Origin of the sequence: Arthrobacter sp. YAF16 (genome assembly GCF_052113385.1) — a bacterium.
GTDB lineage: Bacteria > Actinomycetota > Actinomycetes > Actinomycetales > Micrococcaceae > Arthrobacter.
This window is the reverse complement of sequence record NZ_JBFRDC010000001.1, coordinates 113,088-336,486: the sequence shown is the minus strand read 5'-3', so window position 1 is coordinate 336,486 and position 223,399 is coordinate 113,088. Positions and strand designations below refer to the sequence as shown.

217 protein-coding genes, 1 tRNA gene and 1 pseudogene (1 of these 219 running past the window's edge) are annotated in these 223,399 nt (G+C 67.8%); 106 read left to right on the top strand and 113 right to left on the bottom strand.

Annotation, left to right across the window (positions count from 1 at the left end):
* A protein-coding gene (locus AB4Y91_RS01620) for a hypothetical protein (protein ID WP_441417889.1) crosses the window boundary here: on the top strand, positions 1-201 show its 3' portion. The gene continues 657 nt to the left of window position 1, outside the view; the window shows 201 of its 858 coding nt (coding positions 658-858); its start codon lies off the left edge, out of view; the stop codon is at positions 199-201.
* A 47-nt stretch (positions 202-248) separates the two neighbouring features.
* On the opposite strand, the gene AB4Y91_RS01615 is transcribed toward AB4Y91_RS01620, so the two are convergent.
* Positions 249-944 carry a redox-sensing transcriptional repressor Rex gene (locus AB4Y91_RS01615; protein WP_441416835.1) on the bottom strand — a complete coding sequence of 232 codons (696 nt, stop codon included), beginning with the start codon at positions 942-944 and terminating at the stop codon, positions 249-251.
* Positions 945-1,047: 103 nt separating this feature from the next.
* Positions 1,048-1,320, bottom strand: a complete 273-nt coding sequence (locus AB4Y91_RS01610; RefSeq protein WP_441416834.1) for a glutaredoxin family protein — start codon at positions 1,318-1,320, stop codon at positions 1,048-1,050.
* A gap of 121 nt (positions 1,321-1,441) precedes the next feature.
* Between AB4Y91_RS01610 and AB4Y91_RS01605 the strand changes: the two genes are divergently transcribed.
* Entirely contained in the window at positions 1,442-2,260 is an 819-nt protein-coding gene (locus tag AB4Y91_RS01605; protein WP_441416833.1) for an HAD family hydrolase, read from the top strand.
* 163 nt (positions 2,261-2,423) lie between these two features.
* On the opposite strand, the gene AB4Y91_RS01600 is transcribed toward AB4Y91_RS01605, so the two are convergent.
* The 3 genes from AB4Y91_RS01600 to AB4Y91_RS01590 form a co-directional block, all read right to left on the bottom strand.
* The gene (locus AB4Y91_RS01600) at positions 2,424-2,522 is read right to left on the bottom strand and encodes a 30S ribosomal protein bS22 (RefSeq protein ID WP_003792170.1); all 99 of its coding nucleotides are present in this window, start codon (positions 2,520-2,522) and stop codon (positions 2,424-2,426) included.
* 194 nt (positions 2,523-2,716) lie between these two features.
* A complete protein-coding gene (locus AB4Y91_RS01595) occupies positions 2,717-2,929 on the bottom strand; it encodes a helix-turn-helix domain-containing protein (protein WP_346957799.1) in 213 nt (70 codons plus the stop codon).
* Positions 2,930-3,121: 192 nt separating this feature from the next.
* Positions 3,122-4,234, bottom strand: coding sequence for a 3-deoxy-7-phosphoheptulonate synthase (locus AB4Y91_RS01590; protein ID WP_441416832.1), 1,113 nt, complete (start codon positions 4,232-4,234; stop codon positions 3,122-3,124).
* A 290-nt stretch (positions 4,235-4,524) separates the two neighbouring features.
* Between AB4Y91_RS01590 and AB4Y91_RS01585 the strand changes: the two genes are divergently transcribed.
* Positions 4,525-5,895: an alpha-hydroxy acid oxidase gene (locus tag AB4Y91_RS01585; RefSeq protein WP_441416831.1), complete on the top strand. Its 1,371-nt coding sequence runs from the start codon at positions 4,525-4,527 to the stop codon at positions 5,893-5,895.
* An 87-nt stretch (positions 5,896-5,982) separates the two neighbouring features.
* Here the strand turns inward: AB4Y91_RS01585 and AB4Y91_RS01580 are convergent, their stop codons facing one another.
* Positions 5,983-6,525 (bottom strand): ArsR/SmtB family transcription factor, encoded by a 543-nt coding sequence (locus tag AB4Y91_RS01580; RefSeq protein ID WP_441416830.1) that lies wholly within the window; start codon positions 6,523-6,525, stop codon positions 5,983-5,985.
* A gap of 89 nt (positions 6,526-6,614) precedes the next feature.
* The gene (locus AB4Y91_RS01575) at positions 6,615-7,838 is read right to left on the bottom strand and encodes an acetoin utilization protein AcuC (RefSeq protein ID WP_441416829.1); all 1,224 of its coding nucleotides are present in this window, start codon (positions 7,836-7,838) and stop codon (positions 6,615-6,617) included.
* Positions 7,839-7,940: 102 nt separating this feature from the next.
* Here AB4Y91_RS01575 and AB4Y91_RS01570 point away from each other — a divergent pair, with 102 nt between their 5' ends.
* Positions 7,941-9,374: a TrkH family potassium uptake protein gene (locus AB4Y91_RS01570; protein WP_441416828.1), complete on the top strand. Its 1,434-nt coding sequence runs from the start codon at positions 7,941-7,943 to the stop codon at positions 9,372-9,374.
* A gap of 40 nt (positions 9,375-9,414) precedes the next feature.
* On the top strand, positions 9,415-10,053 hold the full coding sequence (locus AB4Y91_RS01565; protein WP_175321539.1) for a potassium channel family protein: 639 nt from the start codon (positions 9,415-9,417) through the stop codon (positions 10,051-10,053).
* 34 nt (positions 10,054-10,087) lie between these two features.
* Here the strand turns inward: AB4Y91_RS01565 and AB4Y91_RS01560 are convergent, their stop codons facing one another.
* The 9 genes from AB4Y91_RS01560 to AB4Y91_RS01520 form a co-directional block, all read right to left on the bottom strand.
* A complete protein-coding gene (locus tag AB4Y91_RS01560; RefSeq protein WP_441416827.1) occupies positions 10,088-11,605 on the bottom strand; it encodes an FAD-dependent oxidoreductase in 1,518 nt (505 codons plus the stop codon).
* Positions 11,606-11,680: 75 nt separating this feature from the next.
* Entirely contained in the window at positions 11,681-12,265 is a 585-nt protein-coding gene (locus AB4Y91_RS01555; RefSeq protein WP_441416826.1) for an HhH-GPD-type base excision DNA repair protein, read from the bottom strand.
* Positions 12,266-12,321: 56 nt separating this feature from the next.
* Positions 12,322-13,155, bottom strand: a complete 834-nt coding sequence (proC, locus tag AB4Y91_RS01550) for a pyrroline-5-carboxylate reductase (protein ID WP_441416825.1) — start codon at positions 13,153-13,155, stop codon at positions 12,322-12,324.
* A 247-nt stretch (positions 13,156-13,402) separates the two neighbouring features.
* Entirely contained in the window at positions 13,403-13,744 is a 342-nt protein-coding gene (locus AB4Y91_RS01545; protein WP_441416824.1) for a YciI family protein, read from the bottom strand.
* A 185-nt stretch (positions 13,745-13,929) separates the two neighbouring features.
* Positions 13,930-14,949 (bottom strand): Ppx/GppA phosphatase family protein, encoded by a 1,020-nt coding sequence (locus tag AB4Y91_RS01540; protein WP_441416823.1) that lies wholly within the window; start codon positions 14,947-14,949, stop codon positions 13,930-13,932.
* Between the two features lie 91 nt (positions 14,950-15,040).
* On the bottom strand, positions 15,041-15,490 hold the full coding sequence (locus AB4Y91_RS01535) for an SseB family protein (RefSeq protein WP_441416822.1): 450 nt from the start codon (positions 15,488-15,490) through the stop codon (positions 15,041-15,043).
* A gap of 130 nt (positions 15,491-15,620) precedes the next feature.
* Positions 15,621-16,646 (bottom strand): type IV toxin-antitoxin system AbiEi family antitoxin domain-containing protein, encoded by a 1,026-nt coding sequence (locus AB4Y91_RS01530; RefSeq protein WP_441416821.1) that lies wholly within the window; start codon positions 16,644-16,646, stop codon positions 15,621-15,623.
* A 139-nt stretch (positions 16,647-16,785) separates the two neighbouring features.
* The gene (gene topA / locus AB4Y91_RS01525; RefSeq protein WP_441416820.1) at positions 16,786-19,524 is read right to left on the bottom strand and encodes a type I DNA topoisomerase; all 2,739 of its coding nucleotides are present in this window, start codon (positions 19,522-19,524) and stop codon (positions 16,786-16,788) included.
* Positions 19,525-19,693: 169 nt separating this feature from the next.
* On the bottom strand, positions 19,694-20,356 hold the full coding sequence (locus AB4Y91_RS01520) for an ArsR/SmtB family transcription factor (RefSeq protein WP_441416819.1): 663 nt from the start codon (positions 20,354-20,356) through the stop codon (positions 19,694-19,696).
* A gap of 78 nt (positions 20,357-20,434) precedes the next feature.
* Between AB4Y91_RS01520 and AB4Y91_RS01515 the strand changes: the two are divergent.
* Positions 20,435-21,643 (top strand): annotated as a pseudogene (locus tag AB4Y91_RS01515) (MFS transporter); the annotation flags it as partial.
* 96 nt (positions 21,644-21,739) lie between these two features.
* Here the strand turns inward: AB4Y91_RS01515 and AB4Y91_RS01510 are convergent.
* Together AB4Y91_RS01510 and AB4Y91_RS01505 are read right to left on the bottom strand one after the other, a co-directional pair.
* Complete coding sequence (locus AB4Y91_RS01510) at positions 21,740-23,377, bottom strand: DUF7059 domain-containing protein (RefSeq protein WP_441416818.1); 1,638 nt, start codon at positions 23,375-23,377, stop codon at positions 21,740-21,742.
* 73 nt (positions 23,378-23,450) lie between these two features.
* Positions 23,451-24,206, bottom strand: a complete 756-nt coding sequence (locus AB4Y91_RS01505; RefSeq protein WP_441416817.1) for a MerR family transcriptional regulator — start codon at positions 24,204-24,206, stop codon at positions 23,451-23,453.
* A gap of 198 nt (positions 24,207-24,404) precedes the next feature.
* On the opposite strand from AB4Y91_RS01505, the gene AB4Y91_RS01500 reads away from it, so the two are divergent.
* Genes AB4Y91_RS01500 through AB4Y91_RS01490 form a run of 3 tightly spaced genes read left to right on the top strand, consistent with a single transcriptional unit; the run spans position 24,405 to position 26,051 of the window.
* A complete protein-coding gene (locus tag AB4Y91_RS01500) occupies positions 24,405-24,860 on the top strand; it encodes a hypothetical protein (protein WP_441416816.1) in 456 nt (151 codons plus the stop codon).
* A 40-nt stretch (positions 24,861-24,900) separates the two neighbouring features.
* Positions 24,901-25,449 (top strand): hypothetical protein, encoded by a 549-nt coding sequence (locus tag AB4Y91_RS01495; RefSeq protein ID WP_441416815.1) that lies wholly within the window; start codon positions 24,901-24,903, stop codon positions 25,447-25,449.
* 59 nt (positions 25,450-25,508) lie between these two features.
* The gene (locus tag AB4Y91_RS01490; protein WP_441416814.1) at positions 25,509-26,051 is read left to right on the top strand and encodes a hypothetical protein; all 543 of its coding nucleotides are present in this window, start codon (positions 25,509-25,511) and stop codon (positions 26,049-26,051) included.
* A gap of 52 nt (positions 26,052-26,103) precedes the next feature.
* Here AB4Y91_RS01490 and trhO read toward each other — a convergent pair whose 3' ends face one another.
* On the bottom strand, positions 26,104-27,000 hold the full coding sequence (gene trhO, locus AB4Y91_RS01485; protein ID WP_441416813.1) for an oxygen-dependent tRNA uridine(34) hydroxylase TrhO: 897 nt from the start codon (positions 26,998-27,000) through the stop codon (positions 26,104-26,106).
* Positions 27,001-27,211: 211 nt separating this feature from the next.
* Between trhO and AB4Y91_RS01480 the strand changes: the two genes are divergently transcribed.
* Both AB4Y91_RS01480 and AB4Y91_RS01475 read left to right on the top strand, forming a co-directional pair.
* Positions 27,212-27,904 carry a GNAT family N-acetyltransferase gene (locus AB4Y91_RS01480; protein ID WP_441416812.1) on the top strand — a complete coding sequence of 231 codons (693 nt, stop codon included), beginning with the start codon at positions 27,212-27,214 and terminating at the stop codon, positions 27,902-27,904.
* A gap of 74 nt (positions 27,905-27,978) precedes the next feature.
* Positions 27,979-30,393 (top strand): DEAD/DEAH box helicase, encoded by a 2,415-nt coding sequence (locus tag AB4Y91_RS01475; protein ID WP_441416811.1) that lies wholly within the window; start codon positions 27,979-27,981, stop codon positions 30,391-30,393.
* Here the strand turns inward: AB4Y91_RS01475 and AB4Y91_RS01470 are convergent.
* From AB4Y91_RS01470 to ssd, 7 genes are all read right to left on the bottom strand, one after another.
* Entirely contained in the window at positions 30,377-30,802 is a 426-nt protein-coding gene (locus tag AB4Y91_RS01470; RefSeq protein WP_441417828.1) for an Rv3654c family TadE-like protein, read from the bottom strand. The genes AB4Y91_RS01475 and AB4Y91_RS01470 overlap by 17 nt on opposite strands.
* Positions 30,802-31,317, bottom strand: a complete 516-nt coding sequence (locus tag AB4Y91_RS01465; RefSeq protein ID WP_441416810.1) for a TadE family type IV pilus minor pilin — start codon at positions 31,315-31,317, stop codon at positions 30,802-30,804. The genes AB4Y91_RS01470 and AB4Y91_RS01465 overlap by 1 nt, the downstream gene beginning before the upstream one ends.
* Positions 31,314-31,613: a DUF4244 domain-containing protein gene (locus AB4Y91_RS01460; RefSeq protein WP_441416809.1), complete on the bottom strand. Its 300-nt coding sequence runs from the start codon at positions 31,611-31,613 to the stop codon at positions 31,314-31,316. Before AB4Y91_RS01460 ends, AB4Y91_RS01465 begins: the two co-directional genes overlap by 4 nt.
* A gap of 140 nt (positions 31,614-31,753) precedes the next feature.
* Positions 31,754-32,371 carry a type II secretion system F family protein gene (locus AB4Y91_RS01455; RefSeq protein WP_441416808.1) on the bottom strand — a complete coding sequence of 206 codons (618 nt, stop codon included), beginning with the start codon at positions 32,369-32,371 and terminating at the stop codon, positions 31,754-31,756.
* A complete protein-coding gene (locus AB4Y91_RS01450; protein WP_441416807.1) occupies positions 32,368-33,009 on the bottom strand; it encodes a type II secretion system F family protein in 642 nt (213 codons plus the stop codon). Before AB4Y91_RS01450 ends, AB4Y91_RS01455 begins: the two co-directional genes overlap by 4 nt.
* Before the next feature lie 203 nt (positions 33,010-33,212).
* Complete coding sequence (locus AB4Y91_RS01445) at positions 33,213-34,424, bottom strand: TadA family conjugal transfer-associated ATPase (RefSeq protein ID WP_441417827.1); 1,212 nt, start codon at positions 34,422-34,424, stop codon at positions 33,213-33,215.
* Positions 34,425-34,480: 56 nt separating this feature from the next.
* The gene (ssd, locus tag AB4Y91_RS01440; protein WP_441416806.1) at positions 34,481-35,644 is read right to left on the bottom strand and encodes a septum site-determining protein Ssd; all 1,164 of its coding nucleotides are present in this window, start codon (positions 35,642-35,644) and stop codon (positions 34,481-34,483) included.
* 223 nt (positions 35,645-35,867) lie between these two features.
* Here ssd and AB4Y91_RS01435 point away from each other — a divergent pair, with 223 nt between their 5' ends.
* Together AB4Y91_RS01435 and AB4Y91_RS01430 are read left to right on the top strand one after the other, a co-directional pair.
* Positions 35,868-37,577: a bifunctional 3'-5' exonuclease/DNA polymerase gene (locus tag AB4Y91_RS01435; protein ID WP_441416805.1), complete on the top strand. Its 1,710-nt coding sequence runs from the start codon at positions 35,868-35,870 to the stop codon at positions 37,575-37,577.
* 167 nt (positions 37,578-37,744) lie between these two features.
* On the top strand, positions 37,745-38,005 hold the full coding sequence (locus AB4Y91_RS01430) for a YegP family protein (protein ID WP_441416804.1): 261 nt from the start codon (positions 37,745-37,747) through the stop codon (positions 38,003-38,005).
* A gap of 13 nt (positions 38,006-38,018) precedes the next feature.
* Here the strand turns inward: AB4Y91_RS01430 and AB4Y91_RS01425 are convergent, their stop codons facing one another.
* From AB4Y91_RS01425 to AB4Y91_RS01415, 3 genes are all read right to left on the bottom strand, one after another.
* Entirely contained in the window at positions 38,019-38,699 is a 681-nt protein-coding gene (locus AB4Y91_RS01425; RefSeq protein ID WP_175321488.1) for an NUDIX hydrolase, read from the bottom strand.
* Positions 38,696-39,466 carry an endonuclease III gene (gene nth, locus AB4Y91_RS01420; protein ID WP_441417826.1) on the bottom strand — a complete coding sequence of 257 codons (771 nt, stop codon included), beginning with the start codon at positions 39,464-39,466 and terminating at the stop codon, positions 38,696-38,698. The genes AB4Y91_RS01425 and nth overlap by 4 nt, the downstream gene beginning before the upstream one ends.
* A 106-nt stretch (positions 39,467-39,572) precedes the next feature.
* Entirely contained in the window at positions 39,573-41,012 is a 1,440-nt protein-coding gene (locus AB4Y91_RS01415; RefSeq protein WP_441416803.1) for a hypothetical protein, read from the bottom strand.
* Positions 41,013-41,454: 442 nt separating this feature from the next.
* Between AB4Y91_RS01415 and acs the strand changes: the two genes are divergently transcribed.
* From acs to AB4Y91_RS01390, 5 genes are read left to right on the top strand one after another with little or no spacing between them, the layout of a single operon-like run.
* The gene (gene acs, locus AB4Y91_RS01410; RefSeq protein ID WP_441416802.1) at positions 41,455-43,491 is read left to right on the top strand and encodes an acetate--CoA ligase; all 2,037 of its coding nucleotides are present in this window, start codon (positions 41,455-41,457) and stop codon (positions 43,489-43,491) included.
* Between the two features lie 43 nt (positions 43,492-43,534).
* Positions 43,535-44,776: a protoporphyrinogen/coproporphyrinogen oxidase gene (locus AB4Y91_RS01405; RefSeq protein WP_441416801.1), complete on the top strand. Its 1,242-nt coding sequence runs from the start codon at positions 43,535-43,537 to the stop codon at positions 44,774-44,776.
* Complete coding sequence (locus AB4Y91_RS01400) at positions 44,773-45,195, top strand: SRPBCC family protein (protein ID WP_441416800.1); 423 nt, start codon at positions 44,773-44,775, stop codon at positions 45,193-45,195. Before AB4Y91_RS01405 ends, AB4Y91_RS01400 begins: the two co-directional genes overlap by 4 nt.
* Positions 45,196-45,252: 57 nt before the next feature.
* Entirely contained in the window at positions 45,253-45,726 is a 474-nt protein-coding gene (gene aroQ, locus AB4Y91_RS01395; RefSeq protein WP_441416799.1) for a type II 3-dehydroquinate dehydratase, read from the top strand.
* A gap of 2 nt (positions 45,727-45,728) precedes the next feature.
* Positions 45,729-46,775: a DUF2332 domain-containing protein gene (locus tag AB4Y91_RS01390; protein ID WP_441416798.1), complete on the top strand. Its 1,047-nt coding sequence runs from the start codon at positions 45,729-45,731 to the stop codon at positions 46,773-46,775.
* A 40-nt stretch (positions 46,776-46,815) separates the two neighbouring features.
* Here AB4Y91_RS01390 and AB4Y91_RS01385 read toward each other — a convergent pair whose 3' ends face one another.
* The gene (locus AB4Y91_RS01385; RefSeq protein ID WP_441416797.1) at positions 46,816-47,997 is read right to left on the bottom strand and encodes a MarP family serine protease; all 1,182 of its coding nucleotides are present in this window, start codon (positions 47,995-47,997) and stop codon (positions 46,816-46,818) included.
* 193 nt (positions 47,998-48,190) lie between these two features.
* Here AB4Y91_RS01385 and AB4Y91_RS01380 point away from each other — a divergent pair, with 193 nt between their 5' ends.
* On the top strand, positions 48,191-48,868 hold the full coding sequence (locus AB4Y91_RS01380) for a Crp/Fnr family transcriptional regulator (RefSeq protein WP_011693220.1): 678 nt from the start codon (positions 48,191-48,193) through the stop codon (positions 48,866-48,868).
* 578 nt (positions 48,869-49,446) lie between these two features.
* Here the strand turns inward: AB4Y91_RS01380 and AB4Y91_RS01375 are convergent.
* Genes AB4Y91_RS01375 through AB4Y91_RS01365 form a run of 3 tightly spaced genes read right to left on the bottom strand, consistent with a single transcriptional unit; the run spans position 49,447 to position 51,103 of the window.
* Entirely contained in the window at positions 49,447-50,358 is a 912-nt protein-coding gene (locus AB4Y91_RS01375) for an NUDIX hydrolase (protein WP_441416796.1), read from the bottom strand.
* A gap of 17 nt (positions 50,359-50,375) precedes the next feature.
* Entirely contained in the window at positions 50,376-50,945 is a 570-nt protein-coding gene (locus AB4Y91_RS01370) for a RidA family protein (protein ID WP_441416795.1), read from the bottom strand.
* A 2-nt stretch (positions 50,946-50,947) separates the two neighbouring features.
* Complete coding sequence (locus AB4Y91_RS01365; RefSeq protein ID WP_175321496.1) at positions 50,948-51,103, bottom strand: DUF4177 domain-containing protein; 156 nt, start codon at positions 51,101-51,103, stop codon at positions 50,948-50,950.
* 37 nt (positions 51,104-51,140) lie between these two features.
* Between AB4Y91_RS01365 and AB4Y91_RS01360 the strand changes: the two genes are divergently transcribed.
* The 5 genes from AB4Y91_RS01360 to AB4Y91_RS01340 all read left to right on the top strand — a co-directional run bounded on the left by AB4Y91_RS01360 (position 51,141) and on the right by AB4Y91_RS01340 (position 58,831).
* Positions 51,141-53,492 carry a transglycosylase domain-containing protein gene (locus AB4Y91_RS01360; RefSeq protein ID WP_441416794.1) on the top strand — a complete coding sequence of 784 codons (2,352 nt, stop codon included), beginning with the start codon at positions 51,141-51,143 and terminating at the stop codon, positions 53,490-53,492.
* The gene (locus AB4Y91_RS01355; RefSeq protein ID WP_441416793.1) at positions 53,492-54,439 is read left to right on the top strand and encodes a metallophosphoesterase; all 948 of its coding nucleotides are present in this window, start codon (positions 53,492-53,494) and stop codon (positions 54,437-54,439) included. Before AB4Y91_RS01360 ends, AB4Y91_RS01355 begins: the two co-directional genes overlap by 1 nt.
* A 532-nt stretch (positions 54,440-54,971) precedes the next feature.
* Positions 54,972-56,789: an ABC transporter ATP-binding protein gene (locus tag AB4Y91_RS01350; protein ID WP_441416792.1), complete on the top strand. Its 1,818-nt coding sequence runs from the start codon at positions 54,972-54,974 to the stop codon at positions 56,787-56,789.
* Positions 56,786-58,618, top strand: a complete 1,833-nt coding sequence (locus AB4Y91_RS01345) for an ABC transporter ATP-binding protein (protein ID WP_441416791.1) — start codon at positions 56,786-56,788, stop codon at positions 58,616-58,618. The genes AB4Y91_RS01350 and AB4Y91_RS01345 overlap by 4 nt, the downstream gene beginning before the upstream one ends.
* Before the next feature lie 136 nt (positions 58,619-58,754).
* Positions 58,755-58,831 (top strand) — tRNA-Pro (locus AB4Y91_RS01340).
* Between the two features lie 227 nt (positions 58,832-59,058).
* Here the strand turns inward: AB4Y91_RS01340 and AB4Y91_RS01335 are convergent.
* Entirely contained in the window at positions 59,059-59,304 is a 246-nt protein-coding gene (locus AB4Y91_RS01335) for a hypothetical protein (protein WP_175321501.1), read from the bottom strand.
* 143 nt (positions 59,305-59,447) lie between these two features.
* Between AB4Y91_RS01335 and AB4Y91_RS01330 the strand changes: the two genes are divergently transcribed.
* Positions 59,448-60,713, top strand: a complete 1,266-nt coding sequence (locus tag AB4Y91_RS01330; protein WP_175321502.1) for a helix-turn-helix domain-containing protein — start codon at positions 59,448-59,450, stop codon at positions 60,711-60,713.
* 33 nt (positions 60,714-60,746) lie between these two features.
* Here AB4Y91_RS01330 and AB4Y91_RS01325 read toward each other — a convergent pair whose 3' ends face one another.
* Positions 60,747-61,694, bottom strand: coding sequence for a phosphoribosylaminoimidazolesuccinocarboxamide synthase (locus tag AB4Y91_RS01325; RefSeq protein WP_441416790.1), 948 nt, complete (start codon positions 61,692-61,694; stop codon positions 60,747-60,749).
* 2 nt (positions 61,695-61,696) lie between these two features.
* Positions 61,697-63,022 carry a phosphoribosylamine--glycine ligase gene (purD, locus tag AB4Y91_RS01320; RefSeq protein WP_441416789.1) on the bottom strand — a complete coding sequence of 442 codons (1,326 nt, stop codon included), beginning with the start codon at positions 63,020-63,022 and terminating at the stop codon, positions 61,697-61,699.
* Positions 63,023-63,598: 576 nt separating this feature from the next.
* On the opposite strand from purD, the gene AB4Y91_RS01315 reads away from it, so the two are divergent.
* The 3 genes from AB4Y91_RS01315 to AB4Y91_RS01305 are packed head-to-tail and all read left to right on the top strand — an operon-like array spanning position 63,599 to position 66,709.
* Positions 63,599-65,230: a molybdopterin-dependent oxidoreductase gene (locus tag AB4Y91_RS01315; protein WP_441416788.1), complete on the top strand. Its 1,632-nt coding sequence runs from the start codon at positions 63,599-63,601 to the stop codon at positions 65,228-65,230.
* A 36-nt stretch (positions 65,231-65,266) separates the two neighbouring features.
* A complete protein-coding gene (locus tag AB4Y91_RS01310; RefSeq protein ID WP_441416787.1) occupies positions 65,267-66,283 on the top strand; it encodes an asparaginase in 1,017 nt (338 codons plus the stop codon).
* A gap of 3 nt (positions 66,284-66,286) precedes the next feature.
* Positions 66,287-66,709, top strand: coding sequence for a sterol carrier family protein (locus AB4Y91_RS01305; RefSeq protein WP_441416786.1), 423 nt, complete (start codon positions 66,287-66,289; stop codon positions 66,707-66,709).
* 49 nt (positions 66,710-66,758) lie between these two features.
* Here AB4Y91_RS01305 and AB4Y91_RS01300 read toward each other — a convergent pair whose 3' ends face one another.
* The gene (locus AB4Y91_RS01300) at positions 66,759-67,520 is read right to left on the bottom strand and encodes an SDR family oxidoreductase (protein WP_441416785.1); all 762 of its coding nucleotides are present in this window, start codon (positions 67,518-67,520) and stop codon (positions 66,759-66,761) included.
* Positions 67,521-67,666: 146 nt separating this feature from the next.
* Here AB4Y91_RS01300 and AB4Y91_RS01295 point away from each other — a divergent pair, with 146 nt between their 5' ends.
* Positions 67,667-68,593: a CHAD domain-containing protein gene (locus AB4Y91_RS01295; protein ID WP_441416784.1), complete on the top strand. Its 927-nt coding sequence runs from the start codon at positions 67,667-67,669 to the stop codon at positions 68,591-68,593.
* A gap of 30 nt (positions 68,594-68,623) precedes the next feature.
* Here AB4Y91_RS01295 and AB4Y91_RS01290 read toward each other — a convergent pair whose 3' ends face one another.
* The 4 genes from AB4Y91_RS01290 to AB4Y91_RS01275 form a co-directional block, all read right to left on the bottom strand.
* Positions 68,624-69,799 carry a zinc-dependent alcohol dehydrogenase gene (locus AB4Y91_RS01290; protein WP_441416783.1) on the bottom strand — a complete coding sequence of 392 codons (1,176 nt, stop codon included), beginning with the start codon at positions 69,797-69,799 and terminating at the stop codon, positions 68,624-68,626.
* Between the two features lie 78 nt (positions 69,800-69,877).
* Positions 69,878-70,594 carry an HAD family hydrolase gene (locus tag AB4Y91_RS01285; protein WP_441416782.1) on the bottom strand — a complete coding sequence of 239 codons (717 nt, stop codon included), beginning with the start codon at positions 70,592-70,594 and terminating at the stop codon, positions 69,878-69,880.
* Positions 70,581-70,883 (bottom strand): YegP family protein, encoded by a 303-nt coding sequence (locus AB4Y91_RS01280; RefSeq protein ID WP_441416781.1) that lies wholly within the window; start codon positions 70,881-70,883, stop codon positions 70,581-70,583. Before AB4Y91_RS01280 ends, AB4Y91_RS01285 begins: the two co-directional genes overlap by 14 nt.
* A 144-nt stretch (positions 70,884-71,027) precedes the next feature.
* Positions 71,028-72,791 (bottom strand): glycoside hydrolase family 15 protein, encoded by a 1,764-nt coding sequence (locus AB4Y91_RS01275; RefSeq protein ID WP_441416780.1) that lies wholly within the window; start codon positions 72,789-72,791, stop codon positions 71,028-71,030.
* Positions 72,792-72,961: 170 nt separating this feature from the next.
* On the opposite strand from AB4Y91_RS01275, the gene AB4Y91_RS01270 reads away from it, so the two are divergent.
* Together AB4Y91_RS01270 and AB4Y91_RS01265 are read left to right on the top strand one after the other, a co-directional pair.
* The gene (locus AB4Y91_RS01270) at positions 72,962-73,726 is read left to right on the top strand and encodes a DUF72 domain-containing protein (protein ID WP_441416779.1); all 765 of its coding nucleotides are present in this window, start codon (positions 72,962-72,964) and stop codon (positions 73,724-73,726) included.
* Positions 73,727-73,775: 49 nt separating this feature from the next.
* On the top strand, positions 73,776-74,858 hold the full coding sequence (locus tag AB4Y91_RS01265; RefSeq protein WP_441416778.1) for an App1 family protein: 1,083 nt from the start codon (positions 73,776-73,778) through the stop codon (positions 74,856-74,858).
* Here the strand turns inward: AB4Y91_RS01265 and AB4Y91_RS01260 are convergent.
* From AB4Y91_RS01260 to AB4Y91_RS01245, 4 genes are all read right to left on the bottom strand, one after another.
* A complete protein-coding gene (locus tag AB4Y91_RS01260; protein WP_441416777.1) occupies positions 74,855-76,408 on the bottom strand; it encodes a glycoside hydrolase family 1 protein in 1,554 nt (517 codons plus the stop codon). The genes AB4Y91_RS01265 and AB4Y91_RS01260 overlap by 4 nt on opposite strands.
* Positions 76,409-76,535: 127 nt before the next feature.
* A complete protein-coding gene (locus AB4Y91_RS01255; RefSeq protein ID WP_441416776.1) occupies positions 76,536-76,925 on the bottom strand; it encodes a hypothetical protein in 390 nt (129 codons plus the stop codon).
* Positions 76,926-77,018: 93 nt separating this feature from the next.
* A complete protein-coding gene (locus AB4Y91_RS01250) occupies positions 77,019-77,438 on the bottom strand; it encodes a DnaJ domain-containing protein (protein WP_441416775.1) in 420 nt (139 codons plus the stop codon).
* A 120-nt stretch (positions 77,439-77,558) separates the two neighbouring features.
* A complete protein-coding gene (locus AB4Y91_RS01245) occupies positions 77,559-77,984 on the bottom strand; it encodes an Hsp20/alpha crystallin family protein (protein WP_441417825.1) in 426 nt (141 codons plus the stop codon).
* Positions 77,985-78,133: 149 nt separating this feature from the next.
* Between AB4Y91_RS01245 and AB4Y91_RS01240 the strand changes: the two genes are divergently transcribed.
* Entirely contained in the window at positions 78,134-78,421 is a 288-nt protein-coding gene (locus AB4Y91_RS01240; RefSeq protein ID WP_441416774.1) for a MerR family transcriptional regulator, read from the top strand.
* A gap of 29 nt (positions 78,422-78,450) precedes the next feature.
* Here the strand turns inward: AB4Y91_RS01240 and AB4Y91_RS01235 are convergent, their stop codons facing one another.
* Complete coding sequence (locus AB4Y91_RS01235; RefSeq protein ID WP_441416773.1) at positions 78,451-79,230, bottom strand: phosphatase PAP2 family protein; 780 nt, start codon at positions 79,228-79,230, stop codon at positions 78,451-78,453.
* Positions 79,231-79,353: 123 nt separating this feature from the next.
* Between AB4Y91_RS01235 and AB4Y91_RS01230 the strand changes: the two genes are divergently transcribed.
* Positions 79,354-80,451 carry a DNA alkylation repair protein gene (locus AB4Y91_RS01230; RefSeq protein ID WP_441416772.1) on the top strand — a complete coding sequence of 366 codons (1,098 nt, stop codon included), beginning with the start codon at positions 79,354-79,356 and terminating at the stop codon, positions 80,449-80,451.
* 116 nt (positions 80,452-80,567) lie between these two features.
* Positions 80,568-80,777: a hypothetical protein gene (locus AB4Y91_RS01225; RefSeq protein WP_346957867.1), complete on the top strand. Its 210-nt coding sequence runs from the start codon at positions 80,568-80,570 to the stop codon at positions 80,775-80,777.
* 128 nt (positions 80,778-80,905) lie between these two features.
* Here the strand turns inward: AB4Y91_RS01225 and manD are convergent, their stop codons facing one another.
* The 7 genes from manD to AB4Y91_RS01190 form a co-directional block, all read right to left on the bottom strand.
* Positions 80,906-82,135: a D-mannonate dehydratase ManD gene (manD, locus tag AB4Y91_RS01220; RefSeq protein ID WP_346957868.1), complete on the bottom strand. Its 1,230-nt coding sequence runs from the start codon at positions 82,133-82,135 to the stop codon at positions 80,906-80,908.
* Positions 82,136-82,200: 65 nt separating this feature from the next.
* Entirely contained in the window at positions 82,201-83,190 is a 990-nt protein-coding gene (locus tag AB4Y91_RS01215) for a sugar kinase (RefSeq protein ID WP_441416771.1), read from the bottom strand.
* Positions 83,187-83,861, bottom strand: a complete 675-nt coding sequence (locus AB4Y91_RS01210; protein ID WP_441416770.1) for a bifunctional 4-hydroxy-2-oxoglutarate aldolase/2-dehydro-3-deoxy-phosphogluconate aldolase — start codon at positions 83,859-83,861, stop codon at positions 83,187-83,189. Before AB4Y91_RS01210 ends, AB4Y91_RS01215 begins: the two co-directional genes overlap by 4 nt.
* A 5-nt stretch (positions 83,862-83,866) precedes the next feature.
* Complete coding sequence (gene dgoD / locus AB4Y91_RS01205; RefSeq protein ID WP_441416769.1) at positions 83,867-85,015, bottom strand: galactonate dehydratase; 1,149 nt, start codon at positions 85,013-85,015, stop codon at positions 83,867-83,869.
* A 7-nt stretch (positions 85,016-85,022) separates the two neighbouring features.
* On the bottom strand, positions 85,023-85,913 hold the full coding sequence (locus tag AB4Y91_RS01200; RefSeq protein WP_441416768.1) for a carbohydrate ABC transporter permease: 891 nt from the start codon (positions 85,911-85,913) through the stop codon (positions 85,023-85,025).
* On the bottom strand, positions 85,910-86,875 hold the full coding sequence (locus tag AB4Y91_RS01195) for a carbohydrate ABC transporter permease (protein ID WP_441416767.1): 966 nt from the start codon (positions 86,873-86,875) through the stop codon (positions 85,910-85,912). The genes AB4Y91_RS01200 and AB4Y91_RS01195 overlap by 4 nt, the downstream gene beginning before the upstream one ends.
* Before the next feature lie 166 nt (positions 86,876-87,041).
* Positions 87,042-88,331 carry an ABC transporter substrate-binding protein gene (locus AB4Y91_RS01190; protein ID WP_441416766.1) on the bottom strand — a complete coding sequence of 430 codons (1,290 nt, stop codon included), beginning with the start codon at positions 88,329-88,331 and terminating at the stop codon, positions 87,042-87,044.
* A gap of 134 nt (positions 88,332-88,465) precedes the next feature.
* On the opposite strand from AB4Y91_RS01190, the gene AB4Y91_RS01185 reads away from it, so the two are divergent.
* Complete coding sequence (locus tag AB4Y91_RS01185) at positions 88,466-89,200, top strand: FadR/GntR family transcriptional regulator (protein WP_175323859.1); 735 nt, start codon at positions 88,466-88,468, stop codon at positions 89,198-89,200.
* Between the two features lie 73 nt (positions 89,201-89,273).
* Here AB4Y91_RS01185 and AB4Y91_RS01180 read toward each other — a convergent pair whose 3' ends face one another.
* On the bottom strand, positions 89,274-90,305 hold the full coding sequence (locus AB4Y91_RS01180) for an aldo/keto reductase (RefSeq protein ID WP_441416765.1): 1,032 nt from the start codon (positions 90,303-90,305) through the stop codon (positions 89,274-89,276).
* A 37-nt stretch (positions 90,306-90,342) separates the two neighbouring features.
* Positions 90,343-91,215: an NAD-dependent epimerase/dehydratase family protein gene (locus AB4Y91_RS01175; RefSeq protein WP_441416764.1), complete on the bottom strand. Its 873-nt coding sequence runs from the start codon at positions 91,213-91,215 to the stop codon at positions 90,343-90,345.
* Positions 91,216-91,363: 148 nt separating this feature from the next.
* Between AB4Y91_RS01175 and AB4Y91_RS01170 the strand changes: the two genes are divergently transcribed.
* The 4 genes from AB4Y91_RS01170 (at position 91,364) to AB4Y91_RS01155 (ending at position 93,643) form a co-directional block, all read left to right on the top strand.
* Positions 91,364-91,828: a universal stress protein gene (locus AB4Y91_RS01170; protein ID WP_441416763.1), complete on the top strand. Its 465-nt coding sequence runs from the start codon at positions 91,364-91,366 to the stop codon at positions 91,826-91,828.
* The gene (locus tag AB4Y91_RS01165; RefSeq protein WP_441416762.1) at positions 91,825-92,592 is read left to right on the top strand and encodes an SRPBCC family protein; all 768 of its coding nucleotides are present in this window, start codon (positions 91,825-91,827) and stop codon (positions 92,590-92,592) included. Before AB4Y91_RS01170 ends, AB4Y91_RS01165 begins: the two co-directional genes overlap by 4 nt.
* Positions 92,589-93,266: a hypothetical protein gene (locus AB4Y91_RS01160; RefSeq protein WP_441416761.1), complete on the top strand. Its 678-nt coding sequence runs from the start codon at positions 92,589-92,591 to the stop codon at positions 93,264-93,266. Before AB4Y91_RS01165 ends, AB4Y91_RS01160 begins: the two co-directional genes overlap by 4 nt.
* 116 nt (positions 93,267-93,382) lie before the next feature.
* Positions 93,383-93,643, top strand: coding sequence for a DUF6480 family protein (locus AB4Y91_RS01155; RefSeq protein ID WP_441416760.1), 261 nt, complete (start codon positions 93,383-93,385; stop codon positions 93,641-93,643).
* A 163-nt stretch (positions 93,644-93,806) separates the two neighbouring features.
* Here the strand turns inward: AB4Y91_RS01155 and AB4Y91_RS01150 are convergent, their stop codons facing one another.
* The 3 genes from AB4Y91_RS01150 to mgtA form a co-directional block, all read right to left on the bottom strand.
* The gene (locus AB4Y91_RS01150; protein ID WP_441416759.1) at positions 93,807-94,220 is read right to left on the bottom strand and encodes a DUF302 domain-containing protein; all 414 of its coding nucleotides are present in this window, start codon (positions 94,218-94,220) and stop codon (positions 93,807-93,809) included.
* A complete protein-coding gene (locus AB4Y91_RS01145) occupies positions 94,217-95,578 on the bottom strand; it encodes a phosphoribosyltransferase family protein (RefSeq protein WP_441416758.1) in 1,362 nt (453 codons plus the stop codon). Before AB4Y91_RS01145 ends, AB4Y91_RS01150 begins: the two co-directional genes overlap by 4 nt.
* Positions 95,579-95,679: 101 nt before the next feature.
* Complete coding sequence (gene mgtA, locus AB4Y91_RS01140) at positions 95,680-98,427, bottom strand: magnesium-translocating P-type ATPase (protein WP_441416757.1); 2,748 nt, start codon at positions 98,425-98,427, stop codon at positions 95,680-95,682.
* Between the two features lie 311 nt (positions 98,428-98,738).
* Between mgtA and AB4Y91_RS01135 the strand changes: the two genes are divergently transcribed.
* On the top strand, positions 98,739-99,473 hold the full coding sequence (locus tag AB4Y91_RS01135; protein ID WP_441416756.1) for a GAF and ANTAR domain-containing protein: 735 nt from the start codon (positions 98,739-98,741) through the stop codon (positions 99,471-99,473).
* Positions 99,474-99,485: 12 nt separating this feature from the next.
* Here the strand turns inward: AB4Y91_RS01135 and AB4Y91_RS01130 are convergent, their stop codons facing one another.
* From AB4Y91_RS01130 to AB4Y91_RS01120, 3 genes are all read right to left on the bottom strand, one after another.
* The gene (locus AB4Y91_RS01130; protein ID WP_441416755.1) at positions 99,486-100,169 is read right to left on the bottom strand and encodes an esterase/lipase family protein; all 684 of its coding nucleotides are present in this window, start codon (positions 100,167-100,169) and stop codon (positions 99,486-99,488) included.
* A complete protein-coding gene (locus AB4Y91_RS01125; RefSeq protein WP_441416754.1) occupies positions 100,166-100,966 on the bottom strand; it encodes an alpha/beta fold hydrolase in 801 nt (266 codons plus the stop codon). Before AB4Y91_RS01125 ends, AB4Y91_RS01130 begins: the two co-directional genes overlap by 4 nt.
* Positions 100,967-101,134: 168 nt before the next feature.
* Positions 101,135-101,482: a cupin domain-containing protein gene (locus tag AB4Y91_RS01120; protein WP_441416753.1), complete on the bottom strand. Its 348-nt coding sequence runs from the start codon at positions 101,480-101,482 to the stop codon at positions 101,135-101,137.
* A gap of 132 nt (positions 101,483-101,614) precedes the next feature.
* Here AB4Y91_RS01120 and AB4Y91_RS01115 point away from each other — a divergent pair, with 132 nt between their 5' ends.
* Positions 101,615-101,863, top strand: coding sequence for a hypothetical protein (locus AB4Y91_RS01115; protein ID WP_441416752.1), 249 nt, complete (start codon positions 101,615-101,617; stop codon positions 101,861-101,863).
* A gap of 19 nt (positions 101,864-101,882) precedes the next feature.
* Here AB4Y91_RS01115 and AB4Y91_RS01110 read toward each other — a convergent pair whose 3' ends face one another.
* Positions 101,883-102,296, bottom strand: a complete 414-nt coding sequence (locus AB4Y91_RS01110) for a VOC family protein (RefSeq protein WP_441416751.1) — start codon at positions 102,294-102,296, stop codon at positions 101,883-101,885.
* A gap of 159 nt (positions 102,297-102,455) precedes the next feature.
* The gene (locus AB4Y91_RS01105) at positions 102,456-103,022 is read right to left on the bottom strand and encodes a type 1 glutamine amidotransferase domain-containing protein (protein ID WP_175323873.1); all 567 of its coding nucleotides are present in this window, start codon (positions 103,020-103,022) and stop codon (positions 102,456-102,458) included.
* A gap of 559 nt (positions 103,023-103,581) precedes the next feature.
* On the opposite strand from AB4Y91_RS01105, the gene AB4Y91_RS01100 reads away from it, so the two are divergent.
* From AB4Y91_RS01100 to AB4Y91_RS01090, 3 genes are all read left to right on the top strand, one after another.
* Positions 103,582-104,193 carry a hypothetical protein gene (locus AB4Y91_RS01100; protein ID WP_441416750.1) on the top strand — a complete coding sequence of 204 codons (612 nt, stop codon included), beginning with the start codon at positions 103,582-103,584 and terminating at the stop codon, positions 104,191-104,193.
* Between the two features lie 242 nt (positions 104,194-104,435).
* Entirely contained in the window at positions 104,436-105,311 is an 876-nt protein-coding gene (locus AB4Y91_RS01095; protein WP_441416749.1) for a hypothetical protein, read from the top strand.
* Between the two features lie 142 nt (positions 105,312-105,453).
* Positions 105,454-105,705 (top strand): DUF2630 family protein, encoded by a 252-nt coding sequence (locus tag AB4Y91_RS01090; RefSeq protein WP_441416748.1) that lies wholly within the window; start codon positions 105,454-105,456, stop codon positions 105,703-105,705.
* A 90-nt stretch (positions 105,706-105,795) separates the two neighbouring features.
* On the opposite strand, the gene AB4Y91_RS01085 is transcribed toward AB4Y91_RS01090, so the two are convergent.
* Positions 105,796-106,497 (bottom strand): FadR/GntR family transcriptional regulator, encoded by a 702-nt coding sequence (locus AB4Y91_RS01085; RefSeq protein ID WP_441416747.1) that lies wholly within the window; start codon positions 106,495-106,497, stop codon positions 105,796-105,798.
* Between the two features lie 131 nt (positions 106,498-106,628).
* On the opposite strand from AB4Y91_RS01085, the gene AB4Y91_RS01080 reads away from it, so the two are divergent.
* The 5 genes from AB4Y91_RS01080 to AB4Y91_RS01060 all read left to right on the top strand — a co-directional run bounded on the left by AB4Y91_RS01080 (position 106,629) and on the right by AB4Y91_RS01060 (position 113,471).
* Entirely contained in the window at positions 106,629-108,020 is a 1,392-nt protein-coding gene (locus AB4Y91_RS01080; protein WP_441416746.1) for an SLC13 family permease, read from the top strand.
* Positions 108,021-108,084: 64 nt separating this feature from the next.
* Positions 108,085-109,326 carry a CaiB/BaiF CoA transferase family protein gene (locus AB4Y91_RS01075; protein WP_441416745.1) on the top strand — a complete coding sequence of 414 codons (1,242 nt, stop codon included), beginning with the start codon at positions 108,085-108,087 and terminating at the stop codon, positions 109,324-109,326.
* Between the two features lies 1 nt (position 109,327).
* A complete protein-coding gene (locus AB4Y91_RS01070; protein WP_441416744.1) occupies positions 109,328-110,845 on the top strand; it encodes a carboxyl transferase domain-containing protein in 1,518 nt (505 codons plus the stop codon).
* Positions 110,846-110,922: 77 nt separating this feature from the next.
* Positions 110,923-111,894 (top strand): CapA family protein, encoded by a 972-nt coding sequence (locus AB4Y91_RS01065; RefSeq protein WP_441416743.1) that lies wholly within the window; start codon positions 110,923-110,925, stop codon positions 111,892-111,894.
* Positions 111,895-112,013: 119 nt separating this feature from the next.
* Positions 112,014-113,471 (top strand): S8 family peptidase, encoded by a 1,458-nt coding sequence (locus AB4Y91_RS01060; protein ID WP_441416742.1) that lies wholly within the window; start codon positions 112,014-112,016, stop codon positions 113,469-113,471.
* A 113-nt stretch (positions 113,472-113,584) separates the two neighbouring features.
* Here the strand turns inward: AB4Y91_RS01060 and AB4Y91_RS01055 are convergent, their stop codons facing one another.
* Positions 113,585-115,063, bottom strand: coding sequence for a purine-cytosine permease family protein (locus tag AB4Y91_RS01055; RefSeq protein ID WP_441416741.1), 1,479 nt, complete (start codon positions 115,061-115,063; stop codon positions 113,585-113,587).
* A gap of 424 nt (positions 115,064-115,487) precedes the next feature.
* Between AB4Y91_RS01055 and AB4Y91_RS01050 the strand changes: the two genes are divergently transcribed.
* The 4 genes from AB4Y91_RS01050 (at position 115,488) to AB4Y91_RS01035 (ending at position 119,814) form a co-directional block, all read left to right on the top strand.
* The gene (locus AB4Y91_RS01050; protein ID WP_441416740.1) at positions 115,488-116,816 is read left to right on the top strand and encodes an ammonium transporter; all 1,329 of its coding nucleotides are present in this window, start codon (positions 115,488-115,490) and stop codon (positions 116,814-116,816) included.
* Positions 116,817-116,868: 52 nt separating this feature from the next.
* The gene (locus tag AB4Y91_RS01045) at positions 116,869-118,743 is read left to right on the top strand and encodes a Na+/H+ antiporter (protein ID WP_441416739.1); all 1,875 of its coding nucleotides are present in this window, start codon (positions 116,869-116,871) and stop codon (positions 118,741-118,743) included.
* A gap of 34 nt (positions 118,744-118,777) precedes the next feature.
* The gene (locus tag AB4Y91_RS01040) at positions 118,778-119,095 is read left to right on the top strand and encodes a DUF6221 family protein (RefSeq protein ID WP_175323884.1); all 318 of its coding nucleotides are present in this window, start codon (positions 118,778-118,780) and stop codon (positions 119,093-119,095) included.
* A gap of 68 nt (positions 119,096-119,163) precedes the next feature.
* On the top strand, positions 119,164-119,814 hold the full coding sequence (locus AB4Y91_RS01035; protein WP_441416738.1) for an NADPH-dependent F420 reductase: 651 nt from the start codon (positions 119,164-119,166) through the stop codon (positions 119,812-119,814).
* Positions 119,815-119,896: 82 nt separating this feature from the next.
* Here the strand turns inward: AB4Y91_RS01035 and AB4Y91_RS01030 are convergent, their stop codons facing one another.
* Entirely contained in the window at positions 119,897-120,664 is a 768-nt protein-coding gene (locus AB4Y91_RS01030) for a hypothetical protein (RefSeq protein ID WP_441416737.1), read from the bottom strand.
* Positions 120,665-120,755: 91 nt separating this feature from the next.
* A complete protein-coding gene (locus AB4Y91_RS01025; RefSeq protein ID WP_441416736.1) occupies positions 120,756-121,352 on the bottom strand; it encodes a J-domain-containing protein in 597 nt (198 codons plus the stop codon).
* Between the two features lie 201 nt (positions 121,353-121,553).
* Between AB4Y91_RS01025 and AB4Y91_RS01020 the strand changes: the two genes are divergently transcribed.
* The gene (locus AB4Y91_RS01020; protein WP_441416735.1) at positions 121,554-121,787 is read left to right on the top strand and encodes a hypothetical protein; all 234 of its coding nucleotides are present in this window, start codon (positions 121,554-121,556) and stop codon (positions 121,785-121,787) included.
* 359 nt (positions 121,788-122,146) lie between these two features.
* Entirely contained in the window at positions 122,147-123,982 is a 1,836-nt protein-coding gene (locus AB4Y91_RS01015; protein WP_441416734.1) for a glycosyltransferase family 2 protein, read from the top strand.
* A 97-nt stretch (positions 123,983-124,079) separates the two neighbouring features.
* On the opposite strand, the gene AB4Y91_RS01010 is transcribed toward AB4Y91_RS01015, so the two are convergent.
* The 3 genes from AB4Y91_RS01010 to AB4Y91_RS01000 all read right to left on the bottom strand — a co-directional run bounded on the left by AB4Y91_RS01010 (position 124,080) and on the right by AB4Y91_RS01000 (position 127,573).
* Positions 124,080-124,979 carry an MBL fold metallo-hydrolase gene (locus AB4Y91_RS01010; protein WP_441416733.1) on the bottom strand — a complete coding sequence of 300 codons (900 nt, stop codon included), beginning with the start codon at positions 124,977-124,979 and terminating at the stop codon, positions 124,080-124,082.
* Positions 124,980-124,981: 2 nt separating this feature from the next.
* Positions 124,982-126,670, bottom strand: a complete 1,689-nt coding sequence (locus tag AB4Y91_RS01005; protein WP_441416732.1) for a long-chain-fatty-acid--CoA ligase — start codon at positions 126,668-126,670, stop codon at positions 124,982-124,984.
* Between the two features lie 123 nt (positions 126,671-126,793).
* The gene (locus AB4Y91_RS01000) at positions 126,794-127,573 is read right to left on the bottom strand and encodes an SDR family NAD(P)-dependent oxidoreductase (protein ID WP_441416731.1); all 780 of its coding nucleotides are present in this window, start codon (positions 127,571-127,573) and stop codon (positions 126,794-126,796) included.
* 93 nt (positions 127,574-127,666) lie between these two features.
* On the opposite strand from AB4Y91_RS01000, the gene AB4Y91_RS00995 reads away from it, so the two are divergent.
* On the top strand, positions 127,667-128,206 hold the full coding sequence (locus tag AB4Y91_RS00995; protein WP_441416730.1) for a TspO/MBR family protein: 540 nt from the start codon (positions 127,667-127,669) through the stop codon (positions 128,204-128,206).
* Positions 128,207-128,284: 78 nt separating this feature from the next.
* Here AB4Y91_RS00995 and AB4Y91_RS00990 read toward each other — a convergent pair whose 3' ends face one another.
* The 4 genes from AB4Y91_RS00990 to AB4Y91_RS00975 form a co-directional block, all read right to left on the bottom strand.
* On the bottom strand, positions 128,285-128,782 hold the full coding sequence (locus tag AB4Y91_RS00990) for an SRPBCC family protein (protein ID WP_441416729.1): 498 nt from the start codon (positions 128,780-128,782) through the stop codon (positions 128,285-128,287).
* Between the two features lie 12 nt (positions 128,783-128,794).
* On the bottom strand, positions 128,795-129,184 hold the full coding sequence (locus tag AB4Y91_RS00985; RefSeq protein WP_441416728.1) for an ArsR/SmtB family transcription factor: 390 nt from the start codon (positions 129,182-129,184) through the stop codon (positions 128,795-128,797).
* Positions 129,185-129,237: 53 nt separating this feature from the next.
* Entirely contained in the window at positions 129,238-131,172 is a 1,935-nt protein-coding gene (locus AB4Y91_RS00980) for an ATP-binding protein (RefSeq protein ID WP_441416727.1), read from the bottom strand.
* A gap of 146 nt (positions 131,173-131,318) precedes the next feature.
* Complete coding sequence (locus AB4Y91_RS00975; RefSeq protein ID WP_441416726.1) at positions 131,319-131,750, bottom strand: DUF7793 family protein; 432 nt, start codon at positions 131,748-131,750, stop codon at positions 131,319-131,321.
* A gap of 196 nt (positions 131,751-131,946) precedes the next feature.
* Between AB4Y91_RS00975 and AB4Y91_RS00970 the strand changes: the two genes are divergently transcribed.
* From AB4Y91_RS00970 to AB4Y91_RS00960, 3 genes are all read left to right on the top strand, one after another.
* Complete coding sequence (locus tag AB4Y91_RS00970; RefSeq protein WP_441416725.1) at positions 131,947-132,975, top strand: DUF6454 family protein; 1,029 nt, start codon at positions 131,947-131,949, stop codon at positions 132,973-132,975.
* Between the two features lie 28 nt (positions 132,976-133,003).
* Positions 133,004-134,725, top strand: a complete 1,722-nt coding sequence (locus AB4Y91_RS00965; protein ID WP_441416724.1) for a phospholipase C — start codon at positions 133,004-133,006, stop codon at positions 134,723-134,725.
* A 133-nt stretch (positions 134,726-134,858) separates the two neighbouring features.
* Positions 134,859-135,428, top strand: a complete 570-nt coding sequence (locus AB4Y91_RS00960; protein WP_441416723.1) for a hypothetical protein — start codon at positions 134,859-134,861, stop codon at positions 135,426-135,428.
* 30 nt (positions 135,429-135,458) lie between these two features.
* On the opposite strand, the gene AB4Y91_RS00955 is transcribed toward AB4Y91_RS00960, so the two are convergent.
* The 3 genes from AB4Y91_RS00955 to AB4Y91_RS00945 all read right to left on the bottom strand — a co-directional run bounded on the left by AB4Y91_RS00955 (position 135,459) and on the right by AB4Y91_RS00945 (position 137,774).
* Complete coding sequence (locus tag AB4Y91_RS00955) at positions 135,459-135,839, bottom strand: hypothetical protein (RefSeq protein WP_441416722.1); 381 nt, start codon at positions 135,837-135,839, stop codon at positions 135,459-135,461.
* A gap of 74 nt (positions 135,840-135,913) precedes the next feature.
* A complete protein-coding gene (locus AB4Y91_RS00950) occupies positions 135,914-136,264 on the bottom strand; it encodes a DUF3846 domain-containing protein (protein WP_441416721.1) in 351 nt (116 codons plus the stop codon).
* 166 nt (positions 136,265-136,430) lie between these two features.
* A complete protein-coding gene (locus tag AB4Y91_RS00945; RefSeq protein WP_441416720.1) occupies positions 136,431-137,774 on the bottom strand; it encodes an MFS transporter in 1,344 nt (447 codons plus the stop codon).
* Between the two features lie 265 nt (positions 137,775-138,039).
* Here AB4Y91_RS00945 and AB4Y91_RS00940 point away from each other — a divergent pair, with 265 nt between their 5' ends.
* The 4 genes from AB4Y91_RS00940 to AB4Y91_RS00925 all read left to right on the top strand — a co-directional run bounded on the left by AB4Y91_RS00940 (position 138,040) and on the right by AB4Y91_RS00925 (position 141,996).
* Positions 138,040-138,621, top strand: a complete 582-nt coding sequence (locus tag AB4Y91_RS00940; protein ID WP_441416719.1) for a PadR family transcriptional regulator — start codon at positions 138,040-138,042, stop codon at positions 138,619-138,621.
* A gap of 154 nt (positions 138,622-138,775) precedes the next feature.
* The gene (locus AB4Y91_RS00935; RefSeq protein ID WP_441416718.1) at positions 138,776-139,873 is read left to right on the top strand and encodes an aromatic ring-hydroxylating dioxygenase subunit alpha; all 1,098 of its coding nucleotides are present in this window, start codon (positions 138,776-138,778) and stop codon (positions 139,871-139,873) included.
* 60 nt (positions 139,874-139,933) lie between these two features.
* Positions 139,934-140,938 carry a PDR/VanB family oxidoreductase gene (locus AB4Y91_RS00930; protein WP_441416717.1) on the top strand — a complete coding sequence of 335 codons (1,005 nt, stop codon included), beginning with the start codon at positions 139,934-139,936 and terminating at the stop codon, positions 140,936-140,938.
* A 116-nt stretch (positions 140,939-141,054) separates the two neighbouring features.
* A complete protein-coding gene (locus tag AB4Y91_RS00925; protein ID WP_441416716.1) occupies positions 141,055-141,996 on the top strand; it encodes an alpha/beta fold hydrolase in 942 nt (313 codons plus the stop codon).
* Here AB4Y91_RS00925 and AB4Y91_RS00920 read toward each other — a convergent pair.
* Complete coding sequence (locus AB4Y91_RS00920) at positions 141,972-142,421, bottom strand: hypothetical protein (RefSeq protein ID WP_441416715.1); 450 nt, start codon at positions 142,419-142,421, stop codon at positions 141,972-141,974. The genes AB4Y91_RS00925 and AB4Y91_RS00920 overlap by 25 nt on opposite strands.
* Positions 142,422-142,815: 394 nt before the next feature.
* On the opposite strand from AB4Y91_RS00920, the gene AB4Y91_RS00915 reads away from it, so the two are divergent.
* Positions 142,816-143,019, top strand: a complete 204-nt coding sequence (locus AB4Y91_RS00915) for a hypothetical protein (RefSeq protein WP_441416714.1) — start codon at positions 142,816-142,818, stop codon at positions 143,017-143,019.
* Between the two features lie 93 nt (positions 143,020-143,112).
* Here the strand turns inward: AB4Y91_RS00915 and AB4Y91_RS00910 are convergent, their stop codons facing one another.
* From AB4Y91_RS00910 to AB4Y91_RS00890, 5 genes are all read right to left on the bottom strand, one after another.
* Positions 143,113-144,234 carry an NAD(P)/FAD-dependent oxidoreductase gene (locus tag AB4Y91_RS00910; protein WP_441416713.1) on the bottom strand — a complete coding sequence of 374 codons (1,122 nt, stop codon included), beginning with the start codon at positions 144,232-144,234 and terminating at the stop codon, positions 143,113-143,115.
* A 72-nt stretch (positions 144,235-144,306) separates the two neighbouring features.
* On the bottom strand, positions 144,307-145,347 hold the full coding sequence (locus AB4Y91_RS00905) for a Gfo/Idh/MocA family protein (protein WP_441416712.1): 1,041 nt from the start codon (positions 145,345-145,347) through the stop codon (positions 144,307-144,309).
* Positions 145,347-146,126 (bottom strand): amino acid ABC transporter ATP-binding protein, encoded by a 780-nt coding sequence (locus AB4Y91_RS00900; RefSeq protein ID WP_346957928.1) that lies wholly within the window; start codon positions 146,124-146,126, stop codon positions 145,347-145,349. The genes AB4Y91_RS00905 and AB4Y91_RS00900 overlap by 1 nt, the downstream gene beginning before the upstream one ends.
* Positions 146,123-146,911, bottom strand: a complete 789-nt coding sequence (locus tag AB4Y91_RS00895; RefSeq protein WP_175323740.1) for an amino acid ABC transporter permease — start codon at positions 146,909-146,911, stop codon at positions 146,123-146,125. The genes AB4Y91_RS00900 and AB4Y91_RS00895 overlap by 4 nt, the downstream gene beginning before the upstream one ends.
* Before the next feature lie 107 nt (positions 146,912-147,018).
* Positions 147,019-147,906: an ABC transporter substrate-binding protein gene (locus tag AB4Y91_RS00890; protein WP_441416711.1), complete on the bottom strand. Its 888-nt coding sequence runs from the start codon at positions 147,904-147,906 to the stop codon at positions 147,019-147,021.
* A gap of 172 nt (positions 147,907-148,078) precedes the next feature.
* On the opposite strand from AB4Y91_RS00890, the gene AB4Y91_RS00885 reads away from it, so the two are divergent.
* A complete protein-coding gene (locus AB4Y91_RS00885; RefSeq protein ID WP_441416710.1) occupies positions 148,079-149,149 on the top strand; it encodes a LacI family DNA-binding transcriptional regulator in 1,071 nt (356 codons plus the stop codon).
* Here AB4Y91_RS00885 and AB4Y91_RS00880 read toward each other — a convergent pair.
* Together AB4Y91_RS00880 and AB4Y91_RS00875 are read right to left on the bottom strand one after the other, a co-directional pair.
* Complete coding sequence (locus tag AB4Y91_RS00880; protein WP_441416709.1) at positions 149,146-150,132, bottom strand: diguanylate cyclase; 987 nt, start codon at positions 150,130-150,132, stop codon at positions 149,146-149,148. The two genes, AB4Y91_RS00885 and AB4Y91_RS00880, sit on opposite strands and share 4 nt — an antisense overlap.
* Positions 150,129-150,914, bottom strand: coding sequence for an alpha/beta fold hydrolase (locus AB4Y91_RS00875; protein WP_441416708.1), 786 nt, complete (start codon positions 150,912-150,914; stop codon positions 150,129-150,131). Before AB4Y91_RS00875 ends, AB4Y91_RS00880 begins: the two co-directional genes overlap by 4 nt.
* Positions 150,915-151,375: 461 nt before the next feature.
* On the opposite strand from AB4Y91_RS00875, the gene AB4Y91_RS00870 reads away from it, so the two are divergent.
* Together AB4Y91_RS00870 and AB4Y91_RS00865 are read left to right on the top strand one after the other, a co-directional pair.
* Positions 151,376-153,532: a hypothetical protein gene (locus AB4Y91_RS00870; protein WP_441416707.1), complete on the top strand. Its 2,157-nt coding sequence runs from the start codon at positions 151,376-151,378 to the stop codon at positions 153,530-153,532.
* Positions 153,533-154,579: 1,047 nt separating this feature from the next.
* Positions 154,580-154,927, top strand: coding sequence for a cupin domain-containing protein (locus AB4Y91_RS00865; RefSeq protein WP_441416706.1), 348 nt, complete (start codon positions 154,580-154,582; stop codon positions 154,925-154,927).
* A gap of 40 nt (positions 154,928-154,967) precedes the next feature.
* On the opposite strand, the gene AB4Y91_RS00860 is transcribed toward AB4Y91_RS00865, so the two are convergent.
* Positions 154,968-155,777 carry a GPP34 family phosphoprotein gene (locus AB4Y91_RS00860; protein WP_441416705.1) on the bottom strand — a complete coding sequence of 270 codons (810 nt, stop codon included), beginning with the start codon at positions 155,775-155,777 and terminating at the stop codon, positions 154,968-154,970.
* A gap of 157 nt (positions 155,778-155,934) precedes the next feature.
* Between AB4Y91_RS00860 and AB4Y91_RS00855 the strand changes: the two genes are divergently transcribed.
* The 8 genes from AB4Y91_RS00855 (at position 155,935) to AB4Y91_RS00820 (ending at position 164,959) form a co-directional block, all read left to right on the top strand.
* Positions 155,935-156,582 (top strand): M15 family metallopeptidase, encoded by a 648-nt coding sequence (locus AB4Y91_RS00855; protein ID WP_441416704.1) that lies wholly within the window; start codon positions 155,935-155,937, stop codon positions 156,580-156,582.
* 43 nt (positions 156,583-156,625) lie between these two features.
* Complete coding sequence (locus tag AB4Y91_RS00850) at positions 156,626-157,198, top strand: MOSC domain-containing protein (protein ID WP_441416703.1); 573 nt, start codon at positions 156,626-156,628, stop codon at positions 157,196-157,198.
* A gap of 211 nt (positions 157,199-157,409) precedes the next feature.
* Positions 157,410-158,186: an electron transfer flavoprotein subunit beta/FixA family protein gene (locus tag AB4Y91_RS00845; RefSeq protein WP_441416702.1), complete on the top strand. Its 777-nt coding sequence runs from the start codon at positions 157,410-157,412 to the stop codon at positions 158,184-158,186.
* A 10-nt stretch (positions 158,187-158,196) separates the two neighbouring features.
* The gene (locus AB4Y91_RS00840; protein WP_441416701.1) at positions 158,197-159,180 is read left to right on the top strand and encodes an electron transfer flavoprotein subunit alpha/FixB family protein; all 984 of its coding nucleotides are present in this window, start codon (positions 158,197-158,199) and stop codon (positions 159,178-159,180) included.
* Between the two features lie 2 nt (positions 159,181-159,182).
* Positions 159,183-160,841, top strand: coding sequence for a cytochrome b/b6 domain-containing protein (locus AB4Y91_RS00835; protein WP_441416700.1), 1,659 nt, complete (start codon positions 159,183-159,185; stop codon positions 160,839-160,841).
* 762 nt (positions 160,842-161,603) lie between these two features.
* Entirely contained in the window at positions 161,604-162,416 is an 813-nt protein-coding gene (locus AB4Y91_RS00830; RefSeq protein WP_441416699.1) for an alpha/beta fold hydrolase, read from the top strand.
* A 109-nt stretch (positions 162,417-162,525) separates the two neighbouring features.
* Positions 162,526-163,470, top strand: coding sequence for a hypothetical protein (locus AB4Y91_RS00825; RefSeq protein ID WP_441416698.1), 945 nt, complete (start codon positions 162,526-162,528; stop codon positions 163,468-163,470).
* 79 nt (positions 163,471-163,549) lie between these two features.
* Complete coding sequence (locus AB4Y91_RS00820; RefSeq protein WP_441416697.1) at positions 163,550-164,959, top strand: MFS transporter; 1,410 nt, start codon at positions 163,550-163,552, stop codon at positions 164,957-164,959.
* Here the strand turns inward: AB4Y91_RS00820 and AB4Y91_RS00815 are convergent.
* The gene (locus AB4Y91_RS00815) at positions 164,956-165,303 is read right to left on the bottom strand and encodes a hypothetical protein (protein ID WP_441416696.1); all 348 of its coding nucleotides are present in this window, start codon (positions 165,301-165,303) and stop codon (positions 164,956-164,958) included. The genes AB4Y91_RS00820 and AB4Y91_RS00815 overlap by 4 nt on opposite strands.
* Positions 165,304-165,356: 53 nt before the next feature.
* Positions 165,357-165,698 carry a YciI family protein gene (locus tag AB4Y91_RS00810; protein ID WP_441416695.1) on the bottom strand — a complete coding sequence of 114 codons (342 nt, stop codon included), beginning with the start codon at positions 165,696-165,698 and terminating at the stop codon, positions 165,357-165,359.
* A gap of 345 nt (positions 165,699-166,043) precedes the next feature.
* Between AB4Y91_RS00810 and AB4Y91_RS00805 the strand changes: the two genes are divergently transcribed.
* Both AB4Y91_RS00805 and AB4Y91_RS00800 read left to right on the top strand, forming a co-directional pair.
* On the top strand, positions 166,044-166,598 hold the full coding sequence (locus tag AB4Y91_RS00805; RefSeq protein ID WP_441416694.1) for a hypothetical protein: 555 nt from the start codon (positions 166,044-166,046) through the stop codon (positions 166,596-166,598).
* 376 nt (positions 166,599-166,974) lie between these two features.
* On the top strand, positions 166,975-167,283 hold the full coding sequence (locus tag AB4Y91_RS00800; protein ID WP_441416693.1) for a hypothetical protein: 309 nt from the start codon (positions 166,975-166,977) through the stop codon (positions 167,281-167,283).
* A 117-nt stretch (positions 167,284-167,400) separates the two neighbouring features.
* On the opposite strand, the gene AB4Y91_RS00795 is transcribed toward AB4Y91_RS00800, so the two are convergent.
* Together AB4Y91_RS00795 and AB4Y91_RS00790 are read right to left on the bottom strand one after the other, a co-directional pair.
* Complete coding sequence (locus AB4Y91_RS00795) at positions 167,401-167,583, bottom strand: hypothetical protein (protein WP_441416692.1); 183 nt, start codon at positions 167,581-167,583, stop codon at positions 167,401-167,403.
* Positions 167,584-167,702: 119 nt separating this feature from the next.
* Positions 167,703-168,521 (bottom strand): hypothetical protein, encoded by an 819-nt coding sequence (locus AB4Y91_RS00790; protein ID WP_441416691.1) that lies wholly within the window; start codon positions 168,519-168,521, stop codon positions 167,703-167,705.
* Between the two features lie 328 nt (positions 168,522-168,849).
* Between AB4Y91_RS00790 and AB4Y91_RS00785 the strand changes: the two genes are divergently transcribed.
* Positions 168,850-169,749 (top strand): hypothetical protein, encoded by a 900-nt coding sequence (locus tag AB4Y91_RS00785; RefSeq protein ID WP_441416690.1) that lies wholly within the window; start codon positions 168,850-168,852, stop codon positions 169,747-169,749.
* 199 nt (positions 169,750-169,948) lie between these two features.
* On the opposite strand, the gene AB4Y91_RS00780 is transcribed toward AB4Y91_RS00785, so the two are convergent.
* Positions 169,949-171,184, bottom strand: a complete 1,236-nt coding sequence (locus AB4Y91_RS00780; RefSeq protein ID WP_441416689.1) for an RNA polymerase sigma factor — start codon at positions 171,182-171,184, stop codon at positions 169,949-169,951.
* On the bottom strand, positions 171,181-171,504 hold the full coding sequence (locus AB4Y91_RS00775) for a YciI family protein (protein ID WP_441416688.1): 324 nt from the start codon (positions 171,502-171,504) through the stop codon (positions 171,181-171,183). The genes AB4Y91_RS00780 and AB4Y91_RS00775 overlap by 4 nt, the downstream gene beginning before the upstream one ends.
* A gap of 196 nt (positions 171,505-171,700) precedes the next feature.
* Between AB4Y91_RS00775 and AB4Y91_RS00770 the strand changes: the two genes are divergently transcribed.
* Entirely contained in the window at positions 171,701-172,594 is an 894-nt protein-coding gene (locus AB4Y91_RS00770) for an alpha/beta fold hydrolase (protein ID WP_441416687.1), read from the top strand.
* Here the strand turns inward: AB4Y91_RS00770 and AB4Y91_RS00765 are convergent.
* From AB4Y91_RS00765 to AB4Y91_RS00755, 3 genes are all read right to left on the bottom strand, one after another.
* Positions 172,591-173,118, bottom strand: a complete 528-nt coding sequence (locus AB4Y91_RS00765; protein WP_441416686.1) for a hypothetical protein — start codon at positions 173,116-173,118, stop codon at positions 172,591-172,593. The genes AB4Y91_RS00770 and AB4Y91_RS00765 overlap by 4 nt on opposite strands.
* Before the next feature lie 124 nt (positions 173,119-173,242).
* A complete protein-coding gene (locus tag AB4Y91_RS00760) occupies positions 173,243-175,246 on the bottom strand; it encodes a vWA domain-containing protein (protein ID WP_441416685.1) in 2,004 nt (667 codons plus the stop codon).
* A 19-nt stretch (positions 175,247-175,265) separates the two neighbouring features.
* Positions 175,266-176,654, bottom strand: coding sequence for a sigma 54-interacting transcriptional regulator (locus AB4Y91_RS00755; protein ID WP_441416684.1), 1,389 nt, complete (start codon positions 176,652-176,654; stop codon positions 175,266-175,268).
* 92 nt (positions 176,655-176,746) lie between these two features.
* Between AB4Y91_RS00755 and AB4Y91_RS00750 the strand changes: the two genes are divergently transcribed.
* Both AB4Y91_RS00750 and AB4Y91_RS00745 read left to right on the top strand, forming a co-directional pair.
* Positions 176,747-177,412, top strand: coding sequence for an MSMEG_4193 family putative phosphomutase (locus tag AB4Y91_RS00750; RefSeq protein ID WP_441416683.1), 666 nt, complete (start codon positions 176,747-176,749; stop codon positions 177,410-177,412).
* A 13-nt stretch (positions 177,413-177,425) separates the two neighbouring features.
* Positions 177,426-178,127, top strand: coding sequence for an SCO1664 family protein (locus tag AB4Y91_RS00745; RefSeq protein ID WP_441416682.1), 702 nt, complete (start codon positions 177,426-177,428; stop codon positions 178,125-178,127).
* A 224-nt stretch (positions 178,128-178,351) separates the two neighbouring features.
* On the opposite strand, the gene AB4Y91_RS00740 is transcribed toward AB4Y91_RS00745, so the two are convergent.
* From AB4Y91_RS00740 to AB4Y91_RS00720, 5 genes are all read right to left on the bottom strand, one after another.
* The gene (locus AB4Y91_RS00740) at positions 178,352-179,479 is read right to left on the bottom strand and encodes an ATP-binding protein (protein WP_441416681.1); all 1,128 of its coding nucleotides are present in this window, start codon (positions 179,477-179,479) and stop codon (positions 178,352-178,354) included.
* Between the two features lie 418 nt (positions 179,480-179,897).
* Positions 179,898-181,421, bottom strand: a complete 1,524-nt coding sequence (locus tag AB4Y91_RS00735) for a DUF4041 domain-containing protein (RefSeq protein WP_441416680.1) — start codon at positions 181,419-181,421, stop codon at positions 179,898-179,900.
* Between the two features lie 382 nt (positions 181,422-181,803).
* Entirely contained in the window at positions 181,804-182,022 is a 219-nt protein-coding gene (locus tag AB4Y91_RS00730; RefSeq protein WP_441416679.1) for a hypothetical protein, read from the bottom strand.
* 551 nt (positions 182,023-182,573) lie between these two features.
* A complete protein-coding gene (locus AB4Y91_RS00725; RefSeq protein ID WP_441416678.1) occupies positions 182,574-184,592 on the bottom strand; it encodes an ABC transporter ATP-binding protein in 2,019 nt (672 codons plus the stop codon).
* A complete protein-coding gene (locus tag AB4Y91_RS00720) occupies positions 184,589-186,325 on the bottom strand; it encodes an ABC transporter ATP-binding protein (protein ID WP_138768187.1) in 1,737 nt (578 codons plus the stop codon). The genes AB4Y91_RS00725 and AB4Y91_RS00720 overlap by 4 nt, the downstream gene beginning before the upstream one ends.
* A gap of 226 nt (positions 186,326-186,551) precedes the next feature.
* Here AB4Y91_RS00720 and AB4Y91_RS00715 point away from each other — a divergent pair, with 226 nt between their 5' ends.
* Both AB4Y91_RS00715 and AB4Y91_RS00710 read left to right on the top strand, forming a co-directional pair.
* On the top strand, positions 186,552-186,758 hold the full coding sequence (locus AB4Y91_RS00715) for a DUF4177 domain-containing protein (RefSeq protein WP_441416677.1): 207 nt from the start codon (positions 186,552-186,554) through the stop codon (positions 186,756-186,758).
* Positions 186,759-186,974: 216 nt separating this feature from the next.
* A complete protein-coding gene (locus tag AB4Y91_RS00710; RefSeq protein ID WP_441416676.1) occupies positions 186,975-187,448 on the top strand; it encodes a VOC family protein in 474 nt (157 codons plus the stop codon).
* On the opposite strand, the gene AB4Y91_RS00705 is transcribed toward AB4Y91_RS00710, so the two are convergent.
* Positions 187,445-188,482 carry a DUF808 domain-containing protein gene (locus AB4Y91_RS00705; RefSeq protein WP_441416675.1) on the bottom strand — a complete coding sequence of 346 codons (1,038 nt, stop codon included), beginning with the start codon at positions 188,480-188,482 and terminating at the stop codon, positions 187,445-187,447. The two genes, AB4Y91_RS00710 and AB4Y91_RS00705, sit on opposite strands and share 4 nt — an antisense overlap.
* Positions 188,483-188,622: 140 nt before the next feature.
* Here AB4Y91_RS00705 and AB4Y91_RS00700 point away from each other — a divergent pair, with 140 nt between their 5' ends.
* The 4 genes from AB4Y91_RS00700 (at position 188,623) to AB4Y91_RS00685 (ending at position 191,967) form a co-directional block, all read left to right on the top strand.
* Positions 188,623-189,060 (top strand): VOC family protein, encoded by a 438-nt coding sequence (locus tag AB4Y91_RS00700; RefSeq protein WP_441416674.1) that lies wholly within the window; start codon positions 188,623-188,625, stop codon positions 189,058-189,060.
* 57 nt (positions 189,061-189,117) lie between these two features.
* Positions 189,118-190,170 (top strand): S66 family peptidase, encoded by a 1,053-nt coding sequence (locus tag AB4Y91_RS00695; protein ID WP_441416673.1) that lies wholly within the window; start codon positions 189,118-189,120, stop codon positions 190,168-190,170.
* Positions 190,171-190,357: 187 nt separating this feature from the next.
* Positions 190,358-191,179 carry an MBL fold metallo-hydrolase gene (locus AB4Y91_RS00690; RefSeq protein ID WP_441416672.1) on the top strand — a complete coding sequence of 274 codons (822 nt, stop codon included), beginning with the start codon at positions 190,358-190,360 and terminating at the stop codon, positions 191,177-191,179.
* A gap of 50 nt (positions 191,180-191,229) precedes the next feature.
* Complete coding sequence (locus AB4Y91_RS00685; RefSeq protein ID WP_441416671.1) at positions 191,230-191,967, top strand: VOC family protein; 738 nt, start codon at positions 191,230-191,232, stop codon at positions 191,965-191,967.
* A 1-nt stretch (position 191,968) separates the two neighbouring features.
* Here the strand turns inward: AB4Y91_RS00685 and AB4Y91_RS00680 are convergent, their stop codons facing one another.
* From AB4Y91_RS00680 to AB4Y91_RS00670, 3 genes are all read right to left on the bottom strand, one after another.
* Positions 191,969-192,889 (bottom strand): 2-hydroxyacid dehydrogenase, encoded by a 921-nt coding sequence (locus AB4Y91_RS00680; RefSeq protein WP_441416670.1) that lies wholly within the window; start codon positions 192,887-192,889, stop codon positions 191,969-191,971.
* 114 nt (positions 192,890-193,003) lie between these two features.
* Entirely contained in the window at positions 193,004-193,843 is an 840-nt protein-coding gene (locus AB4Y91_RS00675; RefSeq protein WP_441416669.1) for a GIY-YIG nuclease family protein, read from the bottom strand.
* A gap of 157 nt (positions 193,844-194,000) precedes the next feature.
* Positions 194,001-194,162 carry a hypothetical protein gene (locus AB4Y91_RS00670; protein WP_175322402.1) on the bottom strand — a complete coding sequence of 54 codons (162 nt, stop codon included), beginning with the start codon at positions 194,160-194,162 and terminating at the stop codon, positions 194,001-194,003.
* 167 nt (positions 194,163-194,329) lie between these two features.
* Here AB4Y91_RS00670 and AB4Y91_RS00665 point away from each other — a divergent pair, with 167 nt between their 5' ends.
* Positions 194,330-195,166: an alpha/beta fold hydrolase gene (locus AB4Y91_RS00665; RefSeq protein ID WP_441416668.1), complete on the top strand. Its 837-nt coding sequence runs from the start codon at positions 194,330-194,332 to the stop codon at positions 195,164-195,166.
* Positions 195,167-195,696: 530 nt separating this feature from the next.
* Entirely contained in the window at positions 195,697-195,948 is a 252-nt protein-coding gene (locus tag AB4Y91_RS00660) for a hypothetical protein (protein WP_441416667.1), read from the top strand.
* 70 nt (positions 195,949-196,018) lie between these two features.
* Here the strand turns inward: AB4Y91_RS00660 and AB4Y91_RS00655 are convergent, their stop codons facing one another.
* Together AB4Y91_RS00655 and AB4Y91_RS00650 are read right to left on the bottom strand one after the other, a co-directional pair.
* Positions 196,019-196,312, bottom strand: a complete 294-nt coding sequence (locus AB4Y91_RS00655; RefSeq protein WP_441416666.1) for a hypothetical protein — start codon at positions 196,310-196,312, stop codon at positions 196,019-196,021.
* Between the two features lie 50 nt (positions 196,313-196,362).
* Complete coding sequence (locus tag AB4Y91_RS00650; RefSeq protein ID WP_441416665.1) at positions 196,363-197,013, bottom strand: uracil-DNA glycosylase; 651 nt, start codon at positions 197,011-197,013, stop codon at positions 196,363-196,365.
* A gap of 89 nt (positions 197,014-197,102) precedes the next feature.
* On the opposite strand from AB4Y91_RS00650, the gene AB4Y91_RS00645 reads away from it, so the two are divergent.
* Positions 197,103-197,627, top strand: coding sequence for a DUF488 domain-containing protein (locus AB4Y91_RS00645; protein WP_441416664.1), 525 nt, complete (start codon positions 197,103-197,105; stop codon positions 197,625-197,627).
* A 27-nt stretch (positions 197,628-197,654) separates the two neighbouring features.
* On the opposite strand, the gene AB4Y91_RS00640 is transcribed toward AB4Y91_RS00645, so the two are convergent.
* A complete protein-coding gene (locus AB4Y91_RS00640; protein ID WP_441416663.1) occupies positions 197,655-198,638 on the bottom strand; it encodes an aldo/keto reductase in 984 nt (327 codons plus the stop codon).
* Between the two features lie 38 nt (positions 198,639-198,676).
* Here AB4Y91_RS00640 and AB4Y91_RS00635 point away from each other — a divergent pair, with 38 nt between their 5' ends.
* Positions 198,677-198,838, top strand: coding sequence for a hypothetical protein (locus AB4Y91_RS00635; RefSeq protein WP_441416662.1), 162 nt, complete (start codon positions 198,677-198,679; stop codon positions 198,836-198,838).
* A gap of 28 nt (positions 198,839-198,866) precedes the next feature.
* On the top strand, positions 198,867-199,667 hold the full coding sequence (locus AB4Y91_RS00630) for a hydroxypyruvate isomerase family protein (protein ID WP_441416661.1): 801 nt from the start codon (positions 198,867-198,869) through the stop codon (positions 199,665-199,667).
* A 44-nt stretch (positions 199,668-199,711) separates the two neighbouring features.
* Here the strand turns inward: AB4Y91_RS00630 and AB4Y91_RS00625 are convergent, their stop codons facing one another.
* Positions 199,712-202,033, bottom strand: coding sequence for a glycosyltransferase family 2 protein (locus AB4Y91_RS00625; protein WP_441416660.1), 2,322 nt, complete (start codon positions 202,031-202,033; stop codon positions 199,712-199,714).
* 294 nt (positions 202,034-202,327) lie between these two features.
* Between AB4Y91_RS00625 and AB4Y91_RS00620 the strand changes: the two genes are divergently transcribed.
* The 3 genes from AB4Y91_RS00620 to AB4Y91_RS00610 all read left to right on the top strand — a co-directional run bounded on the left by AB4Y91_RS00620 (position 202,328) and on the right by AB4Y91_RS00610 (position 205,501).
* Complete coding sequence (locus tag AB4Y91_RS00620; protein ID WP_441416659.1) at positions 202,328-203,788, top strand: chitinase; 1,461 nt, start codon at positions 202,328-202,330, stop codon at positions 203,786-203,788.
* Positions 203,789-203,905: 117 nt separating this feature from the next.
* Positions 203,906-204,385 (top strand): thioredoxin-dependent thiol peroxidase, encoded by a 480-nt coding sequence (bcp, locus tag AB4Y91_RS00615; protein WP_175322394.1) that lies wholly within the window; start codon positions 203,906-203,908, stop codon positions 204,383-204,385.
* Between the two features lie 168 nt (positions 204,386-204,553).
* The gene (locus AB4Y91_RS00610) at positions 204,554-205,501 is read left to right on the top strand and encodes a hypothetical protein (RefSeq protein WP_441416658.1); all 948 of its coding nucleotides are present in this window, start codon (positions 204,554-204,556) and stop codon (positions 205,499-205,501) included.
* A gap of 102 nt (positions 205,502-205,603) precedes the next feature.
* On the opposite strand, the gene AB4Y91_RS00605 is transcribed toward AB4Y91_RS00610, so the two are convergent.
* Complete coding sequence (locus tag AB4Y91_RS00605; RefSeq protein WP_441416657.1) at positions 205,604-206,452, bottom strand: class I SAM-dependent methyltransferase; 849 nt, start codon at positions 206,450-206,452, stop codon at positions 205,604-205,606.
* A gap of 196 nt (positions 206,453-206,648) precedes the next feature.
* Here AB4Y91_RS00605 and AB4Y91_RS00600 point away from each other — a divergent pair, with 196 nt between their 5' ends.
* The 3 genes from AB4Y91_RS00600 (at position 206,649) to purM (ending at position 209,939) form a co-directional block, all read left to right on the top strand.
* Entirely contained in the window at positions 206,649-206,975 is a 327-nt protein-coding gene (locus AB4Y91_RS00600) for a hypothetical protein (RefSeq protein WP_441416656.1), read from the top strand.
* Between the two features lie 76 nt (positions 206,976-207,051).
* Positions 207,052-208,773 (top strand): amidophosphoribosyltransferase, encoded by a 1,722-nt coding sequence (purF, locus tag AB4Y91_RS00595; RefSeq protein WP_441416655.1) that lies wholly within the window; start codon positions 207,052-207,054, stop codon positions 208,771-208,773.
* Complete coding sequence (gene purM / locus AB4Y91_RS00590) at positions 208,770-209,939, top strand: phosphoribosylformylglycinamidine cyclo-ligase (RefSeq protein WP_441416654.1); 1,170 nt, start codon at positions 208,770-208,772, stop codon at positions 209,937-209,939. Before purF ends, purM begins: the two co-directional genes overlap by 4 nt.
* A 2-nt stretch (positions 209,940-209,941) precedes the next feature.
* Here purM and map read toward each other — a convergent pair whose 3' ends face one another.
* Positions 209,942-210,718, bottom strand: a complete 777-nt coding sequence (gene map / locus AB4Y91_RS00585) for a type I methionyl aminopeptidase (protein WP_441416653.1) — start codon at positions 210,716-210,718, stop codon at positions 209,942-209,944.
* A 67-nt stretch (positions 210,719-210,785) separates the two neighbouring features.
* Between map and AB4Y91_RS00580 the strand changes: the two genes are divergently transcribed.
* A complete protein-coding gene (locus AB4Y91_RS00580; protein ID WP_441416652.1) occupies positions 210,786-211,088 on the top strand; it encodes a helix-turn-helix domain-containing protein in 303 nt (100 codons plus the stop codon).
* 28 nt (positions 211,089-211,116) lie between these two features.
* Here AB4Y91_RS00580 and AB4Y91_RS00575 read toward each other — a convergent pair whose 3' ends face one another.
* Positions 211,117-211,893 carry a VOC family protein gene (locus AB4Y91_RS00575; RefSeq protein WP_441416651.1) on the bottom strand — a complete coding sequence of 259 codons (777 nt, stop codon included), beginning with the start codon at positions 211,891-211,893 and terminating at the stop codon, positions 211,117-211,119.
* A gap of 324 nt (positions 211,894-212,217) precedes the next feature.
* Positions 212,218-212,451 carry a DUF3073 domain-containing protein gene (locus AB4Y91_RS00570; RefSeq protein WP_082492711.1) on the bottom strand — a complete coding sequence of 78 codons (234 nt, stop codon included), beginning with the start codon at positions 212,449-212,451 and terminating at the stop codon, positions 212,218-212,220.
* 582 nt (positions 212,452-213,033) lie between these two features.
* Between AB4Y91_RS00570 and AB4Y91_RS00565 the strand changes: the two genes are divergently transcribed.
* The 4 genes from AB4Y91_RS00565 to AB4Y91_RS00550 all read left to right on the top strand — a co-directional run bounded on the left by AB4Y91_RS00565 (position 213,034) and on the right by AB4Y91_RS00550 (position 216,721).
* Complete coding sequence (locus tag AB4Y91_RS00565) at positions 213,034-213,804, top strand: septum formation family protein (RefSeq protein ID WP_441416650.1); 771 nt, start codon at positions 213,034-213,036, stop codon at positions 213,802-213,804.
* 114 nt (positions 213,805-213,918) lie between these two features.
* Positions 213,919-214,299 carry a DUF7793 family protein gene (locus AB4Y91_RS00560; RefSeq protein ID WP_441416649.1) on the top strand — a complete coding sequence of 127 codons (381 nt, stop codon included), beginning with the start codon at positions 213,919-213,921 and terminating at the stop codon, positions 214,297-214,299.
* Positions 214,286-215,899 (top strand): putative bifunctional diguanylate cyclase/phosphodiesterase, encoded by a 1,614-nt coding sequence (locus AB4Y91_RS00555; protein ID WP_441416648.1) that lies wholly within the window; start codon positions 214,286-214,288, stop codon positions 215,897-215,899. The genes AB4Y91_RS00560 and AB4Y91_RS00555 overlap by 14 nt, the downstream gene beginning before the upstream one ends.
* A 9-nt stretch (positions 215,900-215,908) precedes the next feature.
* Positions 215,909-216,721, top strand: a complete 813-nt coding sequence (locus AB4Y91_RS00550; RefSeq protein ID WP_441416647.1) for a class I SAM-dependent methyltransferase — start codon at positions 215,909-215,911, stop codon at positions 216,719-216,721.
* Between the two features lie 73 nt (positions 216,722-216,794).
* On the opposite strand, the gene clpB is transcribed toward AB4Y91_RS00550, so the two are convergent.
* Entirely contained in the window at positions 216,795-219,452 is a 2,658-nt protein-coding gene (gene clpB, locus AB4Y91_RS00545; RefSeq protein ID WP_441416646.1) for an ATP-dependent chaperone ClpB, read from the bottom strand.
* A 581-nt stretch (positions 219,453-220,033) separates the two neighbouring features.
* Between clpB and AB4Y91_RS00540 the strand changes: the two genes are divergently transcribed.
* The 3 genes from AB4Y91_RS00540 to AB4Y91_RS00530 all read left to right on the top strand — a co-directional run bounded on the left by AB4Y91_RS00540 (position 220,034) and on the right by AB4Y91_RS00530 (position 223,399).
* Positions 220,034-221,092, top strand: coding sequence for a LacI family DNA-binding transcriptional regulator (locus AB4Y91_RS00540; RefSeq protein WP_441416645.1), 1,059 nt, complete (start codon positions 220,034-220,036; stop codon positions 221,090-221,092).
* A 118-nt stretch (positions 221,093-221,210) separates the two neighbouring features.
* Complete coding sequence (locus AB4Y91_RS00535; RefSeq protein ID WP_441416644.1) at positions 221,211-222,530, top strand: MFS transporter; 1,320 nt, start codon at positions 221,211-221,213, stop codon at positions 222,528-222,530.
* A 104-nt stretch (positions 222,531-222,634) separates the two neighbouring features.
* Entirely contained in the window at positions 222,635-223,399 is a 765-nt protein-coding gene (locus AB4Y91_RS00530; RefSeq protein ID WP_441416643.1) for an SDR family oxidoreductase, read from the top strand.

Sequence of the window (223,399 nt, the reverse complement as noted above, 5' to 3'; positions counted from 1 at the left end):
ACGGTCTTTGCCGCCCTGTCGCTGTTTGGCCTGTTCGGCGGCGTATTCGCCTTCGGCGCACTCTCCGGCGTGCTGCAGATCATCGTGATCCTGATGGGCGTGGCCGGCATCGTGATCCTGTACCTGCCGACGGTTTCCCCCTACTTCCAGAAGCAGCAGCCGTTCTCCAACCCGTACGCGCAGAACCCCTACGGCCGCTAACCAAGCACCGCTGCAGAGGGCGCGGGAGCCGGATGGGCCGACTGAAGTCAGTCGGCGTCTTCCGGGTCCTGCGCCCTTTGTGCGTGGTAGGCGAGAATCTGCAGTTCGGTGGCCATATCCACCTTGCGGAGATTGACTCCCGGCGGGACCTGCAGCATGACCGGGGCGAAGCTCAGGATGCTGCGCACGCCTGCGGCCACTACCCGGTCGCACACGCTTTGCGCCACGGCCGCGGGCAGCGCCAGGACCACCATGTTGGTCCCGGTGCGGCGCAGCACGGCTTCCAGATCTGCGGCGTCGCTCACCCGCAGCCAGCCAACCTCGCTGCCCACCACCATCTGGTCGGCGTCGAAGATCGCCACGATGTCAAAGCCCCGGGACTCGAAGCCGCCGTACCGGGCGAGGGCCTTGCCGAGGTTGCCGGCGCCGACGATCGCAACTTTCCAGTCATGGGTCAAACCCAGGGCCGCGGCAATGTGCCGGTTCAGGTACTGCACCTCATAGCCCACGCCCCGCGTTCCATAGGACCCCACATAGGAGAGGTCCTTGCGGAGGGTGGAGGAACTGACGCCCGAAGCCTCGGCGAGCGATTCAGAGGAGACCCGGTCCACCCCCTCGGCCAGCAAAGTGGTCAGGGCGCGCAAATAGATCGTCAGCCGCGCCACGGCCGCGGGCGGGATCTGCTTGGCAGCAGGTCCGGCCGCCCCGGGCAGGGCGTCGGGTGAAGAATCCAGCGAAGTCACTATCTGCTCCATTGCGTCGCGTTGTGACTCCACTCTAGAGCCCCCGCAGTTCGGGCCACAAAGCCGGGGACCGCGTCGCCGCAGCCGCTTGCCCGGGGTGCACTCAGGCTGACTGGCCGAGGGCGCGGCGCAGGGTTCGGGCCAGCCGAACCTCGTCGATCCGCCAGAAATCCCGCTGGACCCCGTCCACCAGCAGTACCGGGATCTCCTCGGCGTAGCGCTCGCGCAGGACATCGTCGTCGTCGATGGACCGCTCGGACCAGCCGAGTCCCAGCGCAGCGGTGACCCGGCCGACGGCGTCGCGCGCGTCCGCGCACAGGTGGCAGTCAGCTTTGGTGATGAGTACGACATCGGGAAGGGGCGCGGGTATGGCCATGGTTCCACGGTAGCCCGGCGCCCGGCCCGGCGTCGACGCGACCTGGTGTTCCAGCCGGGCGGCCGGTGCGGCGGGGCCCCTTCTGCGCGTGGGATCCCCCGCCATTGACTAGACTCGTGGCATGCCCGAGGAGAAGATCGTCGCTGTGGCCACGCGGCCTGTTGCGTCACCGCAGCACGGCGAAGCCGCCTTCTTCGACGTTGACAACACCCTTATGAGGGGCGCCAGTCTCTTCCACGTGGCCCGCAAAATGCATCAGCGCGGGGCGTTCACCATTCCCCAGGCGGCGGGCTTTGCCTGGAAGCAGCTGATGTTCGTGTTCCGCGGCGAGAACATGGACGACGTCCACGCCGTCCGCGACACCGCCCTGAGCCTCGCCTCGGGTTTCACCGTGCAGGACATCGAAGCCCTCGGCGAGGAAGTCTACGACGAGATGATCGAGTCCCGGATCTGGCCCGGCACCAAGGCCCTGGCCGAACAGCACCTGCGGGTGGGCCGCCGGGTCTGGTTGGTCACGGCCACGCCGATCGAGGTGGCCACCGTCATTTCCACCCGGCTGGGCCTCACCGGCGCCCTCGGCACCGTGGGCGAGATCCACGACGGCTCCTACACCGGACGGCTGGTGGGCGAGATCCTGCACGGCCCGGCCAAGGCCGTCGCAGTCCGCGGCATTGCCGAGGCGGAGGGCCTGGACCTGAACCGCTGCTGGGCCTACAGCGACTCCCACAATGACATTCCGCTACTCAGCATGGTCGGGCACCCGGTGGCCATCAACCCCGACGCCCGGCTGCGCCGCCACGCCCGCGAACACAACTGGCCGGTCTACGACTTCCGGTCCGGCCGTCGCGCCGCGACCCTGGGCCTGAAGGCCGCAACCGTCGGCGGGGCCATCTACGGTCTCTGGCGGGGCTTCTCCCGCTTCCGCGGCCCCACGGCCTAAGCGCACTCCGGGGCCAGCCCGCTACGCGTTCGGACGGGCGCACCCCGGATCCCGGGTGCCCCTGTCCGGATCCGCCGCGTATTGCCGGATCCGCCGCGCGTTGCCGAAAAGAAAATGCCCGCCGCCGAAAAGGCAACGGGCATTGACGCTGTTCGAAGTATCTCTACTTCTTGTTGCGACGCTGGTGGCGCGTCTTGCGAAGCAGCTTGCGGTGCTTCTTCTTGGCCATACGCTTGCGACGCTTCTTAATAACTGAACCCACGAAAGTTCCTTACCGGCTAGATGCAGTACCTGCCCGTTGGGAAGGGTCCGCGGGCTAAGCAAGCAGACTGAACAACTGACAGGTTCTTACAATGACGTAAAACGTTCCTTAACAGGGTACCGCCTATCCGGGGCACACCACGACCGCAGGCCCCGCGAAGGGGTCTGCCGCGGCCCGGTGCGACAGCGGAAGACTCAGGCCGTCTCAGTACGTCCGTCAACAACAGCACCCTTGAGATACTGTTCGACGGCGTTTTCCGGAACCCGGTAGGAGCGACCAAAGCGCACCGCCGGCATTTCGCCGGAGTGCACCAGGCGATACACGGTCATCTTTGATACCCGCATTACATCCGCGACCTCGGCCACGGTGAGAAAGCGCGCGTTGGAGAAGTTGGCCTCCGAAGACATTTCCCTATTCCTTTTGCTCAAGCGAACGGCTGCCCCGTCTGAACGACATGGCGGTGTGCCGATGCTGAGCCATCAAACAACCATGTGCTAGATACTCTAGGGGTTCATGGTGCCAATGTGAAAGGTTTCCGCAGGATTCTGCGAAGGATTTCCGCAGGATTTTCCCGCTTGGCCCCTCCTGCGCCCCCGCGTTCAACCCCGGACCCGCCGGGTGCGTGCCGACGCCGCCAGCTGGCCGAGCAGCGACGCCGTCACGTCCCAGTCCATGCAGGCATCCGTGACGCTCTGGCCGTACAGCAGCTGGTCGGTTCCCGCGGCGTGTTCGGCAACGTCAAGGGACTGCGCCCCGCCCACCAGGAAGCTCTCCAGCATGACGCCGGCGATGGCGGACGCGGAGGCCCCGCCGTCCTCGAGCTGGGCACCGATCTCCAGCGCGACCTCGGCCTGCCGGTGGTGGTTCTTGCCGCTATTGGCGTGGCTCGCGTCCACGATCAGCCGCGGGTTCAGCTGCCTGGCGGCGAGCCGGGCGGAGGCGGCTTCGACGTCGGCGGCGGAGAAGTTCGGGCCGTCGCTGCCGCCGCGCAGGATGACGTGGGTGTCCGGGTTTCCGGCGGTGCTGACCAGCGCGGCCCTTCCGTCGCCGTCGATCCCCAGGAAGGCCTGGGCGGCACCCGCAGCACTGCAGGCGTCAAGCGCTACCTGCAGGCCGCCGTCGGTCCCGTTCTTGAAGCCGATCGGCATGGACAGCCCGGACGCCAGCTGGCGGTGGATCTGGCTTTCCGTGGTGCGCGCCCCGATGGCACCCCAGGCGACGAGGTCCGCCATGTACTGCGGGCTGATGGGCTCGAGGAATTCCGTGGCGGTGGGCAGTCCCAGTGCAGTGACCTGGCGCAGGAACTGGCGGGCGGCGCGCAGACCCGCGGCAATGTCGTGGCTGCCGTCGAGCCGCGGATCGTTGATCAGGCCCTTCCAACCGACCGTGGTGCGCGGCTTCTCGAAGTAGGTGCGCATGACGATCAGCAGGTCTTCGCGGTGTTTCTCGGCCTGGCTGACCAGCCGGCGGGCGTATTCCAGTCCGGCCTTGGGATCGTGGATGGAGCACGGGCCCACGATCACCAGGAGCCGGTCGTCGACGCCGTCCATGATCGCGCGGACCTCGTCCCGGCCGCGGCCGACGACCTCGGAGCCGCGGGCATCCAGCGGGAGTTCCGCGATCATCTCCTGCGGGGTGGGCAGCGCGGTGAATTGGCTGACGCGCAGGTTGGACGTGGTCTGCTGGCTGTCAGGGGCTGCTTCGATGCTCATGGTGGGTCCTGTTCCGGGTGCGGAGCGGGCCCTGATCAGAACCCGCCGGAGAAATGGCGAAGGGCAGAGGATGATCTCTGCCCTGTTGGCTCTGAAGGTGTGTTGGATGCGTGTCAGTTAGACGCGGGCCCCTCCAGAGCCAACGAAAAATACGCATACCAACGGTTAGTCATGCCACCGACCATAGCTCCGTCAACAGCCGGAGGGCAAAGCGGCGCCGTAATATTCCGACGGCGTCCCTTAGAGTGTGGTTGGACCACAGACTGTGACGAGACGCACCGGAGGCAGCAATGACGCAACCCCCCATCATGGGCAACCCCGAGGCCCCGACGACAGCGGAGGACACCGCCACCAGCCATCACACCGGCGGGACGTCCGCCAACGGGACGCCCACCGCCGGCAGGGGCCCGGTGCCGCGCGTGGGCGGACTGCCTGCCGCCCTCAAGCGCCGGGTGCCAAAGTACGCTGACCTCGCACCGCTGATGCAATTCCAGAAGCCGGACTTCGGCCGCGAGGCGAAGCTGCGCCGGGCCAGCACCATCTGGGATCTGCGGGACATCGCCAAGCGTCGCACCCCGAAGGCGCCGTTCGACTACACGGACGGGGCGGCCGAGGCCGAGATCACCCTGCGCCGGGCCCGCCAGGCCTTCCTGGACATCGAATTCCGTCCCGGCATCCTGCGCGACGTCTCCAGCGTGGACCTCGGCACCGAGATCCTGGGCAAGGCCGCCCGGCTGCCCTTCGGCATCGCGCCCACCGGCTTCACCCGGATGATGCAGTCCGAGGGCGAGTACGCCGGTTCCCGGGCCGCCGCGGCCGCCGGCATTCCGTACACGCTCTCCACCATGGGCACCGCGTCGATCGAGGACGTGGCCGCCGCGGCCCCGGACGGCCGCAACTGGTTCCAGCTGTATCTGTGGACGGACAGGGACCGTTCGCTGGAACTGATCGAACGCGCCGCCCAGGCAGGCAACGACACGCTCATGGTGACGGTGGATACCGCCGTCGCGGGCGCCCGCCTGCGCGATGTCCGCAACGGCATGACCATCCCTCCGGCGCTGACGCTCAAGACCGTGCTGGACGCTTCCTACCGGCCCGCGTGGTGGTTCAATTTCCTCACGCACGAGCCGCTGACCTTCGCCTCGCTGTCGCGCTACACCGGCACCGTGGCAGACCTGATCAACTCCATGTTCGATCCCACCCTGACCTTCGCGGACCTCGACTGGCTGCGTGAAACCTGGAAAGGCAAGCTCGTGGTCAAGGGCATCCAGACCGTCGACGACGCGCGCAAGGTCGTGGACCACGGCGCGGACGGCATCGTGCTCTCCAACCACGGCGGCCGCCAGCTGGACCGGGCCCCCATCCCCTTTCACCTGCTCCCGGAGGTCTCCGCGGCGCTCAAGGCGGACAACAGCGACGCTGCAGTCATCCTGGACACCGGCATCATGAGCGGCGCGGACATCATCGCGGCACTGGCGCTGGGTGCGGACTTCACCCTGATCGGCCGCGCCTACCTTTACGGCCTGATGGCCGGCGGCCGGGCCGGGGTGGACAGGGCCATCCAGATCCTCGAGACGGACATGCGACGCACCATGGCGCTGCTGGGCGTCAGCCGGATCTCCGAGCTCACCCCGGACCACGTCCGGCTCCTCGCCAGATAGCCCACGGTTCCGCGAGAGGGCAGTTCGCGGCAGTGTTTGTGCCGAACACTGCCGCGAACTGCCATCTGGGCGCGGCAGTGGGGCCTGCTACTTTTTCCGGCCGAATTTTGGCAGGTTCGCCAGCAGGTCCGCGGCGCGGGTGGCGGCGCGGCCAACGGTCCGGCCGATCTGCTGCGGCCGTTTGTCCTCCCCGGCGGTGCCGACGGGGAGGGCGACGGCGGGGCTGAGCGTGCTGCCCGCGGTACGTTCGGCCAACGCCGCTGCGGCCGGTTCCGCTGCAGTCGGCGGGGTAGTCACGGCGGCGGCAAGACTGTCCGGGCCGGGTGCCGGGGTGGCGGGCGGCGTCGAGGGCTCGGCAGCGGCAGCGCGGCCGACGTCGAACGTCTCGAGCCAACTGGCGACGCCGGCCAGCGGCTTGGGGTTGAGCGCGTAGTATCGCTTCTGGCCTTGGGCGCGCATGCTGACCAGGTCGGCTTCGCGCAGGACCTTAAGGTGCTTGGAAATGGTGGGCTGGCTCGCCTCGAGCTCCTGGACCAGCTCCCCCACCGCTTTGTCCCCGTTGCGGAGGGACACCAGAATGTCACGCCGGGTTGCCTCAGCAATGACGGCAAATACGTCGTCTGTCACCATGCCCTCCACCCTAGCGACATATACGCCGGATGGCATCCACTAATTACGGGCGCCTGCGCAGCCCTCGCCCGGCAGCCCGGAACCGCCGCCTAGTCGAACCAGGGATCCAGTCCGTAGAGCGGGAAAACTTCCTTGCGGGTGGCCATCACGGTGCGGTCCACCTCGTCGTTGGGGTCGAACCCGACCTCCCAGGAACGCCACCAGAGATCGACGTCGTCGCCCATCACCGTAGGCGGTTCGACGCCGTACTTGGCTCCATATTTTTCTTGCACATATTGCCGCCAGTCCTCGGGGACGGCGGTCCGCAGCGGGACCGGGCGCCCGGCGGCGATCGCGATCAGGTGGGTCCAGGAGCGCGGGACCACTGTGATCACGTTGTAGCCCCCGCCGCCGGTGGAGATCCAGCGGTTCTCGCAGTAGCGGGCCGCGAGGTTGCCGATCGCCGTGGCGGCCTCCCGCTGGCCGTCCACGCTGATGTTCAGGTGCGTCAGCGGATCCAGGCGGTGCGAGTCACAGCCATGCTGGCTGACGATGACCTCCGGCTCAAAGGCTCCCACCAACTGCGGAACGATCGCGTGGAAGGCCCGCAGCCAGCCGGCATCTCCGGTCCCGGCCGGGAGCGCCACGTTCACGGCGCTGCCCTGGGCGTTCGGGCCGCCGATCTCGTTGGCGAACCCGGTGCCAGGGAACAGCGTCAGCCCGGTCTCGTGCAGCGAGATCGTCAGCACCCTGGGATCGTCCCAGAAGATGCTCTGCGTTCCGTCTCCGTGGTGCGCGTCGACATCGACATACACCACCCGTTGCACGCCGCCATCGAGCAGCCGCTGGATGGCCAGGGCGGCGTCGTTGTAGATACAGAAGCCGCTGGCCCGCTCGCGGGAGGCGTGGTGCATGCCGCCGCCGAAGTTCACGGCCCGGACCGCGCTGCCGTCCAGGATGGCGGCGGCGGCCAGCAGGGAGCCGCCGGCCAGCCGCGCGCTGGCCTCATGCATGCCGGCGAAGGCCGGGTCGTCTTCGGTGCCGAGGCCGCGTTCCAGATCCGGGGTGTCCGGGTCCGCACTGACGCGGCGGACGGCGGCGACATATTCCGCGCTGTGCACGGCACCCAGTTCCTCGTCGGTAGCCACCGAGGGTGCCGCCACGCTGACGTGGTCCAGGTCCAACAGTCCAAGGCTCCGGGCCAGCCGCGCGGTGAGCTCCATACGTTCGGGCGCCATCGGGTGGCTGTGGCCGAAGTTGTACGCCGTCATGGCGGAGTCCCACACCACCGTCGTCGGCAGGGCGGTCTGGGCGAGTCCGGGCAGGAAGGTCATCAATCACAGGCTACCGGAGCGCACCGCCCCGATCCCCGTCGTTGCGCGGAATATAGTGGTTTACTACTGAAGGACGCCGTTTCAACCGAGGACAAGCCGCACATGACGCAAAGCCAGTCGAGGTCACCGAGCCCGGCCAGCTGGCACCCCGGCCAGCCGGAGCGCGAGGGCCTGTGGATCTTCACCCGGCTGCGCGACTTCGTCGACGACATCGCCAACACCTCCCCGGCCCGCCTGGCCGTCTCCGCCTTCGCCGTGGTCGTCCTGATCTTTACCGTCCTGCTCACCCTGCCCGTGTCCTCGGCGACCGGGCAGGTGACCCCGCTGCACCAAGCCCTCTTCACGGCGGTGTCGGCGGTATGCGTGACGGGGCTGACCGTTGTGTCCACGGCGGTGCACTGGTCCTTCTTCGGCCAGCTGGTGATCCTGGTCGGCATCTTCGTCGGCGGCCTCGGGACCCTGACCCTGGCGTCGCTGCTGGCACTGATGGTCAGCAAGAAACTCGGTGTGCGCGGCAAGCTCATCGCGCAGGAGGCCATGAACAACGCGGGCCGCCTCGGCGAGGTGGGCACGCTGCTGCGGATCGTCATCGTCACCTCCGTGGTCATTGAGGCGGCCCTGGCCGCTGCCCTGGTTCCGAGGTTCCTGGCACTGGGCGAAAGCGTCGGCCAGTCATTCTGGCACGGCGTATTCTACTCCATTTCGGCGTTCAACAACGCCGGCTTCACGCCCCATTCGGACGGCATCGTGCCGTACGAAACCGACCTGTGGATCCTGATTCCGCTGATGATCGGCGTCTTCCTTGGCAGCCTCGGCTTCCCGGTCGTCATGGTGCTGCAGCAGAACGGCCTGAACTGGAAGAAATGGAACCTGCACACCAAGCTGACCATCCAGGTCTCGCTGATCCTGTTGGCCGCGGGCACCGTGCTCTGGGGGCTGATGGAGTGGGAGAACCTGCGCACCATCGGCGGCATGAGCCTGGGCGACAAGATCACGCACTCGCTTTTCGCCTCCGTGATGACCCGCTCGGGCGGCTTCAACCTGGTGGACCAGAACCAGATGGACTCCACCACCATGCTGCTGACCGACGCGCTGATGTTTGCCGGAGGCGGCTCGGCCTCGACCGCCGGCGGCATCAAGGTGACCACCATCGCGGTGATGTTCCTGGCCATCATCGCCGAGGCCCGCGGCGACGCTGATGTGAAGATCTACGGCCGCACCATCCCGGAGGGGACCATGCGGGTGGCCATCTCGGTCATAGTCGCCGGCGCCACCCTGGTGGCGGTCTCGGCGCTGCTGCTGCTGCAGATCAGCGGCGCATCGCTGGACCGGGTGTTGTTCGAAACCATTTCAGCGTTCGCCACCGTGGGTCTGAGCACCAACCTCAGCGCAGAGCTGCCCCCGGCCGGCGTCTATGTCCTCACCGTCCTGATGTTTGCCGGCCGCGTCGGCACCGTCACCCTCGCCGCTGGGCTGGCCCTGCGCCAGCGCAGCCAGTTGTACCACTACCCGGAAGAGAGACCGATCATTGGCTAGTTCCTCAGGCGCCGTCAACCGTCCCGCCCACAATGCGCCCGTGCTGGTCATCGGGCTTGGCCGCTTCGGCGCGTCCACCGCAGAACAGCTGGTGAAGCAGGGCCGCGAGGTGCTGGCCATCGAACGCGACCGGAACCTCGTGCAGAAATGGGCCAGCGTGCTGACCCACGTGGTGGAGGCCGACGCGACCAACATTGACGCCCTCCGCCAGCTCGGCGCGCAGGAGTTCAGCTCCGCCGTCGTGGGCGTGGGCACCTCCATCGAGTCCTCGGTGCTGATCACGGTCAACCTCGTGGACCTCGGCATCGAGCACCTCTGGGTCAAGGCGATCACGCCCTCGCACGGCAAGATCCTGACCCGAATCGGCGCCAACCACGTGATTTACCCGGAGGCCGACGCGGGGGTCCGGGCCGCGCACCTCGTGTCCGGCCGGATGCTGGACTTCATCGAGTTCGACGACGACTTCGCGATCGTGAAGATGTACCCGCCGCGCGAGACCGTGGGCTTCACCCTCGACGAATCGAAAGTGCGCTCGAAGTACGGCGTCACGATAGTGGGCGTGAAATCCCCGGGCGAGGATTTCACCTACGCCCGGCCCGAGACCAAGGTTTCCGCGCGGGACATGCTCATTGTCTCCGGTCACGTGGACCTGCTGGAACGGTTCGCCGCAAGGCCGTAGCAACGCTCCCCCGTGCCGGCGGCCGTCGCCGGGCCTAGAGGCCTCGGTGGCTGGAAGAAGTGACGTCCGGGGCGGGGCCGGCGGCCAGGTTCCTTGTGGCCGGCCCCTGGGTGACGGTGCCGTCAGTGCTGAACCGGGAACCGTGACAAGGGCAGTCCCACGTCACGTCCGTCCGATTGAACTCCACGGTGCAGCCAAGGTGCGTGCAGACGGCCGAGACCGCCTGGATGCCCCCCGTGGGACTGACGTACACGGCAGTTTTGGCGCCGTGGACGTCCACCACCTTCCCCTCTCCCGGGGCCACCGACGCCGGAACAGCGTCGGCGCCGGAAACCTCCTCCGCCGGGCTCGACCGCCCCGCCTGCGCGGCTCCGCCGCTTCGGTTGCTGTCGAACACCGCGGCCCACGGGTTGGCGGTGCCGCCCAGCGTGTCCCGGAGGATCAAGGCGGCGGCAGTGCCGTTGGTGAGGCCCCATTTCCGCAGTCCGGTGATCACGTGGACATGCCGGGACTCCGGAGCCATGCGGCCCACGTACGGCAGCCCGTCGGCAGGCATGGCGTCCTGGGTGGACCAGCGGAACGCGATCTCCCCGGCGCCCAGGCGGTCGCGGGCAAACGCCGCCAGCCGCCGGTATCGTTCGGCGGAATCAACGCTTTCGGTGGCCGGGTGTCCTTCGCCGCCGGCCAGCACGTAACTGGTACCTTCGACGTCGACGGTCAGGATCGAGCGCATCGGCTCATCAACGCTGACAAAGGTTGCGTCCAGCGGAGCAACTGGGCTCTTGCCGGCGACGACATACGAGCGGTGCGCGTAGCATCGCCCGGCGTAGAGCCCGCCGTCCCCGAACGGCAGGTTGGTCGCCACGATGATCTCCTTGGCCCGGACTGATCCCCGTTCCGTAACCACCACGGCCGGAGCGCCGTCGCGGAAGCTCGTAGCAGGCGACTGCTCAAAGACGAAGCTGCCGTTCCCGTCCACGGCACGGGCCAGACCCTGCACATACCTGAGCGCATGGATCTGGGCCTGGCCGTCGAACCGGACGGCGCCCCGGACCGCGAAGGGCAGCGGCACCTCTGTCGTGAAGGAGGCCGGCAGCCCCAGCCGAGCGGCCAGCGCCGCTTCCTCCCGGACCAGCGCAAGGGCCTGCACGGATTCGGCGTAGGTGTAATTGGCCACCCGCCGGAAGCCGCAGTCGATTCCCTCCGCCGCCACAACGGCCGCGACGTGTTCAATTGCCGCCTCGTTGGCCTGCCCATAGATGCCAGCCGTGGAATCGCCGTGGCTGGCCGCAAGGTCGGAGTAGGCAAGCCGGTGCAGTGAGGTGACCTTGCCCGTGGTGTTCCCGGTGACGCCGGTGCCCACCCGCGCCGCCTCGAGCACGGCCACCGACTGGCCCGCCCGTTTCAGGGCCAGCGCGGTGGTCAGTCCTGCGATGCCGCCGCCAACCACTGCAGCGTCCACGTCCAGGGACGCGTCGAGGGGCGCGTACGTTGCGGTTCCGCCGGTGGCAGACCAAAGGGAGAGTAGCCGTCCTGCCGCCTGTTCAGTCACGGTCCCGACCTCCACGCACTAGGTTCCCTCCGCCGTCGGGCGCGTCCCGGCGTCGCTGGCTGAGCTACCGCGGGGTCAGGGCCCGGCGGTCTTCGCAGTCTTCGCGGCGGCCTTGGCTGCCTGCTTGCTGGCCCGCACCTTGCTCAGCGACTCCGGATCCACGATGTCAGCGACGGACAGGAAGGCGTTCTCCTGTCCATAGTGGCCGGCGGCCTCGCGCCAGCCTTCGGCCTGGAGCCCGCACTGCTTTCCCAGCAGCGCCAGGAAGATCTTCGCCTTCTGCTCGCCGAATCCCGGCAACGCCTTGAGCCGGCGCAGCACCTCCTGCCCGTCGGGCCCGCCCTGCGTCCAGATGGCCGTGGCGTCGCCGTTCCAGTCAGTCTGTACCGTCTCAGCAAGGGCCTGGACGCGGCCGGCCATTGATCCGGGGAACCGGTGGACGGCCGGGCGCTCCTTGAACAACTCGACGAACCCTTGCGGATCGTAACCGGCGATCGCGGCGGGGTCCATGGACCCGAGGCGCGTCCGGATCTTTTCCGGGCCGGCAAAGGCCGACTCCATGGTCACCTGCTGGTCCAACAGCATGCCGGTGAGCAGGGCAAACGCGTCGTCGCTGAGGAGTTTGTCCGCTGCGGGATCCCCTGTGATGTGCAGTTCCATGGGTCCTATCCTGCCACCCGGTCCGGGCTGAGTCATGGGTTGCGACCGCGTTCCGGCTAGCCGAGCTGCCTGGTGATTTCGGCGGCCCGCTCGGCGGCGGCCCGGGCGCCGTCGGCGATTATCGCCGGGAGTCCGCGCTCGTCGAAGGTGGCGATCGCCCGTTCCGTGGTGCCGTTCGGGCTGGTCACTGCCTTGCGCAGCGCCGCGGGGTCGGCGCCCGGCTCGGCCAGCATGAACCCGGCGCCGGCTACAGTTTCGCGTGCCAGCAGCAGCGAGAGCTCGGCGTCCAGTCCCAGTTCTGCCCCGGCGGCCGCCATTGCCTCGGCCAAGTAGAAGGCGTAGGCCGGGCCGGAGCCGCTGATCGCGGACAGCGCATCCACCTGTTCCTCGGGAATCTCGACGACGGTGCCGACGGCCGCGAAGATGTCCTTTGCCTGCTGCAGTTGCTCCGCCGAGCAGTGCTTACCGGCCGAGACGGAGACGACGCCGCGGCCAAGCCGAGCGGGCGTGTTCGGCATGGCGCGGATCACCGGCTGTCCGGCCGGGAGCGCCGCTTCCAGCTGCTCCAGCGACACCGCAGCGGCAACGCTGACCACGATGGCGTCCGGCGAGAGCGAACCGCTGATCTCCCGGGCCAAAGCGGCGATTCCCACCGGCTTGACGCCCAGCACCACGACGGCGGCGCCGGTGGCGGCCTGCGTGTTGTTCTCCGGCTCTTCTTCGCCGGCGATGGCCGTGATGCCGTGGTGCCGCTCAGCCAGTTCGGCCGCCCGACCAGCCCGGCGCACCGTGGCGACAATGTCCGCGGGGTCCGTGCCGCCCGCGATCATGCCGCCCATGATTGCCTCGTTCATTGACCCACAGCCCAGGAATGCGATTCGGTTGCTCATTCCCCCATCATTGCAGTCCGGCCCGATTCACAGCCAGCTCACATCCTGGGCGCAGCTTGCTCACAAAATCGGGGATTAGCGTAGGTACTACCTCATTGAGGGTGCGAGTGATGATAGGCAGTCATGCGGATGTCTGCCCGGCACCGGTGGGCTGTAGCGGGTTTCCCCCATTTTCCCGTTCCAGACCGCCGGTGCCTTCGCCGTTTAACAGCCCCGTAAGCAGCACACCGGTCCGGCTGGTGCTGGGCTAGTGCTGGATAGGCCGCACTTCGATGGGAAGGGTGGTGGCTCGGGTCAGCCGCCCGGCCCAGCCGAGGGCGGCGTCGAGGTCCGGTGCCTCAATAACGGTGAATCCGCCAAGGTGTTCCTTCGCTTCAACGAATGGACCGTCAGTGATGAGCAGCTCGGTGCCCTCCGGTCGCACGACCTTTGCGGTGTCGGTGGGGTGGAGCCCCGCGGCGAAAACCCAGGCGCCGGCCGCCTTCATTTCGCGGTTCAGGGCCTCCAGGTCCCGCATGATGGGTTCCAGGACTTCCGGGGCGGGGGCCGGGCCGACGGGCTGGTAAACGCTGAGCAGGTACTGGGCCATGGTGCTGTCCTCCTTGACGATTGGGCCGGTTCCTTACCGGCCTCTCACCTTGTAGACGAACGGCGTGCGTCCGGTTCGACACCTTGCTGCCGGAATTATCGGTTCGGAGCGAAAACCGTCCACCCGTCACCGGCCGACCGATGTTGCGTTGCGCCTGTCACGTGGCGCCTGTTACGGAGCGCTTGTTACGTGGCGCCAGGCCCGTCCGCGTCCGGTGACTGCGGCTCGGCGGGCTCGTCGGCCCGGGCTACGTGGGGCGCGGGCTGCAGCGGCCCCTCAAAGACCAGCTGATCCAGCCGGCGGAGGATCAGACCTTCGCGGAGGGCCCAGGGGCAGATCTCCAAGCTTGGAAACTCAAACATTTCGAGGGCCGCTTCCGCCACCAGCGCGCCGGCCAGAAGCTGGTGGGCGCGGGCTTCGGAGACACCGGGAAGATTCAACCGGTCCTCCACCTCCATGGCCGAGATGCGCTGCGCCCACAGGCCCAGGTCCGTGGCAAACAGTTCCCGTTTGACGTACGGCCCGGCCCCGCTGGGGGCGGCCCCGGCAATGCGGGCCAGCGAGCGGAAGGTCTTGGAAGTGCCGGCCACGTGGTTGGCCTTGCCCAGCTTCGCGAAGTCCCGCACCACGGGCTTCAGGGTGGTCCGGATATAACGGCGAAGCTCCTTGACGCTTTTGGCCGAGGGCGGGTCCTCCTGCAGCCAGTCACGGGTGAGCCGGCTCGCACCGAGCGGGACCGACGTCGCCAGTTCGGGCAGCTCGTCCTCCCCGTAGGCCATTTCGAAGGAACCGCCGCCGATGTCCAGGTTCAGCACGGGACCCGCGCCCCAGCCGTACCAGCGGCGGACGGCGAAGAACGTCATCGACGCCTCTTCGCTGCCGGTCAGCTCCCGGAGCGTCACGGTGGTTTCATGCTTGACCCGGGCCAGGACGGCGGACCCGTTGGTGGCCTCGCGGATCGCGGAGGTGCAGAACGCCAGCAGGTCCTCGGCCTTGTGTTTAGCCGCGAACTCCCAGGCTTCGAGGACGAACTCGATCAGTTCATGCTGGCCGGCGTCGTTGATGTTGCCGTCCACGTCGAGGAACTGCACCAGGGAGAGTGGGCGCTTGTGCGAGGCGAACGGGACCGGGCGCGCGCCGGGGTGGGCGTCCACAAGGAGGAGGTGGACAGTGTTGGACCCGATATCGAGGACGCCTAGCCGCATGCTGCCATTATTCTCCCCGGAGGGGCTGTGCCCTAACCGGGCGCAGTGGCGAGACCTCGCGCCGTGGCCCGTCCCGTTTAGGCCCGGGCGCTTAGGCCCGGCTGTCGTCCTGGGCCGAGTCCGGCTCCTGCTCGGACGGCTTGAAGTCCCGGCGGATGTTCGCCACGCCCTCCGGGTCGATTTCGAAGCCGTAGACGGCGCCGGGGTTGATGACCATACCCAGCTGGTCGCCGAGGTTGCCGATGATTGCCGAGCCCTGGGTGCCGAGCACGTTCGGCGCGGCGGCGAGGAACTGTTCGGCCACACGGCTCGGGTGCGAGAAGACGGCCAGCACGGGCTCTCCCGCAGCGTTGGCGAGCACCAGCGGCTCCACCTGGGAGTCCGGGCCGTCGATCGTGTCGGAGCTGACGATGTAGACCTCGTTGTTGAGGAAGGACAGGATGACCTCCACCGGGTTGGCGTCCGGCTGCTCCCCCCGGGCGAGCTTCTCTTCGAGGTCGTTGAGCGGCTGGAGATCCATGGGTTCTGGCTGTTCAGTCATGTTCCTACTCGATCACGTCACGCCCCGGTCCGCAATTCCTTCCTGGGCGCCCGGCCGGTTCGCGGTCTCCGTCCACGCTCGCGGTACTGACACCGCGAGCCCGGCTCAATGCCGCGAGCAGACGGCAATCTCAGCGCCCGAGCACCTGAAGCAGCCTCGTCTTCAGCTCGTGCTCGCGGAACAGGTCCCGCCATTCGACCCGGATGAACCTCCAGCCCAGCTCCATCAGTGCCTTCTCGCGGCGCCGCTCGGCAAAAATGGCCTCGGCAGTGGGGTCATAGTCGAAGTATTTGCCGCGGCCATCAAACTCCATCGCCACCAGCCGCTCCGGCCATGCGCAATCCAGCCTGTACGTACCGAGCCGCGTCCGGACCTCGAACTGGAGCTGCGGAGCAGGAAGCCTCAGCCGCCGGACCAGATCGCGGAGTAGCGTTTCACCCGGCGACTCGGACAGCGGATCCGCATGGGCGAGCACCTTCTTCAACGTCGAGACGCCCGGCGCCCCGCGGAGCCGGGCGCACTCCAGCTCCACCGCCTCCCGCCCGGCACCGAGTCGCAGGGCATGGTCCATCAGAATCAGCCCCTGCGCATAGTTCAGGACGAGGCCGCTGTCCGCGGCCGTTCGGGCCAGCGACGTAACGCGATGCCCGGCCACGTGCACGACGTCGGCGGGAGTCAGCGCACGGGTATGCGCCCGCACGTCGCCCGCGTGGCCACCGGTCGACGGGAGGAACGGCACCGTGAGGTGGATGGTGTCGTCTACTTGCCACAGAAAGAGGCCGTGGAGCCGGGCTGCCGTGGTGTGGCTGAACACGTAGGCGCCCGTTGAGCTTGTCAGGCAGCGGTGGGCGTAGGCCTCGATCCGGCAGCGCGAGGCACCGTTCGCATCGAGTGCTGCCCAGAAGGAGCGGCGGACATAGCAGCCGCGGCGCAGCTTGAGGAGGGCGCCGCCGGCAGCCAGCTGCCGAATTTTCCGTGCGGACAGGCCCCGGTCCAGCAGTTCCTCGGTCCGCCACAGGTTGACGGCTTCGGGAAGCTTTGGGTCCAGGGCTGCTGCCGAAGGTCCCGGGCCCGGCGTCAACGGACGGGCCGACTCAGCGGAACCGGCCCATACAACAGCGAGGGGGTCCTCAGGCTGGGTGGCGGGGTATTCCATGGCGCCAGCCTGCCGCCACCGCTCCCCTTCCGAAAGTCCGCGATGGACCTATGTGCACAACGACTCGCGGGTTCCGTCCGCCGTCGGCGTCTTCTGACGTCGAGCTGGGAAGGAACCCGCGAGCGGGGGCGAAGTGCACCTACTTCTTGGCGGCGGCCTTGCGGGCGGGGGCCTTGCGGGCCGTCGTCGTTCGCTTGACCGGGCCCTTGGCCCGCTTCTCGGCGAGGAGTTCGACGGCGCGTTCCCGGGTCAGTTCCTCGATGGCGGTGCTGCGCGGCACCGTGATGTTGGTGACGCCGTCGGTGATGTACGGGCCGAAGCGGCCTTCCTTCACCACGATGTTCTTCTCCGAGACCGGGTCCGGGCCGAACTCCGCCAGCGGCGGGACGGCGGCGCGGGCGCCGCGCTGCTTGGGCTGCGAGTAGATCTCCAGTGCCTGTTCCAGCGTGATGGTGAAGATTTCCTCCTCCGAGCCGATGGAACGGGAGTCCGTGCCCTTCTTCAGGTACGGGCCGAAGCGTCCGTTCTGCACCGTGATGGGGTTGCCCTCGGCGTCCTGGCCGAGCACCCGCGGCAGGCTCATCAGCTGCAGCGCCTCATCGAGGGTCACGGTGTCCACGCTCATGGAGGCGAACAGCGAGCCGGTGCGCGGCTTGGCCTTGACCGGCTTCTTCGGCGGCTTTGGCTTGCCGTTCTTGTAGTACTCCACCGGCTGGTTGGCGAGCTGCTCCTCGGTCATCTCCGGGATGATCTCGGTGACGTAGGCGCCGTAGCGGCCGTTCTTGGCCACAACGGTGTGCCCGGTGTGCGGGTCCGTGCCCAGCACGCGCTCCTCCGGGGCGGCGGTCTCCATCAGCTCGACTGCCTTGGCGGCGGTGAGCTCGTCCGGAGCCAGGTCCTCGGGGACGTTGGCGCGGGCGGACTCGATGACTTCGCCGGTCTTCGGGTCCACGGTGGGGACGGAGCTCTCCAGGTACGGGCCGAACTTGCCGACGCGCAGCGTGATGCCGTCGGTGATCGGGATGGAGTTGATTTCGCGGGCGTCGATCTCGCCAAGGTTGTTGACGATGCTCAGCAGGCCGGGCTCGGAATCCTGACCGAAGTAGAAGTGCTTGAGCCAGGCGGGTCCGGCTTCCTGGCCGTTGGCGATCTTGTCCAGGTCGGCTTCCATGTCGGCAGTGAAGTCGTAGTCCACGTAGTCGTGGAAGTGCTGTTCGAGCAGCCGGATCACGGAGAACGCGATCCAGCTCGGGACCAGCGCGGAGCCTTGCTTCCGGACGTAGCCGCGGTCCTGGATGGTGGAGATTGTGGAGGCGTAGGTCGACGGGCGGCCGATGCCTTTCTTTTCCAGTTCCGCGGTCAGGGACGCTTCGGTGAAGCGCGGCGGCGGCGAGGTTTCATGCCCGACGGCGACGATCTCCGAAGCGGTCAGCGCGTCGCCCTTGGCCACGTTGGGCAGCCGGCGCGCTTCCTCGGAGTCCTCGTCTCCGCGGCTCTCGTCCTTGCCTTCCTCATAAGCGGCGAGGAAGCCCGGGAAGGTGATGACGGTGCCGGAGGCGGAGAACTCGGCGTCCCGGCCGTCCGCCGCGCCACCCACGGTGACGGCGCCCAGTCGGATGGTCGCCGTGGAGCCCTTCGCATCGGCCATCTGGGAGGCGACGGTGCGCTTCCAGATCAGCTCGTAAAGGCGGAACTCGTCGCCGGAGAGCTGCTTGGCGACCTGTGCCGGGGTGCGGAAGGAGTCGCCGGCGGGGCGGATGGCCTCGTGGGCTTCCTGCGCGTTGGCTGCCTTGCCGCTGTAGACGCGGGGCGAGGCCGGGACGTACTCGGGGCCGTACAGCTCGGAGGCCTGGCGCCGCGCGGCGGTGATGGCCTCGTTGCTCAGCGCATTCGAGTCCGTACGCATATACGTGATGTAGCCGTTTTCGTAGAGCCGCTGGGCCACCTGCATGGTGCTCTTGGAGGAGAAGCGCAGTTTGCGGCCGGCCTCCTGCTGCAGCGTGGAGGTGGTGAACGGCGCCGCGGGACGGCGGGTGTAGGGCTTGGTGTCGACGGAGCGGACGCGGAAGTCCGCCTCCTGCAGGCCGGCGGCCAGGGCGCCGGCGAGTTCCTCGTTCAGGTGCACGACGCCGCGCGAGGTGAGCTCGCCGGCGTCGTTAAAGTCCCGTCCGCTGGCGACCTTGGAGCCATCGACAGCAGCCAGCTTGGCCTTGAAGGAGCCGGATTCCGCGCCGAACTGGCCGGTCAGGTCCCAGTAGGACGCCGACTTGAACGCCATCCGCTCCCGTTCCCGGTCCACCACCATGCGGGTGACGACGGACTGCACGCGGCCGGCGGACAGGCCGCGGGCCACCTTGCGCCACAGTACCGGGGAGATTTCGTAGCCGTAGAGGCGGTCCAGCACGCGGCGGGTTTCCTGCGCGTCCACGAGGTCCTGGTCCACGTCGCGCAGGTTGTCCATCGCGCGGTGGATGGCTTCCTTGGTGATTTCGCCGAAGGTCATCCGGTACACGGGGACTTTGGGCTTGAGGACTTCCAGCAGGTGCCACGCGATGGCCTCGCCCTCGCGGTCCCCATCGGTTGCGAGGTAGAGGGCGTCAGCGCCCTTGAGCTGGGCCTTGAGTTCGGCGACCTTTTTCTTCTTGTCCGGAGACACCACGTAGTACGGCTTGAAGTCGTGTTCAATGTCGACGGCGAACTTGCCCAACGGCGTTTTCTTCAACTCTGCGGGGAGCTCCGAAGGCTGCGGCAGGTCGCGGATGTGACCGATGGAGGCCTCAACGATGAAACCTTCGCCCAGGTACTTGGCGATGGTCTTGCTCTTGGCGGGAGACTCCACAATCACGAGTTTCTTGCCGGTGGGGGCCTTGCTTGGCACGGTGCTCCTACAGAAAAAGGTTGCTCGGGCAGATGCGCCCATACCCGCCTAGTTCACCATATTTTGCAGATTCCCGCGCATCCGGGTGCAAAAGTCAGTCTCCCGGGCACGTCTTGCAAACGTAACGAAGCACCCACAGTTGCGGCCTTCGGGAGCGCCGCGCTGCCGCTTAGGACGCCGGCGCGGCCTTGCCCCGGTCGTCCGGAATCATCGACCACATGGTGGCCATCCGGACAGCCCCCTCGGGCACCCGGTCCGGGTCCTCGAGCTCGTAGTCCCTCAGCAGGTCGAAGAGCCTCTCGTTCAGCTCTCCGGCCTGGGCCGGGGTCAGGTACAGCAGGTTGCTGGCCAGCACCACGGAGGAGGTGCCGTCCACGGCTTCGCCGCGCTGGCGCCGCTCGTCCCGGGTCCTGGCGTAAGCGTTGACGCGCCGGCGGTAGGCGTCCAGCTCCAGGTCCAGCACGGCGAATTCCGGACTGGCCACTCCCCCGCCCGAATTGATGGTGAAGTCGGTGCCGGCGGCTTTCCAGCGGCGTTCGCGGGCATCGCCGGCGGTGGCCGCGGGCACCACGATGCCCCACTTCTGCAAAGCGCGCAGGTGGTAGCTCATGGCGCTCGGGGTGAGGCCGGTCTGGGCGGCAAGTTCGGTGGCGGTCCGGCTCACCTGGGTGGAATACAGCTCGGAAATGACCTCGAGCCGGGCGGCGTGGGCCAGCGCCCGGATCGCCTTCGGGTCGGTGATTTCGACCTTCTTTTCCGGACGCGGCCTGCGCTTGGCGGCCGGAGCGGCGGTCTCGGCGGGGCCGACCGACTTGGGAGTTTCTGCATTCACGCTTTCAGTCTACCGACGCCTGCCAAACTATGAAAGAAATGCTTGACACTACCGACAGGCGCGGGATACCTTGCGGTTATGAAACACATACTTCATAAAGTGCGCGGCGCATCCGGCGAGCCTTCACTTTGGCGCAACCGCGACTTCCTGCTCGCCAGCAGCTCCCGGTTCCTGGCGACCGCCGGCATGGGCGCCGTCGTCGTCAGCGTCATGCTGCACCTGCAGAACGTCGCGGCGGACGGTGCGGCACCGGCTGCCGGCCCATGGCTCGTGGCGGCTTACCTGCTGTGCTCGGCGCTGCCGCTGGTCCTGCTGGCGCCGTGGGCGGGCCGGCTCGCCGACACGCGTGATTCCCGCACGCTTGCGACGGCGTCGTCCGTGGTCAGCGCCGTGGCCGTGGCGGGCATGGGCGTAAGCCTGCAGTACCTGGACAACCACATCCCCGTGCTGTTCGCCATGACGTTCCTGCTGGACGCCGCGCAGGCCGTGGCGGGGCCGACCTGGCAGGCGCTGCTGCCCCGGATCGTCGGAGAGGAGCGCACCCCGAGGGCGATGGGCACCATGCAGGCCACCATCATGATCGCTGGAATGGCGGGCCCGGCCGCGGGGGGCCTGCTCAGCGGCTGGGGCGGCTCGGGGCTGGTGTTTGCGGTCGCGAGCGGCTGCTATCTGGCCATGGGCGCCGGTGCGCTGCTGATCCGCACCCGACGCGGGACCGCGGCCGAGCTGGCCGGCCGGGACGCACCGGCGCTGCTGGATGGCCTGCGGCTGATCCGCCGGGACAGCCTGGTGTGGGCGCTGGTGCTCGGCGCGCTGTTCTTCATTGTCGTCGGCGAGGCCACCAACGTGCTGGAAGTCTTCCTGGCCCGGGGCGAGCTCGGCGCCACCGAGACCCAGTACGGTCTGCTCGCTGCGGCCTTCGGGCTCGGCATGGCGGTGGGCGCGGCGCTGGCCGGACGGATCAAGACGCCGCCGGCCCGGCTGCGTGTGCTGCTCGCCAGCATGGCCCTGACCTCGGCTTTCCTGGCAGTGATGGGGCTGGTGCCCAGCGTGGGGCTGCTGTTCGTGGCCTACACGGCGATGGGCACGGCCTGCGGCGCCCTGAACGCCTGCTTCGGTGCGATCGCGATCCTGCGCATCCCGGAGAGCGGGCGGGGCCAGGCGATGGCGATCATCGGCGGCATGACCCGCGCCGTCTCCATTGCCGCCCTGGCCATCGGCGGCCTGCTCGGCGCACTGCTGCCGGTCCGGCTGAGTTTCCTCATCACAGGGGCGGGCGGCGTGCTCGTGGCCCTCGCCGTCGCCGCCTACGTGCTGCCTCGCTTCGGCCGCGAAGGCGCGGTGCCGCTCGCGGTGCCGGTGCCGGTGCCGCCGTCGTCCGTCTCAGGCGGGGAGCAGGAAGCCGTCGCGCACCAGGTTGGCCACCTCGTCGAGGAGCCCCTGCCGGAACGCCGCGCTGTCATATCCCTCGTAGCCGCCCAGCAGGGCGTCAAGGGCGCCGATGATCTGCCCGACGGAGAGCTCGCCGTCGCACGCTGAGACAAAGCCGGCCAGCTCGGTGCTGAGCAGGTTGGTGCGGCGCAGCCCCGCGCCTTGGCGCAGCAGGATCACGCCGGGGTGTTCGGCGCCGGGACGCTGGTGCCGCTCCTCGGTGACATCGTCGGCCACCAGCAGGTGCGCGGATTCCAGCTCGTGCGCGGCCAGCCAGTCGGCGCGCTCGACGGCGGCGCCCAGGTGCGGGCCAACGGGCTGTTCGATCGGGTAGGTATTCTCCTCAAACCGGGACATCACCGGCCGGGCGCCGGCCGCGGGTCGCCGCAGCCAGATCATCCCGAAGCCGATGGCCTCCACGTTTCGGGACGCGAAGTCGTCCAGGTAGGCGGCATAGGAGTCCTGGTAGAGCCGCCGGTCGCGGGCCTCGGAGGCGTCCCGCAGCCAGGTCTCTGCGTACTCTTCAGGGCTGACCTGCTCGCGCTGGATGAACCAGACGTCTGCGTCCGGGCTGGCCCAGCTTCGCGGCCGGTCGGCCCATGCGGCGCCCGCCGGGATCTCCCAGTTGCCCAGCAGCTGGGCTGTCCCTCCGGGGGCGAGGACCGAGGGGAGGTCCCGGACAAGCGCGGCGACGATGTCATCGCCCGGCAGGCCGCCGTCGCGGTAGGTGAACTGGTCCGAGGCGGTTTCCCCGGCCCCTCGCGGAGTGATGACGAACGGCGGATTGGAGACCACCAGGTCGAATTCCTGCCCCGCCACCGGATCCAGCAGCGAGCCCAGCCGCAGGCTCACCCGGCTTTCCGGCTCGGCGGGGTCCAGGTGCAGCGCCGCCGCGTTCAGCATCAGGTTGAAGCGGGTGAACGCCAGCGCCCGCTCCGAGATGTCGGTGGCAGTGACGTGCTCGGCGTGGTGCAAGAGGTGGAAGGTCTGGATGCCGCAGCCGGTGCCGAGGTCCAAGGCGCGGGCCACGTGCCGGCGGGCGGTGACCTGCACCAGGGTGGTGGACGCCTGACCGATCCCCAGCACGTGGTCATGGCGCAGCACGCCCGGGCGCTGGTGGGCGGCCAGGTCGCTGGCCACCCAGAGCTCGGCCCCGCCGCTGCTGATTGTCTCTTCACCGGCGGCGCCCTCCCAGCCGTACGGCCGCAGATCCACCTTCGCCTGGACCAGGCCCTCCGGGGACGGCTCCACGAGGCCCAGTTCCACCAGGCCCGCCGTGCGGATGCCGGGCAGTGCGGCGTCAAGGGTCCCGGCCGGCTGCGGCTCGGCCAGCAGCCACAGGCGGACGACGGCGGCGAGCGCCGACGTCGTCGTCCCGCCACCGACGGCGGCCTCGGTGGCGATCAGGGCGGGGATGAGCTGGTCCCGACCCAGGGCCGCGTGGGCGGCCGGGCCCAGGAGTTCGGCCACGCCGTCAACCGTGTAGCCGATGGCGCGCAGGTCCGCGGCGAGCGCCTGGAGCAGGTCCGGGAAGTCGCTGCGGGGAGCGTCGGGGGTGTTGCCGGCCGTGAAAAGCGTAGAAGGAGTCACCGGACAAGTTTAGGCGCGGCACAGGTTTAGGTGCGGGCCCGCCGGCCCCCGCCGAAGCGGAGGTGCTGCCGCGTCAGAGGTTCTTGCTCGCGTAGGCCCGCAGCGCGTCCCGCACGAACGCGGCGCCGGCGGCCCCACCGTAGTTCGCGGCGAAACGCGGATCTGCCACGTACATGTCGCCGAGACCGGACACGTATTCCCTCACGTTCCCTCCGCCGGCCGCCGGGGTCCCCGGAATACCGGTGAGCCATTCGACCTGGCGCCGTGCGAGGTCCTGCGCTTCCGGACCGTCCGGGGCGGCACCCGATTCGGCCGCGGCAATCCAGTCCCGGCCCAGCTGCTTGGACCGCTGTTTCCAGGCGTCCTTTTCGGCGGCGCCCATGCCGCGCCACCAGGCGTCGCCCTGCGCATAGGCGGCCGTGCCCCAGCGCCCCTCCACCTCGTCCTTGTACTGCGTATGGTCGAAGCCGTCGAACATTTTCTCTGCCATGGGTTCCCTTCCTGCCTTGATTTCCCTGAGTGTGTGTTGGACCGAGGCGATCTGCCGCGCCAGCCGGTCCTGCTCCTGGCGCAGCCACTTGAGGTGGCCGGCCAGCGCGCATTCGGTCTCCCCCTCGCGGGCGAGCGCCTCGGCGATTGCCGGCAGGCCGAGGCCCAGTTCCCGCAGCAGCAGGATGCGCTGCAGCCGGAGCAGTGCGGCCTGGTCGTAGTACCGGTAACCGTTGTCCCCGGTGCGGCTGGGCTTGAGCAGCCCGACGGCGTCGTAGTGGCGCAGCGTCCGGCTCGTGGTGCCCGCGATCTTCGCGATCTGCTGCACGGACCAGTCCATGGCTGTCGTTCTCCTCAACCCTGGAGCGCCCGGACTATCCGGCCGCTACCCCGAGCCTAAATGTTGACGCGGCGTCAAGGTCAAGGGTTCTTCTCGCCTGGCCCGTGCCGGGGACGAGTGCGGGAGCTGATTGCCGGCTAGCGGCCACGGGACGACGGCGGGGCAGGGACGGCACGCCCCAGCGGGTAAGTTGGAGGCATGCTTTTCGCTCCGCCCTCACCCTCCCGCCCTCGCGCTCTCGGGCGCCTCTTCGCCGCCGCGGCCGGCGTCGCCGTCGTGCTGGGAGCCTCGGCGTGCTCCGCCGGGGGCTCTATCGAATCCGCCGACGTGAACGCTTGGAAGGCCACCGCGTTGCCGTCGGCCAGCGGGATCGTCCTGGCGGACGCCGGCAAGATCCTTAACCGCGATCCGGTCGCCAAGGACGCCAGCGTCCCGGCCGGCAACTACACCTTGACGATGAGTTGCGACGGCGGCGGCAAGGAATTCTTCGAGGTCACCCTCGACGGAAACCACCTCACGGAAGCCGGGGCCGCCTGCAACGGCAGCCGGGAGACCGCCAGGATCAAGGTGCCCGCGGCGGGCACGCTGAAGATCAGCGCTTCGAGCGTGGACGCCCCGCTCATCTTTGCCTACCAACTGGTGGCCGCAGCCTGATGTGACTTGCGCCGGCCGGAAGCGTGGCTAGGCTCGGGGCATGGTTGCTACTGGGGGTAGTCAAGGGGTCCGTGTTTGGGCGCCGACGTTCGCGCTGGCGCTCTGCGCGGCGGTAGCGCTGGCCGGCTGTGAAGTCGCGGACGACGTCGGGCTCCCGGCGACCGACGCCGGGCCATCGGTCCGGTCCGCTGCGCCGCGGCCGCCACTGCCAACGCAGGACGCGGAGCTGGCCGCCGAAGCGGCCAAGAACCTGACGGAAGTTCAGCGGCTCCTCGGTGCCCCGCCCAAGACCGAACTGATGTCGGCTTTAGGCGGGATCGGCTTCCGACAGACCGCGCCGGGCGCAGCCAAGGGCCCGTATACCGTGACAGTGGCCTGCGCCGGAACACCAAACGTACTCCTCACCGTTTCACCGCCTGACCGCCGGCCCGGAACCAGACTGCAGCTCAACGTCACCTGCGGGCGCAGTGTCCAGAAAGCCGTGAAGCTCGAATCGGGGCCGATCACGGTGCAAATCGAGCCGAGCTCAACCGGGGCGGATCCAGGCGCCGCCGTCGGGTTCCGGCTCGAGCGCCGCCCTTCCGCTTAGCAAGCGCGCCGGACCGCCGGGCTCTGGCCCGCCGCCGCGGCCGGGCTTAAAGTCGGAGTATGCCCACCGCGCAGGCAACCCTGCCGCTGCGGTCGCGCGGCATGCTCACCGCCGTCGTGCTGGCCGTTGCGCTGTCCTGCGCCACCGGGCTGGCCGGTTGCGAGTATGAGTACGACGACGGGCTTTCCGCCCGTGATGCGCCGTCGCAGGCGACCACGTTCACCGACGCCGCCCTCCCCCAGGACCCCGGCCTGAACCGGCCGGTGACCGGGCCGGAACTCAAACACTGGGTGACGGAAGTGTTACCGGAAACCCAGGGCCAGGTCTTCCATACCGGCTACGGGCTGCTGGACGCCGGCGCGACGCGCAATGAAACCACCACGCAGCTGCCGAGCGGAACCTATGCCCTGACCCTGGTCTGCCGAAGTACCCGGCGGGTGTCGTTCACCATCGTGGACAAGGCGAGCATTCTGGTGGACTTGAGCCTGCGGTGCGGCACGCCACGGGTCAACGTGGTGCAGCTCGGCGCGGACACGGTGCTGAGGGTCCGGATCGGGTCCCTGGCGCCGGCGAATTTCGCCTACCGCGTGAGCCGGATCTAGGTCAGCGACCAGCCGGCCCTCCGATGGCCACCTCAGGCGGCGGAGCGCGTCCTCAGGCGGCAGCGCAGCCGTCCGGGCAGCGCAGCGTCGCCGGGTCCGAGGCGCAGTCAATGCAGTACAGCGTCAGGGTGCGGCAGCTGGGGTTGGAGCAGTTCTCGAACTTGCTGGTGGGCGCCGCGCAGCGGACGCACTGGCCGATGGTCTTTGCGTCCTCGCTGAACTCCAGGTGCATCCGCTTATCGAAGACGTAGAGGGAGCCCTCCCACAGCCCCTGGTCCTTGAACGCCTCCCCGTAGCGGACGATCCCGCCGTCGAGCTGGTAGACCTCCTTGAAGCCGCGGTTGACCATCAGGCTCGAGAGGACCTCGCAGCGGATGCCGCCGGTGCAGTAGGTGACCACGGGCTTGTCTTTGAGGGCGTCGTACTTGCCGGAGTCCAGTTCCTTGATGAAATCGTGGGTCGTCGCGACGTCGGGGACGACGGCGTCCTTGAATTTTCCGATCTGGGCTTCGAAGCCGTTGCGTCCGTCGAAGAACACCACTTCGTCCCCGGCCTGCTTCTTCGCTTCCACGAGCCGGTGCAGTTCCTCGGGCGCAAGATGCGTCCCGCCGCCGACGACGCCGTTTTCGTCCACCTTGAGCTCCCCCGGGGCGCCGAAGGAGACGATCTCGTCACGTACTTTGACGCTCAGCCGGGGGAAGTCCGCGGCACCGCCGTCGGACCACTTCACGTCGATGCCGCGGAAGCCCTTGTATTCGCGGGTCGTCTTGACGTACTGCTTGACGGCGCCGATCTCGCCGCCGACGGTCGCGTTGATGCCGTCCTTGGAGATGATGATCCGGCCGGTCAGCCCGAGCTTTTCGCAGAGGGCGCGCTGCCAGAGCCGGACGGCGTCCGGGTCCGCGATCGGGGTAAAGCCGTAAAAGAGCACAATTCGATTCAAAGCCACGTATTTAAGCGTACTGGGCGGGGCAAAACCCGGCGCCGGGCGTTGCGGGATGGAGGCGCCACGGATGCCCCACCCTCCGGGGTCCGCCGCGGACGCCATACGCCCGGGCGCCGCGGCGTGCGACCGGCCCGACTGTCACAATTGCGTAAGCAAGCGGCCCCGCGGATCCCGGCCCCTGTTGCTTGCGGCGGGGCTGGAATACGCTCATCTCATGAGCCTTGACGCCATGGTTGACGACACCACCCACCTCCTTGAGGTCTGGGTTGCCGGGTGGGCCGGTTGCCGGGGTTATGAGACCCGCAGGGAGGGCCGCTTTCCCGCCGCGCTGAGGGCGGACACGACCCACGAGTGGGAATATTTCGCCCATGACCCCTCGGATTCCGAGTTCGAGGAGCTGGCCGCCAAGACCGCCGAGGTCCCGGCCCGGATCCTTACGATCCTCACCAACGACGTGGCTCGCTACTCCGCCCTGGCCGAGAAGAACGGGCTGAACGTCACCTCGGCGTCGCAGACCATGATGATCGTGGACATGGAAACCCAGGACGCCGAGGACCCCTGGCTTCCGGACGACGATCTGCGCTGGGTGCCGTCGACCACGGGCGGTGTCCACCATGCCGTCGTCTATGCCGGCGAAGAGGTGGCCGCCAGCGGGCGGGTGTTCGTCGCGGACCACACCGCCGTCTTCGACAAGATCGTCACCGAGCCCGGGTTCCAGCGGCGCGGACTCGGCAGCTTCATCATGCGGGCACTGGCCGCCCAGGCGTTTGAACACGACGTCGAAGGCGGGCTCCTGCTGGCCTCCCTGGACGGCCAGCAGCTGTACTCGCATCTCGGCTGGACCACGGTGTGCCATGTGCTGATGCTTTCCGCCTCGGACGAGGGCGCCGACCTCTCCGTGGGATGAGCGGGTTCCCTGCCCCGGCGTCGTCGGTCCGTGAACCCGCGGGTCGATTTGAGCCCGGGTGAAACAATGTTGGAGTGAATCCACATGAGTCTCTGATCCCGTTGCTGGGCCGCGGCCCGGACCCGGAACAGCTGCGGCATGTGCGCACGATTCCCGCCCGGAAGGCCGTCAATGAACCGTGGCCGGAGTGGGTGCACCCCGACTTGGTGCAGGCCTACGGCTCTCTCGGCATCCACGAGCCCTACCGTCATCAGGTGCAGGCCGCCGAACTGGCGCACGCAGGCGAACATGTGGTGATCGCCACCGGCACCGCCTCCGGCAAGTCCCTCGCCTACCAGCTGCCGGCGCTGGATGCGGTCCACCGCTCCGAGCTGCGCGTCCTCGCCGACCCGGGCAAGATCCACGACGACGGCGCCGTGACCCTCTACCTCTCCCCCACCAAGGCCCTGGCCGCCGACCAGCTGGCCGCCATCCGCTCGCTCAAGCTCCCCACTGTCCGCGCGGAAACCTACGACGGCGACACCGACCCGGCGTCCCGCCGCTGGATCCGGGACCACGCCAACGTCATCTTGGCCAACCCCGACATGTTGCATTTCGGGATCCTGCCGAACCACACCTGGTGGGCGCGGTTCTTCCGCCGGCTCCGCTACGTGATCGTGGACGAGGCACACAGCTACCGGGGCGTGTTCGGATCGCACGTGGCCAACCTGATGCGACGGCTGCGACGGATCTGTGCCTACTACAGCCCCGGCACGTCCCACCCCGGACCGGTGTTCATCGCCGCATCGGCCACCGCATCCGACCCCGGCACCTCCTTCGGCCGGCTCATCGGCGCCCCGGTCCGGGCGGTGTCCGAAGACTGTTCGCCGCATGGCGCCACGACCGTGGCGTTCTGGGAACCCGCACTGACCGAGCTGCGCGGCGAAAACGGCGCCAAGGAACGCCGAACCGCCGTCGCCGAAACCTCGGACCTGCTGGCCAACCTGGTCTCCTCCCGGATCCGGACCATCGCGTTCATCAAATCGCGCCGCGGCGCCGAGACGATCGCCTCCATCACCAAGCGCCTCCTGGACGAAGTGGACCCCAGCCTGCCGCAGCGGGTGGCGGCCTACCGTTCCGGGTACCTGCCGGAGGAACGGCGGGCACTGGAAAAGGCGTTGCGCTCCGGCGAGCTGCTGGGTGTATCGAGCACCTCCGCGCTCGAACTTGGCATCGACATCTCGGGGCTCGACGCGGTTCTGGTCGCCGGCTGGCCGGGAACCCGGGCGTCGCTGTTCCAACAGATCGGCCGGGCGGGCCGCGCCGGACAGGACGCCATTGCCGCCTTCGTCGCGAGCGACGATCCGCTCGACACCTATCTGGTGAACCACCCGGAGGCGATCTTCGACGTCTCGGTAGAAGCGACGGTCTTCGACCCCTCCAACCCGTACGTTCTGGGCCCCCACCTGTGCGCCGCCGCGGCGGAACTTCCGCTGGGCTATGCGGAGCTGGAGCTGTTCGGCCCGACAGCCGAGAAGCTGCTGGACCAGCTGGTGGTCCAGGGCTACCTGCGCAAACGCCCCGCGGGCTGGTTCTGGACCCACCCCCAGAGCGCCGCGGCCATGGTGAACCTGCGGGCCGACGGCGGCGGTCCGGTGAGCATCGTGGACGCTGACACCGGCTCCCTGCTCGGCACCATGGATTCACCCCAGACCCACTATCAGGCGCACACCGGCGCCATCTACGTTCATCAGGGCGAGAGCTACGTCGTCGAGGATTTGAACGAAGGCGAGCACTGCGTCGTGGTGCGCCGGGCCAACCCCGACTACTACACGACAGCGCGCGACGTGACGCAGATCGAGGTCCTGGAGACACTCCGCACCACGCAGTGGGGGGACGTCGCGGTGCACTTCGGTGACGTGAAAGTGACGACACAGGTGGTCTCCTTCCAGCGCAAGGCGCTGATTTCGAACGAGATCCTCGGCGAGGAACCGCTGCAACTGGGCGCCCGGGACCTGTTCACCAAGGCGGTGTGGTTCGTGATGGACAACCGCTCCTTGACGGGCGCGGGGCTGATCGAGGCGCAGTTCCCGGGGGCTTTGCACGCGGCCGAGCACGCGGCCATCGGGCTGCTGCCGCTGGTGGCGTCCAGCGACCGGTGGGACATCGGCGGAGTGTCCACGGCCATCCACGCCGACACCGGGGTGCCTACGATCTTCGTGTACGACGGCCACCCCGGCGGGGCCGGCTTCGCCGAGCGCGGCTACGACAAGGCCAGGGTGTGGCTCTCCGCGACGCGCGACGCCATCAAGGCCTGCGAGTGCGAGTCCGGCTGCCCGTCCTGCGTGCAGTCCCCCAAGTGCGGCAATAAGAACAACCCGCTGGACAAGGACGCCGCCGTCACGCTGATTGAGATGCTGCTGACCGACGCCACCGATCTTATGGGCGGCCCTGCCGAGGAGCAGGGGGCAGCCCCGGCCGCCGGGCACGTCATCAGCCAGCCGGGTTAGTCCGGCGCCCGCTTACCGGATCCCGGATCCCGGACGCCGGTCCGGGGTCCTCTGCCGGCGGAGGTCCGGCCCTCGCCAGGCCGGTGGCCGGACCGAACACCGTGCGGGATCGCAGTTCCGTGCGGACCCGGACGGTGTCGCCGGGTTCGACCAAACAGCCCACCAGCCGCGCATCATGGCGGCCGGCGACGTCGGCGGCGACGGCACACGGCTCGCCGGCGGAGAGTCCACGGGCTGCATCCGCGGCTGCGAGTGCCGCCAGATCCGCCGCAGCCGCGGCTTTCGACGCCATCACCGCCGCCTGGCCCAGCAAGACGACAGCGGTCATAGCGAGCAGCAGCACCATCCCCAGGCCCAACGCCACGGCGCTGCCCGCACCCAGTTCAGGGTCCCGCACCACGGGCGGCATCACGCGCGCCAGCCCAGGGCAAGATCCGCCGTCGCGGGAGCGGAGAGGGCAGGCGCGTCAGAGGATTCACTCCTCGCCCACGCTTTCGCGGTAAGGGTCCACGGAACCAGCGGACCCATCGCACCGCTGACGGTTCCGGACACCGTGACGCTGAGCCAGACCCCGTCGGAGGCCACAGCGGCCAGCGCCGAATCACCGGCCAACCGCCGGACGATTCCGCCGACGGCGGCGGCGTCCTCACCGCGCGCGAGCGCCCTCGCACCGGCTCGCGCGGCTTCCTCCAGCCGGAGTTGCGTCAACCCCGTGGCGGAACCCGCCAGCAACAACCCCAGCAGCAGCACAACGGCTGGCAGCGCGACGGCGAACTCGGCCGTTACCGCGCCCCGGGCGGCTGCTGCGGCTTGGCCCGCACGGGATCCCCGCTTCGCTGCGTCCAGGTGCTTCGGAAGGCACCATCCCGGTTGTGCGGGCGCCTTGGCCGGGGCCGCCGGCGCACTCGGGGATCCCAGGGTCACGGCAGTGCCAGCGCCGTGCGGATAAGGTTCAGCAGGAACCCCCGGACCTCGTCGCTGCGCATGATCAGCACGAGCAAGCCGGCGAAGCCGACGGCGGCCAGCGTGGCAATGGCATATTCAGCCGTGGCCATTCCCGCTTCGGAGCCGGGGAGCTTTTTCCAGCTGCGGGCCGGCCGGGAAGAGTCCCGCACCGGCGGTGCCTGCCGGGCGCCGGGGTAGATCTCCCGCACCTCCGCGGTTCCGGTGTCGGCGTCCGCGCGGTCGGAGCCGGCGGGGGCGTTTCGGTGGAGTGTCATGAGCTTTCCTCTCAGGCGATGCCGGCGCAGTTGCCGGCTGATTCCAATGTCGCGCCCGCGCCCGTCGCCGGTAAGGGCGATGCATGGCCAAGTGGACAACTTCGGCTGTGGAGGACGAGTCGACGCGCCGGGTACAGCCGTCAGGAGCCATGCGGCACCATTGCGAGCAATACCGGCACAATGCCCAGGCATACGAAGGCGGGCAGTGAACACAGCCCCAGGGGGATGACCAGCTTCACGCCCAGCGCAGCGGCCCGCTGCTCGGCGGTCCGGAACTGCTCGCGGCGGAGCCGGGCGGCCTGCGCGTAGAGGATGGCCGAGGACGGCACGCCGGTCAGCGCGGCGAAACCCAGGGCATCGCGGAGGGCCTGCAACTGGGCGGGGATGGCGCGGGAACTCCGCCACGCAGTCTCCCAGTCGGCGCCGATCGCGAGGGCGGAGACAACCGGAGCCAGCGGACGTCCGATCGCGGGATCGGCGCGAACGGCGATCAACTCCAGCGTGCGCCCCAGCCCGGATCCGGCGTCCAGCATGGCACCGATCAATTCCAACATCATGGCCGGATCACGGAGGCCGCCCACGTGATCCGCCGCTGCGCCTGTGCCGTCGCCGGTCCCGGCACCCTCGGGCGCCCCGCCAGGCGGAGGCCCGCCCAACCGCCTCCAGCGCAGGCCCGCGCGCCGCTGGTCTGCCAGCGCCACGATCACCGCGGCTGCCAGCAGGGCGGCCACCGCTAGACCGCCAGACTGCGGGATCACCACTGCCGCCCGGCAGCGGCCCGGACGAGACGGGCGGACCAGATCCGGCCCGCGGCGGTGAGGGCGAGCCCAGCGACGAGCGCCGCCATGCCGAAGGGGGTGCCAAGCAGGATCGTCGAGGGATCCACGCCGAGCAGGACACCGAGGCCGAGCCCCAGGAAGGGCAACCAGGTCAGGATCCGGACGGTGGCCCTGGGCCCGGCCAGTGCGGTCTGCCGCGCGGCTTCGGCGTCGTCCTCGGCCTCCAGGTGGGCGGCGAACCGCGCCAGGACCTCGGCAAGCGGACAGCCGGTGGCCTCGGCGACGTCGAAGCACGCCGCGAGTTCCACCCAGATGGCGCGCTCCCTTCCGCCGGGGCCACGGCGTGCAGAACGGCCGGTGCCGGTCCCGGCGCCCTTCCGGATGGCCGCGGCGACCGGAGAACCCCTCAGGGCCGCAGCCCGGGCTGCGGCCAGGATCTCAAGCGACGTCGCGCCCAGACCATCAGTGGGCGCGGCGCTGTTCGGGCGCCCGCCCCCGCTCTTCGCAAGGTCCGGCTCCCGCGGCTCACCATAGAGAAGCCAGAGTTCCTCCCACAGCCGCGCAGGAGTCCGGCCGCCCTTCAGCAAGGCGGCCAACTGCTGCACCACCACGGTCATGGGGACCTCCGACGCGATTCCACCCCTCCCGCGCCACGGCGCTAAGCGGCCACCCCGCCCTTGTCCCCGCCGCCCGACGGCCCGTTCCCCGGCGGCGCCCACGGAGCGACCGGACAGAGCCCGCCGGAGGCGCCGGCCGGACGCCGCCGGCGGCGCGAATGCCAGCCAAGCCGCGAGGGCCAGAATTCCGGCCAGGACGGCCGTCATGGCGGGCCGGCCGCCGAGCTGGGCACGCCGGTCCCGGGGGCAGCAGCCGGGTCCAGGCCCAGACGGGCCGCCAGCTCGGGCCACGCGGGCCCGGCGCGTACCGCACCGCCCGCCGTTTCCAGCGCCACGGCTACGGCCAGGCCTGACGCGTCTTCCTCGACCAATCCCACGGACGCCACCTGACGGCCGAAACGTGTACGTTCCAGATGGACGACGGCGTCGAGGGCGCTGGCTGCCTGCAGGCGGACGGCGTCCGGCCCCATCCCAGCGAGCGCGCCGAGCGCCGTCAGCCGGGCCGGCACCGCGGCAGCGGTGTTGGCATGGATCGTGCCGCCGGCTCCAGTGTGCCCGGTGTTCATCGCGGAGAGCAGCTCCCGGACCTCGGCGCCACGGCACTCCCCCACCACGAGCCTGTCGGGCCGCATCCGCAGGGCCTGCCGGACCAGCTCGCCGAGATCAACGGCGCCGCCGCCCTCCAGGTTGCTGTGGCGCGATTCGAGCGACACCACGTGCGGGTGCACCGGATTGAGCTCCGAAGCATCCTCGATCAGGACCAGCCGCTCCCCCGGTCCGCAGAGCCCGAGCAGCGTGGCAAGCAGCGTCGTTTTCCCCGAGCCCGTCGCGCCGCTCACCAGAAAGCTCAGGCGGCGCGCCACCATTCGCCTGAGGACGTCCTGGATAAGCGGGCCGAACATACCGCCCCGGGAGAGCTCGTCCAGCGAGAAAACGGACTCGCGGCGGATCCTCACGCTCAGCAGCGTTCCGGCCGTGGAGATCGGCGGCAGCACGGCGTGGACCCGGTAACCGCCGTCGAGTCTGACATCCACGCAGGGCGAGCTGTCATCCAGCCGCCGCCCGCCGGCGGCCACCAGGCGGGCGGCGAGGGCTCGGACCTGGGTCTCGTTGGCAAAGGCGACCGGGGCGCGCTCAAGCCCTCGGCCACGGTCCAGCCATACCGAGTCCGGGCCGTTGACGAAGATGTCCGTCACGAGCGGGTCGCGCGCCAGCGGCTGCAGCGGTCCCAGCCCATTCAGTTCCGCGCTGATGCTTTCGACGGCGGCCAAGGCACCCGCTGTGCCAAGGAGCTTGCCGCTGGCCTGCACGGCCGCCGCCACCCTTGACGGGGTGACCGGGCCGGCGTCGGCCATGACCGATTCGCGGACCGCCTCGAGCAGCCGCGCATCTACCCGCCGCTGGGGCGCGCGCAGTTGCCTGCGGAACCGTGGACGCTCCGGCTCCGGCGGGTCCGCGGCCAGATGCGAACTCACGGGAACCCCTCCGTGCTGAAGGCCAGAACTCCTTCGGTGAAGCGTTGAACGCTCCGCCGTCCCCCGGCGTCCAGCAGGCGCCCGAGTTCGGTGGCGGCGGCCGTCCCCCGGACCTCGGGCATAATGCCCTGCACCGGGAGCCCCACGGCTTGGGAAATCAGCTGGTAGTCGAACGCGACCCCGGGTTTCGTCCGGATCACCAGTGCGGTCTCTACAGGCGGTAGCTCCGGCACCAAACGGGCGGATGCCACCGCCGCCCGGAGCTGGGCGGGCAGCACCACGACGACCCGGTCGCATTCCCAGCCGAAGGTCCGCAGTGCCTCGCGTCCGCGGCCGACGTCCAGCACCACCAGCTCGTAGCAGCGACGCGCGGCGTCGAGCACCCCAGCGACCGCGGCCGCTTCGATGGCCTGCGGCCGTTCCCGGCTGCCCGGCCAGGACAGGAAAGAGAACCCGCCCGCTTCGGGCAGCGCCTCGTGGAGCTGATCCGGATCGATGCTGCCGCTGGCCTCGGCGAGGTCCGGCCAACGGAGCCCGGGTTCTTCTTCGGCGGCGAGGGCCAGTTCGAGGCCGCCGCCCCAGGGGTCTCCGTCGATCAAAAGGACTCTGGCTCCCAGCCCCGCGGCGGCCTGGGCCAGCCAGATCGCGGCGGTGGTTGCCCCGGCGCCGCCGCAGCCACCAACCACGCCGAGGACATGCCCGCCCGGATCCGGGGCGTGCGATCGGCTGAGGTACTCGGCGAGCCAGGGTCCGCCCTCGGGGAGGACGGCCACCCGTTCGGCACCCATGGCCGCGGCCAGCTGCCAAAGCCTGTCGCCCTCACCACTCGGTCCTACAAGAACGGCCGGTGCACGACGCCGGATCGGGAGTTCCCGGACGTCACTGCCCACGAGCACTGCGCCAGCAGAGTCCCAGTACGGGACCGCTTCCGCGGCATCCCCCGCCAGGCTAAGCTGCCGGCCCGCCGCGGCCACAATCCGTTCCACCTCCCCCCGCAGGACCTCGGACCCGGTGACCAGCAGCGTCTCCGCCGCCCCGTCGGGAAGCCACGAACCGGGGTCTGGCCCCGGGTCCGGTACCGCTGGGGGCCCGGCCCTGGACACGGGCTGTCGGGACGGCGCCTTACTGGTAACTGGCTCGGGTAATTGATGCCTGCTCATGCCTCCACTTTCGGCGCTGCGGACGCCGCAGCCGCCCGCCGTCTTCGGCTATGTGGAAAACCGGGCCGCCTTCGGCTTGGCCCGGCGCTGCCCGGCCCGACTTGGGCGCGGCCCGGCCCGACTTGGGCGCGGCCCGGCCCCGCCCGGCTTGTCCCGGCGGGCCGGTACGACCCCCGCCCGAGCCGGTCCGCCGGAAGCACAACGACAGGGCAGAATTGAGCCTATGCATCTGCTGCTCGCCGCCCACGCCGACGGCGCAGCCCTACAACGACTCACGCCGTCGGGCGCTCCCGATCCCGCCGCCCCGGAACCACGCATCGTCAGCGCCGCCGAGCTGCCCGGCGTCGTGCGGCAGCTGGAGCTGCAGCGGCCGCGCTGGATCTGGCACCGCACGCAGGACTGGTACCCGGCGCTGCTGGCCGCAGGGGTCGAGCTGGAACGCTGCCATGACCTGACGCTGTGCGGCGCCATCCTGGCCCATTCGGAGTTCACTGCGCACACCGAGTATGCCCGGAACGCGGAGAAGCTCACCCAGGATGACGACGTCCAGCAGCCGCCACGGGCCCTGCAGCCGCCTCCGCCGCCCGCGGACCAGGGCGCCCTGTTTGAGGACCCGGGCCTGCGCGCTGCGCCGCGGCACTCCCCCGAGGAGCTGCGCGCCGAGTACGCCGCGCAGCAGGAAGCACTGGCGGGCGTCGCTCTGGACGGGGACCGCCGAAAGCAAAGGCTCCAGCTCCTTCTGGCCGCCGAGTCCGCCGGGGCCATGATCGCCGCCGAGATGCAGCACACCGGCGTTCCCTGGCGCGAGGAGCTGCACGAACAGATCCTCGCCGACTACCTCGGTCCGCGTCCGCCGCAGGGCCACCGTCCGGCCAAGCTCGAGGCCCTCAACAGCGAACTCCGCCGGCTGCTGCAGTCCCCGGCACTGAACCCCGACTCCCCGCAGGAACTGATGCGGGCCCTGCACCGGAACGGCATCGAGGTGAAGAGCACGCGCCAGTGGGAGCTGAAGGAATCCAGCCACCCGGCGATCGAGCCGCTGCTGGCCTACAAGAAGCTCGCCCGGCTCCACGCCGCGAACGGCTGGGCGTGGCTGGATGCCTGGGTCAAGGACGGCCGCTTCCAGCCCGAATACGTGGTGGGCGGGGTCGTGTCCGGACGCTGGGCCTCCCGCGGCGGCGGGGCGCTGCAGATCCCCCGCCAGATCCGAGGCGCCGTCCACGCCGACCCTGGCCACAAACTGATCGTCGCGGATGCCTCGCAGCTCGAGCCCCGCGTACTGGTGGCGCTGGCACAGGATTCCAAGATGGCGGAAGCCGCCCGCGACAAAGACCTCTACGCCGGCATCGCCGCTCAGGGTTTCGGCGGCGACCGGGCCAAGGCCAAGGTCGCGCTGCTCGGCGCGATTTACGGCGCCACCACCGGCGAATCCGGCCGGCTGATGCCGCAGCTGGCCCGGACCTATCCGCGCGCCGTCGGCTTCGTGGAGCAGGCAGCCCGCGAGGGCGAGGCGGGTAAGACCGTCACCTCCCGGCTGGGCCGCAGCAGCCCGCCGCCTTCGGAGCGGTGGCTGCACAGCCAGCAGTCCGCCACCGCGGAGGAACAACGCCGGGCCGAGTCGCTGGCGCGCTCTCGCGGAAGGTTCACGCGCAACTTCGTGGTGCAGGGTTCCGCGGCCGACTGGGCGGCCTGCTGGCTGGCGGAACTACGACGGCGGCTGCGGGGACTGCGCGCCGACGGCTCACCGGCCGGGGAACTGGTCTTCTTCCTGCACGACGAGGTCATGGTCCATTGCCCTGCCGACGCCGTCGATGCCTGCATCCGGGCGATCGAGGAATCCGCGGCAGCCGCCAAGGAGTTGCTGTTCGGCAGGATCCCGGTGGAATTTCCGGTCAGCATCGCCGTCGTGGACTCCTACGACAACGCCAAATAGCTGCCCTCAACCGCTGCCCGACGCCGGGCCGGACACCCCGGGTAACGTACCCGCCGGTAGCGTTGCGCCTGCTCCGCGGGCCCCGTTACAGTCGAAAAGGCCGGCGATGATCCCGAGTGATCCGCCGGCGCAAATGCAACGAGGCAGGGAACCGGGGAGGCAGCACAGTGGCTGGCGTATTCGAGATTGCAGCGGCCGGAGACGAGTCGTATTTCTTCAAGCTGACGGCACCGGACGGGACAGTAGTTGCCGTTTCACCGCTTTTTAACACCATCAAGGGAGCGGCCGCCGGCATCACGGCGGTGCGCGAGAACGCCGCAACCGGGCTGGTCGTTGACCGCTCCGCCCGGAAGGCCGTCACCCAGTCCGCGAGCAAGCCCGCCGCGACGTCGTCCTCGCGGCCTGCGCCGCTGCTGACGTCGCGCTAGCGAAGGCGCGCCGCTACCCGTCGATCCCGTGCAGGCGCGTCCGGTCCCATGGGACCGACCAGCCCAGCTGGTCGAACAGCTGGTTGAGGATCATGCCGGTGAAACCCCAGACCACCACGCCGTTGACGGTGAAGGCCGGGCTCTGAAAGGTCTGGCCGGCCCGGCTGACGGTTGCCATCACCCTGTTGTCGGGGTCGAGCAGGTCCCGGACGGGCACCCGGAAGACCTGTGATGACTCGCCGTAGTCCACTACCCGGACGGGTGACTGGGACGCCCACCAGCCAAGGACGGGCGTGACCAGGAAGTTCCCGCGGGGCAGCGCCAGTTCGGGCATGACGCCGAGGACCTCAACGCCCTGCGGATCCAGTCCTGTTTCCTCTTCGGCCTCGCGCAGGGCGGCCTCGATCACGGTTTCGCCGGGGTCGATGCCGCCGCCGGGGAACGCCACCTGTCCCGGGTGGTCGTCGAGGGTCTGCGCGCGCTGGAGCAGCAGCACGTCCAGGTCCGCTGGCGCCAGCAGCTTCACCGACGTCGCCGGGACATCGTCCAGCGAGCCGAACAGCATCAGCACGGCGGCACGGCGTACCCGTTCGCCCGGCTCAACGGCCAGTTCGCGCCAGCGCGGATCCGGCGACGGGGCCGTCCCGGCCTGCACCGCGGCTACAAGGTCGATCAGGTCCTGGCGGGCGGTCATTGCGGCCTTCTCTGCGATTCCATCCGGATTTCCGCGGCCCGGTGGGTTTCGGCCAGCAGCTTCGCCAGCAGTTCTTCCTGGCCCGGGGCCAGTTCGTACTTCAGCAGCTTCCTGGCCTTCTCCGGATCGGTCTCGCCGGCTCCGTAGCTGGGGCACCAGTTCGCCACGGCGCAGGCGCCGCAGGCCGGTTTGCGGGAATGGCAGACGCGCCGGCCGTGGAAGACGACTCGGTGCGAGAGCATGGTCCAGTCTTTCGGCTCGAACAATCCGGCGACGTCGGATTCGATCCGGACCGGATCGTCCGAGTCCGTCCAGCCGAAGCGGCGGGCCAGCCGGCCGAAGTGGGTGTCCACCGTGATGCCGGGGATCCCGAACGCGTTGCCCAGGACGACGTTGGCGGTCTTCCGTCCGACGCCGGGCAGCTTCACCAGGTCTTCCAGCCGGCCGGGCACCTCGCCGTCGTAGTCGTCGACAAGCTTGGTGCCCAGCGCCATCAGGTTCCGCGCCTTGGCCCGGAAGAACCCGGTGGGTTTGATGATGGCTTCCAGGTCGGCGGGCTCGGCCTCGGCCATGCTGCGGGCATCCGGGTACCGGGCGAACAGCAGCGGCGTGATCTGGTTGACCAGCACGTCCGTGGTCTGGGCCGAGAGCACCGTGGCCACCACCAGTTCGAACGGGCTGCGGAAATCCAGCTCAGCATGCGCATAGGGATACTGCTCGGCCAGTGCCTTGTTGATCCGGCGGGCGCGGCGCTTGAGCCCCAGCAGCGTCTCCCCACCAGCCTGCGCACGGGGCTTCGCTGTGCCGGTTTTGGCTGTGCCGGTTTTCGCCCTGCCGGGTTTCGCGCTGCCGGGTTCGGTGGCCACGGTCCGGCTAGCCGCGTTCGATGTTGCTGAGGTCCCGGAGCACGCCGACGCGGCCGTCCGTGTGCTGGACCAGGAACTCGTGGCCGCGGTCCTCAAGGGCGAGGACCCAGCCGCCGGGTTCGACGACGAACGCCGGGGCGCCGCTGCGCTCGTCCACCGCGGTGCGGGGCTGGGCGACGGCGAACCAGAAGGCCTCGTAGGCAGGCTGGGCCGCCTCGCTCTCGGGACGGCTTGCGGGGTCCACGGTGGCGCCGATCGGTTCCTGCGAACGGACCTGCGGGGTGAGGGCGGTGGGGGCTTCATGGCTTGCGGCGGAAGGTGCCGCGGCCGATGCCCCCGCCGGGATGCTGGCCGCCTGGGTCGCTTCCAGACCCGCGCCCTGCGCGGCGGGTGCCGGAGAAGTGACCGGAGAGGTGACCGGGGACTCTGCCGGAGCGGACGCGGCGGGCGCCGTGGCAGCCTGGGTCTGCTCGGCGGCAGAAGGCACCGCTTCTCCTGCGGCAGACGGGGCGTACGCCGCCGTCGGGGACGGGGAGGCGGCAGCGGTCGGCGCCGGGGACGCGGAAGCGGTCTGCTCCGGGGACGCGGAAGGAACGACGCCGTGCGCCTGGGTGGCCGGCTCGGCAGCCGCGGGACGGCCGTACGCGGCAGCGGCACCGGCTGCACCTGCAGCAGCACCGGCCGCGGTGCCGGCAGCGGCACCCGTCGATGCCCCGTGGGCTTCGTGGGCCTGCGGCGCGGCCTGGGCCTCGCCCGCCTGCTTGCCGGGGGCTATGCGCTTGGCCCAACCGGCCAGCGCGCCGCCTCCCTCCTTGGGAGCCTTGGCGTCGCTGGCAGCCTTGGGGGCCTTGGGGGCACGCGGCTTGCGGACCGGCTCCGCGGCTTCGCGTGCCACAACGTGGGCGGGGACTTCGGCGCGGTGCAGGAAATCACCGCCGAGGCTGGGAATCAGCCGCGCCAGTACGGTCGCGGTGAAGAGGCCGAGAGCGCCGACGAGGCCCAGCAGGAGGCTCGGCACGAACGCGCCGGCGGTCGCCAGGAAAAAGAAGGCCAGGCTGAAGGACGCCACAACGGAGGCGAACTGGTCAATCGAGAGGGAGCCGATTCGGATTTTCGTGCCCGGGCTGACCCGTCGCGCCACAAAAAGCGCAGCGACAATCACCGGCAGCAGCACGCCGAGGCCGAGGAAGAAGAGGCTGCCCAGGTTCCACAGGTTGTAGCGCTCGGCGAACATCGGAATCAGGGAGGCGATGAAGAGCACCAGCGTGGAGCCGAAGACGGTGAGGTCGCGGACCGTGAAAGGCCCCAGGACGGCCTCGTTGTTCTTCGGGTTCGGCTTGTCCACCGTAAAGCGTGGCTGTTCCCCCCGCCCGCTGGACTGCGCCGGCCCTGTCTGGCCTTCGGTGCGGGAGGGCGCATGGAGCTGCCCGTTGCTTTGCTCGTTCATTCTGTTCTCCTTAGCATGGCCGCACTCTGGACAGTGCCGCCTAACGGCAGGCAAAAACAGGACCGCCAGCGGTCCTGTTGCCCCCATCGGATGTCACAACTCCATCTCAGCCTAGCCAAGTGCAGGACCGATCACTACTGCCCGGACGTCACTCCAGCACCAGTGCGCGGCCCCTTTCGCCCTGCGCGTAAACCGGGGTGCGACGCCGATCCGGGCCGGCCGTGCCCGCACCCGGACCACTCGGCGCTTAATAAACACCGCTCACGGCGCCCTTTGTGACGGGGCACACGTTCTGTCGCACCCGGGCGTTAGTGTGTATTTCGGAACAGCTCTTTGCGGTACGCCCGTGACCAGCCGATGCCCGATGCCGCGCAAGCGGTCCGGCGCCGCGGCGGCCACGGACGTTCCGTGCAGCACGGATCGATGAATGATGAGGTTCACCATGTCCCAGCAGACCCCCGGCTCCGCCACCACGACTCAGACGCCCAGGCAGGGCGATGCGTTCGAAAACCTGTCGCAGGAGAACCGCAGGTTCGCCCCCTCGGCCGAATTCGCTGCCAACGCCGTGGTCACCGCCGCCGACTACGCCGAGGCCGACGCGGACCGGCCGGCCTTCTGGGCCAAGCAGGCCCGCGGGCTGCTGAGCTGGAGCAAGGACTTCACCCAGACGTTGGACTGGTCCGACCCGCCGTTCGCCAAGTGGTTCGTCGGCGGCGAGATCAATGCCGCGTACAACGCCCTGGACCGGCACGTCGAGGCCGGCAACGGGGACCGGGTTGCCATCTACTTCGAGGGCGAGCCCGGCGACACCCGCAGCTACACCTACGCGCAGCTCACCGAAGAGGTCAAGAAGGCCGCCAACGCGTTCGAATCCCTCGGCGTGGCCAAGGGTGACCGCGTGGCCGTGTACCTGCCGATGATCCCCGAAGCCGTCATCACCCTGCTGGCCTGCGCCCGGATCGGCGCGATCCACTCGGTGGTGTTCGGCGGCTTCTCCGCCGAGGCGCTCCGCTCCCGGATCGACGACGCCGAGGCCAAGCTCGTGGTCACCGCCGACGGCACCTACCGCCGCGGCAAGCCCAGCGCCCTCAAGCCGGCCGTCGACGAGGCGCTGGCCCACGAGGGCGACGGTTCCGGGCACACCGTCCAGAACGTCGTGGTGGTCAAGCGCAACGGCCAGGACGTCGACTGGCACGAGGGCCGGGACCACTGGTGGTCCGACACGGTCGGCGCCGCGTCCGCCGAGCACACCGCCGTCGGCCACGACGCCGAACACCCGCTGTTCATCCTCTACACCTCCGGGACCACCGGCAAGCCCAAGGGCATCCTGCACACCACCGGCGGCTACCTCACCCAGGGCGCCTACACGCACAAGGCGGTCTTCGACCTGCACCCGAAAACGGATGTCTACTGGTGCACGGCCGACGTCGGCTGGATCACCGGCCACTCCTACGTCGCCTACGCGCCGCTCATCAACGGAGCCACCCAGGTGATGTATGAGGGCACCCCCGACTCCCCGCACCAGGGCCGCTGGTGGGAGATCGTGGAGAAGTACAAGGTCTCCATTCTCTACACCGCCCCCACCGCCATCCGCACCTTCATGAAGTGGGGCAAGGAAATCCCGGCGAAGTCGGACCTGTCCTCGATCCGCGTCCTGGGCTCGGTGGGCGAACCCATCAACCCCGAGGCGTGGATGTGGTACCGGGAGGTCATCGGCGCCAACGCCGGGAAGAACGGGGAGAAGAAGGAGAACCCGGCCCCGATCGTGGACACCTGGTGGCAGACCGAAACCGGCGCGCAGATGATCGCGCCGCTTCCCGGAGTTACCGCGACCAAGCCGGGCTCCGCCCAGGTCCCGCTGCCCGGCATCGCCGTGGACGTCGTCGACGAAGCCGGCGAGTCGGTGCCCAACGGCGCCGGCGGCTACCTCGTCATCCGCGAGCCGTGGCCGGCCATGCTGCGCGGCATCTGGGGTGATCCGGAGCGCTTCAAGGACACCTACTGGTCCCGCTTCGAAACGATGTACTTCGCCGGCGACGGCGCCAAGAAGGACGACGACGGCGACATCTGGCTGCTCGGCCGGGTGGACGATGTCATGAACATCTCCGGCCACCGGCTCTCCACCGCCGAGATCGAATCCGCCCTCGTGTCCCACCCGGCCGTGGCGGAAGCCGCCGTCGTGGGCGCGGCGGACGAGACCACCGGGCAGGCCGTCGTGGCGTTCGTGATCCTGCGCGGGGACGCGGTCAACTCGGGCGACGCGATCGTCCAGGAGCTCCGCAACCATGTGAGCAAGGAGATCGGCCCGATCGCCAAGCCCAAGACCATCCTCGTGGTGCCGGAACTGCCCAAGACCCGCTCCGGCAAGATCATGCGCCGGCTGCTGAAAGACGTGGCCGAGGGCCGCGAGGTGGGCGATGCCACCACCCTGGCCGACAACACCGTGATGGCACAGATCGCGCACTCGCTCAAGAAGTGAGCACGGACCCGGGCCGGGCTGCACGGAACGGAATCATGCGGCCATGACGGATTCGTGCGAGGTGCTGGTGGTCGGGGCCGGCCTGGCCGGGTTGCAGTGCGCCCGGGAACTGCAGGCCGCCGGGCGCGAGGTCGTGGTTTGGGAGGCCTCCGACGCCGTCGGGGGCAGGATCCGGACGGACCGGGTGGACGGTTTCCTCGTGGACCGCGGCTTTCAGGTCCTGAACCCCGCGTACCCGGCGGTCCGGCAGTGGGTCGACGTGCACGCCCTGGCGCTGCAGGCCTTCGGTGCCGGCCTCCGGGTCCGGCTGCCGGACAACCTGGCGGTCCTGGCCCACCCCCTGCGGGAGCCGGGGCTCATCCTGCAGACCCTCCGCAGCGGAATTCTCAGCCCCCGCGCCGTCGTGGGGCTGCTGCGCTGGGCCGTCCCGGCCTTCGCCGGGCCCCTTCGGCGGAGCGGCCAGGATGTTGCGTTGCGCGACGCCCTCGACCGGGCCGGCTGCTCGGGCGAACTGCGCACCGTGGTGGAGCGGTTCCTCGCCGGCGTACTGCTGGAGGACGAGGGCAGCACCTCCAACAACTTTGCCTTGCAGCTGGTACGCGTCTTCGCGGCCGGGGTTCCCGGACTGCCGCGGGAGGGCATGCAGGCCCTCCCGCGGCAGCTGGCGGATGCCCTGGCCGCCCCGGTCCGCACCTCCACCCGGGTGGAGAAGATCACGCCGGACGGGAACGGGGCCCTGGTCACCGCCGCGGGGACCGCCATCCGGGCCCGCCACGTCGTTCTCGCCGCCGATCCGGTCGACGCGGCCAGGCTCGCCGGGAGCGAGGCGCCCGCCATGAAGGGAGTGCTCACACACTGGTTCGCCGCCGACTCGGCACCCACCGACGCGCGCATGCTCTGCATCGACGGCCGCACCCGCCCCGGCGGACCGCTGCTCAACGCGGCCGTCATCTCCAACTCGGCACCAAGTTACGCGCCCGGCGGCCGGCACCTGATCCAGACCTCTGCCCTGTTCGGCGCAGGCCGGCCGGTTCCCAGCGACGCGGACGTCCTCCGGCACGCCGGGGACATTTTCGGTTGCTCCACGGCCGGCTGGGAACTGGTGGCAAGGCACGAAATCGCGCACGCCCTGCCCGTCCAGCCACCGCCGCTGCGGACCCGGCAACCCGTGGAGGGCCCGGACGGGATCACCGTCTGCGGCGACCACCGGGAGACGGCTTCCATTCAGGGCGCGCTCGTCAGCGGCCACCGCGCCGCGCTGGCCGTCCTGGGCCGGCCCGGGTGACATTCTCCGTTTCGCGCCGGGTTGCCGCGCCCGCCGGCGTGGTGTGGAAGCTGCTCACTGACACCGGGAAGTGGCCGGCGTGGGGGCCATCGATCACCGGCGTCGAACCTGCCACCGATGCGGGTGCCGTCCCGGGACTCGCGCCCGGCAGCCGCGGAAAGGTACGCACCGTCCTGGGGCTAGCGCTCCCGTACACCGTGACAGGGTTTGACGCCGGCCGGTACTGGTCATGGTCCGTTGCGGGCATCCCGGCCACCGGCCACCGGGTAACCCCGCAGGACGACGGCTGTCTGCTCACCTTCACCGTGCCCTGGTGGGCCCCGGCCTACCTGCCGGTCTGCGCCCTGGCAATGCGGCGGATAGAACGGCTCGCAACCGGTCCGGGGACCCCTGCCGGGCGCGGACCTGACCGTGATTGATGAACTCCGCAAGAAACAGCAGGGTACGGTCCGGCCCAACGCGATACATTGGCAGGCATGAGCGAAGCCACCCCCTCGGACGCCCGTCGCGGCACCATCCTGGTCCTGAACGGGCCCAACCTGAACCTGCTCGGCACCCGTGAGCCCGAAAAGTACGGCACGGCCACACTGGCCGACGTCGAACAGCTCGCCAAGGACACCGGAGCGGCGCACGGGCTCGACGTCGAGTGCTTCCAGTCCAACCATGAGGGCGCACTCGTGGACGCCATCCACGCCGCCCGCGGGAAGGCGGTGGGCATCGTCCTGAACGCCGGCGCCTACACGCACACCTCGGTGGCGATCCGGGACGCAATAACGGCCGTGCAGCTGCCCGCCGTCGAGGTGCACATCACCAACGTGCACGCCCGGGAAGCGTTCCGGCACCATTCCTATCTTTCGGACATCAGCAAGGCCGTGATCGCCGGCGCGGGCATCCTCGGGTACCGCTTCGCCGTCGAGTACCTCGCCGAGCTGAACGCGGGCCGGGGCTGATCATGTCCCCCGCGCCGGAGCCCCCGGGGACAGCCGACTGGTACCGCCATTTCGGCACCATTGACGCGCCCGGCAACTCCGCGTGCTATGCGGAGTGGTCCACGGCCATCGCGGACGACCCCGAGCTGATCCGGCGCATCGACGAGTGGCCGCACAACAAGCGCCAGCCGCTGCTGATGCTGGCCGCCGCCCGATTCCTCGGCGCCCGGATCGGCCCCTACGCCGGGTTCCGGGACTTCCTGGATACCCACTGGGACGGGGTCTCCCGGATCGTCCTCTCCCGGTCCACCCAGACAAACGAGGCCGGCCGTTGCGCCGCCCTGCTCCCGTCCCTGGCCCGGATCGCCGCCGCGGAGGGACGCCCGCTGGCCCTCATCGAGGTCGGCGCTTCGGCAGGACTGACGCTGTACCCGGACCGCTACGGCTACGAGTTCGACGACGGCTCCGGCGCCGTGACGCGGCTGCTCCCCGCCGGTGCCGCGCCCGGGACTTATCCCGTGCTGCGGTGCGCCACGGCCGGCCCGGTGCCGCTGCCGGCCGCGCTGCCCGCGGTGGTGTGGCGCGCCGGCATCGATTTGAACCCTTTGGACATCCGGGACCCCGACGACGTCGCCTGGCTGGAGGCGCTGATCTGGCCGGAGCAGGACTTCCGCCGCGAGCGGCTGCGCCAGGCGATCGCCGTCGCACGGACGGATCCGCCGCTGCTGGTGGCCGGGGACCTCAACGAACAGCTTGTGTCATTGGCGCAGCAGGCGCCGCCGGAGACCGCCCTGGTGGTCTTCCACAGCGCCGTCATGGCGTACCTCGACGCCGCCGGCCGCGAACGTTTCCGCGACACCATCGCCCTGCTGGCCGCGGACCGGGGCTGCCACTGGATCTCGAACGAGGGCCACACGGTCATCCTGCAGGCGGACGGCTCCAGCGTGGTTCCCGAAATGGACGAATCCCGACTCCGCGGCCGCTTCCTGCTGCTGGAGGACGGCCTGCCCGTGGCCATGGCCGGCCCGCACGGCCAGAGCCTGGAGTGGATCGAAGCGGCCCCGGCCTGACGGCGCCAACCGGCGGTTCCCGCCGGTTTCCTGCCGCCGACTATTTCTTAATGCACTGGCCCGGAGAGACGGCGTCGCCCAGCCCGGGGGCCTTTGCGGCCACGGGGCCGAGGTCGTTCATGGTGATGGCGAAGCCCAGCGAGGGCTCGGAGGTGGATTTCGCGAAGACGACGCCGGCCACCTGGCCGCCCGTGGTCAGCAACGGACCGCCGGAGTTCCCCGGCTGCACGTCGCCCGCGAGCCGGTAGACATCCTCGGCAGCGGCGTTGTTGCCGTAGATGTCCGGGACCAGGACGGTGGTGATGTCCCGCACCGTGGCCGGCTTGGACTGGAACGGACCGCCGTGCGGGTAGCCCGCGAACGCCGCCGGGCTGCCGGCCGTAAGATCGCGGCCCAGCGACAACGGCGCGGCGCGCAGCCCGTCCACGGCCAGGACGGCGAGGTCATGCCGGCTGTCGAAGTAAACGACCCGGCCGGGGAGGGCTCCGCCGCCCGGGACCTCGACAACGGGCTCCGGGACGCCGGCCACCACGTGGGCGTTCGTCACGACCCGGCCGGGCGAGACCACAAAGCCCGTTCCGGTCTGGTTCTGGCCGCACTGGTAGGCCGTCCCGGCAATCTTGAGCACGGAGGCGGCGGCCTTGTTCAGCGGAGGGGTGTCGGTGCTGGCGTCGGGCACGGGCACGGCCCGTCCGCCGACACCCTCGAACAGGGTCGGGATGCCATCGCCGATCACGGCCGAACGCAACTGCGCCATCGACGTCTTCAGCGGCGTGGGGGTGACGCCGTCGATGAAACCGATCACTTTGGAGTCGGCCAACTGTTGGGAAACAAAGGGAACGCCGAGGGCGCTGATGCTGAAGGCCAACATGGACATCACGAGGGCGGACACGGCGAGGTTGACCCCTCCGCCCACCACCCGGTCGGCCAGTCGGAGCGGACTGATTTTTACGACGCTGCGGATGCGCCGCCCGATCATGGTGCCGAGGCCGTGCCCCAGCATCATCAGCAGCACGGCCGTGGCAATGATCGCGGTGAGCCGCCAGCCGGGATCGTCGACGAGGTCGCTGACGATCGGGACGGACAGGAAGGCGGCCACGGCGCCCGCCGCGAACCCGGCGATTCCGCCCAGCGTCACTAGGAAGCCGTTGCGCAGGCCATAGATCAGGTAGGACAAGAGCGTCAGCATCAACGCCAGGTCCAAGATGGTCAAGCCGAACACCGGGGCTCCTTAGTGACTGGTAGGAACCCCATTCTACCGGCGCGGACTGACAGTTTGCCGGGGGCCCAAGGCGGCCCGGACCGTCACCCGCCCGGCGTTTCACGCGTTTCGGTGCCAAGTACGTCACAGAAGCCTCAAAATTCTGAAACAATGGCTGAAGCGCCCCAGCCGACACAGTAAGTCAGGAGATTTCATGGATATCGAGGTATTGCGCCGCGCACCCCTTTTCGCCACGCTCGACGACGAGGCGTTCCGTCTGCTGACGGACGAACTCACCGAGGTGGACCTCTCACGCGGAGCCTCGGTATTCCGGGAAGGCGACCAGGGTGACCAGCTCTACTTCATCGTCTCCGGCAAAGTGAAGCTCGGCCGCACATCCCCCGACGGCCGCGAGTCGCTGCTCGCCATCCTCGGCCCGGGCGAATTGTTCGGCGAAATGGCGCTGTTCGACCCGAGCCCGCGCACCGCAACGGCCACCGCCGTCTCCGAGACCCGCCTGGCCGGGCTGAAGAACGAGAGCCTCAACGCCCTCCTGCGCACCCGCCCCGAGGTCTCGGCCCAGCTGCTCCAGGCCCTGGCACGGCGCCTGCGCCGCACCAACGATTCGCTCTCTGACCTTGTCTTCTCGGACGTCCCGGGCCGCGTGGCCAAGGCGCTGCTGGACTTGGCCGACCGCTTTGGCCGCCCGGCGACGGACGGTGTCCTGGTGGCCCACGAACTCACCCAGGAAGAACTGGCCCAGCTGGTCGGCGCCTCCCGCGAGACCGTCAACAAGGCCCTGGCCGAGTTCGTCCAGCGCGGCTGGCTGCGCCTCGAGGCGCGCGCCGTCGTGATTCTCGACATGCAGCGCCTCCGCCAGCGCTCCCGCTAGGCACAGCCGCCGCAACACAAGCCTTAGACACAGAGGGCCGGCCCGTTTTCCCGGGCCGGCCCTCTGCGGTTTTAGGTGTTGTTCTCGGCTTCTTCCGGCGTTACGGAATCTGGGTCTGGCCGGCGGGACATGTCCATCCTTCGCCAACGCTGCCGCGGGACATGTCCATTCTTGGATGCCACGAGTGGGCACATACCCACTATGTCCAATGCCCAACTGGCGCAATAGAAATGTCCGGTGGTCGAGGCGAGGCTCCAGCTGGCATGTCCTGCCCTTGAGCGAAGGCCCGGCGGACATGCTCATCCCTGCACGCCAGGGATGGACATATACCCAACATGCCCATTCCTCAGCGCCAACTATGAGCATGTCCAGCCATGGACCCAGGTCCGGGCGGGCATGCCCATTGCCCGACGCGACCGATGAGCATGTCCCGCGGTGGGCTCCGGTCCCAACGGGCATGTCCATTGCCCGGCGCCAACGATGGGCATGTCCAGCCATCGGCTCAGGTCCGAACGGGTATGTCCATTGCCCAGCGCCAACGATGGGCATGTCCAATGGTCGGGCCGAAGCGGCCGACCCTACCGTTCCCGCTGCGGTTCCCCGGCGACGGTCTTGGCGGCCTCGACTTCCAGCATGAGCCGGCCGTCTTCCTCCACCAGGGCCGGCTGATAGGCGTGGGCCTTGCGCTTGTAGCTGAGGTAGGCGATGCAGCCGTTGGCGGCGGCCATCTTCTCCAGCATGATTTCCGAGCCCGGGACCAGCAGCTGGCCGAGCTTCAGCCCCACGGTGTTGGGCTGGCCCACCTCATCGCCCAGCGCCGTCGTGTCGCGCTCGGCAATGACCTTGCGGACGCACACCCAGCGCGCCCAGACACCCTTGCTGGCCAGCAGCGAGGGCTGCTGGTTCATCGGGATGGTCGCGGCAAAGTACCGGGTGTTGAAGCGTCGGTGGGCGAAGTCGGGGCTGAGCCAGTTCACCAGCGGCTTGAGCAGATCGGTCCGCACCGAAAGCCCGCGCTTGGCGAGCACGTCGGTGAAGGACTTTTCCTGGTCGGCGACGGCCTCCCGGGCGCGCATCCACTCGGCCGTGGACGTCGCCTCCACCGTGGTCGACAGGTCCGGACCGGCCAGCAGGACTCCGGTTTCCTCGAACAGCTCACGGATGGCGCCCACCACGTGGCGTCGCGCCAGGCCGACGTCGGACGTGCCCATCTGCTCGGCCCACCATTGCGGCGAGGGGCCAAGCCAGCCCACGGCGTCGTCGTCGGACGTCTCGAGCGAGCCGCCGGGAAAGGCGAGGACGCCCAGCGGCGAGGACCCGGGCCGGTAGCCCAGCCAGGTCTCCAGGCCGGTGGGCGAATCCCGCAGCAGGACCACGGAGGAGGCGTAGCGGGGGGCACGGGGGGTCCGCTCGCCGTGTTCAAGCCAGCTGCGGGCTGCCCCCTCAAGATCCGGGGGAAGGCTAAACAGGCGTCGTGCTAAGTGCGGCAAGGGAAGCGACCGGCCCTCTAGGCGAATTCGGCGATCAGTTCGACTTCGACCGGAGAGTCGAGCGGCAGAACTGAAACGCCGACGGCGGAACGTGCGTGCTGGCCGGCGTCGCCAAGGACTTTGCCCAGGAGCTCGGAGGCGCCGTTGATGACGCCGGGCTGGCCGGTGAACGATGGATCGGAAGAGACGAAGCCGACCACCTTGACGATCCGGGTGATCCGGTCCAGGTCGCCAATGACGCTCTTCACGGCGGCCAGCGCGTTGACGGCGCAGACCTCGGCGTAGCGCTTGGCCGCTTCCGGGGACACGGTCGACTCGTCCGAGGTCCCTTCGGTCCCGGGGGAGACCTTGCCGGTGGCTTCAAGCTTGCCGTTGATGAAAGGCAGCTGGCCGGAGGTGTAGACGTGGTTGCCGGAGATGACGGCCGGAACGTAGGCGGCCACCGGGGCGGCAACCTCGGGAAGGGTCAGGCCGAGCTCGGCCAGGCGCTGTTCGACGGCGGACGACGCGCCGGTGCCGGCGTCACTTTGGACCGTGTTGGCGGGGCTCGTGGCCTGTGCCGGAGCCGCCGTTTCGGGGATGCTCATGGCTAGTTCTTCTCCCGCTTCAAGTAGGCAACCAGGCCGTTTCCATCGGGGCCCGGAACAACCTGGACGAGCTCCCAGCCGTCGTCTCCCCACTGGTCGAGGATCTGCTTTGTCGCGTGGATAATGAGCGGAATCGTGGCGTACTCCCATTTGGTCATGAAGTAAAGCCTAGTCCTTGCCGGTAAAGTGGAAAACATGGCGACTGGTAAGAACCCTTTATTCGACACGGCCACCACCCTCGGAAAGCTCATCCTTTTCCTGGGCGTGAGCGCGATTTGTGGTGTCCTGATGGCGGGCCTGCTGGTCCCTGCGGCCGCCGTCTCCGGCAACGCAGCAAGCGGTTCGATCAAGTTCTTCGAGACCCTGCCGGCCGAGCTGAAGGTTGACCCGCCGAGCCAGTCGACCAAGATCCTGGCCGCGGATGGCAGCGTCATCGCCAACCTCTATCTTGAGAACCGCACCCGCGTGTCGCTGGACCAGATGTCGCCGTACATCAAGGACGCGGTGATCGCCATCGAGGACAGCCGCTTCTACGAGCACGGTGGCGTCGACACCACCGGTATTCTCCGCGCGCTCGTCGCCACCGCGCGCGGGAACAAGCAGGGCGCCTCGACCATCACCCAGCAGTACGTGAACAACGTCATCAACTCCTCCCTGGAGTCCGAGGGCAAGGGCGACCAGGTCCTGCTGAACGGTGTCAACAAGGGCGTCGGCGACAAGCTCCGCGAGATGAAACTGGCAATCGCGCTGGAGAAGAAGTTCACCAAGGAACAGATCCTTGAGGGCTACCTGAACATCGTCTTCTTCAACCGCGACGCCTACGGCATCGAGGCGGCCTCCCGGCTGTTCTTCAGCACCTCGGCCAAGAATCTGACGCTGCCGCAGGCCGCGCTCCTGGCCGGCGTTGTGAACAGCCCGTCCTTCTACGATCCGATCACCAACCCGGACAACGCGAAGGTCCGCCGCAACCTGGTCCTCAAGGCCATGCTCTCGCAGGGCAAGATCAAGCAGGCGCAGTACGACGCCGCCGTCGCCACCCCGGTCAAGACCAAGGTGACCCAGCCGCGCCAGGGCTGCGCCTACTCGCCGACGTCGCCGTACTTCTGCGATTACGTGCTGCACCTCCTGCTCAACAACCCGGCGTACGGGGCGGACACCAAGGAACGCGAGCGGAAGATCTTCCGCGGCGGCCTGACCATCAAGACCACGCTGGAGCCCAAGGCACAGAAGGTCGCGCAGGCGCAGGTCGACGCCGCTGCCGGTGCGAACCCGAACAAGTGGGGTGCAGCCCTGGTCTCCGTGGAGCCGGGGACGGGCAAGATTACCAACATGGCCCAGAACACGTCCTGGCTGCCGGGCAAGGGCAAGTTCGACACCCAGCTGAACTTTAACGTCGACAAGTACGACGACAAGGGCAATGACCTTAATGGCCTCGGCGGCGCCCAGCCGGGCTCCACTATGAAGCCGTTCACTTTCGCCGAATGGCTGGACGAGGGCAAGTCCATGAATACCGTGGTGGACGGCTCCGTGCGCCGATACCCGTTGGACTTCCAGTGGCGGAACTCCTGCGGCGTCACCACGGGCGCCTACAGCACCCCGGAACACGACGCGCAACTGGGTGCCGCCGAGGACCTCCAGAACGCGGAGCCGGACTACTACAGGCCCATGACGGTGCTGAAGGGTCTCTACAACTCGATCAACACCATTACCTTCGCCTCGGCCGCGCAGCTCGACTTCTGCGGGATCCAAAAGATCGTGGACGCGGCAGGACTGCACTCCGGCCTGCCCACCCGTGACCAGAACCAGAAGATTGTGTTGGATGCGAACGGGAGGATCAAGGAACCGAACCCGAAGATCAACATGTCGATGCTGTCGAACCTCCTCGGCTCCACCCAGACCGCGCCGCTGACCATGGCCAGCGCCTTCGCCACCTTCGCCAACGACGGCCGCTACTGCGAGCCGATCGCCATCACCTCCGTGACGGATGCGACCGGGGCCAAGCTGCCCGCCCAGGCCACGAACTGCCGGGACGCCCTCAAGCCCGAGGTTGCGCGCGGTGTGAACTACGCGCTGCAGGAAGTCTTGAACCGGGGCTCCGGCTCGCTCATCCAGCCGCGCATTTCCACTGTGACAAACTTCCCGATCGCGGCGAAGACCGGTACCTCGAACAACAACGGCTCCACCTGGGTGGTCGGGCACACCACCGGTCTGGCGACGGCGGCCTGGTTTGGCGACCCGCTCGGCGACCAGGGACGCTCCGGGCAGAACATCACTGTCAACGGCCAGTTTTACGAAGGCATCGACGGTTACATGATCGCCGGGCCGATGTTCTCCAAGTTCATGGCCGAGATCGCCCCCTCGCACGGCGCCGAGCCGTTCCCGGAACCGCCGTCGAACCTGCTGTCCGAGCCGTACCAGCAGCCGACCAACAACGACGCGGGCCGGAACAACAACTTCATGCCGCCGGCGACGCAGAACCCGGCACCGGCGCCGTCATCCCCCGCGCCGGCCCCGTCGACGCCAAAGAAGCCCGGGAACGGAAAGTAGTGACCGCCGGAACCACCCTGGCCAGCCGCGCCCGAAGCATCGGGCGCGGCTTTGCCGTAACCGCCGCCGCCGGCGCCGCCGCGGGCGCCGCCGCTGCCGGCTACGGGTTGTGGGAGAAGAACCAGTTCGTGCTGCGGGAAGAGTCGCTCGCCATCCTGCCGGCGGGGTACGGGCCGCTCCGCGTGCTGCACCTGAGCGACATCCATTTCGTCCCCGGCCAGACCCGCAAGGCCGCGTGGCTGCGCTCCCTCGCCGGGCTGGAGCCGGACCTGGTGGTGAACACCGGCGACAACCTCAGCCACGCCAAGGCAGTCGATCCCCTGCTGGAGGCGCTGCGGCCGCTGATGGAGTTCCCGGGAGTCTTCGTCCCCGGCTCGAACGACTACTTCGCGCCGCGGCTGAAGAACCCGGCATCCTACCTGCTGGGGCCGTCCAAATCGCGCCCCGACCCCGTCGAGCTCGACTGGCCGCGGCTCCGGTCAGGCTTCGGCATGGGCGGCTGGGTGGATCTGACCAACCGCTGCCAGTCGCTCGTGATCAAGGGCCTGCGCGTGGACTTCTCCGGCGTCGACGACCCGCACCTTCGCCTCGAGCGCTACGCCGGCTGGCCGCGCGGCACCAAGGGCCAGGACGCCAAACCGCACCTGCGGATCGCCGTCGCGCATGCCCCGTACCAGCGGGTGCTGGACCACTTCACCGAGGACGCCGCGGACCTGCTGCTGGCCGGCCACACTCATGGCGGCCAGATCTGCGTCCCCGGCTACGGCGCCCTCGTGGCCAACTGCGACCTGCCCACCTGGCGTGCCAAGGGACTGCACGACTGGGAAAGCAACGGACGCACGACGCCGGTCAACGTCTCCGGCGGAATCGGCACCTCACGCTTCGCCCCGGTCCGGATCGCCTGCAAGCCCGAGGCCGTGCTGCTCACCCTCACCGCCCGGCCCTGAGCCCGTCGGCGCCTCCCCCGCGCCAGCTCCGGAGGGACATGCCCACCCCCGCGCTCTGACTCTCCGCGGGACATGCCCACCCCCGGCACTTGCTCCCCGTGGGACATGCCCTGTCTTCCCGCCCAGGGATGGACATAACGGCATCCTGCCCACTCCCGGCGTCCAGGGATGGACATGTACCCAGGGGCGGTCGCGAAGAATGAGCATGCTCAACGGAGCGTCCGCGGAACGGGCATGTCCCGAACCCGTGTGCTCGAGGAGCGGGCATGTCCAGAACTCGTACGGTCGAACCATGGGCATGTCCCGCCGAGCCGCCGAGGACTGGGCATGTCCCGCTGGCATGCCGAGCGAAGGGCATGTCCCCAGGGAAAGCCCGCACCTCCCCGTGCCATTGCGGAACATAATTACTGGGACAGATTCCGGAACGGCCCGATATCCTGTGAACCGGGTCACGCGATGGCCTAGGGTAGTTGCTACAGGAAACTACATCCAGTTGCGTAATCCATTTCGCAGTTGCAGTTAAGAAGCAGGCATGGCCAAGCAGACTCCGTTTTTCTCATCAATCAGCCGTCTCTATCCGCACGTCAGACCGATCATGCCGCGGCTGGTCATGGGCCTGCTGTCCGCCCTGCTGGCCAGCGTCGTCGCCCTGGCCATCCCCCAGGTGCTGCGCGTACTCATCAACGACTGGCTGAGGCCCGGCGGCAGCAGCCAGGCCGTCTGGATCGCCTCGACCGTGATCCTGCTGCTGGGCATCGCCGAAGCCGGGCTGGTGGCACTGCGCCGCCAATTCGTCATCAACCCGGCCACCACGGTGGAAACCCGGATGCGGGTGTCGCTCTACGACCATCTGCAGGACCTGACCGTCTCCTTCCATGACCGCTGGGGTTCCGGTCAGCTGCTCTCGCGCGCCATGACAGACCTGAACTTCCTCCGGCGCTGGATGGCGTTCGGGGCGATCATGCTCGTGGTCACCACGCTGACCGTGGTGATCGGCGTCGTCGTGATGTTCTCCATGAGCTGGCAGCTGGCCCTGATCTTCCTGGCCGCCGCCGTGCCGATCATGATCTACGGCTTCCGGTTCCGGACCCGCTTCAGCAAGGTGGCCCGCCGCAGCCAGGACCAGGCCGGAGACCTCGCCACCACGGTCGAGGAGTCCGTCCACGGCATCCGCGTGCTCAAAGCCTTCGGACGCAGCCGCGAGGCGCTCGAAAATTTCAATGAACAGGCCGAGGAACTGCGCCAGACCGAGATCGCGAAGGCCAAGCACCTGGCCGCCTTTAGCCTCGTCGTCACCTTGCTGCCAGAACTCGCCCTCGGTGCCGGGCTCGTCGTCGGCGTCATGCTCGCGGCCGACGGGCAGCTGAGCATCGGCTCGCTCGTGGCCTTTTTCGCCACCGCCGCCGTGATCGCCGCACCGGTGGAGTTCTGCGGCATGCTGCTGGCGATGGCGCTCACCGCCAAGTCCGCCGTGGACCGGCACTTTGAGGTAATGGACTCGGTCAACACCATCACCAGCCCGCCGCAGCCGCGCCGGCCTGCCGAGCTCAAGGGCGCCCTGGGCTTCCACAACGCCACCTTCGCCTTCGAGGACGCACCGGACAAGCCGATCCTCAAGGACATCAGCCTTGACATCCGCCCCGGCGAGACCATGGCCCTGGTGGGCATCACCGGCAGCGGCAAGAGTGCCCTGCTGCAGCTGGTGCCGCGCCTGTTCGAGGTCACGGCGGGCTCCGTCACGATCGACGGCGTGGACCTGCGCGACTTCAGCGTGGAGGAGCTGCGCACCGTCGTCGCCGTCGCCTTCGAGGACACCACCCTGTTTTCCAACTCCGTCCGGGACAACGTGCTCCTCGGCGTGCAGGGGCACGAGACGGAGGAGCGCCGGGAGCAGATCCTGGCCGAGGCGCTGGACACCGCCCAGGCCCACTTCGCCTACTCCCTGCCGGAGGGACTGGACACCCTGATCGGCGAGGAGGGCCTCAGCCTCTCCGGCGGCCAGCGGCAGCGCATCGCCCTGGCACGGGCCGTCGCGGCCCAGCCGAAGGTGCTGGTCCTGGACGATCCGCTCTCCGCGCTGGACGTGAACACCGAGGAACTCGTCGAGGCAAGGCTCCGTGAGGTGCTCGCTGACACCACCACCCTGATCGTGGCCCACCGTCCCTCCACCGTGGCCCTGGCCGACCGCGTGGCCCTGCTGCAGGACGGCCGGATCTCCGCCGTCGGCACCCACACCGAACTGCTCGCGGAGAACAGCCACTACCGCTACGTGATCGCCAGCCTGGACCCGGAACCTAGGGACCTGGACTCCGAATTGTCCGCCCTCGAGGCCGAGGAGGTGTCGCGATGAGCACGGCCACCTTCGGCACCACCAACGAGGACAACGCCCACCTTTCCAAATCCGAGAGCAAGACCGTCCGGCGCCGCTCCCTGGCCCTCCTCGGTTCGCTGATCCGTCCCGTCCGCCTGCGTTTCTGGCTGACCATCGCCGCCGTCGTGCTGTCCCAGGCCGCCCGCGTCGCCGGGCCGGCCCTGATTGCCTTCGGCATTGACCACGCCCTGCCTGCCCTGCGCGCCGGGGACAACCTCCCGCTGGTGCTGGCCGGCGTCGCGTACCTCGCCGCGGCCGTCGCGACCGCCGGGCTCACCGCCCTGTACGTGACCTCGACGGCGCGCCTGAGCCAGGCGATGCTGCTGGACCTGCGCGTGCGGGTCTTCCGGCAGACCCAGCGGCTGAGCCTGGAATTCCACGAGAAGTACACCTCGGGACGCATCATCGCCCGGCAGACCTCGGATCTTGAGGCCCTGCGCGAACTCCTCGACTCGGGGGTCAGCTCGCTCGCCTCCGGGATGCTGTTCATGATCTTCACCGCCGTCACGGTGTTTGCCCTGGACTGGCGCAGCGGGCTGCTGGTGCTCGCGGCCGGCGTGCCGATGTACTTCCTGGCCCGCTGGTACCAGAAGCACTCGCAGATAGCGTTCCGCGAATCCCGCGTCGTCTCGGCCCGGCTGATTGTGCACTTCGTCGAGACCATGACCGGTATCCGTGCGGTCAAGGCCTTCCGCAAGGAGCGCCAGAACGCCGAGCGCTACGCCGAACTCTCCGAGGAGTACCGCAAGGTCACCGTCCGCTCCATCAACCTCAACGGCGTCTTCCAGCCCGGCCTGGTGCTGATCGGGAACGTCTGCGTCGCGGTCGTGCTGCTTTCCGGCGGCTTCCGCGTCCTCAGCGGCGAGCTCGCCGTCGGCGTGCTGCTGGCCCTGATCCTGTCCACCAAGCGGTTCTTCCAGCCGGTGGACCAGATGGCGATGTTCTACAACTCCTTCCAGAGCGCCCAGGCGGCGCTGGAAAAGGTCTCCGGGCTGCTGGAGGAAATACCCACCGTCCGGCCGCCGAAAAACCCCGTGGCCCTGCCCGAGGCGAAGGGCAGCATCGATTTCGAGAACGTCGAGTTCCGCTACGGCGACGGCCCGGTCATCATCCCGGCCATGGACCTGCATATTCCCGCGGGCCAGACGGTCGCGCTGGTGGGCCAGACCGGGGCCGGTAAGTCGACGCTGGCCAAGCTGATCGCCCGCTTCTACGACGTCTCCTCCGGCTCGCTCACGCTCGACGGCGTGGACCTGCGGCAGCTGACGACGGCGGACCTGCGCCGGAACGTCGTCATGGTCACCCAGGAGGCCTTCCTGTTCAGCGGATCGGTGGCGGACAACATCGCCCTGGGCCGGCCCGAGGCCTCCCGGCAGGAGATCGAGGACGCCGCAAAGGCCGTCGGCGCCCACGAGTTCATCTCGGCTCTCCCGGAGGGCTACGACACCGACGTCAACAAGCGCGGCGGCCGGGTCTCGGCCGGGCAGCGCCAGCTGATCAGCTTTGCCCGGGCCTTCCTGGCCCGGCCCGCCGTCCTGATCCTCGACGAGGCGACGTCCTCGCTGGACATCCCGTCCGAGCGGATGGTCCAGGCCGGGCTGGCGAGCCTGCTGCAGGGCGTCAGCTCCGGCGAGGCGGGCCGCACGGCGTTGATCATCGCGCATCGGCTCTCCACCGTGGAGACCGCGGACCGGGTGCTCGTGGTCCATGACGGCCGGGTGGTGGAGGACGGCACACCGGCGGAGCTGATCGGCGGCGGCGGGCGCTTCGCCAAGCTGCACGGCGCTTGGAAGGACTCGCTCGTCTGATTCCTCCGCTCCGGCGGCGCTTCGACGAAGCTCCGGCGGCGCTTCGACGAAGCTCGGCCGGCGCTTCGACGGCGCCGATTTCGCATCCGGGGCCGGAATCGGATACTCTTGTGAAGTTGCTTTTGAAGTAACGGATCGGGATGTGGCGCAGCTTGGTAGCGCGCGTCGTTCGGGACGACGAGGTCGCAGGTTCAAATCCTGTCATCCCGACCAATCTAAAGAGGGTCTTCCAATCGGAAGGCCCTCTTTTGTGTGCCCTGCGATATTTGCGCCCTTCCGACGGCGCCCGCACCGTCCGCCGCCGTCGTACCCCATCGACTGCTCCGCAACCGCCGTTTAGACCCGTCATAAAGGTCCGCTTCGGAGCAATCGACGGAGGGACCGGGGCAAAGAACAGCCCCGGGACACCTTGGGTGTCCCGGGGCTGCCTGGAGCGTTGGTTACATCGGGTCCGGCCAGTTGCCGATGTTGGTGGAGTTGGACATCGGGTCCGGCCAGTTGCCGATGGCCGAGAGGGTGCCATTGCTCGAGCTCATGGGATCGGGCCAGTTGCCGATCGCCAGGGTGCTGTTGCTCATGGGGTCCGGCCAGTTACCGATGGCACTTACTGACAGCACTGCGGGAGCCGCTGCGGAGAACGCCAGAGCCCCAGCCAAGGCGACAGAGGCAGCAATCTTCTTAAACATGTGGGTTCCTCAATACGAGTCGGAAATACGATTCGGAAAGTTACAAAGCCAGCACCAGCCCTTGTTGACATACATTGTAAAATTACTTGCACAGAGACTGTCAAGCATTTAGTACATCGACTGTCCGGAATTAGGAGGATCCCGTGGGGAACGGATTCGGGGAAAAACTCCGAGCGGAACGGCTGGAACGCGGCCTCACCCAGGCCGAACTGGGTAAGGACCTGTTTTCACCCAGCTACATCTCGCTACTGGAGACCGGCCGCCGTGAACCGACCGCGGATGTCATCGAAGAGCTCGCCCGCCGGCTGGAGCTCGCCCCCAAGGCGCTGGAGGCCTGGAGCCAGCCCGTGTCCGTCAGCGACGCCGAATACGTGCTCGCCGGGCTGTACGCGCGGCAGGCCTGGGATCTGCGCGACTATCCGCTCGCTGCCAGCCACGCCGCCACGGCCGCCCAGATCGCGCTGGAGGGGAAGAACACCAGCGCCTGGTGGAACATGACCTACATGCAGGCCGAATGCCTGATGAAGCAGGGCCAGCTCAAGGAATGCCAGAACCTGGTACAGCGGCTGCTGGACCACCCGATGGCTGCCGAATCGGCCGGCCTCGGGGTGCGCGCCCGGCAGATGCTTGCCGCCGTGTGCCACGGCCAGGGCCAGCTGGCGGTCGCCGTCGAGCACGCCCAGGAAGCGGTGCGGCTCTGCGCCCAGCTGCCCAAGGGCTCCACCCTGATCATCGGCGCGCTGCGCGCCCTGATCGGCGCCCTCGCAGAAAGCGGCCGGCTCGACGAGGCCTGGCAGTACTGCCAGGACATGAACGACCAGATGGATGACCAGTCCATCTCCCAGCTGGCCGGAGAGGTCGCCTGGGTGATCGGGAACGTGGCGTTCATGCGGCATGACTACGCCGAAGGCATCAAGTACCACGAGAAGGCGGCCAAGCTGCTCTCCCCGGCGAACGACATCGACCTCTGGGCCCGGTTTAACAAGGCTTCCGCCGCGGTCCGCCTGTCCTCCGGGATCGTCGAACCGGAAACCCTGTCATCGATCGAGCGCGCCGAGCTGGCCCTTTCCATCGTGGGCGGCAACAAGACCGACCGGCTCGAGGTGGCCTTCATCCGGGCACGCTGGCTGTACCTCACCGGGGACATCGTCGGCGCGGTACAGAAGCTGCGGGAAATCCACGCCGAACGGGATTCGCTGGCCAAACACGTCGCCGGCGAGGTGGCCCTGCTGCTCGGCAAGGCGCTCAAGGCCGCCGGCGAGTCCGAGGAAGCCCTCGTCTATCTCGAGGAAGCGCAAAAGGAGTTCAGCGCGGCCGGGGCCTCGGACCGGGTCCAGCAGGCCATGGACGCCGTGCTGGAAATCCGGCTGGCCCAGCGCCGCGCCGAAGCCGCCGCCGCCGGAAGCTAGGCGGACGGCTGGGCGCCAGGCGAAGGCGGACGGCTAGGCGAAGGCCCGGCCCGTCAGCAACTCGTACGCTTCCACGTAGCGGCTGCGGGTGCGGGCGACGACGTCGGCCGGCAGCGCCGGCGGCGGCGTGTCGGAGGACCTGTCCCAGCCCGATTCGGCCGACGTCAGCCAGTCCCGCACGTATTGCTTGTCATATGACGGCTGTGCCTTGCCCGGCTCATAGGTGGCGGCATCCCAGAACCGCGAGGAGTCGGGGGTCAGGACCTCGTCGCCGAGCGTGATGACGCCGGTCGCGGCGTCGATGCCGAATTCGACCTTGGTGTCGGCCAGGATGATGCCGCGGCCGCGGGCGATCTCCTCGGCCTTGGTGTAGATCTCCAGGGTCAGCTCGCGGAGCCGGCCAGCGATGTCCGGGCCCACCAGCGCGACCACGGCGTCGTAGGTGATGTTCTCGTCGTGCTCGCCCACCTCGGCCTTCGCGGAGGGGGTGAAGATGGCCTCGGCAAGCCGGGACCCGTCTACCAGGCCGGCCGGCAGCGGAATGCTGCACACTGTCCCGGACTGCCGGTATTCGGCCAGCCCGGAGCCGGTCAGGTAGCCGCGGGCGATGCATTCCACCGGGAACATGTCCAGCTTCTTGCAGATCATCGCGCGGCCCTCGACCGCCGCGGGAACGCCGCGGTCGACCGTGGACGCGAGCACGTGGTGCTCCACGCCCAGCTGCTCGAACCACCACAGGCTCAGCTGGGTGAGGATGCGCCCCTTGTCCGGGATCTCGCTCGCGAGGACATGGTCGTAGGCGCTGATGCGGTCGCTCGCGACAACCAGGACGCACTCGTGGCCGACGCGTTCGGTGATGGACGCGTCCGCCGGGACGTAGAGGTCGCGGACCTTGCCGGAGTAGACGTGCTTCCAGCCGGGCAGGTCCAGCGTCTCGGTGTGCAGGCCGCCGGTGGGCATCGCGGATTCAGTTGCGTTCATGCTCAGGCCTTCGCTTTCGCCGCGGCGGCCGCGGCAGCCGAGGCTGTGCCGGGCGCCGTCACCTTGATTTCGCCGCGGGCGGCCTTGCCGCCGATGTCGGTACGGAACTGGCCGCCGTCGAGCTGGACGAGTTCGACGCCGTCGTACGCCCGTTCGCGGGCCTCCACGAGGTCCGTCCCGAGCGCCACCACGGCGAGGACGCGGCCGCCCGCGGAGACGACCTTGCCCTCGTCGTCGAGCTTGGTGCCGGCATGGATCACGTGCACGCCCTCAATGGCTTCGACCTTCTTCAGGCCGCGGATCCGGTCCCCGGTCCGGGGCGTGCCGGGATAGTTTTCGGCGGCGACGACGACGGCGACCGCTGACTCCTTGGACCAGCGCAGCGGCTGGACCTTGTCCAGTTCGCCCTTGGCGGCGGCCATCAGCAGGCCGCCGAGCGGCGTCTTGAGCCGGGCCAGGACGGCCTGGGTTTCCGGGTCGCCGAACCGGACGTTGAACTCGATGACGCGGGTGCCGCGGGAGGTCAGGGCGAGGCCGACGAAGAGCACGCCGACGAACGGGGTGCCGCGGTGGGCCATCTGGTTGACGGTGGGCTGCGCGACCCGGTCGATGACCTCCTGGACGAGGCCTTCGGGGGCCCAATCGAGCGGGGTGTAGGCGCCCATGCCGCCCGTGTTGGGGCCTTCGTCGTTGTCGAAGATGCGCTTGAAATCCTGTGCCGGGGAGAGCGCCACGGTGGTGCTGCCGTCGCAGAGGACAAACACGGAGACCTCGGGGCCGTCAAGGAATTCCTCGATCACCACGGTGCCGCCGGCGTCGAAGCAGCTCTGCGCGTGCGCCAGCGCCTCGTCCCGGTTGCGGGTGACGACGACGCCCTTGCCGGCGGCGAGCCCGTCATCCTTCACTACGTAGGGGGCGCCGAATGTGTCGAGCGCGTCGGCGGCTTCCTCGGCGTTGGAGGCCACCCGGGCCATCGCGGTGGGCACGCCGGCCTCGGCCATGACTTCCTTGGCGAACGCCTTGGAGGCCTCAAGCTGGGCGGCGGCCTTGCTGGGGCCGAACACCGGGATCCCGGCGTCGCGGACGGCATCGGAGACACCCGCGGCCAGCGGGGCTTCCGGGCCGACCACCACGAGGTCGACGGCGAGCTTGGTGGCCAGCGCGGCGACGGCGTCGGGGTTGTTCGCGTCGATGGCGTGTGTGGGGACCAGCTTGCTGATACCGGCGTTGCCCGGGGCCGCGTGGACCTCGGAAACATTGGGGTCGGCGAGCAAGGATCGGACAATGGCGTGTTCGCGGCCGCCGGGGCCGATGACAAGTACCTTCACAGTTCCCAAGGGTACTTTGTGGACCCTGCAGGCGCCTAAGCTGTGACTGCCACCGGACATGCCCACTCCTCACGCCGGATTTGCGCACAGGCCCCGGTTGCAGCGGACATGCCCACTCCACGGGCCCCGGTTCCAGCGGACATGCCCACTCCACGCCGGAACCACTGGACATAACGCGCATATGCCCACTCCTCACGCCCACGGATGGGCATGTGCGTCGCCGGGGAAGCCGCCCAGTCCACACGACGTGCCATTCCGGACCAGAGCTCCACGGGACATGCCCACTCCACGCCGGAACCACTGGACATAATGCGCATATGCCCATCCCACACGCCCAAGGATGGGCATGCCCGTCCCTGGGCGCCGCCCAGTCCACACGACGTGCCATTCCGGACCAGAGCTCCACAGGACATGCCCACTCCACGCCGCAGCCACTGGACATAATGCGCATATGCCCATCCCTCACGCCCAAGGATGGGCATGTGCGTCGCCGGGGAAGCCGTCCAGTCCACCAGGCATGCCCATCCCACGCCCCGGCCGGACAATCCGCGGGCTCCGCCGCTCCGAACATCCTGTATGAAGACGCCCAGCACCCCGCAGCCCGGCACTACCCCGCAGCCCGGGAACCAGAGAAGGAAGCGGCCCGCGCTCCTCTCCGGCCCCACCGCCCTGGCCGCGCTGGCCGGGGTAGTCTCGGCCGGCGTCGTGCTGGCCGTCGCGGAGCTGATCGGCGCCTTCTTCACGGCCCGCGCGACGCCGCTGATCGCCCTGGGCTCGACCTTCATCGATTTCACCCCGCCGTGGATGAAGGACTTCGCCATCGCAACCTTCGGCACGAATGACAAGGCCGCCCTGTTCGTGGGGATGGGCCTGACCATCCTGCTGCTGGCCTGCGTGCTGGGCATCGTCGCCTTCCGCAAGTGGGCTCTGGGCGTGGCCGGCGTGTTGCTGCTGGGCGCGGTGATCGTGGCCAGTGTGGTGACCCGGGCCAGTGTGAAACCGCTGGACGCCATCCCTTCGCTGATCGGCACCGTGGCCGGCCTGGTTGTGCTCCGGTTCCTGATCAGCAAGCTGTGGCGGACCCGGGAATGGCCGGAGGTGGCGTCGGACCTCGGCGCCAAGGAGCCGGACCGTCCCGCCACCAGCCGCCGCGCCTTCTTCACCGCCAGCGGAATCACCGCCGTCGCTGCCGCCGCAGCTGCAACGGGCGGACGGCTCCTGAGCGCCGCCCGCAGCAACGTGGCCCAGGCCCGCGAAGCCCTGCAGCTGCCCGCCCCCGCCAAGGCCGCCGCCGCCGTGCCCGCCGGCGTCCAGTCCAAGGCCCCCGGCGTCACCCCGTGGCTCACGCCGAACAAGGATTTCTACCGGATCGACACCGCGCTCAGCGTGCCGGAAATCGACGCCCAGTCCTGGGAACTGCGGATCCACGGCATGGTGGAACAGGAAGTGCGGCTCAGCTTTCAGGACCTGCTGGATGCGCAGTTGATCGAATCCCACGTCTCGCTGACCTGCGTCTCCAACCCCGTCGGCGGGAACCTGGCAGGCAACGCCAAATGGCTGGGCATGCCCATTCGTGACGTGCTGAAGATGGCCCGGCCCAAGGACGGCGCGGACATGGTGCTCTCCACGTCCGTCGACGGGTTCAGCGCCTCCACTCCGCTGGAGGTCCTGCAGGACGACCGCGACGCGATGCTGGCGATCGGCATGAACGGCGAGCCCCTTCCGCTGGAGCACGGCTACCCGGTCCGCATGGTGGTCCCCGGGCTGTACGGCTTCGTCTCGGCCACCAAATGGGTGGTTGACCTGGAAGTGACCCGCTTCGCGGACAACAAGGCCTACTGGACGCAGCGCGGCTGGTCCGAGCGCGGCCCGATCAAGACCATGGCCCGGGTGGAGGTCCCCAAGTCCTTCGCCAAGGTCGCCGCCGGAAAGGTCGCAATCGGCGGCACCGCCTGGGCGCAGACCCGCGGCATCACCAAGGTGGAGGTCCAGATCGACAACGGCCCGTGGACGGCGGCCGTGCTCTCGGCCGAGGCCTCCGTGGTGACCTGGCGGCAGTGGTCCTTCGACTGGGAGGCAACCCCGGGACCGCACTACATCAAGGTCCGCGCCACCGACGGCACCGGCGAGGTCCAGACGGACAAGCGCGCCGATCCCGTGCCCGACGGCGCTTCCGGCTGGCAGTCTGTCATGGTCACCGTGGAGTAACCGGGCTGGGCCCGCAACGCACCATAGACTTGCAGCATGCCCTTGAACCCGCATGCCACCTTCACTGTTGAGTCCGCCGTCGAACTGGCAGTTGTTGAACGCAGCGGTTTCATCGAGTCCCGCCACATCGGCTCCGCCGTCGTGATGGCCGCGGACGGCAACGTGGTCACCGAACTCGGCGACATAACGACGCCGATCTACGCGCGCTCCACGCTCAAACCCCTGCAGGCGCTCGCCTCGATGCAGTCCGGCGTTCCGCTGCGCGGCGCCCAGGTGGCGATCGCCTGCGGCAGCCACGTCGGCTCGCTCGACCACATGGACGTGGTGGAGGGCATGCTGAAGGCTGCCGGCGTCAAGGAGGACCAACTCCAGTGCCCCGCCGCCTGGCCCGAGGACGAGACGGCCCGAACCTGGCTGGTTCAGACGGAGCGCGGAAAATCCCGGCTGGCTTTCAACTGTTCCGGTAAGCATGCGGCGTTCCTGTGGGCCTGCACGGAGAACGGATGGGACACGCACAGCTACCTGGAACCCAACCACCCCCTGCAGCAGCGCATCCGTTCCGTGATCGAGGAGTACTGCGGCGAGCGGATCGCCCACCTCGGCATCGACGGCTGCGGCGCCCCGGTGGCCGCGGTGTCGCTCACCGGCCTGGCCCGTGCCTTCTCGCGGCTGGCCAAGGCTCCGGGGGACAACAACTCCAACGCCCGCGCCGCCACGATCGCGACGTCCATGCTGGACTACCCGTGGGCCGTGCAGGGCCGGGGCCAGGCCAACACGATCGTGATGGACGAGCTCGGAATCATCGCCAAGATCGGCGCCGAGGGCGTGCTGGTCATGGCCACCCCGCAGGGCGTCTCGGTGGCGATCAAGGTCCTGGACGGCAACGTCCGCGCCACGACGCTCGTGGGCCTGACCCTGCTCGCCGCCGCGGGCGCCGTCGAGATCCCGGAGGTTTCTTCCGTGCTGGAAAAGGTGGTTGACCCGGTGCTGGGCGGCGGCCGGCCGGTCGGCAAGATCCGGCTCGGCCACGCCGTCTCGGCGCTGCTGGACTAGGCCGTGGCTGTGTCACGGCGCCGGATCCCGGTGGATGAGGGCCGCGCCGCGCTGGCCGCCTGGCGGGACGCCGCCGCGCCCGAGCCCTCCGACGCTGCCGCGCCCGAGCCCTCCGGCGCCGCTGCGCCTGAGGTCCCGGCAGTACCCCGCAATACGCTCGCGACGGCGGTGCGCTACTCCCTCGAGGAAGTCACCGCCCGGGCCCCCGGCAACTCGGTGGAGGTCCGCGTGCCGCCCTTCGGCGTCACCCAGTGCGTCGAGGGCCCGCGCCACACCCGCGGCACTCCCCCTAACGTCATTGAATGCGACGCCGCCACCTGGCTTGCCATGGTCACCGGCCGACTCAGCTGGGCCGACGCCGTCGAATCCGGCCGGGTGGCCGCCTCGGGCCTGCGGGCCGACCTGTCCGGGCTGCTGCCGCTCTAGGCAAGCCGGGTAGGCCAGGCGCCAGCGGCACGAGGCCCGCCCTAACGAGTCAGCCGCGGCCGATGAACGGCATCCCGGCGGCCGTGATGACGAGGGATCCCACACTGGCGGAGGCAGGCATGCCGGCCATCAGCAGCACGGCGCGGGCCGCGTCCTCGACGGGGAACGTCGGCTCCGGCCGGCGGCTGCCGTCGGCCTGGAGCGCGCCGTCGCCTACGCCAATCTCGTCCATTAGCTCCGTCGCGGCGTTGCCGATGTCGATCTGCCCGCAGCTGATGCCGAAGCCGCGGCCGTCGAGGTCAATGCTCTTGGTCAGCCCGGTAATGGCGTGCTTGGTGACCGTGTAGGCCACGGTGCGGGGGCGGGGTGAGTGCGCCGCGATGGAGCCGTTGTTGATGATCCGGCCGCCCTGCGGCGATTGCGCCTTCATGGCCCGGACCGCGGCGGCGGCGCACAGCATGGAGCCGGTCAGGTTCACGGCCACCGTGGCCTCCCAGTCCTCGACGCTGATCTCGTCCACCGAGGCCGCGGGGCCGAACACGCCGGCGTTGTTGAACAGCACGTCCACCCTGCCCCACTGCTCAAGCGCTACGGCGAAGAGCCGTTCGACGTCGCCGGGCCGGGAGATGTCGCAGGGAAACGCGAGCGCCTGCGCGTGCCCGGCCGCGGTCTCCAGCAGCGGTTTCTCCCGCCGGCCGGCCAGCACCACGCGGTAGCCGTCGGCCAGCATGAGCCGAGCCACCGCCCGCCCGATCCCGGAACCCGCTCCGGTGACGACGGCGACCCGGCCGAGGTGGCGCTGGTGTGTCATGCGGGGCTCCTAGGGTGGCGTGGTCGATTCCGGTCCCGGACAGCCTATGCCGAGATGGCACGTCGCGGCAGTGCCCGGGACAAACATTGCCGCGATCTGCCATCTCTCGGCCCTGCAGGGGCTTGCGCCAAGACGTAGAGTGAAGCGTGGCAACCACCGCGGGCGAGGCCTTGCTGGCCTATCTTGGACAGCAGCTCGCTGAACTGCGCCAGCATGCGCCCGGAGTCCGGTCGAAGCAACCCGAAGCCGTCCATCAGATGCGTGTTGCGGCGCGCCGCCTCCGCTCGCTGCTGGCTTCGGGCCGGCCGTTGTTCGACGACGACGCAGTGGAACTGCTCCGCGCCGAACTGCGGTGGCTCTCGGGACTGCTGGGGGCGGCCCGAGACCCTGGCGTGGTCCACGAAAGGCTGGCCACGCTGCTCGCCCAGGAGCCCGAGGCGCTGCGCTCGCTGTCCGGGCCGCAGGGCCCGGCCGCCATCCGGATCGACGAGGAGCTCGACGCACTTGAGGCCGCCGGATTCGAAGCGGTCCTCGAGGCGCTCGGGAACGAGCGCTACCCCCGTCTGCTGGCGGCCCTGGACCAATTCCTGGCCGACGCGCCCCTGTCGCCGAAGGCCGCCGGCGCTCCCGGGACGAGGTTCGGCAAGCTGGTAGCCAAGGACCGGCGTCGTTTGAAGCGCGCGGTGAAGGCCCTTCCACCCACGGCCGACGACGGCGGCGCAGCCCGGAATGCGGGCCTGCATGAGGTCCGCAAAGCGGCAAAACGGCTGCGGTACTCCGCGGAGCTGGCCTTGTCACTGCCGAAGGAGGCCCCCGATGGATTGTCGCCGGACAGGAAGAAGCGCCGCGGCGCGAAGCGGTTGGCCAAGTCGGCCCGGCGGATCCAGCAGCTCCTGGGCCTGCACCAGGACAGCGTCGTGGCCCGCGAACGGCTGGCCGAGCTGGGCGGTCGCGCGCTGCGCAGCGGTGAGAACGGCTTCAGCTACGGCAGGCTGCACGCCAAGGAAGAGCACCTGGCGGCCGCCTCAGAGCGGGCCTTCCTGAAGCTCTGGAGAAAGTTTCCCGCCGGCTGAGGCGGCCGCGGGGCTCACCGCCAGGTCCGGTCAGGGCTTCAGCACCACCTTGATGCAGCCGTCCTGCTTCTTCTGGAACTTCTCGTACATCGCGGGGGCCTCATCCAGGCTGGCCTGGTGGGTCACGAGGTCCATGACACCCAGCGGGTCCGCGTCCGACTCCACCAGCGGCAGCAGGTCCTCGGTCCAGCGCCGGACGTTGCACTGGCCCATTCGCAGCTGGACCTGCTTGTCGAACATGTGCATCAGCGGCATCGGGGAGGCCGTTCCGCCGTACACGCCGCTGAGGGAGACGGTGCCGCCGCGCCGGACTGCGTCCAGCGCTGTGTGGAGCGCGGAGAGCCGGTCCACCCCGACGGTCTCGAAGGCCTTCTGGGCCAGCTTGTCCGGCAGCAGCCCGGCCGCGTGCTGGGCGAACGAGGCCACGGGCGAGTCATGGGCTTCCATCCCGACGGCGTCCACCACCGAATCGGCACCCCGGCCCTGCGTCATGGAGCGCAGTTCGTCGGCGACGCCCTTGGAGTAATCCAGGGTCTCGATGCCGTGCCGTTCCGCCATCGCCCGGCGCTCGGGCACCGGGTCGACGCCGATGACGCGCAGGCCGAAGTGCTTGCCGATCCGGGACGCGAACTGTCCCACCGGCCCCAGGCCCATCACCGCGAGGGTGCCTCCCTCGGGCACGTCGGCGTACTTCACGCCCTGCCAGGCGGTCGGCAGGATGTCCGAGAGGAAGAGGTAGCGTTCGTCCGGGAGTTCCGACCCCACCTTGATGGGTCCGTAGTCAGCGTGCGGCACCCGCAGGTACTCCGCCTGCCCGCCGGGCACGGAGCCGTACAGCTCGGAGAAGCCGAAGAGCGAGGCTCCGGAGCCCTTTTCCTTGACCTGCGTCGTCTCGCACTGGGACTGCAGGCCCTGGCTGCACATAAAGCAGTGGCCGCAGGAGATGTTGAACGGGATGACCACGCGGTCGCCCTTGGCCAGGTTGGTGACGGCGCTGCCCACTTCCACGACGACGCCCATCGGCTCGTGGCCGATGATGTCGCCCTTGTGCATGTAGGGGCTGAGGACTTCATAGAGGTGCAGGTCGGAGCCGCAGATCGCCGTCGACGTGATGCGCACGATCGCGTCGGTGGGTTCCTGGATCACCGGGTCGGGAACTTCTTCAACGCTCACAGAACGTTTGCCCTGCCAAGTAAGTGCCTTCATGTGCTTGCCTTTCGGTCGCGGTCTGGAGGGGAAAATTTGGAAGGAAGAGTCGGAGCGCAGCCCGGCAGGGCCGGTGGTTCAGCTGCCGCGGACGCGCGCGGCCAGCTTGCCGATGGCACTGCCGGCGAGGTTGTCCAGCAGCGCGCGCGGGCTTTCATAGACCTCCACGGCGCCGGCTTCGCGGAGTTCGGCTTCGCTGGTGCCCCCGCAGGTGAGCCCGATCGCCGGGATGTCCAGCTTCCCGGCAGCGTAAATATCCCAGACGGCGTCCCCCACGTATACGGCGTTGCCGGCGGGGACGCCGACGGCCTTGAGCGCCGCGACGAGGATGTCCGGCGCGGGCTTGCTTTCCTTCGCGTCAGCCGAGCTGGTGGCGGCGTGGATGTAGGCGTCGGCGTCGATGGTGGTGCGGAGAATCTCCAGGTCGCGGTCCCTTGCCGAGGACGCGAGGGCGACGGCGAGGCCGGCGTCGAAGCATTGCGCCAGCAGGTCCCGGGCGCCGTCGAGCCGCCGGAGCGAGGGCCAGAAGGTGGAGAACACCGCGGCGTGGGAGGTCATGATGTCGGCGTCGCCGAACGTGTCGCGGTCTTCCGGCAGCAGGCGGTCAAGGATCCTGTCCCCGCCCATTCCCACCGAGCGGTGGATGCTGGCCATCGGCACGTCGTAGCCGGCCTGCCGGAAGGCCTGCCACCACGCGAGCGTGTGGATGTAGGAGGAGTCGACCAAGGTTCCGTCGACGTCGAAGAGGACTGCGGCCTGGTGCTGCCCGGCCGACGACGGGTCAGTGGTGGGCACGGGTGCGCTTCGTGGCCGCCAGGGTGCCGCCGGAGAGCGAGGAGCCGCGTCCAGTGCCGCCGCCGGTCCGCCGCTTCGCCAGCGAGGCCATCACTGCGGACTGGCCGTCGCCGCTGCGGTCACGGATCAGGCCGGTTCCGGCGATCTCCCGCGCCTGGGCAATCCCCGCCACGGCCGCGCGTTTGGTGGGGAACGTGACCGAGACGGCCATCAGGCCGCCGGCAGCGTCCATCATCCGAATCCGGTAGCCGCCGTCGGGCGCATCCACGAGCTCGAAATATCCAGCCATTGCATACTCCTTCAATCCTGCACCCCGTGCGGGGATATTAGTAAGTATACTTATCTAAGCTCTGGAAGAAAGTCCGGCGGCCGGTCCCGGTCCGGCGGATTTCGCCGCCGTCAGCCGGTGCCAGGGCACCGTTGGAGCATGCCGTCAGTGGCCGTCGGCCTGCAGTTCGAGTGCGCTGCGCACCAGTGCGAAGTGGCTGAAGGCCTGCGGGGTGTTCCCCAGTTGGCGCGCCTCCTGAACGTCCCATTCCTCGCTCAGCAGCCCGACGTCGTTGCGCAGCGCCAGCAGCCGTTCGAACAGCTCCCTTGCCTCGCGGCGCCGGCCCGCACCCAGCAGCGCCTCCACCATCCAGAACGAACACGCGAGGAAGACGCCTTCGCCGCCCGGCACGCCGTCGTCGCTCTGTTCCTGCCGGTAGCGAAGCACAAAGCCGTCATGGGTGAGCTCCCGCTGCACCGCCTCGATGGTGCCGACCACCCGCGGATCATCCGGAGCCAGGAACCCCACGCGCGGGATCAGCAGCAGGCTGGCGTCCAGTTCGGGCCGGCCGTAGGACTGGACGAAGGTGTTGCGTTCGGCGTCGAAACCGTTGGCCATCACGTCGGCGTGGATCGTGTCGCGGAGCGCTTCCCAGCGATCCGCCGGGCCGGGGAGGCCGGAATCCCGGACGCCCTTGACCATGCGGTCCGCCGCCACCCAGGCCATCACCTTGGAGTGGGTGAAATGCCGGCGCGGTCCGCGCATCTCCCAGAGACCGTTGTCCGGCCGGGTCCAGGCGGTCTCCAGATGCTCCATCAGCGCCACCTGGACGTCCCAGGAGTCATCGCCGTCGTGCAGCAGTGAACTCCGGGTCAGGGCCAGGCAGTCCAGGACCTCGCCCCAGACGTCCAGCTGCAGTTGCCCGGCTGCGGCATTGCCGATCCGCACCGGCGCCGACCCCTCATAGCCGGCCAGCCAGTCCAGCGTCATTTCCGGCAGCCTTCGCTCGCCGTGCAGGCCGTACATGATCTGCAGATCGGCCGGATCCCCCGCCACCGCGCGCAGCAGCCAGTTACGCCACGCGGCGGCCTCCTCCGAGTAGCCCGAGGCGAGCAGGGCCTGCAGCGTCAGGGTCGCGTCCCGCAGCCAGCAGTAGCGGTAGTCCCAGTTGCGTTCCCCGCCGAGCTCCTCCGGCAGCGACGTGGTCACGGCTGCCACGATGCCGCCGGTCGGGGCGAAGGTCAGGGCCTTGAGGGTGATCAGCGAGCGCAGCACGGCATCGCGGTACGGGCCGGTGACCCGGCACTTGGCCGACCACTGTTGCCAGAACGATTCGGTGGCTTCAAGCACGCCTTCCGGATCCACCTTGCGCGGGCGGCCGAGGTGGCTGGGTGCCCAGGTCAGCACGAAGGGAATGCGCTGGCCTGCCTTGACGGTGAAGTCGCTGGCGGTCTGCATGTGCTCGCCCCGGAGCGGGGCCTCGGTGACCAGGTATGCGGCGTCGGGGCCGGCCACGGCGTGGATCCCGTGCTCGTCGCGGCGCACCCAGGGGACGATGTGGCCGTAGTCGAAGCGCAGGGCCAGCTCGCCGCGCATCCGTACCGTGCCGCGGATCCCCACCACGATCCGCACGATGTCCGCCGCGCCGTCGCGGGGCGACATGAAGTCGATCACCTTGACCTTGCCCTCATCGGTTTCCCATTCGGTTTCCAGGATGAGGGTGTTCTTGCGGTAGTGCCGCCGGGTGCATTCGCCGCCGGACGCGGGCGCGAGCAGCCAGCGGCCGGCCTTGGGGCTGTCCAGCAGGGCGTTGAAGCAGGCCGGCGAGTCGAAGCGGGGCAGGCACAGCCAGTCGATGGAGCCTTCCGTGCTGATCAATGCGGCGGTGTGCAGATCGCCGACCATTGCGTAATCCTCGATACGTGCCATGGGTCTTACAGTGCCACACGCCGTGCTGGCGGCCGAGGACGACGTGGCAGATTGCGGGGCGGATTGCGGGGCGGATGTCGCTGCGCGGGCACCGGATGTCGCTGCGCGGGGCAACGGGTTCCGCTGCGTGGGGGCTGGGACGGGCGGCCTGCCGGCACTAGGATCCCAACATGCCGGAACAGGACTACGGGGTACACCGCCACGGCGTGGCGCACATCGGAACCAGCGGCTGGAGCTACGACCACTGGGAGAACGTGCTCTATCCGCCCGGGCTGCCGGCACGGGACCGGCTGGCCCATTACGCATCGCGCTTCACCACGGTGGAGCTGAATGCGAGTTTCTACCGCTGGCCGCGGGAGAGCTCCTTCGCCGGGTGGCAGCGCCGCCTGCCGGAGGGCTTCACCATGTCCGTCAAGGCGCCGCGGGGCCTGACCCACGGCAAGAAACTCTACGGCCCGGAGGTCTGGGCGGAGCGGATCACCCGCTGCTGGCACGAACTCGGTGACAAGCGGGCCGTGCTGCTGGTCCAGCTGCCGCCGGATTTCGCGCGCGACGACGCCCGTCTGGGCTACTTCCTGGCCGCCCTGCCGGAGTGGATCCGCGTGAGCGTGGAGTTCCGCCACCCCAGCTGGGACCACCCGGCGGTCTATGAGCTGCTCGAACGGCACGGCGCTGCCTACTGCGTCATGAGCGGCGCGCAGCTGCCGTGCATCCTGCGTGCTACCGCCGGGTTCGTCTACGTCCGGCTGCACGGGCCCGACCGGGACCACCTCTACGCCGGCTCCTACTCCGACCAGGAACTTGGCTGGTGGGCGGAACGGACCCGCGAGTGGCTGGCGTCGGGCAAGGACGTCTACGCCTATTTCAACAACGACGGCGGCGGCAACGCCGTGCGCAACGCCACCAGGCTGCGTGAACTGCTGGGCGACGCCTGACCGGCGGACCAATCGCCGGCAGGACGCGCCGCTGTGGGAGAGTGGAGTTATGGAATTGGCCTCGCAGGAACCAGCGCAGCAACCGCAGCCGGACAGGAAAGTCTCGGGCAGCCAGGCCTTCCGGCTGGCCCACTGGGTCTCGGACTCGGTCAACCACCTCCGCCTGAAGGCAGCCAGGCGCTGGAAGTTCAGCCCGCAAACCATCGCCTACCAGGGCTACGGCTCCACCGAGTGGGTCCGGGTACTGGGCCGCGTCCTGCTCACGAGCAAGCCCACACCCGGCAGCCGGGCGGAGCAGGCGGCGCAGAACGGCAACCAGAATGTCCGCGGCTGGCGCGCGTTTACGTCTGTCCCGATCCAGTTCATTGAGGTGGAGATCGAGATCGGCGGCATCACCACCCGGGTGCATGCCGACCGCGGTGGCATCGTGGACACCGTGGTCCCGGTTTCACTTACGCCCGGCTGGCACCGCGCCGTGCTGCGGGCCGAAGGGACCGAGCCTGCGGAGGCGATGATCTATGTCATCTCCCCGGACACCACCCTTGGCATCGTCTCGGACATTGACGACACGATCATGGTCACGGCACTCCCCCGGCCGTTCCTGGCCCTGTGGAACACCTTTGTGCTCAACGAACGGGCCCGGATGGCGACCCCGGGCATGGCCGTCCTGATGGACCGGCTGCTGGTGGAACACCCCGAGGCGCCGGTGATCTACCTGTCCACCGGCCCTTGGAACGCCGCCCCGACGCTGGCCCGCTTCATCACGCGCAACATGTACCCCTCCGGAACCCTGCTGCTGACCGACTGGGGCCTCACCCACGACCGCTGGTTCCGCAGCGGCCAGGAACACAAGCGCCGGAACCTGGAACTGCTGGCCAAGGAGTTCCCCAACATGCGCTGGCTCCTCTTCGGCGACAACGGCCAGCACGACGAGGCCATCTATTCGCAGTTCGCCCGGGAGCACGGAGACCGGGTCGCCGCGATCGGCATCCGCCAGCTCTCCACCGGCGAGGCCGTGCTGGCGGGCGGACATTCCGAGACCGGCGACCACACGGGCTCCAGCGTCCCGTGGGTCTACTCGCCCGACGGCGCCGGCATGGCCAAGCGCCTGCAGGAGCTGGAGATCCTCTAGCCGGCCGCCGGGGCTTCGGCCGCGGTTCCTGCTTCGGGGGTTTCGACGTCGGCGGTGGCGCTGTCCGCCGTGCCGCCGTCGCCCGCGACCATCGCAGCTGCCCCGGCGTCCCTCTTCCGGGCCGCCATGAGCTCCCGGATCCAGTAGTAGGAGGCCTTCGGCGTGCGGATCATGGTGTCACGGTCCACGTGCAGCAGGCCGAACTGCTGCTTGTAGCCGGCGGACCATTCAAAGTTGTCCAGCAGCGACCACACGTAGTAGCCGCGCAGCTCGATCGACTCTGCGGAGCCGCCGGGTGAGGTCGCCTCGATGGCCGCCCCGATGTGCTCGGCAAGGTACCGCACGCGGCGCTCATCCGGGACGATGAGGCGGCCTTCGGCGTCGTGGATCTCCAGATCCTCGAAACTTGCGCCGCCCTCGGTGATGTAGACCGGCGGCAGTTCCGGGTAGCGTTCGGCCATTTCCGCGAGCGCCACGGCCATGTAGTCGGGCTTGATCGGCCAGCCGTAGGCGGTGATCTCGGTGTCCGGGAAGCTCTCGATGTGGAACGGGGTTCCGGACCCGCCGCCGTTGAGGTCATTGCCCATGGCCTCGGCCATGCCCTGGGGCACGGTGCCCTCGCCGGGTCCGGCCGCCACCCGGGTGGGCATGTAGTAGTTCAGCCCGTAGAAGTCCAGCGGCTGCGAAATCAGTTCCATGTCCTCGCTGGACGGGCTGAAGGAGGAGAAGAAAGTGGCGGCCCTGATGGCGTCCGGATACTTGCCCAGCAGCACCGGGTCCGCGTACAGGCGGTTCTGGGCCATGTCCATCAGCCCGGCGCTGACCTTGTCCAGCGGGTTGGCCGAGGCCGGGACCATCGGTGAATAGACATTGGTGAGGCCGATTTCACCGGGCACCTTCGCCGCCCGCAGCGCCTGCATCGCGAGCCCGTGGCCCAGCAGCTGGTGGTGGACGCTCGGCAGCGCCTTGAGCATGTGCGCTTCGCCCGGGGAGTGCACGCCCAGCATGTAGCCGTTGGCACTCACCGTGGCCGGTTCGTTGATGGTCACCCAGCGGGCCACCCGGTCCCCGTAGGCCGCGGCGGCGATGGCGGCGAATTCCCCCAGCCGGTAGGCGGTGTCCCGGTTCATCCAGCCGCCGGCCTCGTCCAGCTCCAGCGGCGTGTCCCAGTGGTACAGGGTGGCCATCGGCGAGATCCCGTTGGCCAGCAGCAGGTCGATCAGGCGGTCATAGAAGTCCAGGCCCTTGGGATTCACCGGACCGCTGCCGCCGGGCTGGATGCGGGGCCAGGACAGCGAGAACCGGTAGGAATCGATCCCCAGCTCCTTCATCAGCGCCACATCTTCGGGCATCCGGTGGTAATGGTCGCAGGCCATGGCGGGGCTGTGATCATTGACGATCGAGCCCGGGGTAGCCGCAAAGACATCCCATCCCGAAGGTCCGCGCCCGTCCTCGTCCAGCGCCCCCTCGATCTGGAAGGCGGCGGTCGCCACGCCCATGGTGAAATCGGCCGGCAGCAGAGCGGCCAGATCGTGGGCGGAAGCATTCATTGGCGGATCCCCTATGCAGTTGCGCTGGTGGTTGATTGATTTTAGGCCCCGGCGGGCGCCCACGCCACAACCGGCGCCGGCACCTCCGCCGGTGTGTCCGGCGCCTCCGCCCCCTGAGCCCGGCGCCCTAGTAGGTGGACTCCTCCGGCCCGAAGAGGAACTCCTTGGCATGGGCGACGGCCTTCTTGAACGCGTCATTCCGCAGGCTCAGGAGTTGCTCCGCCTCGTCCGCCGCGGGCTCAAGGTAGCCGGTAAACCCGGGCCGGAGCACCCAGATGTCCCCGGCGGGCGGTAGATAGAACACCCCGAAGGAGCGGTGCTGGCTGTCCTCGGCGGCCCAGATGGGCACCACCGCCAGCGCGGCGCCGGTGTCCACATTGATCCACTGTGCGCGCGGAAGGGGCAGTTCGTGGGCCTCCGGGTCAAGGAAGGGCGCGGTTCCTTCGCCCCACCTCTCCTCGAACCGCTCGTGGAACGCGGGCATCAGGTGCGAATCGTAACGCCGCCATGCGCTCATGGCTATCCTCCATTTTCTTGTATTCCTGCCTGCTGCTTCCTGCCTGGTGCTTCCTGCCTGGTGCGGCACGCGGCACCGCCCCTGGTTCCCGCGTCACTCCGGCCCCCGCTCCCACCGCACCGGGGTCACGCGCAGCACCGGCTGCCCGCCTCGGTGGTGCCGCACCGGAATGTCCCGGCCGACGGCGGTGCGGCCGGCGGCGGTGCCCCCGGTGTCTGCCACGCGGGCCGGGCGGGCCGGCCGGGCCGCGGAACCGGCGGCGTCATAGGCGGCCCGCGCGTCAGGATTCCGCAGCACCGAGAACGACTCAAGGATGCGGCGCGCCTCCTCCCCGCCGTCAGACCCGGCGCCGGGCCGGGCATCCGGGCCGCCTCCGGACGCCGCACCGGCGGCCGCTTCGACGTCGGGATGGCGGCGGCGCATCAGCGCGCGGAAGGAGCGCTGGATCTCGGCCGGAGACGCATCCGGCGCGACGTGCAACGCGGCGTAGAAGCCGCGCGGGTCGCGGTTCATCGGCTCACCTCCTGGCTGGCCGGACGGGGCTCGGGCCGATCAGGCGGGGATCCGGCCGCACGTTCCGGCCGGCCGGATCCCCGCACCGCCAGCGGTCCGAAGCGTCCGCCGCCGGCGCTGTTACTTCCCGATCTCCTGCATCTTGTCCTGCGTGTGCGTGATTTCAATCTTCCGCGGCTTGGCCTGCTCCAACACCGGAATCCGGAGCGTCAGGACGCCGTCGGCGTAGCTCGCCTTGACCTTGTCGGTGTCCAGCGTGTCGCCCAGGATCAGCTGGCGGCTGAATACTCCGCGCGGCCGTTCCGAGGCGATCAATTCAACGTTGGGCTGCGTCGGGTCGCGCCGTTCGGCCCTGACGGTCAGGACGTTGCGCTCGATGTCGAGATCCACCGAGTCAACATTGACGCCGGGAAGATCGAACGCGACGACGAATTCGCCGTCCTCCTGCCACGCGTCCATCGGCATGGCGGCGGGCCGCGCCGCCGTTCCGAAGACTTGCTGGGTCAGCCGGTCCAATTCACGGAACGGGTCCGTACGCATCAACATCATTTCCCACTCCTTCATACGAGAGTCTTGAATCTTCCTGCCTATCCAGCCCACTCGGTTATCTGTGGTGGTGGATATAGATTTTTTATAGCACCAGTGCCAAACTGATGCAACAGGAAATTTTTCGACCACACGAAGGGACGTGAGCCATGGCGGAACGTGAAGCGGACGTCGGGGTGTACGCGATCTCCGTGGTGGCTCAGCTGGTCGGGACCGGGCCGCAGAACATCCGGCTTTACGAGCGCAGGGGACTCCTGACCCCGGACCGCACGGCGGGCGGAACGCGGCAGTACAGCGAGACGGATCTGGTGGTGCTGCGGCGGATCAGTGAGCTGCTGGACGAGGGGCTGAACCTCGCCGGCGTCGCCAAGGTGCTGGAACTGGAAACGGCTAATGCCAAGCTCCGTGCGGAGCTTAAACGACGCGGGGCGCGCTGACCGGCAGCGCGCCCCGTCTTCGCCGGCGCCTACTCCGCGCCGGTCTCCTGCTTGGAGAGTTCACCGGTGATCCGCTCGCCCGGGATCCTGGCGGTCCGCCAGGTGTCCAGCAGGATCACGGCGCCCAGGATCACGAACGAGATGGACAGCGAGGCAAGGGCATCGGTGGTCCAGTGGTAGCCGAGGTACAGCCGGCTGAGCGCGGCGAAGAAGATCCCGATGCCGGCTACGGCGAAGCCCGCGACGGCGGCTTTCGGGTTCTTGCGGCGGGAAAAGATCAGGAACGTGGTGATCAGCAGGAAGTCACAGGCGCCCAAGACGTGGCCTGACGGGAACGAGAACGTGGAGTCAGCCCCGAAGAGCATAAGGTCCACCGGCGGGCGCTGCCGGCCGACCGACCGGCCGATGATCTGGGCCAGGATGACCCCGGTCAGCATGCCACCGGCCAGCACCATCGGCCGCCAGGCGTGCTTGGCCAGCAGCCCCCACGCCACCGTGAACACCAGGATGATGATCGGCAGGCCGATGGGTCCGAAGACAATGGCCAGGATGATCATGATGGTCGTGGCCGGCTCCCCGCGCAGGGCCACGAGCCCGGAGCGCACCGGCTCGTCAACGGCGGTGATACCGCCGTGCTGCAGCACGCTAACCAGGATGGCAATGAACGCCACGACGCCGACGACCATAAGCCCGACGGCGATCCGGTACAGATTCCGCCGCGCATCCACGCTCATGTAGCGCTCCTCCACCACAAACTTGTCATGGAAGACCCGCCACCAGCCGGATTGCCCGGTTTTCTGCTCTGCCATTGCCGTATCCGCCTCTGCGCCGTGTGTGGACATTCCCAACGTGAAGAATATCCCGGTTCCCGCGCCGCGGGCGCGTCGGACCGGCAGCCGGTCCCGCGCCGTTCCCGCCGGTAGCCTGAACCCATGGGTGTCATGAACGAACTGATCAACCCCGGGGTGGTCGGCTCGCTGGGACGGATCCTTGCCGCTGCTTCCCCCGGCCGCCGCTTCCCGCAACTGGCCGGCACGGCCGGGCAGCTGGACGGGCTGGGCCTGCGCGAACGCACCGACCTGCTCAGCAGCGCCCTGCTCACCGATCTGCCCGCCGACTACACCGCTGCGGCGGCGGTCTTCCGCCAGGCGCTGAAGGACCCGGACTTCACCGGCTGGATGATCTGGCCGGTCAGCGAGGCGGCCGCCACCCTCGCCCTTGCCCGGAGGGGCCCCGCCGATTTCGAGGACTGCTTGTCGCTGCTCGCCGAGCTGACTCCGCGGCTCACGGGTGAATTCGCCATCCGGCGGCTCCTGGATGCGGACCTCGACCGGGCCCTGACGGTCATCCAGCGCTGGACCAGCCACCCCGACTGGCAGGTCCGACGGCTCGCCAGCGAGGGCACCCGGGCGTACCTGCCGTGGGCAATCCGTGTTCCCGGACTCACGGCCCGGCCGGCGGCAACCCTCCCGATCCTGGACGCCCTGTACCGCGACCCGGTCGAGGATGTCCGGCGGTCGGTGGCCAACCACCTGAACGACCTGGCCCGGCATGCCCCCGACGAAGTGGTCGCCGCCGCAGCGCGCTGGCTGGCGGAGCCGGACGCGAACACCGCCAGGGTGGTCCGCCACGGCCTGCGGACCCTGGTCAAGAAGGCCCACCCCGGCGCGCTGGAGTTGCTCGGCTTCGCGCCGGCGTCGCTCGCCGTGACGCCTCCCCGACTCGACCGCACCGTCGTGGAACTGCCGGGAGACCTGGGCTTCGATTTCGACGTCGCCAACACCGGCCCGGCGGAGGCCCGCATCGCCGTCGACTACGTGGTGCACTACGCCAAAGCCAACGGCGTCCTCGCGGACAAAGTGTTCAAGCTCGGCACGGCCGTCCTCGGGCCGGGTGAATCCAGGACATTTTCGAAGCGCCACGCCTTCCGCCAGATGACCACCCGGGTCCACCACCCCGGCGACCACGCGCTGCAGCCGCAGGTCAACGGGGTGCGCTATCCGGGGGCCGGTTTCACGGTGCTGACCTAGGCTCCGGAAACGGACGGCGGCGTGCCCGCGTGGTGATTTGACTCACATTTAAATCAGACGTTATCCTCGCTTCAGCCGTTGGCCCCGCGGCGACCACCTCCCGGAAAGACAGTGCGATGACGACAGCAAGCGAATGCATCGAGATCCAGGTCGACAATCGCCAACTCCTGGACGACCGGCTCAACGACGCCGTCCAGGGGCTGCAGCGGCTCGCCATGCTCACCGGCACCCACGGCATCCTGCTGACCCGGCACAAGCCGGGGCACTACACGGCCGCACTTTCGGACCAGGTCCCCTTCGGGATGACACGGGAAGTCGTCCGCTAGGCCGCGGGCGCGGCGGCCCGGGGACGACGCGCCCCGGCCGCTAACCAGACCAGGTCCCGGGCGGCTGAGCTGCGAATCGCCGCCCGGGACCTTTTTGGCTTCAGCGGCGGTTCACCAGCCGTGGCCAATCACCAGTCATGGACGGTGCCGTCGACGAGGCGGTTGTAGGGCAGGTAGGCCTGCTGGTACGGGTAGGCCGCGGCGGCCTCCTCGTTGAACTCGACGCCGATGCCGGGGGTCTCCCCCGGGTGCAGGTAGCCGTCAACGAAGGTCATGGACTGCTCGAAGACCTCGTTGGTTGCATCCGAGTGCTGCATGTATTCCTGGATCCCGTAGTTGTGGATGGCCAGGCCCACGTGCAGCTGCGCGGCGAACCCGACCGGGGAGATGTCCGTGGGGCCGTGGAAGCCGGACTTGATCTGGTACTGCGCGGCGAAGTCCATGACTTTCTTCAGCGGCGAGATACCGCCGAAGTGCGTGGAGGCGGCCCGGACGTAGTCGATCAGCTGTTCCTTGATGATGGTCTGGTAGTCGTACACGGTGTTGAAGATTTCACCGATGGCCAGCGGCGTGGTGGTGTGCTGCCGGACCAGGCGCAGCGCCTCCTGGTTTTCCGCCGGGGTGCAGTCCTCCAGCCAGAACAGGTCGTAGGGTTCCAGCGCCTTGCCCAGCTTCGCGGCCTGGATCGGCGTCATCCGGTGGTGCCCGTCGTGCAGCAGCGGGATTTCCGGTCCGAACTCGTTCCGGACCGCCTCGAACACCGTCGGCAGGTGCCGCAGGTAGGCGCGGGTGTCCCAGTCCTCCTCCTGCGGGAACGCACCGCGCCCGGCGGGTTCGTAGTCGTACCGCTCCCCCGAGGCCTGTGCCTGCGCCGCGACCCCGTACACGGCCTTGATGCCGGGCACGGCGGTCTGGATCCGGATCGACTTGTAGCCCAGCTCCAGGTGTTCGCGGACCGAGTCGAACAGCGATTCCAGGTCCGAGCCGGAGGCGTGGCCGTACGCGCGCAGGCCGTTCCGGGACGCCCCGCCCAGCAGCTGGTAGACGGGCATGCCGGCCAGCTTGCCCTTGATGTCCCAGAGCGCCATGTCGACGGCGGCGATCGCGGCCATTGTGACGGGGCCGCGGCGCCAGTACGAGGACCGGTAGAGGAACTGCCAGGTGTCCTCGATCCGGTGCGGGTCCTTGCCGATCAGCAGCTGCGCAACATGCTCCTTCAGGTACGCGGCGACGGCCAGCTCACGGCCGTTGAGGGTGGCGTCGCCGATACCGGTGACACCGTCCTCGGTGGTGATCCGCAACGTGACGAAGTTGCGGGAGGGGCTGGTCACAAAGACTTCGGCGGCAATGATTTTCACGGCTGGTCCAGGCTTTCGGTGTCGGTCGGGAGGGATTCCGGGATGGTTCCGGAAGGTTGGGGGTCTTAGCGCTGGGTGCTTCCGTCCGGGGCGGTATCCAGCAGCGCCAGTTCCGCGGCGCTGGGGAGGCCCTCGCAGTCACCGGCGGTGCTGACCGCAAAGGCGCCGGCGAGGGTGCCGCGCTTGAGGCGGGCGGCGACGTCGCCGCCGTCGAGCAGGGCGGAAAGATAGCCCGCGGTGAAGGCGTCCCCCGCACCGACGGTGTCGATACTGGTCACCGGCACGGCGGGGGCCTCCCAGCGGCCGGCTGCGGTGTGGACCCCGGCGCCGGCGGCGCCGCGCTTGACCACGACCTCCCGGACACCGCGCTCCAGGAGCTCGGCGGCCATGGCCAGTTCGGCGGCTTCGGGACATGCCCCGCTGCCGGCGTCCCCCAGGCCTGCGGCCCCCATGCCGGCGACCAGCCCGAGTTCGTCGTCGGAGGCGACCAGGACGGTCGCGTGCCGGGCGATCGGGGTGAGGACGGCGCGGGCCTCGTCACGGGACCACAGTTTGCTGCGGTAGTTGACGTCGAGGGAGACCGCCAGGCCTTCGGCTGCGCCGCGCGCGGCCGCGTATTCGACGGCACGCCGGGCATCCGGGCTCAGTGCGGCGGTGATACCGGTCAGGTGCAGGACGCGCGGGCCGGCGACGAAGGCCCGGTCCACGTCCTCGCGGCTGATCGTGGACCCGGCGGAACCGGCCCGGTAGTAGTAGGCCCGGCTGATGTCCGCCGTGCGCCGTTCCAGGAACATCACCCCGGTGGCCCGGGCCCCATCCACCCGGTGCTGCACCGCGATGCCCTCGGAGCGCAGCTGCCGGAGGATGAACTCGCCATGCGGATCCGCGCCGACGACGCCGGCCCAGGCAACACTGTGGCCCAGCCGGGCGACGCCGACGGCGACGTTGGACTCCGCCCCGGCCACGTGCATGCCGAGGCTGCCGCCGGCGGACAGCGGCCCCGCGGAGCGCAGCGAGACCATCGATTCGCCCAGGGTGAGCAGGTCGACGGTCACCGCGCAGGCTCCGCGGCCATCCGCCGGCCGTATCCGGACGCCAGGTCGACGAAGGCGCGGGCCCGTTCGCGCACCGGGGCAAGGTTCCCGCCCGAGCCGGCGTCGCCGAACAGCGGGCCGCCGAGTCCGACGGCGATCGCGCCGGCGTCCCAGTACCCGGCCGCCTCGTCGAGCCCGACGCCGCCCACGGCGATGAACGGGATACCGGGGAAGGGGTCGCGAAGTGCCTTGAGGTAGCCGGGACCGCCGATGGAGGCGGGGAAGAGCTTCACGGCGGTGGCACCGCGGTTCATCGCCTCGTAGGCCTCGCTGGGGGTGAGGGCCCCGGCCAGAACGGGGATCCGCAGGCGGGCGGCTTCCTGGATGGAGCTGGCGAGCGAAGGCGTCACCATGAACTGTCCGCCGGCGCCGGCGACGTCTTCCACGTCCGCGGCGGTGAGGACGGTGCCGGCCCCGACGAAGCAGCCGGCGGGTGCGGCGGCGCGGACCGTGCGGATCGCTGCCAGCGCGTCCGGGGTGGTCAGGGCGATCTCGACGTAGCGGAAGCCTTCCTCCATGGCCGCGAGGGCAGCCTTGGCGGCGGCCCCGCCGTCGGTGCCGCGCACGATCGCCACCAGGCGGGTCTCACGGATTCCGGCCAGCAGGTTCTCGGGGGTGGGTTCGGATGTCATCTCATTCACCATTCTGCGAAGGCGCCGTCGGGGTGGCGCCAGACCGGTCCGCGCCAGGCGTGGCCGCGCTTGTCCGCGGCACGGACCACGGCCTCGTCGATCTCGATGCCCAGGCCAGGCCCGGTCAGCCGTTCGATGTGGCCGTCGACGAATTTCAGCGGACTCTTGTCCACCACGTAGTCAAGGACCTCGGCGCCCTGGTTGTAGTGGATGCCGATGCTTTGCTCCTGGATCAGGAAGTTGGGCGTCGCGAAGCCCACCTGCAGGCAGGCGGCGAGTGCCAGCGGGCCGAGCGGGCAGTGCGGGGCCAGCTGGACCTCGTAGATTTCGGCGAGCGAGGCGATCTTGCGGACCTCGGTGATGCCGCCGGCGTGTGAGAGGTCCGGCTGGGCCACGGCGATGCCGGCCTGCAGCGCGGGCAGGAATTCCTGCCGGCTGTAAAGCCGCTCGCCGGTGGAGACCGGCGTCGTGGTCGATGAGGTGAACTCCCGGAGCAGGTGGGTGTTTTCCGGGACCACGGGTTCTTCGAGGAAGAAGGGCCGGTACGGTTCCAGCAGCGGCGCCACGCGCCGGGCGTTTGCCAGGCTAAAGCGGCCGTGGAAGTCGACGGCGACGTCGCGGTGGTCACCGAGCACCTCGCGGGCGGCGGCGACCCGGCGGACGACGCCGTCGAGTTCGGCGACGGAGGCGATCGGGCTCATCCGGCCGCTGGCGTTCATCTTCACCGCGGTGAGACCTACCTCCAGCTGGGCGCTGATCTGGTCCGCCACCTCGTTCGGCTCGTCCCCGCCCACCCAGCCGTACATCCGGATCCGGTCGCGGACGTGGCCGCCCAGGAGCTGGTGCACGGGGGTGTTGAAATGCTTCCCCGCGATGTCCCACAGCGCCTGGTCCAGACCGGAGACGGCGCTGGCCAGGATGGGCCCGCCCCGGTAGAAGGAGCCCTTGGTCATGACCTGCCAGTGGTCCTCGATCCGGAGTGCGTCGTTGCCGATCAGCAGCTCGGAGAGCTGGTCGACGGCGGTGCGCACCGTTTCGCTGCGGCCCTCGCAGCTTGCCTCGCCCCAGCCGACGATCCCGCTGTCGGTTTCGATCCGGACGAAGAGCCAGCGCGGCGCGACGAGGAAGGTTTCAATCCTGCTGATGCGTGTCATGTGCTGCCTAGCCCTTGGTCGCACCGGCGGTCAGACCGGAGACGATGTACTTCTGCGTGAAGAGCGCAATGATCATGATCGGGATGGTGACCACCGTGGCGGCCGCCATCAGCCCGCCCCAGTCGATGCTGGCGTAGGAGACGAAGTCGAAGATCGCCACCGGCAGGGTCTTGGTCTTGGAGCCGGAGAGCACCAGGGCGAACATGAAGTTGTTCCACGAGAAGATGAAGGACAGGATGCCGGCGGTGGCGATACCGGAGACGGACAGCGGCAGCGTGATGCGGCGGAACGCGCCGATCGGGGTGAGGCCGTCAACCTGGGCCGATTCCTCCAGCTCCAGCGGCAGCGAATCGAAGTAGCTCATCATGATGTAGACGATCAGCGGCAGCGCGACGAACATGTGGCTGAGGATCAGCACCTCGAAGCCGCCCACCATCTTCAGGTTGGAGAAGACGTAGTACCAGGGCACCAGCAGCGAGACGCCCGGGATGACGCGGGCCATCAGGACCACCAGGGCCGAGCGGTGCATGGTGAAGCGGCTCATCGCGTAGGCCGCCGGGACGCCGAGGACCAGCGACAGTGCGGTGGAGACGAACGCCACCCAGAAGCTGTTGAAGATGAAGACGAAGTAGTTGTTCCGCTGCAGCACGTTGGCGTAGTTCTCGCCAGTGGGAGTGAAGACGAACGACTTGGCCGTGTCGTAAATGTCCACGTTGGTCTTGAAGGACGCCAGCAGCATCCAGATCAGCGGCGCGACCAGGAACAGCACCACCGCGACCAGGGCGGCAACACGGAACACCTTGTAGGCGCGGGTGGCCAGCGGCTTGCGGCGGCGCGGGGCCGGTGCCTGCCGGGCGGCTGCGGTCCGGGATTGGGTGTCTTGGGTCTGGACGGTCATTTGCTTACCGCTTTCTTGCGCATGGTCAGCAGCCACATGGTGCCGATGATGATCATGAAGAACAGGATCAGCACCGCGGAGGAGAGCCCGTACTGGTTGTAGTCAAAGCTCAGGCCGTAGGCGTAGACGTTGAGGGTCTCCACCTCGTGGAAGGAGCCGCCGCCCTTGCCCTTGGTGGCGTAGAGGATGTCGAAGGTCTTCAGGGCGTCGATGCCGCGCAGCAGGATGGCGACGATTACCGTCGGCATCATCAGCGGCAGGGTGATGAAGAAGAAGCGCTGGGCGGCGTTGGCGCCGTCCATCCGGGCAGCCTCGTCCGGTTCCTCGGAGAGCGAGGTCAGGCCGGCAAGCAGGATCAACACGACCATCGGGGTCCACTGCCAGATGTCCATGAAGATCGTGGTGCCCAGGGCGGTGTCCTGGCCGGACAGCCACGGCTGCGGCGGGATGCCGATCATGCCGAGCAGCTGGTTGACGAAGCCGATGTTCGGGTCGAAGATCAGCCGCCACATCATGCCGACGGCCACCGGGGTGGCGACAAGCGGCAGCAGGATGGCGACCCGCACCCATTTTTCGCCGCGGAAGGGCCGCCACAGCAGCAGGGCGATGCCCATGCCCAGAACGACCTCGCAGACCAGGGCGACGCCGGTGAAGGACAGCGTGCGGCCGACGGCGGGCCAGAACCGTTCGACGTCGGAGAGTACCGTCACGTAGTTCTCCAGGCCGATGAACTCGGATGCGGCGCGGACCGACCCCTGCGAGTCCGTCAGGCTCAGGTACAGCGTCCAGGCCAGCGGAAAGATGATCAGGACGCCCACGAAGATCATGGCGGGCGCGGCGAAAAGCCACTTGCGGTGCCGGTTGGCCCAGGCGGAGAAGTTCTCCCCCGGGCCGGGCGTGCGGGCCGCGCTGCGGCCGGCGCCGCGGGTGGTGCCGCCGCGGGAGGTGTTCAGTACAGACATGGTTCACCTAAGGAGTTGGGGGTGAAGTGAAGAGCGTTGCCGCGGCGGGACGGCGGCTGGGCAGCCGTCCCGCCGGGCAGTGTTGCGTCAGGCAGTTTGCGTCACAGTTTGTGACGCAGTTTGCGAAGCAGTTGCGTCAGGCGCGGTGCGCCGGAGCGCCGGAGCGCTACTTCTTTTCGCTGTCCAGGAACTTCTGGAAGGCGTCGTTGGCGGTGTCAGCCGCTGCCGAGGCGTCGCCCCCGGTGATGGTGGCGACGATCGGGGCACCGACGATCTCGCGGGCCTTGCCCACGGTGACAACCTGGGGACGGTCGTGGCCCACACCGGCCTTGGCGCTGGCGGCGATGGCCTCGGCCAGGTCCTTCGGGTAGGTGGAGGTTCCGGCCGGGTCGGCCCAGACCGAGGCACGCGGACCGGGGACGCCGGCCTTCTGTGCTGCCAGCGTGCGTTCCTTGCTGGTGGCCCACTGGATGAACTTCCAGGCGTTGTCCTGGTTGCCGGACGCCTGGTTGACGGCCAGGCCCCACGACGGGATGTTGTACGGCTTGGAACCGGCGGGGCCGGCGGGCAGCTGGGCAAAGCCGACCTTGTCCGCGACCTTGGACTTGGCCGGATCGGTGGCGTTCTTGTAGAGCGAGTCCGCTTCGGTGTAGAAGGCGGCCTTGCCCTGGGTGAAGATTGCCATCGCTTCGGGCCAGCTCATGTCGGTGCTGACGTTCTTGGGGCCGTAGTTCTTGATCAGGCCGCCGTAGAAGGAGTAGGCCTTCTTCGCTGCGTCACTGCCGACGGCGGACTTGCCGTCGGCGTCGGTGAAGTCACCGCCGAAGCTGTAGAGGAAGCTGGAGAACTGGGTCACGGCCGCGGACTTGCCGGTGCGGGCCACGAAGCCGGCGGTGTCCGGGTTGGCGGCGGCGATCTTCTTGGCGGCGGCCTCGAGCTCGTCCATGGTCTTGGGGACCTGGATGCCGGCGGCCTGCAGCAGGTCCTTGCGGTAGTAAAGGACTTCGCGTTCGGTGATGATCGGGACGCCGACGACCTTGCCGTCCACCGTGGTGGCCTTGACGGGTCCTTCCTGGTAGTCCTTCCAGTCCCAGTTCGCGTCCGAGGAGACCTTGGACGTCAGGTCAGCGAGGTAGCCGTTCTTGGCGAACGCCTTGCCCTCCTGCAGCGGACGGTACATCATCACGTCGATCTCGTCGCTGCCGGCGTTGAGCTTGACGTTGTACTGGTCCGAAAGCTGGTCTTCGCCGAGCTGGGTGAGTTCGACCTTGAGGCCGGTCGCCTTTTCGAATTCCGGAATGGCGGCCTTGATGCCCTCGGTCCATACGTGGTTGGCCAGCGTGACCCGGACCGTGCCGGCGGCCTTGGCGTCGCCGCCACCGCCGCCGCAGGCGGTCAGCCCGAGCGACAGCGCCGCGGCTACGGCCGCGTACTTCACAATTGAACGTCGCTTCATTACGACTCCCTTGTCTTCAGGGCCGGATCAGGCTCCAGCCACCCGCGGATGCATCTTTACATCTGCTCTGGAGCGATCTTAGAGAAATAAAGCAGACTTAAACAACCCCTTGCGCCCACCCGTATGATTTATTCATGCAAACCCCAAAGGCGGAGTCTTCAGCAGACCTGCACTCCGTGCTCGTCCAGACCCTGGGGCTCGCTATTGCCGAGGGGAGCCTGGCGCCGCACTCGATCCTCCGCCTGGACGAGCTGGAGGCGCAGCACAGCGTGTCGCGCTCGGTGGTGCGGGAGGCCACAAGGGTGCTCTCCTCGATGGGCATGCTGGAATCCCGGCGCCGGCTGGGCACGGTGGTGCAGCCGGAGGAGTCCTGGAACCTTTATGACCCGCAGGTGATCCGCTGGCGGCTGGCCTCATCCAGGCGGGTGGACCAGTTGCGGGCGCTGAACGAACTCCGCGGCGCGATCGAGCCGCAGGCGGCCCGGCTGGCGGCCGAACGGGCTTCCTGGGACACCGGCAGCGATCTCGTCGCCCAGGCCGCGCGGCTCTGGGCGGCCGGGCAACGCGGGAACCAGGACGAGTTCCTGCGGCTCGACATCGAGTTCCATGCCTCCGTGCTCCGGGCCTCGGGCAACCCGATGTTTTCGCAGCTGCACAACTTGGTTGCCGAGGTCCTCACCGGCCGCACCGAGCACGGCCTGATGCCGCACCTGCCCCAGCACGAGGCGCTCCAGCTGCACGTGGACGTGGCCAGCGCCATCCAGCGCGGCGAGATGGACACCGCGCACGCGGCGATGCGCCGGATCGTGGAGCAGTCCACCGAGGAGATCGGCGACATCTGGTCCAGCCACCAGGGCGGTCCGGCCTAAGAACCACGACGCGGGGTCAGATACGGCCCATGTTGGGCCCCGGGATGGGCCGTATCTGACCCCGCGTTGTTCCCTAGCGGCCGCCCTCGAGCTTTCGGCTGCGCTGCTCCTGGGCCATGGGCCCGTACGGATAGACGCCGACGCGGGGCTGGCTGACCTCGGTCAGCCGATCCGTCTCAGCGTCGGTAAGCCGGAGGTCCGCTGCCGCCAGGTTGTCCGCGAGCTGCTCGGTGCTCCGCGCCCCCAGGATCACCGAGGTGACCGCCGGCCGGTCCGCCAGCCACGTGAGCGCCACCTGGGATGGGCTCACGCCGTGCCGCCCCGCCGTTTCCTGCACCTCGGCAATGACGTCCCAGGTCCGCGGGTCACCGTTGCGGGCCTCCCACGCCTCCATCCCGCGTTTGGGATTTTCGCCGAGCCGGGTGGCGCCGGCGGGCGGCTGGTCGCGTTTGTATTTGCCGGACAGCCAGCCGCCGCCCAAAGGCGACCAGGGCAGCAGGCCGATGCCGGCGTCGAGCGCTGCCGGGACGATTTCCGACTCGATCTCACGGACCAGCAGGCTGTACTGCGGCTGCAGTGTCACGGGCGCGCTCCAGCCCTGGGCCCTGGCCACGTGGACGGCCTTGGTCAGCTGCCAGCCCAGGAAGTTGGAGAAGCCGTAGTAGGCGATCTTGCCGCTGCTGACGGCGTCGTGCAGGAACCGGAGGGTCTCCTCCAGCGGGGTCACCGGATCCCACGCGTGCAGCTGGTAAAGGTCGATCTGCTCGACGCCGAGCCGGCGCAGCGAGTCATCCAACGCCCGGGCCAGGTGACGGCGGGAGGTCCCGACGTCGTTGGGTGCCTGGCCCATCGGGAAGCGTCCCTTCGTCGCCACGACGGCCCGGTCCCGGAGCTCGGGCCGTTCGGACAGCCACCGGCCGATGATTTCCTCCGACACCCCCGAGCTGTAAACGTCGGCAGTGTCGATGAAGTTGCCGCCGGCCTCGAAGTAGGCGTCCAGGATGGCGCGGGACTGCTCCTCGCTGGCCTCGGCGCCGAAGGTCATGGTGCCCAGCGCATAGTTGGAGACAACGGCGCCGCTGTTGCCCAGGGTGCGGTATTGCATGGAACTCCTCAGTGGTCGGTGGGGGTCAGGCCGCGCTTCAGTCCTCGGTGGGCGTGGTGCGCAGCGAGTGGTAGTTCCGCCAGCTGTGCTCCGGGGCGTAGCCCAGGAGCCGTTTGGCCTTGTCGATCGAGAGCATCGTCTCGTGCTCGCCGAGTTCCTTGACCACCTTGACGTTGGGGAACACCTCGGCGGCCAACTCGCTGCTGGGGCGGCTCATCACGGTGTCCTCGTTGGCGATGATGAAGGCCTCGAAGCCCGGCTTGCCGTGCTCCAGCGCCCGAGCCACGGCCTGCGCGCCGTCGCGGCCATCAATGTAGCCCCAGAGGTTCCATTTGCGCAGCGAGGCATCGGCGTCGAACGACGGGAACTCCTCGTAGTCCTCCGGGTCCATCACGTTGGAGAACCGCAGGCCGGTAATGCTCAGCGTGGGGTCCCAGCGGGTCAGCTGGATCGCCATCTGCTCTTCGAGGTGCTTGACCAGCGAGTAGGTGCTTTCCGGCCGGGCCGGGTATTCCTCGTCCACCGGGATGTAGGGAGGGTCGACGTCGAACGGCAGTCCCAGCACCGTCTCGCTGGAGGCGTAGACAATCTTCTTGATGCCGGCCCGGCGCGCGGCCTGGAACACGTTGTAGGTGGCCTGCATGTTGTTCTCGAAGGTCGCGGCGTCGGGAGCGAGGCCCGGGGCCGGGATGGCGGCCAGGTGCACGATTGCGTCGAAGCCTTCATGCCGGTCATCCAGGCCGAGGATGACGTCGACGACCTGCCCGTAGTTGCGCAGGTCCACGCGGGTGAATCCGTGCTCCCGCTCGCCCGCCTGGTCCAGGTTGGTTACCTGGTGGCCGTCGTCGGTGAGCCTGCGGACCACGTTCCTGCCGAGCTTTCCGCTTCCTCCGGTAACTGCAATTCTCATCAAGGTCTCCTCGGTCGTCGGGGCGGCTGCCGTCCCCCCCACCCTAGATCGGACGGCGTCCCCGGTGCACGCCGCACCCGCCGGGGCGCGCCGCCGCGGTGACCTTTGGCCCTAGGCACTGCCGCGGTGACGGGGCAGGGTGGGTGCCATGAGCGGAGATCAGCGGATAGTCGTGGGCGTGGACGGCTCCGAGTTTTCAACGACGGCACTCCGGCTCGCCGGGCGCATGGCCACCAGCCTGAACGCCCCGCTGGAGGTCATCACGTGCCTGGGCACCTCGGATTTCTTCCTCGCGTCCCACCTGCCGGAAGAACGCACCGCCTCGCCAGGCGAGCTCGAGGAGACCGCCAAGCGCCTGGTGGAACAGTCGCTGGAACGGGCCTTCGGCAACTCCCGCCCGGAGCAGCTGAGCCGGCAGATCAAGTTCGGGCCGCCAGCCAAGGTGCTGATCGAGGAGAGCAAGGACGCGCAACTGCTTGTGGTGGGACGGCGCGGCCAGGGCGGCTTCCTCGCCCAGGTGATGGGGTCGGTCAGCGGCGCCTGTGCGGCCCACGCCCATTGCCCGGTGCTGGTGGTCGGCCAGGAGGCCGGCGAAGGCCAGCCGACCGAATGAACGCAGGCCGCACGGCTGCGCCCCGCTTGCCCGCCCGGTTGAAAGGGCCGCTCGCGGCGCTGGCTGCCGCGGCGGCGGCCGCAGGCTACGTGCTCGCCGTACGGCCCCGCCTGCTGCACTGGGGAGCGACCGCCCAGGAAGCGGCCGGCCCCCTGCCGGGCGATGAACTGGTACCCACCGCGCGCCTGCAAAGCACACGGGCCGTCAACATCGCCGCGCTGCCCGCCGTGGTGTGGCCGTGGCTCGTCCAGCTGGGGTCCGGCCGCGGCGGGATGTACAGCTATGACGCCCTGGAGAATGCGGTGGGGCTGGGCATGCACAGTGCGGATCGGATCCTGCCCGAATTTCAACAGCTCTCTGTCGGAGACACCATTCCGCTCGCCCCCGGCGCCGGCATCCCGGTCCGGCGGCTCGAACCGGGGGCGGTGCTGGCCCTGGGCGGCACCATGGATCCGCGCACCGGGCACATCACCGGGCACATCACAGATCACATCACCGGGCATCCCGCGGCGGAGGGACGCCGCCTGACCGGACCTCGCCTGGAACTGGGCTGGACCTTCGTGCTGCAGCCGCTCGGTGCCCGCAGCACCCGGTTGCTCTCGCGGACCCGCTATGACTACTCGCCGCTGCCGCTGGGCATCCCGCTGCGCGTCGTGCTTGAACCGCTGCAGTTCCTGATGGAGCGCCGGATGCTGCTGGGAATCCGCTCCCGCGTGGAGCGGCGCCGGCCCCGCAGCAGGCGCCGCCGGGGAGGGCCGCGGTGAAATCGGCAAGGACCAGCATTCTCGCCGGCATTGTCCTGATGACGGTCGGTGTGCTGTGGCTGCTGGATGTGCTCGGCATCGTCGAGAGCGCCGCCTATCTGGCGCCGCTGATCTTCGCCGCGGTGGGCGTGCTGTTCCTCTCGATCTTCCTCCGGGGCCGGGAGAACTGGTGGGCGGCAATCCCCGGCTCGGTGTTCCTGGGCCTGGCCGCGGTCATCACCGCCACGCAACTCACGGACGGCCGCGCGGGCGGCGCCTTCCTTTTCCTGTTCATGGCGGCCGGATTCGCCGCGGTCTATCTGCGCGAACGGGCCAACTGGTGGGCCCTGATCCCGTGCGGGGTGATGTTCACGCTGGCCATCGTCGTGGCCCTACCGCAGGAACTGCAGGGCACACCTGTGGCCGCCGTCCTGTTCCTCGGGCTGGCGGCCACCTTCGGGCTGCTTTCCCTGGTTCCGGTCCGGACCCCAGACCACACCGGCCGGATGAAGTGGCCCCTGGTCCCGGCGGCAGTCCTCGCCGTGCTTGGCGTGGCCTTCGCTCTGCAGGCGACGGCCGTGCTCATCGCCGTGGACTTCGCCCTCCCGGCCGCCATGATCCTGGCCGGGATCGCCTTGCTGGTGTACGCGTTCCGCGCCCGCCACAACGGGCAGCACAAGACCCACGGCGCCTAGGAGCTCCTTCCTCCGGCCCCGTTGACCTTTCATGGCCGGATCCACGTCCGGACGACTAGGATAATCAGCATGCTTATTAAGCACCCAGAGTTACCGTAACCAGGGAAGGCATAACCATGAGCACGTACCATCCGGAAAATGACCCGGCCAACCCCGATCCGCCAAAACCGGGTGGCGGTTCCGCGCGTCCACAGAGCGTGCCGAACGCGGCGCAGCGCGGCGATCAGGAGCCCCAGGCCGCCGACCAGGGAGCTTCGCCCAATCCCGATCCACTCAGCGGCAAGATTACCGGGCTGGAGCCGGGCGGTGGTGTCCCGCCGGGTGAAACGCCGCCGGCGGAGGGCTCGATGAGCCGCGACCAAGGCCACAGCGAGTAACGCACCCTAACGGGACTGACCGAGGCGTTCCCGCCCGGTTGTTGGCGGCCCGGGCCCCACGCGGGCCGCGGTTCCGCGCGGGGGCCGGGCTTCCCCCGGCTGCGGACCGGATGAACCGGGCAGGAACGTCGCCGGCGTCGGACTAGCCGCGGCCGGCACCCACCTAGGCGTCCGCCGACAGCTGGGCCAGGGCGGCACGGAGCCGGGCGCCGGCGTCGTCCGCCACCTCACGGACCGCGGGGCTGTCGCTGAGTTGCACCATGGTCTGGGGATCGATCACGTCCACCGTCGTATCGGCGGCGCCCGGGCCGCGCCGGACCACCACATTGCACGGCAGCAGGGCGCCCATTTCCGGTTCGGCCGCCAGGGCGCGGCTTGCCAGCTGCGGGTTGCAGGCCCCGAGGATCACGTAGTCGCCCAGGGCCTGCGCGGCGTCCTCCCCAAGCTTGGCGGCAAAGGTGTCGCGCACGTTGATCTCGGAGAGGATCCCAAAGCCTTGGCCCGCGAGGGCGGCCCGGGTCTTCTCGACGGCGTCCGCCCAGCTCAGCGGCAGGACGGCGGTGTAGGTATAGCTCATGGCTCACTCCTGGCTGGTGGGGTCGGTTCGGACACGGGCAGGAGGTACTTGGCGAACCAGTCCCTGGCCAGGATGGCCGCCGCGGCCAGCGTGCCGGGCTCCTCGAACAGGTGCGTGGCGCCCTGGACCACGGCCAGCTGATTGGGGCACCGCATCATGGCTTTGGCCTTGCGGTTGAGTTCAAGCACCTCATAGTCGAAGCTGCCCACGATCAGCAGCGTCGGCGCGCGGACGGCGGAAAGCCTCGGGCCGGCCAGGTCGGGACGGCCGCCGCGGGAAACGACGGCGGCGATCCGTGCGGAGGGTTCGGAGGCGGACCACAGCGCGGCGCCCGCCCCGGTACTCGCCCCGAAATATCCGACGGCGCAGGAGGCGGTGTCCTCGCGGGTGGCGAGCCAGTCGGTGGCCGAGGACAGCCGGCGCGCCAGCAACTCGATGTCGAAGACGTTGGCGCGGTTGCGCTCCTCCCCCGGCGTGAGCAGGTCGAGCAGCAGGGTGCCCAGCCCGGCGCGCTGGAGCAGGCTGGCCACGAAGCGGTTCCGCGGGCTGTGCCGGCTGCTGCCGCTCCCGTGGGCGAACACCACCACAGCGCGGGCCGGCACGGGCAGGTGCAGATGGCCCTGCAGCCGGACACCCCGGGACGGGATCTCCACCTCTTCGTCGAATTCCACCGGGTCCTCGGAGACCGCCGTCGTCCCGGCCGGACGCGGCGAGTCCTTAAGGCGCCGGGCGGCGGCGTCGAGCAGCTGGATCACCTCGTCGTCCTCGGTGGGCGAGAAGTCGCGGTAGTGGTATCCGACGGCGGCGAAGTGCCGGGGAGTGGCCAGGCAGACCACCTCGTCGGGTTCGCTCAGGCTCGCCAGGGTGTCCGCCGGGGCGACGGGCACGGCCAGGATCACCCGGGCGGCGCCCAGTTTGCGGGCGATGCGGCAGGCGACCCGGGCAGTGGAGCCGGTGGCGATTCCGTCGTCGACGATCACCGCGATGCGGCCGGTCAGGTCCTGGCGCGCGCGCCCCTTCCGGAACCGCGCCACCCGGTTCTCCAGCACGGCCCGTTCGCGGTTCTCGACTGCCTGCAGCTCCTGCTCGCTCACCCTTGCCTGGGCCAGCACATGCTCTTCCAGCACCCTCGCGCCGCCCTCCCCGATCGCCCCCATGGCAAGTTCCGGCTGGTAGGGCAGTCCGAGCTTCCGGACCACAATCACGTCCAGCGGTGCGTCCAGGGCCGCGGCCACCTCGAAGGCGACCGGGACGCCGCCGCGGGGCAGGCCGAGGACCACAATGTCCTTGCCGCGCAGATCCGCGAGCCGCCGCCCCAGTTGCCGCCCGGCATCAACCCTGTCTTCAAAAATGCTCATTGTCTTGGCTTTCCAATCGGGCGCCGGCCGCCGGGCTCATCCGGCGCTGCGCTCCGCAGGCCGGGCATCGGACCAAGTTGGCCGTTTCATCCCACTATCCGTCAGGAGTTCCCGGGATGTGAGGGCCCTTGTACCCGGTTTCGTTTGCGCCGGACCGACCGTCCCCGGCGGGGTGCCAGCGGGGCCCTGCGTGCGTGACGGGTGGCCGGTTCCGTGGTGCTGAAGCGTGCGGCGCGGCGGGCCACATGGTGGTCCTTGCCCCGGCGCCGGACCCTCGGCAACACCGGTGCGGCCGGTTGCTGCGCCGCCCGGGAGAAGAACCACTGCTTGGCCAGCTCCACCAGCACCAGGTACACCACGGTCATGCCCAGCAGGGCCAGGAAGAACGGAACCGGCAGCGGATCGAAGCCCAGGACCGCCGCCAGCGGGGACAGCGGAAGGAAGACCCCCAGGGCCACCACGCCCAGCGACGCGCCGAGCAGTCCGAGCGACGGCCGGCTGCGCAGGAAGGGCACCCGGCGGGTCCGGATCGCAAAGATGATCAGCGTCTGGGTCGCGATCGACTCGATGAACCAGCCGGCCCGGAACTCCCCCGGCACCGCATCGAAGACAAAGAGCATAAGGGCGAACGTCGCGAAGTCGAACACCGAGCTGATCGGGCCAAAGAGGAACATGAAGCGCCGGATGAAGGATATGTTCCAGTGCGCCGGTGCCAGCAGCTGCTCCTTGTCCACCCGGTCCCCCGGGATGGCCAGCTGGCCGGTGTCGTAGAGCAGGTTGTTGAGCAGGATCTGCCCCGGCAGCATCGGCAGGAAGCTCAGCACCACGGAGGCCGTTGCGGCGCTGAACATGTTGCCGAAGTTGCTGGAGGTGCCCATCAGCACGTACTTGATGGTGTTGGCGAAGATCCGCCGGCCTTCCATGACGCCGTCGGCCAGCACGCCGAGGTCCTTGTCCAGCAGCACGACGTCGGCGGCGTCCTTGGCGACGTCGGTGGCGCTGTCCACGGAGACGCCGATGTCGGCCTGGTGCAGCGCGAGCGCATCGTTGACGCCGTCGCCCATGAACCCGACCGCGCCGCCGCTCTGGCGCAGCAGCCGGATAATCCGGGCCTTCTGCTCCGGCGAGACGCGGGCGAAAATGCTGGCCTCGCGGGCCGCCGCGCTCAACTCCGGGTCGGACATCGCCTCCGCCTCGGCGCCGGTAATGGTCCCGCCGGAGAGCACACCGAGTTCGTCGCAGACCCGCTCGGCCACCTTCGCGTTGTCCCCGGTGGCAATCTTGACCGTAATTCCCAGCGCCTCCAGCCGGTCCAGGGACTCCCGCGCATTCGCCTTGGGCCGGTCGAGGAAGACCAGGAAGCCGGCCAGGACCAGGTCCTTCTCGTCAGCCGGTGACATGTCCTCCATGCCGGCGGCGTCCCGGGTGGCCACGGCCACCACGCGCGAACCGGCGTCGAACTGTTCGTCCAGCAGGGCCTGCACCTTGGCGGGCGTGGCGCCGCACAGGGCCAGGACGTCCTCCGGCGAGCCCTTGGTGATGATCCGGGCGGGGCCGCCGGCCTCGCGGACCAGCACGCTGGTCCGCCGGCGCTGGTGGTCAAAGTCGATCACGTCGAGCCGCTCATAGCGCGAAGGTTCGAACGCCGCCGCCTGCGGGGACTGCCAGAGCGCGGCGTCCAGCGGGTTTTGCCCGACGACGGACCGTTTCGCCTCCGCGTAGTCCGCCTCGGTGGCCAGCAGCCCCAGGCTGAACAGCTTATCCGCGGACACGCCGGCCGCCACCGGCAGGGCCGCCGTGAAGCTGATCCTGCCCTCCGTCAGGGTTCCGGTCTTGTCCGTGACCAGGATGTCCATGTCGCCGAGGTCCTCGATGCAGACCAGCCGCTTGACCAGCACTTTGCGTTTGGCCAGCTGGCGGGTGCCGGTGGCCAGGCTCGTGCTGACGACGGCGGGCAGCAGCTGCGGGGTGATTCCCACGGCGATGGCCAGGGAGAACAGCAGCGACTCGATCACCGGCCGCTGCAGCAGCAGGTTGGCGATGAAGATGAGCGAAGTCAGTGCGATGGCCACCTGCAGCAGCAGGAAGGAGAACCGCTTGAGCCCGAGCTGGAATTCGGTCTGCGGCTGCCGGTCGCCCAGGCCGAGCGCAATCCGGCCGAACTCCGCCCGGCCGCCGGTCGCCACCACCACCCCGGTGCAGCTGCCGGACTGGATCACGGTGCCCATGAACAAGCAGGACGTCAGGTCCCCCAGGGCGACGCCGCCGGCCACCGGCGCGGGATCCTTGCCCACCGGCAGCGACTCCCCGGTCAGGATGCTTTCGTCGCAGAGCAGGTCCTTGACCGTCAGCAGGCGCAGGTCGGCCGGGATGATTGCGCCCAGGCCCAGCTGCACGACGTCGCCGGGCACCAGGGCGGTCACGTCCACCTCGCGCGCGGTGCCGTCGCGGAGCACGACGGCGGTGTGCGTGACCCGTGAATGCAGCGCCTCCGCGGCGCGCTCGGCCCGGAATTCGTTGCTGAAGCCCAGGCCCACACTGACAAGCAGGATCACGCCGATGACGATCGAGTTGGTGGCGTCCCCCAGGAAGAGCGAGAGCCCGGCGGTGACGAGCAGCAGGATCAGGATGGGGCTGCGGAATTGCCGGCCCAGCACGGACCAGCCACTTGCCTCATGCGTGCGGACCGCATTCGGCCCCAGCACGGCAAGCCGCTCCGCCGCTTCCGCTTCGCTTAGGCCACCCGCAGCTGAATCCAGCCGGGCGAGCACTGTGCCCGCCTCGGTGCCGGCGGCGTCCGCGATGGTAAGCGGCGGGGAGGCGGACTCCCTGGTTTCGAGCTGTGACATACAGAATCCGTCCGACTACCTCGAGATACCGCTAAGACTACGTCGGGAGCCGCCGGGAGTCATTTGGGTCGGGAAAGGCTCGCGGCCGGGCTGTCGGCCCCGCGGCGAATCCGCCGAAAGGATCCGGCGAATGTCCCGGCAAAACGGCTGCAAAGTCCTGTATATAATTTTTCCCGGTACGGTTTAGCAGAAGGCCGTTGGATAGTTCTTCGATCCGGCTTCGCTGCCGCTACCACCGCCCTCTTTCGCTGCTGTGGTGCGTCCCGCCTCGCCGGCTCGATTCGACCCGAGCGAAACGGCATCAAGGAATAGTGGTAAGCGAGTCAACCGCAACATCGATCAACCAGCACTTGCATCAGCTCGTGTTGAACAGCGCCGACGTGGAGGAATTCCTCGGCGAATTAGCCCGCGTCTCGGCGCGCAGCCTTTCCGAGCCCGGCGACGAAGTCCTGTGTGGAATTACGCTGCTCCGGCAACGGAAAGCCGCCACCGTGGCCAGCAGCAGTACGGCTGCGCAGGCCATGGACGAAATCCAGTACGGCTTCAGCGACGGCCCCTGCGTGACGGCCTCCCGCGAACAGGAAACGGTATACATTGCCGACCTCGACGACGACACGCGCTGGCCGCAGTGCGCCGCCATGGTCCGGGAGCACGGCATGCGCTCCATCCTCGCCGTACCGTTCCTGCTCGACGGCGAAACCCGCGCCGCGCTGAACCTGTATTCACACCGTCCCCACCGCTTTGACGAACGCGCCCAGGAGCTGGCGAGCATCTTCGTGCGACAAACGACCATGGCTCTGGGGCTGGCAGTGCGTTTCGCGCACTTCAGCGAGACGGCCGACAACCTCAAGGCGACGCTGGAGACGCGCACCGCGATCGACGTCGCGGTCGGCATCATCATGGCGCAGAACCGGTGCAGCCAGGCCGAGGCCTTCGAGCTGCTAAAGACCGCATCAAGCACCCGCAACGTCAAGCTTCACGCCGTCGCCTCCGCCATCGTGGACGGTCTGGGCCAGGGCCCGACGCGGACCCACTTCGAGGACTAGGCACCGGACCCCTCACACCGGGGCCGGTGCGCCCGCTTCTGCCAGCACGGTGCGGATGGTGTCCTCGTCGGCAAGGATCCGGAAATGGCCGCCGGTATCCAGCTGGACGTTCCGCGCTCCGGGAAGCACGCTGCCCTCCGGGATGTGCGGATCGAAGAGGCCGTAGACGGAGGTGATGCGTTCGTTGACGCTCTGCTCGCGGGACAGCTGCAAGGTGACGGCGTTGCGCGGCGACAACGCCCGCAGGCTCGGCAACAGCATGTAGCTTGCGTATCGGGAACCCAAGAACGGGGAGCACACCGCCACCATCCGGGTGATGCGCCGTGTCTGGTCCAGCGACATCATCGTGTACTTGCCGATCAGCCCGCCCTTGCTGTGCGCCACAATCATCGTGTCCCTGAGGTCCCTCTGGTGGAGGTAGTCGGCGATCAGTGCCGCCGCCTTCGGTACCGCGAGCCGGTTGCGCTGCAGCACGGTCACCACGTGCACCGGGTGCCCTGCCTCGTGCAGCTCCCGGATCAGCGGAAGCATAAAGCGCCAGTCCTCGTAGATGCCGGGGATGACGACGACGGGCCGTCCGGTGCCGCTGAGGAATTCGTCGGGACTGACGCGGGATACCGCACTGCGCAGCTGCCGGCCGACGGCGTAGGCATAGTCCCGGGCCCACCAGCCGGCGATCTGGACGAGCGTGCTCACGCGGTGAATCCTTGCGGCGCTTCGCTTTCATCAGCTGCGATGCCGGCGAAGGCAAGGATGGAGCCGGCAACCTCGACGGCACGGTTGTGCTGGACCACGTGCCCGGTTCCTGGGATCTCTTCGAACTGTCCGGTGGCCGCCCGTCCGGCAAGCCGGCGGCACCAGTCCACCGGGGCCACCGGGTCGTTCGCGCCCCGCAGCACGAGGACGGGGGCGCTCACCGCGCCGATCCGCTCCTCGAGGCGGTAGTCCATCATGATCCGCAGGTTCTTCAGGTACCAGACCGGTCCGCAGCGGAGATAGTCGGTGAAAACCAAGGCGTTGGAGGACGGGCTCTCGAAGAACAGGCAGTCCCGGCCCAGTGCCAGGGCCTGCTGCGCTACGGTCGGCCGCTTGTCATTGACCACCGGACCCATCAGCACCACATGGGGTATCCGCTGCGGCTGCTGCAGGGCGGCTTCCACCGCGAACTGGGTCCCCATCGAGTGCCCCACCACCACGAACTCCAGCACTCCCAGCTGCTCGAGCGCGCCCAGGAGGTAGGTGGCCTGCTCCGCAACGGTGAGCGTGTGCTCCGGCGTGGGCGTGGCCCCGAAGCCCGGCAAGTCGATCGAGAACGTGTCAACGGAGTCAGCCAGCAGCCCGTGCAGGCGGCGCAGGTAGCGGTGTGAGGCCCCGATCCCGTGGAGGAGTACGACGGCGGGTGCAGCCGCCTGCGTTCCGGCCGGCCGCCGGGAGGCAAAGACGTGGCCCAGATGGCCAGCGGCCTCGACCTCGATCCGCACGGGCGTGCTCATGGTGGGTCTCGTTTCTGTTCAGTGTCTAGTAAGCATACTGACAGACTCTCGCTGGCCCCGGGCGCCCCGGACCCATTTCGACGGTTCCCTGCGGGTCCGTACCGCGGAAACGTCGTGTGCGCAGGGAACCGTCGAAACGGCGAAACGGCGAAACGGAGGCTGGCGCCGCTAGCTGGGCGCCGGACCGAGGGGCTGTTCGGTGCTTTCCCGCTCCGGGGCAGCCTCCTTGAGCTCGACGAAGATTGTGTGGGTCTCGGTGTCGCCGGTGTTCTCGCCCGAGTGGGACTGCGCGGGCAGCCAGCGCGCCAGCCCTGAGGGAAGTTCGACGTCGACCTCCCGGCCGTGGGCGGAGAGCCGGCGGCGGAAGCTGCTGAGCGTGATCATCACGCTGTCGGGATGAGAATGCTCGACGGTATTTTCCCCGGGCTGGTCCGTGTACTCCAGCACGCGCACCCGTTCATTCTCGAATACCACCCGGTACAAGCCCGGGTTCGTTGCCACCGGATCCTGGTCCATGGCCAGACTCTAGTCCCGGCGGAAGTCGCGCGCCAGAGCGTACTGCGGCCGGCTGTACTAGGGCATGCCTCCACTGTAGTTTGGTGTGACCATCCGGGGGTGAAACCCACGGACCCACCATCGGAGGAACGCATGAGCAACAAGCCAGTCGAGCCCGAGGACATCGTGAATGACGGTGTGGAGGGCGCCCAGAAGCCCGTCCCGCGCGAAGGTAGCGGCATTGACACTCCCCAGACGGCGGCGGGCGCTCCGGAATCCGGCACGTCCGGAACGCACGCACCGGGCAAGAGCGACTCGCAGACGGTGCCTGGACCGGCAGAGGAAGACGACGAAAAGACAGCGGACGACCGCGGCCTCACCACCGACACCACGCCGGACTGAGCAGCCGCCGCCGGCCGGCCTAGCTGGCGGCCGGCGCGATGTTGACGAGCCAGTCCACTCCGAACTTGTCCTTGCACATGCCGAAGGTGTCTCCCCACGGGGCCTTCTCCAGCGGCATCGTCACGGTGCCGCCATCTGACAGCTTGTCCCAGTAGCCGCGCAATTCAGCCTCGTCGGTGCCGCTGAGGGACACCGAGAAGTTGTTGCCGGGGGTGTAGTCCATGCTGTTCGGGGTGTCGGCACCCATCAGCACCAGCCCCTTTTCGCCGGTCAGCATGGCGTGCATGATCTTGTCCTGCTCGGCAGGGTCCTCGCTGGCCTGGAATTCCGCGAAGGTGCTCATATTCAGCTCGCCGCCAAACACAGACTGGTAGAAGGTCATGGCCTCCCGCGCGTTGTCGCGGAAGCCAAGGTAAGGGTTAAGCGTGGTCATATCCGGGACTCCTTGGTAGCGGGTGGCGGCGGTGCGGGCGAAATCAACGCCCGCTCCGCCGCAGCGTACAGGCATATCCTGCCCGAAACCGTGCAGTCTTCATAGGGCCCGCCCGCCGCCAGGGAGCTGTCCCCGGCGGCGGCTCCCGTCGGAGGCCGCCTAGGCAGTCTGGCCGGCGTGCTCCCCTTCGGCGATTTCTTCGAGCAGCTTGTCGTTGAACGCCGGCAGATCGTCCGGGTTCCGGCTCGTCACGAGGCCCTGGTCCACCACCACTTCCTCATCCGTCCAGTTCGCGCCCGCGTTCTTCAGGTCGGTCTGAAGCGTGTGGTACGAGGTGAGGTTCCGACCGCTCACGACGCCGGCGTCGATCAGCAACCAGGGGCCGTGGCAGATCGAGGCCACCGGCTTGTGCTGTTCAAAGAAGCCGCGGGCGAAGGCTTGGGCACCTTTGTCGACGCGGAGGTGGTCGGCGTTTACGACGCCGCCGGGAATCACGAGGGCATGGAAGTCGGAGGCGTTGGCCTGGTCGACGGTCAGGTCGACGTCGAAGGTCTCACCCTTTTCCGTGCCGTCATAGCCCTGCAGCTTTCCGCTCTTGGGCGCCACCAGGGTGGGTTCGCCGCCCGCGTCCTTGACCGCGTTCCACGGGCTGGTCAGCTCGATCTGCTCGACGCCGTCCGTCAGCAGAAACGCGACCTTCTTGCCTGCGATGTTGTGTTCCGACATGTGTCCTCCTCTAGCCAGCGCGAGGGTCCAAGAGCCGTTCGGCCGTTCATGTCCCACGCGGAGAGATTGGTGCCTTACCCAGTCAACTCTAGGAAACAGGAAAATAATAAGCAAGCTGACTATGTGGTTGATTTGTTGTATTTCTATGGACTTCCCGTTGCTGCTGTGGCTATGGTGACGGAAGATGCCGAACTAATCGTCTCGACCTATGCGCCGCACCTGGGGGGTGTTGCACGTGTTGCACGAACGATCTTTCGGGCGCGCCCCGCGCCTGCTTCGACCCGTGTTGCTGGCCGGTGCAGCGACGGCGCTGTGGCTGGCACTTTCCGCAACAGCCGCCAGCGCAGAGACCGGCACGGACCTGGAAATTCCGGGGGGCCTGAACGCAGCATCTTCCTCTCCGTCTACCCCGCCGGAATCCGCGAGCAGGTCAGCGTCCCGAAGTGCCGGGGGCGACAGCTCTGGGCTGTTGTCCCCGGTTTTGGGGCAGGTCGCGGGCTCCGTTGAAAGGGTTATTGCCTCAATTCCCGCAGCGCCAGCGGTTGTTCCCGCGAGCACGGTGACCGACCTGGCTTCCCCCGCCGTCGAACTGGTGGACACCGGTGCCGCCGCCCTGGTGGGGACCATCATCCCCGTCGCGACCGAGGCGCTGCCCGCCACCGCTCCCGCGGTGGAGCCGCTGGGGGATGTGCTGACCGGCGCGCAGGCGCTCCCACTGCCTCCCGTCGCCTCTGCGCCGCCCGCCCCCGCGGGGCCGGAGGCCGCCCGACTTGACGCGACGCCTGCACGAACGGGCGGGGCCGCGACCTCGCACCCGAACGCCACCCGCGCCGACGTCGCAGCAGTCCCCACGCCGTCAGCAGTCCCCACGCCGGCAGCAGATGAGTACAGCCCCCCACAGTCAGGGACCCTCCCCGTGACGCCTGCAGTAGGCGGATCCGTCGCCCCACTTCAGCCGGGCGGCGACCTCGGCGGTGAGGAACTCCCTAGCGTTGTCCCCGGGGTGCCTGGTTCGGGGGCGGGCAGCAGCCAGTGTCCGTCCGGACCGAGTGCAGCCACCGTGACCACACCCTTCCATCTTCGACCGCCGCCCGGCGTGAGCGAGGCCACCAAACCGCTGCCCCAAGCTTCCAAACCGGCGTCTTTCGACCCCGGATCTTCTCCCGACTAGTTGGAGCCCCTCTGCCCCGCAACGGGCGGACCACGGCTCATCGGACTGCCCATTCAGTCCGCAACACCAACATCTTCAGGAGAAAACATCATGCATACGAACTTGCGCAGAGGGCTGCTTGGCACCCTCTTTGCCGGCGGCCTCCTGGCCTCGGAACCTCCGTCGCCTGCGCGGCGGATACAACCTCCGGCGAAGACGGAACCCTGTCCGGCACGCAGGTCGCTTCACCTGTCACCGCACCGGTGACGCTCGGGGCGACGTCGATCGGGACCCTCGGCGACTCCGCCGCCACCACCGGCGGGACCACCGCACCGGCGCCGGCCAGCGCCGGCGGAAACACCACCTCCGGCGAAGACGGAACCCTGTCCGGCACCCAGGTCATCGCACCTGTCACCGCACCGGTGACGCTCGGGGCGACGTCGATCGGGATCCTCGGCGACTCCGCCGCCACCACCGGCGGGACCACCGGCGGGACCACCGCAGCGGCACCGGCCGACGCCGGCGGAAACACCACCTCCGGCGAAGACGGAACCCTGTCCGGCACCCAGGTCATCGCACCCGTCACCGCACCGGTGACGCTCGGGGCGACGTCGATCGGGATCCTCGGCGACTCCGCCGCCACCACCGAGGGGACCACCGGCGGGACCACCGCAGCGGCACCGGCCGACGCCGACGGAAACACCACCTCCGGCGAAGACGGGACCCTGTCCGGCACCCAGGTCATCGCCCCCGTCACCGCACCGGTGACGCTCGGGGCGGCCTCGATCGGGATCCTCGGCAACTCCGAGGCCTCTGCGGGAATCCCAACGGAGGCGGGAACTGAAGAAGCCGTCACGCCGCCGGGCTTGGACGCCGGAGGCGAAGCGGGAGGCAACGCGGACGGTTCCGGCGCCGCCGTCGGAATGCAGGGCACCCTCCCGACGGCGGAGTTCCCGTCGACCGGCCAGGCTGCTCATCCTGCCGGCGTGGCCGCGCGGCTCGAGGCTCCGGCCTCCGGAGCGGGCATGTTGGCTATGACGGGAACCACTGACGGGTTACACCTTGTGGCGCTGGCCCTTCTGTGCGGCGGCGGCCTGCTGCTAGCGCTGCGGCTCGTACTGCAGCGCCGGGACGGCTAGAGCCGGTTCGCATCGGAAGGCTCAGCGAGTGGGCCCCGTCGCTCGGCGGGGTCCGCTCACTGGCCGTCCTCTGGTCACGACGCACGCCCGTGATTACGCTGGCGTGTATCCACAGCTTCAGGACCGCAGGAAGTAGGACACCATGGACGAACGGGACATCCTCCAGCGCATCACCGCCCTTGTGGACGAGGAACGTGGGCTCCGGGAACAGGCCGAGTCCGCGAGCGCCGACCACGACCACGTGCCGGACCGGCTTCGGCTCAGGCAGCTCGAGGAGGACCTCGACCAGTGCTGGGACCTGCTGCGGCAACGGCGGGCGAAGAGGCAATACGGCGAGAATCCCGACGATGCGGAGGCCCGCCCGGTCACGCAGGTGGAGGGCTACAACGGCTAGTCCCCACAGCCCCGGTCCCCGGCGGCATCGCCTCTTCTAATTCCGGTTACCCGGCGGAGGTCTTAACAGCCCCTGCCGCCGGTGCTCCGACTACTTGAGCAGGTCGACGTCGGACACCATGTCGATGTGGGCCAACATGGCTTCGGCGGCGCCTGCGGCATCCTGCGCCCGGATGGCATCCGCAATCTTCCGGTGTGAGGCAATGGACTGCTCGGGGCGCCCCGGTTGTCCGAGGGATTCGATCCGGGTCTCCAGGATCATTTCAGCGATAAAGGCCATCAGCTGGCCCAGGACCGCGGAGTGGGCGGCGGCCGTGACGGCCTGATGGAAGAGTTCATCCCCGCGCGCACCCTTTGAGCCTGCGGCCACCTCCTCGGCCATGACGTCAATCGCCGCGTCAATCGCCTGCATGTCCTGGTCCGTCCGCCGCGCGGCCGCTAGTTCGGCGAGCTTGACCTCCAACGTGCTGCGGGCCTCGACGATCTCGGGAAGCCTGCTGCGGTGTTCGCGCAGGCCCTTGATCACCGCGGGGACGTTGGGGCGGTACACCAGGACGGCTCCGGTGCCGTGCTGGACGTCAATCACGCCAAGCACCTCCAGCGCCACGAGCGCCTGGGCCAGCGTGGCGCGGGAGACCCCGAGCCGTTCGGCCAGGTCCCGCTCGGCCGGCAGGAGGTCGCCGGGGCCCAGCTGGGCCGACTCGATGAAGTCCAGGAGCTGCGCCACGAGCTGCTCGTACAGACGCGGCCTGGACACACGGGAAATCTCCGGGACCTCAGACTTCTTTGCCATCTCCAACATCCTCCCGACGTAGCGACTCCCCCATCCTATCCCTGAGGCGTATTGACAAACTCACCTAGTGTCTAAGAGGCTAGGCCAGTAGTCCTGTAATCCACATCACACTAGTCCCCGGAGGAACAAAGATGTCCGCTCCCGTGCTTTCCATCATCGTCTTGGCGGTGATGTTCCTGCTGGCCACGGTGCTGCCCCTCAACATGGGTGCGCTGGCCTTTGTCGGCGCCTTCCTGCTTGGCTCGGTTTTCCTTGGCATGTCCACCAACGAGATTCTGGCCAATTTCCCCGGCGGGCTGTTCCTGACGATCGTCGGGGTGACCTACCTCTTCGCCATCGCACAGAACAACGGCACCATTGACCTTCTGGTCCGGGGCGCCGTGCGGATGGTGGGCAGCAAGGTCGCCCTCATTCCGTGGGTCATGTTCGCCATCACCGCGCTAATCACCGCCGTCGGCGCCCTGTCCCCGGCCGCCGTCGCCATCATCGCGCCGATCGCCCTGAGCTTTGCCGCGAAGCACAAGATCAACCCGCTGATGATGGGCATGATGGTGATCCACGGCGCCCAGGCAGGCGGGTTCTCGCCGATCGCCGTCTACGGCGTCACGGTCAACGGCATCATCGCCAAGACGGACCTTGCGGCGAGCCCGATGGCTATCTTCCTGGCGAGCTTCTTCTTCAACCTCGTCATCGCGCTCGTGCTGTTCATTGTCCTTGGCGGTAACAAGCTGCTCTCCTCCAAGACCGGCCGGCTCATCGAGCAGGCTGCCGAGACCCGCATGAAAGTCAGCGTCGGCGCCCGCACGGCCGGCGTCACCCTGCAGGGCTCAGGTTCGGACATCTCCCCCGCCAGCGTGTCCGCCAAGGGCAGCAGCGCGGGTTCGTCTGCCGACAGTACCGCCGCCACCTCCGCCGGCGCCCGGGCGACCGTTCCGCAGCTGGTCACCGTCCTCGGCCTGATCGCGCTGGCCGTGATCTCACTCGGGTTCAAGGTCGACGTCGGATTCGTCTCCATCACGATCGCCATCATCCTGGCCCTGGTCTCACCCGAGGCCCAGAAGGGGGCAGTGAACAAGATCAGCTGGTCCACCGTCCTGCTCATCTGCGGCATGTTGACCTTCGTCGGCGTGCTCGAAGAGGCCGGCACCATCAAGTTCGTCTCCAACAGCGTCGCCGACCTCGGCATGCCGCTGCTCGCGGCCCTGCTGATCTGCTACATCGGCGGCATCGTCTCCGCCTTCGCCTCCTCCACCGCCATCCTGGCCGCGCTCATCCCGCTGGCAGTCCCGTTCCTGGCCAGCGGCGAAATCGGCGCCATCGGCGTGATCGCCGCGCTGGCCGTCTCCTCCACGATCGTGGACGTCTCGCCGTTCTCCACCAACGGCGCCCTGGTGCTGGCCAACGCTCCGGAGGACGTGGACAAGGACAAGTTCTACAAGCAGATCCTCGCCTACAGCGGCATCGTCGTCGTCGCGGGGCCGGCCATCGCCTGGCTTGTCATGGTTGTCCCCGGCTGGATGTAGCTGCCCCCGGCCGATGCCGGCGCACGCACTGCACACCCTGGAACTGAAAAGAAAAGGATCGATTATGAGCAAGGAATCCGACCTCCCCAACGCTGGCCCGCTGGCCGGCTACCTCGTGGTGGACCTCAGCCGTGCCCTTGCCGGCCCGCACGCCGGGATGATGCTGGCGGATCTCGGCGCTCGGGTAATCAAGGTTGAAAACCCCGGCACCGGGGACGACACCCGCGGCTGGGGACCGCCCTTCGTAGGCCCCGAGGACGACCCGCAGGCCACGTACTTCCTGTCCTGCAACCGCAACAAGGAGTCCATCGCCCTGGATTTGAAGAGCGACGACGGGCGCCAGATCCTGCGGGAACTGCTCACGAAGGCCGACGTCGTGGTGGAGAACTTCCGCCCCGGCGTCCTGGACCGGCTCGGATTCTCGACGTCGGAAATGCATGCGTTGAACCCGGCACTCGTGATCCTGTCGATCACCGGCTTTGGGCATGACGGGCCGGAGGCCGCCCGCAGCGGCTACGACCAGATCCTGCAGGGTGAGGCCGGGCTGATGTCCCTCACCGGTTCCGGGCCTGACGATCCGCAGCGGGTGGGGGTGCCGATCGCCGACCTGCTCTCCGGGATGTACGGGGCCTTCGGCACCCTCGCCGCACTGCTGCAGCGCGAAAGGACGGGCAAGGGGCAGATCGTCCGGACCTCCCTGCTTTCGGCCCTGATCGGGGTGCATGCGTTCCAGGGCACGCGGCAGACCGTCGCCGGAGACTTGCCGCAGGCACAGGGTAACCACCACCCATCCATCGCCCCCTACGGGCTGTTCCATTGCCGCCAGGGCAAGGTGCAAATCAGTGTGGGCAGCGAGAAGCTGTGGAAGAGCTTCGCCGGCGCGTTCGGGATCGACACCACCCGGCCGGAGTTCGCCACCAACGCTGACCGGGTGCGCAACCGCGAAAAGGTCATTGAGGCGGTCGAGGACGCCTTTGCCGACTATGAAGCCGAGCCCCTGCTGGCCAGGCTGAACGAGGTGGGCATCCCGGCCGGAAAGGTGCGGACCCTGGACGAGGTCTACCAGTGGGAGCAGGTCCACTCGCAGGGCCTGGTGATCGACGTCGACCACCAGGTCCTGGGAAAAATCAGCCTGCCCGGCCCCCCGCTGCGGTTCTTCGACCCGGGCGACGCACGGGAGACCACCCTGACCTCGCACAGCGCCCCACCCCTGCTGGACCAGGACGGAGGCAACATCCGCCGCTGGCTGGACAGCGCCACGGGCGTCCCGACGGCGGCCGGCGCCCAGGGCCGGGGCGGGCACTGACATGCTGGCAGAGCAGAAGGTCCGGCACCTCGATGCCACTGCGCTGATAGCCACGGTGCTGGACCCGGGCTCCTACCGCAGCTGGGACAAACCGGTGACTGACCCGGATCCAAGCCCCGCCTACCGGGCGGAGCTGGCGGCGGCCCGTGAGAAATCCGGCGTGGACGAATCAGTCCTCACCGGTGAAGGGTTGATCCGGGGCCGCCGGGTCGCCGTGATCGTCAGCGAATTCCGTTTCCTCGCGGGTTCGATCGGGGCCGCCGCGGCCGAACGAATCGTCCTGGCTGTCGAAAGGGCCACCGCGGAAGGCCTGCCTCTGCTGGCGGGACCTGCGTCCGGCGGCACGCGGATGCAGGAGGGGACGCTGGCGTTCCTGTCGATGATCAAGATCACCGCCGCCGTCCGCGCACACCGGCAGGCAGGCTTTCCCTACCTCGTGTATCTGCGCCACCCCACCACCGGCGGCGTGATGGCTTCCTGGGGTTCGCTCGGCCACATCACCGTGGCGGAGCCGGCCGCGCTTCTGGGGTTTCTTGGCCCGCGGGTCTACGAGGCGCTGCACGGCAAGCCCTTCCCGGAAAACGTCCAGGTGGCGGAGAACCTCTTCGACAAAGGACTCGTCGACGCGGTGGTTCCGCCGGGGCAACTGCCCGATATCGTCAACCGTGCGCTGGATATCCTCAGCCCCGGCTCCCCGGCGCCGGTGGGTCCGCCGCCGACTCTCAGCGTGGCCCCCTCGGACGCCGGGGCCTGGACCTCGATTGAGATTTCGCGGAATCCCCGCCGGCCCGACCTCCGCCAGCTCCTGGCCCACGGGGCACGGGACGTCCTGCCGCTCAACGGCACCGGCCAGGGCGAGAAGGACCCCGGGCTGCTGCTGGCCTTGGCCCGTTTTGGCGAGAGGTCCTGCGTCGTACTCGGCCACTCGCGGCCGAGGCCGTCGCAGCAGACGGCCATGGGACCGGCTTCCCTCCGTGAGGCGCGGCGCGGCATGCGGCTGGCGGAGGAGCTGGGCCTGCCCCTGCTGACGGTCATCGACACCGGCGGCGCGGCGCTGTCCAAAGAGGCCGAAGAAGGCGGCTTGGCCGGCGAAATTGCCCGGTCCCTCCACGACCTCATCGGCTTGCAGTCGCCCTCCGTCTCGGTGCTGCTGGGGCAGGGCGCCGGAGGCGGTGCGTTGGCGCTGCTGCCGGCCGACCGGACCGTGGCAGCCCAGCATGCCTGGCTGTCCCCGCTGCCGCCCGAGGGAGCAAGCGCCATCGTGCACCGCAGCACCGAGTTTGCGCCGGCGATGTCCGCATCCCAGGGCGTCAACGTCGCGGCCCTGCACGCCAACGGACTAATAGACCACATCGTTGACGAACGCCCCGACGCCGCGTTGGAGGCCCGGGCGTTCTGCCGGCGGATGGGACAGGCAATTGAATACGAGCTCTCCCTGGTCTCGGCCTCCGGGATCGGCGAACTCATTCCGCGCCGGCTCGAAAAGTACGCGAATCTGGGCCGCAGCCTCCGCGCCTAGGGCATCGCGAGGGGACGACGGGGGAATGTTCCGCCGTCGTCCTTTCGCTTGCCCGGCCGGCGGTCCATGCTGGTGCCATGCAGATCGCGTTCCTGGGCGACGTCATGCTCGGCCGGCTGGTCAACGACTACCTGAAGACCGCCGGTCCCGCCTATCCCTGGGGTGACACGCTGCCGGTCCTGCGGCGGGCGGACGTGAGGATCGCCAACCTGGAATGCGTGCTGGCCGACGGCGGCAGACCCGAGCCCGGCAAGGTCTTCACCTTCCGCAGCGACCTGAAGAACGTGCGCAGCCTGGTCTCCGCGCAGATCGACCTGGTGTCGCTCGCCAACAACCACGTCCTCGATTACGGTCCGGACGCCCTGCGGGAAATGCTGCCTGCACTGGACCGGCACGGGATCCTGCATGCGGGCGCTGGCACGGACCCGGCCTCGGCCCGGCGCCCGGCCGTCCGCAGGGTCGGCGGCACCGCCGTCGGGTTCGTGGCGTTTACGGACAACCAGCCGGACTGGGAGGCAGCGCCCGGGTCCCCAGGCGTGTACTACGTCCCTGTTGCAGACCGCGGGGAGCGGGTCGGGCAGCTGCTCGAGTTGGTGGAGCGGACCAAGTCGCGTGTCCAGCTGCTCGTCGTTTCGGCGCATTGGGGCGGCAACTGGGGCTCCGGCGCCCCGCCCGAGCATCGCGCACTGGCGCGGCAGCTGGTCGACGCGGGCGCCGACGTCGTGTTCGGGCATTCGCCGCATATCTTCCGCGGCGTCGAGGTGTACCGGAACCGGCCGATCATCTACGGCGCCGGGGACTTCGTCGATGACTATGCGGTGGACCCCGAGGAGCGCAACGACTTTTCCTTCATCTTCCTGCTGGAGGCCGACGGCGGGGCGCCGCGGCAGCTGCGCTTGTTTCCCACCCTCATCGCCGACTTCCAGGCCCGGTTGGCAGTCCGAGACGCCCGGGATGTCGCGGACCGGATGTCCCGGCTGTGCGGGGAGCTGGGCACCGGAAGCAGCTGGAATGCCGGCGAAAGGTGCCTGGAAATCCCTCTGGCGTAGCCGCCGCTGCCGCCGGCCGCCGGACGCGGAGTCCGATAGCCCCTGATTAATCCACGCTGCAGGGCCTACCATATGGACGGGGGGCACTCGAAAAGCACCATGCTTACTGGGAGGCCACGATGTTTACCACTATCCGCAATCTTTTCCCGCACGTGCAAAAAACATTCGTGGATCCCGGCTGGCGCCGTCCCCGGCCCGGCGCTGCTGCTCCCCCGCCGGACGGCACACGGCCGCGGCGCTTCGTGGGCGGCCTGGCAGCCCTCCTGCTGGTAACGGGCGGGGGCCTGGCGGCCGCTGCGCCTTCTGCCGCCGCCGAACCGGCACAAAGCTACATTGTCGTGCTCAAGGACGGCACCGGCGATGCCGGGGCCTTGGCCGCGGCCCAGCAGGCCAAGTTCGGTTTCAGTGGCTCCAACGTGTACCGGAGCGCTGTGAGCGGCTACGCCGGCACCATGACGGCCAGCCAGGCCAAGAACCTCGCCGCCGATCCCAGCGTCGATTTCGTCACGCTCGGCCGGCACTTCGAGGAGCCCGAAGAGCCCACCACACCCAACACCGAGATCGCTCCGTTGTGGTGGCAACGGATCGGCGGCGATCCGGAAGCGGCCAAGGACGCCGTACGTGCCGGCACTGGCAATGAAAATGGCTCCGCAGTCAATGTGGCGGTCATCGACAGCGGCATCGACGGCAAGCACCCCGACCTGAACGTCCAGGGAGGGATCGACTGCACCTCCGGGAAACCGGTCGAAGTGACGCCCATTGACGTGCTTGGCCACGGCACGTCGGTGGCCGGTGTCATCGGTGCCCGCAACAACGGCTCCGGCATCATCGGCGTGGCACCGGGCACCCCGCTCTGGTCCGTACGGGTCGTCTCCAACACCGGTTCCATCACCGAGGAGAGCCTGATCTGCGCCATTGACTGGGTGACCTCAACCCACAAGGACGACAACGAGGACAACGACATCGCCGTCGCCAATATCAGCATCGGCGGCCCGGGCTCCGACACCGCCAACTGCGGCAAGGGCACCGACCCGATGCACTACGCGATCTGCCGCTCGGTCAGGGCCGGCGTGGCGTACGCCGTCGCAGCCGGAAACTCGGCCGCGGACCTCGCCGGGACGGTCCCCGCGGCCTACCACGAGGTGCTGACCGCGACCGCCATGGCGGACTTCGACGGAAAGCCCGACGGACTAGCTGCCAGTCTGTGCGGCCGTGATGACTGGCGGCGCCTCGGACAGTTGGACGACCGGCCGGCGTTCTTCTCGAACTTCGCCGTCAACGCCAGGGACAAGGAGCACACGGTCGCCGCGCCGGGTGTGTGCATCCTGTCCACCGTGCCCGGTGGCTACGGCGTGAACCATGGCACCAGCTTCGCCAGTCCGGCAGTGGCAGGCGCAGTGGCCCTGTGCATCGACCAGGGAGCCTGCCAGGGATCGGGCGCGGAGCTCACCCAGCAGTTCCTGGACACCGCCGAGTCGTACAACAGCCGGCACCCGGACTTCGGGTTCATTGGAGATCCGCTCCGGCCGGCCGGTGCGAAGTACTACGGCTATCTGACTCAAATCACCCGGCTCTAAGGCGCCCGCCGCAGCCACGCTGCCCGTTTCGACGGTTCCCTGCCGAATCGACGTTTGGATACGTCGAGGGTGCACGGAACCGTCGAAACGGCGGAGCGGGAGCCGACGGCGGGTCAGGCCACCGGAGCGCCTGCGAGCCGGCCGGCCGGCGGCTCCGCCGCGACGCCGGCGTCGTTCGGATAGATCATCTCTGCGGGCGCGTTGGAGTTGCGCTTGGCCAGGGGGTAGAACACCAGGGCGGTGACCACAAGGCCCACCAGCCACGAGATGTCGGATCCACCCAGCACCTTGGTCATCGGGCCCGTGTAGAGCGTCTGCGCCAGGAACGGAATCTGGGCGACGATGCCGATCGCGTAGGAGATCAGCGCCGTTTTGTTCCACCGTCCGTAGCGGCCGTTCGGGTCGTACAGGGCCGGGATGTCGACCTTTTCCTTGGAGATCAGGTAGTAATCCACGAGGTTGATGGAGCTCCAGGGGATGAAGACCATAAGCAGCAGCAGCACGAAGTTCTTAAAGTTGGCGAGGAAGTCCGGGGAGGCCAGCATGGCGATCAGCACGGTGAGTCCGATGAAGCCGATCACGTAAGCGAACCGGGTCCGCGACCGGGCGGCGGTCTTGCGGGTGAAGGCCGTGACGGACGTCAGCATGGTCATGTAGCCGCCGTAGGCGTTCAGGGTGTTGACTGTCAGCTTCCCGGTCACAATGACCAAGTAGATGACGACGGCGATCAGGCCGCCGCCGCTGAGGTTGCCCAGGAAGGCAACCTGGCCGTCCAGGAACCGCTGGCCCTTGGGCAGCGCCAGCGACGCGAACAGCGCGCCGAGCGTCATGGACCACTGGGAGCCCAGCACGGTGCCGAGGAAGGCGGCCAGGAAGGTCTTCCGTGCCGGGGTTTTCGAGGGCAGGTAGCGCGAGTAGTCCGCGACGTAGGGACCGTAGGTCAGCTGCCAGCCGGCGCCCAGCGAGATGGCGAGCAGAAAAGTGGGGAACTCGAAGGTGCCGGAGGCGAGAAGGGCCCCGACGTCCTGGCTCGCGAAGAGCCGGATGCCAAGGTAGGTGAAACCCAGTACGCCGATGACGGTCGAGATGCGGCCCAGCACGTGGATGTACTTGTAGCCCAGCGTGGCCACAAGCACCGTTAGCGCGCCGAAGATCACCATGCCCACGGCGGGGGTTCCGGTGCGGGTGATTTGATCAATGGCCTGGCCTGCGAGGACGGTACCGGTCGCCGCGAAGCCGAGGTACATGATGATGACGAGCACCAGCGGAATCACCGCCCCGAAGACGCCGAACTGAGCCCGGCTGGAGATCATCTGCGGCAGGCCGAGCTTCGGTCCCTGGGCCGCGTGCAGAGCCATCACCGCGCCGCCGAGCAGATTGCCGATCAGAAGCCCCAGAATTGCCCAGAGCGCATCGGCGCCGAACAGCACGGCAAGGGCGCCGTCGACGATCGCCGTAATCTGCATGTTCGCCCCGAACCACAGCGTGAACTGCTGCCCGGGAGATCCGTGGCGTTCATTTTCCGGAACGAAGTCGATGGAGCGGCGCTCGACGCGCCGCCCGGCGGTTTCCGTTCGTGTCGAAGCTTGCATGCTCGTCCTCACTAGAGATCTGGGTGGGTTTGTCCGTCCATCTGAGCACGTCCCGTGATCTGCATCACGGGGGTAGCCGGCGCTTGTGTCCGGGATTCCGGACAGTTGGCAGACTGATGCCCACGCTCCCGCCCGATTCTTCCGCAGCCGGCCGGCACCCGTTTCGACGGTTCCCTGCCGGTTCGACGCTAGGAAACGTCCGGTGTGCACGGAACCGTCGAAACGGCGGGGGAACCGCGCCGGATAGCCGCCGTTTACCTCCCGGAAACAAACCCGACACGCGCCCTTCACGAAGGGACGATTTCTGTAACTTCCCCGCAACGTTGCGCCCGACTGCCTGAAACACGCCGCCGGGAGGATTGAACCCGGTTGGGGACCGGCGGCGAGGTGTCCCGGTACGGCGATTTGTTGGAAGGGAACGCAGGTGGAACTCACCGCGGGAAACGTCTGGATCATGTTCTCGGCAGCCCTAGTGCTGCTGATGACCCCCGCCCTCGGGCTCTTTTACGGCGGCATGACCCGGGCCAAGGCCTCCCTGAACATGATCATGATGAGCTTCGTCTCGGCCGGCATCGTGGGTGTCGTTTGGGTACTCTGGGGCTACTCGATGACCACCGGCAAGGGCTTCCTGGGCATCTTCGGGGATCCCTTCGCCAACTTCGGGCTGGCCAGGCTCATGGGCTCCCCCGACCTCCTCAAGGCCGGCTTCAGCGCAACCTTCGCGATCATCACCGTCGCCCTGATCAGCGGCGCCATCGCCGACCGCGCCAAGTTCACCGCCTGGGCGCTCTTCGTTCCGGTTTGGATCACCGTCGTCTACTGCCCGCTGGCCTTCATGGTCTGGGGCGGCGGGCTGATGAGCGCCGGCGGTGCCGTGAGTTCCGTCTTCGGCCAGGTGATCGACTTCGCCGGCGGCACCGTGGTGGAAATCAGCTCCGGCACCGCCGCCCTGGTCCTGGTCCTGATCCTGGGCAACCGCCACGGCTTCGGCAAGGACCCGGCACACCGCCCGCACAACATCCCGTTCATCATGCTCGGCGCCGGGATCCTCTGGTTCGGCTGGTTCGGCTTCAACGCCGGTGCCGCGACGACGGTGGAACAGGCGGGCCTGATCTGGGTCAACACCCTCGCCGCCCCCGCGGCCGCCATGCTGAGCTGGCTCGTGGTCGAAAAGGTCCGCCACGGCCACCCCACCTCGCTCGGTGCGGCCTCCGGCGTGGTGGCCGGCCTCGTCGCGATCACTCCCTCCTGCGCCAACGTCAGCCCGCTCGCCGCCGTCGGACTGGGCCTGGTGGCCGGCGCCGCCTGCTGCGTGTTCGTGGACTTGAAGTACAAGTTCGGCTTCGATGACTCGCTCGACGTCGTCGGCGTCCACCTCGGCGGCGGGCTGATCGGCACGCTCGCGCTCGGCCTCATCGCCCTGCCGGCGGACGGACATGGCGGAGGGCTCTTCTACGGCGGCGGCCTGCACCAGCTGGTCGCCCAGACGGTCGCCGTGCTGATCACTGTCACGCTGTCCGGCCTGGCCACGGCGGTCATCGGGCTCGCGATCCACAAGGCCGTCGGTTTCCGTGTCAGCCACGAAGCCGAGGTGGCCGGCGTGGACCGCTCCGAGCACGCCGAAACCGCCTACGAATTCGACGGCCTGGCCCACAGCCGCTTCAACCCGTTCGGCCACCACGCCCAGGCGCACCACGCCGCCGCTGCACCGCACGGCCAGCAGGAGCGCGTCAAGGAAGACAGCCTCGCCTAAGCGCGGCCGGGCACGGAGCACGGCCGAATCAACCGCCTGACAGAATGGCCTCATGGAACTCGCCCTCGGACTGCTGGTTCTCGTGGCCGTTGTCTGTGCCGGCAGCGCACTGGGCCGGAAGCTCAACGTTTCCGTTCCCCTGCTGCTGGTGCTGGCCGGCGTCGCGGGGTCCTTCCTCCCCTTTGTCCCGCGCATTGAGCTGAACCCGGAGCTGGTCCTCGTCGGGCTGTTGCCCCCACTGCTTTACGCCGCCGCCTTGCGGACCTCGCTCTTCGATTTCGGTTCCAACCGCCGCGCCATCGCGCTGCTCTCGGTGGGCTACGTCATCTTCGGAACCCTCGCCGTCGGCTTCGTGGTCTGGTGGCTGTTCCCGGAAATCCCGCTGGCCGCCGCGATCGCCCTGGGCGCCGTCGTCGCACCGCCGGATGCCGTGGCCGCGACGGCCATCGCCCGGAAGGTGGGCATGCCCCGCCGGATTGTTACCATCCTGGAGGGCGAATCCCTGGTCAACGACGCCACCGCGCTGGTCTGCCTGCGCGCCGCCATCGCGGCGATCGCCGGGACCGTGTCCGCGGCCGGGATCGCCGGCGGCTTCCTGCTCGCGGCCGGCGGCGGGCTGGTGGTCGGCCTGGCTGCCGCCTACGTGCTGACCGAGCTCCGCAAGCGGATCCGCAACGTCGCGATCAACACCTCGACATCGCTGATGGCCCCGTTCGTCGCCTACCTTCCGGCCGAGGCGATCCACGCTTCCGGTGTCCTCGCCGTCGTCGTCACCGGGCTCGTAATGGGAACCAAAGCGCCGTCCATGCCCAACGGCGCGGCCCGGCTGAGCCAGCGAAGTAACTGGAACACGGTGCAGTTCCTGCTGGAAAACTCCGTGTTCCTGCTGATCGGACTGCAGGTCCGGACCATCATCGAGGGCATCCAGGACGACTCGCTTGGCGCCGGCCGGATCTGGGCGGGCTGCGCGGTGATTCTGCTGGCGGTGTTGCTGCTCCGGCCGGTGTGGGTCTTCCCGGCGACATACCTGCCCCGGCTGATTCCGAGCGTGCGGCGCGATGACCCGGCGCCGCCGTGGCAGTTCGCCGCGATCGTGTCCTGGGCCGGGATGCGCGGGGTGGTGACGCTGGCCGCGGTGCTGGTGCTGCCCGCGGACCTGGAGCACCGGTCCGTGCTGATCCTGGCCGCGATGGTGGTGGTCGGCGGGACGCTGGCGTTGCAGGGCTTCACCCTGCCGGCACTGGTCCGGCTGCTCCGGGTCCAGGGCCCGGACCAGCGCGAGGATGCCCTGAACCAGGCGTCCCTGATGCAGCTGGCTACCGCGGCCGGGGTGGAGCGGCTGCAGGAACTGCGCACCGACAACGACCCGCCGGAGGTGGTGGCCATGCTCAAGCGGCGCACCCAGGAGCGCGGGCTGGCGGCCTGGGAGCGGCTCGGCCGGCCGACCTCGGAGGCCGCGACCCCCAGCCAGCGCTATGCCCAGCTGCGGCTCGCCATGCTGGAAGCCGAACGGGCCAAGGTGCTGGAACTGCGGCGCGGCGGCGCCTACGCCCACGAGGTTCTCAGCGAGGTTCTGGACCGGCTGGACGTTGAGGAATCCATGCTGGACATCTCGCTTGAGGAGCTGGACACCCCCGCCGAGGGCGGCGGCGAAGGGATCGCGAGGCCCGGCGGGGTATGCGGCCACCTCGAGTCCGCACCCGACCCCGACGTTCCGCACGAGCCCTTCTGCGCGGACTGCCGCCGCGAAGGCACGACGCCGGTACACCTCAGGATGTGCCTGGCGTGCGGGAACGTGGGCTGCTGCGATTCCTCCCCCGGCACGCACGCCTCCCGGCACTTCGAAGCGACCGGCCACCCCGTCATGCGCAGCATCGAACCGGGCGAGGACTGGCGCTGGTGCTACGAGGACGACCTGCTCGGGTGATGCCAAGTCCGCCCGTCGCGCGTACCCTCGGTTTGTGGACATTGTTGAGTTTCTGTCCGAGCGCATTTCCGAGGACGAGGCGGCGGCCCGGACACTCCTCAGCGACCGGACCGTCTCCAAATCCGGCGAATGGTACGAACAACGGCTGCTGCTCGAATGCGAGGCAAAGCGGAGGCTGATCGGCGTCGTCGAAGCGGCTCGGCAGTCGGCGCTGGCCTCGATGGTCAGCGACTCACTCCAGGAGGCCCACTGGGCGCCGCGGTCGCTGGACTGGATGGAGCGCTCCCTGCAGGCCTTGGCGTTGCCCTATTACGACCACCCGGACTTCGAGCAAGGCTGGTTGCACCCCTGAACTGCGGCCCGCCACGCCCGGCCCGCGTCCCCTGAAATATCCGCGGCCGGGATGCCGTTAGCCCGGATATGACAACAATCGGAATCATCGGTGCAGGACACATTGGCAGCCAGCTCGCCCGGAAGGCGGTCCAGCTCGGCTACGACGTCGTGATCAGCAACTCCCGGGGGCCGGAAACCCTGGCGGAACTCGTCGCCGAACTGGGCCCGCATGCCCGCGCGGCAACCGCGGCGGAGGCTGCGGCGGCCGGCGATTTCGCCGTCGTCACGGTCCCGCTGAAGAACATCAAGGACATCCCGGCGGAACCGCTTGCGGGCAAGATCGTGGTCGACACGAACAACTACTACTGGGAGCGCGACGGACGGTTCCCGGCGCTCGACAACGGCGAGGCCACCACCTCGGGGCTGCTCCAGGAGCACTTGCCCAAATCCAAGGTCGCCAAGGGCTTCAACCACATCATGTCCACCCAGATCGCCACCGACGGCACCCCGGCCGGTACGGAGAACCGCCGCGCACTGGCCACCGCGAGCGACTTCCCGGAGGCGGCGGAGCTTGTGACGCGGCTCTACGACGAGTTCGGCTTCGACACCGTCAACATCGGCCCGCTCTCCGAAAGCTGGCGCGTGGAACGGGACCGCCCGGCCTACGTCGTCCGCCAGAATGCGGCCGAACTGCGGGAAAACCTGGCGAAGGCGCCGCGCACCGTCCGCGCGCACTAGCCCGCCGAGGTGACAGTTCACGGCAGTGTTCGGCCTGGACACTGCCGTGAACTGCCACTTCGTGCAGCCTGAACGGCCGGGTTCACCGTGGCGTGCGGCCGAGGGACGGTGCCCGCTTCGGCCAGGCAACGACCAGCAGCCACACGGACCACACCAGGATCAGGGCTATTCCTGCCAACGTGGGAATGGTGTTTGCCGCCGAGAATCCCTCGGAGCCGATGATCCAGCCCTGGGCAAGGTAGGCCAGCCCGGAGACCGCCATCGGATATCCGGCCAGTCGGGCGGTCCCGCCCGCGCCGACAACCACGGCGCCGGTCAGGACCAGCGCGGCGCCCAGCACATAGCTCTGGTAGCTCCGCATGCCCCACTCCAGCCACCGGACACCCTCGGCGGTCGCAAAGCGGGCTGCCTTCTCCGGTTCCGCCGCGGCAGCCCAGGCGTCCACGGCCTGCTTGAGGGCCACCCCGTCGACGGCCTGCAGCGCGGCGTACAGCGCCAGCGCGGTCACGGCCGCAACAGCACCGAACCGCGCCGCCCAGGCGATCGGCCCCTCCGGCGCCTTCAGCATCATCAGCAGGACCAGCAATCCGGCGACCAGAAGCGCCATACCGGCGAACTGACCCAGGTGGACCGCGGTCCAGATGCCGCTTCGGGCGTACTCGGCGAAGGTCGCCGGGTGGTCGTTCGCGCTGGCGGAATCGGCATGAAACAGCCCGGCAACCACGGAGACCGCGAAGCCGGCAAACGCCAGGGCGGAGCCTAGGCGCAACCGGGCAGGTGGCGGCTGCCCCGGTTCGGCAGAATCCGCCGGCCGCGGGCTTTGGCTGCCCTCGGTTCCCAACTTTTTCATGGGCATCGCCCGCCTCGTGCCGACGCGCAATTGCGCGATGGGTTCTTCTAATCGCAGGCTACGCTGGTTGGACGTTCGGGACCACAGCGTTCTAGCCGCGCTTCCAGAGCCGGCGCCACCAAGGCCGTTGCGGTTCCGGCTCGGCCGGGGCCACGACGGCGGCCCGGGCCGCCCGGCGGTCGCGCCAGCGGGCCACCTCGGCGTCGACGTCGCGGGTCTTGGTGATGACCGGGGGGCCGCCTTGGAGCTGCCGGCGGGCGTCGACCACGCGGGCGTTGAAGTCGGCCAGGATATCGCGCACCTGTTTCTCCGTGAACTGGGCATCCAGGCGGGCGTCGAGTCCGGCGTCCTCCGTGCGGAGCAGGATCGCCGCCGGGCCCAGGCCGGTGAGGTTCTCGCGCTGGAGCAAACCCTTCACCCACCAGTCCGGGTCGTAGACTTCGCCGAGGCCCGGGATGGGTTTGCCCGCGTACTTCAGGTTGTCGAACTTCCCCTGCGCCATGGCGTCGCGGATCAGGTATTCGGCCTTGGCGGCGTCGTCTACCTTTGCGCGTTTTTGCCGGAGTTCCTCCTCGGCGGCGCTCAACTCGTCGTTCTCCTGGACCGTGCTGCCGCTGGCCCGGATGGAGCGCAACTCGGCCGCCCGTTCCACCCGGCGCCGGAACGCCGAGCCTCCCCCGCCGCTCATGAGCCACCGTCCTTCCCGGCTGCCGGAATCCCAAATCTGGGTTCAAGTATGCGCAAATCAAGGCGGCGGCAAAAGGTGCGGCAGCGATGAGACGGGAACCTAACCCCCCGGTAACGCGGCGTTAATCCGCCCGTGCGAGGCTGGTGACTTCGGATTAGCACAGAACCCTTCCTGCACAGCAGATCCCAAGGAGTCTCAGCCGTGAACAGCCAAGAGCACAATCCGTCCGACAGCCCCCTGCCCTCCAGCGGCGGCGCTTCGCCCCACGAGCTGAGCAGCACGCACGTCACCCATGTCCGGGAAGACGTGGCCATGGCCGGCCGCTGCGCCAACGTCCATCTGCCCACCGGGCGCACCTGCACCCTGCCGGTCCGCCACCCGGGCGCGTGCAGCTTTGTCGGACCCGAGGAAGCGGAGACCATCGCAGTCCACTAGGCTCGCAACCGCGCGGGCACCCCGCGAAAACGGCCCCGCAAAAACGGCCCGCCCGCGGCACAGCCGCAGTTTTCTGCAAGGAAAAACGGCACCCTCGGCCGGGTGCGCCGTCCCACAGCTATGATCAGATTTTTAGCAGCCGATCTAGCTGAGGGAGATCAGGTGCCCCGTGAGGCCCTGCGGCTGCGCTCCGAAAGCGCGCCGTCTGAAGAACCACCCGCCGCCAACACCAGTGCGGCACCGCCATCCCGCCCTGCGCCACTCGACGCCACGTCGCTGACCCGAGCGGGTATTGCCGGCTGGGCCGCCCGGCTGGGACCCCCGGGCCGGAGGCGCCCAGGTCCCGTCGGCTGGCCCACGTGGGCGGCATCGCCGCCATCGCCGCCCTGGTCCTGTACCTGGCCTGGCGCCTGCTGTTCACTCTGCCGTCCGGCGAGTGGAACCTGACCATCGCCTGGATTCTGTTGACCTTCGAGGCCCTGCCGCTGGCCGGCCTGGTCCTGAAGGCGTGGTCCGTGTGGAACATCGACAGCCACCCGCCGGCCCCTGTGGCCGAAGCCCCCAACGGCATGCGGGTGGCAGTCCTGATCCCCACGTACAACGAGCCCATCGAAGTCCTAACGCCCACGGTGGCGGCGGCCTGTGAGCTTGCCCCGGCGCACGAAACGTGGGTTCTCGACGACGGTGACCGACCCTGGGTGGAGGAAATGTGCGCGGCCTACGGCGCCCGGTATGTCCGCCGCCAGGTCCACGACCATGCCAAGGCCGGCAACATGAACCACGCCCTGGGCCTTATGGCCGCAGACCGTGCCGCGGGCGGCCCCGGCATCGACATCATTGCGGTGCTCGACTGCGATCATGTTCCGCTTCCGACTTTCCTCACCGCTACCCTGGGCTGGTTCGAGGACCCAGAGGTCGCCCTGATCCAGGGTCCGCAGTCGTTCTACAACGGCGGCGCGTTCGACGACGATGGCATCACCGGCGAGCAGGGCACTTTCTTCAACGTCCTCATGGCCTCCCGTAACGTCCCCGGCGCAGGACCGTTCTGGTGCGGGTCGACGTCGTTGTTGCGTGTGAGTGCGCTGGAAGAGGTGGGCGGCGTCGCCACCGAAACCATCACCGAGGACATGCACACCACGCTGAAACTCATCCGGCGCGGCTGGCGGACCGTCTACCACCACCAGACCCTCGCCGTCGGGCTTGCACCGGCTACGCCGGACCAGTACCTGCTGCAGCGCCGGCGCTGGGGCATGGGGGCGATGCAGATCCTCGTGCACGAGAAGTTGTGGGCTGCAAAGGGCTGGATGTCGTGGCGGAATTACCACGAGTACCTCAACGGCACGCTGTGGTGGCTGGAGGGCATCGCAACGCTTGTGGCCTTCCTGATTCCGGTCCTGATCATGGTTTCCGGGGCGCAGACCTCCACCGCCGGGCCCCTTTTGTTCCTCGGGGTCTTCCTGGTCATGTTCACAGTGCGGCTTTGGGGTTCGAAGCAACTCATGCGGAACGAAATCCACTGGCCCACAGCCTTCGCTTTGCGGATCTTCCGCGTACCGGTGGGCCTGGCATGTTTCTGGTGGCTTATGTCCCGCAACGTCCTCGAGTTCCAGGTCACGCCTAAGGGAGCCGCGGATTCACGGCTCCGCGGCCGCACGCCACGCATCCTAATCGTGATGGTTGTCCTGATCACCGCAGTCATTCTCTACGCTGCGGCCGGGCTGGCCGGACTGGTTCCCTGGCGCACCACGGCAGGTTCCACGGTGGCGTCGGGCGCCTGGCTGGTGCTGGCCGGCGCTGTTCTGGTTCTGGGCACACGGCGGATCCGGGCCGTCGAATTCGCTACCTCCCGCCGCAACGCCTATCGCGTGGAAGTCGCGGCGCCGGTGGAGGCAGCGGGCACCAGGGGTGAACTGCTGGACATTTCAGTGGGTGGCGCGGCCGTCCGTTTCCCGCACGGAACACTTCCAGCGTCCGGCGTGATCATGCTCCGGCTGCCGGAGGCGGACCCGGTCCCGCTGCGGGTCGTCAGGCTCACGGAGCAACCGGACGGATCCCAGGTCGCCTCCCTGCGGGCAGCCGACGACGACTGGGCCGTCCACCGTGCGCTCTCGCTGTGGATCTTCCACACGCCCGCCGGGGCGCTGCCCGAATTCCCGCCCGGAGTACCCGCTGCCGCGTCCCTGCGGGGGCGCTGACAACAGGCCCCTTGGCCCCTCGCCGCGCGCAGCGAGATGACAGTTCGCGGCGGTGTTGCGCCCAAACATTGCCGCGAAGTGCCATCTCGGGGGCTTTTCAGTTGTTCAGGCAGAGCACGAAGCCGGGGAAGACATGGCGGCCGGGACGCCCGCCGACGACGTCGATCGCCCGGCCGAGCTCCTGCAGCTGGTCCACCGACATCTGCAGCGGCGGTTCGTCCGGCTGGTGGGTGGTGTAGATCGGGTAGTCGACGCCGGGTTCCCGCGACATTTCGATGTGGCAGCCGATGACATGGCTGACGGGGTGCGCGGCGCAGAATCGGATCAGCCGGTCGATCGTGTCCACAAACGCCGGCCAGTCGTGGATGTAGAGGCGCCCGGGGTAAACGGTGTCTCCGGTGAGCAGGATGCCGGTGTACGGGTCGTGGAAGGTGACGGCGGCGCTGTGGTGTCCCGGGCTGGGCCAGCACTTCAGGACCCGGCCGCCCAGGTCCACCTGGGCCCGCCGGTCTGCGGGACCGCCGGCGGGACCGCCGTCGTCGTCCCCAAATCCGAAGAACTCCCACGCGCTGCGCTGCTCAGCATCCACCACAAGGGTGCCCGGCCGGCCCGCGAACTGGGCATCGCCCGCAACATGGTCACCGTGCGGATGGGTGTGCAGGACCAGCAGCCCATAGCCCTCACGGGGGTGCGCGGCCAGCCAGGTGTCGATCAGTCCGTCGACGACGCGGCGCAGCGGGAAGAACTCCGCGGAGGCCGTGGCGCCGGTGTCGATCAGCACGGCCCGGGCATTGCCGAACAGCAGGAACATGAACGGCGCCTCGTAATTGACCGCCATATTCTGGCGCAGCACGAAGGTGTGCGCGTCATAGGCGTGCACCTGGATGTCGGGGTCCGTGTTGTGTTTCGCCGACTCCGAGCCGTGGATCCAGGACACGTTGAGGTCACCGGGACGGGGCACGTCGGAGGTGAAGTCGATCGCTGCGGATGCTCCCATGGCTACAGTCCCGGCAGGACTTGTTCGCGGACCTGCTTGCGGAGGATTTTGCCGAGCATGGAGCGGGGAAGATCCGGCACCGGGACGATCCGGCGCGGGACCTTGTAGCCGGCGAGGTGCTCGCGGCAGTGGGCGCGGAGGGCGTCTTCGTCCAGTGCGGTGCCCGGTTCAAGTTCGACGGCGGCCACCACCATTTCTCCGCCGCGCTCCAGCGGCTTGCCCACGACGGCGGCGTCCCTGACATCCGGGTGCAGGCGCAGCACCGCTTCCACCTCGGTGGGCGACACGTTGAAACCGCCGGTGATGATGAGTTCCTTGGCCCGGTCCACCACGGTGGTGAAGCCGTCCGGGTCCACGGTCACGACGTCGCCGGTGCGCAGCCAGCCGTCGGCGGTGAGGGTTTTCGCGGTTTCCTCGGGGTTGTTCCAGTAGCCCTGGAAGACCTGTGGCCCCTTGATCAGCAGCTCGCCAGGCTGGCCCTGCAGGACCTCCACGGTCGGGTCGTCGACGTCGACCACCTTCATCAGGGTCGACGGGAAGGGGACGCCGATGGTCCCGGTGCGGCGTGTGGGGTGGAAGGGGTTGCCGAGCGCCACCGGAGAGGACTCCGTCATGCCGTAGCCCTCCACGAGCAGGCCGCCGGAGACGGATTCCCAGAGCTCCACGACATGGTCCGGCAAGTTCATGGCGCCGGAGATGCAGTACCTGCAGGAGCGCAGCGAGACGCCCTTCTCCTTCGCGGCCATCGCGGTGCGCTCGTAGATCGGCGGGACCGCGCAGTACACGGTGGCGGGCGACTTCTTCATCGCGTCCAGCACCAGGTCCGGGTCGAACTTGGGGAAGAGGACCAGCAGGCCCTGTTTGCGGATGCCGTAGGTCAGATACAGCGTCATGCCGAAGGCGTGGAACATCGGCAGGATCGCGTAGAACACTTCCTTGCGGTACTCCGCGCCGGCCATCCAGGCTTCCCCCTGCAGGGCGTTGGAGTACAGGTTGAAGTGGGTGAGCATCGCACCCTTGGGCCGCCCGGTGGTGCCCGAGGTGTACTGGATCGCGGCGAGGTCGTTCACCGAGGGACGCGGGTGCGCGGGGTCGATCCTGCCGTGGCCCAGGAGCTGCTTCCACGGCGTGGTTCCCGGCGCTGGGGCGGTCAGCGAGGCCCGCGCTTCGCGCAGCTTCTTGACCGGCAGGGCCAAGGCCAGGCGCTTGGCCGCAGGGAACGCCTCAAGCAGGTTGACCGAGACCACGTGGTCGATTTCGATGTCTGCGGGGAACTCGCGGATGGCGGCGGCGGCCTTGTCCCAGGCGATCACGACGCGGGCCTGGTGGTCCTCGAACTGGTGCCGCAGTTCGCGGGAGGTGTAGAGCGGGTTATGTTCGACGACGACGGCGCCCAGGCGCAGCACCGCGTAAAAGGCGACGACGTGCTGCGGGCAGTTCGGCAGGATCAGCGCGACCCGGTCGCCGGCCCGGACACCAAGTCGGCGAAGCCCCTCGGCGGCCCGGTCCACCTGCTCGCCGAGCTCCGAGTAGCTGGTCCGGCGGCCGAAGAATTCCAGCGCGGGGGCGGTTCCGGCCTCGGCCACGGACCGCTCCAGCATCGCGACGAGCGACTCCGTGGGCAATTCGATCTCGGCCGGGACGCCCGGCTGGTAGTTCTTCACCCAGGGCTGCTGGTCGGTATGCTCCATGCCCACATCATTTCGCGAACTCCGGGCTGAGGGCGAATCCCGGGCCCCGCCCACCCAACTAGCTGGCAGTAGTTGTCGTTATGAGCCCTCAAAACGTCAACTACTGCCAGTCAGTTGGGCGTCCTACAGGGCGGACCAGCCGCCGTCGGACGCAAGGATGGCACCGTTGACGTTGGTGCCGTCGTCGCTGAGCAGGAAGGTGATCGAGGCCGCCAGCTGCGCCGCTGTGGCCGGGGTCGGGATGTTGGCGCCCATCAGCGGGCCCAGCCGCTCGGCGGCCAGCTGGGAGCCCCAGTCGGCGACGATGTTGGTGATCGTTGCCCCGGGCGCCACCGCGTTGAAGCGCAGCCCCTTCGGCCCGTACATCACCGTGGAGTTCTTGGTAAGGCCGACGACGGCGTGCTTGGACGCGGTATAGGCGGCGCCGGCGGCGGACCCCCGCAGGCCGGCCTCGGAAGTCACATTCACCACGGAGCCGGTGCCGGCCTCGAGCATCAGCGGCACTACGGCGCGGGTCAGGCGCATCAGGGCGGTGACGTTGATCCGGAAGACCCGCTCCCAGACGGCGTCGTCCACCTCGTGGATCGGGGCGAAGTTGTCCATGATGCCTGCGACGTTCGCGAGCGCGTCCACGCGGCCGCCCGCGGCGGCCACGACGGCGGCGACCGTTTCCTCGGTGGAGATGTCGCCGGCCACCGGCACAAGATCCAGACCCGCGTTCCGGGTCACGAGGTCATCCAGACGTTCCTTGCTGATGTCCGCCGCGATGACCTTGCCGCCCTCCTTCGCGACGCGCAGCGCGGTGGCCAGGCCGATGCCGGAGCCGGCGCCCGTGACGATAACGGTCCTGCCGGCAAAACGGCCCGGAGTGATGGTTTCCTGCCATGAAGCTTCGTTGCCCATGATGTCCTTCCAGACGTAGATGACGGTGACGACTGCGCAAGGTCCCGCCGTCGTAGTTTGACGGGAGGGCGCACGGTTGTCCACAGTGGGTCAGTGCTCTTGAACGTTGAACAAAGCGCCCCGGGCACCCGTGCCCCCGGCACCCGCCCGCCGCGGCAGCAAATTGCGGCCCTCGTCGGTTTTCTGGCGGCTTCCTTGGCCGTATCGCTAATCGGTTCGCTGCCGATCAGGATGAACAGCGACTGGTACGCGGCCGCGGACACGGCGCCGTGGACCCCGCCGGGGTGGATGTTCGGCTCGGCGTGGCTGGTACTTTACGCGGCCATGGCCGTGGCGGCTTGGCTGGTGTGGCGGCAACGGCTCTTCCCGCGCCGCGCGGCGCTCAGAGTCTACGGCGGGCTGCTGCCGCTGAACCTTTTGTGGCCGCTGATGTTCTTCGGCCTTTATCCGGTGATGGGCACCGCGGCCCTGTGGCTGGCGCTGCTTGTGATCGCCGCCCACGCCGCGTTCGCGACCGTGGCCGTGCTGCACTTCGGGCCGATCAGCACGACTGCCGGGGTGCTGATGCTGCCGTACGTTTCGTGGCTGGTGTTCTCGGCCAGCCTGAACCTGTACGCGGCCTTGAACAACTAGTTCAAACCCAGAGGACGACGGCGGGCTGAGTTCCGCCGTCGTCCTCCTGGTTAACGCTGTGGCACGTTCGCCCGTCGCTCAGGCGTTGGCGTGCTCGGCGAGGATCGCGTCCACCTGGCCGAGGGCGCCCTTCATGCCCTCCTCCATTCCCATGGCGACGATCTTCTCCATCTGCTCCTCCGTCTCGAAGGTGGACAGCACGGTCATCCGGGTGCGGTCGCCGGTCGGCTCCAGCGTCACGACGCCATGGATCGTGCCCATCTCGGCCACCGGCTCGCCATTGTCGTCCGAGAAGCCGTCGTCGAACTCCAGGCCGCGCGGGGCATCGATGGCGACAAAGCGCCACCAGCCGCGGGCTTTCTCCCCGTCCGGTCCCGTCATGTAGTAGCTCGCCTCGCCGCCGGGGACAAAGTCGTGCTTCTCGAAGGTGGCCGGCCAGGTGGGCGGGCCCCACCAGCGCTCGAGCTGGCGCGGATCCGCCCAGATCTGCCAGACGCGCTCGACGCCGGCGTCGAACTCCGCGACGACGCTGAGGCTCAGGGCCTCAAGATTCTTGACTGAACTGATGACTGTCATGTCGAACCCTTCCTATGCTTCTGCTTCGGTGCCTTCTGCCTTGCCTGCTGACTTCTGGTTGGTTTGTGGATCCGCTTGCCCCAGCAACTCGGCGATCCGTTCGGTCCGCTGCCGCCAAATGACCTCGTACTCATCGAGCAGACTGCGGGCCTTGTGCAAGCCCGCGTGGTTGGCCCGCACGATCTGCTCCCTTCCGCGTTTCTCCTTGGTCACCAGGGAAGCGCGTTCCAGCACCGCCACATGCTTCTGTACGGCGGCGAAACTCATGGCGTAGAGCGCGGCGAGCCCGGAAACGGAGTACTCCCCCACCGTCACGCGGCGCACGATGTCCCGGCGGGTCGAGTCGGCGAACGCCTGGAACAAGCGGTCGACTGCTTCGTCACTCAACTGATCTACAACCATTTGGTTGTAGAATAGGCCCGCGCCAAAGGAGTGTCAATGGGTGGCCGTGCGCCTCACCCCAGGAACGTCCGGTGGATGTCGCTGCCGTAGCGGCCGATGATGTCCCGCTTGGCTCTCCTGAAAGCTTCGAGGTCTCCGGCGTGGCCGTGCTGCTCCACGCGGCGCCGGGCTAGCTCGTCCGCGATCACGTCCAGGAAGAGTTCGGCCAACAAAAGGCGCGCCGAATCGCGGAAGCGTCCACGGCCGTCAACGTACAGCTGGACCGTGGGCGCGGCGGTGTTGATGATGACCTTCCGTTCGTCCACGCTGTAGACGGCACGGTCGGCACTGTTGTGCAGGCTGCGGAACTCGTAGCCGGTGAAGAGGTCGACGCCGTGGTCCCGGCTCGGGCGGCGGGCCTCCGGGTGCGCCGCCGGCTGCACCGGCGCATCGGCGGGCACCGCATGATGCGGGGGCTGGTCGGCGCTGCGGTGCGAGGCGTGTTCGGCGATGACGATTTCGCACAACGCCCAGTAGTCGCCGGCACGGACGGTCACCTGGCCCCGTTCGTCCGGCCGCTCCCCCGTCACGGTCCATTCGAGCCGCCGCGCTTCCCCCAGCGCGCCGACGGCGATCGGGACAGGTTCCGGGTCGATCCGCAGCGTGCCGGGCAGGTCCACCTCGAACGTGAGCATTCCGTCGGGCAACCGGGCCGGATCCAGCAGCAGGGAAACACGGAACGGATGCCCCGGCGGACGGTAGTAGAAGGGGGTGGTGAAGCGCAACGCCGCGGGCCGCTCCCCCGCAGGGGAGCCGCCACCGGGCGCCGGGGAGGTTTCCAGGCCCAGGTCGACGACGGCGGCCTCGTTCATGTGCTGCAGCAGGTGCTCGATCATTTCGGCGGTGCGCCCGGAGGTGGTGGCGCGCTCAAGATGCGTGAGCTTTTCCTTCTCGGCCTGCACGGCGCCGGCGATCATCCGGCTGACGGCCTCGGAAAACGCCGCCACAAAGGGGTCCCGGGGGTTCAGTCCCTCGCGTTCGTCGCTGATGATCGCCCGGCCGCGGCCCAGCATCCCGGTCAGCGCGTCGCAGGATACGACGCCGAAGAGGTATTCGGTGCCCACCTGGTTTTCGAACGCGAACAGCTGGCAATCCAGTGCGGCCATCCCGGACAGAACGACGAGGCCGTTGGTGCGCTCGTCTCCCTTGAGTGTCAGCTCGGTCCCTGTGGCGCGTTTCAACGTCAGGGTGAACGGATACGCCCGGCCTTCAAAGCTGACGCTTCCGTCCTGGTCCGGGCCGAGCAGCAGGTCCGCAGGCGGCTCCTGGAACCTGACCGGCTCGCTTCGGTGGTCGCCCGATCCGGGCTGGCCGTGCTCCAGCTCCACGCTGCGCCGGCCCAGCACCGCACGCAGGTAGAAGTTGTCGGACAGGGACTGCAGCAGGGTGCTGTACTGGGTGATCCGGACGCGGGGATTGTCGACGACGATGCTCACCCGGGTGCCGCTGGCAGCCGGTGCTTCGTCGATCCCCAGCCGGGCGTAGTCGGCCGGGAACGCGCGGCGGTCCTCGCCGCCGTCGTCGTAGAGGTAGCCGCCGTTCTCGCCGCGGAAGACGTCGATCCGGGTGAAGCGGCCGCCCTGGATGGTCTCGATCCAACCGTGGCCCAGGCCGAAGATCGCTTGCTTGAGGCCGCGGCCGAAGTAGCCGCGGCCGTCACCCTCGCCGCGCGCGAGCGGGCTGTGCGCGCCGCCGTAGCTGAGGATCCGGCCGGCCTGATCGAAGGACATCCCTTCCGCCTGGTCGCTGACCATCAGCACGGCCCCGGTGAGGTGCCGCTCGTACCGGACATGGATCCGGCCACTGACGTGGGCGCCGGCCTTTTCGAGCCGCGCGTAGCTGTCGTCGCTGTTGGTAATCAGCTCCACGAGCGCTTTCTCCACCGAGGCGAAGCGCCGCGAGTCGATCCCGATCACGCGCTGGTCCACTTGGATTTCGGCAACCGTCATGCTGATTCCCTCGCTCACAACTGAAGTTGCTGCCGGCCGTTCCTCAACCCGTAGCCGCAGGTCCGGCCCGATACGTGGAGCGTAGCAGTTCCGGGCTATTTGGCGCGGGTGTGCGAAATCGAGGCAGCGGCGAGGGCGGTCGGCTGCTAGTGCGAGGCGGGCCTGGGAACCGAGGCTTCCAGGTCGTCCGTCCCAAGTTCTGCCGGGCTCTCGATAAAGCCGCTCAGCCACGCGACGGCGTCGGGCCGAGAGGTGAAGAATTCGTGAGGGTATTTTGTGTCCCGGCTCGTGGCAGCGGCCACGACGCGGTCGACAGCGCTGGAGCCAAGGACCGCAATGGCGAGAACGTCGACAGACTTGGCGAACTCGTACCGGGCGGCGGCGCTGATTTCCACGTCAGTCATGACGGAGAGCATCGGCATCTGCCGGCCCTGGCTGATCAACTCGGTGGCCCGCATGGCATCCCGGGCGTCACCGACGTCGACAAACGAGCCGGGGGCCCAGACGGACTCGATGATGCCGTCGCTGATGCGGAGGGAATTCTTCCCGTTCGCGGCGCGGATTGGTTCTGGCATCATCTGGCCAATTCTAGGCGCGCTCAGTCCGCTCGCGTGGACAACACGGCGCAGAAGCGTGCCTCCATCCTCGACCCTTTGCCGGCAAAGCCGCCGCCATGTGGGAAGCCGGCTGTTTACCAGCCCTCCATCAAGGGTTCATTACCGATAAGTAACTTGGGGTGGTCCTGTTGAGAACCATCCATTGAGAGGCTCCCCCATGAGCGCGACTCGAACCCGAGGCATCCTCACGGCCGCCGCAGCCTTCGTCCTGGCGGCGTCCGCAATCGGCGGCACGGCGGCAGCCCAGGCCGCCGGCACCAACGATCGGCCCAACGCAAACAGCGCCGGTTCCGGCAGCCACCGCGAAACGGACAGCGCGCTGGCCGAGGCCTTTAACGGCGTCGACCGCAGCACGAACTGGCAGCAGACCGGCAAGCTGAAGCTGAAGTTTCCGACGTACCACACGGAAGGAATCGCTTTCAGCCAGGAGCACATCTTCCTCTCGGCCGTGCAGATCATCGAGCCGACCACAAAGTTCCCGTCCCCGCAGGGAGGATTCGACCGCACGGCGGGCAAGGGCGTCGGCCACCTGTTCGTCATGGACAAGGCCGGGAATCTGCAGAAGGACATCATCCTGGGCGAGGGCGACATGTACCACCCCGGCGGCATCGACTTCGACGGCGCCAACGTCTGGGTCCCTGTTGCCCAGTACCGGCCCAGCAGCAGCGCCATCATCTACCGGGTGGACGCAAAAACCCTCGACGTGCACAAGCAGTTCGAGGTGAAAGACCACTTCGGCGGCATCGTCATGGACAAGCAGACCGGCCACCTCGTGGGCAACACCTGGGGATCGCGGCGCTTCGCCGAATGGGACCTGCGCGGCAGGCAGCTCTCCACCTGGCAGAACCCGAACTATTTCATCGACTACCAGGACTGCCAGTACGTGCCGACCTCGAAGATGCTCTGTGGGGGCATCACCAACCTCCCGCAGGCCCCCGGAGCTGGCGGCCCCGGCGCCAGCTACGAACTCGGCGGGATGGCCATGATCGATCTCAAGACCCGCAGCGTGACCCGCGACGTCCCGTTCCAGCAGTGGTCCACCGCCGGGCACGTGGCAACCCGCAACCCGTTCAAAATGACCGCCGACGGGAACCACCTCACCTTGAAGCTGGCCCCGGACAACGGTGACGAGGGCAACGGCACCGAGATCCTCACCTACGAAGCCACCGTCGCCCCCGCCAAGTAGCGCGCCCAACGCCTTGGAAAAGAAACGATTGGATACCCCCTTGCAGCACTTCTCCCCTAACCGCTTCACCCGTAAACGCTTCGTTGCCGCCACGAGCGCCACCGCTCTGGCGGCATCGGCGCTGGCCGCCGGCCTGATCGGCGTTGGCGTGGGCCCGGCATCCGCCGGCGAAAAACACGAAGGAACCGCAACGCCGATCAAGCATGTGGTGGTGATCTTCCAGGAAAACGTCTCGTTCGACCACTACTTCGCCACCTATCCGAAGGCCGCCAACATTCCCGGTGAAACCCAGCAGGGCACCGGCACCAAGGCGGCTGCGTTCACCGCGGCCAAGAACACGCCGAAGAAGATCAACACGCTCGCCACCGCGGGCCTGCTGGCTCCGGACAACCCGAACGCCGCGCAGCCGGCCCGGCTTTCGCCAATGCAGGCCGTCACCTGCGACCAGGACCACAACTACGGCGCCGAGCAGAAGGCCTACAACGGCGGCGCGATGGACAAATTCGTTGAGTACACCAGCCGGGACTCCTGCGGTACCAACCAGTACGGCCGCCCCGGGTTGACGATGGACTACTACGACGGAAACACCGTCACGGGCATCTGGAACTACGCCCAGAACTACGCTATGAGCGACAACCACTTCAGCACCGTATTCGGGCCCTCCACCCCGGGCGCGCTCAACCTGGTCTCCGGCCAGACCCACGGGGCCACCGAATACACTGCTGCCGGGCAGCCCGTGGCCACGCCGGCGGGCGGCAGCAGCACTGTCCGCCAGCCAGACGCGAACGGCGTTGGCACGGTCATCAACGACCCGGACCCGGTCTATGACGATTGCTCGAACAACAGCCACGCCAAGGCTGGCAACCTGGCCGGCATGAACGGCAAGAACATCGGCGACCTGCTCAGCGCAAAGGGCACGTCCTGGGGCTGGTTCCAGGGCGGCTTCACACCGACCACGCCCGCGACCGGAACCACCCCGGCGTCGTGCCTGTCCAGCCACACGAACGCCGCCGGCGCCAGCGTCGTTGACTACTCCCCCCACCACCAGCCGTTCCAGTACTACGCGTCCACCGCCAACCCGCACCACGTGGCGCCGGCGTCGGACGCAGAGATCGGCCACAACGGCAGGGCCAACCACCAGTACGACCTCACCGATTTCAACAAGGTGGTCAATACCGACAACATGCCGGCCGTCTCCTTCCTGAAGGCGGGGATGTACCAGGACGGCCACGCCGCCTACTCCGACCCGGTCGACGAGCAGAAGTTCATCACCAACACCGTCAACCAGATCCAGAAGTCCAAGAACTGGGAGAACACGGCCGTGGTGCTCGCCTACGACGACTCGGACGGCTGGTACGACCACGTCGCCGCCCAGGTGAAGAACTCTTCCAACAGTGCCGACGACGCCGCGTGGTGCCAGAGCGCCGCGGCCAGCGGCGTCCCGATGGCCGGCGGTTATGCCGACCGCTGCGGCCCGGGCCCGCGCCAGCCGCTGGTCGTTATTTCCCCCTTTGCGAAAAAGAACTTCGTGGACCACACCGAGACTGACCAGGCCTCGATCCTGCGTTTCATCGAGGACAACTGGCACACCGGCCGGATCGGCGACGCCTCCGCCGACGCCACCGCCGGCTCGGTGAATGGCATGTTCAACTTCAACAAGCAGCGCACCGGCAAGGTGCTGCTCGACGAACAGACCGGCGCGGTTGCGTCGATCACCAACAACGACGGCGACCCCAGCCGCCGGAGGTAACACGCGCCGCGACCTGCCGAAGGCGGGCGGCCATCCAGAGACGCCACCCGGCGATGGCCGGGTGGCGTCTCTGTGCTGGCTCATGGAAGCGCAATACCCGCCTCCAGGAATCAAACACCCTAGGATCTTCGACATGGAGACCTTCCTCTGGCCAGGCTGCGCGTCCGATCCCCAAGGTGAACCCAAGGTCGCCGTGCTTGTCCCGGGGGCGGGCTACAAAGTCGAATCTCCCCTACTGTTCTGGCCCGCGGAGCAGCTGAAGGACCGCGGATGGCAAGTTCACGGAATCCGCTGGACCGAGGACGACGAGCCCGGCGATGATCCCCGCGGCTTCGCCGCCCGGGCGGTCGAACAAGCGTTTGCCGGGGCCCCGCGCGCCGCCGAACGGCTCATCGTGGCCAAATCATTTGGAACCCTCGCTATTCCTTGGGCAGAAGAGGCTCAAGTACCGGGTGTTTGGCTTACGCCTATCCTCACGGATGGGGTGATTCGGAGAACGCTTACCGGCACTCGGAAACGTGATCTGCTGATCGGCGGCTCCAAAGACAAGCTATGGGTTATCGACGGCTTATCCGAGACTGCAGGCACGTTCGTCGAAATCCCGGGTGCCGACCACTCCCTGCAAATTCCGAACGATTGGCGCGCTTCCCTGTCGTCCCAAGTCCAGGCGTTCACTGCTGTCGAGAGCTTTCTGGCCGGCTAAGGCCGACGCCCTGGCCCAGCCCCGCGCAGCTCAGCCCAGGGCTACCAGGAACGCCAGGCCGGCCAGCACAAGGGACACCGGGACCATGACACGCCGTTCGTCCTTGCTCTTTGAGGCAAGGTTGGGCAGGACGCTGAACAGCAAATAGGCCGCGATCACCCACATAGCCACCACCGCAATGGAGGGCGCTGGCAGGACTGAAATGAATTCCGCCCGGTCCAGGGCAACCAGCGCAAAGGCAGCGTAAACGACGATCGACACGGCACTTCCGACGCGGAGCCGCGCCGGAAGCACCGCGCGTTGGCCGCCCCAGGCAAACCGGCCGAGCGGCAGCCCGACGATCAGCAGCAACTGAAACACGGCAAGTGCTCCGAGCACTGCACAGAACGCGAGGGGGATTTCCGGCACCATGAGCTGAAGACTAGCGGGCTGGACGGAGCGGCCGTGGTTACGGCGCGACCGTCAGCCGCGCTGCCGGTCCTTGCTCAGGCGATCAGCCGGGTGTCAAAGAACTCTTCCGCGAGCCGGATCAGGTGCTCAGGGACGTCGGCGTCCTCGCCATGGCCACCATGGCCGAGGATCACGGCGGTGCCCCGCGCGACGCCGGCGAGGTCCAGGCCGCAGTCGTTCATCAGTTGGGCGGCGCGCAGGTTCGCCGGGAGCTGGGTAATCACGCCTTCGGCGTTGAGGTAGACGTGCCAGTTTCCGCGGCTGACTCTTTCAAGGTCTCCGCCCACCAGCCCTTGTAGGGTTCGCTGGTCGGTTTCGATGGTTTCCACCCGGACAGGTTCGCTGATCCGGGCCGGGATTATCAGTGCTGTATATCTCTTAGTCATTTTAGGTCCGCTGTTAATAACAACGGCGTAGTTCGCCGTGTTCCCGGGGGCTGGAGGCAGCCCCGCCGCCCCGGGAGACCCTCAAAACGCAGGCGGACGACGGCGGGAGCTTCCCGCCGTCGTCCGCTTGCGTGGTTTGCCGGCAACCGCGCCGGCCGAATTCCGGTCAGACGGACAGCGGGACTTCCTCCGCCACGTCGTCCTGCGCAACCGGCTCCTGCCGCGCCGGGCGCATCGCCGCTACGGCGCCGCCCGCCACGAGAACCACGGCGCCGACGCCCATGTACAGCATGGAAGCTGTCCAGTGCGCGTCCAGCAGGGCGCCGGTGATGAGCGGGGCGACGATGGCGCCGACGCGGCCGATTCCGATCGCCCAGCCGACGCCGGTGCTCCGGACGGACGCGCCGTACAGGGCGGGGGTGATGGTGTACATGCCGGCGATGCAGCCGTTGATCAGCATGCCGACGACGCCGCCCGCGACGAACGCCAGGGCGAGGATGCCCGCGGTGGAGATGAACATCACCATGGTGGCGGCCGAGAGGACCGCAAACGCGATCATCACCTTGCGGCTGTTCCAGCGGATGGTGAGCAGGCCGTAGAGCAGGGAACCGAAGGTGCCGCCCAGGGTGAGCATGAGGCCGCCGATCACGCCCTGACTCTCGGTCATGCCGGCGGTGACGAGCAGCCGCGGCGTCCAGCTGTTCACGAAGTAGAACCCGAACATGGTGGCAAAGAAGGCCAGCCAGACGAGCCAGGTGGAACGGCGGTTGCCGGCGGTGAAGAGTTCAGAAAGCTTGTTCCTGTGCAGCGCCACTGCGGCGGACGCGGGGATCTGGGTCAGTTCGGGCTGGCCGATCTTGCGGGCAATCTTGTTGAGGCGATCGAGGACGTTGCGCGGGCGACGGCTGGTCAGGAAGTCCACCGATTCGGGCAGCAGGACCGCCAGCAGGACCAGGACGACGCCGGTGCAAATGCCGCCGAACACGAAGACCGAGCGCCAGCCGAAGTTTGCCTGGAGGGAGACCGCGGCAGCGCCGCCCAGCGTCGCGCCGATGCCGTAGCCGGCCGTGTAGATGCTGATGGCCAGCCCGCGCCAGCGTTTGGAGGAGTATTCGCTGGCGATCACGTTGGTGCAGGCCAGGATGCCGCCGATGCCCAGGCCCGTGACGACGCGCCAGATCCCCAACTCCACTGCCGAATGTGCCAGTGAGGCGAGCAGCATGCCGGCGGTGGCAAGGCCAACGGAGACCAAGACCATGGGCCGGCGGCCGATGACGTCGGCGAACGGTGCAAGGCCCAGCGACCCGATGGCCATGCCGACCAGGCCGGAGCTCAGCAGGATGCCCAGCTCGGCCCCGCTGAGGCCGAACTCGCGCGTGACGCTGTTGGCCGTGAAAGCCATGGCCAGAACGTCGAAGCCGTCGAGGGCGTTAAGGATGATGCACAATCCGACGATCAGCCATTGGTACAGGGACATGCGGGACGCGTCGATGCGTTCTTGGAGTTGCATGAGACTACTTTCTGGAGGCCGCGGACAGTCCGGGCGGGTACAAAGTTGCGTGCCGAACGGCGGGTGTGCGCCTTCGGTGCCAAAGCCCGCCGCCGGGGATCGTCGTCGAACTCCCGGTAGCCGGACAACTATCTATACTGATAGCTAGATGTGGCGTGAGACACAGCCTAACTATGAACATAGTTAGTTGACAAGAGTTTTGATGAAGCAGGGCCCGTATGTCGCGATGCGGCCGACGGGCCCGATGGAAAGGACCGGTGGCGAGGTGAGTCTGCGCTACGCCCTGCTTGCCCTGCTGACATCCCAGCCCCTGACGGGCTACGACGTGTTCAAGCAGTTCGAACAATCCGTCGGCTACGTCTGGCACGCTCCGGACTCGCAGATCTACCCGGAGCTCCGCCGCATGGAAAAGGACGGCCTGCTGCGCGGCGTCGAGGAAGCCTGGGGGAAGAAGGGCAAGAAGAAGCGCTACCACATCACCCCGGAGGGCGTTGAGGCCTTCCGCGCCTGGATCAACACCACCCTCGACTACACCCGCGAGCGGGACCCGATCCACCTCAAGGCGGCATACCTGGAGTGGGCCGAGCCGGATGCCGCGCGGGCGCAGATGCAGGCGCACATCGCCTACCACTCCTCGCGCGCACAGCAGTGGCAGGAGATGATTGCCGCCCTGGAGGACCGGAGCAATCCCATCCTGGCAACCCGCCTGGAGGCGGCGCCTGAAGCCGATAGGGCCAAGATTGCCGGCTACAAGATCTTCACCTACGAGGGCATGATCGAGCGCGCCAACGCCGAAATCCAGTGGGCCAGGCGCGGCTTGGAACTGATCGACAAACTGGAATCCTGACCGGAGAACGGCCCGGAAGCCGCAGGGCTTCCGGGCCTTTCGCATGCCCCGGCACGCCCGCCGTCGGAAACTCACCCCTTGCCACTACCTATGAACATAGTTATGCTGTGACGCAGACCACTACCTATGTAGATAGATATAGCGAAGGAATGACATGACCGCGATGATGCAGTCCGTTAGTTCGACAACCAACAAGGTGCTGGGGTACCCGCTTAATGCCTGGTATGTAGCCGCCTGGGACCATGAAGTGACCCGGAAGCCGATGTCCCGGCGGATCGCGGACCGCCCGCTCGCCCTGTACCGCACGGAGGACGGCAAGGCCGTGGCGCTGGCGGACGCATGCTGGCACCGGCTGGCTCCGCTTTCCATGGGCAAGACGCTTGCCGGGGATGAGATCCAGTGCCCGTACCACGGCATCGTTTACAACTCCGCCGGCCGCTGTGTCTCGATGCCGGCGCAGGAAACCATCAACCCCAGCGCCACGGTCCCGTCCTTCCCGGTAATCGAAAGGTACCGGTATGTCTGGGTCTGGCTGGGCGATCCGACCCAGGCCGACCCAACATTGGTCCCGGACATGCACCAGATGAGCTCGGGTGAATGGGCCGGCGACGGCGAGACCATCTTTGCCCCGTGCAACTTCCAATTGGTGCTGGACAACCTGATGGACCTCACCCACGAGGAGTTCGTCCATTCGTCCTCGATCGGGCAGGACGAACTGAGCGAGTCCGATTTTAAGGTGACCCAGGACGGCGACACCGTCACCGTGTCCCGCTGGATGCTCGACATCGACGCGCCGCCGTTCTGGCTCAAGAACATGCGCGACAAGTTCCCTGGCTTCGAGGGCAAGGTGGACCGCTGGCAGATCATCACCTTCCAGTCGCCGTCGACGATCAACATCGACGTCGGCGTCGCGAAGGCAGGCACCGGGGCGCCGGAAGGCGACCGCAGCCAGGGCGTGAATGGCTTCGTCATGAACACCATCTCCCCCGAAACCGCCAAGACCTGCCACTACTTCTGGGCTTTCATGCGCAACTACCGGCTGGAGAGCCAGCTGATCACCACCCAGCTTCGCAACGGCGTCCACGGCGTCTTCGGCGAGGACGAGGCCATGCTCAAGGCGCAGCAGGAGGCGATCGACGCGAACCCGGACTACGAGTTCTACAACCTCAACATCGACGCCGGCGGGATGTGGGTCCGCAGGCTGATCGAGCGCCAGCTCGCCGCCGAGGGCCGGCTCATTCCCACCGTCTGACCGACCCCAGACCCGTCCAGCCCGGACCCCTCCAGCCCAGCGAGAAGTTAGAAGAAAGTCATGGCAGCAAGCAACATCGAAGTCTGGCAGACCGGAACCGTCGTCGAGGCGGAGTCCGTCACCGCCGAAACCCGGCGCCTGGTCCTGTCCCAGTCGCTACCGAAGAAGGCGGAGCCCGGCTCGCATATCGACGTCATGGTCACGATCAACGGGGAACGCCACAAGCGCTCCTACTCCGTGGTGGATTCCAGCGAGGATGGCCGGCGCGTGGCCATCAGCGTCTTCCGGGCGCCGCAGTCCCGGGGCGGCTCGGTCTTCATGCAGGGCCTGGAAGTCGGGGACCAACTGGAGATCACCCAGCCGCTGCAGAACTTCCCGCTCCGGGTGGGCGCCCCGCGCTACGTGCTTCTGGCCGGGGGCATAGGGATCACCGCGATGGTCAACATGGCGCGGGTGCTGCGCAACATCAAGGCGGACTACACCCTGGTCTACGCCGGCCGCAGCCGCGCCGCCATGGCCTACCTGCCCCAGCTGGAAGCGCTGCACGGCGACGCGCTGCGGGTGCACGTGGATGACGAGGGCACGGCGCTGAAGGTCGATGAGTTGCTGGCCGGGGTGGATCCGGAGACGGAGCTCTACATGTGCGGACCGATCCGGCTCATGGACGCGGTCAAACGCGGCTGGGACACGCGCGGCCTGAGCGTGCCGAACCTGAGGTACGAGACCTTCGGCAACAGCGGGTGGTTCGACCCGGAGGAGTTCGTCGTCCGCGTCCCCCGGCTGGGCGTGGAGACGACCGTCGGTCCCGGCGAGTCCATGCTGGAAGCCCTCGAGGGCGCGGGAGTGGACATGATGTTCGATTGCCGCAAGGGCGAATGCGGACTCTGTGAAGTGCGGCTGCTGGGCCTGCAGGGCACCGTCGACCACCGCGACGTGTTCTACAGCGAGCGCCAGCAGCAGGCTGCGGCGAAGATGTGCTGCTGCGTCTCACGGGCCGTCAGCTCGGAAACCGGAGCGCGGGCGGATGCAACAGGGGAACGCGCCGTCGTCACCATCGACGTCTGAGGTCACCCGGCGCCTGTTGCCTGCCGCCCATTCGATCGGTTCGATAGGCGCCGCGCGTCCGGTCCGGCACCAGCTCGGCTCCGAATCAACATGGAGACCGAAAGCAGAGGGGGCCCATGCGCGTTCAGCAGGAAGCGACTGCCGCCGAGGCAACAATGCTGTGGCGGCATGTCCTCCCGACGGAACTGGGTCCCTGCACTGTGCATGTCCAGTCGGGCCTCAAGCAACGAGGGCCGGCGTCGGCTACTGCGGACGTGTACCTTCACGGCGCCGCGGGATCCTGGACCACCTTCCAGCCCTTGCTCGCCGGAGTGCCGGACCGGGCGCGGGTGCTGATCGACCTGCCGGGCTGGGGTGGATCCACCGAAAATGCCCGGATGGAACACTTCAGCATCGATGCCGCGGGCCGGGCTGTCGCGGGGATCCTCGACTCGCTCGGGTACCGTCGGTGGAATCTGGTGGGGCACTCCATGGGAGGCTTCCTCGCGCTGCATATCGCCGCGGCCTGGCCCGAGCAGGTGGTCAGCGTCGCCGCCATTTCGGCTACCACCTTCGGTGTGTCCGAGGCGGCCCGGAACCCGCTGCGCGGCCTCGTCAGGCTCCCGGCGTTCGTGGGCATGCTCCTGCTCATGCGCACCCTGGCGGCCCTCGGCCCGGCCGGGTCAGCGCTGGTACGTGCGACCGGCAGGGCTCCCGTGATGCGGCCACTGATGTCCCCGTTTTTCGCAGCTCCCGCAGCCATCCCCGCAGGGGTTGTGCGCGGGCTTGGCGATGACGCCCGCCCGGCAAGCTTCTCCGCCGCCGCCCGGGCCGCGGCCCACTACGACTTGAACCGGTGGCGCAGCATCCGCTGCCCGGTGCTGGCGACCCGCGGGGACGTGGATGTCTTCACCCCGCAGTCCGATCTGCACCGATTGGGCGAAGTGGTCCCGCACGCCCAACTGGTGACGATCCCGCGCTGCGGCCACTTCGCCACCTTCGAGCGCCCGCTGCAAGTGATGCGCCTGCTCGATGGTCTTTGGGGCCGCCGGATTCAACCCGCCCAGCGTTCCCAGTAGTCGTCCGCGGCCTGCAGGAAGCGCCTGCGCCGGGTTCGTTCTCCTAGGAGGGGGTGATTTTCCGGCCTGCCCAGCGGGCCTGAAGCATCGTTACCCGGGGTGAAGCTGACGGCAACGGCCACGGCCACCGCGAACATGGACATCAAGGTCAGCACTGCGAGGATCAGTCCGTAGGCCGGCCCCGGCGGCTGGCCATGGCGGGTACGAAGCCGGAAACCGCCAAGGTAGCTGCCCAGCGAAGTCCCGCGGGCATAGAGTGCCCAGTTGGTGGCCAAGGCGGTGAAGAGGATCAAGACAAGAGGGATCCAGCGGCCGGGCGCGAGTACGAACAGCAATACGGTCGGAGCCCAGACCAGAAGCGAATCGATAAGAAGCGCGAACAGCAGCGAAGGCCAGTCGACGATCGCTGGTTCGGGGGTATTCACGCAGTGATTCTTGCACGCGGCAATCGGTGGTCCGCCCATGCGACACCGGATCCGATCAGATTTGTTCAACGCCGAGCCCATCCGGCACCTGCCGCCTGCGGCTGTGACCAGTCTCACCCGCAATAATCGCCCTCTGGCTTGAGCCGGCCACTCGGCGCTGTGCATCATGAAAAGGCAGGCAGGGGCTCGAATCCCCGCCCGCGCAGCCCCGAGGTTCGCTCCGACGCTCCGCGTCCGAATCGAATCAGGGGCACCATCCTGGTGGACGCAATGAGGCCAAACCGGTGAGCTCGCAGAGCTGCCCACGGTCTCAGGCGTTCCTGGTTTGGCCTACGGCGGCTCCGCATCGGTGCGGCAGCCGGACACCCGGATTCATGAATGGAAGCACTGAACAATGACGTTTGAAACTGCCAACACTGTCACCCACAAGCTCTGGGACCGCTCCACGATGCATCACGAGCTGGACGCCCTGGTCCACGATCTCTCGGTCCGGCACAACACCGCGAAGTCCAACATCGCGGTCCACGCCAGCGGCCCGAACACCTTCACGCTCAGCCTGAACCACGGCGCGGCCAACCTGGACTCGGCCTCCGCCTAAGAACACAGCGCAGCACTAAACGACGACGACGACGGCGGGAGCTTCCCGCCGTCGTCGTCGCGTTTGCGAGCGGGCGGCACAGCCGCCCACCGGTCAGGAGAACCGGGCCGGCCGGAAGGTGGCGAGCATGGGGTGCTTCTTCCCGGTCATGATCTCGCCCGCGAGGAGCTCGCCGGCAATAAGGCCAAGCGTCGCCCCCGAGTGGGTGAAGGCCACGAAGCAACCTGGCACCTGGACGAGCTCCCCAAGGACCGGTTCGCCGTCGCCCGGGATGGGCTTGTACCCGATCTTCCACGAGGCCGGCTTGAGCTCAGGATGGCCGGCGATCAGCTTGGACGCTTCATCGGCGAGTTCCTGAACCACGTCGTCGGAAATGCTGAAGGTACCGTCGGCGTGTTCGCTGATGTGCTCTTCGTACCAGTCGTGGTCCAGGGCCAGGGCGTTTCCGGGGTTTGGCCGCACGGCCGCCCGCGGGGTGTTCAGCACGGCCTTCAGTCCGTGATCCACTGGCTTGGTCAGAACCAGCATGGAGACCGGGGAAGCGTTGGGGATGTCAACGCCCAGGGGAGCGACGACTGCGGGCGTCGCGGCGCCGCACGCCACCAGGATGGCATCCGCTGCGTAAGTATCGCCAGCGGCCGTCTGCACGCCGCTGGCCCGCCCGGCGTCGACCGCGACGGAGACCTTGCCGGCATTGAGCACCAGTTCCCCGCCCAGCTCGTGGAACTCCTCCATCAGAAACTCCACCAGTTCAGGCAGGCTGACCCACCCCTCGCCGGGGTTGAAGATGGCACTCTCGGGCACGGCATCCGGGTCGACGCCGGGAACGGCTGAAGGGAGTTGTTCGGGCGCCAGCAGTTTGGAGTTGTAGCCGATGGACTCCTCGTAGTCATGGCGGGCGAGGGTGGCAGCCTGCTGTCCCGCGGCGTGCCACATGAGGCCGCCGCCGAACTGCAGCCAGTCCCGGTCCGGATCCGCAGCGAAGAGGGTTCGGTAGCGGTCCACGCCGGCGACCCGGAGTTGGTGGTACGGGGTGGAGCGTTCTCCGGCGGAGTTCAGCCAGGACAGCGAGCGGCCGGTGGCCTCGCTGGCCAGGCCGTGTTCGCTCAGCAGGACCACCGAGGCCCCTTCGCGGAGCAAGTGGACGGCGGTGGAGACGCCGAGGATACCGCCGCCGATGACGGCGACTCGTTTGGTTGAGGGCGTGGAGGACATGGGTCTCCCTTTCGTTCCGTAATGGGTGCTTGAAATTTCGCGCTGGCATTGCCCGGGCGGCGCGAGGTATGGCTAGGCGAAGGCGCGGAGGTTGTCGATAACCCTCAGGACCTCAAGTGACTCCTCGGGGTCGACCGGCAGCGGGCCCTCCCCTCGGAGCGCCGCGGCCAGCCGGGTATAGAACTCGGGGTAAGCGCCCGGCCGGGCAGGCACCGCCTCGGAGGTTCCGTCTACGCCGAGGCCCCCCCAAGAGTCCTCGGGCTCCACGCCGTAGGCCGGATCCGACGGCAACATGCCGCCTGCCAGCGCGGGTTCCTGACTGTCCAGACCCCACTTGGTGTACCCGGCCCTGGAGCCCAGAACGTGGAATCGCGGGCCGACCCGGGCCGCCATGCCGTTCATCCAGAGCCGTGAGCGGACTCCGGATTCGTGGAGCAGGGACACGAAGGCTTCGGTATCGGCGCCGTCTGGGTGTCCGTGGTTGGCGGTCTCCCCATAGCTCTCCGCGACGGGACCGAACAGCTGGACGGCTTGGTCGATCAGGTGGGCGCCCAAGTCGTTGAGGATGCCGCCGCCGTCGGACGCCGCTGCAGTGTCCCGCCAGTTCCCGAAACCGTCCGGCCGCCACCACTCAAAGCGCGACTCGAAGCTGCGGACGTCGCCCAGCGCTCCTTTCCTAACCAGTTCCCGGAGCGTCAGGAAGTCGGCGTCCCAGCGCCGGTTCTGAAAGACCGTGAGCTGCACGCCGGCGTCGGCCGCCCGGGAGATGAGAGCTTCACCGTCGGCCGGGCTGGTGACGAATGGTTTGTCCACCACGAGGTGCAGGCCGCGGTCCATTGCCGTTGCGGCGAGGTCGTAGTGGGTTTGCGGAGGCGTCCCGAGAACAACCAGGTCCAGGCTTCCGGCGAGGGTGAACAGTGCCTCCGGCGTCGGCACGATCCGGGCGTGCGGGTAGAGCCTGGCCGCCTCCCCGGCACGGGCCGGATCCGCGGTGACAATGACGTCCAGAGAGTAGCCGGGATGAGCCGCGATCAGCGGCGCGTGGAAGACCTTGCCGGAGACACCGAAGCCGACGACGGCGGTACGGATGGGCTCCGCTGCGCCGCTGCCCATCACAGCACCTCCGAGAGGAACCGCTGGAGCCGTTCGCTCTGCGGGTTGTCGAAGAGCTGGGCGGGGGTGCCGGATTCGACGACTTCGCCTTCGTCCATAAAGACGACCTGATCGGCGACTTTGCGGGCAAAGCCCATCTCGTGCGTGACCACCAACATGGTCATGCCGCGCCGGCCCAGTCCCGCCATGAGGTTCAGCACGCCCTTGACCAGTTCCGGATCCAGCGCGCTGGTGGCCTCGTCGAAGAGCATGACTTCCGGTTCCATAGCCAGGGCGCGGGCGATTGCGACGCGCTGCTGCTGTCCGCCGGAGAGGTCCCGGGGACGGTGGTCGGCGCGCTCGGCGAGGCCCACCTCGGCGAGGCGGCGGCGGGCGCGTTCCCGCGCTTCGGCTTTCGGCATTCCCTTGACGCTCCAGAGGGCCAGGGCGACGTTCTCAAGGGCGGTGTGGTCCGGAAAGAGGTTGAAGTGCTGGAAGACCATGCCGATGCGGGCCCGCAGGAGATCCGGTTTGACCTGCAGGGCGCTCTCACCGGCCAGGAGGACGTCCCCGCTTTTGGGTTCGTGCAGCCGGTTGACCCCGCGGAGCAGGGTGGACTTGCCGGAGCCGGAGGGCCCGATGATGCAGGTGGTGGTGCCCGGCGCAACGTTGAGGCTGACGTTCCGGAGCACCTCGATGTCCCCGTAGGCCATGGTCAGGTTTCTCAGTTCCAGGCTGGAACCGTGGAAGGTCTCAATGTCCGGCGCGGTATTGCTGGCGGTGTTGCTTGCGAGGCTCATGTGTTGCTCCCGGTGGTCAGCGGTGAGGCCGCGGCGAGTTCGTTGACTTCCTTGAGGCCGCTGCTGGGGGCGGCTGGGCGGCGTCGGCCGGTGCGGAAGCGGTTGTCGAAGTAGTTGACCAGGTGGGTCAGCGGGACCGTGACCACCAGGTAGAAGATCCCGGCCAGGACCAGCGGGGAGAGGTTGCCGGAGAGGACGGCGGCATCCTGGCCGACGCGGAACAGCTCCCGTTCGGAGACCAGCATGCCCAGGAAGTAGACCAGCGAGGAGTCCTTCACAATGGCGATGAACTGGTTGACCAAGGCGGGCAGGACCCGGCGGACACCCTGCGGGACAACCACGAGAGCCATCGACTTCGCGTAGCTCATGCCCAGCGCCCGGCAGGCTTCGCCCTGGCCTTTGTCCACGCTCTGGATACCGGCGCGGAAAATCTCGCCGATGTAGGCACTGGCAATCAGGCTCAGCGCGATGATTCCCAGGGGGTAGGGCGAGGGGCCGAATATCGACTGGCTGATGCGGGCGAATCCCTGGCCGATCAGCAGGATGGTCAGGATGGCCGGCAGCCCGCGGAACAGGTCCGTGTAGATCCGGGCCGGGACACGGAGCCAGGCCGACGGGGATATCCCCATCACGGCGACGACCATGCCGAGGGCAACACCGAGGATGGTGGCGGCGACGGAGATTATGAGGGTGTTGAGGAGGCCGACTCCCAGAAGCTGGGGCAGCACTTCGGCCATTGCGCCGAAGTCGAAAAAGGTGCGGGTGATGGTGCTTAACCAGTCCATGGTGTCTCTCAGACGTAGGTAGCTTGTGGATCCCGGGCGGGCCGCGTGGTGCGGCCCGCCCGGTCAGGTGGCAGCGGGGCGGCTGCCGGAGGTGTCCGCCGTGCGGCTTACTTGCTGGACGTGGGGCTCGGCGACGGGCTTGCCGCCTGCTCGGCCTTCGGCAGGTACTGCTTGGGCATCGGCGATCCCGGGAACCACTTCTGGTACAGCTTCTTCCAGGTGCCGTCCTCCATGGCGGCGGACAGTCCCTTGTTAAGCGCGTCCTTGAAGGCCGTCTTGCCCTTCGCCACGGCGAACCCGGCGGGGGCGTCGAAGGACGGGATGTCAGCCGCGCTGACCAGTCCGTATTTCTCTTCGTAGGCCTTGGCTGCCTCGTAGTCCAGGAAGTGGGCGTCCACGGATCCGCTGTTCACGGCAGAAATAGCGGTGTTGTTGTCCGGGAAGCGCACCAGGCTGGCCGAGGTGAAGTTCTTGACGGCGTAGGCCTCCTGGAGCGTTCCCTGCACGACACCGAGGCGTTTTCCGGCGAGCGCGTCAGCGTTGGCGATGCCCGAGTTCTTGGTGGTGATGACGGTCAGGTAGCCCGCCAGGTAGCCATCCGAGAAGTCGACGGTTTGCTTGCGCTTGTCCGTGATGCCGATCGCCGCGACGCCGGCGTCGAACTGGCCGTTGGCGACGGCGGCGAGCAGCCCGGAGAAGTCCTGACCGGTAAAGACGACCTTGTCGATACCGGCGCGGTGGGCGACATCCTTGAAGAGTTCGACGTCGAAGCCGGTGAAGTTCCCCTGCGCGTCGGCGAAGGTGTAGGGCTTGGAGTCACCGAGGCTGGCTACACGAATGGTGCCGGGCTCGATCAGACCGTAGGGGTTGTCCGCCGGCGACGACGAGGCGGAGGAGGCTCCGCCGCAGCCGGACAGTGCGAGAACCGCGGCAACAGCAGCGGCAATGAGCGCCCCGGGGCGCAGCTTGTTTCCTGTGTTCACAGCGTTTTCCAATCGTGGGGTGGGGAGCGGGTAGGCGGGCAGTGTGCCCCGTAGTGGGTAAGGGCCGATGCGGGTCTTGCTGAGTCCGGTCTCAGTCCCTAGGATTGAGACCGGACTCACATCGATTGCTAGAAATGTAATCGAAGCCACATGGGGCGTCAAGGGTCCGCTACGAAAGGCCGTCATGAAGAGTGATGCTTCCCGGCGCCGCGATGTCACCGTCGCCGACGTCGCCCGGGCTGCCCAGGTGTCCAAGGCCCAGGCGGCCCGTGCCCTGGGCAACTACGGCGCCGTGAGCGAGGACGTGCGCGAGCGGGTGCTGGCCGCCGCCGAGGAGCTTGACTACCGGCCTAATGAGCTCGCCCGCAGCATGAACACGGGAAAGTCGCACACCATCGGGGTGGTGGTGGGCGACATCGAGAACCCCCATTTCGGCCTCGCCACCCGGGGCATTACGGATACCGCCAAGCGCAGCGGCTACAACGTCATCCTGATCAACACCGACGAGGACACAGCCGCGGAAATCGATGCCGTGAGGGTGCTGCTGGACAAGCGCGTGGACGGTTTGATCGTGGCGCCCGCGTCTTCGGTCGAGACGCAACACCTGCGGCGCGTTCACGAGTCGGGCCGTCCGCTGGTCCTGCTGGACCGCAAGGCGCCCGGGCTCGATGTCGACACCATCGCCGTCGACATGGAGGATATCTCCCATGAGTCCACGAGTTACCTGATCAATACCGGCCACCGCAGAATCGCCTTCATCTCCACGCTCCGGACGGACGAGCCGTACCGCGAGGGGATGCCGTTGGACTCGTCCCAGATTTCGGACCGGCGCGCCGGCCTGCAACGCGCGTTCGCAGACGCTGGCCTGCAGCCGCCGGATGATCTGATCCGCCTCAACGCCGGCGATGACGAGTCGATCCGCAAGATCACCCGCGAGCTGCTGCAACGCCCGGACCCGGCGACGGCGATCATCGCCTCCGACGGGTTGATCGGGCTGAGTGTGGTCGAGGCTATCCAGGAGCTCGGCCTGTCGATTCCGGAGGATGTTTCTTTCCTCATGTACGACGACTTCGCCTGGACGCGGCTCACCACGCCTCCACTTACGGTCATCGCGCAGCCAGTGTACGAGATGGGCGTAGCCGCAGCCGCGGCCCTGATCCGGCAGATGGAGGGCCGGAAGGCGCCTGCGGCCGCGCCGGTGTTTACGGCCGAGCTGATCCGCCGGGGCTCCGTCGCGGCACCGGCGCGCGGTTAGGCGACGACGTCGGGAGCCTCGCGCAGGCTGCCGCGCGTTGCGGTCTTAACCCGGTACATGTCCTGGTCGGCGGCGATGAGGAGGGCCTTGGCCAGCTCCTCATACTCGGCCGCCCCGGCGTGCTCGGGCACGGCCGTTTCGGCCCGGCCGACGGACATGCCCAGCCGGAGCTCCGTGCCCGCGACGGTGATGGCCTCAGTGACGCAGTCCCGGACCCGCCCGGCCACCGCGTCAAGTTCCCCCGCGTGCTCCAGCCAGGGAATCAGGACCACGAACTCGTCGCCGCTGTAGCGCGTAACCGTGTCCGCGCCGCGCACGGCCCCGGCGAGCATCCGGGCCACGTGCTCCAGGACCTGGTCCCCGGCCGCGTGGCCCAGGGTGTCATTCACCTGCTTGAAGTTGTTGACGTCGCAGAACAGCACGCCCACTCGGATGCGCTGCTCGCCGGCGCGGGCCAGGGCCGCCAGCAGGGTTTCCTGCAGCTGCCGCCGGTTCGGCAGGCCGGTCAGCGGATCGTGGAGCGCCCGGTGGTGCGCTTCCCGGAGAAGCTTCGCGCGCTCCGCCTCGGCGTCCTCGAGCTGCCGGTGCGCGCTGGCCAGTTCGCGCTCGTAGCGGCGACGCTCCGGGGCTGCGAAGAAGATCATCAGGTCCCGCGGTTCGGCCCCGTCCGCGGTCCGGGTCACCGAGAGCAACACCGGCCGGCGTTGCCCGTCGGGACCCAGGATCTCGATCGAAAGCTCGGCAAGGTGGCCGTCGCGTTCCAGCTTCGGTCCGGCATGCGTCCGGTACATCAGCCGGTCACCGGCCGGCATGAGGTCCAGCACCCGCGTTCCGGCGAGGGCGCCGGCTTCGGCCCCGGTCCAGGCGCACAGCGTGGCGTTCGCGGCCAGGATGGTTCCGTCGGTGGCGGCCATGACGTAGCCGGCGGGCGCCTGGTGGAACAGCTGCCCGTAGTGGACGGCTTCGGTCGTCGCCGGGCTCATGGCTGCTTCAAGTATTCGAGGATGGCGGCGGCGGTCTCCTCCGGCGCGCTGCTTTGCGGGAAGTGGCCGGTGGCCGCGAGCCGGACCAGGGTGCTGTTGGGGAGCTCCTTCTGCAGGTACGTTCCCACGTGGTCCGGGGTGACGACGTCGTCGGTGCTTTGCAGGACCAGCACGGGGACGGTGACATCGGCCAGCAGGTGCCGGACATCGGAGAGGAACGCCACCCGGGCAAAGTCCCGGGCGATGCGGGGGCTGATCCGGCCGAAGCTGCCCTGGATTTCGCGGTCCAGTTCCGGGGCGTGCGGCGCGTTCATGTAGACCGGCGCCATCTGCTCCGCCCAGACAACGTAGTTGGCGTCCAGGGATTCGAAGACGTCGTCGAGGTCCTGGCTGTTGAACCCTCCTACGTAGCCGTCCTCAGGGTGGTCGAGATAACTGGGCGACGCTGTGAGCAGGACAAGGCGGCCGAAGCGCCGGCCCTGGTCCCGGACGGCTGCGCTGACGGCCATCATGGAGCCGACGCTGTGGCCGACCAGCGTGGCGTCCGCCAAGTCCAGGCCGGCGCAGACCTCCATCAGGTCATCGACGTAGGCATCCAGCGTGGAGTAGGTGGCCGAATCGTAGGCGGACTGGTCCGAGCCCCCGGAGCCCACATGGTCCAGCAGGACCACCCGGTAGCGGTCGGTGAACCAGGGCAGGATCCGGGCCCACATGGTCTGGTCGGTGCCGAAACCGTGGGCAAATACCAGGACCGGGCCGCCTTCAGGCCCGTATGCCCGCACGTTATTGCGTACTGCTGCCCCAGACGCCATCTGCCCACCAAACCTTTTCAACTTCAACCCTTTGACCCCGCCGATTTCGAGCCCGACGGCGGAGGCGCGTCTTCGCGTGTCCTGTCACCACTCAGGCGCGTTCATCGGCTAGCTGTCGCCGGCCGCAGAACATGGCTCTGGCGCAGAAGTAGTCGACGGGTTCACCCCATAGTAGCCCGGCGGGCCCACGGCGCGGGGAAGCGTCGCCGCAGGTCACGGTAGGTATTTGAGACATCCAGGGCGAATCAATGGAACGGGCCAATTGACGAATATCAGTTAGCACGATTGACACTATGAAAAGACATAATGTGCATTACTCTGGGAATACCCGCGGCAGACGGGGCTATTGGCAGCGCGCTTGGCGCGCTTTATTGGGGGATAACTGAATGTTCGCATCAAGGGTCGGGCCGCGCCGTTTTATGACTGCTGTCGTGGTCATGCTTACGGCTTTTCTTCTTTTGGGATTCGTTTCGCCGACCAGCGCGGCCACCACCACCGGCGGAATCACCGGCCGGATTTCAGGGGCGGCGGGTGTCGATGGTCGCCTTGCAACGGTTAATGTCTACCCGGCTGATTCCCCCAACGGATCTTTTGGTGCATTCCCCGCGGACGACGGAACATACGCCCTCGAACATCTAAGCGCAGGGGCATACAAAATAGAGTTTGCTAGCGGTGCCAGCGGCGGCCTAACCCAGTGGTACGGCGGTGGCACTTCTTTTGAAACGGCGAAGTCGATCACCGTCGCCGGCGGCGCCACAGTGTCCGGAATCAATGTGCTTCTTGCCAAGGGCGCAAGCCTTGACGGGAACATCACCCTCCCGGCCGGGATGGATCCCAGCGGGATAGATCTGAGGCTCTACGACGCCGTCTCGGAATCCGCGCTGGAGGCCCAAGGGGGCGCCGGCTTGTCCAGTAACGGAACTGACGTGCATGAGTTCTACATGGCGGGCCTTCCGGCCGGATCCTACAAGCTACTGATCTCCGGGGGTAACAGCGGCGCCCAGGACCAGTGGTACGGGGGCGCAGGCACGATTAAGAGCGCAAAGACGCTCACACTGACGACAGGGCAGGATCTCGAAGGAATCGACGCAACCCTGACGCGCGGAGGAACAATCAGCGGCACCGTATCCCTGGCACCGCGCTCCGATCTTCCCGGATCGGATGTATCTCAGGTTTCGGTGTATGCGTATAACGCCGCCGGGGCGGCGCCCGACAAGTGGGCCCTGAGCCTTCGAAGCGCCGAAGTCCAGCCCGACGGAACCTACACGCTCGTCGGATTGCAGACGGGGTCCTACAAACTAAAATTCAACAGCAGCAACTACGAATTCCACGCAGTTGAACAGTGGTACAAGGGGAAAGACGGGTTCGCGTCGGCCAATTCCGTGACCGCGACCACCGGGAACGACACCCCCGCCGTCAACGTCATCATGACCCAGATGGCGGCCGTCAGCGGCAAGGTCACCGTGCCCAAGGGCGCCGACGCCACCAAAGTCTCCGTCTACATGCAAAGCACCGCTTCCTCGAATCCCAGCACCTACTGGGCCACCCCGCTGGCCGACGGTTCCTATACAGTGAGCGGCGTCGACCCTGGCTCCTACTTGGTCGGCTTCTCGGACAGTGCCGACCATATCCTCTTCCAATATTGGGGAGGCAGTTACAGCCCCGACAAGGCCAGGGTCGTCGTTGTCGGTCCAAGCCAGAGCGTCACCGGCATCAGTCCCACATTGATCAAGGCGGGTGCAATCCGCGGCAAGATAACAGCGGCCCCGGGTACGGATCTCCGAGGGACGCTGAATATCTACCAGGACGACGCGGCAAAGACATGGCAAGGCCGAGTCATGACCAACGCTGACGGCACCTACTACTTCCCCTACCTCAAGGCAGGCCGCTACAAGCTCGACTTCAGGGTCGGCGGCAACGCTTCCTACTGGTACAAGGCCGGAACGTCTTTCGCCTCCGCCACCCCCGTTGCCGTGCTCGATGCCCAGGAAACGTCAGGGCTCGACTTCTTCCTCCCGGCTCCTAAGCCACTGCCGCTGGCTAGCGCCCCCATCCCGAGGGTTGCCGGTCTGCCGACCGTTGGGCAGCGTCTCACTGCGACGCCAGGGGTGTGGCAACCCTCACCCGTCACCCTCACCTACCGGTGGCAACGAAACGGTTCGACAATCGCTGGGGCAACCGGGGCCAGCTACACCCTGGCGAAAGCCGACATCGGCAAGACGATCACGGTGACGGTCACTGGGGCCAAGTCCGGTTTCGCCTCTGCCTCCCGCACCAGCGCGGCCACCAAACCGATCACCGCACCGAAGGTGTTGACCACCGCACCCACTCCCCGCATAGGTGGCACTCCGGTGACCGGCCGCCGCCTCACTGCAATTGTGGGCACTTGGCGACCGAGCGGAGTTGGGTTCCGCTACCAGTGGTCCCGGTCAGGCAAACCCGTCACGGGTGCAACCGGTGCCAGCTATCTTCTTACCAAAACGGACATAGGCAAGACCATAAGGGTCACCGTAACGGGCAGCAAAACGGGGTACTACTCCCTGTCCCGCACGAGTGGTCAGACGAAGTCCATCGCAAGATCGAAGTAGCCGCATGCGTTCCACGAAAAGGCGAATCCAGAGAAGACCTACTGTCCCCTCTTAGGCCGAACCGATCGAGCGAAAAGAGCTGGCAGCCACAGAAAGCGGCTGCCTGCTCTTTTGGCATTCCAGCCCGAAGCTCGGCACAGCCGCCCGGACCCAGCCAATGCCCGATGATTCCTAACCCCTCCCGCCGGGACAGCGAGGTGCGCCATAGGCGCCGGCCTATCCGGCCGGGCGCTGTCCTCGCCGATCCGCGCCTTGACCGTGAGGCCGTCCCCGGAGGCGGCAACAGCGACAGGTGCATCGGCTCTCCCCTGACTGCAGTGAACGCGGCATCGGCACTTGATTGCCACGGCGGATGGGCGGGGTAGCGTGGCCTACTTGGTATAGGTGTAAGTTCCCAGATGCAGGACGGTTGTGGTGGGGGTTTTGACTAAGGCCCAGTCAACAACCAGCGGGGCCCTGCCGTCGGCATAGTAGAAGGTGGCCTGCGCCCCGTCGAAGACGACTTTCCCTTCTGCTACGTGAGCGGCTTGCACGTCGTTCCCGTTGATCAACGTCCAGCTGGCGTCGTTCGCAATGGTCAGATGAAAGTTCTCTGATACGGCCCCTCCCCCCTTCCAGTGTCCTTCCACGCCCTCGGGTACAAGGGGCGTCGGAGTTGGGGTGACCGGCGGTGGCGTGCTCGAGACTACCGATGACGCGCCGACATACGCCGTTGAACTGCTGGCGGGTACAGGCGAAGGTGCCCCACCGGCAGGGAAGCCCGCGAGAGTGCCACTGGTGAATAGCGCCGTAACTAACGTTCCCGCCAAGGCGAATCCGCCGGTTATCCATGCGGCCTTAGCCGCCGTGTCCCTTTGCGACTGGTCCATGTCGCCTCCTGGTCTCAGCCCCTGTGCCCAGACTGATCCGTGGGTCAACAATGTGTCAACACCCAGCAGGCGAACAGCCTCACGGTCGCATTCACATTCAGGTGAGCTGCATCACATACTGGAACCCTGGCGGAAGCCCCGCCAAGAAGAAGGGCCAGTCGAGGGATGGGAGCAGAGCATGATGAGCCAGGACCACACGGCACCGGAGACCAAAGGTGTTAAGTCGGAGTTGCTTGCCACGGTTGACCTTGGCCCGGAGATCGAGGGCATGGCAGGGCGCCAGCTTCGAATGCGGATGGTGACCATCGAGCCGGGCGGCGTCTTCGGTCCGGTTCACGACCACAAAGGCCGGCCTGGCCTCGTCTACATTCTGCAGGGAACGATCACCGACCACCGGAATGGAGTCGCTACGGACTACGGGCCGGGGGCAGGATGGCCCGAGGATAGGGAAACTCTTCACTGGCTGGAGAACAGAGGAACCGTTCCGGCAGTGGAGATCTCGGTCGACATCGTCAGCCAGGAGTAATCCCGCGTCCTTCACGCCGAGACGCCAGCCATCCGGCGGCCTAGAGGGTTGCGGCTTCTTCCTGGGCCAGTCTGATCATCCGCAGCTCGTCCTCCACGGCTCGGGCGGGCCAGTAGTCCTTGGCCAACTCGTCGGCGCGGACTCGGTCTGCCGCCGGGAAGAGCTTGCCGAACAGGCCGGCCGCTTGCAGCAGGGCAATTAGCGCCGTGGTCCTAGCGTCGGGCGCGGGCGCAGCCGGCGTGCCGGCCCCGGTGGGCGTCCCGGCCACGGGCGTCCCTGCCGCGGACGTCCCGGCGTCGGGCCCCGTCGAAGGAGACGTCCCGGCGTCGGGCACCGTCGAAGGAGGCGCCCCGGCGTCGGACGTTTTCGCATCAGGTGCGCCGGGGACCGGTGCGGCACCGCTGAGTGCAGCCTCGAGCTTCTTCAGAAGCGCAGCTTTCGAAGCGTGGTCCACCTCGGGGTACCGGGTGGACCGGAACACGCCGAGGTGTTTTTCGCCGACATGTTCCACGATGCCCAGTGCCGCCATCCGCTCGTAGACACGCTGCACTTCGGCGCGGCCCTCCAGCATCGCGACCCACCGTTTGGGAGTGTGAGGCCGTGATTTGCCGCGGATGAGCTCCAGCTCGTGCTGGAAATCCGTCGGCGGGGCGGCGCGGGTAGCCCGGACGTTCTTCCCCTGCAGCTCGATGGCACCGATCAGCTCCAGCTCGGCCAAGATTGCCCCCGCCAGCGTGGTTCTGAGTGCAAACACCGGCACCTCCGGTTTGCCGTCTTTGTCGTTCGTTGCCAACAGCAGGAAGGCCTGGGGAAGGTTCAGCTCCGCCGGCTTCGGCGTTTCAGCGTTCATACCAACATGGTGGCGCGGTTGGGCAGCCGCCGCATGAGGATTTCGTCCCGGGTCCCCGGAGACAAATGCCCTCGACTCCCGCCGTGCCGACCGGTAAGGTTCCCCGCATCTGTTCCGGACACTTCTGGAGGCCATGGTGCTCAAGCGAATCAGCAGGATGACAGGCGCACTGGCGGGGCTGCTGCTCACGCTCGGCATGATCGCACCATCAGTGCCGGCTGTAGCCTCGACGGGCTACGACATCGACTCCGCCTCCAGCCTGCAGGTGGTGGTCAACAAACACCGGCCGTTGAACCCCGCCACCTACGTGCCGGCCCGGCTGGTCAGGGTCCAGGGGGAACAGCTGCGGACCGAGGCCGCGGACGCCTACAAACAGTTAGCCAAAGCCGCCAAGTCGGCCGGCGTGAACATCATTCCGGTCAGCGGCTACCGTTCTTACAGCCAGCAGGCAAGCCTCTACGACAGCTACGTGCGCCAGTACGGCCAGGCAACGGCCGATACCCTCGCCGCGCGGCCCGGCTTCAGCGAACACCAGACCGGGCTGGCGATGGACATCGGCAACGCCAGTGGGGTCTGCGCCCTGCAGGCCTGCTTCGCAAACACCCCGGCCGGTAAGTGGGCGGCCGCGAATGCCGCGAGCTATGGATTCATAATCCGCTACCCCGCGGGGGCCGAGGACGTTACCGGCTACACCTACGAGCCTTGGCACCTGCGTTTCGTGGGAAAGGCCATCGCCCAGGAGATGAAGGACTTCCCCACCCTCGAGGATTACTTCGAGCTGGAACCCGCCCCTGATTACCTCTAAGCCAAAGAACGTCCGGGACCCCGCGAGGCGATAACTTGGTGGAATGACGGCTAGCTATAGGTACGACGTCGAAATCCTGCACCTGCTCGTGTCGCCCGCGCACGCCTACTTCGGCCGCGCACGGGAGGGCGCAGCCGACGTCCCCACCGCAGACGCCGAGCAGGCCACGTTCGTGGCCGGCAAGGGCATCGTCGGCGACCGGTTCTTCGGCAAGGCCGCGCACATGGATGCCGCCGTCACCGTGTTCGCCGTCGAGGCCCTCGAAGCCATCGCCGCAGAGCTGGGAACGGCAGCCCTTGACCCACTGCTCACACGTCGCAATGTGCACATCAGGGGAGCCCACCTGGCCCCGCTGCTCGGTCACGAATTCGCGTTGGAATCCGGCGGCGAGCTGGTGCGGCTCAAGGCCGGGCGGCCGGCCCATCCGTGCGCCTGGATGGATGCGATGCTCGCCCCGGGCGCCCACAAAGCTATGCGCGGGCGGGGCGGTGTGCGGTGCCAGGTGCTTTCGGACGGGGTCCTGCACCGCGGCCCGGCAGTGCTGATCAGTCCGGTCCCGCTTGACCCGGACCGCGCGGGCGAACCGACGCTGCTGCGCCCATCGCGCTTGCCCTAGTCCGACGCATGCCGTCGACTCGCCGACGAAACACAGGGGCACGAGCAGACGGTATCCGAACGCCGGGCGGTCCTGACAAAAGAGGGCAAAGTCCCGGCCCGCCGGTTCGCGACACGGGACCGGTCAGCCAGGCCGGGCTTCGCTTTCGTAGACTCTAGGGAGATCCGACGTGTCCCCTCCGGAGACATGCCCGCCACAGGAAGAGTCATCGATGAAGATTATCGTCCTAGTCAAGGAGGTCCCCGACACCTACGGGGACCGAAAACTGAACCTTGAAACAGGCCTCGCCGACCGTGAAGCCAGCGAGACAGTCATTGATGAGATCGGCGAGCGGGCCCTGGAGCTGGCCCTGACGTATGCCGACGCGAACGAGGGCACCGAGGTGACCCTCCTTTCCCTCGCTCCCGAGGGCGCGACGGCCACCATCCGCAAGGGGCTGGCGATGGGTGCGGCGAGCGCCGTCCACGTCTCTGACGAGGCGCTCCGGGGCGCTGACCTGGGGCTTACCGCCGAAACCCTCGCAGCCGCGATCCGCCGCGTCGAGTTTGACCTGGTCATCACCGGCAACGTCTCCACCGATGGATCCGGCGGCATGATTCCCGCGATGCTCGCCGAGCTGCTTGACGTGCCGCTTGCTTCCGGTCTCAGCGCCGTGGAGATCAGCGACGGCGCGGTGTCCGGGACCCGGGGCGTGGAATCCGGCGTGCAGCAGGTATCGGCGAAGCTGCCTGCGGTTATTTCCATTACCGAGGCGCTTCCCGGGCCGCGCTTCCCCAACTTCAAGGGAATCATGGCCGCGAAGAAGAAGCCCCTTGAGGTGCTGACCCTTGGCGACCTCGGGATCTCGGCCGACAACCCGGACGCGGCGCGGTCGATCATGCTGGCGGTGGCCGAGAAGCCCCCGCACGCTGCCGGCGTCAAGATCGTTGACGAGGGTGATGCCGGCGAGAAGCTGGCCGACTTCCTGATCGAAAACCGACTGGCGTAGGAGTAACGACATGACTGAATTCCCTCGTGACGCAATCCTCGTCGTCGTGGAAGCCCTGGCTTCCGGTGAACTTGAGAAGGCTGCGGCCGGGCTCTTCGGCGCTGCCGCCGCGGTGGGCACGCCGGTTGCCCTGGTGCTTGCCGAGCCCGGCGCCGGAACGGCCGCCGCCGCGGAGGCCGCGGACCTGGGGGCCGCCCGCGTGCTGATCGCAGAGTCTACGGATCCGTCCGCGCTGGGCGTGCCGGGCGTCGACGCGCTTGCCGCCGCGGCGGAGCAGGTGCAGCCGGACGCCATCCTGATTTCGCATTCCCTGAACGGACGGGACCTGGCCGGCCGGTACGCCGCCCGGTCACGGGCAGCGGTGTGCGTCGATGCCGTCGGTGTGTCCCGCGATGACGAGGGCGTGGTGGCACACCACTCCGTCTACGGCGGCGCCTACAACGTGACGTCGACGGCCACGTTTGGGGCGCCGGTCATCACGGTCCGCCAGGGCTCCATCGAAGCGCGTGCTGCGGCCCAGCCGCCGGCGTCGGAAACCCTGGCGGTGACGCCCTCCGGGAAGCCGGCAGCGCGGGTCGACTCCTTCGAGGAGGCCGTCGCCGCCACCTCGCGGCCGGAGCTGCGCGGTGCCGCGAAGGTTGTCGCCGGTGGCCGCGGCCTCGGGTCGGCCGAACAGTTCGCCCTCGTTGATCAGCTCGCCGATACGCTCGGCGCTGCCGTTGGTGCTTCGCGTGCCGCGGTGGACGCAGGCTTCGTTCCGCAATCGCAGCAGGTCGGGCAGACCGGGGTTTCGGTGTCCTCCCAGTTGTATATCGCGCTTGGTATTTCCGGCGCGATCCAGCACCGGGCCGGCATGCAGACCGCCAAGACGATCATCGCCATCAACAAGGACGCGGACGCGCCGATCTTCGAGATCGCCGACTTCGGCGTGGTGGGCGACGTGTTCAAGGTTGTCCCTCAGCTGATCAGCGCCCTTGAGGCCCGGAAGAAATAGCGATGGCAACTCATTCCGGGTCCATCCGACGGGGCCTTCCGCGCGTGCCGGGCGGCGAGCCCTGGCCGCCAGCAGGCCAAGCACCCGCGCGCCTGCTTTCCTCCGCGGCTGCTGCGCAGGAAACGGCACCAGATACGACGGCGCTGTCCGCTCCGGTGCCCGCAGTCAGCGCTCCTGCCGTGGACGTCCCGGCAGCAGCTGCGGGCGGGCGGCAGCTTCGCCGGGGCTTGCCGCGGGTGCCGGGCGGCGAGCCCTGGCCGCCCGCCGGCGAGGTCGCGGCACCGGTGGCATCCGTGTCAGAGGCTCCGGCCCCAGGCGGCGAGCCTGCGCCGACGCCGGCCGCGCCGGTCGCGCAAGCGAAGCTCGCCGCTGCGACCCCCCAAACGGAACCAACGGCGACGTCGTCGGCGGCTGCTCCGGTCACCGCACCAGCCGCGCAGACGACGGCGGCGGGGTCCACCCAGCTGCGCCGCGGGCTCCCCCGCGTCCCCGGCGGTGAACCGTGGCCTCCGGCAGGCCCCGCTCCGGCGCGTGCTGCAAGCCCCGCTCCTGTCGCTGCGGTGCAGGCGGCCCCGGAACCTGTTACCGCGGCTCCTGCCCCGGCTGCCGCCGTCGTCATCGCGGAGACCACTGCCCAAGCGGAGCCACCGGCGCCGCCGAACGAACCGGTCCCCGCATCCCCCGCGGCCGCGGCCGCTCCGGCACCCGTGGCAACGCCCGTCGTCGCCGTCGAAAAGCCCGCAAAGCCCGGAAGGCCGAAGGCCGCAGCAAAGCTCTACGGCTCCCGCACCCCGGCCCAGTGGGTCAAGCTCGCCGTCGTCGCCGTGGCCGCCGCCGCAGTTCTTGTCCTCGCCGCGCGCGGAGTGACCACGCTGCCGGGCGTGCCGGAGTTCCTCGAGAGGTACCCCGGCGAATATGGCCTGCCCGACACCGCCGAGACCGGCTTCCCGTGGTGGGCGCAGTGGACGCACTTCCTGAACATTTTCCTGATGGTGCTCATCATCCGCTCCGGCTACCAGGTGCGCACGCAGCAGAAACCGCCCGCGTTCTGGACCCCTAAGCGCGGTGGTAAGAAGATCAGCATCAACCTTTGGCTGCACCAGTCGCTCGACGTCATATGGCTGGCCAACGGGCTCATCTTCGCGGTGCTGCTGTTCGCCTCGGGCCGTTGGATGCGGATCGTCCCGACCAGCTGGGAGGTGTTCCCGAATGCGCTCTCTGCACTCCTGCAGTACATGACACTGGACTGGCCGGTCGAGAACGGCTGGGTGAACTACAACAGCCTGCAGCAGCTGATGTACTTCCTCGTGGTGTTCGTCGCGGCCCCGCTCGCGGCAATCACGGGGGCTCGCATGAGCGAGTTCTGGCCCAAGAACGCGACGACGCTGAACAAGGTCTACCCGGTGGAGGTGGCGCGCGCGCTCCACTTCCCGACAATGCTGTTTTTCGTGCTGTTCATCCTGGTCCACGTGTTCCTGGTGTTCGCGACCGGTGCGCTGCGCAACCTGAACCACATGTTCGCCGGCACCGACGAGATGAACTGGGTGGGGTTCTGGCTCTTCGCGGCCGCCATCGCCATCACCACGGCCGGGTGGTACGCCGCCCGGCCGCTCGTGCTTGCACCCTTCGCCAAGCTGTTCGGCAAGGTGAGCAGCCGGTAGGCGTCAAACGACGGTCTGCCTCGATCGCGAATCGCTATCGAGGCAGACCGTCGAGGCTGGAACTATCGGCCCTGTTCCCTGTTTGCGCTGGATTCCGGAGAACGGGGGCCGGCCGCCGTCCAGCCATTCTGATCATCGAATAGGGGGCGTCTGACGGCCAACAAATGTTGTGCCAGCGCCACATCCGGCTGGCCGGGATACGTTTCCACGAGTCCGCTGAGATGTTGTCTTTCGCGCTCACGCTCCGGGTCGGCGTCCGCCATCAATGCCCCAATGATGGTCATGGCCAGGCGTCGGATCTCCGGCATCCGCTTCTCGCCTGAAGCTCCGGTGGCCCTGTTGCCGTCGGGGCCGGAACACGAAATCCCGGGCCTGCCATGACTGCGTTCCGGAAGCGAAGACGGACTGGTTGGCATCTGGTGTCCCTTATTCCTGTTCCAGTAGAAGCTGGAACGGATCCACGGCCATACGCGCTCCTGGGAGCGGGTGCTCAACGCGGCGGACTCTATCATTATTGTACGCCCGTACCGCAAGGCCCCCGCTTGGGCGACCAGCCAAACCGTGCAGCAGCTCCCGCGTCTTGCCGTGACACAGCCTTCGCCGAGTTCGACGACGAATACCGGCCCATGCCCTCCATTCCGAAGGTGCCAACGTGGAAAGAGAGCCGCGCATCCTGGGTGGTGGACCGCGACATCTTTCCTCGGGTGTACTGGAACCTGATCCTGAAGGGACGCGCGTAGCCCCGCGCTCTACACTGGCTGGATGGAGGCTACGGTCCGCGGTGTTCCTGTGCATTACGTCGAGTCCGGCAGCGGTACGCCGGTTCTCGCATTGCACGGCGTTGGCGTGGACCACCGCGAAATGGCCCACGCCCTCGAACCGGTCTTCACTGCAGCTCCTGGGTTTCGGCGCCTGCACCCTGACCTGCCGGGGATGGGCCTCACGCCGGCGCCAGCGGCCCTCGCCAGCAACGATGATGTCCTGGACCTCCTGCTCGGCTTCATCGACAACACCATCGGGGCTGGACCTCTTCTTGTCATAGGCCACTCCTATGGCGGGTACCTAGCCCGTGCCGTTGCCCAGCACAGACCGGAGCAGGTGATCGGGCTGGCGCTGGTCTGCCCGATGGGGGCCCGCACCGGCAACGTGCCTGAACACAAGATCCTTGTGTCATCGGCCGGCCTTGGCGTCGAGCTCAGCCCGGAACTCGAGGCTTCCTACCGCGGCTACTTCGTGGTCCAGACGGCTGAAACGCTGCGCCGGTTCCGGGACGCCGTGGCCCCGGCGGCGCCGCTCGTTGACGAATCCGCCCTGACGCGGATTTTTTCGCGCTGGGAACTGCAGGAGCGCCCGCAGAGTGTGAAGACCTATCCGCATCCCGTCCTGATCCTGGCGGGACGGCAGGATTCCACCGCCGGTTACGCCGCCCCGGCCGATCTCGCGGGGCAGTACCCGCGCTGCACCCTGGCCGTCCTCGATCACGCCGGCCATGCATTGTTGCATGAGCAGCCCGCCCTGGCTCAAGCCCTGATCGTTGAATGGCTCGCGCGGGTGCGTGAGCACTCCGCGGCCTGATACGCCCCCTCTAGAGTCCACCCGGAGCCGGTTAATCCATTCGGTATAGTATTCCGATGGGCTGGCAGCTCTTGCACCGGTCCCCCTCACCCTCAGACCAAGGAGCCTCGTGGGCCCGCAAGCAACGGAACTGACGGTCTCCGACAACGGGCCGGGCCACGCCCCCGCCCGGGACGCAATGCAGGGCGGGCTGATCGGCATCCTGGCAGGGCTTCTCGGATTGGGCCCCTGGTTAATCACCGGGGCACAACTGCCCCTGCAGAACCTGTGGGCCGCCGACGTCGCTCCGGACCGGATGCCGGCGTCGCTTCTGCCGCTCAGCCAGTACAAGCTCACCACCATCGTCGCCCTCCTCACGGTAGGCGGCGCGGCGGCCGGACTCGCGGTGCGTCTCTGGTCCCCCGCCCGACGCCGACTGGCGACGTGGTGCGCGGCAGCCGGGGTTCTCGGTGTCCAGGTCACCGCGTCCGTCCAGTCCTTCACCGTGCTCGACGGCGGACTCGCGGGCGGAACGATGGCCCGCCTGTACTTCGCCGGCCTGCTGGCGGGCGTGGTCCTGTCCGTCGCGGCGGCCCTCGTCGCCCTCCTGCTGGTCTCGTCGACGTCGCGGGCCCCGGTCGCACTGGGCGTCGGACTCATGGCGGCGCCGTTTGCGTCGTGGCTGGTGGAGTGGGTTGCGGGCGTCGTCGGGCCCCTCAACATCCCGGCAGCCGTGCCGACGGCCGCTCGCTGGATTCCCGCCATCCTGGTCGGCTGCGCTTTGGCGTGGTGCGGCCTTCGCCCTGCGCGTCGTGCCGTGGTGTGGCTGGTGGACCTGGCCCTGTTGTGGGTGGTTCCGGCCCTGTTTATCTCCGTCAATTACGTGCTCGGAACGCGCGTGGCGGCGGGCGACCTGCAGGAGATGCTGTTGATGAGCCGGCAGATCCTGGCGGCCACCCTGGGACCCGCGGGCGGGGCAGGACCCCTCGTCCTGCTGGCCTTCGTCCTCGCCCTGGCAGGGCTGGGTGCCCGGACCGTCGCAGTTCGCCGTCGGCGGGCCCTGCCCGCCGACTGACCCGGCCGTAACAGCGCAGCCTGTATCCGCCGTGCCGCCGCTGTGTTCCTACCGGCCGGTCGTCATTACACTGGGACGCATGACCGAGCACGAACCGGTCCCGCCGCACACCGCTGTGGCCCCCGACGCCGTCGACGCCCCCTTGCGAAGTTCGAAGCAGCGCTCCCGCACCTTCTACGGGATCCTGCTGAACACCGGCCTGGCCAACATCACCACCAGTTACCTGTGGTTTGCGCTGACATTCTGGGTGTATTTGGGGACGCGCAACGTGATCGCCACCGGAGTAGTCGGCGGCGCGTACATGCTGCTGATCGCCCTTTCCAGCATCAGCTTCGGCACGTACGTCGACCGCTACCGCAAGCTGGCCGTCATGCGTTTTGCCGCCGCCTTCACCCTCGCGATGTTCGTGCTTTCGGGGGTGATGTTCCTGCTGACGCCCGCCGACTCGCTGCTGGACCTGACGCAGCCGTGGTTCTGGACATTCATGCTGATCGTCCTGCTCGGCGCCGTGGTGGAGAACATGCGCAACATCGCGCTCGCGGCCACGGTGACTATCCTGATCGACCCGGACCGGCGGGCCAACGCCAACGGGCTGGTCGGGATGGTGCAGGGGCTGATGTTCATCGTCACCTCGGTGTTTTCCGGTGTGTCGGTCGGGCTACTGGGCATGGGCTGGACGATTGTCGTGGCCGTGGTGCTCACCGCGCTGGCCTTCGCCCACGTGCTCACCCTGCGCATGCCCGAGGAGGTCCGCGCTGCCGCCACGGACGCGCAGGGCGGCTTTGACCTGCGGGGCTCCCTCGCCGCCGTCGCCGCCGTTGCCGGACTGTTCGCGCTGATTCTCTTCTCCACGTTCAACAATTTCATCGGCGGCGTCTACATGGCCTTGATGGACCCCTACGGCCTGGAAATGTTCCCGGTAGAACTGTGGGGCACGTTCCTGGCACTGGGTGCCACCGGCTTCATCGTAGGAGGGGCGCTGGTCAACAAATTCGGACTGGGATCCAACCCGTTGCGCACCATGCTCCTCGCAGTGATCCTGATGGGCCTCCTCGGCGCGGTCTTCACGCTCCGGGAGTGGGCCTGGCTGTACGTCGCCGGCATCTGGCTGTACCTGGTCCTGGTGCCTGTCGTCGAGGCCGCCGAGCAGACCGTCATCCAGCGGGTGGTGCCGCTGCAGCGGCAGGGGCGCGTGTTTGGATTTGCCATGGCCTTCGAATCCGCCGCCGCGCCGATCACAGCGTTCCTGATCGCGCCGATCGCCCAGGTCTGGATCATCCCGTACGCGCGGTCCGCTGAGGGGGCCGCCCAACTAGCCCCGCTGCTGGGAGAGGGGACATCCCGCGGTATCGCCCTGGTGTTCCTGATCTCAGGAATCATCCTTATTGCGGCCGCGCTGCTGGCCTTCCTGGCCCCGGTCTACCGCCGGGTCTCGGCGTCGTACGCGGGGACGGATGCCGGTGTATCGCCGTTGGTGGACGGCCGCTAGGACGCGGGACCGGTTCCGTCAGGCAGGCTGGCATCGATTGGAAAGGTCATGAAGGCCGGCGTCTCGTACGGGTGCGCGGACAGTGCCGCGCTGACGACGGCGTTCCGCCGGGACCGCGGATAAATGGCTTCGATCCGCGTTTCCGGGACTTCCTCAGGGGAACCGAGGGCGCCGATGGCCGGGGTCGCGCCCGGCAGCGGCGTGAAGCGCCCGGTCCCTTCGAGGCTGAACGAGCAGTGTGAGTAGTTGCCCAGCCTGCCCGCCCCGGCATCGCCAATGGCCTGCCGGACGGCGTGCGCAGCGTCGGTGGGGACGTAGATGACCAGGCAATCCATAGGCTCCATGGCTGAAAGTCTGGCACGGGGCCGCGTAGGCCGCGCGGATAAGGCTGGCGCCGTCAGCTGGCGGGGTCGTACTGGAAAGCCCGCACCTCCTGCGCGCAACGGCAGGAGGCCGCGATCTTCGCTGCCCACTCCAAGGCCGCCTGGTACGAGGGCAACTCCAGCACCGAATAGCCGCCTTCAAGCTGCGCCGTCTGCGGGTAGGTGCCCTCGCGCACGGTCCCGTCGCCGTCGACCATGACGGGCGGGATGCTCTCGTCGATGCCGCCGCCGAACACCCAGACGCCTGCGTCCTTCGCCTCCTGGACCACCGCGTGCGACGCATCCGCTACGGACTGTAGCTCTTCCTCGGGGAAAACCATGGCGGCACTCGGAAACGAGATCAGGTACTTGGTCATGGCGTCGACTCCTTCTTCGGGGGCGCTATCCGTCGGCTCGTCTGAGTGGCACCGCTCTGGCGCCTAGCCCGATTATGGCCCCGGCGCCCGCCGCGTGGTCAAGGTGGAGCCTCAAGACCGACCGCAGATCGCCTCCGAGGCGTGCAACGGATTGTGGCGCCAACTTCGTCCATTTCGAATTGAATGTGAAACGGAAGTCATTGCAATCTGTAGTCATTGGCAAAGGGAATAGAACCCGTTGCTCCATCACGGTTCCAAAACATAAATAGTGAAGAGGCTCTGTCCACTCTGGCGACCAGAGTTTCTTCATTTTTTGCCGGCGATCCACAAACGAAAGAGGACATGATGACAATCCACAACAACGGCCACCAACTGCACGTCAACGGCAGCTTTGAGATGGAATTCGTGGTTGCCGGCGAGGACGAACACGGTCTTCCGTTGCTCGAGGTAAACATGTATCCGGTCGTCGTTGCAGGGATGCTCGGTGACAACGTCGCCTTTGGGATGGACGGCAAGCACCTGGTGGCTGGACTGACGATTCCGCTTGAGGATACGGGGTTGAGCACCACGGACTTGGACTCGCTGCCGCTTCATGGCGGCTGGGCGACCATCTCCACCGCCCACGGCGAAGGCCTTCGCCCGCAGGATCTGGAGGAAACGTTCGGACGTCGACCCGCCCTCGTTGTCCTCGAAGCGTTGGCAGACGCCCTGCTCTCCGAGAGTATCAACGTTGACATGAAGGGCAGTCCCTACCGATCGCTGGAACTGTCCGAAGACAACCGTTACGAGGAGGTTCTAGCCATGCACGGGAATTTGCGGAGCCGCATCGAAGCGGAAGAACAGGAACAGGTGACGCATGACGTCTTCAACGCCATGATGAGTCGAGAATTTTTCGCCTAGCGCGAAGCAGTCAAGGCAGCAGACCGCCCGCGTGCGGTCTTTTTTATGCCCGAATCGCATGGATATCGACATCACCGACACACGAAATCAGGAAGCGAATCAAATGAACCACCTTAGTGCCTCCAATATCCGCCCCAATCAGCAGTTTGAGGTACTGACCTCAGCGTCCAAAGCCTGCACCCCAACCCCTGCAGCCAGCTTCGAAGTTGCGGACGCGCGCCGCCCTTCGGCGACGGAGTCCGGTTGGCTGTCTCAAATTAGCGTGTGGCTGAGTACATTAAGGCCAGTCGAAGCCGCTGGCCTCTGTTGGTTCGGCCCCGGGCGATCTATCGCAACTGGACCGAGTCACCGCACCAGACGCAGTAGGCTCCGGTGCATGATTACTTTCGAACGAGCACGGCAGATCGCTCTCGAATCGATCGGTCCGACGTGGGTAACGGACGAATGCGGTGAATATGTCGTTGCCGACTACGGTTTCCAAGACGACCGCGCCTGGTGTCTCGTCGACGGTGGCCGCCGGCTCGTCTTTGACGGTGACTGCAGTTGCCAACTCATCGGCCGAGGCTCCACACTGGTCGACAAGCGAACTGGCGAAGTCACTTCCCTGAATTACCTCGAAGACCCGGAGCGGTTCGACGCCACGATTCAGGTCGGCCAGCATCCTCCCGAAGACTCTGTCGGCTAACAGAAGTCAGCGCCGTCGTCGCGGTGCGGAAAGGTGCTGGTGGGGCTGGCACGACGGCGTTGAAGCACAAGCTTCACGCCGCCGGTCCGCTTGCGGGTAAGCTACAGGACCCAAGATTCAACGCTTCCTAGGGACGTTCACGCGAACGTCATCGGCCTGGACCTCGTCGAGTTCCCACCTCTGGTACTTCGGGTGGTCGGGGTATTTCCAGCGAAGATAGTCCCTGACTACCTTTCCCGGTCGCTGCTCGTTGGTGTAGCCGAGTTCGCGAGCGAGTTCGGCAGGTTTATATGTAGCCACAGCATTGAGTGTAGGTTCTGAAGTGGCGGTCAAGATGGACGGCGAGTCGGCCAGCCTGAAGATTCCTTCGGAAGATCCCTCACCGGACATCGCCGGTGAACGCGTGGGAGCAGTTCCCTCTAAGCCTTGTCTTTGGCCCACCACAGGAACTCTGCAGCGTGCTGCTGGTGTCGGAATCCGTCGCCGAGCAGGGCAATCAGCAAGTCGTTGCTCCACAGGATGAGGCGTCCAATCGTCCAGTCCACCCTCTCGGGATCCGGCAGTTCGAGACCCCAGAGCGAGCGTGCAATCTCCCGCTTCCCGGCCACGCCGGTGTACATGAGAATCGTCAGGAACCGCTCTGGATCGACGACGCACAGCACCTTCGTCAGGAGCGACTCCTTGAAACCCTTCATCGCAGAGGGTGTGGTGCCCTTGATGAGAGCGGTGAGGCGGTCCTCCAGATCGACGGGCGATGTGCCACGAAGCAGATACTCGACTGCATTGCGGACCTGTGCCGCGCCGGCCTCAGCCCCCATATCGTTCCAGGCCTCATTGAAGACGGACATATTCCCTGGGTTGGCGCCCACGTTGGAGTTGGCGAACCCCTTGAGATCCAGAGGATCCGCTTTGGGCAGGCCCTGGGCGCTGAAGACCTGCTGGTACTTGGCCCAGTACGGGGCAACGTTGGGCTCCGGCTCGGGTTCCCTTTTCAGGAACTCCGCCTTGAGTTCGTTCGCCCGTGCGAACTTCTCGGGATCGACGTCCCCGGGCTTTGGGAAACGCTTCTTGATGTCCTCGAGGGTCGGCAGCGGGATCTTCTGCCGCTCCGGTTCCCCGCGGAGCCACTCGTGTCCGCAGTGTCCGCACTGGAGCTTGCGCTCGCTCCCAGTCAGCCGCTCGACCAGCACAACGTGTTCGTCGGTGTCGCAGATGGAACAATCGAGATCAATTGCCATGGGATCTACCTTCCGAACACTCTCAACATGGCCGCAGTTGGGCCACCCACACGGTAACAGCCCTAGCGGCCAAGCCGGCTCAGGACCCAAGCTGGTCCCGGCGGCGACGTAGGGTGGGGGCCTTGGCCGAGTTGCCCACCAGTTCGATGGCTTTCTCATACGCATCACGAGCCTCCCGGACGCGGCCAAGCCTCCGCAGCAGCTCGGCGCGGGTGGCCGGCGATGCCCGGCTCCAGCTCCCGCACGGGCGCTTGAGCTCAAAATTCGGTCCCCCGTAACGTCGTGTCGTGTGAGAGGCGTGACCTCTAGTGTCTGCCATAGTTGGGCCATGACAACACCAGAGCTCCCTGGGGCGGGCTCACAGCAGTCTTCGCCCCACCAGTCACAACAAACACTTCTTACGGAGCCCGGTGGGGCACCAGCGCAGATGCTCCCAGGTCAGCCGACGAAGCCGAAAAAGCCGTTGAACGTCGTCGGTCTCATCGCTCTTATTGCAGCCGTTATCGGCTTCATCTTCGCCTGCATCCCTGGCGCTCTCATCGTGGGATGGATCCTTCTGCCGATCGCATTCATCTTGGCGCTGGTTTCCCTATTCCTCAAAGGCCGGGCGAAGTGGATGGGCATTGCCGCGTTGATCGCCTCGATCGTGGGAACCATCGTTGGGTTCGCTGTGTTCTTTTCTGTCGTAACCACTTCGGTCCACAACGCCATTGGCAGCGGGGACACCAAAGTCGTCACGCCGTCCAACCAAGCAGGCGCCAACAGTGGAGCAGCACAGGAGACGTCGGCTGCCGATACTGGAACCCGCGAGAATCCATACCCTATCGGCTCGGTTATCGAATCAAAAGACTGGCGCATCGTCATCAACTCGGTCACCCTTAACGCTTCTAAGGCCGTTATCGCGGCCAACCAATTCAATGACCCGCCGGCAAAGGGTTCGGAGTACATGATGGTGAACTACTCCGCGACTTATGTCGGCGACGACGCCGACGGGCAGATGCCTGCCTTCATCTCAGTCGATTACGTCACAGCTGATGGGACGACTGTGGACGGACTCCGCAGCATTGCCGTCCCGCCGAAACCCATCAACACCACGAGCACGCTCTACAAGAACGCCACCGCAACTGGCAACAAGGCCTTCGAAGTGCCGAGCGCAACGGCAGGCAAAGGTGTCCTCGCCGTCCGGCCCGGCATGCTCGCCGACAAGGTCTTCGTAGCCGTCAAATAGGACATTCAGAGGAAAAGTACAAAGCCCCCGGCGGTTCGCCGGGGGCTTTGTCGTGCCAGGGGACCGCATAGTCCCGTTTGCGATCATCGGTTCTTCGATCTAGAGATCACTTGGCCCGAGCACCAGGTTGCCCGTGCCATTCAGCAGCCGAAAGCCCTTCGGAGATCGAACTAGCGAAAACCGAGCGCCCCCGCTTGGTTCACGACCCCAGCTGGTCCCGGCGGCGCCGTAGTGTCGCAGCCTCGGCCGAGTTGCCGGCCAGTTCGATGGCTTTCTCGTACGCCGCCCGCGCCTCCAGGGCGCGGCCCAGCCTCCGCAGCAGCTCCGCGCGGGTGGCGTGGTATGCGTGATACCCGGCCAGGTCGGATTCAAGTCGGTCGACGGCGGCCAAGGCCACCTGCGGCCCGTCCAGTTCCCCCACCGCGACGGCGCGGTTGAGCGCGACGATCGGCGACGGGTCGATGGCCACCAGCTGGTCGTAGAGCGCGACGATCTGTGACCAGTCGGTGTCACGGAAGTCGCGGGCAGAGGTGTGAACGGCGTTGATCGCCGCGAGCAGCTGGTACGGCCCCGGCGCAGCCCCGGACGCCAGGCGCTCCCGCACCAGGCGGTGGCCTTCGGCGATCAGCGCCGCGTCCCAGGTTCCCCGGGCCTGCTCGTCAAGGGTCACCAGCTCGCCGCCTGCCGAGACCCGGGCAGCGCTGCGAGCCTCGGTCAGGAGCATCAGGGCCAGCAGCCCGGCCACCTCGCCGTCGTCGGGCATCAGGCCGCGGAGCAGGCGGGTGAGCCGGATGGCCTCGGCGGTCAGCTCGGAGCGGACGGGGTCGGTGTCGGGTCCCGTCGCCAGATAGCCCTCGTTGAAGACCAGGTAGAGCACGGCGAGCACGCCGGAGACACGCCCCGGCAGGTCCTCGGCGGCCGGCACGCGATACGGGATCCGCGCGGCCTTGATCTTGGCCTTGGCGCGGGTGATCCGCTGCCCCATGGCGCTCTCCTGCACCAGGAAGGCCCGGGCGATCTCCGGCACGGTAAGCCCGCCCACCATCCGCAGGGTCAGGGCCACGCGGGCCGGCAGGGCTAGGGCCGGGTGGCAGCAGGTGAAGATTAGCCGGAGCCGGTCGTCGTCGATGGCGGAGGGAGGTTCGGGAGGGTCGTCGTCGAACACCAACTGGGCCTCCTGGTGTTTGCCGTCGCGTTTGTTCTCGCGCCGGAGCCGGTCGATGGCCTTGCGCTTGGCCGTGGTGGTCAGCCAGGCGCCGGGGTTGGCGGGGACGCCGTCGGACGGCCACCGCTCAACGGCAGTGGCAAACGCCTCGGCCGCCGACTCCTCTGCGAGGTCGAGGTCGCCGAAGCGGCGGGTCAGGGCGGCTACCACCCGGGCCCAGTTCTCCCGGTAGGCCTGGCTGACGGCGCCGCCGATGTCGGGTCCGTTCACAGGAACGGCCGCACCTCGATTTTCCGGTTGCAGGCCTTCGATCCCTCGGCGGCGAGCTTCAGGGCGACGTCGAGATCGGGAGCCTCAATGATCCAGAACCCGGCGAGGTACTCCTTCGACTCCACGAAGGGCCCGTCGGTCATCACCGCGTCCCCGCTGCGGTTGTCTATGACGGTCGCCGTGTCCGGGAATCCGAGGCCGCCGGCGAAGACCCAGTGCCCGTCGGCCTGGAGCTGGTCGTTGAACTCGTCAATGGTCGCCATCTCCTCCGACGGCGCGAGCTCAAGCTTGTCGTTGATCACGGACAGCAAATACTGCATTTTGAGTCATCTCCTGCGGTTTGGGGCACCCCTTCTGGACGCCCGCTCACCCTTACTACGAACAACTCTGCCGCTATTCGACAGGAAATGGCAGCAGCCCGCACCGCGATTTCGCCCCGATCCAGGCGGCCCTAAACCCCACGGCCCGGATGCCGTAGCCTAGGACCCACCCACTCGAAGTGGAAGGACCGGCATTATGAGCTTTACCTCCTCCGGCCGCGCCCAAACCCCCGTCCTGGACATCGGCTACGAGTCCACCGGCGATCCGCGCGGGACGCCGGTGGTCCTGCTGCACGGATTCCCGTACGACGTCCGGGCCTACGACGACGTCGCCGCGATCCTCGCCGGTGAGGGCGCCTTTGTGCTGGCGCCGTACCTTCGCGGCTTCGGCCCGACGCGTTTCCTCGACCCCGCAACGATGCGCTCAGGACAGCAGGCGGCCCTGGCGCAGGATCTGCTCGACTTCCTGGATGCCCTCAACATTGAGAAGGCCGTCGTGGCCGGCTACGACTGGGGCGGCCGGGCGGCTTGCATCGTGGCGGCGCTGGAGCCCGACCGTGTCGCCGGCCTCGTCACCGTCAACGGCTACAACATGCACAACCTTGCCCGGTCCGGCGAGCCGGTGAACCCGGAGTGGGAGCGGAGCTACTGGTATCAGTACTACTTCCACTCGGAGCGCGGGCGCCGCGGGCTGGAACGGAACCGGGACGAACTGTGCGAGCTGCTGTGGCGCACATGGTCGCCGTCCTGGGTCGGGGCACGCGAGGCGTTTCCCGCCAGCGCCCCGAGTCTGCACAACCCCAACTTCGTCGACGTCGTTATCCACTCCTACCGCCACCGCTACGGACTGGCCGACGGCGACCCTCGGTATCAGCGGTTCGAGGACCTGATTGCCCAGGAGCCGAGCATCACCGTTCCCACGGTGGTGCTGGAGAGCGGGGACGACGGCGTCGGCGGCCCGGCGGCGAGCGAGGACCGGGACCATTTCACCGGCCCCTACAGCGAAATCCTGCTGCCGCGCATTGGACACAACGTCCCGCAGGAGGACCCGGGCGCGTTCGCGCAGGCCGTGGTGAGCCTGCTCGATTAGGGCGTATTGACGGGATTCATCAACGAGATCTGCCGTTTGATCTGTTCGAGCTCATCCTCGAGCCGGTCGACGGTGGCGCGGTACTTTCCGAACTCGGCCGCCCGGCGCCTGGCCATCGCGAAACTGATGCCGGCAGCGAGCACGGCCAGCGGGAACGACACCAGCAGGCCCCAGCCGGACACGGCCAGGAAGTCCAGCGCGACGGGAAGGGCGTGCTTGAATGCCAGAAACTCATTCACCCCGCCCACCACGCTGTTCAGGGCCGAGTCCAGGGGAGCCAGAAATTCGCCCACGACGGGCGTCCCCGCGAACGACGGCGCGCTCAGCGGCTGCTCTCCCCCGGACCAGCGCGGATCACCGAAGTGGTTCAGGATGTAGATTCCGGCCCCCGCGTTGAGGGCCGCGAACAGCAGGACGGAGCCTAGCGCGGTCCAATGCAGCCGGCGCGGACGCCAGAGGCCCGCCGCGAGCGCGAAGACGGCAGCCGCAACCCAGGGGAAGATGCGCAGGTTGTCGAGGCTCATGCCGCCCAGTAAATCCAAGGAAATTGTCCGCCGCTCAAAGTTTGGTTCGCTGCTTGTTCCGATCGCAAGCGAGCTTATCCCAGTCATTGGCCGGCCTCCGACGGCGGGTGTGGCGGCAGCTGACCTACGTCGCCCAGTCGTCGTCCCCGTACGCCCGGCCGCGGAAGTGCGCACGGAGGTACTCGCCGACGACGGCGGCACCCAGGTCCCCGGTGTCAGGCGCCACCACCCGGCCGTCGACCCGCCGGGCCATCCGGGCGACGAAGCGTTCCAGGCCCGGATCATTGCCCAGCCGGAAGAACGTGGCCTGGACGCCGGCGCGGCCCAGCCGGTCCAGCTCGGCGACCGTGACCCGGATGGTCTCCGGGTCCGGCGGATACGAGAACCACGACTCGCCGTCGGACTCCAGGTGCGCGGTGGGTTCGCCGTCGGTCACCACCAGCAGGACCGGCTGCATCGACGGGTGCTGGCGGAAGAACCGGCCGGCCAGCAGCAGCCCGTGGTGCAGGTTGGTGCCCTGTTCCCGGAATGCAGGCAGGGCCGTGAGCTCGCCGATGTCCATGGTCTGCGCGTAGCGTCCGAACGTGATCAGCTGCAGCCGGTCGCCGCGGAACTTGGTGGACACGAGGTGGTGCAGGGCGAGCGCGGTGCGTTTCATCGGCACCCAGCGCCCCTCGGCGGCCATCGAGAAGGAGACGTCCACCAACAGCGCGACGGCGGCCTGCGTGCGTGCCTCCGTTTCGGTGACCTCGATGTCGTCCACGGCCAGGCGCAGGCCGTGGCGCGGGTCGCGGCCGTCGGCGATGGTGCGGCGGATGGCGTTGGTGATGGTGCGGGTGACGTCCCACGGTTCGGCGTTGCCGAACTCCCAGGGCCGGCTGGAGCCGGTCTGCTCGCCCGCCGCCCCGGCCACGCGCGTGTCCCGGCGGCCCTGACGGCCGGAGAGTTGCTTGGCGGTGTCGCGCAGCAGCGACCGGCCGAGCCGCCGCATGGCCTGCGGGGAGAGCTTCAGGTCGCCGTCGGCGCCGCGCTGCAGGAAGCCGCCGTCGTGCATGGCCCGCTCGATCTCCGCCAAAGTGCGGGCGGACACCGCCGCGTCCGGACCGAGCTGGCGGGCCAGGGCGTCCAGGTCCAGGTCGTCCAGGCGGGAGCCGTTGTAGGACTGCGAGAGCTGTTCCGCCAGCTCATCCAGCTCGGCAAGGTCCTGCAGCACGCCGGTGCCGTCGCCGAGGCCCAGCCCTTCCTCGCCCTCGAAGCGTTCGGAGCCGGACCAGTCCTCCCCGGGGCGCAGCGCCTGCAGGTTGGCATCGAGTTGACCCAGCTGTGCCATAAGCTCCGGCGATCCGAACGCCTGGGCGGAAAGCCGCATCAGTTCCTCGCGCTGCTCGGCGGACATGGACTGCATGAGCCGCTGCGCGGCGGCCGCGCGCTGGGCAAGCGCGTCGATTAGCTCCTCGACCGACTGCGGGTTCTCCGGGAAGTGCTGCCCATGGTTGGCCATGAACTCCTGGAAGTCCGCGTCGGTGTCCTCGCCGCGGCGATGCTTGTCGAGAAGTTCGTTGAGGTCGGCCAGCATCTCGGCGACGGCCGCGCGGTCTTCCTCCGTGGCGCCCTCCAGCGCCTCCTTCATCCCGGCGAACCGCTGGTCCAGGATTTCGCGGCCCAGCAGGTCCTTGATCTGCTCGTAGGCCTCGCGGGCGGTGCTGGACTGCCAATCGTAGGAGGCGAGCTCGTTGACCGCCGCCGCCGTGGATTTGGGCAGGTTCTGCAGCTGCATCTCGCGGAAGGCGCGGTCCGTGTCGTCCATCCGCACGTCGCGGGCCAGCTGTTTGCGCTCCTCCAGCACCGCGGTCTCCAGCAGTTTCTGGACCTCGTTGAGGGTGCCGTCCAGCCGGTGCTGGCCCAACAGGTCCCTGCGCCGCTGCTGGACGCGGCCGGCGAGCTCGTCGAGACCTTCCCGGTTCCGGCCGCCGCGGCGCAGGTACTCCTGCAGGGCGTGCCGGGGCGAGTAGCCGGCCATCACGTCCTCGGCGACGGCGTCCAGCGCCTCCGCGAGGTCCACCGGCGGCGCGAGCGGATCGGGCCCGCCCGCGTAGCGGCTGTAGCGGGACCGGTGGTGAGCGGTCATGGGCCCTCCTTAGGTGCCGTTACCCGTAGACGGTCGCCTCGTCGTCGGAGTCCTTGGAGATCCGGCGAGCGAGGTAGAGGCCTTCCAGGGCCAGTTCGACGGCGGCCGCGCGCTGCCCGTCGTTTTCCGCGCCGAGGCGCGCGCCGATGTCGTCGTAGAGGCTGGATCCGTTCAGCGGCGGGAGGTTGTCCAGGAACTCCCGCGCGGTGACCAGTTCCCCGGTGGTCACCGTGGTGTGGCCGTCCAGGGCGGCGACGAGGTCGCCCATGTCGAGGCCGTGGAAGTGCGCCCGGACGGCTTCGGCGGTGGCCATCCGCAGCAGGTGGTCCAGGATGTCCTGTTCCCGGCCTTCCTCCCCGGCTTCAAATTCGATCTTCCCGGCGAGGACTTCCACGGCGGCGTCCAGGTCGATGATCCGGGCGATGGCCTGGTCCTCGCCGCGCACGCTGGCGCGGCGCAGGGCGGCCGCGGCGACGGTTTCGGCGCCGGCGATCGCGAACCGGGCGGACACGCCGGAGGTCTGGTTGATCGCCGGTGACTGCCGCAGCGCCCGGGTGTAGCGGGCCAGGATTTCGAGGATGACGGGCGGGACGCCGGCCACCAGGTGGCCCTCCTGCCGGATGACGGCCACCTCGTCGTCGAGCTCGATCGGGTAGTGGGTGCGGATTTCGGCGCCGAAGCGGTCCCGCAGCGGCGTGATGATCCTGCCGCGGTTCGTGTAGTCCTCCGGGTTGGCGGACGCGACCACCAGGACGTCCAGCGGCAGCCGCAGCACGTAGCCGCGGATCTGGATGTCGCGTTCCTCCATCACGTTGAGCATGGAAACCTGGATCCGCTCGGCGAGGTCCGGGAGTTCGTTGATGGCGATGATGCCGCGGTTGGAGCGCGGCACCAGACCGTAGTGGATGGTTTCCGGGTCGCCCAGACGGCGGCCCTCGGCCACCCGCATCGGGTCGACGTCGCCGATCAGGTCCGCGACGGAGGTGTCCGGCGTCGCGAGCTTCTCGACGTACCGTTCGGAGCGGTGCCGCCATGCCACCCGCAGCCGGTCCCCCTCGGTGAGGACGCGGGCGCGGGAGTGCTCGGTGAGGGGTTCGTAGGGGTGTTCGTTCAGTTCCGAGTCCTCGATCACCGGCGACCACTCGTCCAGCAGCCCGGCCAGGGTCCGCAGCAGCCGGGTCTTGCCCTGGCCGCGTTCGCCGAGCAGGACGACGTCGTGCCCGGCGAGCAGGGCGCGTTCGAGCTGGGGCAGGACGGTGCGGCTGAAGCCGTACATCCCGGGCCACGGGTCGCGGCCGGCGGCGAGCGCGGCGAGCAGGTTGTCGCGGATTTCGCGGCGCAGGTCCTTGTGAACGTGGCCGGAGGCGCGCAGTTCACCAACAGTGAAGATTTCGGGGCGATCACTCACTCCTCCACCGTAGACCTGTACCCGGCGGGGAATCGAGGGATTTGGTGAGATTCCTGCGCACTGGGCGTCTGGGCGGCCTAGGCTGGATCTTGATGACTGCACCCACGTCCGGACCTTCAGCGCAGCCCCCGCCGCAGGGCACGCTTCTGCTTCTGGTGCGCCACGGGGAGACCCCGACGACCGGCATGGTGCTGCCGGGCAGGGCGCCGGGACTGCACCTGTCCGACCGCGGCCGGGCCCAGGCCGAGCGGGTGTCTGAACGGCTCTCCGGCCTGCCGGTGGACGCCCTCTATTCCTCGCCGCTGGAGCGGGCCTGCGAGACGGCGGAGCCGACGGCGGTGCGCACGGGTCTGGCAGTGAAGCACGACAACGGGCTGCTCGAGTGTGATTTCGGCGAGTGGACCGGCGCCGCAATCGCGGACCTGGCGGTCCTGCCGGAGTGGCAGACCGTGCAGCACAGCCCGTCTGCCTTCCGCTTCCCGAATGGTGAGAGCTTTCCGGAGATGCAGGCGCGGATTGTCGGGGCGATGGAGGCGCTGCGGGAGGCCCATGCCGGGGGCGTGGTGGTGTGCTTTTCGCACGCCGATCCGATCAAGGCCGCCGTCGCCCACGCCTTGGGCACGCCGCTGGATCTGTTCCAGCGGATTGTGATCAGCCCGGGCTCGGTCTCGGCCATCACGTTTGTGGACGGCCAGGATCCCGCGGTGCACATGGTGAACTCGACGTCGGAACCGCTCAGCGGCCTGAGGGCGTCATGAATAGGGGCAGTCGGTGTCCGGCCGGGAGCTGAGACTGCTCACCGAGGGCAGCATCGAACTGCTGGGCCTCATCCCGCGCAGCAGCAACCAGACGTTCCTAGTCCAGGTCACCTGCGGCGAGGACATCGGGTACGCGGTCTACAAACCGGAAGCCGGAGAAAGGCCGTTGTCCGACTTCGAACCTGGCCTCTATAAGCGCGAACTTGCCGCCTACCTGCTCAGCGAATCGCTGGGCTGGGGCTTAGTGCCCTTCACCGTCATTCGGGAGGACGCACCCCTGGGCGTCGGGTCGCTGCAGTGGTTCATCGACTGCGACTTCCAGGAGCACTACTTCACCCTGTTCGAAGGCGCCCCCGAGACCCACCGCGAGCTGGCCCGCATCGCGCTGTTCGACTACGTCGCCAACAACACGGACCGCAAAAGCGGCCACGTGCTGCGCGGCGACGATGGCCGAATCTGGGGCATCGACCACGGGCTCTGCTTCTCGGCAGCGTTCAAGCTGCGCACCGTGATCTGGGACTTCGCCGGCGACCCTATCCCCGGTGCCCTGCTGGAGGACATCGCCCCGCTCGCCGAGTTCGTCCCCGCCGAACTGGCGGAACTGCTCGACGACGATGAGGTCACCGCCCTGCAGCGCCGCGTCCAGCGCTTGCTAGTCGCGGGGGTGCTGCCAGTGGACCGCACGGGAATGCGCTACCCGTGGCCGCTCGTGTAAGCACGGCGCCCACGATTTTGCGATGTGCGCTCGGAGACCATGACGTTCTGAAGCCCAGCCGCTCGACCGGACGCTGCCTACAACTTCGTCAGAAAAACTTCAGAACGCACCTGACGACATTGGTCATGGTTCGCGACCCACAGCCAGCGTTGAAGACACAACGGCGGGGCGAGGCGCATGAGAGCGGCGGCGCGACCCGGACGATACATAGCTGACGTCCGTCGCTAGTCGCTCTTCGCCCCCTCGGTTTCAATTCGAAGCTCGACCGCCCGAGCAATGATTTGACGATTTGTCGTGCTTGCACCGAGGATCGCTATCCGGTTGGCGAACTCAGTCTCCCCGAGTTGCACGGCAAGTCTGCCCAGAACCTCATCCGCGAAACTTGAGGAAATCGTGTCGAGATGCGTCATGTTCAGAACAATCTGGGGGACACCTGCACTTAAGTAGTTCATGATTCGTGTCCGGATTTCGCTGCCCTCTTTCCTCGAGCCGATAGAGCTCTCAAGCTCGGCGGCATCGAGTTCGTAGTAACCGTCAACCGTCTCGATGGATTCAAGAAGGTCACTGGATGAAAATCGAGAACCCAAAACCTCACCGATACTTACTTTGGTTTCGCAGTTAAGCTGCCAATCCACAGTTGTGCCGTGGTGAGATTCCAAGTCCAAAAGCGGCCGATGAGCGTCGGAGACAGCCGTGGCAACGGCATGCTCCCTGAAGGTCCAAGTGCCTTTGCCAGAGTGGATACTGAGCGAACCACCATTGAGGTCGACAGACCGGCTGAGACCGAATAGTCCGTTTCCTTGGTTTTGACTGCCCTTACTCGTGATTCCCTGCTGGACTGCCAGCCCAATTGCCTGATCTGCGGTCTTGATGGAGTCGTAGGAAAATCTACCTGCTTTTGCCCCCATTCCCATGGCGCGGTGTATACCGATTCCCGAATCACTCACTGAAATCACGCACTGCCTGGTGACTGTATGGAGCTGCATCATCACGTAACCGCACGAAGCTTGGCTATGTTGAAATACATTGTCGAGAACTTCATAAATACACCAGTTCAAAGTGTCGAATACGCCCTCTTCGCAGGGCATTCGATCCAGGAGGGAACCCATGAAACGCCGGGTGAGCTCGCCCGCTTCCTTCTCATTCCGGTATTTCCAAACAACGTCCGTGAGTTGCGCTGTGTGGTCGGGGTCATCAGCAACGTTCATAGGGTTGAGAACGTGCGCAAGAGAACGTTCATGCCCCGCTTTGCCAATGTGGAAGGTATGTCCTCGTTCCTTAAGAAAATCTAGCGCACAAGCAAAAGGAACAGCCCCGTTGGGATAGACCTTGTCTGTATGCTCGAAGTCCAAGCCTATTGATTGCTCGAGTGGCGTAGAAGCTACCCAGGACAGTAGCCTTCTAGCTGAAGCGGGGCCGGACAGGTCCCTAACCGCGAAATCGCGAACCTCCCTAGAGGACCGTCGTTCTGTTGTTTCCGTCAAGTGCGATCCCTCTTGGGTAGTTAGAAATACATATGTGTGTATTGAGAAACTGAGTGTATCCCGAGGCCTACCTCGGCAGCCGGGGAAATTTTGCTCCTTCGCCCGCCCTTTTATGTATAGGCGAACGCTCCAACTGCAGGATCGTCACGGCCGCCAGATGCACTTTCCAGCTGCAAAGGTAAATAATCCGAGCATCCGAGTAACTCCGTCCGATGCGTCGGCGGACAGACTCGGCCTATTCCGCGTGGCCCGACGACTCAGGGCGCAGTCCGAGTCCTGCGATTTCCTAAACACTGGCGGCGGCGAGCTCTCTAGCACCGCGCAAGTCTTTAGAAGCGGTGAACTCCTCGGCCGGGGCGTTTTCCTGATATTCGACGAGTTCGACGTGATGCTCCACTAGGGCTTCCTTGACCGCCGCCGGAGTCGCGTAGAAGTACTCGCGACGCAAGTTGACTAGGTTCACCCGCCGGCCAGAGAAGTGCTGGTGGAGCATGGTTTCGATGCCCACCGCGTCCTTTGAGAAGAAGAGTGCGTGCACGTCAAAGAGGAACGGAACGGAAGCATCTCCGAGTTCGCGCACACGATCCATGGGGTTGAGACGGCGCGTCATGCCGATCTTCACCACTCCGTCCCCGAAGGCTCCCAGGTTGGAGATAACGTACACGTACCCGGCACGGGTGTTCAGAGCGTTGTCTTCGGCGTCGGCAAGCTTCGCCTCGGCTTCGTCCAGCTGTTCCTGTACGCGCTGTACGCCCTCAAGGTCTCCGGATGCCTGGAGCTGGAGAAGCACATTGGCGTAGTGATCGACTTCCTTCTTCTGTTTGGCCTTAAGCGCTTCCCATTCGCGCTGGGCTTTGACCGCCTCACGTGCTTCAGCTCGGGCTTCCGCCTCGAGTTGCTTCTGAATGGCTACGGCCTCCAAGTGCCGGGCAGCGAGCTCGAGCTCCTTCTCGCGGAGAGCGTGGAAGGCGTTAGTGATTTGAAGGCCGATCATGGTGCCACGCTTAGCGATCTGCTCACGTGCCTTCTCAAGACGGGCCGAGGCGGTATGTAGGTTCCCGGCTTTCACCGTCTTAACGCAGTTCTCGGCCTCGGCGTTGTAGGCGCGCAGCAACAGCGCGGAAAGGTCTCGGACGAACTTGGATCCTTCCTTCGTGGAACCGTTGAAGGTGAACCCGGAGACTGTGGTGACCGCGGTCTTCTCACGCAGCTTGTCTTTGATGCGGGCGCGGACAGCCGCCAGCTCATCGGCGAGCTTCACCGAGGTCTCAGCGGGATGCTCGTAGTCGTAGAACCCGATGTTGTGCCGGTCGGCGACCTGCCGGACATCAAGGACTTCGCTTCGGACCGCCACGAGCTCGGCTTTCGCCGCAGCAAGCTCCCGCTCCGCCGTGGCAATGTTGCCCGCCAATTCGGCGACATGGCGTTCCTTGTCCAACGTATCCATGTCCCCAAACCTCTGCAGATCGGCGAGCATCTGAACATTGGCCAGGTACACCTCATCCGCGTACTGCTTCAGTCCGTTCGCTGGCAGTGGCGGGGCGCCGATGCCCGTTCGGTAAGTTTTCTCGGCACTTATCCCGAACCCTTCAGCTGGAGCTCCGAAGGATTTCTTGTACTGCTTCAAGATGTCAAGCAAGACCCACAGCACACCACCCGCCAGGATCAGACTGGCTAGGAACGCCTGAGTCGGAAGGATGGCCATGACGATGAGGCAAGTGGAGGCTAAAGCGATATGCCTCGCGAAGCCGACGGGCTTCTTCTTCGGTTTCTCAGGTTCTTGCGCAGGGCCGGATGACAAGTCAGACATGGTTCCCCCAATAGTCACGTGATTGTTTCTCGTACGGTAGCAGCACACGCAGACAGAAACGCCTTCAACGGCGGTGCGGTTGCTCCGCCCGATGTAACCGCGGCCAGCCGCCGTCGGACGCGAGAATGGCGCCGTTGTCGCCGTCGCGGAGCAGGCATGTCACGGAGGCAGCGACCTGAGCGGTGGTGGCTAGCGAAGAGACTGTGGCGTGCAAGATCGGGCCGGTTTCTTCACCGCGGTTCGGGATCCCTAGTTGGCCTCGATGTTGGTAGGAGAGGCCGAGGGTGACTGCGTTGAAACGCAGAACCCTCGGGCCGGGATCGGGATGCGATGTATGCGGCGCCCCACCGGGCCGTCGCAGCCGAGCCACTCTGGAAGCTGACTAGAGGTATGGGTCCCATCCTTGCAGCTTGCTGTTGAGCAACAGCGCGGCGGTGTCGAACATTCCAGGGTCGTCTACTTCTGATGCAGACGCGACGGTCCTCAAGCGCTCGGTGGTTTGCTGAGTGAGCGACTCTATCTCGCTTGGCCATGGCTTCAGAGATTCGAGCGTGATGTTGAGGGCCTTCGCATAGGAACCAAGGGCGATTTTGCTACTCACGCACGTAGCAGCGTCTATTCCCGCCTGCCTGCTGCTGAGCACGCCAGAGCATCGGTTTGTCCGGAAGTCATCGAAGTTCTCCGTGAGCTGAGGACGGATTTCAGCTACGGCGCTGGCCACTTCTGAGACAGTGCTGGTGGTCTCCGTCGGGGTAGGTGCCTCGGAGGGGGCGCTCGACACCGAAGGCTCCGCTGCCTGGGTGCTTGAGCTGCACCCGGCTAGGGCCAGTGTCAGCATGAGGGTAAGTCCGAGCGATCTTTTCAACAGAATCTTTCTGGCAGGAGAGCGGATAGGGACCGCTTCGAATATTGGATGCCCCTTGATGCAGCACCTGAGATCCAGTTGCTTTGAGCGGCACATGGCAGATTATCGGGGCCCGAGGTTTGACGGATAGCAGACACGCTGACTTTGGAAGCGTTGGCCGTCACACATTACGCCGAGAATCGGCTCCTAAACGGCCGCGAGGCTGAACCTTAGGACGCGGGCCCGTATTGAAGCACGCGGGTTGTCCGCTCGTGGGCTCCGCCTAGCGGCCAAGGGAGAGCGCCCCCTCAAACCTCAGCCACCGGAGCCGCGAACTGCGCCGCGTACAGCGCGGCGTACGCCCCGCCGGCCTCCAGCAGTGACGCGTGTGTCCCCTGTTCCACGATCTGGCCGGCTTCCATCACCAGGATGAGGTCGGCGTCGCGGATGGTGGAGAGCCGGTGCGCGATGACGAACGAGGTCCGGTCGGACCGCAGCGCGCTCATGGCCTTCTGCACCAGTACCTCGGTGCGGGTGTCCACGGAGGACGTCGCCTCGTCCAGGATCAGCACCGAGGGCCGGGCCAGGAACGCCCGGGCAATCGTCAGGAGCTGCTTCTCCCCCGCCGAGACGTTGGCGCCCTCGTCGTCGAGCACGGTGTCGTAGCCCTGCGGCAGGGACTTCACAAACCGGTCCACGTACGTCGCCTTCGCCGCCTCCAGGATCTCCGCCTCCGAAGCATCCGGCCGGCCGTAGGCGATGTTGTCCCGGATGGTCCCGCCGAACAGCCACGTATCCTGCAGCACCATCCCCATCCGCGAGCGCAGCGCGTGCCGGGACATCGCGGCGACGTCCACGCCGTCCAGCGTGATCCGCCCGGCGTCGAGTTCGTAGAAGCGCATCATCAGGTTCACCAGCGTGGTCTTGCCCGCCCCGGTCGGGCCCACAATCGCCACCGTCTGCCCCGGCTCCGCCACCAGGCTCAGCTTGGAAATCAGCGGCTTGTCCGGCGAGTAGGCAAAGGACACGTCCTCGAACACCAGCCGCCCCCGGCCCCCAGAAGGAGCCACGGACGGCACCGGGTCAGGCGACTGCTCCTCGGTGTCCAGCAGCTCGAACACCCGCTCCGCCGACGCCACGCCGGACTGCAGCAGGTTCGCCATCGAGCCCAGCTGGGCCAGCGGCTGGGTGAACTGCCGCGAGTACTGGATGAACGCCTGCACATCGCCCAGCTGCATCGCCCCGGACGCCACCTGCAGCCCGCCCACCACGGCGATCCCCACATAGACCAGGTTCCCGATGAACGTCATGGCCGGCATGATCAGCCCGGAAATGAACTGGGCGCCGAAGCTGGCCTGGTACAGCTCCACGTTCTTCTGCCGGAACGTCTCCTCCACCTCGCGCTGCCGGCCGAACACCTTCACCAGTGCGTGCCCGGTGTAGGTCTCCTCGATCTGGCCGTTCAGTTCGCCGGTGTTCTTCCACTGCGCCACAAACAGCTTCTGCGAGCGCTTGGCGATCACCGTCGTCGTCACCAGGGTCAGCGGAATGGTCACCAGGGCGATGATGGCCAGCGTGGGCGAGAGGATCACCATCATCACCAGCACCCCGGCCACGGTCAGCACCGAGGTCACCGCCTGGCTGATGGACTGCTGCAGGCTCTGGGAGATGTTGTCCACATCGTTGGTCACCCGACTGAGCAGCTCGCCGCGCTGCACGGTGTCGAAATAGCGCAGCGGCAGCCGGTTGATTTTCGCCTCGATCCGCTCGCGCAGCCGGTACACGGTGCGCTGCACCACGCCGTTGAGGATATATGCCTGCATCCACATAAACGCCGAGGCGAGCACATAGAGCACCAGCGCCCACAGCAGCACCGAGGACAGCGCGGCGAAGTCGATCCCGGTCCCGGGCGTCAGCGCCATGGCGCTGAGCATGTCCGCCTTTTGGTTCTCCCCCGCGGCCCGCAGCTGCGCGATCAGCTGGGCCTTGCTCACCCCGGCGGGCAGCTGTTTGGACACGACGCCGGCGAAGATCAGGTTGGTGCCCTCGCCCAGCAGCCGCGGCCCGATCACGGACAGCGTCACGCTGACGACGGCGAGGGCCAGTACCAGCGTCAGCCAGATCCGCTCGGGGCGGAGTTCGCCCAGCAGCCGCTTCGCGGACGGGCCGAAGTTCATCGCCTTCTCCGCCGGGATGTTCATCCCGGCGAACGGGCCGCCGTGGCCGGGGCCGCCGCGCGGGCGCGGGATCCGCAGCGGGGCCTCCTGGGCGGCGCCGGCTCCGCTCCCAGCGCCGGAAGCGGGTGTCCGGGACTCGACCTTGCTCATACCGCCTCCTCCGCCGCGAGCTGGGAATTCACGATCTCGTTGTACGTCGGCGAGGTCTCCAACAGCTCCTCGTGCGTGCCGTGCGCGACGATCCGGCCGTCGTCGAGCACCAAAATCTGGTCCGCGTCCACGATGCTGGAGACCCGCTGGGCGATGATCACCAGCGTCGCGCCGGCAGTGTGCTGCCGGAGCGCCTGGCGGAGCCGGGCGTCCGTGGCGGTGTCCAGCGAGGAGAACGAGTCGTCAAAGATATAGAGCTCGGGGCGTTTCACCAGCGCCCGGGCAATCGCGATCCGCTGCCGCTGCCCGCCAGAGACGTTGGTGCCGCCCTGCGAGATGGGCGCGTCCAGGCCGCCCTCCATCTCCCGGACAAAGTCCTCCGCCTGCGCGATGGACAGCGCCCGCCAGAGCTCGTCCTCGGTGGCGTCGGGCTTGCCGTAGAGCAGGTTGCTGCGGACCGTGCCGGAGAACAGGTAGGGCTTCTGCGGGACCAGGCCGATGTGCCCCCAGAGCAGGTCCGGGTGCAGTTCCCGGACGTCCACGCCATCGATCCGCACCGAGCCGGAGGTGGCGTCGAAGAGCCGCGGCATCAGGTTCACCAGGGTGGTCTTCCCGGACCCCGTGGAGCCGATGATCGCCGTCGTCTGCCCGGCGCGGGCGGTGAAGTCCACGTCCGAGAGGACCGGCGCCTCGGCACCCGGGTAGGCGAACCCGACGTCGCGCATCTCCAGCTCGCCGCGGGCTGCACCGGCGAGGCTGACCGGGTGCTCCGGCGGCCGGACGCTGGATTCGGTGCCCAGCACCGCGCCGATCCGGTCCGCGGAGACGGCGGCGCGCGGGATCATGATCGCCATGAAGGTGGCCATCATGACGGACATCAGGATCTGCATCAGGTAGCTCAGGAACGCGATCATGGTGCCCACCTGCATGGAGCCGTCCTCGATCCGGAACGCGCCGAACCAGATCACGGCCACGGAGGAGACGTTGAGCACCAGCATTACGGTGGGGAACGCGAGCGCCATCAGCCGGCCGGCGCGCAGCGCGGTGTCCGTGACGTCCTCGTTGGCCCGGCCGAAGCGGGCGGTCTCGATGTCCTCGCGGACGAAAGCGCGGACCACGCGGATGCCGGTGAGCTGTTCGCGCAGCACCCGGTTGACCGTGTCGATCCGGGTTTGCATCAGCCGGAACAGCGGCACCATCCGGGTGACGATCAGGCCCACGGCGATGAGCAGCACCGGCACGCTGACCGCAATCAGCCAGGACAGCTGCACGTCCTGCCGGACCGCCATGATGACCCCGCCGATGCTCAGCATGGGCGCGGTGACCATCAGCGTGGCGGACATCAGCACCAGCTGCTGGACCTGCTGGACGTCGTTGGTGGATCGGGTGATCAGGCTGGGCGCGCCGAACCGGGTCACCTCCTGCTCGGAGAACTCCGCCACCCGGGTGAAGATCGCCCCGCGCACGTCCCGGCCCAGCGCCATCGCGGCCTTCGCGCCGAAGTAGACGGCGGCGATGGTGCAGGCGATCTGCAGCAGGGTGACCATCAGCATCACGCCGCCGACGCGCATGATGTAGTCCGTGTCCCCGCGCGCCACACCCTGGTCGATGATGTCAGCGTTCAGGGTGGGCAGGTACAACGAGGCGATGGACGCCGCCAGCTGGAAGACGACGACGGCGAGCAGCAGCCGCCGCTGCGGCCTCAGGTATTCGACGAGCAGTTTCCAGAGCATCCGGTCTCCAGTTCTTGCACGGTCCCCGGTTGGTGGTCCGGAGGTCAGTTTACGTCCGGATGCTGGGCGCGGACGGGGTTATTCTCTGGGCGGACTCGGCGCGCGTCGACGCGGGCGCCGCCAGATCTTGACACGGTCTTAATTTGATCCGCTGACCTGTCATTGGCACTGCGCAACGTCGAGTAGCGTTGCTCCCAATCGGCCAGAAACGGAAGGAAGTCTTGTCATGGAGTATGTCGTGCTGCAGGTGATCCTAAAAGAGAAGCTGTGGGGAACCGGCTCGGGAAACCTGACTTCTCTGGAGAAGACCCTCAACGATCAGGCCGCAAAAGGCTATCGCCTCCACACCATAACCACCGCCAGCAGCGGGAGCAAGGGACTCGGCGGCGGTGACCGCATACAGGCAACCATGGTGTTCGAGCGCCTCGGATAGTCGCACCTCGCTGTGGCGTCGGGACGCCATGGCATCCTCCGGCGAGTCCGTTCGCAGGAAAGCGGTCGTGCTCCAGATTGAGAGGAGGTCGAGGTTCGCTCACGGAATTTGACTGCCCGGAGGCAGGAGTTCGCTCAGCAGGCGACCCTGCGCCGTGATCAACTTCTTTCGGGAACAGCCGTCAGTTAATCCCGGACCAAGGTGTACCTTGGCCGAATGCTGAGCATTGGTTCGATCGTGATCAGGGTGGAAAACCTCGAACGCCAGATGGCTTTCTGGCAGGCCGCGCTGGGCTACGAGCCGCGGCACGAGCCCCTCGACGACTTTGTCATCCTGCAGCCGCCGGCCGGTGCCGGCACCTGCATCTCCCTAGACCGCGTTCCCGCGGCCCTCCAGATCCCGCCACGCCTGCATCTGGATCTTTACACCGACCAGCAGGACGCCGAAGTGCAGCGGCTCCTGGCCCTGGGCGCCACCCCGGTCGAGTGGAGCAAGCGGCCGGCGGACGCGGACTACGTGATCCTTGCCGACCCGGAGGGCAACCGGTTCTGCGTGGTGGACACCGCCGGGACGGACAACTCGCCGTCGTCCATTGAAGAAAGCGAACGTCTGAGTGCTGGCGCACATTCCTTAAGTCGGCGCCTCAGTCCGCTGGCTTGCGAGCCAATTACGACGGAGGATACGGGCTAGGAGGCGGGATCGGCGTCGTGTTTCGCGGGCTGATGGCCTTGGACGGCGGCGCGGACGTCGCCCTTTTGGTGCCCGTCCTTGTGTCCGCTGTCCTTCTTGCCGAACGGCAGCGCTTTGAGCAGCGGCTGCAGGATCGCCATCACGACGAGGCCCCAGGCGAGTCCGAGGACGGCCGAGCACAGGGTGTTCACGAGCCAGGCCAGGAAGCCGCCCGCCACCGGGATCCCGGCTACGGGGTGCTCGAGGGCGTGGACCAGATCGTAGGGCAGGTGCCAGCCGAGGTCGTGGGCGCCCTGCAGCATGATGTGCCCGCCCACCCACAGCATGGCGCCCGTCCCGACGACGGTAATCGTGGTCAGCACGGCGGGCATCCCCTTGACGAGCAGCTCGCCGAAGCGGTGGGAGCCCGCGGACTCCTTGGTGGTCAGGTGCAGGCCGATGTCGTCCATCTTGACGATGAGTGCGACGGCGCCGTACACGGCGGCCGTGATCGCGATCGCCACTGCGACCAGGATGGAGGCCCGAACCCACAGGGATTCGGCCGCCACCTCGTTCATCGCGATGACCATGATCTCGCAGGAAAGGATGAAGTCGGTGGTGATGGCGCCCTTGGTGACCTTGGCCTCCGCCTCCGGCCCCCGGTCGACCGCCGGGGTGTCTTCCTCGGCGTCGTGCTGTCCGCGGAGTTTGTGCCAGACCTTCTCGGCACCCTCGTAGCAGAGGTAGGTGCCGCCCGCCATGAGGATGAACGGAATGACGCCCGGGATGAAGGCGCTGATGAGCAGCAGTGCCGGCAGGATGATCAGGAGTTTGTTCCGCAGCGAGCCCCAGAAGATCTTCTTGATCATCGGCAGTTCGCGGGACGGGTCCGCCCCGGACACGTACTGAGGGGTGACTGCGGCATCGTCAATGACCACGCCCGCGGCCTTGGCCCCCGCCTTCGCCGCTCCGGCGGCGACGTCGTCCACCGAGGCGGCCGCGATCTTGGCCAGGGCTGCGATGTCGTCCAGCAGGGCGACCAGGCCGCCGCTCACAGCCCGCGTCCGTACTGTTTGGGGGCGGACGGCTGGACGGGGGTGCCCTGGTCGGGGTGCGTGATCGGCATGCTCAATTATATGAGGGATAGCCCGTCGGCTCTGGATCCGAACCGGGCCGGCTCGGTAGCGTGAAGAGCATGACCATCAAACTTGAGAACGTCGGCATCGCCGTGCGCAGCCTCGACGAGGCGATCGCGTTCTTCACCGACCTCGGTCTGGCGGTCGTTGGGCGGGACACCGTCAGCGGCGAATGGACCGACACCGCCGTCGGGCTTGACGGCAATCACGCCCACATTGCCATGCTCGAAACGCCGGACGGCCGTGGCCGCCTCGAGCTCTTTGAATACATCCATCCCGAGGCGATCGAGACGGCGCCCACCCGTCCCAACGAGATCGGCATGCACCGGGTCGCGTTCTCAGTCTCCGACATCGACCAAGCCCTGGAGATCGCCGCGCGGCATGGCTGTTATCCGCTGCGCGGCGTGGCGACCTACAAGGACGTTTACAAGCTCACGTACCTCCGCGGCCCCAGCGGCATCCTCGTGATGCTTGCCGAGGAGCTGAAGAAAAGCTGAGGGCCGGGCCAGTGCGCCCGTTCGCCGGACGGGCGCGCAGTCTGGTTCGATGAGCGGATGGAACATTCACAGTTGAATTTGCCCTCTCCGAAGCTCACCGCGGGCGATCGGGTCGCGGTTCTCTCGCCGTCCTTTGCCGCGCCTGGATTCGCCCCTGCCGTGCATGAGCAGGCCATGCGGCGCCTCATTGCGACCACGGGCCTGGTACCGGTGGAGTTCCCAACGACCCGCAAGCTCGGTTCCAGTCCAGAGGAACGGGCGGCGGACATCAATGCGGCGTTCGCCGATCCCAGCATCCGTGCGATTCTCGCGACCATCGGCGGCGACGACCAGATCACGGTCGTGCCGCATCTGGACGCCGCGGCGGCCGTAGCGGATCCGAAGATCTTCATCGGCTACAGCGACAACACCAATCTGCTCAACTGGCTGTGGTCCCTTGGGATACCCGCATATTACGGCGGTTCCACCCAGGTTCACCTCGGCGCCGGGCCGGGTGCGGACGACGTCCACCTCGCTTCCCTGCGTGCGGCGCTGCTCACCGGAGGCGAACTTGAGGTCACCGAACCGGGGGAATCAGAGGACTTCGGGCCGGATTGGCTCGAGCCACGGGCGCTCGTCGAATACGGCGACCGCGAACCCACCGAACCCTGGACGTGGACGGGTCCGGCATGCACCGTCTCCGGTCCCACATGGGGCGGCTGTATCGAAGTCCTCGACCAGCTGGCCATCGCCGACAGGCTGCCCGCCCTCGACGCACTCCGGGGCAGCATCCTGCTCCTCGAAACCAGCGAACTGCTGGCTCCCGCAGACTGGGTTAAGCGGTGGATTCGAGCGCTCGGCGAGCGTGGTGTCTTGGAGGCAGTCGACGGCGTGATGGTCGCCAGGCCACCCGTCAGCAGCCACGGGCAGATCCCGCCCGCCGTCGAACGGGCTCAGTTGCGCGCGGCACAGCGGGATGTGGCCGCCGCCGAAATCGCACGATACAACCCGGACGCCGTCGTCTGCATCGGGGTCCCGTTCGGGCATACCCGGCCACAGTGGATCATCCCCTACGGCGGTCAGATCCAACTCAACGGCGAAGCAAAGACGATCACCGCGAACTATTCCTAAGCGTCGCGGAGCTCGAAAGTCAGCGACCAAGTTGGCTAAGCGGCGAAGCCCGCGATCCGGGCGTTGGATCGCGTTCATCCTCGCAGGAGCGCCGATCCTGACCGTTCTGCTCTGTAGTCCTTGCGCACCACTCCCGCCCGGAATACCGTCTCGAGAAGCAGGAGCAACCACGAGCGGAAGGCATGCCGTGCTGAAGCAAGTCGCTGACGGCGTTTGGGTTCACCAGAGTGAGTTCCTGCAGAGCAACTCCGTCATCGTTCAGGGCCGGGCCGGTGTGCTGCTCATCGACCCCGGGATAACGCGCGGCGAAATGGCGGACCTCGCGAACGACCTTCGCGAGTTGGGCCAGCCCGTCGTGGCAGGCTTTTCGACCCACCCGCATTGGGACCACGTACTCTGGCACCCGGACTTCGGCGACGTGCCACGGTACGCCACGGCCCGCTGCGCGGCACCGATCCAGGACCTGCTGTCGCAGCCGGACTGGAAGGCCCGCGTAGCCGGAGTGCTGCCGCCGGACTTCGCGGGGGAGATCCCGATGGAACTCCTCGGCCTTGTCACCGGCCTGCCTGCCGACGCCGCGCGGCTTCCCTGGGACGGCCCCAAAGTCCGGATCATCGAGCATCGGGCCCACGCCGCAGGCCACGCCGCGCTGCTGATCGAGGATCGCGGCGTCCTTGTCGCCGGGGACATGCTTTCCGACATCCTGATGCCGTTCCTCGATCTGAAGGCCGCGGATCCGATCGGTGACTACCTCGCCGCCCTGCCGCTCTTCGAGGGCATCACCGGCGACGTCGCCGCCGTCGTCCCCGGCCACGGCTCAGTCGGCGGAGCCGAGCAGCTGCGGGCGCGGCTCAAGCAGGATCGCGCGTATGTGGAGGCCTTGCGGGACGGCGCTGAGCCCAATGACCCGCGGCTGGGCCCCTCGGCTCCCTTGGAATGGCTGGCCGGCGTGCATCAAGGGCAGGTACAACAGCTCGCCCAAAGAGGGGAAAACGCGAAGCCCGCGTAGCCGTCTCCGGGCCTGTCCTGGCCAGCCCCGCGTGTATAAAATCTGGCGGTATGGCGCTGCGACTTGTTCAGGTGAATTTTAAGGCTCGGGACGACTCCGCGCTCGGCCGGTTTTGGGCGGAAGCGCTCGGTTGGGGCGTGTCCAGCGAGGGACCCGGGGTGACCAATGTTGAACCCGTGGGCTTCGCCTGGCCGGACCCGGCGGCCGTGTGCATCGACGTCGTCACCGTCCCGGATCCGGCGACGGTGCAGTACCGCGCGCACCTCGACCTCGCCAGCACCTCGGCCGCCCATCAGACAGAGCTGGTCGCGCGCCTGCTGGAACTCGGCGCGACTCCCGCCGACATAGGCCAGAGTCTTGTGCCGTGGACGGCCCTGGCCGACCCGGAAGGCAACCTGTTCAGGGTGCTGGAGCCCCGGGCGATCTACCGGGATACCGGGCCGGTCGCCGCAGTGGTGGTTAACTGCGCGGATCCGAGGGCCATGGCGCGGTTCTGGAGCGGGGCGATGGACTGGACCCTGCACGAGGTGTCCGACGACCACGCGAGGTTGCGTTCGGCTGCGGATGTCGGGCCGTATCTGGAGTTCCTGCGCACGCCGGCCCTAAAGACCATGCCCGGCCGGGTCCATCTCGACCTGCTGCCGTATCCCGGCGATGATCACGCGGCCGAGGTGGCCAGGCTGCGGGCTCTGGGCGCAACCGACGCCGACGTCGGCCAGGGCGATGTGCCATGGGTGTGCCTGGCCGACACCGAGGGCAACGAGTTCTGCGTCCTCGCCCCGCGCTGAGCTAGCCGCCGATCACCACGTTCGCCGGCGGTTCGTCCGCGAGCATGAGTTCGATCTGGCGCTGCAGCAGCTTGCCCATTCGCGGGCGCATGGCCGAGGTGGCGCCGCCGATGTGCGGGCTGATGATGACGCCGGGGGTGCCCCACAGCGGGTGGTCCTGCGGCAGCGGTTCGGGGTCGGTGACGTCCAGGGCGGCGCGGATCCGGCCGGAGGCGGTGTGCTTCACCAGGGCTTCGGTGTCCGCGACCGGCCCGCGGGCGACGTTGACCAGCAGCGCGCCGTCGGGCATGGCGGCGAGGAAGGCGTCGTCGATCAGGTGGCGGGTGGAAGCGCTGAGCGGGACCACCACCACCACGATGTCGTGCTCCGGCAGCAGGCTGTGCAGTTCGTCGATGCCGTGGATCTGGCCGCGCGCATCGGACCGCGCCTTGCTGGCCACCCGGGTCACGGTGGTTTCGAATGCCAGCAGCCGGTCCTCGATCGCCTTGCCGACGCCGCCGTAGCCGACAATCATCACGCGACGGTCCGCAAGGCTTGCGGTGGGACGGCTCTCCCAGCGGCCCTCCTGCTGGTTCTTCAGCATCCGGGGGAATTCACGCTGGCTGGCCAGGATCAGGGCCAGGGTCAGTTCGGCGGTGGACGCCTCGTGGACGCCCGCGGCATTCGCGAAAACGCGGCCGGCGGGCAGCACCTCTTCGACGCCGTCGTAGCCGATCGACTGGCTCTGCACCAGCCCGGTCTCCACGCCTTCCAGCCCGCGCAAGGCGGACCAGCCGCCCATGTAGGGCGGAACGACGATGTCAATGCTCGGCCGCGGCGCTTCACCGGACAGGTCCCACTGGAGGACGGTGACATCCGGGTGGGGCTGGAGGTATTCACGCAGGGTTGCGTCCGGCAGGCTGACAGTAATTTTCTTCGGCATAGTTGCCAGCCTAGTAGGCCGGCGCGGACGACGGCGGACCCGGGAGGGCTGCTCCTAGACTCTTCGCGAGAAAATACGGATACCGCACAGCAGCATCCGGATCCTAAACAAGCCTTAGTTCCGGTTGAGGCCAAACCGCCGGGTGAGCAGGGCCTTCTTGAAGTGAACTTCCGCGGCATCCACCTGGGCTGCGGGTGCGCTGGGCGAAAAAACCTGGAGAATGCTGAATTGGAAGTGGTGTCGGTGAGCGAGATCGAGGCCATCTAATTCGCGGAGAGCAACGTTGCCCCCATGGCCATTCTTCGCGTAGACGCTCCAGCGCCCGAGAAAACGCTCGGCGCCGTCGGCCTTGCCTACGTAGAGCTTGCCGGTTTTGGTGTCGGCTATGAGGTAGATGCCCTGCACGGAACTGAGCGCTGTCCGCCACTGCCTATAGCGGTCATCTTCGACAATGGCCTGGAGTTCCCCGAAGCTGACAATAAGTGAATCGAATCCCGGAAACGGTTCAGTCTTTGGATCCGAGATTTCGACTACGGGCATCATTAGCGCGTGTTTCCCTGCCTTGGCCCAGTTCACAGTATCGGCTGTCCACTCAATGACCAGCCGCTGCTCGTGCGCCGAGAAGACCTGCGAGGGGCGCAGATCAAAGAAACGACATCTCTCGGTGCGCTCTGCCAAGACCTCACCATGGTTCTCATACGCGGTAAGGAACCGGGCGCGACGGCCCGTGGTTGCAAGGAAGTTCAGCCAAAGTCGCGGAGGGGTCTTACCGAGCTTGTTGTTCAGGCCCTGCTCGCGCGTATACGTCAGCAGCTTCGGACTCTCGGCCTCGTTCTGGCTTGCCAGCCCATCCGACGAGAGGGTGTGCCGGATAACGACTACGTCATCCGGTACGAGCCCCGCCGCGTGAAAGAGATGTCCAAGTCGGAGTTCACCAAGGACGTCGTTATTCATGCTTTCCCCCGTTCAAGCACGAACGCCGTGCACTTTCGTGAATGTCACGCCTTAGCTTACGGTCCGACGGCTCCGCGCCTTGGAAAGTGGTTTGAAGGGCCGGCGCGGACGACGGCGGCAGGTGCCGGCCGCCGTCGTCGTCCGCGTCCCGGAGTGCCTAGCGGCCGAAGAGCTTGGCGAAGAAGCCGGTCTTGGGCTCGTCTGCGTGGCCCTTGCAGCGGTCGGCGCTCTTGACGCCGCGCATGACCTGGTCCACGTGCTGGCCGCAGCCGGCCCACGTGGTCTTGCCGCACTTCTTGCATGCAACCTGTCGGCACATCTGGTGTCTCCCTTTGTCGGTATGGGTCTACCCCTCCACTATACCCCGGGGGGTATGTTGCGCAAGTTCATGGAACACCATTCCGCCCAAGGGCGTTAGTTTCCTACAGTGGGACCCGTCGACGGGACGCACGCACTGACTTCAGACCGTACCGAGAGGATCGCTTCATGGCATACATCAAGGTTGGAACCGAGAACAGCACCGACGTCGAGCTCTACTACGAGGACCACGGCGCCGGGCAGCCGGTGGTCCTGATCCACGGCTACCCGCTGGACGGCTCGTCCTGGGAGAAGCAGACCGCCGCGCTCCTGGCCGCCGGCTACCGCGTGATCACCTACGACCGGCGCGGCTTCGGCCAGTCCAGCAAGCCCACCGACGGCTACGACTACGACACCTTCGCCGCCGACCTGAACACCCTGATGACCGGCTTGGACCTCAACGACGCCGTGCTGGTGGGCTTCTCGATGGGCACCGGCGAAGTGGGCCGCTACCTCGGCAGCTACGGCTCGGCGCGCGTGGCCAAGGCCGTCTTCCTCGGCTCACTGGAACCGTACGTGCTGCAGACCGAGGACAACCCCGACGGCGTCCCGCAGTCCGTGTTCGACGGCCTGATGGAAGCGGTCACAGCCGACCGCTACGCCTTCTTCACCGACTTCTTCATGAACTTCTACAACAGCGACACCTTCCTGGGCACACCGCGGCTCAGCGAGGAAGTCATGCGGGCCGGCTGGAACCTCGCCACTGCGGGCGGCCCGACGGCGTCCGCTGCCGCGCAGCCCACCTGGCTCACCGACTTCCGCGGCGACATCCCCAAGATCGACGTCCCGGCCCTGATCGTCCACGGCACCGCGGACCGGATCCTGCCGATCGACGTCACCGGCCGCCGCTTCACCAAGGCCCTGCCGGACGCGGAGTACGTGGAGATCGACGGCGCCCCGCACGGGATGCTCTGGACCCACGCCGCCGAGGTCAACAAGGTGCTGCTGGGGTTCCTGGCCAAGTAGGCCGCAGCGGCGGTTTCCGCGCCGGTTCAGGACGGGCGCACCTCGGGTCCGGGGTGCGCCCGTCCGCGTCCGTAGCGGTTTTCTGGAAGCGTCGGAGGGGCTGGCGCATGCGGGTCCACAGGCGCACGATTAACGTACCGGGAATGCCCTGGCGCAGACCCCCCGGCCGACGCCCGTTTTAGCACGGGCGAGCTAATCGAAACTGGACGGACGTGCCACCGCGACTGCGGTGCCACCGCGGCGTGATCGTGACGGGCACACGCCGTCCGACCCTCTTGAACCGCATCCTCCAGTAGGAGCACCAAAGAAATGTCCATCACCACATCACCAACCACGTCCCACCCCCGGGCGGCCAAGTTCACCTTGGTCTCGGCCATCACCCTGGGGCTCATCGGCGGCCCCGTCGCCTTGGCCGCACCGGCTGACGCGTCGACCCGCCAGGGTGGCTGCACCGTCGACCCGTTGAGGCCCACCGACCGCAGCCATGGGTCGATTTCCGCATCAAGGTGGACTGCCGGGACAACAGGACCGTGCAGATAAGGCAGTTGCGCTATGAAGACGAGCGCGGCCGCAGGCACGACGATTTCCTGGGCGGCTCAACGTTCTGGGAGTCCTTCAACCGGCGCCACGAGTCGACGACCGTCCACAGCTACCGCTTCGTCCCCGACCGCCGCGGCGAGGAAAAGGTTTACCAGCTCGTCTCGTTCCGCGTCCGCGTGGGCAACCACTGGTCCAACTGGACCCGTTGGGAGAAGAGCGAGGTGGCAACGCTCCGGCACTGAACGTCTTCCACGAAAGTGCCAATACACCGGAAAGCCAAGGGGTTCCCTTGGCTTTCCGGTGTGCTGCGCGCTAGACCTCGTCGTTGTCCCACCCGCCGGCGCCGACGGCGTCTTCCGGCTTGTCGTCCGACGTCGGGTCGCCGGACCCGATGTACGCCGCGGGCACCGTTCCGGCGGCCTGGGTCTGCTGTTCCTCGCGGATGTTGCCGGCGCGGCCCGGCTCGGCGTGGCCCGGCCCGGCGTGCGGCTGGCGGGCCTCGACGTCGTCGGGGTCGCCCTGCTGCTGGCGCTCCTTCGCGGCGTCGGGGTCGCCGGGACCGCGCAGGCCGGCGGGGTCGTTGCCTGGCTCATTCGGATCACTCATTGCACTGCCTTTCATCCGCGGATGGACTTCTCCCACACTAACTTGGAGCCTTACCGGGCGGCGTCCGACGCGATCAGTTCTTCCAGCCCGCGCTTGAACCCGGACCGGCCGCCGTGGGCGGGATGCCTGATTTTCGGCACTTCCAGCCCGCTGCGCTGCAGGCTGCGGTGCGCCACGTTGCCGACGGCCACCACCGTCTCGATCGCAAATTCCTGCTTCAGCGCCTGCCAAAAGGGGGTTCCCAGCGCCGCTTCGGACGCCGTGGGGGTGCGGTTGGACAGGGGCCGCCCGGGCACGTGGGTGTGCCACGGGCAGGCGCTCCAGAGCAGCGGAAGGAACTCCAGCTCGGCCAGCACCTCCCACACCACCGTCGCGGTCGGCTCGGCGGCAATGCCCGCAGCGTCCGGCGGCAGAACGTAGCCCTTGCCCGGTCCGAACAGGCCAAAAGCGTTGGCTGGCCCCTCCAAAATGGGGCGGTTGGTGAACGGAACCCCGGTGATCCGCATGCCCCTGAAACCCGGGGCCTCCCCCACCAGCAGCACCTTGGGCGAACGGTCCCGCAGTTCCTGCAGGTAGATCGCCAGATTGCGCCGGCGCTGCTCATTCGCGGGCTCGCTGTGGTCGAAAAAGTTGGCGCACCCCGGCCCGGTTTCCACGGACGCGAGCCGGTGCACAAAGTCCTCGATGGAGGGTGCAATCATTCCGGACCTGCCCTCCTGGCGGCTCGTGGGTCACCCAGGCTATCCGCGGAACTTCCGCACGGGCGCCGGCGCCGCCCTAGCATGGGGACATGACGGACACGACCATCTTTACGGTGGGGCACTCCACTCACCCCATCGACGAATTCATCGGCATCCTCAAGGCCCACGGCATTAAGAAGCTGATCGACGTCCGCACCGTCCCGAAGTCGCGGCACAACCCGCAGTTCAACGCGGACGCACTCGCCGCGAGCGTGCGGGCCAACGGCATCACCTACCGGCGGATGGAATCCCTCGGCGGTTTGCGGCACACCACCAAGGACAGTGCCAATGGCGCCTGGCGCAACGCCTCGTTCCGGGGCTACGCGGACTACATGCAGACCGAGGAGTTTTCCGCCGCCGTCGGCCAGCTGCTGGAGCGCGGGCGGAGCAACGATGCGGCGATCATGTGCGCGGAAGCCGTCCCGTGGCGCTGCCACCGTTCGCTGATCGGTGACGCGCTCCTGGTCCGCAATGCCGAGGTGCTGGACATCATGACGGCGAAGTCCGCCAAACCCCACACCCTGACCTCGTTCGCCCGCGTCGACGGCCACCGGGTCTGGTACCCGGCGGAGTGACAGCCGGGGCGCCAACCGGACCGCCCCCTACCAGCGCGGGTGGACGGATTCGCGGAAGTAGCGGTCGTAGATTTCGTGGACGCCGACGTCGAAAGTTGAGTCAATGCCGCTGACCGACGCCGCCTCGGCGTTCGCGCGGGCCTGCTCGACGTTCCGGGCCCCCGGGATCACCGTGCTGACGCCCTCCTGCGCCGCGATCCAGGCGAGGGCCGCCTGGGCGGTGCTGACGCCGTCGGGCACCAGTTCCTGGAACTCGGCCACCGCCTTGAGGCCCTCCCCGAAGTCCACGCCGGAGAAGGTCTCCCCCACGTCGAACGCCGCGCCGGCGCGGTTGTAGTTCCGGTGGTCGTCCGCCGCGAAGGACGTGTCCGCCGTGTACTTGCCGGAAAGCAGCCCCGAGGCGAGCGGCACGCGGGCGATGATGCCGACGCCGGCGGCCACCGCCGCGGGCAGCACCTCGTCCAGCGGCTTGAGCCGGAAGGCGTTGAGGATGATCTGCACGGTGGCGGTGCCGTCGTGGCGCATGGCCTCGAGGGCTTCGTCAGCCCGTTCCACGCTGACGCCGTAGTTCCGGATGGCACCCTCGGCCACCAGGGTGTCCAGCGCGTCGTACACCTCGGCGTTGCTGTAGACGGCGGTGGGCGGGCAGTGCAGCTGGACCAGGTCGAGCTGCTCGACGCCGAGGTTCCGCCGGGACCGGTCCGTCCATTCGCGGAAGTTGGCGAGGTTGTAGTTTTCCGGCCGCTGCTCCATCCGGCGGCCCATTTTGGTGGCCACCGTGATATCCAGGCCGGAGTTGTTCGCCAGGAAGGCGCCGATGGCCTGCTCGCTGCGGCCGTCGCCGTAGACGTCGGCGGTGTCGAAGAACGTGACGCCGGCTTCCGCGGAGGCGGCCAGGATGGCCTGCGCCTGCGCCGGGTCCACGTTGCCCCAGTCCGCTCCGAGCTGCCAGGTGCCCAGCCCGATGATGGAGACGTTCCGACCGGTCTTGCCCAAGATTCTTTGTTCCATGATCCGACTATAGGGTGTTGCCTTGCTAGCCTGAGGCTGTGAAGTACGAGAGGCTGTGGATCGGAATGCTGGTTGGCGCTGCCCTCGGCTTTGCCATCGGCGTGGCCACGGCCGACAAGCCTTTTACCGGGCTCCTGATCGGGGTGGCCGTCGGGGCGCTGATCGGCCTGGCTGCCCGCAAGGACCCCACGAAGCGGTAGGGCCGCTTCTGCATCTGAAGGAACCCTCATGACCTTTTCGGTCAACTGCTCCATCATGCTCGCCGAGCTGCCGCTCATGGAGCGCCCGGCCGCGGTGAAGGCTGCCGGTTTTGACGCCGTCGAGTTCTGGTGGCCGTTCGCCAGCTCCGTCCCGGGCGATGCCGAGCTCAGCCGGTTCGAGCACGCGATCACGGACGCGGGGGTCCAGCTGGTCGGCCTGAACTTCAACGCCGGCGACATGCCCGCCGGCGACCGCGGCCTGGTGTCCTGGCTGGGCCGGTCCGACGAGTTCCGGGACAACATCGATGTGGTGGCCGGCATCGGCGGACGGCTCGGCTGCACGTCCTTCAACGCTCTCTACGGCAACCGGCAGGCGGGGCACGCCCCCGAGGCCCAGGACGAACTGGCAGTCCGGAACCTGGCCGCGGCGGCCGCGGCGGTGGCCCGGATCGGCGGCACCGTGCTGCTCGAACCCGTCAGCGGCGCCCCGGACTACCCGCTCCGCACCGCCGACGACGCCCTCCGGGTCATCGCCAGGGTCAAGGAGGAAACCGGTGCCGGGAACATCAAGCTGCTCGCCGACTTCTATCACCTCTCGGTCAACGGTGACGACGTCGACGCCGTGATCGAAGCCCACGCCAAAGACTTTGGCCACATCCAGATCGCTGACGCCCCCGGTCGAGGAGCCCCCGGGACCGGTCAGTTGCCTCTGGCGGCATGGACCGCCCGCAGCCGCGAACTCGGTTACGCGGGCCGCATCGGCCTGGAATACCAGGCGGCCGCGGCCACGGCGTTCGACTGGGCCCGCCGCCAGCCCGCGGCCCGCTGAGGGGCCGACGTCGGGCAAGCCGGCACCGCGACGGCGCGCCGCTCTTAGCGCGTTCCGGCCCGCTTGCGCCGGTCCTTGCCGCCGCGGAGGTCGCGGTTGAGGCGGCGGTCGCCGTAATAGAGGATCCCCTCCCAGTTGACCTCTTCGGGCGTCTTGGGAACGATGCTGGGAGCCGCGGGGGCGGCCTGTTTTGGCTTGATGTAGAGCCAGTTGAGGACTCCGAGCCAGATGTCCACAACCGAGTTCCGCAGCCCGATGTAGGCGCGGATGGCGTACGCGGCCATAACGGCGTTGAAGGCGGCGAAGGCGGCATTGGTCCAGTTTTGCTGCATGGCATCGCGCCAGACAGTGAATAGGGAGAACGCGACAATGGCGTACGGCGCCAAAACGTAGATCGCCGGGGCGGCCGTCCGGTCCTTGACCTTGGGGGTCCGCGCAAACGGGATCTTGTCACCCGTGACGGCCTGCTGCAGTGATTTCATGACGCCGGCCAGGTTCACCGGCATCAGCACCAGGTTGAACCCGTAGATCCGGAAGATGTCGCTGAAGCGGTGGCCGGATTCACGCAGGTCGCTGCCCATGGCCAGGAAGTATGGCAGGGCCGCCGCAAAGACCAGGGGGCTCAGTAGCCTGCTGTCGTAGGGGTAAGCCAGCAGGAACAGCAGCCCGAAGCTCGCCCAGGTGATCGACGCCATGTAGTTGACGCGGAGCATGATTTCCCGGCTACGCATGGCCTGGTCGGTGCCCCGGCGGTGCCGGATCGTGTCCCAGAGTTTCGGCAGGATCAGCAGGCCGCCGTTGGCCCACCGCCGGCGCTGGACCACGAGGGAACCAAAATCCGGGGGTGTGGCGCTGTAGCTCAACCGTTCCGGATAGTTGACGAGTTCCCAGCCCTCGCGGCCCAGGTCCACACTCGATTCGGTGTCTTCGATCACGGTCCGGTCCTGGATATAGGTCCGCACTTCGAACCCGCCTTCGGCGGAGACTTCCACGATGTCTTCCAGCGCGACCTTGCGGATGACGGCGTTGGCGCCGACCCAGAAGGTGGACCCGTACCGCGTCATGCCCTGGTGCTGGACGTGCTGGAGGTCGGTGGTGGCGCCGGCGACACGTTCGATCCGGGTGGGCGCACCCCTGAAGGACGAATATGGCGTCTGGGTCACGGCCACCCGCTCGTTTCCGGGCGATTCCAGGAAGTGGACCAGACGCAGGCAGTAGTCCCGCAGCAGCAGCGAATCGGCGTCCAGGGTCAGGACGTAGGTGCTGTCCTCGACGATGAGGTCATCGCCCGCCGGCACGGTGGACGGCCGGAGCACGGTGCCGTCGGCGGTGTGTTCGCTCCGCCAGCGGTGTCCCATCAGGCTCAAGTAAGCGTTCAGGTTCATGGCCTTGTTCGCCTCGTGCGACAGGCTGGCGTACTTCTTGCGCTCGAACGTGGAGACGCGGGCGTTGAAGATCCAGGTCAGCCGGGCGTACAGCTCCCGCATGCGGGGCACCTCCGGCTCCGTGCCCTGCGCCTGAGCCGCGTGGAGGGCCGTCAGGACGAGCCGCAGTTCACGGGCGAGGCCCATGAGGACGAGGTCCACGAAGAACTCATCGACGTGGTCATCCACCCGTTCCGTCTCGGCCATGGCCTCGATCCAGTCCGCGGCGTACTCGTACTCGGCGATGAGCGCCGGCAGTCCGCCGGCGGCCTTGCCCTTGCTGGCGCGGAGGTTAAACGAGTCGCTCGCGGCGTTTAGGCGGCTGGCCGGCTCGTGGAGGGCCCGGTTGATACCGGCGGCGAGCTCCCGTGTCGCCTGCAGCCGCTCCTGGTCCTGAGGGTCCGCGGGGAACGGCGGGTCGTCGAGCAAGAGGACGACGGACAGGTCCGGGAATTCCTGCAGCGCGGCGGACCACAGCGTGGCCCGGACAACCTGCGGTTCCTCGGCATACGAGGGCACAAGCACGGTGACGGCCTTGTCGTAATCGACGAAATGGCGGTCCAGCTCTCCGCGGGGAACCCTGCGGTGCTCACGGAACCGGTTCAGCGCACCCTGCCGGGCCAGGAGGTACATCAGGGCAGAAAACGTCAGGAATGTTACGACGACGACATACGACACCGCTTCCGCCCGGAATCTGAATCCCGCCGTCGGGTCATTGACCAGCGCCCTGAGCACTGTGGTCACCACATAGCCGACCCAGGCCAGCACCGTAACAAGAATGCCGACCCTGCCCAGAATAATTTTCCGGCGCGAGGGTTCGGGGTGCACGATTGCCAACGGCTCCGAGCGCCGTTCCGCACCCCATTGGCGCTTACGGCTCTTTGCACTCTCGTCATCGGCCGTAGTTTCATCCGGCCGCGAATTGGCCAAAAGGTTAGACATGCATCCCCATCCACGTCATGCGTGCCCCCAGCGGACACACAGGAGGTCATCCTCCCGTCAAATCGGGTCCTGACCTGCCCTTATACTAAGCGCACGACCCCTAACTATTTACCAGTGATCATCAGATGGCTGGAAAGTACTTCGATGGGCCGCGATCCACGCGGCCGGGGCAGTAAAAACGTTGACAAGTAGTGGGGTATACCTGTGTCGAACCGCTTTCCCGGGCGCCGCCTTTCCAAATTGCGGCTCGGAATTCTGCTGCTTGTTGTCGCTGCCCTTACGGGTGGCTCTATTTTGGGTCTTCGCTCATTCCAGGACGCAAACGCGGCCTCCTCAATTCCTTCGGTCTTCTCCGGCTATGTGGATGTGACGGCCACGCCGCGGTACTCGTTTGAGTCCGCGGCCACTCCCGAGGCCAAGAGCGTGGTCCTGTCGTTCATTGTTTCGGACAAGGGTGACCCCTGCGCGCCGTCGTGGGGCGCCGCGTACAGCCTTACTGCGGCCGAAGCAGAGCTGGACCTGGATCGGCGGATCGCCCGGCTTCGGCAGTCCGGCGGAGCCGTGTCCATTTCCTTCGGCGGCGCCATCAACACCGAGCTGTCCGTTGGGTGCACCGATCCGGCCCGTCTCACCGGCGCCTACCGCGATGTTGTGGAGCGCTACGACGTGAGCTCCATCGACCTCGACATCGAGGGCACCGCCCTTGCCGACACAGCCTCAGTCGACCGCCGGGCCCAGGCCGTGGCGGCGCTCCAGGCGGACCGGAAGAAGATGGGAAAGACTCTCGATGTGTGGCTGACCCTCCCTGCCGATCCGGCCGGGCTGACCCAGACGGGGCGCGACGTCGTCGCACGGACGCTTCGCGCCGGCGTCGACGTCACCGGCGTCAACATCATGACCATGGACTTTGGCGGCAGCAAGCCGGCCGGCCAGTCCATGTATGACGCGTCCGCGTCCGCAGCGGAGGCGGCGCACGCCCAGCTGCAGACCCTGTACCGCGCGAACGGCCAGGACATCGGATCGGACACGGCCTGGCGCCGGCTCGGGATCACCCCGATGATCGGACAAAACGATGTTGCGGGAGAAGTCTTTACGCTCGACGACGCGTCCGCGCTCAACGCCTATGCCAAGTCCAAGGGCGTGGGCCGGGTGTCCATGTGGTCGCTCAACCGGGACCGTACCTGCGGGAGCAACTACCCGAACGTGGCTAAAGTCTCCGACAGCTGCAGCGGCATCAACCAGGGCGACGCGCTGTTCTCCACCGTCCTGGGTGCGGACGTGATCCCCACGGGTTTCGCCGCCGCCCAGACCGCGCCGCCCTCCGCCAGCCCCAGCCCCACCGTCACGGATGACCCCTCCACCAGCCCGTATCCGGTCTGGAACGAGTCGGCCCGCTACGTTGGCGGCGACCGAATCGTGTGGCACGGGAATGTCTACGAGGCCAAGTGGTGGACCCAGGGCGACAGCCCGGACAACCCCGTGGACCAGGGCGCCACGGTTCCCTGGAAACTCATCGGCCCCGTGCTTCCCGGCGACCGCCCCAGCCCTCGGACCACTGTCGCCGCCGGCACGTTCCCGGAATGGTCCTCGACGACGGTCTACAAACGCGGCTCGCGGATCCTGTTCGACGGCTACGCCTTCGAAGCCAAGTGGTGGACACAGTCGGACAGCCCTCAGGCCATGCTCGAAGGCGCGCCAGACTCGCCCTGGATGAAGCTGACACCAGCCCAAATCCAGTCCCCCGCGGCAAAGTAGCCGGGGTGGTCGGCCGGCGCGCAATGTCCGCGGCGGCCCAGCGGAATACCGGATCCGCCCGGAATGTTGTGCATCACAGACCAACTTCCAGCCGCCCTCCAAGCGAAGGACTCTCCCATGAGCCAGAACCTCACCGTCAAGCTTCAGCCCGGAACCCCGGCCCCCGATTTCACGCTGCCCGACGCCGAGGGCAAGCCGGTTTCCCTGGCCGACTACCGCGGCAAGAACGTCATCGTGTACTTCTACCCGCAGGCCGCCACCCCGGGCTGCACCACCGAGGCCTGCGATTTCCGCGACAGCTTGGCCTCCCTGCAGGGCTCCGGCTATGAAGTCCTGGGCATCTCCCCGGACGCCCCCGAGGCGCTGGCGCACTTCACCGGCGACTTCGCCCTGACCTTCCCGCTGCTGGCCGACGAGGACCACGCCGTGGCCCTCGCCTACGGCGCCTGGGGCGAGAAACTGGTCCGCGGCGAGATCACCGAGGGCATCGTCCGCTCCACCGTCGTCCTCGATCCCGAGGGCAAGGTGAAGCTGGCGCAGTACCAGGTCAAGGCCGAGGGCCACGTCGCCGCGCTCAAGGACGAACTCGGCGTCTAGGAATTCCGCCGCGGATTAGGAAATCCGCGCCGGTTTCGGACAGGCGCGCACCCGATCCGGCCTGCCTGCGTCCGAAAGCGCAGCGAAAATCCGCAGCCACAGCCGGACTTGTCCACATCCGCCGTCGTGCCCGTTGCCGACGACCGGGCGGCCGGAGAGCATCGCGGCATGGAACTTCCCCGACTCATTCTCAGCAGCGACTCGGCACGGCTCGGCCGGGACGCGCGCGAGCTGTGCCGCCGGGCAGCGGCGGGCGAGCTGCGCCGCATGAGGCGGGGCGTCTACGTTCAGTCGGTGGCATGGGACGCGCTCCCGAGCTGGAACCGGTACACGCTCCTCATCCAGGCGGCCGCGTCGACGCTGCAAAGCCGTACCGTGTTCTGCCGGAAGTCCTCGGCCGCGCTGTGGGACCTTCCGGTGCTGGGCCGCCCCACGCTGGTGCATGCCTGCACGTCCGACGACGGCGGCGGCCGCTCGCGGGCGGGTGTCCGGCGGCACTACACCGATCCGCTGACCCTGCAGGTCGAAGAGCGCCGGGGGCTGCTGGTCACGGGGCGGCTCCGGACCGTCCTGGATCTGGCGGCGTTCGAGTCATTTGAACAGGCCGTCGCGGTGCTGGACCACGTGCTGCGTCCGCAGCCGGGGCTGCCCGCTCTGAGCAAGGAGGAGCTCGACGGCGGCATCGGAGCCGATTACAGCGCGGCAGCGGTGCGCAGAATCCGGGCCGCGATCGACTTCGCAGACCCGGCATCGGGATCACCCGGCGAATCGGTGAGCCGTGCCCTAATGTATCGGCTGGGCTTCGAGCCCCCTCGGCTGCAAACCCCCATCCGCGATGCCCGCGGACTGGCCGCCTACACGGACTTCGAATGGCCGGAGCAGGGGCTGTGCGGGGAATTCGACGGCCTGGTCAAGTACCAGAAAGCCGAATACCTGCAGGGACGGACCACCTCCGAAGTCGTCATCGACGAGAAGGCCCGCGAGGACCGGATACGCGCCACCGGCCGGCGGGTTATCCGTTGGACCTGGACCGAGATCTCCGGGCCGGCGAAATTCGCCGCGTTTCTCACTTCCCACGGGGTCCCGAGGCTGACCAAGCCGGCCTGCCGCCGGTGATGGCGCGCCGGCATCGGAAATCCGCGCCGGTTCCGGTCAGCCGCTCCCCGGATCCGGGGCGCACCAGTCCGAAACCGGCGCGGAAACGCCGCGGCCCAGGGCCTACGCCTTGGTGCCCCCCACGATCGTCGCCGCTGACCGGAGCCTGAGCGCGCCCTGGTGCTCGTAGCGTCCCAGCAGCTGGAAGACATCGGAGCGGATCAGCGCCCGCGCTTCCTTGTCCGCCTTCGCCAGGCCCGTGGCCACCGTGGCCGCGATATCAGTGATGAATTCCCAGTAGCTGTCCGGGGAGTCGTGCACCAGGTCCGTGCTGACCTTGTGCTCGGCCACGTCCACCAAGCCGGCATCCCGGAACAGCCGGGTCATGAAGCCGGGCGCGGAGCAACGGAACAGCCCCGGCATGACATCGGGCCGCCGCGGCAGCTCCGCATGCTGAGCGAGTGAGCCAAGGACGAGGGCGGCCCAGGGGTTTTCCGCGGTCCGGCCCCAGACGGCCGCGCTGATCCTCGCCCCGGGCTTGGCCGCCCGCACCATTTCCCGCACGGCGCCCCGCATGTCGGGAAAGTAGTTGAAGCCGAAACGGCACAGGACGGCGTCGAACGTCGCGTCCTCGAAGGGCAGCTCCGCGGCATCACATACGTTGAAGCTCACATTGGCCAGCCCTTGGGCGGAGGCCTTCTCCTCGGCCACGTGCAGCATGCCGGCCGAGATGTCGGTGAGCACCACCTCGCCGTCGGGCACCAGGGCGGCCGCCGTGAGCCCGGGCTCGCCGGTGCCCGACGCAACATCGAGCACAATCGAGTCCGGTCGGAGCCGTGCGTCCTTGATCACGGCGTCGCCGAAAGGGCGTTGCCAGCCGAGCAGTTCCGCGTCCCACTTTTTCCAGCCTGCCGCGAACTGGTCCCAGATGATGCGCTGCCGGTCCCGGATACTGTCCGCTGCAACTGCCATGGTAGGTCCTTAAAAGTCCGGACCGCACCCTCCCCCGCCCCCTAGTGTGCTCCGCCGCCCGAGTTCCCGCTAGGGTCCCGGATTTCCGCCACGGAATCGGTCCTCCGCGCCGCGGATCCCCACAGCGGCGGTCCGCAAACGGCGCGAAAATGCCCGGCGAAAAAGCAGCGCCCGCGCGGGCAGTAGGCTTAACGGCATGGCTCCTGAAGACACCCCCGTTGCGCCCGAACGCCGCTCCGTCACCGTCCGCCGCGCTCCGAGATACGTCCCGTTCCTGATCCTGGGCGGCCTGCTGGGCGTCGTAGTGGCCGCCGTTATCGCTTACGGCCTGCCGGCCGACGAGGGCTACGACGCCAACTCCGTCTTCGGCTTCTTCCTGACCTTCTGCATCGCGGGCGGGGCCATCCTGGGCGCCGCCGTCGCACTGGTGCTGGACCGGCTGAGCGTCCGCCGCGCCGAGCGCGCCGTCGTCGAGTCCGTCCCGGACTCTGTTCCGGACACCGACGGCGAGGACCGCGCCTAAGCAGGCGAAGGCCGGCCGGCAGGTCATAAACCGGCCTCCGGAAAAGTCCTAGCGCACAACGTGAGATAATCGACCAGTGGCACGCGGCGATGGAAAACTTTCTCATGACCTTCTCTCTGGCGAAAAAGGCCCGCAGGACGCATGTGGCGTCTTCGGGGTCTGGGCTCCCGGCGAAGAGGTAGCAAAACTCACCTATTACGGGCTGTACGCGCTGCAGCACCGCGGTCAGGAGTCGGCTGGTATTGCCACCAGCGACGGCAAGCGGATCAACGTCTACAAGGACATGGGGCTCGTGTCCCAGGTCTTCGACGAGACCACGCTGAACACCCTGACCGGGCACCTGGCCGTCGGCCACTGCCGCTACTCCACCACCGGCGCCAGCCACTGGGCCAACGCCCAGCCCACCCTCGGCGCCACCGCCACCGGCACGGTCGCCCTGGCGCACAACGGCAACCTCACCAACACCGCCGAGCTCAAGGCCATGATCGTGGACCGCAACGGCGGCCAGCTCACCGGCGAAATGAAGCAGGGCAACACCTCGGACACCGCCTTGGTCACGGCCCTGTTGGAGGGCGAGGAGGGCAAGTCCCTCGAACAGACCTCGCTGGAACTGCTGCCCAAGATCAAGGGCGGCTTCTGCTTCGTCTACATGGACGAAGGCACCCTCTACGCTGCCCGCGACACCTACGGCATCCGCCCGCTGGTCCTGGGCCGGCTGGAGCGCGGCTGGGTGGTGGCGTCCGAGCAGTCCGCCCTCGCCACGGTCGGCGCGAGCTTCATCCGCGAGATCGAACCGGGCGAATTCATCGCCATCGACGAACAGGGCGTCCGCTCCCAGCGCTTCGCCGAGCCGACGCCGGCCGGCTGCGTCTTCGAGTACGTCTACCTCGCCCGCCCGGACGCCGCGATTGCCGGCCGCTCGGTGTACGAATCCCGCGTGGAAATGGGCCGCCAACTGGCCCGCGAGAACACCCAGGAAGCGGACATCGTCATCCCCGTGCCGGAATCCGGCACCCCGGCCGCCGTCGGCTACGCCGAGGAATCCGGCATCCCGTTCGCGCACGGCTTCGTCAAGAACGCCTACGTGGGCCGCACCTTCATCCAGCCCTCGCAGACGCTCCGCCAGCTCGGCATCCGGCTCAAGCTCAACGCCCTGGAGTCTGTAATCCGCGGCAAGCGCGTGGTGGTGGTGGACGACTCGATCGTCCGCGGCAACACCCAGCGCGCCATCGTGCGGATGCTCCGGGAAGCCGGCGCCGCGGCCGTGCACATCAAAATTTCCTCCCCGCCGGTGAAGTGGCCCTGCTTCTACGGCATCGACTTCGCCTCCCGCGCTGAGCTGATCGCCAACGGCGCCACGATCGACGAGATCTCCCAGGCCATCGGCGCGGACTCGCTCGCGTACATCTCCGAGGACGGCATGATCGGCGCCACCCGGCAGCCGCGCGAACGCCTGTGCACGGCCTGCTTCACCGGGCAGTACCCGATCGAGCTGCCCGGCGCCGACAAGCTCGGCAAGAACCTGCTGGAGCGCCCCGACTCTGTCGGACAGCCTGTCGGACTGCCCGCCACGGCGGCCCCCGCAGCGCCCGGGAGCGCGGCCGCCGGGATTCCCGCGGCCGACGCTGCCGCCAACGCGGCGTCCGACGCCGCCATCCCGGCCGACGAGGATCCGGCTGAGAAGGCCGGCGCCACGGGTTGCGATCCGGGGCCCGACGCCGAGTTCGAAGAACTGCTCACCGACGCCGACCGCGTACCCGCCGACAAGCTTGATGCCGACAAGAAAGAGCCAGTATGACTTCCGCCTCCACGGCCGCTGACATGAACGACGCCCAGAACACCGGCATCACCTACGCCTCCGCCGGCGTCGACGTCGAAGCGGGCGACCGCGCCGTCGAACTCATGAAGGACGCCGTCAAGGCGACCCACAACTCCTCGGTGATCGGCGGTGTTGGCGGCTTCGCCGGCCTGTACGACGTCTCCAAGCTGCTCACCTACAAGCGGCCGCTGCTGGCCACCTCCACCGACGGCGTCGGCACCAAAGTCGCCATCGCCCAGGCCATGGACATCCACGACACCATCGGTTTCGACCTCGTGGGCATGGTGGTGGACGACATCGTGGTGGTGGGCGCCGAGCCGCTCTACATGACCGACTACATCGCCTGCGGCAAGGTGGTCCCGGAGCGGATCGCCGACATTGTCCGCGGCATCGCGGCCGCCTGCTCGGTCGCCGGTACCGCCCTGGTGGGCGGCGAAACCGCCGAGCACCCGGGCCTGCTCGGTGAGCACGAGTACGACGTCGCCGGTGCCGCCACCGGCGTGGTCGAGGCCGACTCGCTGCTGGGTCCGGAGCGCGTACGCGCCGGCGACGTGGTGATCGGCATGGCCTCCTCCGGCCTGCACTCCAACGGCTACTCGCTGGTCCGGCGCGTCGTCAACCACGCCGGCTGGGCCTTGGACCGCCACGTCTCCGAATTCGAGCGCACCCTGGGCGAGGAGCTCCTGGAGCCCACCCGGGTGTACGCCGCGGACTGCCTGGATCTGGCCCGCACGTTCCCGGTGGACGGCTCCGCTGCCGGCCGGGCCGTGCACGGCTTCAGCCACGTCACCGGCGGCGGACTGGCCGCCAACCTGGCCCGTGTCCTGCCGCAGGGCCTGCTGGCCACAGTGGACCGCGCCACCTGGGAGCTGCCGCCCATCTTCAAGCTGGTCTCCGAGCTGGGCAACGTCCCACTGGCCGACCTCGAGCGCACCCTCAACGTGGGCGTCGGCATGGTCGCGATCGTCTCCCCCGAGGCCGCCGACGCCGCCGTGAACCACCTGAATGCCCGCGGCTTGCCGTCGTGGATCATGGGCACCGTCGGGGAAAACTCCGACTCGGTTCTCAAGTCCGGCCCGGACTACGTCCAGGGCGCCAAGGGCGTCGACGGCGGCGCCGTCCGGATGGTCAACGCCTACGCCTAGCCTTACTGCTGCGTCGGCAGCGTAAGGATTTCGGCGCCGTCGTCGGTAATCGCGATGGTGTGTTCGCTGTGCGCGGTCCGGCAGCCGGTCGCGCTTCGGAGGGTCCACCCGTCGGCGTCGGTGACGAGCTTGGCGGTGTCCGCCATGACCCACGGTTCCAGCGCGAGCAGCAGCCCGGGGCGCAGGGTGTAACCCCGGCCTGGCCGGCCGGTGTTGGGAACATGCGGGTCCTGGTGCATCGTCGATCCGATGCCGTGCCCGCCGAACTCCGTGTTGATCGGATACCCGGCCTCGCTGAGGACCGCGCCGATGGCATGGGAGATGTCCCCGATGCGGGCTCCCGGTCCGGCCGCGGCTATCCCGGCGCTCAGTGCGCGTTCGGTGGCGTCGATCATGGCGACACTCCCGGCCGGCCGCGTCCCACCCACGATGAAGCTGATGGCGGAGTCCGAGGCCACCCCGTCCTTGGCGACGGCGAGGTCCAGAGTCAGCAGGTCCCCGTCGGCCAACGCGTAGTCGTGGGGGCGTCCGTGGAGGACGGCGTCGTTGACGCCCGTGCAGATGTAGTGGCCGAACGGCCCGCGCCCGAACGACGGCGCGTAATCGACGTAGCAGGACTCCGCCGCGGCGTCGGCGATCAATTCCGACGTCCACCGGTCGATGTCCAGCAGGTTGGTGCCGATGGAGCTCCGCGATTTCAGCGTCTGCAGGATGTCTGCGACCAGGCGGCCCGTCACTTTCGCACGCGCCAACTCGGTGTGGTTCAGGAACTCGATCATGTGACGCCCTTTCGTCTAAAACCAATAACTATACCGGTCATATTATCCCGGTATTAGAATTGGATCCATGGTCAGATTGCCGCTCACATCCGCTGAAGTCGAGCGCGGACAGCGCCTCGGTGTCCTGCTGCGCCGCGCGAGGGGTGACCGCTCCATGCTTGAAGTTGCCCTCGATGCGCGCGTCTCGCCCGAAACCCTTCGAAAGATCGAGTCTGGCCGCGTGGCCACGCCGGCCTTTCCGACCATCGCCGCGATCGCCGGCGTCCTGGGCCTCTCCCTCGATGCCGTGTGGGCCGAGGTGAGCCCGCCCGGGTCCGGCGATGAAGCTGCGGGCCCTGGCAGCACCGCACGCGCGCGGCTTGCCTCGTAGGCGTTCCGGCTCTCTTTCGGGGGCCCGGCTAAACCTCCAGCACGCTGAACACGCCGCCCTGCGGGTCCCGGACCGTCGCAATGGCACCGGCTTCATCGTCCGCCGGTTCAATGAGGACGACGCCGCCCGCAGCGCGCGCCGTCGCCACGGCTTCGGCGACGCTGGGAACCCCGAAATACACCTGCCAGCCCGGCTCAAGGTTGCGCTCGGCCGCGGGCACGGTGGCGATCCCGGCGACCTCTGTGCCGTCCACCATCAGGGTCGTGTACGTTCCTCCGTCGTCCTGCGGGTACTCGGTCACCTCGTGGCGGAATAGCTGCTGGAAGAACCCGACGGCGGCCTCCGGCTCGGGCGTGAGCAACTCGACCCAGGCCAGGGCGCCCGCTTCCTCGCTCCGCGCCGTGCCGAAGTGCGTGCCGGCCTGCCAGGCGCCCGTGGTCCCTCCGCCGGGCGGGGCGAAGAAGACCATCACGCCGGTTCCGTCCACAGCTTCCGGCCCAAACTCGAGCACCCCGCCGGTGTGCGGCAGTTCGGCGGCGAGCCCGGCGGCGTCGTCGACGGCGAAGTAGACGTTCCACTGTCCCGGGGCCGCCGCCCGCTGCTGCTGCGGGTTCTGCGGCGCGATGACGGTAACCAGTTCCTGGCCCAGAAACGCCTGGGCGAAGCTGCGTCCGTCGGGGGTGGGCTGGTCCTCGTACCGCCAGCCGAAGATGGCGGCGTAAAACTCCTTGGCCGCAGCCACATCGGACGTCTGGAGATCGGCCCAGCAGACCTCGCCTTCGGCATACCCCGAACGAATCGCCATGGAAAGTCCTTCCCAGAGAAATGCCGGACAGCCCGGCAAGTCCAAACTAGCCCGGGGCGCGTGGCCCAGCAACCGATCCTCGCCCGCCGTTTCGATGGTTCCCTGCCTACAAGTCGTTTAGAAGCATCGACTGGGCGCGGAACCGTCTAAACGGCGGTTCAGCGGCGGGGCAGCGGGGCCGGCACCGGAGGGAGGGCGGCAGGGGCGGGTGGTTGTTGGACGCAAAAAACCCGCCGGGCACGCCCCGAAGAGGGTGTGGCCGGCGGGCCTGTAAAACTTGGTCGGCACCCTCGCTTGGCAAGGGGTGACCGGAAGAAGTGTCGACTAACCTATCCGACGGGAATCTACCTCGTCGTCGTCCTCTTCCACATCGTCCGCGTACTTATCCACATAAGCCGAATAATCCGGCTCAACGGGCTCACTCGAGAAGCGGCTCGGCGCACGACCCTCCGAGCTCTTAAGCTCACGCTGAAGCGCAGAGTAGTCAGTGTTCGGGGAATAGTACTTAATATCCCGAGCCTGCTTGGTAGCTTTTGCCTTTTGACGGCCGCGCCCCATGGCGTGACCCCCTTTTGTACTCGGACCGGAGGTGGTCACCATTGGCGTTCGGTGAGGCCCCGGAATGTTTGGTCAATTTGTCGTACACCTAGATTACATGCTTTCGGCGGTCACTGCTCGCCGCCCGAGCGCCTCCGCATGCGGCCCGGCAGCCTTCTTCGATAGAGTCTCTTGATGGGCTCCCGGAAACGCGGCCCGGAGCCGGGCATCCAGCCCCGGCAAAGACGCACGGAAGAGGTGAATTCCCGAGTGACCGAAAAGCCTGCCAGCGACGAGAACGCCAGGCGCGGCGATGCCGGAATGCCTGACGTTCCCCCTGCGGACAGCCCCGGAGAGCGGCCGGTTCCGGCCCCGCCGGCACGCATGCCCTCTTCCGTCCGCATCCCGCCCCGGCCTTCCGCGCCGCCGACGTCCGCCGTCCCGCTTGTCCCGCGCAGCATCGCCTCAAGCACCCCTCCCTCAAGCACCACTCCCCTAAGCAGCACCGCGCCGGGCGCCACTGCCCCTGCACCTACCGCACCCGCCGCGCCGTCCTACCGGCGGGCCGCCGCGCGGTCCGAAAGCCGGGCGGGAGCCGAAACCTTGGCGGGAGCCGAAACCCGGTCCACGACGCCGGCCGCAGGCGGCGGACGCGCCGGCGTCGAGGCCCCGAAGCGGAAGACCGGGAACCGGAAGACCACCTCCGGCGCCTCCCAATTCGGCAAGCTGCTCTCCGCCCAGGTGGCGCAACTCAGGACCTCAGACCTGGGGCCCCGCGCCCGGCAGCTGGGCGGCAGGCTGGGCGCGAGCGCCCGACGCGCGGGCCGGACCCTCTGGGCCGCCGCCCAACGGCTGGGCCTGGCGAGGGTCGGCGCCGCCCTGGCCGCCGTCGTCGTGCTGGGGCTGGTGATCTGGTGGCTGACCTCGCTGGGTGCCGCCACCCAGCAACCCACGGCCGGCGCCTCGCCCGCTCCGGCCGGGTCCTCGTCCGCGGCCCCCGCGGCCCGGGGCCCGCTGCCGCTGGAAGGCGTCAACCCGATGGACTTCCGGCTCGGCGACTGCTTCAAGGACTTCGACGCAAACGCCCCCACCTCCACTGTCGTGGCCTGTGACACCGGACATTCGGCCCAGTTGGTGGCAGTGGACAGTTACGCCGCCGCCGACGCCTACCCGGGCCGTGACCCGCTGAAGCAGAAGGCGCTGGACACCTGCAAGGCGGCCCAGCTCACCGACAAGTCCGGGAACTACCAGTTCAGCTACAAACTGGCCTATCCGAGCTCCTCCAGCTGGGGCACCGGCGACCGGCGGGTGGACTGCTACTTCGTGGCCGACGGCGGAAACGTCATCAAGGAATCCCTGATCCCGCGGCTCTAGGGCTCCGTCAGCGTATTCTTCACGCCCGGCGGCGGGTTTTTCATGGACACCAGCGGAACCAACGGTACCTTTGAGGTGTTGCTGAATCTCTCGGCTGCCCATTCAGGAGGAGACATGGTCGTGGCACCGGATTCTGTCGACGGTGGAAAGGGGAGCGTCAAACTCCTCGCTGACGGCTACATCCACCTGCAGTGGCTACCCGGGATCAGCATTGAGGTCGCGGATGCCCGGGCGGCGATGGCGAAAGTGAACGAGGCCTGCCAGGGCGTCCCCCATCCGATGCTTGTCGACATGGCGTCGGTGGCTTCCGTCAGCCGTGAAGCCCGAAGCATCTGGTCCATCCCGTGCAGCGCCTCCCGCATCGCCCTGCTGGGACGGTCGCCCGTGGACCGGGTCCTGGCGAACTTCTTCCTGGGGGTTCATATACCGCCTTGCCCAACACGGTTTTTCACCTCGCACAACGACGCCATGGAATGGCTCAGTGCCGACCGGTGAAAGGGGTCGGCAACGACAAGACAGCATCGCAACTGTCGACGTTCCTGAGACTCTTCCCTACACGGCTCCGGCCGACGGGGCTGTAGACGGCCGCCTGCAACTGCTGGTCGACGGCATCGTCCGGCTTGCTGCCGGCGAGCTGAGTGCGCGGATCGAACCCTCGGACCAACGCGATGAGATTGATGCCGTCATTACCGGCGTCAATCTCCTCGCCGAGGAGCTCGGCCATACCCATTCGGACCTGGAAGAACGGGTGGCTGCCCGCACCGCCATGTTGCGGCGCACCCAGGTCGAGCTGGAGCAGATGGCCAAAACCGATGCTTTGACGGGCCTGGCCAATCGGACCCTGCTCAGCGAGCGAATCCAGGACGCGATCGGCGCCAGCGCACAGGGCGGCAGCGCCGCGGCCGTTCTGGTGTTGGATCTGGATTCCTTCAAAGCCATCAACGACACCATGGGGCACAGCGCCGGGGATGCCGTGCTTGTGGAGGTCTCCAGCCGTTTGCGCTCCGTGGTCCGGACCTCGGACACCGTGGCGCGCCTCGGCGGGGATGAATTCGCCGTCCTCATTGCAGGGGCGACCGAAGAGGAAGTCGTCCACATTGCGCAGCGGGCGCGGGAAGCCCTGCAGGAGTGCATACACGTGGGATCCGAAACGGTCTGGACCACGGCGAGCATCGGGATCTGCCTTCGCAATCCCGGACATAGCTCGGAGGAACTCATGCGCGATGCCGACATCGCCATGTATCAAGCCAAGGCCCAGGGCCGGAACAGAATCTCGCGCTTCCACCCGGATATGCTCGACGCCGTCAGGGAGCGATCGCGGATAACAGCCGAGTTGCGCACGGCGGCTTCCGAGGGACAGCTGGCACTTCTCTACCAGCCGGTCATTGAACTCGCCTCCGGGCGAGTCGCCGGCGTGGAGGCCCTCGTCCGGTGGCACCACCCGGTCCACGGAACCATCATGCCGGACAACTTCATCGGCATCGCGGAAGAGACCGGCCTCATCGTCGAGCTGGGGCGATGGATCCTGCACGAAGGAATCTCTCAGCTGAGCCGGTGGAAAAGGGAGGCACCGGATCTCACCGATTTCCGGCTGCACATCAATCTCTCGGCCGCCGAGCTCCTCAGAGGCGACCTGCTGCAGGACATCCGGGACACGTTGGAAAACAACGACGTGCAACCGGGCCGGCTGGTGCTTGAGATCACCGAAACCGTCCTGATGTCCCCCGGAGCGGGAGAGGAACAGGTGCTGAGAGCCCTCCGCGCCATGGGTGTGGGACTGCAGATTGACGACTTCGGCACCGGGTACTCGTCCATCAGCTACCTCCGGACGCTTCCCGCAGACACAGTCAAGGTGGACCACTCCCTCATCAAGGACCTTGAGTCCGACCCCCGGCAGCAGAAATTCGTTTCTGCCATCCTCCAGCTGATCTCAGCGGCCGAGCTCGAGGCGATTGTGGAGGGCATCGAAACGGCCGGGCAGGCCGCAGAACTCCGGGCTATGGGTTGCCTCTACGGGCAGGGCTACTACTTCGGACGTCCGGAGCCCGCTGTAGACGCACTTAATCGGCTCCGCGCTGCCGGACAGCAAAGGTAAAGTGACGGCATGGCAAAGCTCTGGGACCGCATGCGGCTTATCCCGACAGTGGTTCGTCTCGCATCCCGGGCACCGAGGGATCCGCATGCCGCCTGGGACAAGTACTGGAAGGGCATCGACACGACGGGCAGGGCCGGAGACGTTCTCTGGGACGCCGATTCCGCTGCGGAGCGCGGGCAGTACGCCGATCTGATCCGCGCCCACTTTGATCCGGCTCTTCCGGTCGTTGACGTGGGTTGCGGCAATGGGACGTACACCCGGTGGCTGGCCGGGCTTTTTCCACGGGTGATCGGAATCGATGTGTCCGCCGGCGCCATCGACAGAGCGGCTGCGGAATCAGAAAATGTCCCCAATGCTGAGTTTATGGTCCTGGATGCTGCGGATACAGGCACGGGAGGACTTGGCTTGGAGCGGCTGGGCGCAGCCAACGTCTTCGTCCGCGGGGTCTTTCACGTCCTGAAACCCGACAAGCAAGCCGCCATGGTGGAAAACCTGCGGACGGCAGTCGGGGACAAGGGCCGGATCTTTTTGGCGGAAACCAATTTCCCCGGCAACAGCCTCGACTATTTGGCGGAGCTCGGGGCCACCCGAGAGAACGTACCGCGCCAGCTGCGCCGGGCGCTGGAAAACCTGCCACGTCCGGGCCGCTTCGGTGCCCGCGAACGCCATGCCTTGTTCCCGGACGCGGACTGGCAGCTCATCGAGGACGGCCCGATCAGCATCGAGGTGGTCCCCATGAGGTCCGAGAATGCCCGCCAAAGCGTTCCGGGATATTTCGCCCTTATGGCGGGAACCGGCAAAGCCCCGGGCCAGCAGAGCTGACATTCAACGAAAAGGCCGCCCGCCGGTGGAATCCGGCGGGCGGCCCTTGCCGTTCGCGGCGTGACTCCTTGCGTTACTCCTTGCGGCGGACCGAGAGCCCGCTGCCGGTGGACGCTCCGCCGTCGGGCCGCGCGGACACGTCCGCGCCGCCCATGGTGAGCTCCATCAGATCCGGGGCGGTGTCCACCAGGACCGTGTCGCCGTCGGCGATCTCGCCGGCCAGGATGGACTTGGCCAGCCGGTCTCCGATCTCCCGCTGCACCAAGCGGCGCAGCGGCCGGGCGCCGTAGGCAGGGTCGAAACCGGTGACGGCCAGCCAGGCCCGCGCGCCTTCCGATACTTCGAGAGTCAGGCGGCGGCCCTTGAGCCGTTCGCCCAGCTCCTTGACCTGCAGCTCGACGATCTCGGCGAGTTCCTCGACGCTCAGCGGGTCGAAAAGCACCACCTCGTCGAGCCGGTTCAGGAATTCGGGCTTGAAGGAGGCGTGCACCGTGGCCATGACCGCATCCCGCTTGGCGGCGGCGTCGAGGTTCGGGTCCACGAGGAACTGGCTGCCCAGGTTGGAGGTCAGGACCAGGATCACGTTCCGGAAGTCCACGGTGCGGCCCTGGCCGTCGGTGAGGCGGCCGTCGTCGAGCACCTGCAGGAGGATGTCGAAGACCTCCGGGTGGGCCTTCTCCACCTCGTCGAGCAACAGGACGGAGTACGGGCGACGGCGGACAGCCTCGGTCAGCTGGCCGCCCTCCTCGTAGCCCACGTAGCCCGGAGGCGCCCCGACCAGCCGCGCCACGGAGTGCTTCTCCGAGTACTCGGACATGTCGATCCGCACCATGGCCCGCTCGTCGTCGAAGAGGAAGTCCGCGAGCGACTTGGCCAGCTCGGTCTTGCCGACGCCGGTCGGGCCCAGGAAGAGGAAGGATCCGGTGGGCCGGTTGGGGTCGCTGATACCGGCGCGGGCCCGGCGCACGGCGTCGGAGACGGCGGTGACCGCCTTGGTCTGGCCGATCAGCCGTTCGCCCAGGACGCGCTCCATCTCCAGCAGCTTCTGGCTCTCGCCCTGCAGCATGCGCCCGGCCGGGATGCCGGTCCACGCGGAGATCACCTCGGCGATGTCATCCGCGGTCACCTCGTCGGCCACCATCTGCCCGGACTTGTCGGTCACGGCCGCTTCGGCCTCGGCCGCGGCCTTGAGTTCACGTTCCAGGGCCGGGATCTCGCCGTAGAGGATCCGGGACGCCGTCTCGAAGTCGCCCTCGCGCTCAGCTTTTTCCTCCGCGGACCGCAGCTCATCCAGCTTGGCGCGCAGGTCGCCGGCACGGTTCAGGCCCGCCTTCTCGGTCTCCCAGCGGGCGTTCAGGGCCGCGAGCTCCTCCTTCTTGTCCGCCATGTCGGCGCGCAGGGCAGCAAGGCGTTCCACTGAGGCCGGGTCGGTCTCGCCGGCCAGGGCCAGTTCCTCCATGGTCAGCCGGTCCACCTGGCGGCGCAGCTGGTCGATCTCCTCCGGGGCGGAGTCGATCTCCATCCGCAGCCGGGACGCGGCCTCATCGACGAGGTCGATCGCCTTGTCCGGCAGCTGCCGGCCGGAGATGTACCGGTTGGACAGGGTCGCCGCGGCCACGAGGGCGGAGTCGGAGATGGAAACCTTGTGGTGCGCCTCGTAGCGTTCCTTCAGTCCGCGCAGGATGCCGATCGTGTCATCCACGCTCGGTTCGCCGACGAAGACCTGCTGGAAGCGGCGTTCCAGCGCCGGGTCCTTTTCGATGTTCTCGCGGTATTCGTCGAGCGTGGTGGCGCCGATCAGCCGGAGTTCACCGCGGGCGAGCATGGGCTTGAGCATGTTGCCGGCGTCCATCGAGCTGTCCCCGGAGGCGCCCGCGCCGACCACGGTGTGGAGCTCGTCGATGAAGGTGACGATCTGGCCCTCGGAGCTCTTGATCTCCTCCAGCACCGCCTTGAGCCGCTCCTCGAATTCGCCGCGGTACTTGGCGCCCGCCACCATCGAGGCCAGGTCCAGGGCAACCAGGGTCTTGCCGCGCAGGCTCTCGGGCACGTCGCCGGCCACGATCCGCTGGGCCAGGCCTTCGACGACGGCGGTCTTGCCGACGCCGGGTTCGCCGATGATCACCGGGTTGTTCTTGGTGCGGCGGCTGAGGACCTGGATGATGCGGCGGATCTCGGCGTCGCGCCCGATCACCGGGTCCAGCTTGCCGGAGCGCGCGATCGCGGTCAGGTCGGTGCCGAACTTCTCCAGCGCTTGGAAGGTGTTTTCGGGGTCGGCGTTGTCCACCTTGCGGTCGCCGCGGACCCCGGGCAGCGCTGCGAGCAGCGCCTCGTGGGAGGCGCCGGCATCGCGGAGCAGCCGCCCGACGTCGTCGCTGCCGGAGGCGAGGCCCAGCAGCAGGTGCTCGGTGGAGACGAAGGTGTCGCCGAGCCGTTCCGCCTCGTTCTGCGCGTTCTTGATGGCCTGCATCGCGGCGCGGGAAAGCTGGGCCTGCTGCACGGAGCCGCCCGAGGTGGAGGGGAGGGCCTTGATGGCGGAGCTGGCCTGGACGCTGACGGCATCCGGATCGGTTCCGGTGGCGCGGAGGAGCGCGACGGCGACCCCCTCGCGCTGGTCCATGAGCGCCTTAAGCAGATGGGCCGGTTCCAGCTGCGGGTTTCCGGCCGTCGAGGCGTTCATGGCTGCTGCCGAAAGAGCCTCCTGGCTCTTGGTAGTGAATTTCGCGTCCAAAGAGAGCTCCTTCCGGGATAAAACTGTCGTCAAAGTTGAGTCTAGCCCGCTCAACTTTGGAATTGGCTCCTTTAGCTCCATGTTTGCCCACGGCGAAACTGCTGTCTAGGGCCGGAGTCCCCGCGGGCGCCGGGCGCGCTCCGGGCCGACGGACATGCCCATCCTTGGCTCGGGGCGCTGGGCATGCCCGGCCTCAGCCCTTCGAGCGTCCGGACATGCCCATCCTTCGCGCGGGGCGCTGGGCATGCTCAGCCGCCACCCTTCGAGCTTCCGGACATGCCCATCCTTGGCTCGGGGCGCTGGGCATGCCCGGCCTCAGCCCTTGGAGCGTCCGGACATGCCCATTCCTCGCGCCTACGAATGGACATAGTCCGGATATGTCTACTGGCCGAGTCCAAGGATGGGCATGTCCGTTGGGCTGGCTGCGGAAACCGAGCGAACCCAGGCCAGAGCATGTCCGTCGGACCGGATGCCACACCCGGACATCCCACCCCACATCACTTAACGTTGCTTAACGTTGCGCGGGCTAATTACTGTAACTGAGGTCACAGGGACCGAAACCGATGCGAAGGAGGGTCAGAATGCAGGAACAAGCCACCACCGTTGCCGGCGACGGCCCCGTAGCGCCGGTTTCCGCGGCTGCCGTGGCCCGCGCGGCCGGCGTCTCCTCCGCCGCGGTGTCCTACGTCCTCAACGGCAAGGGCGGTGTCTCGCCGGAGACCCGGCGCCACATCATCCACGTGGCGAACGAGCTGGGCTTCAGGCCCCGTAAGTCCTCCCAGTCCACCGATCTGCAGCGCACCCGCGTGATCGGCCTGATCCTGCCCAACATCATCAACCCGATGTTCCCGCGCTGGGCGCAGGGCGTCATTTCCGCGGCAGCCGATTCCGGCTACGAGGTCTTTGTCGCCACCACCCAGGACGATCCGGAGGTCCTCGCCCAGGTCACGTCCACGCTCGCGAACCGCAACGTGGACGGCGTCATCCTCGCCGCCTCGCTCCGGGACGATGCGCGCGCCCTCCGCACGCTGAGGTCCGCCCGGATTCCCTACGTCTGCTTGTCCCGCCGGGCTGACTTCCTCGATTCAGACTTTGTCGGGATCGACGACGACGCCGCCGCGACGCTGCTGATGCAGCACATGCTCGCCCACGGCTACACCGAGATCGCCACCGTGATCGGCCCCCGCTTTTCCACCGCTTCACTGGCCCGGGAACAGGCCTTCGTGCGGACGGCGGCCGCCGCCGGCGTCGTCATCAGCGGGGACCGCAAGATCAGCACCCGCGTGAACAACGAAGGCGGCCGGCTGGCCGCCGAACGTCTCTTCGCCTCCGGAACCCCGCCGCAGGCAGTGGTCTGCGGCAGCGACGAGCTCGCCATCGGCGTGATGGAGTACGCCCTGGCGCGGGGCCTGCGGATCCCGGAGGACGTGGCCGTGGCCGGCTGCGACGGGCTGCCGCACAGCCGCTCCGGACTGATCAACCTGACCAGCATTGTCCAGCCGCAGCAGGAGATGGCCCATGAGGCCTTCGCCATGCTGCTCAAACGCATCGAAGCCCCGTCCCGGAACTACACCTCGCTGGTGTGCCGGCACCGCCTCCACATCGGCCGCACCTGCGGCTGTACCCCCGCCCTCACCTAGCCACCGCACCAACCGCAACTCCCCAAACGCACCACCTCGCAGCGTCGGCTGCCGATTGAACGCTGCCCGCTGTCCGCCCTGACCATCAATCCTGACCCCAATTCAAGGACGAAGACCCATGTCAGTTGTATCCGCACCAACGAAGATGCGCACACCGCAGGAAATTAACGGCGTGATCCTGCGCCGAGTCATGCCGCTGCTGATCGGCGCCTACATCATGGCGTTCCTGGACCGCACCAACATCGGTATGGCCAAGGACCGCCTGGAGATTGACCTCGGCATCTCCGCCACCGCCTACGGCATCGGCGCCGGCCTGTTCTTCCTGACCTACGCCCTCTCCGAAATCCCCTCGAACCTGATCATGCACAAGGTGGGCGCCCGCTTCTGGATCATGCGGATCATGATCACCTGGGGCATCATCTCGGCCGGCATGGCCTTCGTGCAGGGAGAGTGGTCCTTCTACATCATGCGGATGCTGCTCGGCGTCGCCGAGGCCGGGCTCTTCCCAGGCGTTATGTACTTCCTGACCCAGTGGTTCGTGGTCAAGGACCGCGCCAAGGCCAACGGCATGTTCTTGCTGGGCGTCTCGATCGCCAACATCGTCGGAGCCCCGCTCGGCGGGCTGCTGCTGACCCTGGACGGCCTCGGCGGCCTGCACGGCTGGCAGTGGATGTTCCTCGTCGAGGGCCTGCCGGCCTGCGTCCTGGCCTACGTCGTCTGGAAGAAGCTCCCGGACCGGCCCAGCAAAGCCACGTTCCTCAGCCCCGAGGAGGCCGCCGACCTCGAGGCCCGGATCGCCGCCGAAGAGAAGGCCGGCGCGGAAGCCTCCGGCAACCACCGCCTCCGCGACGTCCTGAAAGACAAGCAGATCCTCCTGGTCGTGGGCGTCTATTTCACCCACCAGATTGCCGTCTACGCCCTGTCCTACTTCCTGCCCTCCATCATCGGCACCTACGGCAAGCTCAACCCGCTGCAGATCGGCCTGCTGACCGCCATCCCGTGGATCTTCTCCGCGGCCGGCGCGCTGCTGGTTCCCCGCTTCGCCACCGACGGCAAACGCTCCCGCCTCCTGGTCACCGGCACCATGATCGGCATCATCGCCGGCTTCGCGCTCGGCGCCGTCGGCGGCCCGCTGCTCGGCATGATCGGCTTCTGCCTGGCAGCCTTCAACTTCTTCGCCCTGCAGCCGATCCTCTTCACCTACCCGGCCACCCGCCTCAGCGGCGCCGCCCTCGCCGGCGGCATCGCGTTCGTCAACACCATCGGCCTGCTCGGCGGCTTCCTCGGCCCCTACGTCATGGGCTTCATGCAGGATGCCACCGGCTCCAAGCTCTCCGGCCTGTGGTTCATCGTGGGCATGTGCATCATCGGTGCACTGCTGTCCCTGATGCTCAAGCGCGGCACCGAGAAGCCCGACGTCGTCCCCGCTGCCCACTAAGCGCCCGACGCCGGCCGCCACCGAACGCTCCACCGCCAACGCTCTGCCGGCGCCCCTGCGCGCCGGCGGAGCGGCTCACCGAACCACCACCGCAAGGAATACCCATGGATTTCACCGCAAAACGCGTTCTGGTCACCGCCGGCGCCAACGGCATCGGCCTGGCCATCGCGAGCAAGTTCCAGCAACTCGGCGCCGCCGTCTTCGTCACCGACATTGACCCCGACGCCGTCGAGAAGGCCCGCGTCAACGGCCTCGCCGCTGCGGTCAGCGACGTCTCCGACGAAGCCCAGGTGCGCGCCCTCATGGCCACCGTGGCCGAGGAACTGGGAGGGCTGGACGTGCTGGTCAACAACGCCGGCATCGCCGGCCCCACCGGCCCGCTCGAAACCCTCGACGCCGCCGCCTGGAAGGCCACCTTCGACGTCAACATCCACGGCCAGTTCTACTGCATCAAGCACGCGCTGCCCCTGCTCCGGCAGGGCACCGGCGCCTCGATCGTGAACCTCTCCTCCGCGGCGGGACGGCTCGGCATGGCCGGGCGCAGCGCCTACTCCGCGTCCAAGTGGGCCGTCGTCGGGCTGACCAAGACGCTCGCAATCGAACTGGGCCCGGACCGGATCCGGGTCAACGCGATCTGCCCCGGCGCCGTCAACGGGCCCCGGATCGACGCCGTCATCGCGGCCAAGGCGCAGATGCTGGACCTCCCGGCGGACCAGGTTTCCGAGCTCTACCACAACCAGTCCTCCCTCGGCCGGCTGATCGAGGCCGAGGACATCGCGAACATGGCCGCCTTCGCCGCGAGCGACCTGGCCCGCAACGTCAACGGCCAGGCCCTCGCCGTCGACGGCAACACCGAAAAGCTTTACTGA

Coding starts and splice junctions, on each gene's coding strand:
- AB4Y91_RS01505 (WP_441416817.1), bottom strand. CDS start 24,206: ATGGACTGGTCCGTGCAGCAGATCGCGAAGATCGCGGGCACCACGAGC.
- AB4Y91_RS01080 (WP_441416746.1), top strand. CDS start 106,629: ATGTCCGCTCCCGTGCTTTCCATCATCGTCTTGGCGGTGATGTTCCTG.
- AB4Y91_RS01035 (WP_441416738.1), top strand. CDS start 119,164: ATGACAACAATCGGAATCATCGGTGCAGGACACATTGGCAGCCAGCTC.
- AB4Y91_RS01415 (WP_441416803.1), bottom strand. CDS start 41,012: ATGAACGAGCAAAGCAACGGGCAGCTCCATGCGCCCTCCCGCACCGAA.
- AB4Y91_RS01225 (WP_346957867.1), top strand. CDS start 80,568: ATGACGACAGCAAGCGAATGCATCGAGATCCAGGTCGACAATCGCCAA.
- AB4Y91_RS01535 (WP_441416822.1), bottom strand. CDS start 15,490: ATGACTGAACAGCCAGAACCCATGGATCTCCAGCCGCTCAACGACCTC.
- AB4Y91_RS00625 (WP_441416660.1), bottom strand. CDS start 202,033: ATGTCTAACCTTTTGGCCAATTCGCGGCCGGATGAAACTACGGCCGAT.
- AB4Y91_RS00665 (WP_441416668.1), top strand. CDS start 194,330: ATGGCATACATCAAGGTTGGAACCGAGAACAGCACCGACGTCGAGCTC.
- AB4Y91_RS00680 (WP_441416670.1), bottom strand. CDS start 192,889: ATGCCGAAGAAAATTACTGTCAGCCTGCCGGACGCAACCCTGCGTGAA.
- AB4Y91_RS01435 (WP_441416805.1), top strand. CDS start 35,868: ATGCATCTGCTGCTCGCCGCCCACGCCGACGGCGCAGCCCTACAACGA.
- AB4Y91_RS01075 (WP_441416745.1), top strand. CDS start 108,085: ATGAGCAAGGAATCCGACCTCCCCAACGCTGGCCCGCTGGCCGGCTAC.
- AB4Y91_RS01590 (WP_441416832.1), bottom strand. CDS start 4,234: ATGAGCATCGAAGCAGCCCCTGACAGCCAGCAGACCACGTCCAACCTG.
- AB4Y91_RS00605 (WP_441416657.1), bottom strand. CDS start 206,452: ATGGCAGTTGCAGCGGACAGTATCCGGGACCGGCAGCGCATCATCTGG.
- AB4Y91_RS01300 (WP_441416785.1), bottom strand. CDS start 67,520: ATGACACACCAGCGCCACCTCGGCCGGGTCGCCGTCGTCACCGGAGCG.
- AB4Y91_RS00880 (WP_441416709.1), bottom strand. CDS start 150,132: ATGAGCCCGGCGACGACCGAAGCCGTCCACTACGGGCAGCTGTTCCAC.
- AB4Y91_RS00815 (WP_441416696.1), bottom strand. CDS start 165,303: ATGGAGCCTATGGATTGCCTGGTCATCTACGTCCCCACCGACGCTGCG.
- aroQ (WP_441416799.1), top strand. CDS start 45,253: ATGAGCGAAGCCACCCCCTCGGACGCCCGTCGCGGCACCATCCTGGTC.
- AB4Y91_RS01325 (WP_441416790.1), bottom strand. CDS start 61,694: ATGAACGCAACTGAATCCGCGATGCCCACCGGCGGCCTGCACACCGAG.
- AB4Y91_RS01500 (WP_441416816.1), top strand. CDS start 24,405: ATGCTTTTCGCTCCGCCCTCACCCTCCCGCCCTCGCGCTCTCGGGCGC.
- AB4Y91_RS01390 (WP_441416798.1), top strand. CDS start 45,729: ATGTCCCCCGCGCCGGAGCCCCCGGGGACAGCCGACTGGTACCGCCAT.
- AB4Y91_RS00950 (WP_441416721.1), bottom strand. CDS start 136,264: ATGACTAAGAGATATACAGCACTGATAATCCCGGCCCGGATCAGCGAA.
- AB4Y91_RS01450 (WP_441416807.1), bottom strand. CDS start 33,009: ATGACCGTGGTGGTGCAGCAGTTGGCCGCCTTGCTGAAGGGCGGCCGG.
- AB4Y91_RS01115 (WP_441416752.1), top strand. CDS start 101,615: ATGAGCAACAAGCCAGTCGAGCCCGAGGACATCGTGAATGACGGTGTG.
- AB4Y91_RS00550 (WP_441416647.1), top strand. CDS start 215,909: ATGGCAAAGCTCTGGGACCGCATGCGGCTTATCCCGACAGTGGTTCGT.
- AB4Y91_RS01145 (WP_441416758.1), bottom strand. CDS start 95,578: ATGAGCATTTTTGAAGACAGGGTTGATGCCGGGCGGCAACTGGGGCGG.
- AB4Y91_RS00945 (WP_441416720.1), bottom strand. CDS start 137,774: ATGCAACTCCAAGAACGCATCGACGCGTCCCGCATGTCCCTGTACCAA.
- AB4Y91_RS00650 (WP_441416665.1), bottom strand. CDS start 197,013: ATGATTGCACCCTCCATCGAGGACTTTGTGCACCGGCTCGCGTCCGTG.
- AB4Y91_RS01030 (WP_441416737.1), bottom strand. CDS start 120,664: ATGAAAAAGTTGGGAACCGAGGGCAGCCAAAGCCCGCGGCCGGCGGAT.
- AB4Y91_RS00540 (WP_441416645.1), top strand. CDS start 220,034: ATGCAGGAACAAGCCACCACCGTTGCCGGCGACGGCCCCGTAGCGCCG.
- AB4Y91_RS00760 (WP_441416685.1), bottom strand. CDS start 175,246: ATGACCGCTCACCACCGGTCCCGCTACAGCCGCTACGCGGGCGGGCCC.
- AB4Y91_RS01495 (WP_441416815.1), top strand. CDS start 24,901: ATGGTTGCTACTGGGGGTAGTCAAGGGGTCCGTGTTTGGGCGCCGACG.
- AB4Y91_RS01125 (WP_441416754.1), bottom strand. CDS start 100,966: ATGAGCACGCCCGTGCGGATCGAGGTCGAGGCCGCTGGCCATCTGGGC.
- AB4Y91_RS00810 (WP_441416695.1), bottom strand. CDS start 165,698: ATGACCAAGTACCTGATCTCGTTTCCGAGTGCCGCCATGGTTTTCCCC.
- AB4Y91_RS01005 (WP_441416732.1), bottom strand. CDS start 126,670: ATGGAGCATACCGACCAGCAGCCCTGGGTGAAGAACTACCAGCCGGGC.
- AB4Y91_RS01605 (WP_441416833.1), top strand. CDS start 1,442: ATGCCCGAGGAGAAGATCGTCGCTGTGGCCACGCGGCCTGTTGCGTCA.
- AB4Y91_RS01595 (WP_346957799.1), bottom strand. CDS start 2,929: ATGTCTTCGGAGGCCAACTTCTCCAACGCGCGCTTTCTCACCGTGGCC.
- AB4Y91_RS01055 (WP_441416741.1), bottom strand. CDS start 115,063: ATGCAAGCTTCGACACGAACGGAAACCGCCGGGCGGCGCGTCGAGCGC.
- AB4Y91_RS01255 (WP_441416776.1), bottom strand. CDS start 76,925: ATGAGCGCATGGCGGCGTTACGATTCGCACCTGATGCCCGCGTTCCAC.
- AB4Y91_RS01000 (WP_441416731.1), bottom strand. CDS start 127,573: ATGGGCAACGAAGCTTCATGGCAGGAAACCATCACTCCGGGCCGTTTT.
- AB4Y91_RS01185 (WP_175323859.1), top strand. CDS start 88,466: ATGCAAACCCCAAAGGCGGAGTCTTCAGCAGACCTGCACTCCGTGCTC.
- AB4Y91_RS01470 (WP_441417828.1), bottom strand. CDS start 30,802: ATGCCGCCCGTGGTGCGGGACCCTGAACTGGGTGCGGGCAGCGCCGTG.
- AB4Y91_RS01350 (WP_441416792.1), top strand. CDS start 54,972: ATGGCCAAGCAGACTCCGTTTTTCTCATCAATCAGCCGTCTCTATCCG.
- AB4Y91_RS00985 (WP_441416728.1), bottom strand. CDS start 129,184: ATGGTTGTAGATCAGTTGAGTGACGAAGCAGTCGACCGCTTGTTCCAG.
- AB4Y91_RS00925 (WP_441416716.1), top strand. CDS start 141,055: ATGCGCGTTCAGCAGGAAGCGACTGCCGCCGAGGCAACAATGCTGTGG.
- AB4Y91_RS01105 (WP_175323873.1), bottom strand. CDS start 103,022: ATGTCGGAACACAACATCGCAGGCAAGAAGGTCGCGTTTCTGCTGACG.
- AB4Y91_RS00655 (WP_441416666.1), bottom strand. CDS start 196,312: ATGAGTGATCCGAATGAGCCAGGCAACGACCCCGCCGGCCTGCGCGGT.
- AB4Y91_RS00840 (WP_441416701.1), top strand. CDS start 158,197: ATGACTGAATTCCCTCGTGACGCAATCCTCGTCGTCGTGGAAGCCCTG.
- purM (WP_441416654.1), top strand. CDS start 208,770: ATGACTTCCGCCTCCACGGCCGCTGACATGAACGACGCCCAGAACACC.
- AB4Y91_RS00765 (WP_441416686.1), bottom strand. CDS start 173,118: ATGAGCCTCGACAACCTGCGCATCTTCCCCTGGGTTGCGGCTGCCGTC.
- AB4Y91_RS01235 (WP_441416773.1), bottom strand. CDS start 79,230: ATGGCAGAGCAGAAAACCGGGCAATCCGGCTGGTGGCGGGTCTTCCAT.
- AB4Y91_RS01545 (WP_441416824.1), bottom strand. CDS start 13,744: ATGGCCCAGTACCTGCTCAGCGTTTACCAGCCCGTCGGCCCGGCCCCC.
- AB4Y91_RS01210 (WP_441416770.1), bottom strand. CDS start 83,861: ATGACATCCGAACCCACCCCCGAGAACCTGCTGGCCGGAATCCGTGAG.
- AB4Y91_RS00865 (WP_441416706.1), top strand. CDS start 154,580: ATGATGAGCCAGGACCACACGGCACCGGAGACCAAAGGTGTTAAGTCG.
- AB4Y91_RS00930 (WP_441416717.1), top strand. CDS start 139,934: ATGGCAGCAAGCAACATCGAAGTCTGGCAGACCGGAACCGTCGTCGAG.
- AB4Y91_RS00910 (WP_441416713.1), bottom strand. CDS start 144,234: ATGTCCTCCACGCCCTCAACCAAACGAGTCGCCGTCATCGGCGGCGGT.
- AB4Y91_RS00895 (WP_175323740.1), bottom strand. CDS start 146,911: ATGGACTGGTTAAGCACCATCACCCGCACCTTTTTCGACTTCGGCGCA.
- AB4Y91_RS01250 (WP_441416775.1), bottom strand. CDS start 77,438: ATGAACCGCGACCCGCGCGGCTTCTACGCCGCGTTGCACGTCGCGCCG.
- AB4Y91_RS01245 (WP_441417825.1), bottom strand. CDS start 77,984: ATGTTGATGCGTACGGACCCGTTCCGTGAATTGGACCGGCTGACCCAG.
- AB4Y91_RS01240 (WP_441416774.1), top strand. CDS start 78,134: ATGGCGGAACGTGAAGCGGACGTCGGGGTGTACGCGATCTCCGTGGTG.
- AB4Y91_RS01165 (WP_441416762.1), top strand. CDS start 91,825: ATGAACGCAGGCCGCACGGCTGCGCCCCGCTTGCCCGCCCGGTTGAAA.
- AB4Y91_RS00715 (WP_441416677.1), top strand. CDS start 186,552: ATGGAGTATGTCGTGCTGCAGGTGATCCTAAAAGAGAAGCTGTGGGGA.
- AB4Y91_RS00980 (WP_441416727.1), bottom strand. CDS start 131,172: ATGACGGTTGCCGAAATCCAAGTGGACCAGCGCGTGATCGGGATCGAC.
- AB4Y91_RS00530 (WP_441416643.1), top strand. CDS start 222,635: ATGGATTTCACCGCAAAACGCGTTCTGGTCACCGCCGGCGCCAACGGC.
- AB4Y91_RS00645 (WP_441416664.1), top strand. CDS start 197,103: ATGACGGACACGACCATCTTTACGGTGGGGCACTCCACTCACCCCATC.
- bcp (WP_175322394.1), top strand. CDS start 203,906: ATGAGCCAGAACCTCACCGTCAAGCTTCAGCCCGGAACCCCGGCCCCC.
- AB4Y91_RS00720 (WP_138768187.1), bottom strand. CDS start 186,325: ATGCTCTGGAAACTGCTCGTCGAATACCTGAGGCCGCAGCGGCGGCTG.
- AB4Y91_RS00735 (WP_441416680.1), bottom strand. CDS start 181,421: ATGTCTGACTTGTCATCCGGCCCTGCGCAAGAACCTGAGAAACCGAAG.
- AB4Y91_RS00670 (WP_175322402.1), bottom strand. CDS start 194,162: ATGTGCCGACAGGTTGCATGCAAGAAGTGCGGCAAGACCACGTGGGCC.
- AB4Y91_RS00570 (WP_082492711.1), bottom strand. CDS start 212,451: ATGGGGCGCGGCCGTCAAAAGGCAAAAGCTACCAAGCAGGCTCGGGAT.
- AB4Y91_RS01555 (WP_441416826.1), bottom strand. CDS start 12,265: ATGGAACTGCACATCACAGGGGATCCCGCAGCGGACAAACTCCTCAGC.
- AB4Y91_RS00575 (WP_441416651.1), bottom strand. CDS start 211,893: ATGGCGATTCGTTCGGGGTATGCCGAAGGCGAGGTCTGCTGGGCCGAT.
- AB4Y91_RS00675 (WP_441416669.1), bottom strand. CDS start 193,843: ATGAATAACGACGTCCTTGGTGAACTCCGACTTGGACATCTCTTTCAC.
- AB4Y91_RS00955 (WP_441416722.1), bottom strand. CDS start 135,839: ATGGTGCCGGAAATCCCCCTCGCGTTCTGTGCAGTGCTCGGAGCACTT.
- AB4Y91_RS01175 (WP_441416764.1), bottom strand. CDS start 91,215: ATGAGAATTGCAGTTACCGGAGGAAGCGGAAAGCTCGGCAGGAACGTG.
- AB4Y91_RS01365 (WP_175321496.1), bottom strand. CDS start 51,103: ATGACCAAATGGGAGTACGCCACGATTCCGCTCATTATCCACGCGACA.
- mgtA (WP_441416757.1), bottom strand. CDS start 98,427: ATGTCACAGCTCGAAACCAGGGAGTCCGCCTCCCCGCCGCTTACCATC.
- map (WP_441416653.1), bottom strand. CDS start 210,718: ATGATCGAGTTCCTGAACCACACCGAGTTGGCGCGTGCGAAAGTGACG.
- AB4Y91_RS01530 (WP_441416821.1), bottom strand. CDS start 16,646: ATGGAATACCCCGCCACCCAGCCTGAGGACCCCCTCGCTGTTGTATGG.
- proC (WP_441416825.1), bottom strand. CDS start 13,155: ATGAGCAACCGAATCGCATTCCTGGGCTGTGGGTCAATGAACGAGGCA.
- AB4Y91_RS01010 (WP_441416733.1), bottom strand. CDS start 124,979: ATGGGAGCATCCGCAGCGATCGACTTCACCTCCGACGTGCCCCGTCCC.
- AB4Y91_RS01265 (WP_441416778.1), top strand. CDS start 73,776: ATGGAATTGGCCTCGCAGGAACCAGCGCAGCAACCGCAGCCGGACAGG.
- AB4Y91_RS01335 (WP_175321501.1), bottom strand. CDS start 59,304: ATGTTTAAGAAGATTGCTGCCTCTGTCGCCTTGGCTGGGGCTCTGGCG.
- AB4Y91_RS01310 (WP_441416787.1), top strand. CDS start 65,267: ATGCCCTTGAACCCGCATGCCACCTTCACTGTTGAGTCCGCCGTCGAA.
- AB4Y91_RS01110 (WP_441416751.1), bottom strand. CDS start 102,296: ATGACCACGCTTAACCCTTACCTTGGCTTCCGCGACAACGCGCGGGAG.
- AB4Y91_RS00580 (WP_441416652.1), top strand. CDS start 210,786: ATGGTCAGATTGCCGCTCACATCCGCTGAAGTCGAGCGCGGACAGCGC.
- AB4Y91_RS01060 (WP_441416742.1), top strand. CDS start 112,014: ATGTTTACCACTATCCGCAATCTTTTCCCGCACGTGCAAAAAACATTC.
- AB4Y91_RS00750 (WP_441416683.1), top strand. CDS start 176,747: ATGACTGCACCCACGTCCGGACCTTCAGCGCAGCCCCCGCCGCAGGGC.
- AB4Y91_RS01370 (WP_441416795.1), bottom strand. CDS start 50,945: ATGAGCATCCCCGAAACGGCGGCTCCGGCACAGGCCACGAGCCCCGCC.
- AB4Y91_RS01170 (WP_441416763.1), top strand. CDS start 91,364: ATGAGCGGAGATCAGCGGATAGTCGTGGGCGTGGACGGCTCCGAGTTT.
- AB4Y91_RS00610 (WP_441416658.1), top strand. CDS start 204,554: ATGGAACTTCCCCGACTCATTCTCAGCAGCGACTCGGCACGGCTCGGC.
- AB4Y91_RS00630 (WP_441416661.1), top strand. CDS start 198,867: ATGACCTTTTCGGTCAACTGCTCCATCATGCTCGCCGAGCTGCCGCTC.
- AB4Y91_RS00725 (WP_441416678.1), bottom strand. CDS start 184,592: ATGAGCAAGGTCGAGTCCCGGACACCCGCTTCCGGCGCTGGGAGCGGA.
- dgoD (WP_441416769.1), bottom strand. CDS start 85,015: ATGACACGCATCAGCAGGATTGAAACCTTCCTCGTCGCGCCGCGCTGG.
- AB4Y91_RS01490 (WP_441416814.1), top strand. CDS start 25,509: ATGCCCACCGCGCAGGCAACCCTGCCGCTGCGGTCGCGCGGCATGCTC.
- AB4Y91_RS00790 (WP_441416691.1), bottom strand. CDS start 168,521: ATGGCAATTGATCTCGATTGTTCCATCTGCGACACCGACGAACACGTT.
- AB4Y91_RS01270 (WP_441416779.1), top strand. CDS start 72,962: ATGCCGGAACAGGACTACGGGGTACACCGCCACGGCGTGGCGCACATC.
- AB4Y91_RS00770 (WP_441416687.1), top strand. CDS start 171,701: ATGAGCTTTACCTCCTCCGGCCGCGCCCAAACCCCCGTCCTGGACATC.
- AB4Y91_RS00800 (WP_441416693.1), top strand. CDS start 166,975: ATGATTACTTTCGAACGAGCACGGCAGATCGCTCTCGAATCGATCGGT.
- AB4Y91_RS01260 (WP_441416777.1), bottom strand. CDS start 76,408: ATGAATGCTTCCGCCCACGATCTGGCCGCTCTGCTGCCGGCCGATTTC.
- AB4Y91_RS01230 (WP_441416772.1), top strand. CDS start 79,354: ATGGGTGTCATGAACGAACTGATCAACCCCGGGGTGGTCGGCTCGCTG.
- AB4Y91_RS01570 (WP_441416828.1), top strand. CDS start 7,941: ATGACGCAAAGCCAGTCGAGGTCACCGAGCCCGGCCAGCTGGCACCCC.
- AB4Y91_RS01120 (WP_441416753.1), bottom strand. CDS start 101,482: ATGGACCAGGATCCGGTGGCAACGAACCCGGGCTTGTACCGGGTGGTA.
- AB4Y91_RS01070 (WP_441416744.1), top strand. CDS start 109,328: ATGCTGGCAGAGCAGAAGGTCCGGCACCTCGATGCCACTGCGCTGATA.
- AB4Y91_RS00860 (WP_441416705.1), bottom strand. CDS start 155,777: ATGAACGCTGAAACGCCGAAGCCGGCGGAGCTGAACCTTCCCCAGGCC.
- AB4Y91_RS01280 (WP_441416781.1), bottom strand. CDS start 70,883: ATGGCTGGATATTTCGAGCTCGTGGATGCGCCCGACGGCGGCTACCGG.
- acs (WP_441416802.1), top strand. CDS start 41,455: ATGTCCCAGCAGACCCCCGGCTCCGCCACCACGACTCAGACGCCCAGG.
- AB4Y91_RS00845 (WP_441416702.1), top strand. CDS start 157,410: ATGAAGATTATCGTCCTAGTCAAGGAGGTCCCCGACACCTACGGGGAC.
- AB4Y91_RS01195 (WP_441416767.1), bottom strand. CDS start 86,875: ATGTCTGTACTGAACACCTCCCGCGGCGGCACCACCCGCGGCGCCGGC.
- AB4Y91_RS01315 (WP_441416788.1), top strand. CDS start 63,599: ATGAAGACGCCCAGCACCCCGCAGCCCGGCACTACCCCGCAGCCCGGG.
- AB4Y91_RS00785 (WP_441416690.1), top strand. CDS start 168,850: ATGACAACACCAGAGCTCCCTGGGGCGGGCTCACAGCAGTCTTCGCCC.
- AB4Y91_RS00640 (WP_441416663.1), bottom strand. CDS start 198,638: ATGGAACAAAGAATCTTGGGCAAGACCGGTCGGAACGTCTCCATCATC.
- AB4Y91_RS01065 (WP_441416743.1), top strand. CDS start 110,923: ATGCAGATCGCGTTCCTGGGCGACGTCATGCTCGGCCGGCTGGTCAAC.
- AB4Y91_RS01585 (WP_441416831.1), top strand. CDS start 4,525: ATGACGCAACCCCCCATCATGGGCAACCCCGAGGCCCCGACGACAGCG.
- AB4Y91_RS01180 (WP_441416765.1), bottom strand. CDS start 90,305: ATGCAATACCGCACCCTGGGCAACAGCGGCGCCGTTGTCTCCAACTAT.
- AB4Y91_RS01540 (WP_441416823.1), bottom strand. CDS start 14,949: ATGCGGCTAGGCGTCCTCGATATCGGGTCCAACACTGTCCACCTCCTC.
- AB4Y91_RS01345 (WP_441416791.1), top strand. CDS start 56,786: ATGAGCACGGCCACCTTCGGCACCACCAACGAGGACAACGCCCACCTT.
- AB4Y91_RS00600 (WP_441416656.1), top strand. CDS start 206,649: ATGGCTCCTGAAGACACCCCCGTTGCGCCCGAACGCCGCTCCGTCACC.
- AB4Y91_RS00830 (WP_441416699.1), top strand. CDS start 161,604: ATGGAGGCTACGGTCCGCGGTGTTCCTGTGCATTACGTCGAGTCCGGC.
- AB4Y91_RS00990 (WP_441416729.1), bottom strand. CDS start 128,782: ATGACAGTCATCAGTTCAGTCAAGAATCTTGAGGCCCTGAGCCTCAGC.
- AB4Y91_RS00905 (WP_441416712.1), bottom strand. CDS start 145,347: ATGGGCAGCGGCGCAGCGGAGCCCATCCGTACCGCCGTCGTCGGCTTC.
- AB4Y91_RS01405 (WP_441416801.1), top strand. CDS start 43,535: ATGACGGATTCGTGCGAGGTGCTGGTGGTCGGGGCCGGCCTGGCCGGG.
- AB4Y91_RS01090 (WP_441416748.1), top strand. CDS start 105,454: ATGGACGAACGGGACATCCTCCAGCGCATCACCGCCCTTGTGGACGAG.
- AB4Y91_RS01480 (WP_441416812.1), top strand. CDS start 27,212: ATGAGCCTTGACGCCATGGTTGACGACACCACCCACCTCCTTGAGGTC.
- AB4Y91_RS01425 (WP_175321488.1), bottom strand. CDS start 38,699: ATGACCGCCCGCCAGGACCTGATCGACCTTGTAGCCGCGGTGCAGGCC.
- AB4Y91_RS01580 (WP_441416830.1), bottom strand. CDS start 6,525: ATGGTGACAGACGACGTATTTGCCGTCATTGCTGAGGCAACCCGGCGT.
- AB4Y91_RS01275 (WP_441416780.1), bottom strand. CDS start 72,791: ATGGCACGTATCGAGGATTACGCAATGGTCGGCGATCTGCACACCGCC.
- AB4Y91_RS00685 (WP_441416671.1), top strand. CDS start 191,230: ATGGCGCTGCGACTTGTTCAGGTGAATTTTAAGGCTCGGGACGACTCC.
- AB4Y91_RS00695 (WP_441416673.1), top strand. CDS start 189,118: ATGGAACATTCACAGTTGAATTTGCCCTCTCCGAAGCTCACCGCGGGC.
- AB4Y91_RS01085 (WP_441416747.1), bottom strand. CDS start 106,497: ATGGCAAAGAAGTCTGAGGTCCCGGAGATTTCCCGTGTGTCCAGGCCG.
- AB4Y91_RS00850 (WP_441416703.1), top strand. CDS start 156,626: ATGACGGCTAGCTATAGGTACGACGTCGAAATCCTGCACCTGCTCGTG.
- AB4Y91_RS00710 (WP_441416676.1), top strand. CDS start 186,975: ATGCTGAGCATTGGTTCGATCGTGATCAGGGTGGAAAACCTCGAACGC.
- AB4Y91_RS01360 (WP_441416794.1), top strand. CDS start 51,141: ATGGCGACTGGTAAGAACCCTTTATTCGACACGGCCACCACCCTCGGA.
- AB4Y91_RS01150 (WP_441416759.1), bottom strand. CDS start 94,220: ATGAGCTATACCTACACCGCCGTCCTGCCGCTGAGCTGGGCGGACGCC.
- AB4Y91_RS01575 (WP_441416829.1), bottom strand. CDS start 7,838: ATGACCTTCCTGCCCGGACTCGCCCAGACCGCCCTGCCGACGACGGTG.
- AB4Y91_RS00975 (WP_441416726.1), bottom strand. CDS start 131,750: ATGATGCCAGAACCAATCCGCGCCGCGAACGGGAAGAATTCCCTCCGC.
- AB4Y91_RS01045 (WP_441416739.1), top strand. CDS start 116,869: ATGGAACTCGCCCTCGGACTGCTGGTTCTCGTGGCCGTTGTCTGTGCC.
- AB4Y91_RS00915 (WP_441416714.1), top strand. CDS start 142,816: ATGACGTTTGAAACTGCCAACACTGTCACCCACAAGCTCTGGGACCGC.
- AB4Y91_RS01290 (WP_441416783.1), bottom strand. CDS start 69,799: ATGAAGGCACTTACTTGGCAGGGCAAACGTTCTGTGAGCGTTGAAGAA.
- AB4Y91_RS01155 (WP_441416760.1), top strand. CDS start 93,383: ATGAGCACGTACCATCCGGAAAATGACCCGGCCAACCCCGATCCGCCA.
- AB4Y91_RS00855 (WP_441416704.1), top strand. CDS start 155,935: ATGACAGGCGCACTGGCGGGGCTGCTGCTCACGCTCGGCATGATCGCA.
- AB4Y91_RS00805 (WP_441416694.1), top strand. CDS start 166,044: ATGACAATCCACAACAACGGCCACCAACTGCACGTCAACGGCAGCTTT.
- AB4Y91_RS00960 (WP_441416723.1), top strand. CDS start 134,859: ATGGAGACCTTCCTCTGGCCAGGCTGCGCGTCCGATCCCCAAGGTGAA.
- AB4Y91_RS01380 (WP_011693220.1), top strand. CDS start 48,191: ATGGATATCGAGGTATTGCGCCGCGCACCCCTTTTCGCCACGCTCGAC.
- AB4Y91_RS01190 (WP_441416766.1), bottom strand. CDS start 88,331: ATGAAGCGACGTTCAATTGTGAAGTACGCGGCCGTAGCCGCGGCGCTG.
- AB4Y91_RS01610 (WP_441416834.1), bottom strand. CDS start 1,320: ATGGCCATACCCGCGCCCCTTCCCGATGTCGTACTCATCACCAAAGCT.
- AB4Y91_RS01025 (WP_441416736.1), bottom strand. CDS start 121,352: ATGAGCGGCGGGGGAGGCTCGGCGTTCCGGCGCCGGGTGGAACGGGCG.
- AB4Y91_RS01460 (WP_441416809.1), bottom strand. CDS start 31,613: ATGACACTCCACCGAAACGCCCCCGCCGGCTCCGACCGCGCGGACGCC.
- AB4Y91_RS00935 (WP_441416718.1), top strand. CDS start 138,776: ATGACCGCGATGATGCAGTCCGTTAGTTCGACAACCAACAAGGTGCTG.
- AB4Y91_RS01200 (WP_441416768.1), bottom strand. CDS start 85,913: ATGACCGTCCAGACCCAAGACACCCAATCCCGGACCGCAGCCGCCCGG.
- AB4Y91_RS00820 (WP_441416697.1), top strand. CDS start 163,550: ATGACCGAGCACGAACCGGTCCCGCCGCACACCGCTGTGGCCCCCGAC.
- AB4Y91_RS00775 (WP_441416688.1), bottom strand. CDS start 171,504: ATGCAGTATTTGCTGTCCGTGATCAACGACAAGCTTGAGCTCGCGCCG.
- AB4Y91_RS00900 (WP_346957928.1), bottom strand. CDS start 146,126: ATGAGCCTCGCAAGCAACACCGCCAGCAATACCGCGCCGGACATTGAG.
- AB4Y91_RS00970 (WP_441416725.1), top strand. CDS start 131,947: ATGAGCGCGACTCGAACCCGAGGCATCCTCACGGCCGCCGCAGCCTTC.
- AB4Y91_RS00835 (WP_441416700.1), top strand. CDS start 159,183: ATGGCAACTCATTCCGGGTCCATCCGACGGGGCCTTCCGCGCGTGCCG.
- AB4Y91_RS00700 (WP_441416674.1), top strand. CDS start 188,623: ATGACCATCAAACTTGAGAACGTCGGCATCGCCGTGCGCAGCCTCGAC.
- AB4Y91_RS00560 (WP_441416649.1), top strand. CDS start 213,919: ATGGTCGTGGCACCGGATTCTGTCGACGGTGGAAAGGGGAGCGTCAAA.
- AB4Y91_RS00885 (WP_441416710.1), top strand. CDS start 148,079: ATGAAGAGTGATGCTTCCCGGCGCCGCGATGTCACCGTCGCCGACGTC.
- AB4Y91_RS00535 (WP_441416644.1), top strand. CDS start 221,211: ATGTCAGTTGTATCCGCACCAACGAAGATGCGCACACCGCAGGAAATT.
- ssd (WP_441416806.1), bottom strand. CDS start 35,644: ATGAGCAGGCATCAATTACCCGAGCCAGTTACCAGTAAGGCGCCGTCC.